Source organism: Flavobacterium johnsoniae (genome assembly GCF_030388325.1).
GTDB lineage: Bacteria > Bacteroidota > Bacteroidia > Flavobacteriales > Flavobacteriaceae > Flavobacterium > Flavobacterium johnsoniae_C.
Window position 1 is genome coordinate 519,045 of sequence record NZ_CP103794.1, and the last position, 230,686, is coordinate 749,730.

Sequence of the window (230,686 nt, forward strand, 5' to 3'; positions counted from 1 at the left end):
AGATTTACCAACTCCCGAATGCCCGGAAAACATACTGACCTTTCCAATCATCATTTCTTTAAGCTTATCAACTCCTTTATTTTCTGTTGATGAAATTCGCAGGCATTTATAACCAATTTCAGAATAAATATGCTGCAAATAAAGCTGATCATCTAAAGTCTGATCGTTTAGTGTATCAATTTTATTAAAAATAAGAATAGCTTCAATTCCGTATGCTTCAGCAGTAACTAGAAAACGATCTATAAAACTTGTAGTTGTTGGCGGATTATCAATGGTTACCAATAAAAAAACCTGATCAATATTGGAAGCAATAATATGAATCTGCTTAGACAAGTTTACCGATTTACGAACGATATAATTTTTTCTTTCGTGAATATTATGAATCGTTCCGGTAACAGCGTCTGAAGTTTCATCCAACTCATAATCGACAATATCGCCTACAGCAATTGGGTTGGTACTTTTTATACCTTTAATTCTAAATTTCCCTTTCATACGGCATTCTATAAAATCTCCTTTTTCAGATTTTACGGTATACCAGCTTCCTGTAGATTTATAAACGGTTCCTGTCATTCTTTTACTTTAGATTTCTGCAAAGATAAATGAATAATTTAAACCATATAAGTAATATAAGTGAATATAACTTGGTGGATATTTGTAACAAAAAAAATCCCCAAATCTTCTTTCGAAGAAATAGGGATTTTAAAAAACAATCTATTTTTAAAATCGTGAAATAAGAAAACTTTAAAATAAAGCTTTTCAAAACTAAAATGAACTTATATCACTTATATGGTTCAATAAAAAATTACGCGTTGAAAATTTTCTCTTGGTGTCCAATACTTTCTTGGTGAATTGCTTTGAACATTCTTAAAACGAATTCTTCAGTAAGACCTTTTTTCTCACCTTCTAAAATCATTTTTCCTAAGATTTCGTTCCAACGGTTGTTTTGAAGAATAGCAACGTTTGCATCTTTTTTCACTTGACCAATTTCGTCAGCTACTTTCATACGTTTTCCTAACAACTCTAATAAGTTAGCATCCAAAACGTCGATGTTAGCTCTTAATTTAGTCATTTTTTGGCTGTACTCATCTGTAGTATCATCCGTTTTTCTGATAGTCAAATCTTTGATGATTTGTTTCAAATTATCTGGAGTCACTTGCTGAGCAGCATCTGACCAAGCGTTGTCTGGATCGATATGAGTTTCGATAATCATACCATCGTAGTTCAAATCTAAAGCTTCTTGAGTTACTTCAAAAATCATTTTACGATCTCCAGTAATGTGAGATGGATCGATGATTAATGGTAAATCAGGGAATTTATTTTGCAATTCGATAGCAATCTGCCATTCTGGAATGTTTCTGTATTTTGTTTTTTCGTAAGTAGAGAAACCTCTGTGAATAACTCCTAATTTCTCAATTCCAGCCATATGTAAACGCTCAACACCACCAAGCCATAAAGCTAAATCTGGGTTTACTGGATTTTTAACCAAAACAATTTTATCAGTTCCTTTTAAAGTATCTGCAATCTCTTGAACTGCGAAAGGGTTTGCAGTTGTACGTGCACCAACCCATAAAACGTCGATATCGTATTCTAAAGCTAGTTTACAGTGAGCTGCTGTTGCAACTTCAGTTCCCATTAATAAACCAGTTTCAGCTTTTGCTTTTTGTAACCATTTTAATCCGATTTCTCCAATACCCTCAAATCCTCCTGGACGAGTTCTTGGTTTCCAGATTCCAGCTCTAAAAACGCTTACTTTTGAATCTTTTAATTCGTGAGCGATTTTCAAAACCTGATCTTCAGTTTCTGCACTACATGGTCCAGCTATCACAAGTGGGTGATTTAAATTGAAATCTTCTAACCACTTTCTCATTTCTTTCTTATTTTCCATCTTAATTCTAATTTTACTTTTTAGTTGTTGTTAATCCGTTTAGTATTTCTTTTATTTTATTTGTGCTTTCCATTTCTTCAAAAATGGCATTATAATCTTCTTCTTTCAACAAATCCCTAAATCGACTGAGATTTGAAATATAAGCTTCTAAAGTTTCTAGAACGTGTTCTTTATTTTGCTTAAAAATTGGCGTCCACATCGCTGGCGAACTTTTTGCCAAACGAACCGTACTTTCAAATCCACTTCCCGCCATATCAAAAATATCCTGTTCGTCTTTTTCTTTATTCATTACTGTTTTTCCGAGCATAAATGAACTAATGTGCGATAAATGCGAAACGTAAGCAATGTGTTTGTCGTGCGAAGTCGGATCCATATATCGAATCCTCATTCCGATTGAAGTAAAAAGATTCAATGCTTTTTCCTGTAATTTAAAAGCCGTCTTTTCGACCTCACATATAATATTTGTTTTCCCTTGAAACAAACCTCTTATTGCTGCTGATGGCCCCGAAAACTCTGTTCCGGCAATTGGGTGCGTTGCAATAAAATTTCTTCTTTTTGGGTGATTGGCTACTGCTTCGCAAATTGGTTTTTTAGTAGATCCCACTTCAAAAACAATTGTTTTATCTCCTACCGAATCCAAAACTTTAGGTAAAACTGTCAGCGCTACATCTACTGGAACCGAAACGATTACAAAATCTGCTTTTTGTAAATCTTCAAAGTTTCCTGCTTCGTCAATAACTCCAAGATCAATTGCCTGTTGCAAATGTTGTTCGTTACTGTCGATTCCTAAAATAGTCGCATCAGGATAACGCCCTTTGATGTCTAACACCATCGAACCACCTATTAATCCTATTCCTATTACGTATACTTTCATAATTCTTTTTACTTTTTTGTCATTGCGAGGAACGAAGCAACCGCACTAACAATTTCCTCTGCAACTGAGATTGCTTCCTTCCTCGCAATGACTTCTAAAATCGATCTATCGCTTCTTGCACTTTCTCTTCTTTCACACACAATGAGAATCTTATATACCCTTCGCCGTTGCTTCCAAAAATGGTTCCCGGTGTAATGAAAATATGTTTCTCATATAATATTTCGTCAATGAACTTTTCTGCTGATTCAATTCCTTCTGGCAATTTTGCCCAAACGAAAAGTCCAACTCCTTCTTTATATACTTTACAGTTTAACTTTTCGGCTAATTTCTCCGTTAATTCTCTACGGCGTCTGTAAATTTTGTTTTGATCTTCGAACCAAGATTTATCACATTTTAAAGCTGCAATTGCACCTTTCTGAATTCCGTAGAACATCCCGCTGTCCATGTTGCTTTTTACTTTTAGAACTGCATCGATAATTTCAGGGTTTCCTAAAACCATCCCAACTCTCCAGCCGGCCATGTTGAAAGTTTTACTTAATGAATTTAATTCTAAAGCCACTTCTTTTGCTCCTTCAACCTGCAACAAACTCATTGGATTATCATTCAAAACAAAACTGTACGGATTGTCGTTGATCAATAATATATTGTGTTTTTTAGCAAAAGCCACCAATTTTTCAAATAACGCTAAACTTCCTCTCGCTCCTGTCGGCATGTGCGGATATCCCAGCCACATAATTTTTACTTTCGAAAGGTCTAGTTTTTCTAAAGCTTCGAAATCTGGTTCCCATCCGTTTTCTTCTTTCAAATCATAATAAACTGGAACTGCCTGAACCAAATTGGTTACCGAAGTATAAGTTGGATAACCTGGATTTGGAATTAAAACGTGATCGCCTTCATTTAAAAAAGCCAGCGAAATATGCATAATTCCTTCTTTCGAACCCATAAGAGGTAAAATCTCATTATTTGGATTCACTTCAACACCAAACTGATTACGATAAAAATCTGCCATCGCCTGCCTCATTTCTGGTAATCCCTGATAGCTTTGATAACCATGCCCGTTTTCGTCTTGAATTGCTGCAGCGACTGCTTCAATTACTGCTTTTGACGGACTCAAATCAGGGCTTCCAATTCCCATATTGATGATCGATTTTCCTTCAGACATCAACTGACGAACTTCTCTCAATTTTGATGAGAAGTAGTATTCTTCAACTGTGTCTAATCGTTTTGCTGTTGTAATCATTTTTTTATTGCTTTAGGCCTTAGGCAGTAAGCTTTAGGCTCTTTTTAAACTTTCTATTTTGGACTTTAAGACTTTCGACTTTCCTACTTTAAGAATCACTTAAAGGTTTTGTATTTTTATATTCTCCCAATACTTTAAAATATTCTGCCATGATATTTAATAAGGCTTTGGCTTTTGCAAAATCTTCGTATTTCTCAAATGTTACATCTACAAAGAATGAATATTTCCAAGGCGTTTCAATTTTTGGAAGCGACTGGATTTTTGTCAAATTCAGTTTGCAGTCGCTCATTACATTTAACACCGCTGCTAAGCTTCCTCTTTTATGATCTAATTCAAATTTGATTGACGCTCTGTTGATTTCGCTTTCTGGCAAAAATGAATTTTGCTTTTTAATGATTACGAAACGCGTCATATTATTTTTAATTGTTTGAATCGATGATGCAATAATATCTAACTCGTACATTTCAGAAGCCGTTACACTTGCAATTGCAGCAATTCCGGTTAATTGTTTTTCCTGAATTCTTCTTGCAGTTTCAGCTGTATCTTTATCCTCAATCAATTTGATATTTGGATATTGTTTCAGGAAATCCATGCATTGTAAAAGTGCCATTGGGTGCGAATGAACTTCTTTTATATCTTCAATTTTCTGACCTTTTAAAGCCATTAAATTTTGCTGAATGTTTAAATAATGCTCTCCAATTATGTGTAAATTATTCTTGTCAATCAAAGCATAATTTGGAATAATTGGCCCTGCAATTGAATTTTCGATCGCCATAACAGCCTGATCAGATTTTCCGGCAATAAGGCTGTCGATCAATTCTTCGAAAGACAAACACTCATCAATATCCACATTTTCAGAGAAATACTCTTTCACAACCTGATGATGAAATGATCCTTTAATACCTTGTATTGCAATTTTCGTTGTCATATAGTCAAAAAAAAATCCTGATTTGCATCAGGATTGTATATTAGTTTTATTTGTCTTAAATTTTATCTCAAATAACCATAGCACAATCCTGACTTCTACTAAAGAAGAAATAAAAATTGTTGCTAAAATAAAAACGGTTAGTTGCCATTTTGTTTGTGTTATTTTGTAAATTCTTTGCGAATGTATAAATTATTTTTAGTGCACCAAAAAAAAGATTGCATTTTATGAAACAAAAAAGGATTTCTTAACAAATTTAGCAGGTTTTGTATGATAATATAAAAATATCGGCTTAAAATGAGAATATTAGAATGAGGTTTTAAGGTTCTGAGATGCTAAGGTTTTAAGTTTTTTTGCCACGAATTCACGAATTAGTGTAAAACGTTGTGGTCATTTGATTCTAATTTCTCGAATTAAAGTCATGCTTTTCTTCCTTTCTTGTCATTCCGAGGAACGAGGAATCTTCACAAGTAGCTCGACAAAGATTGGAAATATACTGTACGGAATCACTCCGCGGAGATTCCTCGTTCCTCGGAATGACAAGATTGCGGATACCACTCAAAGCTTATGAAAACAACCCCGAAACTGGTTTATTCATAATCCCGATTTTAGCATAATCAAAATTCATTTTTTCTTTTAATAAAGACGTATAAACACTTCTAAAATCGATTTGGTATTTTAAATCGCCATTATCTAAGTCAGCTAGATTTGGATTATTTCCTAAAATTGTTCCTTTGTTATTTCCTCCAATTATAAACATTGGTGCTGCGGTTCCGTGATCGGTTCCGTTGCCGTTATCTTTTACTCTTCTTCCAAATTCTGAGAAAACTACGACTGTGACATTCTGTAATAATTGAGATTCTTTTAAATCAGAATAAAAACTATATAACGCATCATTTAAATCGGTTAATTTTCTTTCATGAATCGAAAGCTGATTGTCATGCGTATCAAATCCGTTTAAAGATGTGTAATATACTTTTGAGTTTAAATTTCCTTTTATCAGTCTCGCAATCCATTCTAAATTTTTCGATAATTCTGTTTTTGGATAACTGATTTCTGTTTTAGATTTTGCCAAAGCTTTCTGGATTTCATCTGAACCTTCGGTAACGGAATTGGCAATTTTTCGAACAAAATCTAAATGCGGATTTTTAGATAAAGTAACATTTTCTTCTTTTGCTTTTACTTTAAATCGATTCGGATCTTTTACAGTTATGAAATTAGGCTCCACACCTTTTAAAGCCAAATTATCAATTGAATCTAAATTTATTCCTGCAGTCGCTTGATGTCCGTTGCATTGCAAATCCAGAAATCTTCCGAGCCAGCCTTCGTTTATATATTTATTAGAATCGGTTGCCGTCTGCCAAATTTCCTGACTTCTAAAATGGGAACGAATAGGCTCTGGATAACCGACATTTTGAATTATTGTTAAATCTCCGTTTTGCTGCATTTGAGCAAAATCTTTTAACGAAGGATGAAATGCCATTCCTTTATTCTTCCCAACAACAACATCTTTATTTAAAGCGATTTTCGTTCGTAAATCATAATATAATGGATCGTCGTATGGAATAAAAGTATTCAATCCGTCGTTTCCGCCATTCAATTGCACAAAAACAATACATTGCTCTCCCACAACCAAATTGCTCTGAGAACCGAAAGCGTGTAAAAAATCAGGAAGCACAAGCAATCCGCCTGTGAAAGTTCCTGTCAATGTTAGAAAATTTCTTCTGTTCATGATTACTGCTTTTTAGATTAATTGATATTCGGGCAATTTTGTGATGTAATTAAAAAGTCTGACCACAGCAAAATCAGCATGCGGGTCTTTGGGATCAAAATCGTATTTCAAAAGATTTTCCATGTCTTTTTGAGCCGAATCGCTTACATTAAATAAAAGTCGTTCCGATAATTCCGAAATGATGGTTTTGTTATTTCCATCAGAATCAAAAGCTACTTTGACATCGATTTTCTCATATTCCGATTTTTCTTTTTCAACTCCATTCGTCATCGTTTTCAAAACTCTTCGATTCAGACTTTTCCCACTGCATAGCAAATCGGCTGTATTGTTTCTTTGCAGATAAATTTGCGACGTCAGCCATGAATTTCCGCCATCCCAACCTTTTACATTTACCTGATTATACAAATCCATTCCCTGCTGTCTTAAAAATACAGCAATAACGGCATCGTCTAAATCTTTTATCTCCAATTCATCGCAAAGCTGTAAAATATAAACCAGCGGATCTTTTATTTTATTTCCTGAATTCTCTTTTTTAAATTCTTCGGTAAAAATTTTAGTCAGCAATGGCTGAATTTCAAACTTTTCTTTTCGGAAATAATCGCCATAATAAACCACTAAATCTTCAGGCGGATTATCATACACAAACCATTTCAGAATTTTTCGGGTAATGAGATACGGAATGTTTTTCTGTTCGAAAATAATATCGACCAAATCGTCTGATTTCCAGTTTCCAGTTTTTCTGAAGTAAATTTTATCGCTGTTATCTTCAATGTTTTTTCTATAAACTGCTCCTTCATCGCCAACATTTAAACCAGCCAAAGCTTTTGCGCCATTTTTAATATCGTCTTCGGTATAATTTCCAATTCCGATTGTGAATAGTTCAAGTAATTCTCGGCTTAAATTTTCATTTACTTTTCCTTTTTTATTATCGCCATTGTCGAGATAACGAACCATTGCGTTAGATTTCAGAATCTGTTTGGTCAATTCTTTAAAATTGCCAAAAGCATTTTCACGCAAAATCATATTGTGCTGATAAATCCAGTAATTGATTTTTACTTTTTGAGAAGTAGAAACAAAATGATTGTGCCAGAAACAAACCATGTTTTCCCGCAACGGGAATTCATCGTTTCTCATTTTAGAAATCCACCATTTTCTGAACTCAACAGCAGAATAAACTTCTTTTTTGAGAATTTTCTTTTTGGCTTCAGAATCTGCCATTTTTATAGATTCTCGAAGTTCTTTAAGCTCAAGCAATGTTTTGGGATCATCATCTAAAAAAGAAGGCAATGATGTATCAAATTTTGAATTATAAGATTGCTTTAGAAATTTTTCTAAGCCGAGTTTTTCAATTTTTGAAGCTTGTTTTCCTGAAAAACCTAATCGTAGGGACCAAAGACTGCTTTTTTTCATCGTTCAGAAATTATTACTGTAAGACTCGATTCTTTTTAAAAGGTTTAATCTTTTTAAAGAGGCTGAGTTGCTAAGATTCTAAGATGCTGAGATTTAAAAAGTGTTTGGTAATAATTAGAACGAGAAATTTTTAAGGATATTGCCTACACGATATTTGACAATCATTATCAAAACATTAACCTTTTTAATATAAAAATTCGTCTATAAATTCTTTATTTTCGTTTAGATACAGAAAATAATTCGCTGTCTTTTTCTGATTTTCGAGAAGCTCTAATTTAATTTCGATGCAGGGAGTTGGGATAAAATCATGATCTATTAAAATCGAAATAGATTTTGGAATGATCCTATCGAAATTAATATTCTCATATTGGTCGGAATTTATATTTTTAAAATACTGAGTTGCTAGTTGATAATATTCTGTTTTATTCTCAACTATATTTAAATTAAGTTTCATATTGTTTAAATTAGGCTATCTTTTAATAGAATCCAATGTTTGCTGGCTAATCTGTTTTCTTTCTATCATGAATTTAAACCAATTTTCTAATTTCTGTTTTTCCTGTTTTTCCATTTTACTGATGTCAATTTGCGGAAAACCGGTATAATCTATTCCATTTTTTTCCAAAACAGCATCATAATAATGATAATACGCTCTATCATAATTAAACTTTTCTGCCATAATCCTGGCGTATACCATAACACTATCTGTTCTTGCGTTAAAACAGCAATCTTGAAAACTATAAAAAAGTTCATCATACGCGTCTACATCTCCTCGCTTTTTAACTCGATTAATCAATGTGTCGTAATCTGTTGTTATAGAGCTAATAGTTCTTACATCTTCTTGGTCAATTTCCTCTAAATTCTGTTCTTTCTGTACTGGTATCTTCTCAGATTTTTTTTGACACGCAAAAACACAACATAAAAAAACTAAGCTTAAAACTTTATTCATAAACTGTTTATTTAGCATTAACAAAAAAGCAGCTATCATTACAATAACTGCTTTCTTATTTTCAAGGAATAAAATCTTTCCTCCTTATTCTATTTTCTTTCTTCTAAAAAAAGAATTAAGACCCACACATTTCACAATCTTCAGGATCTGCTGCTTGTGCTTTTAAAAGCATTGCTTTATAATCCTCAACACTGATTGCTTCAGTTTCCTGAACTAATGATGGAGCTGTTTCTTCTTTTTTATCGTTGTTTAATGTGAATTTAATCGCATCTACAGCCGCTTTTGTTCTTAGGTAATACATTCCTGTTTTTAAACCAGACTGCCAAGCATAGAAGTGCATTGACGTCAATTTAGAATAGTTTGCATCTTGCATGAACAAGTTCAATGACTGAGACTGATCAATGAAATATCCTCTTTGACGAGACATATCGATAATATCTTTCATCGACATTTCCCAAACTGTTTTATAAAGATCTTTTAAGTCTTGTGGAATCTTATCGATATTTTGAACAGATCCGTTATGACGCATAATTTCTTGTTTCAAATCTTCGTTCCATAAACCTAATTTTACTAGATCTTCTAATAAATGTTTGTTTACTACGATGAACTCTCCAGACAATACACGACGTGTATAAATGTTTGAAGTATATGGTTCGAAAGCTTCGTTGTTTCCTAAGATTTGAGAAGTCGATGCAGTTGGCATTGGAGCAACTAACAATGAGTTACGAACTCCATGCTCCATAACTTCTTTTCTTAATGAAGCCCAGTCCCAACGACCAGATAATTCTTCATCTTTCATTCCCCACATATTGTGTTGGAATTCTCCTTGTGACATTGGCGAACCTTCGAAAGTTGAATATGGTCCTTCTTCTTTTGCCATTTCCATAGAAGCAGTTACAGCAGCGAAATATAAAGTTTCGAAAATTTCTTGGTTTAATTTTTTAGCTTCATCGCTTGTAAACGGCATACGCAACATGATAAAAGCATCTGCTAAACCTTGAACACCTAATCCAACTGGACGGTGACGCATGTTTGAATTTTCAGCTTCTTTTACAGGATAGTAGTTTCTGTCGATTACTTTATTCAAGTTACGAGTTACACGTTTTGTAACGTTGTAAAGCGCTTCATGATCAAATTTTCCGTTATCAATAAACATTGGTAACGAAATAGAAGCCAAGTTACAAACTGCAATTTCATCTTTAGATGTAAACTCCATAATCTCTGTGCACAAGTTGGAAGAACGGATTGTTCCTAAATTCTTGTGATTCGATTTACGGTTTGCTGCATCTTTGTACAACATATATGGCGTTCCAGTCTCAATTTGTGATTCTAGGATTTTCTCCCATAATTCACGAGCGCGGATTGTTTTTCTTCCTTTTCCTCTAAATTCATAATCCGTATATAATGCTTCGAATTCATCTCCGTAAACATCATATAATCCTGGACATTCGTTTGGACACATCAAAGTCCAAGTTGAATCTTCTTGAACACGTTTCATGAATAAATCTGAAGTCCACATAGCGAAGAATAAATCTCTTGCACGCATTTCTTCTTTTCCTGTATTTTTCTTTAAATCCAAGAAATCAAAAATATCAGCATGCCATGTTTCGATGTAAATCGCAAAACTTCCTTTACGTTTTCCACCACCTTGATCTACGTAACGAGCAGTATCGTTAAAAACTCTCAACATTGGAACAATTCCGTTTGAAGTTCCGTTTGTACCACGGATGTAAGATCCAGTCGCACGAACATTATGAATAGAAAGTCCAATTCCTCCCGCTGACTGCGAGATTTTTGCTGTTTGTTTTAATGTATCGTAAATACCATCAATACTATCATCTTGCATTGCCAAAAGGAAACAAGAAGACATTTGCGGTTTTGGCGTTCCTGCATTGAACAACGTTGGCGTTGCGTGCGTAAAGAACTTTTTAGACATTAAATCGTAAGTTTCAATAACCGATTTTAAATCGTCTAAGTGAATACCAACAGAAACACGCATCAACATATGTTGCGGTCTTTCTACAATTTTTCCGTTTATTTTAAGAAGATAAGAACGCTCTAAAGTTTTAAAACCAAAGTAATCGTAATTAAAATCTCTTGTATAAATGATATGAGAATCTAAAAAAGCAGCATTTTCTTGAATTACTTTAAATACATCATCAGCAATTAATGGCGCATCTTGTCCATTTCTTGGATTTACGTAGTTGTACATATCTTTCATCGTTTCTGAGAAAGATTTTTTAGTATTTGAATGTAGATTAGAAATTGCTACACGAGCTGCCAATTGTGCATAATCTGGATGCGCAATAGTCATAGAAGCTGCCGTTTCTGCTGCAAGATTATCCAATTCAGAAGTAGAAACCCCATCATACAATCCCTCAATAACTCTCATGGCTACTTTTACAGGATCTACAAGTTCATTCAAGCCGTAACACAACTTTTTGATTCTTTCTGTAATCTTATCAAACATTACGGGCTCTCTGTGGCCATCTCTTTTTACTACATACATAAGCTTACCTTTTATAGTTATTGAAAAAATGAAAGTACTTAGAGAACGAACTCTGGCACTTAAACATTGCGTGTTTTTAAATTAATTTTAGAGAATTACCGAATTCTCAATAGTTACTTGTTTCAAATTCGAAAATCGAATTTAAATGCGTCATAAATTGTCATTGAACCTGCGACTTGGGGAAAGAGATTCAACCTTAAAAAAATCTGTAATCTTTTTTTAGCGTTGCTGGAAGATCAGGCGCTAAAAGTATTTTGTTACCTAAAAATCTGCATCAAATGAAATTTTTTGAGCATCGCTATCTGTGTTCATAACACCTGATTTTTGATACTCTGCAACACGTTTTTCAAAGAAATTAGTTTTTCCTTGAAGAGAGATCATGTCCATGAAATCAAACGGATTCGCTGATCCATATACACGCTCACATCCTAATTCTACCAATAATCTATCGGCAACGAACTCTAAATATTGTGTCATTAAAGTCGCGTTCATACCAATTAAACTTACCGGAAGAGATTCTGTAACAAATTGTCTTTCGATATCTAAAGCATCAACAATGATTTCTTTAATTCTCTCTTTTGGCACTTTGTTTACTAAATGGTGATTGTGCAAGTGAACTGCAAAATCACAATGTACGCCTTCGTCACGAGAAATCAACTCATTAGAGAATGTCAAACCTGGCATTAAACCACGTTTTTTCAACCAATAAATTGAACAGAAAGCACCTGAGAAAAAGATTCCTTCAACAGCAGCAAAAGCAATAAGTCTTTCAGCAAACGAATCTGACTCGATCCATTTTAAAGCCCATTCTGCTTTTTTAGCAATTGCAGGAAAAACTTCTAAAGCATTAAACAATTCTGTTTTTTCAGCTTCATCTTTCACGTAAGTATCAATTAATAATGAATAAGTTTCACTATGAATATTCTCCATCATGATTTGAAATCCATAGAAAAATTTCGCTTCAGCATATTGCACTTCGTTTACAAAGTTCTCAGCTAAGTTTTCATTTACGATTCCGTCAGAAGCGGCGAAAAATGCTAAAATATGTTTAATGAAGTATCTTTCGTCGTCATTCAACTTATTATTCCAATCTGTCAAATCTTGGTGTAGGTCGATTTCTTCGGCAGTCCAAAAACTTGCTTCCATCTTCTTGTACCATTCCCAAATATCATGATGTTTAATCGGAAAAATAACGAAGCGATTTTTATTTTCTTGTAATATTGGTTCGATTTGTGACATGACAGATTCTGTTAATTTTTTTATTGAATTTTTACTTATTCAGTAGACTACAAAGATTGTCAATTAACGTCAAAAATGAAAGTCAAACTTATTCACAATTTGATGTAGTTTTTAACAACGTTAAATTTTTGAAACATTTTTCATACAATAATTAATTTACTGTAAATGAATCGATTAAAACAGACAAATACACCTTGAAGCCCCGTAAAATATAGACTTTTTAATATAAAAAGCAAGAAATTTTAAAGAGTTTTAAAAAAGTTTTTTTGAGTTAAAACTTTATTTTTTTGAGTCAAAATATGTAGTCAAAATGACTATTATTTAAATGGTAGATTTTAAGAATTTTTATGTTCTTCGGCTACTTTTTCAAGTTCCAAATACCAATCTTCTCCAAAACGACGAATTAGCGCTTCTTTTACAAATTTGTAAACTGGAACTTCCAATTCTTTTCCTAAAGAACAAGCGTCGTCGCAAATATCCCATTTATCATAATTTACTGCAGCAAATTCTGTAAAGTCTTTTACGCGAATTGGATATAAATGACAAGAAACTGGTTTTTTCCAATCTACTATTCCTTGATTATAAGCTTGCTCGATTCCGCAAAGTGCTGTTTTTCCATCAAAGATTACATAAGCGCAATCTTTATTATCTATTAATGTAGTTTCAAGATCTCCATCCGTTCCTTTTACCCAAGTTCCTTGCGCTTCAATCGCTGCAATTCCTTCTTTTCTTAAAAAAGGTTTCACTTTCGGATAAATTTCTTCTAAGATTTTCGTTTCAGCCTCATTCAAAGGCGCGCCCGCATCTCCATCAACACAACAAGCTCCTTTACAAGCAGACAAGTTGCACACAAATTCTTTTTCCAGAATATCTTCTGAAATAATAGTTTTCCCTAACTGAAACATGATATAAAATACTGTTATTTATAAAGTGCAAAGATAGTCAAAGAAAACAGATATTTTTTTTAAAATTTAACCGCAAAGTTCGCAAGGCTTAACGCAAGGTTCGCAAAGATTATTTTTCAAAACTCCCTACAAGCAATTGAAACTTTGCGAACCTTGCGAATCAACTTTGCGTGCTTTGCGGTTAAACCTTTCATATATTTTACTATATGCAAAATAAAATGACAATTGTTACAAATATCACTTTTACAACCAGTAAAACGTGTTTTTATAACAAAAATACATTCTAACAAAAAATCACCTAACTTTATTAACTACTTTTGCAGCAGTTTTTTAAACCTTAAAAATCAAAGCGATATGTTAGAAATCGATTTTAAAGAAATCATTACCGTTAGTATGGTGCTTTTTGCAGTAATTGATATTGTCGGTTCAATTCCAATTATTGTGAATTTAAGAGCGAAGGTTGGACACATCGAATCTGAAAAAGCCTCTATAGTTGCTGGCGCCATTATGATTGTTTTTCTTTTTGTTGGAGAAGGTTTATTGAACTTAATTGGTATCGACGTGCATTCCTTCGCCGTTGCGGGTTCTTTCGTTTTATTCTTTCTTGCTTTAGAAATGATTTTAGGAATTAGAATTTATCGCGATGAAGAACCAGGATCTGCTTCTATCGTGCCTTTAGCTTTTCCTTTAATTGCTGGAGCAGGAACTATGACGACTTTATTATCACTTCGATCGCAATTTCATACTATTAACATTATCATTGCAATTTTACTTAATATCATCTTGGTTTATATTGTTTTGAAATCTTCTAAAAAAATCGAAAATTTGTTAGGAGAAAACGGACTTGGCGTAGTCCGTAAGACATTTGGTGTTATACTTTTAGCAATTGCTGTTAAATTATTCGCCGCTAATGTTAAAGGTTTGTTCGTCTAAAATATATTTTTATAAATTTACCCCATAAAATATTCTAAAATATAACTCTTAGTTATTTTCAGGAGTTCTACTTTATTATTTTAGACCAAACAGAAACAATCTTATGAAAATTTTTACTTCAATCTTAGTGCTTTTAGCATTAGCTTTAATCGTTTTTAATATTACGCTATTAGACTTTAAAAATCCTTTTCAAGGAGATAGTATTGTAGCTTTTATTGGAATCGCCGCTTCATTTTGCGCTGTTCTGATTCTTTTGATTTTTAGAATTTCAAAAAGAATCGAGGAAAAAATGAATGACAACAGATAATATGTTTGATGTTTTAATTATAGGCGGAGGAGTTTCAGGTATGTCCTGTGCCCTAGTTTTAGGATCCGCAAAAAACAAGGCATTTGTTACTGACAAAAAAATCGGAATTTTTACACACCAGAAAAATTCTTCTTTACAAGAGGCAATATTTTATAACGCTTACGGAATTACACCAGGAAAATTAGGTTCTGAATTGCTTACAGAAAGCACACAGGATTTAGCAACAAGTTACCCGCATATTACTCAGATTGCAAACGAGAAAGTATTGAAAGTTGAAGGAAGTTATCCTGAATTTACTGTAGTTACAAACAAGAATTCATACCAAACAAAAAATATTGTAATCGGAATTGGTTCTGCCAATACTTTTGACATTGAAGGTTTAATGCAATTTGTTGAACCTCACAAAAAAGCACTTCCAGAAAAACAGCGTATTCAGCTTAAAAACGAAGATCACAAAGTTGCAGAAGGCATTTATGCAATTGGAACTTTAGCAGGCTGGAGAAGCCAATTGGCAATTGCTGCAGGAAGCGGCGCTGCTGTCGCTACAGATATTCTTACTTTATGGAATAACGGTGTACAAACTCACGCACACGATAGTATTAGATAATTTTTTCTACCATTAAGGAATTAGAAAATTAAGTTTTAGCATGACGTAAACTTAATTATGAAGCTCCATTAAGATCAAATTAAAACACAATAAAAAACCATTAAAAGATTAAGACAACAAGCCGTAAAGCTTAATAAACTTAATCTCTTAATGGTTTTTAATTATTTTTTTAATTTATTTTACCGAAACAATTTCTGTTACTTTAATATGATTTTCATCTTCGGTTTTCCATTTTTCTCCTTTTACAGAAACCACATCACCTATTTTTAATTGTTTGTAATTTTGAGGTCCGCCAACATTTACAATGCTGATTGTTGCAAAATACACTTCTTTTGTGTCTGTTGTAATTTTTGCTGTGTAACCGTCTTTTCCTCCTTCTATTGATTCAACTTTTCCTGAAATCGGAGTATTTGCATCGTTTTTCATAGTTGTACAAGAGATCACAAAAGCCATTAGAAGCGCTAGTAAACTTATTCTTTTTAGATTTTTCATATATTTTGGTTTAACCGCGAAGTTCGCTAAGATTTACGCTAGGTTCGCAAGGTTTATTTTAAGTTTATATTATTTATTCTTTTCAAAATTTATGCCAGCTGAACGCAACTTCCCGCAATCACTTTTAAATTTTTACCGACCTTTTTCCAAACTCTTATATATTTGAAAACACCATTGATCGGATTACTATCGTAAGATCCTTTTAATGAAACTGTAACAGCAACTACAGCTGCGCTATCAATTATATTGACGATTTGATCTGATGCTTCTAAAAAATCTATTTTAATTTTTCCCGAACGATACGATTGTAAATCAAACTCTTTGGTTATCGTTTGTCCGTCCGGCATATTAAAGAGCAAATCATCATGAAGGATTGTTTCCAAAGCCAAAACATCCGATTTTTTAATGGCAGTTAGAAGTTCAATTTCTGCATCAATAACGGTTTCTATTTTCATGATATAAAAATTTGAAGTTATTTCTTCGGGTTCAGAATGGTTTTAATCATGGCATCGTCTTTCAAAATCACATCATAATAATATATTTCTCCGTACAACTGACGAGCAAATTCTGCTGTAATATAGCGATCAACAAGTGATTTTGTTTTTTCTAATTTTAAATCCAAACCTGTCATTAAAATATAGTTTTTGAACTTTTTAAAGTAAACATCTGAGGTTTTCATTTTAGCCAAAAACTCACTAAAACTTAGTCCAGCAAATGCATTTCGATTTTTATCTAATTCTTCAAAAACAAAATGACCCACAATTCCTGTCTGCAATAAGTAAGCAACATTTTCATTTCCATGTTCAGCTTCCATCGGAACAAAAACATCAGGAACAATTCCGCCGCCGCCATAAACAATTTTACCTTTTGGCGTTTTAAATTTTAACGAATCCGCAACTTTTATACTGTCTTTTGCATACAATTCGCCAGTTCTCAATCTCGCTTCTGATTCTTTAAAATATTCTTCATTTCCTTTTTTATAAGGTTTCTGAATTGATCTTCCTGTCGGAGTATAATAACGTGCAACGGTTAATCTTACCGCCGATCCGTCGTTAAAATCCATTTCTCTTTGAACTAAACCTTTTCCAAATGAGCGTCGTCCAACAATAGTTCCGCGATCGTTATCTTGAATTGCGCCAGCTAAAATTTCGCTCGCAGAAGCGCTGTTTTCATTAATTAAAACATAAACTTTTCCCGTTTCAAAACTTCCTGCTTTTGTGGCGTATGTTTTTTCAGTTGAACCGTTTTTACTTTTCGTGAAAACGATTAACTGTTTATCTTTTAAAAATTCATCGGCAATTGCAATTGCTTCTTCCATATAGCCGCCGCCATTGTCACGGAGGTCAATTACAAGCGATTGGATTCCTTTTTCTTTTAATCTCGTTAAACCCGTTTTAAATTCGTTAAAAGTAGTTTCTGCAAAACGATTAATTTTGATGTAACCTATTTTATTTCCAATCATTATAGACGCATCAACGCTTTTAATTGGAATAATATCTCGTTTTACTTTAAACTTAAGTTTCTTTTTTTCTGATTTTCTAAAAACCGTCAATTCGATTTCTGAACCTTGCAATCCTTTTAATTTCGAAAACAAGCTATCCGAAGGCAATCTTCTTCCGTACAATTTTGTTTTTCCAGCATACAGAATTCGATCGCCAGACTTTAATCCCGCTTTCGCTGAAGGTCCATTTTCAACTGGTTTTATAATCGCAACAGAATCTTTATACATGTAGAAATTGATTCCGATTCCGACAAAATCACCTTTCATACTTTCTGCAACTTCCGCTTGTTCGCTTGGCGGAATATAAACCGAATGCGGATCTAATTTAGATAGAATATTATCGACAGTAAGATTTACAATCGAATCGGTATTGACGCTATCTACATATTCTGTATTGATAAAGTCAATTAACTTATTAAGTTTAGTTTTAGAGTAATTTTTAGCCAAAAACTGATCACTTGCGGGAGCATTCATAAAGCTTCCTGCAATTGTTCCGAGAGCGAAAGTCGCCCCTATTACTATTGGTAAATATTTCGAATTAAACTTCATCTTCTTCTAAAACAGGAACATGTTCTACTTCAACACCTGCTTTTATTAAAAATTGAATTCCAGAATCATCACGATATCCGTCTTTATACACCACTCTTTTTATTCCAGATTGATGAATTAACTTACTGCATTCTTTACATGGAGAAAGTGTAATATACAATGTCGCTCCTTCGCACGATTGTGTTGATCTTGCCACTTTTAAGATTGCGTTTGCTTCGGCATGTAAAACATCCCAACGTGTTAAACCTTCTTCATCTTCACAGCAATTTTCGAATCCAGAAGGAGTTCCGTTGTAACCGTCAGAAATAATCATTCTGTCTTTTACTATAATGGCTCCAACTTTTTTACGTTTACAATACGAAAGCTGCCCCCACTCTTTTGCAATTCGCAAATAAGCTTTATCGTATTTGTTCAATTTTTTTTCTTCCATTAATTTATCTGTTCCAAATTGGACTTTCTATAATCATCGGAATTACAACTCCAATTATAAAAGCCGACATTACAAGCGCCCAGTCACGTTTTGAAAAACGAAAAACTGTCTGCACTATATATGAAATTACTAAGACAACAAAAACTACTACAAGTTGCGCTGCTTCAATTCCTAACGCAAACTCTCCCAAAGGTAACAATTTTGATGTTGCAGAACCTCCTAAAATTGTTTTGAAATAATTAGAAAATCCTAAACCATGAATAATTCCAAAGAATAAAGTTATAAAAAACACCAGATTAACACCATCGTTTTTAGAAGTCTTTCCTGCTGTAAATAAATGATAGAGCGCTGTTACCAAAATTGTAATTGGAATAAGAAATTCTACAAGATTTACTTTTATGGTTATGATACCGTAAACAGAAAGAATTAAAGCCAAAGTGTGTCCGATTGTAAATAAAGAAACGAGTAGAAAAATTCTTTTCCAGTCTTTAAATAAATAAGGAACAGTTAGGGCGATTAAAAAAAGAACGTGATCGTAAGCATTGATATCTAAAACGTGTTTTAATCCTATTTGAAAATAAATCCAAAATTGTGACATAGGTATAATGTAATTAAATAATTAGGGGCTGTAAACTTACAATTAATTTTCAAACTTAAAGATTTAAAGCGGTCAAATCCTGCATTAAAAAAAGTTAAATTTTATGAGAAATTTAAAATTAATAATTTAAAAATAGGACTATATTTGTTCTTTAAAAACTAATTAATTATGCCATTTTCAGAATTATTTGATAACGAATTCAAACAAAGAAACAGAGGTCATTTCTCTGCAATTGTGCGTGTAGCTTTTGCTGACGGAAAAATCAACCAACAAGAACAAGAGTTTTTGGATAAAATTGCTTCAACATTACAAATTTCAGAAGAAGAATATAAAGAGATACTTTCAGATCCTTGGAAACATCCAATAAACCCTCCATATTTATACACACAGCGTTTAGAGCGTTTGTATGACTTAGCAAGAATGGTTCACGTTGATCACCATTTAGGAGACTTACAAGAAGTAATGTTAAGACGTATGGGATTAGCTTTAGGATTTACTCCAGGAAACGTAGATTTTATTGTTTCTAAAGCACTTTCTTTAGTAGACAAAAAAGTAGATTTGGATACTTTCCTTTTCGAAATGGAGAATATGAATAAATAAGAAGTTTTCAGTCACAGTTTTCAGATTATATTGGATTTTTAAACTTCTATTAAATACAAACCCGACAGGTTAAAAAATCTGTCGGGTTTGCTATTTTATAGTAAAAAGTAAATTTGAAACTTGAAACAAAAAATCTTAGAGCGCTTTAACGCTTATAACCGTTTATGTTTTTAATTTCTTTTAAACTCATACCATAATTTTTGCCCACATTTAGATCCCAAACGTCAGGTTTAGAGTAAGTGCTTTTATCAAATAAATCTGCACCTTTAACAAATTGTACTGAACCAGTAATCTCTTTAATCATGCCTTTTTTTACTTTTAAATAATCATAAAGCATATTATTGGATTCACTGACTTTTTCAACAATAATTAAAAAATTCATTTCATTTGTATTTGTTCCCAATAAGGATGCATTTCTGACATAACCTGAATTTAAATATTTTACCTTACCAGTAAACTCAACATCTAAAGTATGTCCAAAAGATGTATTTTCTAAAGTCCTAACTATATTGAAATCTACTAATTCTGCATTATCAAAAGATTCTTCTGCTATTTTAGATTTAATTATATTCCGAATTGCATCTTCCTTTGGCAAATCGTTACAGGATATAAAAAGCATCAAGAAACCATATAACAATGTTTTTTTCATAAAGTATTTATTTTTCGTTTTTGTAAATTATATTAGCTATTGCGCATCAGCCATAAACTCCTCTGCTTTTTCTACCATATTATAACTTCCGCAGAAAAATGGAACTCTTTGATGCAATTCTGTCGGTTGGATTTCCATAATTCTTCCAAAACCGTCTGTTGCTTTTCCTCCTGCTTGTTCGGCTAGAAACGCCATCGGATTACATTCATATAACAAACGTAATTTTCCTTTTGGTGCTTTCGAACTTGTTGGATAAATATAAACGCCACCTTTAATCATATTTCTATGAAAATCGGCAACTAAACTTCCAATATATCTTGAAGTATAAGGTCTGTTTTCTTTTTCTTCTTGGCAGTATTTAATGTAATTTTTTACACCTTGCGGAAAATGAACATAATTCCCTTCATTCACAGAATAAATATTTCCATCTTTTGGAAATTTCATGTTTGGATGCGAAAGGTAAAAAGTACCAATTGCTGGATTTAATGTAAATCCGTTTACTCCAAAACCTGTCGTGTAAACCAGCATGGTTGAAGTTCCATAAATTACATAACCTGCTGCAACTTGATTGATTCCCGGTTGTAAAAAATCCTCACTTGTTACCGGAGTTCCAATTGGAGTAATTCTTCTAAAAACAGAAAAAATAGTTCCAACCGAAACATTTACATCAATGTTTGAAGATCCGTCAAGCGGATCCATTAAGATCACGTACTTATTATTATGACAGTTGTCGCTCCCCTGAACTGTAATAAAATCGTCGTTTTCTTCAGAAGCAATACCACAGACAATCTCACGGTTTATTAACGTCTGGATAAATACTTCGTTTGCATAGACATCTAATTTTTGCTGATCTTCTCCCTGAATATTTTGTTCGCCCGCGGCGCCAATAATATCCACAAGCCCAGCTTGGTTTACTTTATGATTCACAACCTTGGCTGCCAATCGAATAGAGTTGATAATTCGGGAAAGCTCTCCCGAAGAATACTGAAATGCTTTTTGGTTCTCAATAATAAACTCTCCCAGTGTTTTATTGCGTTCTTCCATTTCTAAATCGTTATAGTTTTAGTTTTAAGTCACAAATATCGCTTATTTTGTGAGAATGATTCAAAAATTATTTTGTTAGTTTGCTACTATTGTATATTTGCTAATAATCAGCGAAAAGCAACAACTAAAAAAATGCTTTTTGAGATAATAAATACTTAAAAATACGAATACAAAAAATTGTGCTGTAAGCATTTCTGAAAACGTTTTCAATAAAACGAGAACATTATCAGATATGACTTATAAAAAATAAAATGAATTGATTATGAATATTAGAAAAGGGAATCCTGAAGACATGAAATCGGTGTTGGGACTTATTCAGGAGCTGGCGATATTCGAAAAAGAACCTGAAGCAGTTGTCATTACAGAGGAAGATTTAATACGTGACGGTTTTGGAGAAAAACCATTATTTCACGTTTTTGTAGCAGAGATTGAAAACGACCAGAAACAAAAAGAAATTGTTGGAATTGCTTTGTACTATTACCGCTATTCTACGTGGAAAGGAAAAACAATTCACCTTGAAGATTTAATTGTAAAAGAGAAAATGCGCGGTACTGGTTTAGGTTCTGCTCTTTATGCTGAAATTATGAAACAAGGAAAAAAAGATGGCGTAAGAAGAGTAGAATGGAATGTTTTGGCATGGAACACTCCTGCGGTTAATTTTTACAAAAATTCTGGCGCAAAAATTCTTGAAGATTGGCAAGTTGTACAAATGGATGAAGCTGGAGTTAATGCGTTCTTAGAAAAATTATAAAACTTTATATTTTGCCACTAATTTTACGAATTTTCACTAATTCATTCGTGCTAATTCGTGAAATTCGTGGCGAAAAATCTGCGACAGAAAATTATAAAACAAAAAATATAGGATTTCGCCTCAAATCTGAAATCTAGAATCTAAAATCTATAAATTAATAATGAGAGTATTTAAATTTGGAGGAGCATCGGTAAAAGATGCAGATGGAATTAAAAACGTATACGACGTTTTACAAAAAGTAGGTTACGAAGACGTAATTCTTGTGGTTTCGGCCATGGGAAAAACAACAAATGCTCTTGAAGTTGTTATCAAGAATTATTTTGAAAAATCGACAGAATTGAATTCTTCTGTTCAGGAAATAAAAAAATATCACAATCAAATCTTATTAGATTTATTTGAAGACGAAAAACACGAAGTTTTTGCAGCTGTGAATGCACAGTTTGCTGAATTAGAATATTTCTTGGCTCATAATAAATCACCTAATTATAACTTTGTTTACGATCAAGTTGTAAGTTTTGGAGAATTAATTTCTACTAATATATTAAGCCATTTCATGAATTTCATGGGAATCCAAACGCAATGGCTTGATGTTCGTAATTTCATTAAAACCAATGCAAATTACAGAGATGCAGAAGTAGATTGGGAAACGACTCAACAGCTTATCAGCAAAAACGTTCCAAGAAAACAGCTAAACATTACACAAGGATTTTTAGGTGCCGACGAAAATAATTTCACAACAACTTTAGGTCGTGAAGGTTCTGATTATACTGCTGGAATTTTTGCTTATTGTTTAAACGCAGAAAGTGTAACCATCTGGAAAGACGTTCCTGGAGTTATGAATGCGGATCCGCGTTATTTTGAAAATGCAAGTTTGCTGAATCAGATTTCGTATCGTGAAGCGATCGAATTAGCTTTTTACGGAGCAACGGTTATTCACCCAAAAACATTACAGCCTTTACAGAAAAAAGAAATTCCTTTGTATGTAAAATCGTTTGTGAATCCTTTATTAAAAGGAACTTGCGTTTCTAAAGGCGTTGATCTTGAACCACAATATCCATGTTTTATTGTAAAAAGAGAACAGCTTTTAATCTCGCTTTCATCAATTGATTTCTCTTTTATTATGGAAGAAAACATTAGTGAGATTTTTGGATTATTCCACGAATTTAAAATCAAAGTAAACTTGATTCAGAATTCTGCAATTAGTTTTTCTGTTTGCGTGGAAGATAAATTTGGAAATTTCCCAGAATTGAATGCGATTCTTTCTAAAAAATTCAAAGTAGAATACAGCGAAAATGTGACTTTATATACGATTCGTCACTTTACAGAAGAAGCTGCTCAAACGGTTGAAGCTAACAAAGAAGTTTTATTGAAACAAGTTAGCCGTGAAACGATGCAAATTGTGACTAAAGAATTAAGTTAATATTGTTTTAGAAAAGGTAATTATTTCAATTCAAATTATATAAAAAGGCTTTGCTAATTTTAGTGAAGTCTTTTTTTGTAAGTTTATTATTCAATTTCCTTCTTCTTTTGTATATTTGAAAATGAATTTTCTAAAAATGACTTAAAGATAGATTATGGAAATACTAACTCTTTTATCTAAAAATCCGATTGTTATAATTGTGTTATTTATAATGCTAATAACTAAAGTGTTTCCTCCAAAAAACATAAATTCTTTGTATGGTTATAGAACTTCAAATTCAATGAAAAACAAATTGAATTGGGATTTTGCACAAAAATACAGCACTAACCTTTTCTTAAAAATTCTATCTCTTTTATTACTAGTTCAAATTATACTGTATGCAATTTTTGGCAGTACTTCATTTGCTGACTTTTCAGTATTTATTGGCTTAATAATATCTGTTGCATTTGTTTTGTATCAAACTGAAAAGAAACTCAAAAAACAAGAGAATTTACAAGTTTAAAACTCAAAATTCAGTTTCTCATTTTCCCAATTATAAATACTACTTTTGACTTTTTAGAGTTAAAGTATTTATGTTGAAAAAATTACTGTTTTTGACGGTTTTCTTCTGGCTTTCTGCGCTTCAGGCTCAGGATACAGGATCGCTGTACAAAACGAAAAAAGTAATCGTTTCAAAAGATACTATTCGGCTTGAAAAAGTGAGTATTAACTCTGGATTTTTTCAACTTTTAAATACTCAAAACGAACCTATAGATTCGACTTTCTACAAAATTGATTTTCAAAAAGGTTTTCTTCTTTTAAATGAAAAATTCCAATCGACATCAGATACTTTAATTGTCAATTATCTTCAATATCCTGATTTCTTAACCAAAGAATATAGTCTTTACAAATCGGATCAAATTGTAACAAATGATGTTGGAACTGAAAAATTGTATCGAATTGACAACAACGCAAATGCGAAGAAAGTTGCTCCTTTTGACGGATTAAATACTTCTGGAAGCATTACGCGAGGCATTACAATAGGAAATAATCAGAGCACGGTTTTAAACTCCAATTTAGATTTACAGATTACGGGTAAAATTTCAGAAAAAGTCAGTTTAAGAGCTTCGCTTCAAGACAGTAATATTCCGTTGCAAGATGGCGGATATTCGCAAAAACTAGATCAGTTTGATAATATTTTTATGGAACTTTTTAGCGATGATTGGAACATTCGCGCAGGCGACGTCTTTTTAGAAAATAGGAAAACACAATTTTTGAGCTTTAATAAAAAAGTTCAGGGAATTTCTGCAAGCTTTGATTTCGACACCGAAAAAAGTAAAACCAATGTTTTTGCTTCAGTTGCTTTTGTAAAAGGTCAATATGCAAAAAGTACTTTTACTGGGCAAGAAGGAAATCAAGGTCCGTATAAATTGAAAGGTCAAAATGGCGAATTGTATGTTTTGGTTATTTCGGGTTCGGAACGCGTTTATGTAAATGGTGTTTTGCTGAAACGTGGCGAAAACAACGATTATGTTATTGATTATAATGCGGGAGAAATAATTTTTACATCACTTTTTCCAATTAATTCCGAAATGCGAATTAATATAGAATATCAGTATTCTGAACGAAATTACAATCGATTAGTCACTTACGCGGGCACAACGCACGAAAACAAAAATTGGAGTTTTGGAGGTTATATTTATTCTGAAAACGATATGAAAAATCAGCCTTTACAGCAAAATCTTTCACCAGAACAAGTTCAGATTTTAAGTGAAGCGGGAGATGACGTTAATTTAATGAAAGCGCCATCTGCTTACGAAGACAAATATGCTGACAACAAAATTTTATACAAAAAAAGCATCGTAAATTCGGTTGAAATATATGAATACTCCAACAATTCTGCTGATGTTTTATACAATGTAAGATTTAGTTTGGTTGGTGCAAATGCTGGAAATTATATCATTCAAAACAATAATTCTGTAGAAAGAATTTACCAATATGTTGAACCTATTAATGGCATTTTACAAGGAAATTACGAACCAATTGTTCAGCTTGTTGCACCTATAAAACTTCAGGTTGCGACTTTTTTAGGGAAATATAATCCGAATGAAAAAACTTTGGTCGATTTTGAGTTGGCGGTTAGCAATAACGATCAAAATTTATTTTCAGGAATTGATGATGCAGATAATGAAGGGATTGCTTTTAAAACCAATCTTAAAAAACGACTTTTTTCTAAAAGTTGGAGTTTAGATGCTTTTGCTAATTATCAATATGTGCAGCAGGATTTTAAATCTGTTGAACGTTTATATAATATCGAATTTAATCGCGATTGGAATTTAACGGGAACACTTTTGGGCAATCAGAGCCTTTTGGTAACCGGATTTAATTTTGATTTATTTTCTCAAAAAAAATCTTCTGATATCGGTTTGCTGACTTATCAGTTTGAGAAATTAGATTTTAGCGAAAGTTATTCTGGTTCCCGACACACAACTACGGCTTTATTCAAACTCAAAAATTGGACAATCGAAAACAACGGAAGTTTTTTAAATTCTAACGCTACAGCTTCGACTTCAAAATTTATTAGAAATCAAACCAGAACCAAATATCATTTTGGCAAAAACTGGATTGGCGGCAGTTTGCAATTGGAAGACAATCAGGAAAAAGATAAGATTACGAATCAGTTTTCGACTTTAAGTCAGCGCTTTTCAGAATATGGAGCTTTTGTCGGACGCGGAGACAGCACCAAAGTTTTCGTCGAAATTGGTTATTTGCAAAGACGAAATGATAGTTTGCAAAACGGATTATTACAACATGTAAACAATTCTCAAACCTATTATTTAAAGTCAAAATTAATTCAAAACAAAACCACCGATTTAGCGGTTTATGCGAGTTATAGAAATTTAGATTTTACTGATCAAACTCGAAAGAATGAACCTTCTTTAAATTCGAGAATTTTATATAACGATCGTTTTTTTAATCAGTTAGTGCAAATCGGAACGGCTTACGAAACCAGTTCGGGAACTATTGCGCAACAAGAATTTACGTATGTTGAAGTTCCAACTGGGCAAGGAGTTTATACTTGGAATGATTATAACGGAAACGGAATTCAGGAATTGGAAGAATTTGAAATTGCCGTTTATCAAGATCAGGCTAAATATGTTAGAATATTTTTGCCGAATCAGGTTTACATTAAAACCAATCAGAATAAATTTTCTCAGTCGTTAACTTTGAATCCGCTGCAATGGCAAAATGAAAAAGGGTATAAAAAAGTGCTTTCTTATTTTTATAATCAAACTTCTTTTATTCTGGATCGAAAAGTTAGAAATGAAGGCGAACTCGATCTTAATCCGTTTGGTTCTTCGGAAGAAAATATTTTAGGACTCAACTCTAGTTTTAGAAACAGTTTATTCTACAATCGAGGCCGACAAAAACATTCTGTCACTTACTCTTATCTTATTAATAAAGGAAAAAGTCTGCTTTCTATTGGCTCTCAAAATGTTGGCAATTATTCTCATCAAATTCAGTATACGCATTTGTATCAGAAAAGCTGGCTGTTTAATTTCTTTACAAAGAGCATCAAAACAGATTTGGTTTCGAAAGATTTTGCTGAGAAAAACTACGATATCAACGGTTGGCAAATTGCTCCAAAAGTGAGTTATTTATTTTCTAAAAACACCAAATTAGATTTCTTTTATGAACTTCAAAACAAGAAAAATCAAATTGAAAATCTGGAAACTTTAGACCAAAACAGAATCGGGACTTCTTTTTCTTATGCTGGCGAAAGAAAAGTAACTATAAATGGAGAATTTTCTTTTTATGAAAATAAATTTAATGGAAATGAGTTTTCATCTGTCGGTTTTCAAATGTTAGAAGGACTTCAAGCGGGATCAAATTTGGTTTGGAAACTGCTTCTGCAAAAGAACATTACGTCATTTTTAGATATAAATTTAAATTATCTAGGGCGTAAAAGCGAAACAGGAAATACGATTCATACCGGAAATATTCAGCTTCGTGCATATTTTTAATGTCTTGCGAAAAAGAAGACAATAAATTATGTAATTTTAATTGAAATTTAAACGTATAACCTTATGAAAAAATTATTATTGTTCTGTTTTATAGTTGTTTTCTCATCTAATTTCTACGCCCAAGAAACAACTGCAAAGGCTGCTAAAAGCAAAACAGAAGCCTCAGCTAAAAAAGCCAAATCAACTGCAGACAAAGCTTCGGCTGATGCAAAAAAGGAAGCGACAAAATCTAAAAAAGCAGCAGATGACGCAAAAGCTGCTTCAACAAAAGCAAAAAAAGAATCTGCTGACGCTGCAAAAAAGACCGCCGACAAAGAAGCAACAAAAGCAAAAGCTGACGCTAAAAAAGCTACTGTAGAATCTGATAAAGCAAAAAGTGCAGCTGATAAAGCTAAAGCTGATGCTAAAAAATCGACTGCAAAAGCTGACGCTGCTAAGAAAGATGCTGCAAGTGCAAAAAAATCAGCATCAAAAACTTTAAAAGAAACAAATGAAAAAGCGCCATCTGTACCAGATAAAGTTACTGGCGAATACAATGGTAAAAAAGTATATACAGGACCAAGAGGCGGTAAATACTACATTAACAAAAATGGTAATAAAACTTATATTCAGGATTAAGGTTCTGAGGTACTAAGGTTTTAATACAAGACTTTGAAGAAGCTGTCCTTTTGGACAGCTTCTTCTTTTTGTAAGCTTCGGAGAAGCGAAATATTTATAGAAATTGCAATTCCCAGAGATTAAAAAGCTCCAGCGGAGCGACATATATTCAATTAAAAAAAAATATGTCGCACCTCTGGAGCTCTTTGTCTTTACGCAATTGGATTTCTATAGATATGTCGCCCCTCTGGAGCTTCTTAATATGCTTGCGAAATCTTTTTTATTTAAATCAATAAATCTTAGAACCTTGGTTCCTCAGCACCTTAGAACCTTAAAAAAAATATTCAGTTAATAATTTAGTAATACCCTCTAAATAGCATCCCAAACATATTTCTTTATCTTCGTTTTTAAAACATTTTAAAAATGAGCATTGATTATTCTGCGAATAAAACTATTTTGATAGCTCCATTAAATTGGGGTTTAGGGCATGCAACTAGATGTATTCCTATTATAAAAGCCCTTCAAGAGAATAATTATATTCCGATTATTGCGTCTGATGGAGTTGCTTTGGCTTTATTACGAAAAGAATTTCCTTATATACAAACTTTAGAATTGCCTTCTTATCATATTGAATATGCAAAGAATGGTAAAAATTTTAAATGGAAGCTGATTAAAAACCTTCCAAAAATGATTACAGCTATTTTAGACGAAAAAAAAATGGTTAATGCGTGGATTAAAAAACATGGCATTGACGGAATAATTTCTGATAATAGATTAGGTGTTTTCAGTAAAAAAGTGCCTTCCGTTTTTATGACGCATCAATTAAATGTGATGACTGGAAACACGACTTGGTTTACAAGTAAATGTCATCAGTACTTTATAAAAAAATATAATGAATGCTGGGTTCCTGATACCAACGGAGAAGTAAATCTTACGGGAGATTTAGGGCATCTAAAAACCAATTCATTAAACTTAAAATATATTGGTCCTCTAAGTCGTATGAAGAAAAAGGAAACGCCAAAAGTATATGATCTTATGATTATACTTTCTGGCCCTGAACCTCAACGTACTTTTTTAGATGAAAAACTGCAAAAACAAGCTACAAAATTTCCTGGAAAAGTAGTTTTTGTAAAAGGAATTGTAGAAAAAACACAAGAAAAATGGGAATCAGGAAATGTGACTTATTACAATTTCATGAATTCAAAACAGCTCGAACAAACTTTTAATGAAAGTGAATTTGTTTTGTGCCGTTCTGGTTATACAACCGTAATGGATTTGGCAAAATTGGGTAAAAAAGCATTTTTTATTCCGACGCCTGGACAATACGAACAAGAATATTTAGCTATAAAACTTCAAGAAGAAAATTTAGTTCCGTATGCAATGCAAGACGATTTTACGATTGAAGATTTATCTAAAGTAAAATCTTTTAAAGGATTATCTCAATTTAAAAATGATATTGACTGGGATTCGTTATTTTCTGTTTTTGAAGATAAGTCACATCAATAAAAAAATCCGTTTAATCTATGTCTAATTTTTGACGCAGATTAAACGGATTTGCTTTGCAAAAACGCGGATTGACGCAGATTTTTATTTTTTTCTTAGAAATTAAATTGCGCTTGCAATCTCAATACATTTCCTTGCTGTCTGTTTATTGGGAGAGCGCTGTCTTCAAATGTTCTGTCTGCAATTACATATTGTGCTGTTAACTCAAAAGCCTTAATTGGCTGCCATTCTACACCAATTTCATAATCTCTTACAACGTAACTTCTAGCATCTTTCTCGTATTTTTTACCTCCGTCATAATATTGAAATTTAACGAAAGGATAAATGCGCTGTTTTTTGATATCCCATTTGTAGTTTAATAAAACATAACCACCATTTAAATCCGTTTCATCGACTGTATTTGTAGCGGTATTATATCTCGGTCCCTTCCCGATATTATATTCTGTCTGAATTCCGAAAGGTCTTGGATACAAAACAAACGTTGCTCCTATTCTTTGATCTTTAACATATTGTGGATCATTAACTATAACTCCTGAAGAAATTTCCCCAGTAAAAGCCCACTTCCCTGTATATGCCTGAATTCCCGGTTCTATAATCTGGCTTCCAATTACAAATGGATATGTTACTCTGGTTACTACATTTAGATCTCTATTTCCATCCATTTTATTGGCAATCTGTCCGTTGTAAACACCAAAAGCAAATACACCAAAATCGCCAGAACCTTTGAATCCGTCTCTAACCAGCATCTCAAAACGTTTTCGTATTTCGGCTGGAGCCCAATAAAAGAAGATTCCTAAATCACGCTCATTTGCTATAGAACTGTTTATCCCATCCGCGCGATCTAAACTTAAACGTTGTGAACTAGACTGCATATTTTCAAATCCGTATGGAATTTTACTCTGCCCAACACGAACACGATATTCCCTTAGTTTATCAAAAGATATATCAAAATACAAGTCACGAATTTGCACAAAGTTCTGAACTCCTGTGCTTGGAGAGCTACCAAAATCGGGTTGGAAATAGAAAAACAAATTTGGATGAACTTGTCCAGAAAACACTAAACGTGCACGACGAATAAAAAGTCCGTTGTTTGCTTTTGCGTCTGGAGCTGTCGAAGTTGTTCCCCAAGATTTATCACATTGATCGCAAGAAACTTTGTCATTTGTAGATAATAAACCATTGTATCTAATTTGAGCATAACCTCTTAAAGAGATTCTGTCGTACCAGTGTTCTTCAACCCCACCACCAGATTTAGTCTCTGGCAGTTTTGCCTTGTTGATAGAATCTAAAATACGCATTACTTCGTTTTTTACATCCTGCTTATTTAATTCTTGTTTATTTGGTTCCTGTGCATTGGCTGCAAAGGTTAACAGCAATAAAACTGCTAATAGTTTTCTTTTTATCATTAGTTCTGTAATTCCCTTAATTTCAGGATGCAAAGATGGAGCACCTATGTTAAGAAATCATTAACCAGATGTTACTATAATAAAAATTTAATGTTACGTCCTAAAACGGAATGTTTATTTATCGTTAAACACCTTTGTTTTAGGGCTTTCAGCAAAAGCAGGGTTACAATTTTTTAACGTCCGTTTTTACTATTTTATTTGCTTTTTCGAGTGTAAAAGAGAATTCAGAGCCAATTCCGAATTCACTTTCTACATAAACTTTCTCTTTATGAGCTTCAATAATGTGTTTTACAATTGCCAATCCTAAACCAGAACCTCCTTCAGAACGGGTTCCGCTTTTATCAACTCGATAAAAACGTTCAAAAAGTCTTGGAATATTTTGTTTTTCAACTCCTTCTCCATTATCACTAATACGGATTAAGACTTTTTTCTTAGTTAAGTTTACAACACCAACTTCGGTTAAACCGCCTTCTTTTCCGTATTTAATAGAGTTTACAATAAGGTTTTCTAGAACTTGCTGAATTCTGTCCTGATCACCTCTAATCATAACCGATTGAACATTTTTACTTTCAAAAGCCAATTTGATTTTCTTTTTGTCTGCCTTCATTTCCAGCAATTCAAAAACATTCTGAATCAATTCAACAACATCAAAATCGGTCATATTCAAATCTAAATCGCCAGATTCTAATTTGGTAATCATATCCAAATCTTCAACAATATATATAAGACGCTCTACTCCTTTTTCGGCGCGTTTTAGATATTTTTTTCTGATATTTTTATCATCCATCGCACCATCTAGCAAAGTTGAAACATATCCTTGCACTGTAAATAATGGTGTTTTTAATTCGTGCGAAACGTTTCCTAAAAACTCTCTTCTATATTGTTCACGAATTTCCAACATTTCGATTTCGAGTTTTTTATCCGTTGCAAACTTTTTCACTTCACGCGAAAGCGTTTCCATATCGGTATTAATCGGTTGATTGATTAAAGTTGTTGATTCTAATAACGAAACCTCATCGTAAATTTTCTTTACTCGTCTGTAAATAAAACGCTCTACGCGATATTGTAAAACTAAAAATGAAAATATATAGATAACAATAATAAAGATTATTCCGAATGCTAATTGATGTTTTAATTGATTTTTATAAAATAAAGACATCAGCATCAGTACAAATGCCGTTGCAAATAGACTTATATATAATGCCGATTTTATGGCAAATTTGTATGTTTTTTTAAAATTAATCTTCATTGAAAAATTGAACCATTAAGAAATTAAGAAAATTAAGTTTTGCTTTCAAGCTATTTTCTTTTGAATAAATTAAAAAACAAAAAAGAAATAACTCAAAAACCATATAAGAAAATGAAGATTGTAGGGCTTCAATTCTTATATGGTTTAAATGTATTGAATATTTTTAAAAAAATTTGAAAGGATTTAAATCTTTACCAAAATTCTAAAATCACTTAGTAGCTTAGTATCTCAGAACCTCAGTGTCTTAAAATCTAAACTTCAAATTTATAGCCAACTCCTTTTATAGTTTTAAAAAGATCTTCTCCGATTTTTTCACGTAGTTTTCTGATGTGAACGTCAATTGTTCTTCCTCCAACCACAACTTCATTACCCCAAACTTTATCCAAGATTTCATCTCTTTTGAAAACTTTTCCTGGTTTTGAAGCCAATAGATAAAACAATTCGAATTCTTTTCTTGGCAAAGCAATTTCTACATTACCTTTTATGATTTTGTATTCTTCGCGATTGATCTCGATTCCGCCAACATTTAAAGTATCAGTAACAACTTCTTGTTCTTTTAACCTTCTTAACAGCGCCTTTACTTTAGACACTAATAATTTTGGTTTAATTGGCTTAGTAATGTAGTCGTCAGCACCGGCATCAAAACCAGCAACTTGCGAATAATCTTCACTTCTTGCTGTAAGGAAAGTTATGATAACATTATTTAATTCAGGAATTTTTCTAATATGCTCGCAAGCCTCCATTCCGTCCATTTCTGCCATCATCACGTCCATAATGATCAATTCTGGCAACTCTTTCTGCGCTTTTGCTATTGCATCTTTTCCATTAGATGCCGTAACAATCTGGTAGCCTTCCTGAGCAAGGTTATAGCCAACGATTTCTAAGATATCTGGTTCGTCGTCAACTAATAAAATCTTAGTTTGTGTTTTTTTCATAAATAGCAAAAATTGAGATTTTTATATCGAACTTTTATTGTTTAGCGTTCGACATTTCTTATTTCACAGGGTAAATATACTAACAAAAGAACCGTTAAAAAATGGTGTTAACCGTAATTTAATCTCATAACAATTTGATAATCTTAACAACACAAAAACATAACAAGTCCGTAACATGGACTTTACAGCGCGGTTCTTTCTTTGCACAAAAATAAATTAACACAACACTGAACAAATGAAATTCAATTTAAGATTTCTATTTATTGCATTATTTATCTGTACGATTTCGATCGCGCAAAACAAAGGTACAATTTCTGGAGTTCTAACTGACAAAGACATGAACAACGATCCGTTACCTTTTGCTAATGTACTTATTAAAGGTACGAATATTAATGTAAATTCCGACGTTGATGGAAAATATTCCTTGAACGTAAATCCTGGAAATTATACTTTAGTTTTTAGTTTCCTTGGATACGAATCTGTAGAAGCTCCAGTTGCCGTAAAAGCAAACGAAACTGTAGTGATCAATCAAGCTCTTTCTTCTGGAAGTTATACGCTTAAAGATGTTGTTGTACAAGCAACTGCTGTTAGCAAACAAAAAGAAACTGCTTTACTTTTAGAACAAAAAAACGCGGTAGATATTAAGCAAACTATTGGCGCACAAGAACTTTCTAGAAAAGGAGTTTCAGATGTTGCTGCCGCTGTAGCAAAAACATCTGGTGTTTCTAAACAAGAAGGAAGCAATAGCGTTTATGTAAGAGGTTTGGGTGACCGTTACAACTCTACTTCGATGAACGGATTGCCAATTCCATCAAATGATCCCCAGAGAAAAAATATTGCACTTGATCTTTTTTCAACTGATATTGTTGAATATATTTCAATCGACAAATCTTACGGCGCTAAAATGTACGGAGATTTTGCTGGAGGAAATGTAGATATCGTTTCTAAAGATTACCGTGGAAAAGGAATGTTTGAAATCTCATTAGGTTCAAAAGTAAACACTAATGCAGTATCAAACTCTAGCGACTTTTTATTACAGCAAGGACCAAACAAATCTGGTTTTGTTTCTTATGGAGTTCCAAACAATCCTTTAACCAGTTTTAGTTTTGAAAACAGCTTAAATCCTAAAAAAGAATCTCCTTTTGGCGGAAACTTTAGCTTAAAAGCTGGTAAAACTTTCAACATTGGTGAAGAAGGAAAATTAAGCCTTTTTGCTACTGCAGGATTTGGAAACGGTTACGAATATAGAGAAGGACTTACTCAAAGTGTAAATGCTCAAGGTGCTTCATTAAAATCTTTCCAACAAGAAAAATTTACTTACAATACAAATACTACTGGAATGTTCAACGCAAATTACCGTTTGAACAAAAACCACAAAATTGGATATAACTTTTTGTATGTTAACTCTTCTGAGCAAACTAGAGATACTTATTCTGGAAGTGATCGTGATTTTGACAACTCTGATGCAAGTCTTCTGGTTCAAAGAGGTACGTTTACACAGAACACTGTTATAATCAATCAGCTTTTAGGAAATAATAAAATAACAGACAAAATCAATTTGGATTGGGGAGTTTCATACAATACTGTAAAAGGTGATATGCCAGACAGAACTCAAAACAAAATGTTCTACAATCCAACAACTGATGTTTACACACTAGCTCAGAGAACTACTACTGATAATCAGAGATATTTTCAAAATCTTACAGAAAATGAAGCAGCAGCTAATCTTGCATTATCTTACAAATTAGGAGATAAAGACGGTGAGCCAAAAGGAAAAATTACTGTAGGTTATAACGGTAGATTTAAAAAACGTGATTTTGAAGCTATTCAATTCAACTTCAATATTAGCCAAACTGGTCAGAACACAAGCGTTGATCCAAATAATTTAGATGCCTTTTTTAACCAAGCAAATTATCAAAGTGGTTTATTCTCAACAGCTGCTTTTGCTGGAATGGCCCCTCAAACTTATGATGGAAAACAAGACATACACGCAGGTTTTGGTAATTTCGAATACAAATTCACAGATAAATTGAGCACTGTTATTGGTTTGAGATACGAAAGAATCTCTCAAACAGTTAACTGGAGAACACAGCTTGATGCTGGCGGAGGAACAAATACTTTTGAAAGAAATGAATTTTTGCCAAGTGCTATCTTAAAGTATGAATTAAACGAAAAACAAAATCTTCGTTTTGCACTTAGCAAAACTTATACATTGCCACAGTTTAAAGAACGTGCTTTGTTTATTTATGAAGATGTAATGGAATCTGTAATTGGTAACCCAAGTTTATATCCTTCACAAAACTACAATTTGGATTTAAAATGGGAAATGTTCCCAAAAAGCGATGAGTTATTCTCTGTTACAGCTTTTGGAAAATATATCATGGATCCAATCAACCAAATCATTATCGCTTCTTCTACAAATGATATTTCTTTTGTTAATATCGGAGATACAGGTTATGCTTATGGAGTTGAATTAGAGGCAAGAAAAAACATCTTTGAAATTGAAGGAGAATATACTAATAAACTTTCTTTTGGATTTAATGCTTCTTTAATGAAAACACATCAAGATATTGATGCTGAAAAAGTTAGAAACGAAACAGACGGAAGATTGAACATCAATACTACAGATAGCAGTTCAGGATTTACAGGAGCTTCAGATTTGATTTTAAATGCTGATTTATCTTATGCTAAAAACTTTACAACCGATTCTGGAATTACTGCAACACTTGCATACAACCATTATTCTGATAAGCTTTACGCAATTGGAAACGAAGGAAAAGGAAACTTAGTTGATAAAGCTATGGGAACTTTAGATCTTATTTTAAAAACAAAATTGACTAAAAGCTTCGGAATTGACTTTGGAGCAAGAAACCTATTGAATCCAGAATTCAAAAGAGTTCAAGAAAATGCAGGTGGAGATGTTCTAGTATTCAACTACAAAAAAGGACTAACATTTGGATTAGGAATGAACTACCAATTCTAATAACATAAAACAAATACTGAGTTATCATTTAGTTAACATTACAGTAAAAAACACATAACAAATAGATGACAACGGCTTAACGTTGATTAAGAGTTAAGTTCTAATCTTTGCATAAACACAAACTAATTAAAAAAAGTAATGAAAAAGACAATTTCAACAATTTTAGGCTTAGCAGCTTTATCACTTGTAACACTTACAACATCTTGTTCTAGTGACGACAACAACAACAGCGGACCAAAATCTGATTTCGTAGTTGTTAGAGATAATCTGCAAGGGGAAATCAACAGCGGTGAGGTAGTATTAGAGTCAGGAACTTATAAACTAACAGGAAAATTAGTAGTTAAAAATACTGCTAAACTTACAATCAAACCTGGAGTTATCATTGAAGCTACTACAGTAGCAGCAGACCAATTACAAGCTGTAAGATATATTGCTGTAGCACAAGGTGGTCAAATCGACGTTCAAGGAACTGCTTCTAACCCAGTAATTATGACTGCAGAAACTAAAAAACCAGCTGCTTGGGGTGGATTAGTACTTTGCGGAAAAGCTCCAATCAACAAAGGAGTTAGTGCTAGTGCTGAAGTTTCTGAATTGACTTATGGTGGAACAGATGCTAATGACAACTCTGGATCAATCAAATATTTAAGAATTGAGTACCCAGGTTTCTCTTATAGCAGTGACAAAGAATTTAATGGTCTTTCTTTATTCGGAGTTGGAAAAGGAACTGTTATTGATTATGTACAAGTTTTCGAAAGCTCTGATGATGGATTCGAGTGGTTTGGTGGAACTGTAAATGCATCTCACTTAGTAGTTTCTAACAAAGACGCTACTGCTGTAGGTGATGATTTGTTTGACTGGACTGAAGGATGGAATGGAACTGGTGATAACTTCTACGGAATCAGAACTAACGCTGGTAACAGAGGTATCGAGGCTGATAACAATGCTAATAACCATTTAGCTACTCCAATCTCTTTCCCAACAATCAACAACCTTACTCTAATCGGAGCTGGAGTTACTGATACAAGTGCAGAATCTCAAGCTTTCAAATTAAGAGTTGGTACTAAAGGTAAATTCAATAACGTTGTATTAAAAGGTTGGAAAACTGGTTTCGACGTTCAACACGACGAAAGCATCGGATACGCTGGAACTGACTTGTTAGCTACAAACGTAAAATTCGAAGATGTAACTCTTAAATCTAAATCAACAACTACTGCATCTGTAGTTAACAATGATTTCGTTAAAGTTTACACAGAATCTGCAACTGCAACTGGAGCAGGAAACGGATCAGGAGTTCCAACTTGGACTGCTGGATGGACAAAAGGTCTATAATCTAAAAGATAAAATATTTTTAAAACACCCTAATTTCATTAGGGTGTTTTTTTTGCTTAATAAATATACTCCTTTGCAATAAGTTCAAATACAAAATGTTAAAAACATCCTAAATCTTAACGCTATTTTGTTTTGGCGTAATTTTTGTAATTTTTTTTGTATATTTACAATAACTAAAATATTGCGATGGCAAAAAACTACTTTTATATTACTTTCTTATTGGCTTTTTTCTTTACTGTTAGCGCTTCAGCGCAGGACAGCAAGCAATTACCAAAACCTCAAGAAACAACTTCTATTGAGGGACTTAGCTTGTATCCTAATCCAGTTACTAACGGAAAAGTCTATATCTCAACTAAAAACGATTTAGAGAAAGAAATTATTGTGTTTGATATTCTAGGAAAAAAAGTGCTCCAAGCTCATTTAGCTTCTAGAGAGTTAAGTGTTTCTGAACTTCCTCCGGGAGTTTACATCATTAAAATTAGCGAATTGAATGCATCGGCAACCCGAAAACTCATTATAAGATAAAAAAGCTCCTTTGGAGCTTTTTTAGTTTTCAGTCGCAGTTTTGAGTTTACATATTGCACACTGAAAACTGCGACTGGATACTGTGAGTAAAAACTAAAAACAATATCTTTGCAAAAAAAAGTTTTGATCACAGCCAGCGATATCTTTACCATTTCTAGTCAGAAGCAATTTGAAAAAATAGCACTAAAAGTGTTTCGATTTCAACACGAGAATAACAAAGTATATCGTGACTTTTGTGATTTTTTAAAAGTGAATCCGCAACAGGTAAAATCTTTACAGCAAATTCCTTTTCTACCTATTCAGTTTTTCAAAAGCCATGATGTCGTTTCTAATTCAGATCCTGCGGAAGTAACTTTTACCAGCAGCGGAACTACCGGCATGATTACAAGTCGACATTTGGTAACCGATGTTTCTTTATATGAAGAAAGCTACCGAAAAGGATTTTCTCAATTTTATGGCAATATTGAAGATTACGTTGTTTTAGCTCTTTTACCGTCTTATTTAGAACGCGAAGGTTCTTCGTTAATTTATATGGTCGAAGATTTGATAAAACTCTCCAATCAGCCTGAAAGCGGGTTTTATTTACACAATCATGACGACTTAATTAAAAAGCTTCTTGAATTAGACGAAGCTGGTCAAAACGTAATTTTAATTGGTGTTACTTATGCATTATTAGATTTAATCGAAAAACATCAATTCGACCTTCAAAACACCATTATTATGGAAACTGGAGGAATGAAAGGAAAACGAAAAGAAATGATTCGAGAAGAATTACATGAACAGCTTTGCAAAGGTTTTGGTGTTTCTTCCATTCATTCAGAATATGGGATGACCGAACTTTTAGCGCAAGCGTATTCTTTGGGCGAAGGTATTTTCGAGTGTCCGCCTTGGATGAACATTTTAGTTCGTGATCCAGAAGATGCTCTCACTTACTTGAAAGATGGAAAAACTGGCGGAATCAACGTTATTGATTTAGCCAATATTAATTCATGTTCTTTTATCGCAACTCAGGATTTAGGCAAAAAATATCCCAACAACTCTTTCGAGGTATTGGGACGTTTTGATAATTCTGATATTCGTGGTTGTAACTTGATGGTTTTGTAAAAAGGTTTAATTTTTGAATCGGCTAAACAATTAAACAGTAAACTAATTTTCTTCTATTAAACCGATACTTTCTATTCCTTCTTTTTTAGATAATTCTTTTTCTTTTTCACCTTTGCTTTCTAAATATTTATAAACACCATAACAACCTAAACCTCCTAAAAGCGCAAAAAAGAAATCTAAGCTAGAGTCATAATTACTTTCATCATCCAGTGAATCAAATCCTTTTATAATTGCTATAGCAATTACATATACAATTGCGGATAGAAAAGTAATTCCGTAATAAGATCCTAATCCGATAAAGAAATAATTCCATTTTTTCTTATCATATTCAATTGCCAAATTGCTAAAAGCTTTCCAAATCCAATAAATAAATATAAATCCGAGCATAAATTTTGGTTTTGTTTTAGATGATAAACATACTAAAAATTTTATTTGATTTGAAAAAATATCATCATTGAAGAAATATTCCACTGATGATTTTTTCAAATAAAAACCCAACATTCTTTCGAACATTGGGTTTCATATCATATTTAAATATCGTTACCAATCGATTAAACAATTAACCGATTAAACAATTAAACCACTCTTATCACAAAGTAATTCTTCTTTCCACTTTGCAATAACACAAACTGATTATTAATTAAATCATTTGCAGTCAAAACAAAATCTTCTTTTATTTTTTCTCTATTTACAGAAATAGAATTTGCCGTTAAAGCTCTTCTCGCTTCTCCGTTTGATTTAAAGAAACCTGTTTTTTCGTTTAAAACAGCAATAATTTCCAAACCGTTTTCTAAATCTGCTTTTGCGATTTCAGCTTGCGGAACTCCGTCAAAAACTTCCAAGAAAGTAGCTTCATCCAATTTCTTCAAATCTTCTGCCGTTGAATTTCCAAACAAAATATTCGAAGCCTGAATTGCTTTTTCTAATTCTTCACGATTGTGAACAAAAACAGTAATTTCTTCTGCCAATTTCTTTTGTAAAACTCTTAAATGCGGAGCTGTTTTGTGTTCTTCGATCAATGCATCAATTGTATCTTTATCTAAGAAAGTAAAGATTTTGATGTATTTCTCAGCATCAACATCTGTTGTATTTACCCAAAATTGGTAAAATTTATAAACTGAAGTTTTATCAGCATCTAACCAAACATTTCCACCTTCAGATTTCCCGAATTTAGAACCGTCTGCTTTTGTAATTAAAGGTGTTGTTAAAGCATACGCTTTTGCATTTTCTCCTCCCATTCTACGAACTAATTCTGTTCCCGTGGTAATATTACCCCATTGGTCAGAACCTCCCATTTGCAGAATACAATTGTTGTTTTTATATAAATGATAAAAATCGTAACCTTGAATTAACTGATATGTAAATTCTGTAAAAGACATTCCCTCACCTTCTCCGCTAAATCTCTTTTTTACAGAATCTTTAGCCATCATATAATTTACAGTGATTCTTTTTCCAACTTCACGTGCAAAATCGATAAAAGAGAATTCTTTCATCCAATCGTAGTTATTTACCATAACTGGCGCATTTGCTTCGTTTGAATTGAAATCTAAGAAACGAGACAGAACACTTTTAATTCCCGCCACGTTTTTAGCCAAAGCTTCTTCGTCAAGCAAGTTTCTTTCATCAGATTTACCAGAAGGATCTCCGATCATTCCTGTTGCTCCACCAACTAAAGCAATCGGTCTGTGTCCGAAATTCTTTAAGTGAACCAATAAAATAATCTGAACCATACTTCCGATATGCAGTGAATCAGCAGTTGGATCAAAACCAATATACGCAGTGGTAGCTTCTTTTAGTAATTGTTCTTCCGTTCCAGGCATACTATCATGATATAACCCGCGCCATTTTAATTCTTCAACTAGATTCTTCATTTTTTTATAAAATAATTTGCACAAATATAATCAATGGTAATGGCAATGACAAAAAACAATTTCAATGACAATTTGAATAACAATGCAAAAACCTTTGCATCTCTGTAACTTTGAACCTTTGAACCTTCCCCAAAAAACCTTTGCACCTTAAAAGCAAAAACTTATCTTTACAACATGATATTAGTAACTGGAGGAACTGGTTTAGTCGGCGCGCATTTATTGCTTCATTTAATTGAAAATGGAGAAAATGTTCGGGCAATTTATAGAACCCAAAAAAACATTCAGAAAACAAAATCGGTTTTTGACTTTTATAAAAAAACAGATTTATTCGAGAAAATTAATTGGCTTGAAGCCGATATTTTAGATGTTCCTTCATTAGAAAATGCTTTTATCGATATTTCGGAAGTTTATCATTGCGCTGCTTTAATTTCGTTTGATCCAAAAGACGAAGAAAAACTCCGAAAAACCAACATCGAAGGCACAGCAAACATCGTCAATTTTTCGATTGCAAAAAACATTCAGAAATTTTGCTTTATAAGTTCTATCGCTGCGCTTGGAGACATTGCTCCTCACGAAACGCATATTACAGAAGAAACAGATTGGAATCCTGAAAAACCTCACAGCGATTATGCTATTTCTAAATATGGTGCAGAAATGGAAGTTTGGCGCGGACAACAAGAAGGATTAAATGTTATTATTGTAAATCCTGGAGTTATTTTGGGTCCGATAGCAATGATGAATGTTTTCGAACAAGGAAGTAATGAAATTTACAAAAAAGTAGCCAACGGACTTTCTTTTTACACTCTTGGGAACACAGGTTTCATTTCTATTGATGATGTTGTAAAAACTACTTTCCAATTAATGAAAAGCGATATTAAAAACGAACGTTTTACGCTTATTTCAGACAATATTGTTTTTAGAGATATTTTGAATACCGTAGCAGATACTTTAAAAGTCAAAAGGCCGCACATTCATGCCAAACCATTTTTCATGAATTTATTGTGGGTTTCGGATTTCTTATTCTCAAGCTTATTTTTTAGAAAAAGAAGCATCACAAAAGCAACAGCCAAAGCTTCTTATTCTACCAATTTATATAGTAACGAAAAAATAAAAACCGCTCTAGGAACGGTTTTTACTGATATTTATTATTACATTAAAGAAAGTTCAAAAGCTTAAATTATCTTCTTTGCTTTCTGTGCGCCATTTCTAAAGAATCAATATTGACTTTTGGCGCTATTTTTCTAACCGAATCTTTAGAAACTTCTTTTATTTTGTTTTTCTTAGCCTTAGCCGCTTTTTTCTCATCAATTTTAGTGAGAGAATCTGCTGCTCTTTGGTTTACAGCAATTCTTTTGTTTACCTCATCAAACATTTCTTTATAACTCTCATAATCTGAAGCATAAAAAATATTATTTTGAGCAAATTGAAGACTATCTACTTTATATTTTCTTAAAATAAATTTCTTCGGATCGCTTTCTAACGAATCTAAAGACATTGGTTTCTGATATCTTATTGCTTCCAAAATCGCTAAATCATACATAATATCTACCATTTTTTCTTTCTCAATAAGTTTTGCAGGCTGTTTTACAAGCTCTTTTTTACAACTTATAGAAAGAAATAAAACCAATAGTATTACTATAAAATTCTTCATAATTGCTTTTTATCTGTCAAACAATAATCTTTTTCCAGCTCTGGTGTCTTTTACTTTGAAATTGTTATAAACCAATTCTCCGTTCACAAAAGTATGCGTTATTCTAGATTTAAAAGTATAACCTTCAAAAGGAGACCATCCGCATTTGTATAAAATATTATCTGGTTTTACGCTCCAAGGCAAACTCGGATTAACAATAACTAAATCGGCGTGGTAACCTTCTCTAATAAATCCTCTTTTTTCAATTTTGAAAAGTTTAGCCGGATTGTGGCACATTTTCTCCACGATTTTCTCCACGCTAATTTTTCCTTGATGATGCGCTTCGAACATTGCCACAACTGCATGCTGCACCAACGGACCTCCAGAAGGCGCGTTAAGATATGATTGTTGTTTTTCTTCTTTTGTATGAGGAGCATGATCGGTTGCAATTACATCAATTCTTCCGTCATTTAAAGCTTTCCAAAGTTCTGCACGATCATCGGCAGTTTTTACAGCTGGATTCCATTTAATGAAATTTCCTTTTGTTTTATAATCTTCATCTGTAAACCAAAGATGATGTACACAAACCTCAGCTGTAATTTTTTTCTCTTCTAACGGAATTTTATTCGTAAACAATTCCATTTCTTTCGCTGTTGAAAGATGAAAAATATGCAATCTCGCTCCAGTTTTTTTAGCTAAAGCGACTGCTTTTGAAGAAGAAATGTAACACGCCTCTGCACTTCTAATTAAATTATGTGCCGTTACCGGAACATCATCTCCGTATTGTTCTTTAAAAGCTGCAAGATTATTTTTAATCGTTGTTTCATCTTCGCAATGAACTGCAATTAACATTGGCGTGCTAGAAAAAATCTTTTCTAAAACCGCTTCATTATCAACCAGCATATTTCCTGTTGAAGAACCCAAGAAAATCTTAATTCCAGCAACATTTTTTGGATTTGTTTTTAAAACTTCTTCCAAGTTATCGTTTGTTGCGCCCATCATAAACGAATAATTCGCAAATGATTTCTGAGCTGCAATTTGATATTTATCTTCTAAAATTTCTTGAGTAACCGCATTCGGCACCGTATTTGGCTGTTCGATAAAAGAAGTGATTCCGCCTGCAACCGCTGCACGCGATTCAGATTCAATATCACCTTTATGCGTTAATCCTGGTTCTCTAAAATGCACTTGATCATCAATAGCGCCCGGCATTAAATAACTTCCTTCTGCATCAACTACAATACAATCTGATGTTTTTAATGAAATGCTGTCTGCAATTTCAACAATCAAATCATTTTCAATTAATACATCACCTTCAAAAATTGCCCCTTCGTTTACAATTTTGGCATTTTTTATTAAAATCCTGTTCATCGTGGTTGGTTTATAATGAATTGACTAATTTTCTTAATCTAAGTGAAATTACGCCAAGTATAGCTTCTTTAATAATGGCATTACTCATTTTAGAAACTCCTTTTGTTCTATCTGTAAAAATAATTGGGACTTCTGTAATTTGAAATTTACCGCAATATGTTCTGTATTTCATTTCAATTTGAAACGCGTAGCCAACAAATTTTATTTTATTCAAATTGATTTTCTCTAGAACTTCTCTTTTGTAACATACAAAACCTGCCGTTGCATCGTGAATTTTCATTCCGGTAATAAATTTAACGTAAACCGATGCAAAATAAGACATCAAAACGCGGCTTAAAGGCCAGTTGACAACATTTACTCCTGTAACATAACGAGACCCAATTGCAAGATCTGCTCCGCCAAAATGACAGGCATCATACAATTTTTCTAAATCATTTGGATTATGAGAAAAGTCGGCATCCATCTCAAAAATGAATTGATAATCGCGCTCCAAAGCCCATTTAAAGCCGTGAACGTAAGCTGTTCCTAATCCTGATTTTTTAGCGCGTTGTTCTAAAAAAAGTTTTCCCGGAAATTCTTCCTGCAAAGCAATTACTTTATTTGCAGTATGATCAGGAGAATTATCATCGATAATAAGCAGATGAAAAGATTTATGCTGCGAAAGTACGGCTCTTACAATACTTTCTATATTTTCAATTTCGTTATAAGTGGGAATTATGACAATACTATCATTCATTTTTTCAAGGTAATTTCACCGCAAAAGTAAACTTTTTATAGCATTTGATTCATAATAAATATATAATAAAAGTATTGCATCAAAAAATTACTAATTTTGTAACGCTATGATTGAACAACTTCATCCTCGAATTCTGGAAAACAAAGACTGGGCAACACTTTTGTTTGTGTTGACTTTTGCTGTTGTTGCCATGACAAAATCTGCTTACGAAACTAGATTCAGTGAATTTAGTAAGCTTATTTTTTCTGACAAATACGCTAAAATTTATCGAGATAATAACCATTTAAAAAGCAGCTTTACTGTTGGGCTGTTTTTTGTGCAGATTATTTCGTATGCATTTTTTATTTTGCTTACAATGAATATTTTTGGACAGGCATCCAAAACAGATTGGATTTTATTTATTCAGATTGCAACTTTCCTTCTTTATTTCATTCTAGGAAAATATTTAATCGAGAAAATTGTAGCGACTTCCTTCAATATTGATGAGTTTGTAGAGTTATTTAACTTACAAAAAGTAACTTATAGAACTTATATTGGCGTTTTAATCCTTCCAATTAACGCTGTTTTGTTCTATTACAGCAATATTCCGAAGATTGTACCGCTAGCAATCATAGGTATTTCGCTGTGTATTAGTGTATACTCTTACTTTATTTCAATTAAAACATATCAAAACGCAATTATCGGTAAGTTATTTTATTTTATTTTATATCTTTGCGCTCTTGAAATAGCCCCTTATTATTTTCTTTATTATTGGATAACAAAAGGGAGTGCTTAGAAAATGTTTATAATATGAAAGTGAAAACAATTTTGGTGTCACAGCCTGAACCTAAAGTGGAGAATTCTCCTTACTTTGAGCTCCAACAAAAACACAAAATAAAAATTGATTTCAGACCATTTATTCATGTGGAAGGGGTTAGCGCAAAAGAGATTCGATTACAAAAAATCGATCTTAATCATTACACTGCGATCATTTTAACAAGTAGAAATGCTGTAGATCATTTTTTTAGAGTTGCTGATGAAATGCGTTACAAAGTTCCTGAAGGATTGAAGTATTTCTGTCAATCTGAGGCTGTTGCGTTTTACCTTCAAAAGTATGTTGTGTACAGAAAACGTAAAATTTACGTTGGAGCAAAAGATTTTGCAGATTTATCTCCGCTAATTAAAAAGTACAAAGACGAGAAGTTTTTGCTTCCTGCATCTGACCAATTAAATGCAGATGCTCCTGTAACATTAAACAGTCTAAAAGTAGACTGGGCGCAAGCTATTTTTTACAGAACTGTAATGAGTGATTTATCTGATTTAGCAGACGTTTATTATGACGTTTTAGCTTTCTTCAGTCCAACTGGAATAAAGTCTTTGTTTAAAAACTTCCCAGATTTTAAACAAAACGATACTAGAATTGCTGTTTTCGGAAGTACAACTCAAAAAGAGGCTCTTGATCATGGTTTAAGAATTGATATTCTTGCTCCAACTCCTGAAACGCCTTCTATGACAATGGCTCTTGAAAAATACGTTGCAGAAGCAAACAAAGGAAAATAAACCTGACCAGTAAAATATTTAAATTCCAAATTTCAGATTAATCACCTGAAATTTGGAATTTTCTTTTTTACAGCATTTTAACTACATTTGATTTCTATTCTAAACCCAAATCACAAAAAATAGTTTCAAATTGTAAGTTATGAAAATCAACTCCCTTTTAATTGAAATTGACGGCATCGACAAGGAAATTCTTCGTTATTTAATGGACGATGCCCGAAAACCAATTCTGCAAATCGCCAATAAAATCGGAATTTCTGGAGCCGCAATTCACCAGAGATTAAAAAAGCTGGAACAATCTGGCGTTATTTCTGGATCTAAGTTTACTGTAAATCCAAAAGTTTTGGGTTATAACACTATGGCGTTTGTTGGTGTTTATCTAGACAAAGCTTCGCGAAACTCTGAGGCGGTAAAAGAATTAAGAAAAATTCCCGAGGTTTTAGAATGTCATTATACAACGGGAAACTGGTCGGTTTTAATTAAAATAATCTGTCGCGACAACGAACATTTGATGCAACTTTTAAATACTAAAATCCAAGCTATTGAAGGCGTTTCGAGAACAGAAACTTTTATTTCTCTAGATCAGCAGATTGATAGACAGATTCAATTATAAATTAGAGAATGTGTCAATTTGATAATTAACTTATTATTATAAACTGGACTGAAGTCCAGTTTAATTTGTATAAATATGCAAAAAACAAAAACCCGACAGATTTTAAAAATCTGTCGGGTTTGCTATAAATTATCTAATTGACTAATTATCTCAATTATCAAATTAGTTTCTTCTACTTCCAGAATAAATCGAGATATAGTATAACAACGTTGCAATTGAACCAATTGCAGCAACTACATAAGTTCTTGCTGCCCATTTTAAAGCGTCTTTTGCTCCTGCTTGTTCTTCTTGTGTTAGCATATGTTTATTCTCAAGCCAAGCCAAAGCACGGTTACTCGCATCATATTCTACAGGAAGTGTAATAATCGAAAACAAAGTTGTAGCCGCAAAAATGATAATTCCGACCAATAATAATTGTGGAAAAACTTTAATCATCAAGATTCCTGCAATTAAAATCCATTGTACGTAGTTTGAAGCCACACTTACAATCGGCACTAATTTAGAACGCATAGTTAGCCATTCGTAACCAATTGCGTGTTGCACCGCATGACCGCATTCGTGTGCCGCAACTGCCGCAGCCGCAGCATTTCTGTGACTATAAACAGCTTCACTTAAATTTACTGTTTTATCTGAAGGATTATAATGATCTGTTAACTGACCTGGTGTCGAGATAACACGAACATCAGTAATTCCGTTGTCGGCAAGCATTTTTTCGGCAATTTCGGCGCCGCTCATTCCGTTTCTTAATTGTAATTTCGAGTATAATTCAAATTTACTCTTTAGCTGAGAACTTACCAGCCAGCTGAACAGCATAATTGCTCCAGCAATAATTAGATATCCAGATCCCATAGTTTTTTGATTTTTAGATTGATTTTAAATTTACAAAACAAACATCAAATTACGAACCATTTTAACAAAATGTCATTTTGACATTTAATTACCATTTTTGACTCAATTCAACATATTGTTTTTCAAAAGAAATGCAATTAATTCTGCCACATTTTTCATTTTATATTTTTGAAGAATATTTCGGCGATGCGTTTGGACTGTTAGAAAACTCAAAAACAAATCGTCGGCAATTTCCTGAGTCGATTTTCCTTGAGAAAGTAATAAAGCTATATCGCGTTCTCTTCTGCTCAGACCTGGAATACGTTCTAAATCTTCAGACAATGGCTGACTGATAATCGTTTTTACTTCTTCGCTAAAAACAATTTCTCCATCAATCGCTTTATAAATGCAGTTTTTGAATTCATCAAAAGAAGCGTTTTTCAAAATATAGCCATTTCCTCCGTTTTGAATAAACTGCATTACCAAACTTCTCTCAGATTGGCTGCTCATTCCGATAATGACTATTTTCGGATACTTTTGCTTGATTGTTTTACACAAATCGACTCCATTTATTATGGGAAGAAAAATATCCATTAAAATCAAATCAATTTTATGATCTTCTATATATTCCAAAAGTGATATTCCGGAACCGAATTTTTGTACAATTTCTATATTTTCTAAATCCGCCAATAAGCCAGCTATACCTGAAATAACTATCGGATGATCGTCTACAATTACTGTTCTGTATCTCATAATAATAATTTGAGGTTATATTTTCAATTCTATATAAGTTGAAGTTCCTTTGTTTGGAATAGAATCGATTTCTAGTTTTCCATTCAAAAATGCCACGCGATTTTTAATATTTCTCAATCCCATTCCATCTCTTTTTTCCGCGTGTTTAACATTAAATCCGATTCCGTTATCTTCAACCGTGATATAAAAAACATCTTTGTTTTGCGAGCAGGAAATTAAAATTTGAGAGGCTTTAGCATATTTAAGAGCATTATTCAGAAGTTCTTGAATAATTCTATAAATCATAATTTTAAAATGTTGCGGAAAAGTTGATTTTTTAATTAAATACTGAAAATCAATTGTTGTTTCTGAAGTAGAATGCGAAGCACACAGATCTTTCAAGGCATGTTCCAAACCTAATTTCATTAAACTTTCGGGCATTAAATTTTGAGAAATATTGCGAAGTTCTTTAATCGAATCATTAAGCATTCCGTTAATATTTGGATTGATTTCTTTATTTTCTCGATCGGCAAGATTCAAATGCATTTTTAAACCCGAAAGCATACTGCCGAGACCATCGTGCAATTCTCTAGCAATTCTTTTTCTCTCAATTTCTTCTCCCTCAATCAAAGCATTAGAAATCGATAATTTCTGCTGATTTTCGAGCGCAGATAATTCTTGTTTATGATTTAGCTCTTTTTGAAAACTCAGCTTCTTTTGATAATTGCTGTAAATCCATAAAAACAAAACCGTTAAAAACAACAGAAAAGAAAGCACCGCAAAAAGCATCGAATTCAAACGATTATTGTTGCCTTGCAAAACTGCTTTTTCATTTTCAGATTGAAGCAAATTGATTTTTCTTTCGCTTTCAGCTTTTTTGTATTTCGCTTCGAGTTCTACAATTTCGCTTCTCAATTTTGCATCGTTGAGACTATCGTTTATAACATTGTATTTATTCGAATAAAAATAAGCTTTTGGAAATTCTTTTGTCGCATTATAAACTTTAGACAATTCTTTGTAGTAATTCTTTTTATCTACAATAAAAGGCGTTTTTTCAATTAAATATTCCAAATTACTTTTTGCTTTATCGTAATTTTTGAGTTTAAAAAGAACTTCATATTCAGCAAATTTCAGACGATTTAAAGCAATAGCATTTTGATGATTTTCTGCTGATTTAATTCCTTTTTCAAAACTCACTAATGCTTCTTTATGCTTGTTTTGTTTTGCGAAATAAATTCCTTCCGAATAAAAATAAGAATCGTTTAAGTTTGATTCTGGATATTTTTCTAAAGTCGAATACGCTTTGTCTAAGATTTCTTTAGCGTCGTAAAAATGTTTGAGTTCAACTAAATTTTCTGCGTTTATAATATACGTTTCCATCTTAGATTCTGCCAAAGTTGGCGATTTTTTAGATGTATTTTCAATATATTTCTGCGCTTGACCTAAATATTCCGAAGCTTTTTCACGTTCACTATTATTCATAAAAATAATCGCAACTGCTTTATTCAAAGCACTGATTAACTCATAATCGCCACTTTTTTTAGCAATCGGAATCGCTTCATTGACCAGCAATTTCATATAAGCGTTTTCATTATTCTTTCTTTGCTGCATAATTCCGTAGTTCTGAAGAATAACAGCACGAAGTTTATACGCTTCTTTATTACGATATCTTTTGAGTTTTGAATTAGCGTCGAGCAAAGCCTTTTCAAAACCTTCCATATCTCCTTTTGCAAGAAAACCCGAAGCATTATAAAAAATAGAAGCGTCTTTTAAAAAAGGAAACTTCACTTTTAACCGATTGGCTTGTTCGAGATATTCTTTAGAACTTTTTGCGTTCTGCGCCATTAAAAACAGTTTAGACAATCTAAAACTATTCAAACTTTTTACACTGTCCGATTTTGTGTTTTTTGTGATTTTAACAATACTGTCGATGTACGCAGTATCATCATCTAATGAAAGAATTACCTGAGAATTGGAAATAACGGAGAAAAACAAAAAGAAAAGTAGGGCGTGGATTTTATTCATAATTGTAGGGCAATTACTCAAAGTTATTAAAGCTTAACGACTTTCGAAACAAAACCAAACACTTTTACCTGAAATCAGGTAATAAAAAATACATTTTATCAGGTATTGTTACCCGAATTATTAGCTTCTAACTTTGTTTAAATCAGATTTTGAATATAAATAATTAAAGAATTTACACATGAAAACACAATTGAAACAAATAATGTTAGCATTAACTCTTGTATTTACATTTGCTTCTTGCAGCAGCGACGACGATAAAGGCGGAAACAATTCAAGAGACGTTAAATATGAAATAACAGGAAACTTTTCTGGACAGATCGATGCAGTTTATATGGAGTCTGGAGATGCAGGACAAAGTGTAGATATTACCAAATTACCTTGGACTAAAGAATTTACTGCTTCTGCAGGTACTACTGGTGCTGGAATCCAAGCTTCAGGTCATGGAGGTGTTGTTGATCAAACTTTAACTATAAAAATTTACGTTGGAGGAAAAGTAGAAAAAGAAACAACTGCGAAAGCAAAAGCTGACGGAACAATCATTGCAATTCCAGGCACTTATATATTCCCTCTATAATATTAAAGATTAGGATTTAATTTTTTTGTTTTTGGTAAAGGAAAGCTTCGTAATCGTTACGAAGCTTCTTTTTTTTTATATCTCTTCGAATTCTTTTTTGAAACTTACCAAAATATTTGTTCTTTAATTACAAAGAGCGCAAGGTTATTTGCTCGCAAAGACGCGAAGTCGCAAAGTTTTTTTTCTCGAAATAACAAATCACACACATTGTCTGTCTGAGCGAAGTCGAAGACCACGTGCGTAACTCTACAAAGATTGGCGATTTTGATTGCGGGTCTTCGACTTCGCTCAGACTGACAAAACTAGACGCAAAAAAAATCCCAAACCCCAATCGTAAAATTGGAATTTGGAATTTTTATATTGAAAATTAATTTGGTTATCCTACCAAATTGATGATTTTCCCAGGAACAATAATCACTTTGTTTGGAGTTCTTCCGTCTAATTGTTTTTGAGTTCTTTCGTCTTTCATTACAATTTCTTCGATTTGTTCTTTAGTTAAATCCAAAGGCAATTCGATTGTGAAACGCATTTTTCCGTTGAAAGAAACTGGATATTCTTTATTTGTCTCAACTAAATGTTTCTCTTCGAAAATTGGAAACGCAACTTCTGAAATTGAAGTTGTATGCCCTAACTGCGACCATAATTCTTCTGCAATATGAGGCGCATAAGGCGAAACCAAAATTGCTAACGGCTCTAAAATCGCTCTTGAATGACAGTTTTGAGAAGACAATTCATTTACACAAATCATAAACTGAGAAACCGAAGTATTGAAAGAGAAATTCTCGATATCTTCTGCTACTTTTTTGATGGTTTTATGCAATGATTTTAAGTTGTCTTTTGTTGGTTCGTCGTTGTTTACGATTAAACCATTATCATCAAAATACAATCTCCATAATTTTTTTAAGAAACCGAAAACTCCAGAAATTCCAGCAGTATTCCAAGGTTTTGCCTGTTCTAACGGACCTAAGAACATTTCGTATAAACGTAATGTATCTGCACCGTATTCGTTACAAATATCATCTGGAGTTACAACATTATAGTATGATTTCGACATTTTTTCGACTTCTCGGCCAACAATGTATTTTCCGTTTTCGTCAAAAATAAATTCAGCTGTATTAAAATCTTCTCTCCAAGCTTTGAACTTTTCGATATTCAATTCATCTGAAGAATTAACGAAATTAACATCAACACGAATTGGCTGTACATTTTGTCCTTCAATTTTATTTTTAGATACAAAAGTATTTGTTCCTTCCAATCTGTAAACATAAGCTGTCGTTCCTAAAATCATTCCCTGATTGATCAGTTTTTTGAATGGTTCTTCAGTTGGAGCAAAACCTTTGTCTTTTAAGAATTTATTCCAGAAACGAGAATACAATAAATGTCCAGTTGCGTGCTCGCTTCCTCCAATGTATAAATCTACATTTTCCCAATAAGCTAAAGCTTCTTTACTTGCAAATTCATTTTCATTGTGCGCATCCATATAACGCATCCAATACCATGAACTTCCCGCCCAACCTGGCATTGTATTTAATTCCAATGGAAAAATAGTCACATTGTCAATCAACTGAGTACTAACTACTGAACACTGAACACTGTCCCAAGCCCAAACTGCTGCGTTTCCTAAAGGTGGCAAACCATCTTCGGTTGGCAAATATTTTTCTACTTCTGGCAAAATAATCGGTAAATGTTGTGTATCGATCATTTTTGGTAATCCGTTTACATAATAAACAGGGAACGGTTCTCCCCAATAACGCTGACGAGAGAAAACCGCATCACGCAAACGGTAATTTGTTTTCCCTTTTCCTTGTCCAATTTCTTCTAATTTATAAATTGCTTTTGCTGTCGCATCTTTGTAATTTAATCCGTTTAAGAAATCAGAAGCTGTGATTTCAACGTTATCTTTTGATCCGTAAGCTGCTTCAGAAATATCAACATTCGCGAAAATGTTTTTTATTTCCTGCATTCCTTCAGTTCCTTTAAAGAAATTAGCAAAAGCGTAATCTCTTTCGTCTCCGCAAGGAACCGCCATTACTGCACCAGTTCCGTAACCTGCCAAAACATAATCGCCAATCCAAACCGGAATTGACTCTTTTGTAAATGGATGTTCTGCATAAGCTCCTGTGAAAACTCCTGAAATCGTTTTTACATCGGCCATACGTTCACGCTCAGAACGTTTTGACGTTTTTTCGATATACGCTTCAACCGCTTCTTTTTGTTCTGGTGTTGTAATTTTAGCCACCAAATCATGTTCTGGTGCCAAAGTCATAAAAGTAACTCCAAAAATAGTATCAGGACGAGTGGTGAAAACCTCGATTACTTCATCATGCTTTTTCACATTAAAAGTCACCAAAGCACCAACCGATTTCCCGATCCAGTTTCTTTGAGATTCTTTGATTGACTCACTCCAATCTATATCATTTAAACCTTGAAGCAAGCGTTCGGCATAAGCAGAAATTCGCATACTCCATTGTGTCATTTTTTTTCTTATAACAGGAAAGCCTCCACGTTCCGAAACTCCGTTTACAATTTCGTCATTTGCCAAAACAGTTCCTAAGCCTGGACACCAGTTTACTTCGGTTTCTGCCAAATACGTCATTCTGTATTGCAAAAGGATTTTTTCTTTTTGATCTTCAGAATATGATTTCCATTCGTCAGCAGTAAAAATCGCAACGTTATCATCACAAACTGCTTCAACCAAAGCATTTCCGCTTTCTTCAAAAACAACTACAAGATCTTTAATATCAAATGCTTTTCCTTGTTTTTTGCAATACCAAGAATTAAACAATTGAATAAAAATCCATTGTGTATGTTTGTAATAATCAGGATTTGACGTACGAACTTCGCGCGCCCAATCAAATGAAAAACCGATTTTATCTAATTGTTTTCTGTAACCCGCAATTTGTTTTCCTTCTTTGTCAACGCCACCGTCAATATTTACACGCGTCGTGTCTTCTGGACGCTGACCTGTCTGAATCGCATATTGTTCTGCCGGCAATCCGAAACTATCGTAACCCATTGGATGCAAAACATTGAAACCTTGATGTCTTTTGAAACGAGAATACACATCTGAAGCTATATAACCCAGCGGATGCCCAACGTGTAATCCTGCTCCAGATGGATAAGGAAACATGTCGAGAACATAATGTTTCGGCTTTTCAGAGTTATTTTTTGCTGCAAAAGTTTGATTTTCTGCCCAATATTTTTGCCATTTGGCGTCAATTTCGTTTGGATTGTATTTCATCTTAAAGTTTCAAAGTTGCAAAGTGACAAAGGTCCAAAGGTTTTCTCACTTTAATGAATTATCGCGCAAATTTACATTTATTGTTGCTTGTTCCAAAGCTATTTCGTTGACAAACAAATAAATTTACTTTTTACGTATTATCGATTAAGTAAAAATACGTATTATTGTAATTAAAAAATACTTATTTCGATGATTGAAAATAAGAAATATAAGGTTGAAGTTCGCGTTTGGATTGAAGAAACTGAAGGTGCTTTTCTAGGAATTGGAAAAATCTGGCTTCTCGAAAATATCCGCAAAACGGGATCTATAACCAACGCTGCAAAGGAAATGAAAATGGCGTATCGACAAGCTTGGCAATTGGTTGAAGAAATGAATCAGCGTGCTGAATCTCCTTTAGTCGAAAAACTTCTCGGCGGAAAAGGCGGCGGTGGCGCTCGATTGACCGAAGCTGGAGAAAAAGCAATTGCTGTTTTTTATGAAGTTGAAAATCGAATTAAAGAATTTGCTCAGAAAGAAACTCAAAATCTTAAGTTTTAAAAGATTTACCTCAAAAAATTTAACCGCAAAGTACGCAAGGTTTTATCACACTAAGCTTTGCGAACTTAATATTTAGATCTTACTTACACTCTTCAAAAAGAAACTTTGCGAACTTTGCGTTAAAAAACCTGACGATTAACCGCAAAGGGCCCAAAGCTTTATCACACTAAGCTTTACGAACTTTGCGTTAATAACATTAAGCATTAAAAAATCTTTACGTACTTTGCAGTTAAATCAACTTTTTATTTCCTATCTAATTGTACATTTATAGTATAAAAGTTCGTTAATAACTTTAAATAAAGAAATTCTTTATTATTTTTACCACATAATTTTAGCAAACTATGAGTTCTAACTTTGATAAATTTCAAAAGCGCAGGTTAATTTCCTCTTATTTTTCGGTAGTATTAAGTGTTTTCTTGGTTTTATTCCTTTTAGGAGTACTGGGATTATTCATTATTAATTCTAAAAAACTGGCAGACGATTTTAAAGAAAAAATCGCCATGACTGTTTTCTTCAAAAATGAAGCAAATGATAGCGTTGTCAAAGCCTTTAATACCGAATTAAAAAGAGCGCCATTTGCACTTTCTTATGTGTATGTGTCTAAAGAAAAAGCGGCTAAAGAACACACAGACATTATCGGAGAAGATTTTTTAACCTTTTTAGGAGAAAATCCACTTTTGAATTCATATGATATTCACTTAAAAGCAGATTATGTTGAAAGAGATAGTATCGTGAAAATCGAAAACCGTTTCCGTAAAAATGCAATGGTTTCAGATATTGTTTATGACAAACAATTGGTAAATCTAGTAAACGACAACATCAGAAAAGTAAGTATGTGGATTTTGATTATCAGTGGTTTCTTGACCGTAATTGCTGTTTTATTAATCAATAGTTCATTGCGTTTATCGATACATTCTAATCGTTTTATTATCAAAACGATGCAAATGGTTGGAGCTACAAAAGCATTTATTCGAAAACCATTTGTAACAAGAAGCGTAAAATTAGGAATGCTAGGCGCAGGATTGGCAATTATTGCTTTGATCGCACTTTTACTTTATGTAGAAAGTAATTTCCCAGGTTTAGGAATTTTAGAAGACAAAGCCTTAATCGGATTGGTTTTATTGGCCGTTTTCGGATTGGGAGTTTTAATTACTTGGGTAAGCACGCATTTTGCAACACAACGTTTCTTGAATTTAAGAACTGACGATCTTTATTAATTTTTGATTGCAGTCCCGAAGCCTCGGGATAGATTTTAGATTGAAATATAAACTCATATAAACAGAGGATCAGATTGCTTCGTTCCTCGCAATGACAAAATGAAAAACAACAACAATAACGTAGAACAACAGCCAAAACAGGAATTCCTTTTTGACGGCATCAATTACAAAATCCTTTTAATTGGTATTGCCGTAATTGCTTTAGGATTTATTTTAATGTCTGGCGGAGGAAGTAAAGATCCGAATGTTTTTAACGAAGAAATTTTCAATTTTAGACGTATTCGTTTAGCGCCGACAACTGTTTTAATCGGTTTCGGAATCACGATTTATTCTATATTTAAAAAATCAAAATAAATTGGTTTGTAGATTTTTTGTCACCCTGAGCGAAGTCGAAGGGCAATCTGAAATCTAAAATCTAAAATCTAAAATTCTAAATGAACACATTACAAGCTATTGTTCTTGCCATTATTGAAGGAATTACAGAATTTTTACCTGTTTCTTCAACTGGACACATGATTATTGCCTCTTCTTTTTTTGGAATCGCACACGACGATTTCACAAAACTTTTCACCATTGTAATTCAGCTTGGCGCAATACTTTCAGTTGTAATTTTATACTTCAAACGTTTCTTTCAAACTTTTGATTTTTACTTTAAACTTTTAGTTGCTTTTATTCCTGCCGTAGTTTTAGGATTATTATTAAGCGATATTATTGACGGATTATTAGAAAATCCAGTTACAGTTGCTGTTTCACTTTTAATTGGAGGAATTATTTTATTGAAAGTTGACGAATGGTTTAATAAACCAAACGATCCAGAAGTTTCAACTGAAATTACATATGCAAAAGCTTTAAAAATTGGATTATTTCAATGTCTTGCGATGATTCCTGGAGTTTCTCGAAGCGGTGCAAGTATAGTTGGAGGAATGTCACAAAAATTGACTAGAACTTCAGCAGCTGAATTTTCATTTTTCTTAGCCGTCCCAACTATGTTAGGAGCAACTGCAAAAAAATGCTACGATTATTATAAAGCTGGTTTCGAATTATCTCATGATCAAATAAACATACTTGTTATTGGAAATGTCGTTGCTTTTATTGTAGCGCTTTTAGCCATTAAAACTTTCATCGGATTTTTAACTAAAAATGGTTTCAAAGTTTTTGGTTATTACCGAATTCTTGCTGGAATCATTTTATTATTGATTCACTTTTTCATTCATCCGCTTACCATTATATAATGACACCTGAAGAATATTTAGACGGACAAGTTTTATTGATTGACAAACCATTAAAATGGAGTTCGTTTCAAGCTGTCAATAAATTAAAATACCTTTTAATTAATAAAGTTGGACTTCCTAAAAAGTTCAAAATTGGTCATGCAGGAACTCTAGACCCTTTGGCGACCGGACTTTTATTAATCTGCACCGGAAAATTCACTAAAAAAATATCTGAGCTTCAAGGTCAGGCAAAAGAATATACGGGAACATTTTACATTGGAGCCACTACTCCATCTTATGATTTGGAAACTGAAATCGATCAGACTTTTCCAACCGATCATATTGATGAAGCTTTAATCCATAAAACAGTGAAGCAATTTTTAGGTGAAATCGATCAAAAACCGCCTATTTTTTCTGCCATTAAAAAAGACGGCGTTCGTTTATACGAACATGCGCGTGCGGGAGAAACAGTAGAAATTGCGAGCAGAAAAACGACTATTCACGAATTTGAAATCACAAGAATTGAATTACCAGAAATCGATTTTAGAGTTGTTTGTTCTAAAGGAACTTACATTCGTTCTCTTGCCTTTGATTTTGGAAAAGCGATGAATTCTGGTTCGCATTTAACCGTTTTACGTCGAACTAAAATTGGCGAATACGATGTTAAAAATGCAATTGATATTACTTTGTTTGAAGAAAGTTTTAAATAATAAAAAAGCACATTACTTTTTTATGGAGTAATGTGCCGTGTTTCCTAAAGTCTATAAGTAAAATTATTTCATACTTATTTCCTTGAGTTAATAGTGAGGCACATTTTTTCCTCCAAATAAAAATTGAGAGAAGAAATCATAGAACCTTTCGAATAACTTTTTCATAATAGTGATTTTTTAATTGTTAAACATTAAATAAACACCAATAAAAAGAGTAAATCAGAAAGTTATAATAGACGTGGGTTAGCAATACTAAGATACAAAATTCATCTTAAAACAAAAAGACTTTAAGATAATTTTATCAACCAAATTATTTGTTTATCAACATATTAAGAAAAATCAAAGTCGATTGTACTTGATGTTTTCCATAATTTCCAGCAATTCTTCCTGAACAGAAATTCCTTTGTCTGCCAAATACCATAATTGCAAATCGGTTTTTATTTTTTCGTCAATCGGCCCAACCTCTCTTTTGTGTTTTGCCATTAATTCTGAAGCCCCTTTTGGTCTTGGTCCCCAATCTGTACGAACAATTCCTGCTTCTTTACAAATAACAATTACTTTCGGAATCGCTCTTCCACCATTCGTTAAATAATGACTCATTAAATCTTCATTTTCATCTCGAAATGCAATTCTTAAATCTATTTTTTTATTTGAAGCCAAAGCCATTTTATTCAAAATTGGAAGAATTTGAGCCGCATCTCCACACCAACCTTCAGAAAGAACGAGCCAAATGTAATGATTGTCTAAGTTTTGAAGTTTATTAGCAACATCATCAGAAATTGTGATTGTTTTTTCCAAACGGTTCATTCTCGCTTCATTCAATTTAGAATAATTCGTCAAACTTTCTGATTGTTCATTTCCGGTTGATTTTCCTTCAGATAATAAATCGGTTACAATCTTTCTATATTCAATATAAGAGTGACTATTGAACAAACCTTTGGCTACGATGCTTTTCATATTTTTTATTTTTAGGATATATAAAAATACGAAATTTAGGAAGATGGAGAAAATGACATTTGTCACATTAGAAATAAAATAACATTTAAAACGTATATTGATTTAAATTTGCAACGACAATTAATTTTTTACAAACATTATTTCTAAAAATCAGAATATGTCTATATTTGCACAAATTAACGCGACACACACATGAAATATAAAAGAATTCTTCTAAAACTTAGCGGCGAAGCGCTGATGGGTGATTTACAATACGGTATAGACCCGAAAAGATTAGCCGAATATGCAGATGAAATCAAGCAGATTCACGATAAAGGAGTAGAAATTGCCATCGTTATTGGAGGAGGAAATATATTTAGAGGCGTTGCTGGTGCAAGTGCTGGTATGGACAGAGTTCAAGGAGATTACATGGGAATGCTTGCAACCGTTATTAACGGAATGGCTTTACAAGGCGCTCTTGAAGACAAAGGAATGAAAACACGTCTTCAAACTGCTTTAAAAATGGAATCTATTGCAGAACCATACATTAAAAGAAGAGCAGATCGTCACCTTGAAAAAGGTAGAATTGTAATTTTTGGCGCTGGAACTGGAAATCCTTATTTTACAACTGACACGGCAGCAGTTTTAAGAGGAATTGAAATTAATGCTGATGTTATCCTTAAAGGAACTCGCGTTGATGGCGTTTACGATTCTGATCCAGAGAAAAACGCTTCGGCAGTAAAATTCGACCTTATTACTTTTGATGACGTTCTGAAAAAAGGATTAAATGTGATGGATACAACTGCATTTACTTTAAGCCAGGAAAACAAATTGCCAATCGTTGTTTTTGATATGAATAAAATCGGAAACCTTTTGAAAATTTGTGACGGTGAAAATATCGGAACTGTAGTACATATATAGTCGTCAGTAACAGTTACAGTCGCATTTAACGACTTGATCTGAAAACTGAAAAAGAAAACTGAAAACAAAAAAAAATGACTGAAGAAATAGACTTTATTTTAGAAAGTACTGAAGAATCAATGAACGGTACTATTGCACACTTAGAGAAAGAATTTCTTAATATTCGTGCAGGAAAAGCTTCTCCAGCTATGCTTGGAGGTGTATTTGTAGATTATTACGGATCTCAAACACCGCTTTCTCAGGTATCTAAAATTAGTGTTCCAGATGCTAGAACAATTACATTACAGCCATTTGAAAAAAATATGCTGCAAGCAATTGAAAAAGCAATCTTAATCGCAAACATTGGTTTTAACCCAATGAATAATGGTGATATGGTAATTATCAGTGTACCGCCATTAACAGAAGAGCGTCGTCGTGATTTAGCGAAACAAGCAAAATCTGAAGCTGAAGATGCTAAAATCGGTATTCGTAATTCTCGTAAAGATGCGAATACAGACATTAAAAAATTAGAAAAAGAAGGAACTTCAGAAGATGTTTGTAAATCTGCAGAAGAAGAAGTTCAAAACTTAACAAACGCTTACATCAAAAAAATTGATGAATTATTGGTTGCAAAAGAAGCCGAAATCATGAAAGTTTAAGTAAGATTTGTGATAAAATAAAAATCCGTTTGGTTTATTTGCCAGACGGATTTTTTTATTCCTACTTTTGCATACGAAAATTAAAATCTTTTCGTTTTTGAAACTATATCATTCTGTATGAAGCTATTTTGTTTTTTGACTTTGTTTTTTACGCTTACACTTCAAGCGCAAATTCAAATAAACGGAATCATAACCGATTCGAATAATAAACCTCTTCCGTTTGCCACAATTACGACTTCTGAAAACAACAACACTATTACAGATGTTGATGGAAAGTTTATTTTTAAAATCAGCTCATCGGCAAATACCCTCACCGTATCTTATATTGGTTTTCAAACTAAAACTATTGCTTTATTAAACAGCAAAACTTTTTATGCAGTTTCTCTTGTGCAGCAAACAGATGATTTAAAAGAAGTTGTTGTTTCTAATGAAAATCCAGCATTAACGATAATTCGAAAAGTTATTGCAAACAAATCGCTCAATGATCCGCAGAAGAAACTCACTAATTTTGAATATAAAACGTATAACAAACTTATAGTAACCGCCAATCCGGATTCTATCGACGGCCGAATAGATTCTAGTGCATCATATAAAAATCTGGATAAAAAAATCATCAATATTGATTCTTCCGATTATAAATTCAAAGAGATTGTAAGCAAACAACATTTGTTTCAAACAGAAAAAGTTTCGCAATATCAATTCGCAAACAATAAATTAAAAGAAACTGTTCTTGGAACTAAAATAGCGGGTTTCAAACAGCCGATTTATGAAGTTCTGGCATTCAACTTACAATCTATTTCTATTTACGATCCGAAATATGAATTGTTTGAAACGAAATATGAAAATCCGATTTCGAGTTCTGCTCCTTCAAGCTATAATTACAAATTGTTAGACACCGTAAGCATTCGCGGACGTGATACTTACATGATTTATTTCAAAAACAAATCGAAACGAAAATCATCTGGTTTAGAAGGTGTTTTATATATTGATAAAGAAAATTTTGCCGTTGCAAAAGCCGTAATGCGCGTTAAAGGCGTTTTGGATATCAGTGGAATTCATGAATTTGAATATATTCCGAAAGAGAAAATTTGGTTTCAAAGCAATACAACATTCAAAATTGTAAAAGGAAAAAATGACGATGATATTAGAATTTTGGGAGGAACGATTCAATTTGACGGAGACGTTGAAGAGAATTTCGAACCTAGAAAAAAAGTCGCTTCTGATTTTACTTATCTAATTTCTGAAAGTAATAGCTTTGATATTCGTGTCAACACCAACAATCCGATAAAAAATCCATCGCTTTATATCGAAATTAAAGACGATGCGGCAAAAAAACCAGAAAACTTCTGGGAAGGGTATCGTAAAGAAAATCTTGATTTAAAAAGCCAGAAAACGTATTTATTGCTAGACAGTCTTTCTGTAAGCAATCGAGTTGAAAAACGTTTAGGAATTGGAAGAAAAATCATTAATGGCTTTTATCCGATTGGACCTGTAGATTTGGATTTGAAGAAAATCATCAGTTATAATAATTATGAAGGATTCAGACTTGGATTGGGAGGAATTACCAATGATCGTTTTTCTAAAAATTTCAGAATTGAAGGCTATGGCGCGTATGGAACAAAAGACGGTGTTTTTAAATACAGCGTAGGTTCTGGAGTTTTATTAGACAAATACACCAATACTTGGCTTAACGGATATTATACAGATGATGTTCGAGAAATTGCAAGTACTGTTTTTGCAGTTGACAAACGTGTTTTCAAAATTTATGATCCACGACCTATTAACATTAGTACTTTTTACCATTATACGGCTTGGAAAGCAAATGTGCAAACCAAAATTATTCCGAAAACAGAAGCTGTTTTCGAATTAGCCAGAACATATGTCGAACCTAAATTTGATTATCTTTTTAATTATAACGGACAGCTGTATTCTCATTATGTGATGACAACAGCAATGGCATCTATTGTTTGGGCGCCATTTAGCGATTTCATGCAAACGCCAACTGGAAGAACAGAATCTGATAAGAGATTTCCAAGGTTTACGTTTCAATTTACGCAGTCTTTGCCAGACGTTTTAGATAATGATTTTAAATTCAGCAAAATCGATTTTAAAACAGAATACGAGAAAAAATATCTAAACGGTCAAAAAACAAGTTTGCTTTTACAAGCAGGTTATGCAACTGGCGATGTTCCGATTACGCATTTGTACAATACGATGCCTAACAATTTAACCAAAGAAACTGTTATTCAGCGTATTACTTTTGCTGGTAGAAATAGTTTTGAAACCATGTTTTTTAATGAATTTTTCTCTAGTCAATACGTTTTTTTCCAAATTAAACATGGTTTTGATCGAATTAAAATCATGAAAAAAGTCCGTCCATCTTTGGTTTTGGTAACAAGAATGGCTTGGGGACATATGGAAAATCCAGAACAGCACGTTGGACCAGATTATAAAACATTGGACAAAGGTTTCTTTGAATCAGGAATTGAATTGAACAAAATTTTCAAAGGTTTTGGTTTGGGCGGATTCTATCGTTACGGCCCAAATCAGCTGTTGAAATTTGAAGATAATATTGCGGTTAAGATTTCTTATGTTCTTGATTTGGGACTTTAATTTTTATTGAGATTTTAACGCAAAGGCCGCAAAGTTTTTTCGCAAAGGTCGCTAAAGATAATTTTAGGAAATAAATTTTGATGAGAGCGCAAAGCTATTACTTATTTTGTCTTCCTGAGCAATCCCGAGGCTTCGGGAGAAGGATCGTTTAGTAATTCTATAAAGAAAATCTCCAAATTATAATTATAGAAAAAAATAAAATCCCAAATTCAAACAAGAATTTGGGATTTTTTATATTGAAATTTCTAAAATATTACGGTTTCAAAATCAAAACCGAAGGTGTATTATTCAACCATGTACTTTGAGATTCGATTAGTTTTTTCCAGCTGTCTAAACTTATAATCATTAAATCCTGGCCGTCTAAAAACTCTTTTTTAATTGTTCTGTCATTCATAATCATAATATGATTTGGAGCAATCTGTTCTATAGATCGGATAGTTTCCTGAATATCGCGTGTGTTTTTAACTTCACCGCTAGCATCTAAAACCGTAATTTGCGAACCATTATTATTGATTAATTTTTTAGCATAATCTATCAAAAACGCATCTTCTTTACTAAAAACAGGAATAAAAACCTGATTGATTTCTTCTAAATCTTTATCGATAAAAATACCAACTGGCATTTTGGTTTTTGCAATAATATGACGAGTTCTTTCATCAAAAGGATTATTTTCGAACAAACCTTCTTTTCCTGTAAACTTATCAATTAGACGATCTGGATTTACAATTCGGGTGGTAAAACCAAGAATTTTTCCAAGAAGAGTTCCGTCAAAAATAGATTGTCCTAAACCGATCAATAACAAGTCATATTCTCCATTATTTGCCGAATCAATAATATCAGTATCAATATCATTAGAAACTTTAAACAGACTCACAACATTCTGATTCAAACGATTAGATTCTTCTATAACTGGAACCAGCATTTTTCGTTCGTGATCTTTTACATCAAAAGAGTGAATTTCTGTACTTAATGATAAATGCATTGCGGTTACAATCGAATTATCCGGCTGTTTCTTAACCAAACTGTTCGCAATTTGAAGCAATTTTTTCCCTCTTTCTGGAGTCGCAAACGAAAGCAGAATTTTGTATTTGCTTTTATTTCCAATTTCCTGTGGTACGGCTGTTTCTTTATCTTTAAAAATAAATCCGATGAAATCTAAAGCTGGACCTGTCATAAAAGTGGTAACCAAAGCCATAATAACCATCATGGTAAAAATCTCTGTAGACAAAACTCCAAGATCATAACCGATATTCAAAACAACAAGTTCCATTAATCCGCGAGTATTCATAAGAGCTCCGATAGACAAACTGTCTTTCCAGTTTTGCCCGACAAATTTTGCGGCTAGCGCACTTCCAAAGAATTTACCTGCAACTGCAACAGCAATAATTAATCCTGTTATTTTCCATAATTCAGGATCATTTAGCAAGCCTATTTGTGTACGCAAACCTGTAAATACGAAAAACAAAGGCAGTAAAACAATAATCGCAACATCTTCTACTTTTTCGATAAATATATTTCTGAACTTACTGTTTTCTGGCATAATTGCTCCCGCTAAGAAAGCTCCGAATAAAGCGTGAATTCCGATTAATTCTGAAGCATACGCCGAAATTAAAAGTGTAATAAAGAAAATTGCAACAACTGGTTTATTCAAACTTTCGCGAGTTGCATTTAAATCTCCAACACGTTTCAAGAACGGACGAACGATTTTCAGCATTACAATTACATACAGAATCGCTAAACCAATAACATATAACGAACTTGTAAACGAACCCGCTTTTACAATGGCAATTACAACTGCCAAAATACACCAAGCCGTAATATCATCGGCAGCGGCGCAAGTAATGGCGATAGTTCCGAGTTTTGTTTTCTGCATTCCTCTTTCCTGAACAATTCTAGCCAAAACCGGAAAAGCAGTAATACTCATGGCAATTCCCATAAATAATCCGAAAGAAGAAAATTCAACACCAATTGGGGCAAAAGTGTGGTATATAAAATAAGCTAAACTTAATCCTAATGCAAAAGGAATAACAATACTCGCGTGACTAATAACAACAGCATCATGCGCTTTGTTTTTTAGCACTTTAAGATCCAATTCCATTCCGATAACGAACATGAAAAGAATTAAACCAATCTGGCTTAAAAACTGTAAGTTCCCTAAAGATTCTTTTGGAAATAAAGCGGAAGAAAATTCAGGAAAATACATTCCGACCAAAGATGGGCCTAGAACAATCCCTGCAATCATTTCTCCGATTACAGACGGCTGACCGATTTTTCTGAAAAACCATCCAAATAAACGGGCAACTAAAATAATGGTTACAATCTGCGCCAATAAAATGGCTAAAGGATGCTGTAAATTATGAACCATAGAATCCAGAAAATCATTCCAATGGTTGCTTTCGATTTGTTTTTTAACGATGTTTCGTCCCGCTTCTAATGCGACACCTTTTGAAATTACCCAATAAATCAGCGCTGTAAAACCGCCAATAATTGTAATGTAAAATACAGAGTTTTTAATGTTATTCATAACTCGTTCTTTTGATTTATTGCCGCAAATATCAGAACTGAGTTTTAAGTGAAGAAGCAAATTTCCAGCTAATTTTCAATGTATGTAACAAGTCGGAAAAACTTTGTAATAAGTTATAATTTCACCTTTTTCAAAAAATCAGAACGATAAGTTTCGCTCAGAATTAGAGCCGTATTTTTATTGTTTTCTTCTAAATGATGAAGCACAATTTCGTTATGGTTAAAGAATTTTATTGCCTTTACCGCGACTATTTCTTTCTTGTTGATTCTACAGAAATCGGCATCGGGCAATTCTTTTAAAAGTGTGTCGAATTTTACATTTTTCAAATTCAGAAAACTTCCGTCTGCCAATAAAACTGTTTTATCTCGGCTATCACTTGCTGCTGTTGTGATGTATTGGATTTTATTGAAATACAAAAGCGTCTTCCCTTTATCTGTATTCAATTGAATAAACTTTTTAGAATTATCCGATTTATCAAAACGTTCAAAAGCTTTCGTAATCGCTTTTTGAAGACGCTCCAGTTTTACAGGTTTTGTGATATAATCAACCGCATCAATATTAAAAGCATCGGCGGCATAATCTTTATAAGCCGTGCAGAAAATCACCAGTTTATTGTCCAGCATTTCAGCCAAATGCAAACCATCCATTCCTGGCATTTCGATATCAGAAATTAAGAGATCAAAATCCAGTTCGGGAATATCAGACAAAAGTTTCTGCGGATTGTTAAATGTCTTTACAATTTCCAGTTCCGGAATTTGCTCGCAAAGCATTTTTAGGTAAGTCAATCCCGGAAGCTCATCGTCCAGAAGCAAGCATTTCAGTTTTGTATTCAAGTAAATCTATTTTTAAATGTGCAATATAAATGTCGTTTTCTACAAACTTATCGAGTTTAAAATTATTCTTGTAGATAATTCGCAGTCGATGTTCTAAAGTCGCGTGTCCGAAACCGCTTCGCTCCTTTTTTAATACTTTTTTATCGGAGATTTTATTAGAAACCGTCATAAAAAAAGCATTGTCTTTAAACTCAAAAACAACCGAAATAAAAGCGTCGGCACTTTGAAGATCGGCATGTTTAAAAGCATTTTCGATTAAATCAATAGAAATCAAAGGCGCCAACAAAGGCTGATCGTATAATTTATCGTCTTCGTTAATATTGGTTTTGATTTTTAATTCAAAAAGCGGACTTATTTTTATTTTATTGATTTCGATTAAATTCAGTGCAAAATTGATTTCTTCTTTTGCCGTTACGAATTTCTTTTTGCTTTCGTATAAAATATAATCCAGAACATTTGCCAGTTTATCTAGCGCAAAATAAGTTTGATAAGCATGCGATTGAATCGAATTTAAAATATTTTTAAACAAATGCGGATTCAGTTTCGATTCTAAATTTTCCAGCTGCAGATCGTTTACTTTAGATTCTAAAGCATAAAAACTTTTCTCTGCATCATCTTTCGCTTTTTTGATTTGCATTAATTGATAAATCATAAAACAAATGATAATGATGAGCAATAGCAGAATTGCTAGGAAAATAAAAGTTGTTGTATTGTTTTGCTGCATAAAACTGTTTTGAATTATTTGTATGATATCAATTGTAGTTTTCAAAAGATTTCAGTACAAATATGAGAAAAGCTACTCATTCTATAACAAAAACTAACAAAATTCTCACAACAGAACCTCGTTCAGAGATGTGTTAACATTAAGTAAAATACAATCGATTATTTATGATTTCGAGCACTTTTCACTACATTTGCATCCATTTTTAAAGAATATATGAAAAACGCTGTCCAAGTCGGATTTTGGGAGAAATTGGCCCGAATTATACTTAAAAACAGAATAACTATTTTAGTTATTCTTTCCTTGTTAACTGTTTTCTTTGGTTATCAATGGAAAAACTTGTCTATGACTTATACCGAAGCCAATCTGCTTCCAAAAGATCATATTGCCAATAAAGAATATCAAAAATTCCTAGATAAATTTGGTGAAGAAGGAAATCTAATTGTTATTGGTTTTAAAGATCCTAAGTTTTTTACACCTAAAAATTACGCTGCTTGGACCGAATTGATGAATGGTCTGAAAAAAGCAAAGGAAGTAGATTTGGTAATTTCTTTGAACGATTTAAAGAAATTGGAAAAAGATACTGTAAACCAAAAATTTGTTCTTGCCCCTTTTATTCAAGAAAGCAAAGCTCTTGATCCGGCTTATTTAAAAACGGTTCAATACGATTTGTTTCACAATCTTCCTTTTTACGAAGGACTTTTGTTTAACAAAGAAAGCGGTAGCGTTCGTTCTGCCATTTACATGAACAAAGCGCTGGTAAATACTGCTGAAAGAAAGGTTTTTATCTTAAAAGATTTAGTTCCGAAAATCGATAAATTCGAAAAAACTACTGGAATCGATCTTAAAGTTTCTGGAATGCCATACATCCGTACAATCAACGCGGACAATATGAAAGGCGAAATTGGGCTTTTCATTGGAGCGTCTTTATTGACGGTTTCTTTGATTTTCTTTTTCTTTTTCCGTTCGTTTAGAGCTACTTTTATTTCGATTTGTATTTTAATTGTCGGTGTAACCTGGTCGTTTGGAACACTTGGATTATTTGGTTACAAAATCACGATTTTAACAGCAATTATTCCGCCACTGATTATCGTAATCGGAATTACAAACTGTATTTTCCTGATTAATAAATATCAGCAGGAAATTAAGATTCATAACAATCAGGCAAAAGCTTTACAGCGTGTTATTTCAAAAATTGGATCTTCAACTTTGATGACCAATTTAACGGCTGCGATTGGTTTTGCAACCTTGATGATTACAGGAAACGAATTGCTTTTTGAGTTCGGATTGGTAACTTCAATCAACGTACTTTCTGTTTATACTTTGACACTTTTTATCGTGCCAATTATTTACAGTTTTATGCCGTTGCCAAAAGCAAAACACTTATACCACTTAGACAAAACATACATTTCGACACTTTTAAACACGGTTGCAACAGTAGTAAAAGGCAAAAAAACAATCGTTTATATTATTTATGCGATACTTTTTGCAGTAAGTTTAAATGGAGTTAGACAAATGAAAGTGTCGGGAAGTTTAATTGGCGAAATGCCGAAAAGCGCTTCTTTCTTTAAAGATATTTTATTTTACGAAAAAGAATTCAACGGCGTAATGCCGCTTGAAATTATGATTGACACCAAAAAGAAAAAAGGTGTTATGAAACCATCGACAATTCGTAAAATGGATGAATTGCAAAATACTATTTCCGAAGTTCCAGAATTGGCAAAACCAGTTTCGGTTGTAAACTTGGTTAAATATGCAAAACAGGCTTTCTACAACGGAAATCCTGAATATTACCAATTGCCAACTTCTCAAGAACAAACTTTCATTTTAGGTTATGCTAAAAATGCAACCAAAAACAGTAAAGAAAACTTAATGAAAGCCTATGTGGATTCGACTGGACAATATGCCAGAATTACCACTTTCATGAAAGATATCGGGACAGATGAAATGGCAAAAGTAGAAGGAAAACTGCGCAAGAAAATTGACGAGATTTTCCCTAAAGAACGTTATGAAGTTACAATTACAGGAAAAGCGTTGGTTTTCCAAAAAGGAACAACTTATTTGGCGCACAACTTAATCGAATCCTTATTGTTTGCGATTTTGACGATTGCAATTTTAATGCTGTATTTATTCCGTTCGTTCAAAATGGTAGCTGCTTCTTTGATTACGAATATTTTACCGCTTTGCATCACTTCGGGATTAATGGGTTATTTCGGAATTCCGTTAAAACCATCAACGATTCTGGTATTCAGTATCGCATTCGGAATCTCAGTAGATAATGCAATTCAGTTTATGGCGAAATACAAACATGATCTGATGCAAAACAAAGGAAAAGTAAAGAAATCTGTTTTCAGCGCCTTAAGAGAAACTGGAGTAAGTACATTCTATACTTCTGTGGTTTTGATTTTAGGTTTTGCGACTTTTACCTTATCAAGCTTCAGCGGAACTATTGCTTTAGGAGGATTAATTTCTTGTACTTTGGTTTTTGCGATGTTTGCAAACTTGGTTGTATTGCCTTCATTGGTTTTAACTTTCGAAAAGAAAAAAACTAAGAAAGAAGAATTAGAGAATTTGGAGAAGTAATTTTTTGCTGCAAATTCACAAGTTAAAATAAAAAAACTTTGCCAAAGTTTTGAACTTTGGCAAAGCTCAACACAAAGTCTGTCACTTCGACGAAGGAGAAATCTCCGCAAGCAGCTCCGCACAGTGATTTTCAGCTTTGTCGAGTTTCTTACGGAGATTTCTCCTTCGTCGAAATGACAAAAAATGGAAATATTAGAAACTCTATAAAAAATTCAACTTCCCAAATTAATTATTATCGATTATATTTGCAGTTGTTCAAAACGAATATTATTTAATATCAATTATATATAAAAATGAAACACACAAAAGTTAGAGACTTATTAAACAGTACGACGACGTTACAGGAAGTGAATGCAAAAGGTTGGGTGAGAACTTTTAGAAATAATCAGTTCATCGCGCTTAATGACGGTTCTACAATTAATAATATTCAATGTGTTGTTGATTTTGAAAATACACCAGAAGAAACTTTAAAAAGAATCACGACTGGAGCAGCGGTTTCTGTAATTGGAACTTTGGTTGAAAGTAAAGGTGCGGGTCAGAAATACGAAATTCAAGTTACAAAACTGGAAATTCTTGGAGATTCTGATGCTGAGAAATTCCCAATGCAACCTAAAAAACACTCTTTAGAATTTTTACGTGAAAACGCTCACTTGCGTGTACGTACAAATGCTTTTGGTGCGATTATGCGTGTGCGTTCGGTATTGTCTTATGCGGTTCACAAATATTTTCAGGATAAAGGTTTCGTTTACGTAAACACGCCAATTATCACCGGAGCTGATGCTGAAGGTGCTGGAGAAATGTTTCAAGTTACTTCTTTGCCATTGGATAATCTTCCTAAAAATGAAGAAGGAAATATTGACTTCAAAAAAGATTTCTTTGGAAAACATACCAACTTAACGGTTTCTGGACAATTAGAAGGAGAAACTTTCGCAATGGCTTTAGGTCAGATTTATACTTTTGGACCAACTTTTAGAGCGGAGAATTCAAACACTTCTCGTCACCTTGCTGAGTTTTGGATGATCGAGCCAGAAGTTGCTTTCAACAACCTTGACGACAACATGGACTTGGCTGAAGATTTTATTCAGTACGTAATTAAATATGCTTTAGACAACTGTAAAGACGATTTGAAATTCTTAGAAGGAAGACTTTTAGAAGAAGAAAAATCAAAACCACAGGCAGAAAGAAGCGAAATGGCTTTGTTAGAGAAATTGAACTTCGTTTTGGAGAACAACTTCAAACGTGTTTCTTATACGGAAGCAATTGACATTTTAAGAGATTCAACTCCAAATAAAAAGAAGAAATTCCAATATATCATCAACGAGTGGGGAGCTGATTTACAATCAGAACACGAGCGTTATTTAGTAGAAAAGCATTTTAAATGTCCGGTAATTTTGTTTGATTACCCAGCAAACATTAAAGCATTTTACATGCGTTTGAATGACAATACAGAACCTGGAAGAGAAACGGTTCGCGCAATGGATATTCTTTTCCCTGGAATTGGAGAAATCGTTGGTGGTTCTGAAAGAGAAGAGCGTTACGATGTTTTGGTTGAAAAAATGAAAGCATTAGAAATTGATCAAGAAGAATTATACTGGTATTTAGACACCAGAAGATTTGGTTCTGCTACACACGCTGGTTTCGGTTTAGGATTCGAACGTTTAGTATTGTTTGTAACAGGAATGACAAACATTAGAGACGTAATTCCTTTCCCAAGAACTCCAGGTAGCGCGGAATTCTAAGAAGTTTAAAAAAGTTTCAAGTTTCAGGTTTCAAGTTTATTGGAACCTAAAATTAAAATATATAAAATTTGGTTCAAGTTTCAGATTTCAAGTTGTGCTCATTTAGTGAGGAACTTGAAACTTGAAACTTGAAACTTTTAACAAAAACAAATGCTAAAGCAATTTTTAAATTTAAAATTATCCCAAAAATTATCTCCACAGCAAATTCAGCTGATGAAGTTAATTCAATTGCCTACGCAAGCTTTTGAACAGCGTTTATTAGAAGAAATGAACGAAAATCCAGCTTTGGAAGCTGGTAAAGAAGACGATTACGAAGCTGATGAATATGCAAATGAAGACTACGACGATTATGATGATGCAGAATCAGACAGAATCGAAGCAGACGACATTAACATTGACGAATATCTAAGCGACGACGATACGCCTGATTATAAAACTCAGGTAAACAATTACAGTGATGACGAGGAACGCGAAACACCTTTTGCGGCTCCGATAAGTTTCCATCAGGATTTAATCAATCAGCTGAATACTTTTATTTTGAATGATGAAGAACGCGAAATCGCTGAATTCCTTGTTGGAAGTATTGATGATATGGGTTATATCCGCAGAAGCATTCCAGATATTGTTGACGACATGGCTTTTACTCAGGGAATTTATACTGATGAAGCAATGGTCGAAAAAATGATGACGGTAATTCACGAATTAGAACCTTCGGGAGTTGGAGCGCGTGATTTACAGGAATGTTTGTTATTGCAATTAAAGCACAAAACCCCAACCGAATACGTTGATTTAGCGATTGATATTATCGAAAATCAGTTTGATGCTTTTACAAAGAAACATTACGATAAACTTTTACAGAAATACAGCGTTTCGAACGAACAGCTTAAAAAAGCAATTCACGAAATAGAAAGATTAAACCCAAAACCGGGCGGATCTTTTACAGGAAATAATAAAGTTACAGAAAATGTTGTTCCAGATTTTGCAATCAGAATTGTTGATGGCGAACTTGAATTAACATTAAACGGACGTAACGCTCCTTCCCTGCACGTTTCTAAAGATTATCAGGAAATGATGCAAACGTATAAAGAATCTCGTGATAAATCGACTGCTCAAAAAGATGCAGTTCAGTTTATCAAACAAAAACTGGATTCTGCTAAATGGTTTATCGATGCAATCAGACAACGTCAAGAAACGCTTTTTGTAACGATGAACGCGATAATGCATTATCAGGAAGAATATTTCTTGGATGGCGACGAAACCAAACTAAAACCAATGATCTTAAAAGACATTGCAGATATGGTTGGTTTGGATATTTCGACAATTTCGCGTGTTGCAAACAGCAAATATGTTGAAACGCCATACGGAACCAAACTAATTAAAGAGTTTTTCTCTGAAGCCATGAAAAATGATCAAGGTGAAGATGTTTCGACTTTAGAAATCAAAAAAATTCTTCAAAATACAATTGAAGAAGAAGACAAGAGAAAACCACTTCCAGACGATCAATTGGCAGAAATCTTAAAAGAAAAAGGTTATCCAATTGCGAGAAGAACTATCGCAAAATATCGTGAACAACTAGATATTCCTGTTGCGAGAATGAGAAAGAAAATCTAGTTTTTTTTACAACCATATAAGAAATATAAGTTCATTTAAATAACAACCCGACAGATTTTAAAATCTTGTCGGGTTTTTTATGTTCTCAATTTATTGTCAGGCTGAGCGAAGTCGAAGCATTGCGTATAGGGCTTCGACTTCGCTCAGCCTGACAATCGTTTTCAAAAAAGCAAACCCGATAGATCTTAAATATCTATCGGGTTTGCTTTATAAATTAATCTTGATTATTTATATTGATCTGGCAATATCTTCACATCAAATAAAAATTCCTTCTTTTTATCGCTATAATGGTAAATCAAAGTATAATCATTATCTCTAAAAACCTGAAGTCCTGGATTTGCTTTTGCTGTACTAATCAAACTTTTTTCAATTTCTTCTTTAATAACATTTATCTCCGCCGTTTCTTTAACAACATTCAATAAAGTCAAATTATACTGAACAAATCTTTCTTCAGGAAGACTTACGCTGTCTAAACGAATTCCTTCCTGAATGTTTAACGGGCAATTTTTATTGTATTTTGCAACCAATTCGACTACTTCTGTATTTACTTCATTGGCATTTTCAGAAAGAAAAAGTTGAAAATATGCTACTAATGCAACCGCAATTCCAATCAATATTAATAATAAAATGTTTTGTTTTCTCATATCTCAGATTAATTACGGCTAATAATTAAATTTTATTTTTCCTGATTTTTTTTCATGGCATTAAAATACGCTGCACGGCTAAGTGGCTCGTATTCTTCAGTTTCACCAAGCATCACTAATTTATCATTTGCGGTTTTTCTAAAACTATAATTGGCTAAATTCCCAGTTCTGGTACAAACGGCATGAACTTTCGTCACATATTCGGCAGTTGCCATAAGTCCTGGCATTGGACCAAACGGATTTCCTTTAAAATCCATATCCAATCCGGCAACAATTACGCGTATTCCTTGATTTGCCAAATCATTACAAACGGTAATAATTTCGTCATCAAAAAATTGTGCTTCATCAATACCAATCACATCACAGCCTTGCGCTAAAATTAAAATATTAGCCGCAGCAGGAACTGGTGTAGAGCGAATTTCATTGGCGTCGTGAGATACAACCATTTCGTCATGATAGCGTGTATCAATAGCAGGTTTAAAGATTTCGACTCTTTGTTTGGCAAATTGAGCGCGTTTTAATCTACGAATCAGCTCTTCGGTTTTACCCGAAAACATTGATCCACAAATAACTTCAATCCAACCAAATTGTTCTTTGTGATTTACTGTATTTTCGAGAAACATTTTGTATTTTTCTGCCTTTAAAAATGAATAGTTTTTATTACTTTGTACTGGTAATAAATCGACGTAAAAATGTGTTGTTTTACATTTTTTCAAAAGTAGAAAATTTTTATCAAATCGAATATTAGCGAAAGCTTATTAACAGAAATAAAAAATTATCTTTTGATTTTTCCTTGAGAATAGAGACATTCAGACGTTAAATACACTAAAATACCTTATTCACTATAATTTCAACAGTTATGAAAAAAAAATTGGAAGCAGATTTAATCAGCATTGCTCATCGAATTTTGAAGCTTAAGAACAAATCCGATATCAATCAATTATACCTTGAAACTCAGAAATTATACGAGAAATTAGCGGTATTAAAATTTGTAGAAGAGAATTTTGACGCTGCAAAACCAACAATTGGACAAAATGATATTACTTCAGAGTTAGAAACAATTTTCGATAAAGAAGAAACAATTCCAGCTCAAATAGAAACTCCTGAACCATCAGCAATAATTGAACTTGAAGAATCTTACGAACCAGAAGTTGCAGAAGAAATCGTTGCTGAAACTCCTGAAACAATTGAACAAGAAATAGAAGAACCAATTGCTGCTGAAGTTATTGAAGAAGAAACTGAGCCGATTGCTGCTGAGATAATTGAATCTATTGAAGAGAAAACAGAGGAACCAATAGCAGAAAAAGAAATAGAACAAATCGAAGAATCTAAAACTGCGATTGATGAACTTTCTTTTACAACTGTAAACGAATTGAAACCAATTCCAGATTTTAAACCTGCTTTCGAATTAGAAACTGAAGAAATTAAAGACGAAGTTAAAGAAGAACCAAAAGCTAAAACTTCTCCAATTCCAACCATTTTATTCGAAGATTTTGGAGTAAATTATGCTGATGCGCAATTTGTAAAAGTTGATAGTTTTGAAGCTGTTCCTGCTAAAACTCCTTCAATAAATGATTTTAAAGAAGAAAAAAAGGAGGAGAAAAAAGAAGAGAAAAAAGTAGAAACTGCTATTCTTGAAACTCCAGCACAACCAAAAGCAGTAAGTTTAAACGAAAAATTGGCGAGAGGTTTTCATATTGATTTGAATGACAGAATTGCTTTCACTAAAAATCTTTTCGGAAATAGCACTGAAGATTACAGTCGCGTTTTAAACCAATTATTGACTTTTGATTCTTATGCAGAAGCGCAAGAATTTATCGAAAATATGGTAAAACCAGATTATAATAATTGGGAAGGAAAAGACGATTACGCAGAACGTTTTCTTGGAATTATTGAGAAGAAATTTTCATAAATGATAAAAACACGAATTACACAAATTAGCACTAATTCATTTGTTTAGTGAATTTTTAGTATTACAAATTTGTGCCAATTCGTGAAATCCGTGTTAAATATTAAAATAGAATATGTCAAAATTATATATCGTTCCAACGCCAATTGGCAATCTTGAAGACATGACTTTTAGAGCCATTCGGGTTTTGAAAGAAGTCGATTTGATTTTGGCTGAAGATACACGCACAAGCGGAAAACTCTTGAAGCATTTTGAAATCGGCACGCACATGCACAGCCATCATATGCACAACGAGCATAAAACTACCGAAAATTTAATTGCTCGTTTGAAGGCCGGTGAAACTATCGCTTTAATTTCTGACGCTGGAACTCCAGCAATTTCTGATCCAGGTTTTTTACTAACTCGCGCTTGTGTCGAAAATAAAATTGAAGTGGAATGTCTTCCTGGCGCAACAGCTTTTGTTCCAGCTCTTGTCAATAGCGGACTCCCAAATGACAAATTTATTTTTGAAGGTTTTCTACCTGATAAAAAGGGACGTCAAACTCGTTTTTTGGCTTTAGCCGAAGAAACCCGAACGATGATTTTATATGTTTCTCCACATAAACTCGTTAAAACTTTAGGTGAGTTTATTCAATATTTTGGAGAAGACCGACAAGTTTGCGTTTCGAGAGAATTATCAAAATTACACGAAGAAAATGTACGCGGAACTGCAAAAGAAGTTCTAGCACATTTTGAAAAAACAGCTCCACGCGGCGAAATTGTCGTTGTCGTTGCTGGAAAAACAATAGAAAAAGAAGCTAAGAAAAGTAAATATTCTAAGGACGAAGAAGAATAAATAATTATTTCAGCCACAGATTAAAAAGATTCTCACAGATTATTTTAAAAAATCCTTTTTAATCCTTTCAATCTGTGGCAAAAAAATCAAATCACAATCATGAACATACAAGCCTTTTTAGAAAAAGTAAAACAAACTCCAACACAAATCACATTTCCTGAAACTATTGCCGTAATTGAAGAAAACTACAACTTTACTCCAACAGCTTTTCAAAACGGAACACAACATAACGCAGCAGGCGAAAATTCAGGTTCTTGCAAATTATTTTCTTTCGCGAAACTTCAGAATTTAAGTAAAGAGGATACTTTAGCTTGTTTTGGAGCTTTTTATTTTGAAGAAGTTTTGGGAGATCCAAACGGAACAAATCATCAAAATATTAGAAATTTCATCAACTTAGGTTGGGACGGAATTCAATTTGAAGGAAATGCTTTAGAAGCAAAATAATATTTTAGATTTTAGAATGTAGATTTTAGATTTCTGAAATCTGCATTCTAAAAAACTTTGTCAAAGTTTGAAACTTTGACAAAGTTAAAAACTGAATATCTCTACTACAGATTAAAAATCCGTTTAAATATTTTAATCTGTGGCAAAAAAAATTACCAATCAGATTAAACGATTTCAGAAATCCACAATCTAAAATCAATAATCTAAAATCTAAAATCAACCCATGCGTTGGACCTTAAAACCAAAACCTTCTGAAGATAAAATTAAACATTTGGCACAAGCTTTAAATGTAGAAGATTTTGTAGCAACACTTTTGATTCAGCGTGGCATTGAAACTTTTGAAGATGCAAAAAACTTTTTTCGTCCGTCTTTAGAACATCTTCATGATCCATATTTAATGAAAGATATGGACAAAGCCGTTTCTCGAATCGAACAAGCCATTGAAAATCAAGAAAATATTTTGGTTTTTGGTGATTATGATGTCGATGGAACAACGGCCGTTTCTTTGGTTTCTTCGTATTTAAAATCACATTATCCAAATATTGCAACTTACATTCCAGATCGTTACGACGAAGGTTACGGAATCTCTTATAAAGGAATTGACTACGCAGACGATAACGGAATTTCTTTAATTATCGCTCTCGATTGCGGAATTAAATCAATCGATCATATTGCTTACGCGAAAGCGAAAAACATCGATTTTATAATCTGTGATCACCATAGACCTGGAGAATTTCTTCCAGATGCGGTTGCGGTTTTAGATCCTAAAAGAGAAGATTGTAATTATCCTTACGATGAATTGTGCGGTTGCGGAGTTGGTTTTAAGCTGATTCAAGCTTTAGGTCAAAATCGAGAGGAAACTATCGAAGATTTGGTTCCGTATTTGGATTTGGTTGCTACGGCAATTGCAGCAGATATTGTCCCGATAACGGGAGAAAATCGTGTTTTGGCTTATTTTGGTTTAAAGGTTATTAACACTGAACCTCGACCAGGAATTAAAGCTTTGGTTCATCAAGTAAAAAAGAAAGTTCTCGATATTACCGACGTTGTTTTTATTATTTCTCCTCGAATTAATGCCGCGGGAAGAATAAAACACGGAAATCATGCTGTCGAATTATTAACGGAATTTGATTTTGAACAAGCACAACAATTCGCTTCAGAAATTGAACAATACAACGCTGATCGAAAAGATTTAGACAAAAAAATAACAAAAGAAGCTTTTCAGCAGATTTTGCAAAATAACGAAGAAGAACGTTTTTCTACCGTAGTTTTTCAGGAAGATTGGCACAAAGGCGTAATCGGAATTGTAGCTTCGAGATTAATTGAAACCTATTATCGCCCGACTTTGGTTTTTACTAAAAGCGGAGATAAATATGCCGCTTCTGCCCGATCTGTAAAAGGTTTTGATGTTTACAATGCTTTGGATGCCTGTTCTGAACATTTGGAGCAATTTGGAGGACATATGTATGCGGCGGGAATGACTTTAAAAGCAGAAAATTATTCTGTATTTAAAGACGCTTTCGAAAAACAAGTTTCTGCAACTATTCTTCCCGAAATGCTTACACCAGAAATCGAAATTGACGCCGAAATTAATTTCTCAGATATCACACCAAAACTCATTCGAATTTTAAAACAATTTGAACCTTTTGGTCCACAAAATATGACGCCAGTTTTTATGACTGCGGATGTAAAAGACACCGGTTATGCGAAAACTTTAGGCGCAGAAGAAGAACATTTAAGGCTTTTTGCCAAACAAATCTCCCGAAGCGTCGGGACTGACGGAATCGCCGCAATTGGCTTTGGACTCGGAAAAAAATTAAATATTGTACAAAATCAAAATCTGTTTCAACTCGCGTATTGCATTGCCGAAAATGAATGGAACGGAACTGTTTCAACACAGCTTATGCTGAAAGATATTAGACCAAATGGAAGAAATTAAATCGAATAAGCCAGATCCATATCAGGCATTGCGTTACAGAGAATTCAATGTATTTTTATTATTGCGTTTTGCCATTGTTTTTGCTTGGTCAATGCAATTTATTGTAATTGAATGGGAAGTTTACAGCTTAACTAAAAATCCGCTTTCTTTAGGAATTATTGGTTTAATGGAAGTTATTCCAGCCGTTTCTATGGCACTGTTTGCAGGTCATATTGTCGACCAAAAAGAAAAGAAAAGTTTATTGGTGAAATGTATTTTCGGTTTTTCAGTAATCAGTTTTGGGTTGTTTTTATTGACTTGGCCAAAAGTGGTTGGCGGTTGGTCTTCTCATGTAATTTTGTATTCGATTTACGCTTTAGTATTTTTTGGAGGTTTGGTTCGTGCTTTTCTTGGTCCAACTATTTTCTCTCTTTTATCACTTATTATTCCTAAAAAAGCATATCCAAATGCTGCTACTTGGAGCAGTACAGTTTGGCAAATTGGAGCCGTTATGGGACCAGCACTTGCCGGATTTTCAATTAATTGGATTGGTGTTCACTGGTCAATGTGTTTGGTTTTCGGCTTTTCTATTCTTTCCTTAATTGCTTTATCGCAAATCAGTTCAAAACCAATTATTAATCCGAAAATTGGAGAATCGATAAAAGACAGTCTTACAGAAGGTTTAACATTTGTATTTAGAAACCAAATTGTTTTAGGAGCTTTGTCACTAGACATGATTGCTGTATTATTTGGAGGCGCTGTAGCATTATTACCTGTTTTTGCACAAGATATTTTAAAAGTGGGTTCTGAAGGATTCGGTATTTTAAGAGCCGCGCCTGCCGTTGGAGCTTTTATTACCATGATTGTTTCGGCCTATATTCCTTTATATAAAAACGCAGGAAAGAAACTTTTAGCAGCGATTTTCGTTTTTGGTTTATCGATTATTTTATTCGGATTCTCGACCTCATTTTGGCTTTCGGTTTTTGCTTTATTTTTGAGCGGATTGGCAGACGGAATCTCTGTTGTAATTCGCCAAACAATCTTACAGCTTAAAACTCCAGATCATATGCGTGGGCGTGTTGGCGCAGTAAATTCGATTTTTGTTGGATCTTCTAATGAACTAGGAGCTTTTGAAAGCGGCGCAACTGCAAAATTAATGGGAACTGTAACTTCTGTAATTTTTGGCGGAAGCATTACTCTTCTAACTGTATTAGGTTTTAGTTTTATATCTCCAACTTTTAGAAATTTAGATCTTCAAAAAGATATGGACGATCATCATAAATTGGAGTAAATGCCGAAATTGAAAAAAACACTCTTAAGAGTTCATTTAGCGACATTAATTATGCTTGTATGTAATGTCGTAATTATTGGCGCTTTTGGAGTTAGTTTGATCTCTAATCTCCTCTTAATTTTTAGAGTTTTATTTTACGTTTCAGCCGCTGTACTTTTCTTTTTTTATATAAAACCTTTTAAAAAGAAAGCAATCTATTTCGGATTTTATTTCTTCTATCCAATATTTGCTTTTTTGGGCTGGCTAATGGACGGAATTTTTGGAGCTATTCTGTCTTCTCTTTTATTTCTATTTTTTAGTCCAACAGACTGTAGATTTGAAAATGATCAAATTCAAATAAATAAACCGTTTACAGGGTTCTTAAGCGGATGCTGTAAATATGAAGTTATAGAGAAAAAATATTTCCTGTTTCAAAAAAAAGTAGCTACTTTTCAGTTTGAAGAAGATTTGTATTTAAAAAAAAATGACATTAAAATTCAGGATAATTCTTTGCAAATACATCTTCTCTTGAAAGAATTTAATCCAAATGAAGATAATTATATAGCTAAGGACTCAACTATCTATGTTTTATTGAAATAAAAATTTTAATAGATTTCCTTAGTTTCTATTTATGAATTTGTAAATCAACAAAATGCATTCCTTTCAAATGTTAAAAATTGGCTAAAATAGATTTCTGATTTAATCTTATTTCATTTCTTTATTTAAAAAATAATTGAATGAAATATACTTCTACTCTATTTTTCTTCTTTTTGTCTTTCGGATTTTATGCGCAGGAAAATATAATTTCTGGCGCAATAAAAGATTCAAAAACTAATTCTTCTTTAGAATATGTGAATATCGGAATCGTCAATAAAAATGCGGGAACAGTTTCAGACGAAAAAGGAATTTTCAAATTAAAATTGAACGAAAAAGTAAATCCAAACGATACAATTGTATTTTCTCATATCGGTTTTGAAACCAAAAAACTAATTGTAAATCAATTAAAATCGGAGCAAAATTTGATTGAAATGACGCCTTCCGAAAATACTTTAAAAGAAGTTATTGTAACATTCAAAAAACCAAAAGAGAAACAATTCGGAAGAAGTTCAAAAGGACTTGGACTTATGCATTTCAATTTTTTTACTGCTTTAGACAAAACCGTTGATGATTATTTAAGCCGTGAAAGAGGAATGGAATTCACAATTAAAAAAGACTGCAAAGTAACCGACTTCAATTTTAATATTACTTCTAATGAATTTAAATCGGTCAAATTTAGATTGAATTTTTATAAAATTGAAAACGGCCTTCCTTCCAAAATCTTAATTGAAAAAGACATTATTTTTGAAGTAAAAGATAACAAACTTGGATTATTTACATTCGATTTAAAACCGTACGATATTTATCTAGATAAAGAAATGGGCGATATTGCCGTAACAATTCAATGGATTGAAAGTGTAAAAAGTAACGAAAAAAGCAAATACTTTTCTATCTCTACAGCGATGTCAGCCACAGAAAATAGTTTTTACAGAGAAAAAAATATGGCAAACTGGAGCAAAACGGGACAAAGCCTAACTTTTTACCTCAACACTTTGTGTCAATAAATCGTTTAGATTCCGAATTTGTTAGCTTAACAAAATTTTATTCTTTTTATGATTTTTTTATTTAGAATTAATATAAATAATATTTATATTTGTTGAATTAAAAGGTTTTAGGATGAGAGAAATTGAACAGATATATCATAATAATTTTGGGATAGCTTTTTACTGGAAAGATCATAACACGACAATTTCAGACAAAATACAATTGGTATTTAAAGAAACTGGCTTTTATTTTACCGTTCAAGAATTAAATCTTTTCTGCGATTTAATTGAAGATAGTATGATTGAAAACGCTTGTTGCGAAGCTTGCGAAATGAAATATTCTTGCCATAAATTTCTATTGAAAACACCTTGCAATTCGATAGATTTAGCTGTAAATATGACCGAATTAAAATCGATTAAAGATTTGGTTGAAGGTTCTTTGTTCAAAATTGAACTTGACGAATATATTTATGGAGTTGGAATGAATTAAGAAACATTCTAAATATTTTAACAACATTTTTTCATTATTGAAATATATTTTGATTCAAATCAAAAAAAAGTATATTTACAGCAATGAAAAAAGCTGTATTTCTACTAACCAACATTCTTTTGACAATTTTCTTTGTCAGCTGCAACAACAAATCAGAAGAATACATTGATCCGCGCGGAACTGATTTTGCGGGTTCAGAAAGCTGTGTACAATGCCACAAAGTACAATCTGAAATGGTTTTTAAAAGTTCTCACTTTAAAGCTACCGCTCCAGCATTATTAGAAAATGTATCGGGAGATTTCGATTATAAAAATCATACTTTTATTTACGACAAGAATACCAAATTGGTCATGGAAAAACATGGCGACAGCTTATATCAGGTTTTGTACAAAAACGGAAAAGAAACTGCGAGATATAAATTTGAAATTGTATTTGGCACAAAACACGCACAAACTTCCGTTTATTGGAGAGAAAATAACACTTACGAATTACCGATTTCCTTTTATCATTCTATAAATAATTGGGCGACAAGTCCTGGATTTCCTGCTGATAAACCTTATTTTGACCGAATGGTTGTTAAGGATTGTTATGCTTGTCACAGTTCTAATGTAAGTTCCAGAATGGTTGAGCAAAGTTCTGGACAAAAGAACTTTATGTCTATGGATGTGGAAGATATCATTAATAAAAAAACAATAGTTTACGGAATTGACTGCGAACGGTGCCACGGGCCAGCTAAAAAACACGTAGAATTTCACTTGAAAAACCCAAATGTAAAAGTTGCTAATAGCATTACAAGTTATAAAACACTAAATCGTCAGCAAAAATTAGACGCTTGCGCGTTGTGTCATTCTGGAAATGACGGAATGAAATTAAGATCGCGTTTTGAATTTAAGCCTGGAGATAATTTATCTGAATTCTTTCGTGAAAACAGAAATATTACCGATAGTGCAAAATTTGATGTTCACGGAAATCAATTTCGTTTAATGGCGCAAAGCAAATGCTTTATGAAAAGTGATAAAATGGATTGCATTACGTGTCATAATCCGCATGAAAATGCGTCTAAAAATATGGCATCGTATTCTAAAATTTGCATGAGTTGTCATCAAGGTTTAAAACATAATGAAACCACGCTTAAAACGATGCCTGAGAAATTATTAGCCGATAATTGTGTAGAATGTCATATGCCGAAAAAAGCTTCAAACGCGATTAGTTTTCAGCTTTCAAACAGCAAACAATTATCGAATTATATTTTGAGAACGCACCGAATCGGAATTTATCCGAATGCGAAAAAGTAATTATTTTTTGAATTCTTTTAATTCGAATTTTTCGCCGTCAAAAACGCCATATGTAAAATAGCCAATCCAATCTCCAAGATTAACATATTCTGAGTTTTCGCCAACAGAACGAATCATTGGCAAATGGCGATGCCCGAAAACAAAATAATTATAATGTTTAGTTTCTAGTTTTCGCTTGGCGTACAAAATAAGCCATTCTTTTTCTTCTCCTAAAAACTTAATGTCTTCATCGCCAGAAATCAATTTATTTTTGACTGATAAATATTGCGCTAAACTTACGCCAACATCTGGATGAAGCCAACGAAAAAGCCATTTTGAAAACGGATTTGTAAACACCTTTTTCATTCTTTTATACCCTTTGTCGCCAGGGCCTTTTCCGTCGCCGTGACCGATTAAAAAAGTTTTTCCGTTAAAAGTAAATTCTTTGTTATCATGATAAACCGGAATATTCAATTCGGTTTCAAAATAATCATTCATCCACAAATCATGATTGCCTACGAAGAAATAAATCGGAATTCCGCTGTCGCGAATTTCAGCCAGTTTGCCTAAAATTCGAACAAAACCTTTTGGAACAACCGTTTTGTATTCGAACCAAAAATCAAATAAATCTCCTAATAGAAAAATCGCTTCAGCATCTTCTTTAACCTCATCTAGCCAAGCAACGAATTTTTTCTCGCGCGGCAAACTCAATTCTGGAGTTGGCGCACCAAAATGCTGATCTGAAGCAAAATATATTTTTTTCATTTAGATTTTTAGATTGTTAGACAACTAAGATAAAATCTTTCGACTTTTGACTTTTGACTTTCGACTTTTTTACAAATTATCTGAAGCGTACCATTCTGCAAAAGACGATTCTGTTTCTTGAAGTTTTAATGAGAAAAGAGAAATTCCTTCTGGAAGTCTCGCAACGATTCTTTCAGCAAAATCAACCACCATATTTTCACTTGTTGGCTGGTAATCAACTAAAATAACATGATGACCACGGTTTTTCAGTTCGGCAGCTAATTCAACATGCGGAGTAGTTTGATTGAAAACAGTGGCATGATCAAATTGATCGACGATTTCTTCTTTTACAATTTTCTTTAGATCCGAAAAATCAATCACCATTCCGAATTTCACATTCGATCGGTCTGTAATTGGCGAACCAATAACCGTTACCGATAATTTATAACTGTGTCCGTGAACGTTCTTGCATTTTCCGTCGTAACCGTACAATGCATGTCCAGTTTCGAAGCTAAATTGTTTTGTAATTCTGATATTACTCATCGATGTTTAATTTTAAGCTTGCAAATTTACAAATTAATAACCGTTTTTATCTCTTTTTTTAGCGCGGTTATACATCCACAAAGCAATTCCGCCTAAAATCAGAAACGGAATAAAAGATCCGATGACAACGCCAATTTGATAACCGCTGTCTGGAGCGTCTTTTATTTTCTCTGCAATGTCAACTTTTTGTAGTAATGATATGAATTTCATTTTGAATTATATTTACTTTTCACTCTAATGTTCAACTTTGTCAAAGTTTGAAACTTTGACAAAGTTACTGTAAACCGAGACTGAGACTGAAAATTTTCTATTTCTTAAACTGAAGCAATGCATTTCTAGTAAAATCAGATAAAACCAATTTTCCAGTAATTGCCGCACGTTCAAAAAGAAGCGATTCCCATTGTTCTGTTCCTTCCCAAATAACCTTTTTCATTTCATATAAAGCGTCTGGATTGTACGAACTTAATTTCTTAGCAAAGCTTTCTACTTTTTCATCCAAATTTTCAGCTTCCGTTAAAACAGAATAAAGTCCTTTTTGAAAAGCCCATTCTGCCGATTTCCATTTATCTCCCGACAAAGTCATTTCTGTCATTGCCGTTTTTCCAATTTTACGAGAAACTGCTGGTTCGATTACAAAAGGTCCGATTCCGATCACTAATTCAGATAATTTAATATCGCTTTGCGGAGTAGCAAAAACATAATCGCAAGCCGAAATAATTCCGACACCGCCGCCAACAGCTTTTCCTTGCACACGACCGATAATTAATTTATCACAATTTCTCATTGCATTTAATAAATGGGCAAAACCCGAAAAGAATTCTAAACCTTGTTCTTCGTTTTCAACTTTCAAAAGTTCATCAAAAGAAGCCCCAGAACAAAATGCTTTCTCGCCTTGACTCTTTAGAATAATAACAGAAACCTCTTCATTTCTGCTTAACGAATTAATTTCATTGGTTAATTTATTTAATAATTCTCTCGGAAAGGAATTACTTGCAGGATGTCCAAACTCTACCGTTGCAATTGTATTTTGAAAAGAAGTTTCTAAACTTCCATTTAGATTTTCAGAACTCATAAAAATAGATTTAAAGGTAAAGTTACGCTTTTGAAAAATTATATTCTTGAAACTCTTTGAAATTTGTTTTTTGAAGATTATTTGACTTTATTTGTTTACACTTTTGGGGGATTAGCTCATCTGGCTAGAGCGTTACGCTGGCAGCGTAGAGGTGATCGGTTCGAGCCCGATATTCTCCACAAAAACAAAAACCCTTGTATTTAACTTTACAAGGGTTTTGTTTTTCTATAATTTCACAATCTTGTCATTTCGAGGAACGAGAATCTCATTAGTTGCTCGACAAAGACCGTAGAATTAATTATTTCTCATTCGCCGAATCTTCAGCATTCACATCGTCTTTTTCTGTTTTTTTGAAATCGTTATTCAGCAAATTTTCCAATTTCTTTTTCTCTTTCAGGTTTTTTCTGATTGTTAGTACAACAAGAATAATTACCAATATTGCTACAACTCCAATTATATTCCAATTAATATCCATAATATTATTTTTTACTAATTTAAAAAATAATGTTATTCGTCATATTATCAAAAAGTTAAGATGTTCACAAGCAATTAAAAGAAGCTAGTTATTTTATCTATAAGCTCGATACAATCATAAAATGCTATTTTTTATTATTAAACAAAAGCTATTTCTGCATCTTCATTGATTATTACATAATTTAGCAGCTAATTTTAAACGTAATTTTAAATTATAAACAAAAACTTAACCTTAAATTGAGAATTAATCAACAAAGAGTTTGTAGTTTTGCAAAATATTTGAGTAGGAACTGAATTAATATCGAAGCATATTCAAATTTTACAAATTGACAAATGTCTGTAATTGAATTAAGTATCATTTTTAAATATTTCTGAATTAGTACCCCGAAATTATTAAGATAAAAGTTCATATAGGCAAAATGCCAAAAAAAGCCGTAACAAATTCGTTACGGCTTTTTTTGAATTATTTTGTTACTCAATAAGTTAAAATAATGTTTTACAGTTTTGTGAGTTTCTTTTTTAGCGGAATGAAAAACACAACCTCTTAAAGAAATTACTTCAACAAAAACCCCATCCTAATCGAACCAAAAAAGTAGCCTTTATTAGTATCAATTCCAGGATCTTTTAATTCTCGTCCGCGATAAATAAAAGAATATGAAATATTGAAATTGTTATAGCGATATTTTAAACCAGCTTCTGCATTAAAACGAAGCGGTTCCAAATCAAAAGTAATCGGACTTGTATCATTAAACATACTGCCTTCAATCGTTGCGTCATAAAACTGATAATTGACACTTGGTGCTGCATAAAAATAAAATTCTCTAATATTTAGGCGTTCTTCAGCATTTACCGAAGCATCATGCATATTAGAATCATAAATTGGAAGTAAATTTTTAAAACCAAATCTAGCCATAAATCCTGTAGAAACTCCAGTAAAAATAGTTCCCAAATTAGCTTCAGATTGCCAATGAAGATCTACAAAATCATTGTGCTTTGATGGAAATAGTTTTTTAGAATACATGACATGCGCTTGTAATCCTAAAGCATTATGAATTTGATTTTCCCAGCCAAATACTTTTTTATAGCCAATAATTTTGTGAAATCCTTCTTGCAATTCTTCTCCAAAAGCATTCGGGCCAAGAAAACCAATTTGAAAATCGGTCTTCAAAACTGATTCACTTTGGTAAAAAAAGCTTTTTCCAACTTCGGCAAAAAGATAACCTGCAAAAGGACGATCGTTTATATCAACAGCTTCGGCATTTATAAATCTCGGATTGTAAAGATATTGCCCAATTCTAAATTCGGTAATTTCTTTATTGATTTTCTGGTTGTCATTTTTACTCAAAAATCGGTAAAAAAGCTCCAAACCATTGGTATAATACATGTCATTTTTAGAAGATGTATACAAATCATTGTCTGAAATAAAACCTATTTCTGTTTTTTTTCCTTGTCCAAAAGTGAGCGTTGCTGTCAATATTAGAAAAGCAAAAAGCTTTTTTTTACTTCTCTTTTTCTGTACCATTATAATTTATTTTTCCAACGTAACGCATTTCGCGAACAATTCTTTCTTTTCTTCTATTAATATAACTTGAAGAACCTGTAGCTTTAAATTTTCTAGGATTTGGCAGAATTGCCGCAATTCCAGCCGCCTGCATTGCTGTCAAACTCGACGCATCTCGACGATACCAATGTTCTGTAGCTGCATAAGCACCGTAAACACCATCTCCCATTTCGATACTATTTAGATAAACTTCCATAATACGTTCTTTGCCCCAGATAATTTCTATTAAAACTGTAAAATAAGCTTCAAGACCTTTACGCAAATAACTTTTTCCTTGCCATAAAAAGACATTTTTAGCAGTTTGTTGCGAAATTGTACTTCCGCCACGAATTCTGCGTCCGCGTTCGTTGCTTTTATATGCTTTTTGAAGTGCCTTAAAATCAAAACCATTATGCGTTAAAAAAGTGGCGTCTTCGCTGGCAATTACGGCTTTTTGCAAATTCATTGAAATTTTTTCGAGTGGTTCCCAATCATGGTCAAAATACACTTCTTTTCCGCCAAGTTTATTTTCGATGGCACGAATAAGCATTAACGGAGTAAAAGGAACTGGCACATATTTGAAGAAAATAACTGAACCAATAGATAATCCAAAAAACCATAAAGCAGCTTTGATAAAGAACCATTTTATTTTTTCTCCCAAAGATCGATTTCCTTTTTTAGGAGACGATTTTGGTTTTGGTTTCGCTGCGGTTGTTTTTTTTGGTGCTGGTTTTTTGGGTGCTGCCATTATATTAAATCTGCTAATTCGGTTCCTATTAAACTGCCTATTGCAACTCCCATTCCGCCTAAACGCACTCCACAAAACACGTTTTCAGATAGTTGAGTTACAACAGGATTTTTGCTGTTTCCGATTCCCATAATGCCGCTCCAACGATGGGCAATCTGAAAATCCTGATTTGGTAAAATTACATTTTTCAGTAAATCTTCCAATTTATTTTGAATAATTTTCGTCTGTCCAAATTCGGTTGTGGTTTCGCCTTCAAAATCTAGATTTCTGCCGCCGCCCAATAAAATTCGATCGTTGATATTTCTAAAATAATAATACCCTTTATCTAAATGAAACGTTCCTTTTATGTCTAAATTGTGAATTGGTTCTGTAATTAAAACTTGTGCTCTTGCAGGTTTTACGGCTCCATTTGTTAGAGATTCCGAAAAACCGTTTGTAGCAAAAAGCAGTTTTTGCGTTTTAAAACTAAAATCATTCAAAACCACTTCAACGTGATTTCCTGCATCGGCGTAAGAAGTAACGGTTTGTTGATTTAGAATTAAAATATCTGAAGAAATAGCTTGTTTCAATAATTCCTGCATCATATTTCCCGTATCGATCTGCGCTTCAAACGGATTAAAAACTAAATATTCCTGAATGTTTTCAAATCCAAAACGGTCTATTTCTTTAGAAAAAACATCGGCTTTAAAAATTGGTTTTAGAACTTCATTAATAAACGGAATTTTCGAAATACATTCATTAAATCCAGATTCGTCTTCTTTCAAAAACAATTCATATCCGCCATGAGGTTTAAAATCGATTGCAGAATCTCCGAGTTTTTTTCGAAGCAATTGAAGACCTTTCCAGCGTTTTTCAATTAGAGCCACAACGTCTTCTTCAGAATGTGTTTTTAAATCATCTAAAATTTCAGAAAGACTTCCGAAACAGGCAAAACCAGCATTTTTTGTGCTTGCGCCTTGCGGCAACATTCCTCTTTCGAGAACGAGAATTTTGGCAACAGGAAATCTTTCGCGTAAGCGTAATGCAGTATGTAGACCAACAATTCCACTTCCCACAATGGTGCAGTCAATAGCTGTAAACCAGTTTTTTAGTTCCCAATAGCTCAATTCCATTTTTAGAGTTTTTTATAAAAATAATGATTTTTTTGAACCATATAAGTTATATAAGTTCATTTAAATTGAGTTTTTAAAGATTTCATTTTTAAAACCAATCATTAAGAAATTAATTTATATAAGAAGTAGTACTTAATTTTCTTAATCTCCTAATGGTAAAGAGAAAACCATTTATTACTGTTTAAATGAACTTATATAACTTATATGGTTTAAAACCTTTTTAACATTTTGTTGCAAAATTATATTCGTACTTTTAGCGCCACAAAAAATAGAATAATTGATTATGAAAAAAGTATTATTAACAACCTTAATAATGATGAGTTTAAGCGCTATCGGACAGAATGTAATGTCGCCAGAATTGTTATGGAAATTAGGAAGAGTAACACCTCTTGGCATTTCTAAAGATGCAAAAAATGTGGTTTTTAAAGTTTCTACGCCTTCTGTAGAAGAAAATAAATCGTCTTCAAAATTGTATACGATTCCTGTAACTGGAGGAAATGCAGTTGAAATTAAAGACACAAAAGATATTTTGGCAGACAAAAATATTTCTCCTGACGGAAAATATGTTGTTTATAATGAAGAAGTAAAAATCGATAAAGTTTTAGGTAAAGATTTTTATCCAAACTTAACAAAATCTGACGCTCAAATCTACGACGGATTAGATTATCGTCATTGGGATACTTGGAACGAAGGAAAATTTAACCATGTTTTTTATAAAGAAAACAAAGATGGCGCAAAAGGAATTGACATCTTGAAAGGTGAAACTTTCGATTCTCCGCAAAAACCATTTGGCGGCGACGAAGATTATATCTGGTCGCCAGACAGCAAAAGTATTTTTTATGTTTGCAAGAAAAAAGCAGGAACGGCTTACGCAATTTCTACAAATACTGATATTTACGAGTACAATTTAGAAACTCAAAAAACAGTTAATAAAACCGACGGTAATTTAGGTTACGATACGGCTCCGCAATTTTCTTCGACAGGAAATTTAACTTGGTTGCAAATGAAACGCGATGGTTATGAGTCTGATAAAAACGATATTATTGTTGAATTTAAAGGTATCAAAACAAATCTGACTGCAAACTGGGACGGAACTGTAGATAATTTTATCTGGAGCAAAGACGGAAAAACAGTATTTTTTGTAGCGCCAATTGACGGAACAAAACAAATCTTCTCTGTTAATTTTCCAGGTTTAACTAAAATCGCGATCAACGTTAACCAAATAACAAAAGGAGATTTTGATGTTAATGATTTAGTTGGATTTTCTGGAGATGATCTTATCGTAACAAGAAACGATATGAATCACGCTGCTGAAATTTATAGTTTTAATTTGAAGAAAAACACTTGGAAACAGCTTTCTAACGTAAATACAGAAACTTACAAATCTTTAGCGTTAAGCAAAACAGAAAGACGTTATGTTACAACAACCGACGGTAAAAAAATGTTGGTTTGGGTAATTTTACCTCCAAATTTTGATGCTTCAAAAAAATATCCAACATTATTATATTGCCAAGGCGGGCCGCAAAGTGCATTGACACAATCGTATTCTTACCGTTGGAATTTCTCTTTAATGGCTGCAAAAGGTTATGTAGTTGTTGCACCAAACCGCCGCGGAATGCCAGGTCACGGTGTTGAATGGAATGAACAAATTAGTAAAGATTGGGGCGGACAAGTTATGGATGATTACCTTTCTGCAATTGATGATGTTGCAAAAGAAAGCTACGTTGATAAATCTCGTTTAGGTTGCGTTGGTGCAAGTTATGGAGGATATTCGGTATTTTATTTAGCTGGAATTCACAAAAACCGTTTCAAAACTTTTATTGCTCACGATGGTGTTTTCAATACCGTTTCTATGTTAGGAACAACAGAAGAAGTTTTCTTTAACAACTGGGATTTTGGTGGCGCTTATTGGGAAAAAGATAATGCTGTAGCACAAAAAGCTTACACGACTTTTAACCCTGCAACTTTGGTTCAGAATTGGAACAGACCAATTTTGATTTTCCAAGGCGGAAAAGATTACCGTGTTCCAATCGGACAAGGACAAGAAGCTTTTCAAGCAGCTCAATTAAGAGGAATCAAAAGTAGATTTGTGTATTTTCCAGATGAAAATCATTGGGTTTTAAAACCGCAAAATGCTCAAGTTTGGCAAGGCGAATTTTTTAAATGGCTAAGCGAAACTTTATAATCATTAAAAAATTATAAAAAAACAGCCGTAGATTTTACATAATCTACAGCTGTTTTTGTTTTCAAACATGACAATTATATAACAGATTCGAAAGGTTTAGGTTTCCGAAAACAGATTTTTTTAGATAAATTGCAATGTTTTAATCCCGAAGCTTCGGGACCAAATTTCCCAAATCCTTCAATAAAATATGGAGACTAAAAAAAGTTACACCGCAATAAAAGTTTTATTCAGCTATGTTGCATTATTAGCTTTGGTTGTCACCGTTGGATGGTTTCTGTATTCTGAAAATGTTGTTTACAATAAACTAGAAGACAAAATTGCTTTAGAAAAAACCAAAATACTACGAGTAAGCAGACTTTACTCAAATGTTTATAAAACGGAAAGTCTAGCAAGACAAACCATTCAAAATAACTCTCAAAAAGATTTCAAAAACTATTTGATCGAAACAGATTCGCTTCGCAAACGAATCGATACTTTAAAACAAATTGTTACAACAGAATATCAAAAAACACTTTTAGATAGTGTAACTTATTTTTTGGCTGAAAAAACCGAAAACATCAAGCAATTAAGAGAAATTAAAAACAAAGCAGATGACGAAACTTCTGTAAATAATGCCATTGATGAAATTACCAAAATGGAGTTCAATTTGAGAAAATTGGAACTTCAGGATTTCACCAAAAACCCAAATCAATTAGGGAGTTATCAGCGAAACGTTTTACAGCGTTATGTTGATTATATGAATTCTAATATTCCAGACGACAGCACAAATACTTTAAGCAAAAAAGCTTCAGATTCGATTTTAGCGAATTCTAAAAAGCTTTTAAGTTCTGTAAAATTAAAAGCGGAGAAGAAAAAAGAATCTTTAAATTTTGAAGAAAATAAATTGCTTCAGAACGAAATTGCCATTTCAGATCAGCTTAGAAAAATACTTCGAATTATTGAACGAGAAATCATCATCAACTCCATAAAGAGCAATACATTAAAAGAAAAATCATTAAAAAGAGTCAATGAAATTGTAACGGCTTCGGCAGTAATTGGTTTATTATTGACTTTATTTTTCTCTATTTTAATTGTAAGCGATTATTCGAAATCTCAAGTTTATAAAAAGCAATTGGAGATCGCTAATTTCAAAACCAAAAACCTGCTCAAAAGCCGCGAACAATTAATTTCGACAGTTAGTCACGACTTAAAAACGCCTTTAAGCACCATTGTCGGTTATTCTGAACTTCTTGGAAATTCAGACATTAACACCAAACAATCTTATTTCGTTAAAAACATTAAAAATTCTTCTGAGTATATTTCTCAGTTAGTTCAAGATTTGCTGGATTTTTCAAAAATAGAAGCAGGAAAAATTACAATAGAAAAAGTTCCGTTTTTACTTCCGGAAATTATTGAAGATATTGCTAGAAATATTCAAACCGTTTACAAGCATAAAAACATCGATTTAATTATCAATATTGATGAGAAATTTCAAAAACGTATTGTTGGCGATCCATTTAGATTGAAACAGATTCTGACTAATATTATCGGAAATGCCTATAAATTTACAGAAGAAGGATATATTAGAATTGCCGCTTTCGCGAATGATGAGCAGTCTTTTACCATTACAATTCAAGATACAGGAATCGGAATCGAGAAAGAAAACCAGAAATTAGTCTTTGAAGAATTTGCTCAAGCGAATGAAAACATTGAAAAAAAATATGGCGGAACTGGTTTAGGATTATCAATTTGCCAGAAAATAATTTCTATTTTGGGAGGTAAATTAAACCTTGAAAGTGTTTTTGGAAAAGGAAGCACTTTTAAAATCCAATTGCCTCTAATATTTGATAATAGCCAGAATAATCCCGCTGCTCCATCAAAACCTAAAACTGCAAAGAATACTAAAAAACAAACTTTTATTGTGGTTGATGATGATATTAATCTTTTAAATCTGACTTGCGGCGTTTTAAGACAAGAACAACATCAAGTTCTTTCTTTCAGCAATCCTGAAAAGGCTTTAGAAGCCATTCAGAATACACCTTTTGATTTTGTTATTACGGATATTCAAATGCCAGGAATTGACGGATTTGAGTTATTGGAAAAACTTCGTGAGCTTCCTATTTTTAAAAATCAGCCTGTAATTGCTTTAACCGGAAGAACAGATTTGGACCTTTCTGTTTACAAAGATGCTGGTTTTACTACGGTTGTAAAAAAACCTTATTCGCCAAAGATTTTATTGGAAACGATTCAGCATATTTTAGATCACGAAGAAATTCCTGAAACTGAAACTACTGAGGTTCAAAACCATAATTCTTCGCAAATGTATTCTCTAGAAACCTTAAATGATTTTCTGGGGAAAGACGAATCTGCTTTGAAAGAAGTTTTAAATTCTTTTATAGAAACAAGTATCGAGAATTTAGCTTCTTTAAAAACCGCAGTTAACGAAGAAAATCATGAAGAAATAAAATCAATCGCACATAGAATTGCGCCAATGTTCAGACAAATTCAAGCCAATGAAATTGGAGAACTCCTTAAAGATTTGGAAAAAGAAGATCTCAACAAAATTGATATAAAAAGTACATTTGCTGATTTGAAAAGTAAAATAGAAACGTTATTCGAAAATTTAAAACAGGAAATTTAAATAGAAAAAAGGCTTCATAAAAGTTGCAATCTTTAATAGATAAAAAAAAGTTCCAGAGGATCGGTATACATAAATTGCAAAAAAAACATGTCGCTCCTCTGGAGCTTTCTATTGCATACAAAACCTCTTTTTCTATAAATATTTTGCTTCTCCGAAGCTTACAGAAAGAAACTTTTTCTTTTTAGACGCACCTTTATTCTAATTCAATATTGTAATGCTTCAATTTGTTGTAAAGTGTTTTTCTTGTAATTTTTAAAAGTTTAGCCGCTTCAGATTTATTATTTTTTGCTTTTGATAAGGCATGAATAATCGCTTCTTTTTCGTTATCAGACAAAGCAAAACTTTCGTCTGCACTTGAATCGTTTTTTTGAATTTGAAAAAATTCTGCAGGAAGCACTTCACTTTCTATAAAATCACCGCGAGTTAAAAGTGTGGCACGTTTTACACAATTTTGCAATTCGCGTAAATTTCCTGGCCAATTGTAATTTTGAAAAATAGAAACCACTTCTGGAGAAAATCCGATAACATCTTTGTTTAATTGCTGATTGGCTTTTTCAAGAAAATAATCTGCAAAAAGCATTAAATCTTCATCACGATCTTTTAAAGATGGAGATTCAATAGAGAATTCGTTGATTCTATGGTATAAATCTTCTCTAAAATCGCCGTTTTTTACTGCTTCACGCAAATCTTCGTTTGTAGCTGTAATAATGCGTATATCGACGTTTATTTCTTTATTACTCCCAACAGGTTTAATTTTTCTTTCTTGAAGCGCTCTCAACAACTGAATTTGATTTTCGTACGAAAGGTTGCCGATTTCATCCAAAAATATAGTTCCGCCATTCGCAGCTTCAAAATAACCCATTTTATCACTGATTGCTCCAGTAAAAGATCCTTTCAAATGTCCGAAAAACTCGCTTGCCGCTAATTCTTTCGGAATCGCTCCGCAATCAACCGCAATAAAATTATTGTTTTTTCTTTGGCTTTGCTGATGAATGCTTTTGGCAATTATTTCTTTTCCAGTTCCGCTTTCACCAATAATTAAAACTGACATATCAGTCGGACTAACCAATTGAATATGATCTAAAAGTTTTTTTGAAGCAACAGAAATTCCTTTTACAAATTCATTTTCTGTAGAAGTTTGTTTTTTCGACGCTTTTTTTTCTTTAGCAGGAGCTTGTTCCTCTTCTTCTTTTGGAGCTTGCAGCGCATTATTAATTACAAGTAAAACCTCATCAGGATTGAAAGGTTTAGAAATATAATCTGCTGCACCATTTTTAATTGCTTTAACGGCAGTATTTACATCAGAGTAACCTGTCATTAAAATAATTGGAATATGCGGGTGAGAATTCTTAAATTCAGACATTAATCCAATACCGTCAAAATCAGGCAAACGAAGATCTGTCAAAATCAAATCAAACGATTCTTTTTTGATTGCTTCGCGTGCTTCTGCGGCTGAGAAAGCAATGGTTACATCGTACGATTTCTTGATTAGAAATTTTTCTAATAGTTTACAAAACGCGATGTCGTCTTCTATCAATAATATCTTCGGCATTTGCTTTTAGGGAGTTTTTTGCTAAAATAAGACTATTAAAATTGGATTTTCACAAAATTATGCAAAAAAAAAGAGATTGCACGTCGCAATCTCTTTTTCACCAAAAACATAAATCTAAATTCACCTAATTATATTTTCAACCAGTTACCATTGACATCTGAGTATACAGTAGCCTTTTGGTCTCCAACTGATATTTCTAGTTTGTATTCTTTTTTTTCGTTTACAAATGCCTTTTCCAGTTTTGCACCTGGATAAGCCGTCTGCAAAGCCGTTTTAACAGCTGCAGGCACAGCATCTGCAGTAACTTCTGTATATTCTGTTTGAACAATTACAGTTGCTTTTGTGTCTTTAGAAACAGGCAATACATTTGCTTGAATTGACATTGTTCCGAAAAGAACTACTGCTGATAAGATTAACTTTTTCATGATGCTGATTTTTAATTATTTTTTGATGATGTTACCAGAAGCATCTGTAAAAATAGTATACTTCTTTTCTCCACTTGAAATCTCAAGTTTATACTCGTTTTTCTCGTTTTTATAAGCCTTTTCAAGCTTAGTATTCGGGAAAGATTTTTCAATTGTAGACTTCACTGCTGCCGGAACAGCATCTGCAGTTACTTCGGTAAATCCATCTTGAATAAGTACTGATTGAGTGATCGAAATCGCTGGAAGAACTGCGGCATTAACCGATAAACTTCCTAACACAATCGCCGCTGATAAAACTAACTTTTTCATAATATTGTGGTTTAAAATTATTTTTTAAGAATGTTACCAGAAGCATCGGTATAAACGATCGATTTTTCACCTCGAACGGTTATCTCAATTTTATACTCCTTTTTGTCATTCACCCATGCTTTTTCAAGCACTACACCAGGATAAGCGTCGTCTAAGCCTTTTTTAACAGCTGCTGGAACTCCGTCTACTTCTTTATATCCATCCTGATCATTTACTGTCTGCACCATTGTGTTGGCTACAGCAGTGGTTTCTGCGTGCATCGACAAACTGCCTAAAACAATTGCTGCCGATAGAATCAACTTTTTCATAGTAATAGTTTTAAGGGTTAGTATTTAATTATTTTTTAATCCAAGTTCCATCTGCGTTAGCAAATAGATTTCCTGTTTTATCTCCAACAGTTACTTCAAGCTTGTATTCAGACTTTGTATTTTTAAATGCTTTTGTTAAAACTGCATCTGGATACGCTTTTTTAAGCGCGTCTGTTACGGCTGCTGGAAGTTCTTCTAATTTAATCTCTGTATAATCATCTTGGATAGAGATTGTTTTTACGATAGTATTTGAAATTGGCGAAGTTGAAGCAAATGATGTTAAACCTCCCAAAACGATTGCGGCTGATAAAAATAAATTTTTCATGATAATTCTGTTTTAATATTGTTAATTTGATCTTAGTATTCTTGATCTGGATTTTCAAAATCTATAAGATTAGATTATTTTTTAATCCAAGTTCCGTCTGCATTAGCGAAAAGATTTCCAACTTTGTCACCTACTGTAACATCAAGTTTATACTCAGATTTTTCGTTTTTATATGCTTTAGTAATTACAGCTTCTGGATATGCTTTTTTCAAAGATTCAGTAATTGCTGCTGGTAATTCTTCTAATTTGATTTCAGTGTATTCGTCTTCAACAGAAATCGTTTTTACGATTGTATTATTTACTTGTGTAGTTGAAGCGAATGAAGTTAAACTTCCTAAGACAATTGCGGCTGATAAAAATAAATTTTTCATAACGTATATATTTAAATTAATAGTTGTTTACGCTTTAGGTAATGAAATTATTATGCCGTAAAAGAAAAGAACTGTGCCAAACCCGTTAAAGCCTTATTTTTAAAGGGTTTCTTTAAATATGCCAAAAAACAGCCAATATTAAAAAGTGTGTAAATGAAGAAAAAAGTGTGTAATAAGTAAACACTTAAAGTGTTACCTTAGAAAAATTTCAAGTATCAAGTTGAATCTAAAGAACGTATTCAAAACTTATATAAAGAAAAAAGGCTGTCAAAAAATTGACAGCCTTTATAATTATTCTGGATTATTCATTTTAAATGTATCCATAAATGCAGTTGTATAATCTCCTGCAATATATTTTGGATCATCCATTAATTGTCTGTGGAAAGGAATTGTAGTTTTCACACCTTCAATTACGAATTCATCAAGAGCTCTTCGCATTTTGCTGATAGCTTCTTCACGAGATTGTGCAGTTGTAATTAACTTAGCAATCATAGAATCGTAGTTTGGCGGAATGCTATATCCTGAATACACGTGAGTATCTAAACGAACTCCGTGTCCTCCTGGCATATGAAGCGTAGTAATTTTTCCTGGTGAAGGTCTGAAATCATTATAAGGATCTTCAGCATTAATACGACATTCGATAGCATGTAATTCAGGAAGATAGTTTTTACCAGAAATCGGAATTCCAGCAGCAACCATAATTTGCTCACGAATTAAATCATAATCAATAACTTGTTCTGTGATTGGGTGCTCTACTTGAATACGAGTATTCATTTCCATGAAATAGAAGTTTCTGTGTTTGTCAACCAAAAACTCTACAGTTCCAGCTCCTTCATATTTAATGAACTCAGCAGCTTTTACAGCAGCCTCACCCATTCTAGCACGAAGTTCATCTGTCATAAACGGAGAAGGAGTTTCTTCCGTTAATTTTTGGTGACGACGTTGTACAGAACAATCTCTTTCAGAAAGGTGACAAGCTTTACCATAAGCATCACCAACAACCTGAATTTCGATATGACGTGGCTCTTCAATAAGTTTCTCCATGTACATTCCGTCATTTCCAAATGCTGCAGCAGCTTCTTGACGTGCGCTTTCCCAAGCTTTTAAAAGCTCTTCTTCCTTCCAGATAGCACGCATTCCTTTTCCACCACCACCAGCTGTAGCTTTCATCATAACTGGATAACCAATTTCTTTAGCTGTTTTTTGTGCATGTTCGTAAGATTCTAATAATCCGTCTGAACCTGGTACACAAGGTACTCCTGCCGCTTTCATTGTAGCTTTTGCAGAAGCTTTATCTCCCATTCGGTCGATCATTTCAGGAGCCGCACCAATAAATTTGATTCCGTGCTCTTGACAAATTTTTGAGAATTTAGCATTCTCAGAAAGAAATCCATAACCTGGATGAATTGCATCTGCATTTGTAATTTCTGCAGCTGCAATAATATTTGACATTTTCAAATACGATAAGTTACTCGGAGGAGGACCAATACAAACCGCTTCGTCAGCAAATTTAACGTGTAAACTTTCTGCGTCGGCTGTAGAGTAAACTGCAACAGTTTTGATTCCCATTTCCTTACATGTACGAATTACACGTAGTGCAATTTCTCCTCTATTCGCAATTAATATTTTTTTAAACATCTTACTTTAATTAGATAATTAGACAATTTGATAATTAGATAATTTTAGATGATCAATAAAAATCGCTTATAAATCAATCTAAAATCTAAAATCTAAAATCTAAATTTATGATGGATCTACTAAGAATAAAGGTTGGTCAAATTCTACTGGAGACATATCGTCAACTAGAATTTTTACAATTTTACCAGAAACTTCAGATTCGATTTCGTTGAATAATTTCATTGCTTCAATTACACAAAGAACATCGCCTTTAGATACAGTACTTCCTACTTCAGTAAATACTGGTTTGTCTGGAGATGGTTTTCTATAGAATGTTCCAATGATTGGAGATTTTATAGTAATGTATTTAGAATCGTCTTTAGCAGCCGGAGCTTCTGGAGTTACATTTACAACTGTTGGAGCTGTAACTTGTGGAACTTGAGCTTGCGGTAAAGCTGCTTGAGCAGGTAATTGCTGTACATAAGTTGCTTCAGTTACATTTGTTTCTAAAGTTGTTCTGATCGTGATTTTCACATCATCCATTTCTAACTTCACTTCTGCAACGCCCGAATTTGCAACAAATTTGATTAGGTTTTGAATTTCTTTTAAATCCATAATGATTCGTTTTTAGTTTTAATTTATTTCTTATCGTAAGCCCATTTTAAATAGATAGATCCCCAAGTGAATCCACCACCAAAGGCAGCAAAGATAACATTATCTCCTTTTTTCAATTTATCTTCAAAATCAGCTAATACTAATGGAAGAGTTCCAGAAGTAGTATTTCCGTATCTTTCAATGTTTACCAAAACTTTAGAATCATCCAATTCTAATCTTCCAGCAGTAGCATCAATAATACGCTTGTTTGCCTGGTGTGGTACTAACCAGTCAACATCCTGATTTGTCAAATTATTTCTTTGTAAAATCAATTCGCTGGCATCTGCCATGTTCGTTACAGCATATTTGAAAACAGTTTTACCGTCTTGCATAATATTGTGCTGTCTGTTTTTTACTGTTTCTTCGCTAGGCGGAATCAAAGAACCTCCTGCAGGGATTTTAAGAAAATCGCGTCCTACACCATCACTTCTTAGATATTCATCCTGCAAACCTAAACCTTCATAATTTGGTTCGAAAAGAACTGCACCAGCTCCATCGCCAAAAATAATACAAGTTGCTCTGTCTGTATAATCTACAATTGATGACATTTTATCGGCACCAATTAAAAGTACTTTTTTGTAACGTCCAGACTGCACATAAGCCGCAGCAGTAGACATTCCGTACAAGAAACTTGAACACGCTGCTTGCAAATCGTATGCAAATGCATTTGTAGCTCCAATTTCTGTTGCAACATATACTCCTGTAGAAGCCACCATCATGTCTGGTGTTGCTGTTGCCATGATAATCATATCAATCTCTAACGGATCGATATTTGCTTTTGCAATTAAGTCCTGTGCTGCTTTTATTGCAAGGTATGATGTCCCTTTATCAGCATCTTTAAGAATTCTTCTTTCTTTAATTCCTGTTCGAGTGGTAATCCACTCATCATTGGTTTCAACCATTGTTTCTAAAACTTTGTTTGTAAGAACAAAGTCAGGAACGTATCCTCCAACAGCGGTAATTGCGGCTGTGATTGTATTCATTATATTCTACTATTTTCCTTCCAAATTATCATTAATTTGAAAAATTTTTAAAAGGCTTGAAAATTACAAAAAAAAACGAAACGATTTTGTCTATATTTTCCTAAAAAACGAAAATTATAACCAACAAAAAAAACTCTCACTATGTGAGAGTTCTAGTATAATTTACAAAAACGTATTAAGCAACCGCTTCAGATTTATCGATAACAACTTGCCCTCTGTAGTACATTTTACCTTCATGCCAGTAAGCTCTGTGGTATAAATGTGCTTCTCCAGTAATTGGACATGTAGCGATTTGAGCTACAGTAGCTTTGTAATGTGTTCTTCTCTTATCTCTTCTTGTTTTCGAGGTCTTTCTCTTAGGATGTGCCATTTTACTATATTATTTATCCGTTAATAGTTTCTTTAATTTTTCCCAACGCGGGTCAATATCTTCTTCTTTGTTACTCTCTTCCTTTTGTTCTTTTACACTCAACTCATTCAGTTTTGTTAAAGCTTCTGTCTGCAGACTTCCGTCTTTAACTCCTGGATGAATTCTTTTTTGAGGTACAGAAAGCGCGATCATTTCATAAATATACTGCGCAACATCTATTTCAAACTCACCATGTGATAAAATCAACAATTCTTCATTATCATTATTGAATTCATCTCCAAAGCGAACAATAAGCTTCATTTTCCCTTTTATAGGTAAATCAAAATCTTCGCCTGTTAGATCACAAGGCACATTTACGGTTCCTTTGTGTTTGAATTCTAATTCTAACATTGTGCTTTTCTTTTCAAAAAGCAATTTGACTTTTATATCCGAACTCTGAAACTCATCGTATTCAAAATCCTTAAAAAACTCATTATTTATCTGATACTCAAAATGGTGTTTTCCTAGTTTTAATCCTACGAAAGGAATTAAAAATTCTTTTGTTTTGCTCATTTCAACATCAATTTGATCAATTCGTTTCTAAAACTAGATATCTGAATTGGGGTGCAAAGATATAAAATTATTATAAATCTAATAATCTTATTCACCTTTTTTTGTTTATAACTGTTTTTCTTTTATTTTAAGAGGTTTTTGGCTAATCTCCTCATACTGATTACGCGAGCGAAAAATATCGATCGCAAGATATACTGCTTCTGTAAAAGAATTGTAATCTGCCATATCTTTTCCTGCAATATCATAAGCTGTGCCGTGATCTGGCGAAGTTCTAACTTTATTTAAACCTGCCGTATAATTGACTCCTTTTCCAAAAGATAATGTTTTGAACGGAATTAATCCTTGATCGTGATACATAGCTACAATTGCATCGTATTTTTCATAATGACCGCTTCCGAAAAAACCATCCGCTGGAAACGGACCAAAAACCATTGTTCCTGAATCGAATATTTTCTTTAATGTTGGTTTTAAAACCAAATCATCTTCTTTTCCGATAACACCACCATCGCCAGCATGCGGATTTAATCCTAAAACTGCAATTTTCGGTTTTACAATACTAAAATCCTGAACCAACGATTTTCTTATAGTTTCAATTTTTGTAGTAATTAATTCTTCTGTTAAATGTGAAGCAACTTGGTTTAATGGTACATGATCTGTAATTAATCCTACTCGCAAATTATCTTGAACCATCATCATAAGCGCATTGCCTTCTAATTCCTGATCTAAATAATCGGTATGTCCTGGAAATTTAAAATCATCCGATTGGATATTATATTTATTGATAGGTGCTGTTACCAAAACATCAATTTCTCCGTCTTTGAGAGCTTTAGTTGCCGCAACAAATGATTTAATCGCATATTCTCCAATTTTTGAATCATTTGTTCCTAAATTAATATCAACACCTTCTCTCCAAAGATTAAAAACATTTACTTTTCCCGGAATGACCTGATCTAACTTATCAACTCCATGAAACTGAACTGTCGATGTAAAACTTTTTTTAACGAATGAAAGAATCTTCGCATTTGCAAAAATAACCGGCGTACACAATTCCAACATACGAGAATCTTCGAATGTTTTTAGTATAACTTCGCTTCCAATACCGTTTAAATCTCCTACTGAAATTCCAACAATTATATTTTCTGCTTTTTTATTCATGAGCTCAGTTTATTTATTACTAATTTTGATGTGCAAATTTAGTAAAATAAAACCACAATGTTCACAGGAATTATAGAAACACTCGGCAGGGTTCACGAAATCCAGAAAGACCAAAACAATCTACATATAACAGTTGACTCTTCCACAACACAGGAATTAAAAATAGACCAGAGCGTTTCTCATAACGGAATCTGCCTTACGGTTGTTGCAATCAAAGATTCTCTTTATACCGTAACCGCAATAGACGAAACTATTTTGAAGACAAATATTGGAGATTGGCAGGTTGGCGATATTATTAATTTAGAAAGAGGAATGAAGCTTGGAGATCGTCTAGACGGACATATTGTGCAAGGACACGTTGACCAAACTGGAACTTGCATCAAAATCGAAGAAGCTAACGGAAGCTGGAATTACACTTTTGAATACGACAAAAATCTAAATAACATTACTATCGAAAAAGGTTCGATTACTGTAAACGGAGTAAGTTTGACGGTTGTAAATTCTAAAACAAACGAATTTAGCGTTTCGATTATTCCATATACTTTTGAGCACACAAATTTTAAAGATTTTAAAGTCGGAACAAAAATCAATTTGGAATTTGATGTAGTTGGAAAATATATTTCCAGACTTTACTCAATAAACAAATAATCTCAATCAGATTTTCTAATAAAAAAAGCTTCAGTTAAACTGAAGCTTTTTTTATTTTATTTTTATATATAACGGTCGCTCCTAGAGCCAAACCACCAATTGCTAGAAAAACAATATTTTGATCGATTGGAAAAGGCGGAACTCCATCATCACCACCTTGACAAAATTCACAATCAGCTGTACTTGCATTTTTCGCCGTCGGTTGCGGCGGATTAGGAGCAGCAAATGCTAATGAAACATTGAATAATATTATTGTAACTGCTAAAAAGGGGGCTTTTAGTTTTCTCATAAATTCAAGCTGTTTAAAATCAACAAGCTATAATTAATAAACAAATTTTTCTTCTATAGAAATTTCTCACAAATATATTTTTCCCTACAAAATCTGGGACAAAAGTATAAGTTTTTTGAATAAAAGCAACTTTTAAAGCAAAAAACATAAAAGAAATTTTAACAGTTTTTTGCTCTCTAAGCCGAATACCTTTTTAGAAAACGTTGTAGCGCATAAAATCCTCATTTTCATATTATTCACGCAACTTTTAACCTTATAAGAATTTCCTGATTTTAACAAAATTGAAAAATACAATTTTGTTAAAAATTTCTATTTTATCCCATTTACGTAAAATTACATCAATCGGTTTTTTGACTTTTTAATTACCATTTATTCCCTCTCTAAAACAATTTTCTTTACAAAAGATTGTAATTAGAAAACAGTCTTTCTATTTTTACTATCAGGAAATTTTCAGACTCAAAACCACTCAACTAACAAAAATGGCAAACAAATATACCGTAGGAAGTTTATACGCAGGTGTTGGCGGTATTTGTTTGGGTTTTGAAAATGCAGGTTTTAAATTAGAGTGGGCAAATGAATTTGATAAAAAAGCCTGTATTACTTATAAAAACAACTTTGACCACACTCTCTTTGAAGGCGATGTAATGGATCTTGAAGTTAAAAACCTCAAAAAAGTGGACATTCTTACGGCAGGATTTCCGTGTCAGCCTTTTTCGCTTGCAGGTCATAGAAAAGGTTTTGAGGATGTTCGAGGAAATCATTTTTTTAAAATATTGGATTTTGTTGACGAAATGAGACCTAAAGTTGTATTTCTGGAAAATGTCAAAAATTTAAAAAGTCATGACAAGGGAAATACGATGAAAGTTATAGAAAGCGAAATAAAAAAACGCAACTACACTTTTGATAGCGCCATTTTGAATACCAAAGATTTCGGAAACATTCCGCACAATCGTGAGCGAATTTTCATGGTTGCTTTTGATAAAGACTTTGTAAAAAGAGGTTTTAAATTTCATTTTCCCGAAAAAGAACAATTAACCAAAAAGGTTACCGATCTGATTACAAAAGAGCAAGTAGAAAAGAAATTTTATTACACCGAAGACAAATACATGTACAAAATGCTAAAAGAAGCTGTTGTACGCGAAGACAGAATTTATCAATTTAGAAGACAATATGTTCGGGAAAACAAAAGAAAAGTCTGCCCAACTTTAACAGCAAATATGGGAACTGGCGGCCATAATGTTCCAATTATTACAACCGATTTTGGTTTTAGAAAATTAACTCCTAGAGAATGTTTTCGTTTTCAAGGATTTCCAGATAGTTATAAATTGCCAAAAATTTCTAATTCTAACCTTTATAAACAAGCTGGAAATTCGGTCAGTATGCCTGTTATTCAAAGATTGGCTTCTGAGATTTACAAATGCATTGAGAAAATAGAAAACAAAAAAGCAAAAGCGCAAAAAGCTTAAATACTCCGAAGCATAATTGCTCCTTCAATTTTGGCGACGCAAACTTCAAGATTTTTCTCAATCTCTTTACTCCAGAATCTCAAAATCGTCCATTTTTTTGAAATAAGAAACGCATTAACTTCTTGATCTCTTTCTATATTTCTCTGAATTTTCGGAATCCAATATTCTCGATTCGATTTGATTCTTGATTGTTCTGTTTCCCAATCTTTTCCATGAAAGAATTCGCTGTCGACAAAAATCGCGATTTTATATTTGGCAAAAGTTAGGTCAGGTCTTCCAAATATCTTTTTATTATTTTTTCGATATCTGTAACCTAATTTCCATAACGCTTTAGCAAGCCTTACTTCGCCTTTTGTAGCAGTACTTTTTATCGCCTGCATAGTTTTGCTCCTCTGTTCGGGAGTCAATCTATCCATCTGAAGATTAAATTTGTTTCGGATGGATAAAGTTAAGGGATTTTATAGAATGAAAAGTTTAAATATTATTGCTTCGAAATTTCATCTTTCACAGCTAAAAAACAAAAAAGCCTCTACATTTCTGTAAAGGCTTTGTGTTTCTAAAGAAGTGGTCCCACCTGGGCTCGAACCAGGGACCACCTGATTATGAGATAGACTATTAATGTTTGTATTTAATTGCATTTAGCTTCAAAGCTACTGTTTTATAGTTATTCATCATTTTTAAAAAATACTTTTGTTTCATCCTACTTCACAATATGTATGCATTTGTTGTACGTATGTTGAACTTTTAAAAATATTAAAAATGAAAGCTAGTGTAAAAATCATCCTAAAAAAAACAATGCTTAATGATGGCACTTTTCCAATTAATTTAAGAATAACGATAAACAGAAAATCGAAATTCTACAAAACCCCTTACAATGTATTACCAAAATTTTGGAACAACAAAGCAAATGAATTTACAACTAAATTCCCAAATTATTTACAATGTAATCGAATATTAAATTCAATAAAACAAGATGCTTCCAAAATATTAAACATAATGATCGAGGAAGGTCATAACTATTCCCTTGAATCATTTGACTCTTTATTTAGACCTGAAGAAGTTAAAAAGATAAGCTTTATCACTTATTTTGAGGAGAGAAAACTTCAATTAAAAGAATCTGGAAAAATAAGCTCAAGCTGTTCCTATCGTGATACCATTTCTGCTCTTATGAGATTTAGACCAACAATCATAACTTACGATTTTACAAAAATTAATTACGATTTTTTAATGGCTTTTGAATCTCATTTACGAGCTCATGATTGTAACGATGGTGGTATTGGCGTATATATGCGTAACATTAGAGCAATATACAACTCAGCAATAAAATCTAAAATTGTTTCTAGTGAATTTTATCCTTTTAAAGATTATATAATTTCAAAATTGAAATCCAGTAAAGTAAAGAAGGCTTTAAGTAAACAAGATTTACAACTATTACTGGACTATGACATATCTGAAAACAAAGAGGGTGCGAAAGCATTGTATACTTATCTATTTAGTTTTTACTGCCGAGGTATGAATTTCACAGATGTCGCTGAGTTAAAATGGGAAGATGTTGATTTAAGCAGTTTTTCGTATATTAGAAATAAAACGCAAGTAAAATTAAATGTAAAAATTCCAAATAATCATTATACGAGAACTATTCTAAACTACTTTAAAATTTATCGACCGTTTGATACCGATTATATTTTTCCGATTTTAGACAAAGATGAAAAGTTGTATACAAAAGAAGAATTGAGAGATAGAAAAAAAAGTGTTTTAAATTATTATGGAAAACTTCTCAACATTATCGCACTCCAATGTGGTATTAAAAACAAAGTGACTTTTTACACTGCCAGACACACCTTTGCAACAATCTCTTTAAAAAAAGGTATCAATACCGTCATGATTAAGCAAGCTTTAGGACATCAATCTATTAAAACAACTGAAACTTATTTAGAAGATTTCAATAATAAAGATTTAGATATCGCCTTTGAGAACTTAATCTAAAATTATTTTCAAAACAAAAAAAGAGAAAAAAGAAAGTCGTCGTATTAGTGGAGGTTTCAAAAAAAGTCAAGTTTTTTTGAAAAAATACTACCCCAATAGTTTTTAAGAATTGGAAATGTTTGTGTAATCGACTGTTGTTATGAAAATGTAAGGGTGGAGATTTTTTCAAAAACCCAGAGGGCTTGAACTTTACTTTTTGAAACCGGAACTTACCTTTACTTTCTTTTTTATTTTTTTTTTCGAAGACTTGTGTTCTTGTTTTCCGATGGATTTGAGAAAGAGCAACCGCCGAAAAAACTAGGGGCGACAGACATAATACGGCTGGAATGCAGTGGAACGTAGCTTGCGGAGTGAAACGGAATGAAGCGGTATTGTGGATGCAATAGCCCCACCGAACGCAGGAAGAGAGCGTGTGAAGATGAGGAACAAGCAGCGCAATAAAAATAGCTGCTTATTTTCAAGCTGCTGTTTTTTTGTGCTGTGAAGTGCCTGTGAAACGGAGGGCGGTGGCTTTTTTTGCCGGCGACCGACTGGAACAGCCGAGCGGAACAAAGCGAACGACCGGAGAGAGACCACTTGATTGCGGGTGAAATTTATAACGGAAATGTTCTGCAGGAATTCTATATTCTTTTGAACTCATTGGAATCTTGGAATAAATGAAGATTTTATGCAACTGAGAAAGATAATGACTATTTCATTTATTTTTAAAATATTTTTTTTGTTTTTATCTCATTGAAAGAATATAATGGTATTTCAGTATCGGTTGTGAATTTAACGGGTAACTGGTAAGAAGATATAACCAATGTTTTTACATCATAATTATCAAATAAATTATTAAACTTAATATTTAGTTGTTCTTTATTTTTCTCAAGCCATTTTCCTCTACTAATATGTTTAGGCAACTGTTTATTTAAATAGTTATTTATATCTCTTTGGAAATCATATATTACCTTCGCTTGTTTTGTGTTTTTACATTCAATACAAAAAATGATTTTATTTTTATGGTCGAAAGCTAAAATATCAATATCTCCATAATCCTTATCAGCAATAAGAAAACCTTTCTTTTTGATTTTAACCTCAAATTTAATTACTTCTAAATCTGGATTTATATTAAGCCATTCAAAAACTTCATTCCTAAACTCTTTTCCTTTGTGATTATTTCTCTCTGCTAATAGATTTTGTAATTTTGTTTGCTCATTTGGAAGTTTTAATGAACCATCATAAAACAAATCGATTAGGTTATCAGTTGCTTTAATTAAAAATCTTGGACTCCAGATATAAGTATATTCAGACTGATCATTTTTTAATTTAATTATAGGCATTCTCAAATACGAAATCATCCTATTGTATCTCCAAGGATAGATTTCGGGATATTCTAAACCTGCTGGTGGAACATCCATTTTTCCTCTGCTTTCTAATGATAATACATCTAGGTAACTTTTTATTATTTCATCACTATAGTCAGAGTTTTCTTTTATTAATTGAAAGATACTTTCTTCGTTTAAAATACAATATGATTTTTCATTAATAATACAATGTTCAGCCAAAAAATTTGAAATGTCATCTAATTGTGGTAATGTAATACCCCAAGTTTCGTTAAATATTTTATCTAATTTTATACTATATTCAGTTCTCTCTTTTTCTTTAACATCAGTTATTTCTTTCTTACTTTTAAATTGTTTTTTAAAATTACTCTTATAATCTACAATTTCATCATCTATATTTGATTTGTGATATTCTGATAAAGTATCAGTAAAAAATTCTTTGCTTACGCCGATTCTACCAGATGGCAAAAGACCAACTTCGGGATTATTAATATCATATTTAACCAAATCTTGTAATGCCCCAAAATACAATATCTCATCCATAATGGCTAAAAGAAAATCAACATCATCTTTATTTGGCTTTTTCATACCATTAAAAGGTTCAGCAACGATGAACTCAATTAATGACCTATAAGCTAATGAAGAATTAACTATTTTGCTTTCAGTATCTTTATAGTCATTTATGATATTATCGTATTTTGAAAAACATGCAATTTTTGCAGGAATATGAATTTTTCTAAACTCGCTAACCTGAATCACTGCTTCATGATGATACATTAAAAACTTAATTAGCTCAATATAATCATATTGATTGAGTACTTCTCTTAATTTAGAAATAAGTGTTACAACACATTTGACAAACAGATCGTGTTTTTCTTTTTTATCTGTGATTTTTTCGGGGAGTTCCTTTTCTAGATCCATCCAACTAACCAATTCTTCCAAAACTATTGAAGTATCAGCCTTTGAAATATATCTAGGACGCGGTACATACCTATTATCCATTTTAAGATTATATGAACTGTCAGCTGTCAAAATCATTTTCGCAGAACCAAAAGGAATGTTATTGTGTATACTGGTCTGTATAACTTCGGAATGAATAGGATCTAAATTTAATTGTGCTAATAGTTGTGAAAATGCTTCAAGAATAATTGACATTAAGTATTGTTCTCCCGAATTGTCATTTCTGTGAAGTCTAATAAAGAAATTAATATCTATGTGAAAAAAAATCTTTCTTGATAATGGCGATATTTCATAAGTTACATCATGGTCTTTTTCTTCTATTTCGTTGAAATCTACACTTGAAAATGAATTGTATCTTTCATCTATTTCTATAATAAATTCTACTGGTAATTTGCCCAAAGGATTTACTCCCTTTTTAATATCATTACTAAGTTCAAAAAACCAAAATGCTATCGCATCAATGAAATGAACACCAAAATTGTTTTTCCTTTTGGATAATGAGAACCAAAGGGGAAAATCAAAAACTTCAATTACCCTACTGTATTTCCCAAAGTTGATTGCCTCTGAAAGATAAATCGGAAGATGCTTTTCTGATTTATATACCGGAATATAACCAAGTCCTTTTTTATTGTCAATATATCTAACTAAATGCTTATCAATATTAGAGTTTGTTTCCATTACAATATTCCCTTGAATATCGAATCCAAAACTGATACCGTTATAAAAACTATCACTTTCAAAAAAAGAATAATGGTTTCTTACGTACCATTTATAATATGTTAGAATTGAGAAAAAAGGCATAATCTGAACTTTTTTCTCAATTGCTCTATCCATACTTTTTGAATATTTCCATAGTGATAGCTCATCAATATCCCAAAATGATATAAGTCTTTCTAGATCGATAATATTTACAGCGAACTGCTGTTTGGAATTTTTTATTTCGTCGAATGTTAAAAAAGAAAATTCTTTGATTGAAATACTTGAGAAAATAAAAAATGAAAAGAATTCAAAGTGCGGGTCTACCAATTCTAGTAATATGCTTATTCTATCATCAATTAATTTATCGTAATATTTTGTTTCTTCACTTTTTGAATGTGGGATTATATATACATAAGCTAATTTGTTTTCATCAAACTGCCATAAGGTTTCATTTTTTGTTAAAGGATTTTTGTCTTTAAATTTTTCAGTTATATCAGTTGGCAACCAATGCATTTTTTTCAAAAGAGACTTAGCCTTAAATATAATAACATCATCAAATAATTGTTGAGCTAACTCTGTTTGATTATTTTGTTCGAGTATATTTAACATAAATTCATTGAGGCAATACATTTGGGTAGTTGGCTCTGTTAAATAATAACTACCATTGAATTCTATAAAGGGTTTAAGTAGAATAGGATTATTATCGACATCGTCATAATCAATTAAAGTTTCTCTATCAAAAACAAAATACTTTATTATATCATTTTGAATACCTAGTTTCCTGTAAATTACCTCTACTTTGTCAAACGAAAATTTAAATAACTCTTTGCGTTTTTTAAATTCATCTTCATCTAAAAAGCATAATTCGATTTCCCCATCATTTCCAAATGACATATACCGCTCAAAATTTAGGTCTTTTGCTATTTCATTATGTATGTAAAGCATAAAAAGTAAACCATCATGAATTAATAGTTTTAACTCATTTGGTAAATCATTATCACTTTGGAGAATTGCTTTAACAAGAGAATCGACAGTTTCTGTGCTATTATTTGCAGTTCCTGGAAATACAATATTGTTACCATTAAAAAATTGAAAATTCTCTGTGAATGAAGTTTCGGCTGGGTCTTCTCTGTAATCCGAAGGAAATAATTCTGTAAGTATATTTATAACACCATCAACATTAATTGATTTTGTTACAGCATTTAAGTTATTAATTATAATGCTTTGAATGATTTCAAGTCTTAAGTTTTTTCCGTGATTTACAGGCATAACTTTAGACAAAGAGATAAATTGAAGTAGCTCTAAAGTATTTCTATCTTTAATAAAATTTTCAAACTCTTTATAATTATTCAATTTTCAAATTTTATTCATTAACAACTCCTTTTTAGCCCTCTTCGAAGTCTCCCGATTCGATGAATACCTTTCTTGTCTTTATTTTTTTTGCAAATAGTTCTTCCACAAATATATAAAAACCAAAAACAACAATTTGCAATTTTTAGATTAGTATTGCGTAATCAACTTGTGTGACGAAGTCAGGAGACTTCGTGGAGCGGAGTACGAAAATAAATTCCTCACACTCCACATTCTGACATACCCCGAACGGCGAATTTTACTTTGATGAATGCATAGAAAATCAAATTATTATATTATGTTCTAAGTATTTATTTAAACGAATGCCCATTTTCGTATCTAAAATTGAATTAGTATCATTGAGAACTGACACTTTCATTAACCCACATTCATGTGCTTTAGTATTTCCAGCTTTATTTGTAAAATTCCCTTTTATATATTCAGGTTCTTCTTGATATTCTAATTTAGGATATAAAAGAATTGCGTTTTTAGCATTCCAATATTCATTATAAACGAACATTTGTTTTAGATCATCATCCGATGGAATATTGTTTTCTACCAATTTCCATTTTGTATCTATAATGGTAGTACATTTTGTTATTTTGTGTTCAATGACAATATCGGGGCGAATTGATTTGCTTCTTACCGAATTTGATAATCTCCAAAAGGTTTTAGAATTCTGAACTTTTAAATTCCAATCTCTATGTTTTCCTTTAAATAATTGACGGTAAACATATTCTTCCCACAAACAATTCATATCAAAAAGGATTGCAAGCACATGATTTTTGCCATTACTAATATCTGGACGAAAGTTTAGCAATAACATAGCCGCAATTTCAATTGCTTCCCGATAATGATTGTTCTTTCTATTATAATTTAGCCTAGAAAACAATTCTTCGCTAACTTGAATGTCTTTTAAATCTGGGAAAGATAAAATAAGATTACTGACTTTATCTTTTAAAAATGGACTTGAACTTATTTTAGGGATTAATTTTAATGCTTTAAAAAGTATTTGGTTAAATTCATTTTCTCTATCGTACTCCTGATGTTTAGTGTAAAAATTTTCCTGATGAACCAAGTTTTTTTGAATTTGAATATTAAAAAGTAATTTTCCTTTTAAAGCTTTACAATTTCCTTCTTCAAAACGGTATTTTTTAAGTAAACCCATATGAAGGATTTTTTCACATTCATTTATAAAAAGTTCTAAGTATACTTCAAGAATGCTATTTGGTTTAAAATTTAAATTTGCTTTTTCATGAGAGTAAACATTCATCCATCGACATTCTCTTAGCATGTCTATTAAGACTTTTTGCCATTTTGCTTTGTCTTTTTCTTCTGCTGCTTGGCCAATTTTCGGAAGCACTTCAATAGTCAAATCACCGACTTGTATTACTCCAACATATTTATTAAATCTCACACCATTGGGAGTTAGTGTAAAAAAATTTCCACCGTGTTTCTCATTATACCAACCTAAAGCTTTCCAATGATTTTCTTTAAAACCATTAGAATTAATAGTGAGTGTTTTGTACTCATAAACTTGTATTGGCTTATTAATACGCATTTGATGTTTTTAAATTATACTAATACAATGATTGAAAATCACTAATACTTATGGTGTTACAATCTTTTAATTTATATTGCCAAGACTGATCATACTGTCCTGCTACTCCATTTCCGCCACTGAATGTTGCAAAAATATTGCTTGATATTTGTTCTTTTACTTCAAAGAAATTATCCCCTAATACTAATCCTAATTTTTCATAATCATTATAAAAATATTCCTGTAACAATGGAATGATTTTATCTGCAAAGGCTTTTCTTAAATCAGCCACATTATGAATGTTCCATAACCAAGCATGACCAATTGTATGATCATTATCTTTCAACACCTTTAATCTTTCATTTATTTTGGCCAACATTGAGACTAAATTAATACCATCTGTAGTTATACTAAGTTTATCTTCTTCAGGTAGTTTTGGAACAAACGAAAACCTTCTTCTTAATGCAGTATCTAATGCTTCTACACTTTTATCAGCCGTATTCATAGTCCCAACGATGTATAAATTAGGTGGAACACAAAATGCAGTTTTTGAATATGGTAATTCTAATCTAATTTCTTCAGATTTTCCTAATCTTTTATCCTCTTCAATTAACGTAATTAATTCTCCGAATATTTGCGCCACATTGCCACGATTAATTTCATCTATAATAAAAACATATGGTTCACTATTATCATCTTCTATTAATTTATATTCTGCATTTTTCCAATAGGATTTTACGATACTTTTTTTGTCTTCATATTTTAATTCAGTTACATCTTCGTTAATCGGCTGTTGGTTTGGTTGCAAATTATGGATTGCATTCAATACACTCCAAAAAGCAGTAGAGTTACAACCTCCAATTATATTTCTGAACTCCTCATGGATGTTATTAATAACGGTTAGGTCAGGAAATCTCTCAAACAAAGGTGCTAATCTATTTCTTGAAACTGTATAAGTTCTTGTGCCATTTAAGTGCTTAACACTAAAATTGCCTTGGTCTGTTACTGCTACTAATACATTTCCACCATTTAATGTACTTAATGCTATTTCACCCGCTTGTTCCACATCTTCAAATAATTGATCATACAATTGATTGAAAGTTCTGATTTGAATTTCCTGTTCGTTTTCCGGAAAATTCCTTTTGATGAAATTGTATGTTGCTTCAATACATGCTTTCATAAATACCCCATCTTGAATTTCATATTTTAGAAATTCGTCGTCATCTTCAGGTTCTATTGGTTTTATTCCTTCAATAAAATCCTCATAAGCCATGTTTTGATGAAATGTGGTGAAGTAAACTCTATTTTCACATTGAAAGTTTGCAAAAAGACTTTTTCTTCGTTCTCTTTCAAGATTCCCATCGTTAACATTTAATATTTCAAGTGCTAAATCAATTGTACTGTATGTTTTACCTGTACCCGGAGGTCCGAAAAGTATTGTGTTTAGTGTCATCTCAAATGGATTATTATTTTGGTTTTCAATATTTAGCGGTACTTGTCGAATGGTTCCATTTCCTCCATCTATTATATTCACATTGTATTTTGATTGAAATATATTTTTATTCATGAAATCAAGTTCCCATTTGGGAACTTCATAAAAAGTTGAATTACCGCTTGGCATAAAAAATCGCTTGTCTTTTTTAAATTCACGAACAGAATTATTTATAGGGTAGAAAAAAGGTTCAATTTCACGATATATCCATTCTCCTTTTCCTTCAATTAAATCATCACTATCTGTATCTAAAGGTTGCGAATTGGAAATTATTTTGCCAATTGTGTAGACCTCATCTCCTCCGTAGCAGATATACACATAATCTCCTATTTTAAGTTTATTTTCAAAGTTAGCACCTTGACTTTTCCCTGTTTTACTGAATAAACAAATCCAATTGTTTTGTTCTAGAACACGCGCAAATCCAGAATTATATAAACGTTTTTCTTTTTTAAAAATCCCATGAGATATTTTATAGAATTTGTTACCTTTGATATCTAGGGTAGTTAATTCATTTGAAACATTGATATATTTATCAAAATTATGGGCAAACATATCTATTAAACCCAAATCCGTTTCATCTGCCAATGCTCTTAATTCATCAAAATCTTTTATACAGCTAGGATAATTAGCAGAAATATCTATCCATTCCCTAAATTTTAAATGCGAGTTATTGAGGATTGGAAATATTTGAGGATTAATATAATACAACCAGGGTGAATAAATTCCTGATTTTACTAATGGTATTCCTAGATTATCAAAATCAGCACAAAACTTTACAGCCTCTGCAATTGCATTAATAGTGAAGGCTTTTTTGAGAAAATTGCTGATACTTATAAGTTGTTGTGAATCTAGACTGGTTATCGAATTTAATCCTGCACCTGTATAACCCCACAGGTCTATCTCAGAAGCTAAAACTGATAATTCTTCAAGTCGTGTTGTATCTGAAACATTTAGTTTTAAATATTTATCAAAGGTTTTATCACTACAACCGTATTTAAACATCTGAATTAATCCTGTCAGATGCTCATTTTCTAATTGATTATTCTTTAGCGTTTCTTCAATAATTTGTTTATTTAGTGCTACAACAGCAAATTGCCTTTTACGGTCAGTATAATCATTAGAAATTTTATAAATTTGATATAACTCATTAAATTTAGGAAATAATGCTGTTCTCATTTTTTTATGACTATTTATTCTCTACAATCTTATTCCTTCCAACTCAAATTAAATATGGAAATAAAAACTGCTCATTTTTAACAATACTTACTCGTTTTCTATTAAAATCAGCTTCTAAACTTGGTGTAAGTAGTTGTTTTATATTTTTTTTTGCTACCAACTCTTTTCCAATATTTTTTTAGTGCTGGAAGCCTTAATTTTATCATAGTTTTTAATTTAGTAACAAATTAAACATTTTGATGGTTTTATAATTGTTAAGATCTAAATCTTATAATAAATTTTACTTTAAGACAATCACTCTATTCTCTGCATCATATTTATATTTAATTACCTCTCCACTAATAATTAAGTCAATAGCATGTTCAATAATATCAAGCGGAGCAATAAACCACTCTCTAGGAGTATAGCGTTTTTTATTTTCATCAAAGATGTCAATATTCATACAGGCTTTTCCGAAGAAATTATGCAGCAACTGTTCCAGTTTTTGGGGATTCATATTGTAGCATTTCCAAGCACTGACTATTTGTACCGGAGCCATTAGGTAAGTTGGTTCTTTTTCGGCATTTTTAATTCTTTCCTGAACCTCATCTTTTGAATAACCTATTTTATATAAATTGTCTATCGTAATGATTTTTTCGTCTTTACTTTTCGATATCAATACATAGATGAAACCTGCTTCTTTGTCTTCATCGGTAATGTCATTAAATTTTTCGATAAAAGCCTCATTTACTTCATCAACGTTTTCAGAAACGACTTTTCCATTGGCATACAAAATTTTCTCTACCGATCTTTTCAACATATTCGATTCGGTTCCGTTTTCAAAAACGCATCTGGTTCGTCCGTCTTCGCGAACTCGGGTACCGTCTTCTTTGTAGTGCTCTTTTTTGGTTATTTGAATTTTTTCCAATAGAAACAAAACTCCATTATGAACATAATAAGTTCCTTCACGCAAATTACCTTGTTTAAAGTCGACTAATTTTCTTTTCCCATTGGACAAATCATTATGAATCCCCTTAAACAAGCGTTCGTACTCGTCAAATTTCTTTATTGATTTTCTTCTTGCTACGAAATCTGCTGCTGCTCTATCGTCATCTTTTGGAGTGTGTTTGAAATCAAACAAATCGGTATTATCATCCAATAAATCGAAAGTATCATCGGCAAAGATATCATCAAAGGATTCAATTGTTTTCACTTCCAATTTCAATAAACCGTGATCATCTTCCCTTAGTAAAGATTCTAATTTATTAATATCGGCTCTTATTCCTTTTAATCGGGTATAAAGTTGGTATTCGGATATGTTAGCCGGATTGGGTTGAGGTTCCCGATTGTGCTTTTTGAAAAAAGCATTAATTTCTCCAAAAGAAGCCACCAATCTTTCATCTGCATTACGAGCATTAGAAATCTTTGGTTTGACATTTAAAATGTCAAACTCATCGTTATTAAAAATATCATCCAGAACTTTATTCTTATCCATTTGACATTCGTTTTCTTTTTTCCTCCTTCAAATAAATAATACATTCGGCCATTCTTCTTTCCAATGGATTGTTTGCATTTAGGCTTGGTTCTCTATCATACATTTTTTTGAACTCGACAATTTTGGGCCACAGAATTTTAGCTTCTTCAAAATCCATTTTAACTCTTGTGGCTTCAATGGTGTCCTGAATTACTTTCAGCACTTTTGCTGTCACCGATTTCGAAAGGATTTCGAAAGCTTTTTGAAAAGGATTAATGGTATCAATTAAATCGATATGTATGTCTTCTATGTTTATGAATTTATCGGCCATCCTGATAAACCGTTGGTCACCTACTTCTTTAATTTCTCCGTTTTTTACAACTGAATCCACCACAACATGTTGACGAATTTCTTCAATTTCATCATCAGACAATTCAGGATATTTGACCCTAATGATTTTGGGTATCAAAACTTTGTTGATTACTTCGGGATCAATATTTCCCGGCATTGCTTTCAGCATAGTGTCATCCTGCAATATTGTAGCTTTCAGGTCATTTAAATCTGATTCAACTATGTCTTTGACCCTTTTAGAGCTTGGCTCTTTAAAACCTCTTATTCTGATTTCACCAGATTTTACATCTTCGTCCTCATTATCAATTTTGGTCTTGAACTTAAAATTTGGAGCCAATACCTGTTCCATCAACAATGAAGCAGTAATGGCTTTCAACATATTATTAGTAGCAATTTTTACATCATCTTGGATGGCTTCAGGGCTGGCAATAAGGTTGGTAAATTGAGCGTGGGTTTTATTGTTGCTATCCCTCGTGCAACGACCAATAATCTGGATTATCTCAGTTAATGAACCTCTGTAACCCACCGTTAAAGCGTGTTCACAAAAAGGCCAGTCGAAACCTTCCTTTGCCATTCCCAATGCAATAATCAAATCCATATCATCAACTGATTTGATGTTTCGTAAGTAGTTGACTATCTTATCTCTTTCTCTTAAACTATCCTCCACTAAATCGGCTACTTTCAATAACTTACCGTCTCCATGGCGTTTGATATGAATCACACCAGTATCGGAGTCTTGCTTAATTACGTCTCCAATGGCATCTAAAATGAAATTGACCTCGTTGTGTTTGTCTTTGGTAGATTCTCCTGAATTTACATTTGGAATATGGAGTATTGTTTTTTTATTGGTATCCAGAATTTCAAGTATAGCTGAAGTGTATTTTCCTGTGTAAAAGTGGTATCCAATTCCCAAAGATTTTAGAAAGTTGTAACCATTTAATTGTTCGTAATAATTGTAAGTTACTTTAGTAAACTTTGCTTCGTTCTCTGGTGTTAAAATAGGTACGCTATCCCCTCTAAAATAAGAGCCTGTCATTGCCACAATATGAGCCGTAGATTTGCTCATTATAGATTTTAATAATTCACCCAATCTATTATTCGCATCGGCAGAAACGTGGTGGAATTCATCGATTGCAAGAAGTGTATCATTGAATTTTGTTTCGTCAAATTCTTCACAAGCAAAGCGTAAAGTGGCGTGTGTACAGATTAATATTTTCTCGTCGCTATCCATAAATTTATGGAATGCTTTTACTTTACTGCTGCTTCCTTCGTCCCCTGGTGTACAAAGATTGTACTCATCGTTTAGTTCCCAATTGGCAAAAAAACCATCTCTTTTTAAATCCATTGAAGAGAATGAACTACCAATAGAACGCTCCGGAACTGCAACAATTACTTTTTTAATTCCTTGATTTACTAGTTTATCTAATGCCAAGAACATTAAGGCACGTGATTTCCCTGATGCCGGAGGTGCTTTTAATAATAAATACTGTGCATCACGAGATTCAAAGGCACGAGTCTGCATTTCTCTCATACCCATCGGATTTGTTTTTGTACTGTTTCCCGTTTTATGATAATTTACATTTACTATATCTGGCATATATTTCGTTATTGATGGTTAATTACCTCTATTATGAGCTTGATTTTTTAATAAAACGGTAGTTTATTTAATAATTTTAAACACTTTAACTACTTAACAAAAAACAAACAAACCCTTATTTAACAGCTACTTAAGAAGTTTTACTACTGCTTTATTTAATATTTTTATTTAATATTTTTATTTTTTATTTAATATTTTTAACACCCACTTGGACTTTATTCTACTACCAATATTCTCAATAGTATTTCCTGCCATTTCTTGAATTAAATTATTGATATAGATTTTTCTCTGCTTTTCATTTTTATAATCTGGCAGGTTAGCAAATAGTATAGAATCAATTTCTTCACGCGTAGCAAAACCGTGGTTCTTTATATGCTGAATAACAAAACCTTTATAGACCTCTTTGTCTAATCCTTTGTTTTTAGTGTAATTAGCCTTTTGCCCTGTAAGTTCTGCAAGTGTTGCTGATATATAATAGTTCGGTTTTCTACCTTCAATAAGTTCTTTTTTCTTTAATAGTTTTGCAGCATCATCATTGATTGGTAAATGTTTCTGGACTTTGTCTAAAAGAATTACTTCTGTTAAACTTAAATCGTCTTTTTTCTCAATTAGCAGTTTAGAGTAATTTTCATCTATTGTATGTCCGTAAATCTCCAAAACTACATTGTTTCTGGTTGATTTTGTATAATCTGGTAATGGAAAAAATCTTTTGCGTTGCTCTACATACATCCTGTAAATACCATAACCCATTGTATCGATCATATTCAGATTAACCATTGCATTGACTAACCAACGATTTCGATATTTTTTGGGTGTTTTTTCTCCAGTTGTATAATCTTCGGCTGTTCCTTCAAAGAAACCTCCTTCGTTAGAAAAAATCAGTTTATTAACTTGTTCGGTCAATACTATTCGTGAATTATGGCTATAATCTTGATGTGCAATACAATTATTTAAAGCTTCTAAAATTACTTTTGTATCGTATTTATTCACTTCGGTTGAAAGCAATTGATTGTCTGGAAAAAACTTATACTTTACATTTCGTATTCTTTTTAAAATATCGTTAATGCTAACAAATAGAGGAATATCAAAATGCTCATAAGCTTTCTCTTCGGTATCCAATTTCCAAGTGATTTGTGCCACTGATGGCGAAATACAATGTGATGCTTCGGGTTTTCCTAAAAGTATTATTGCTGTATTGGTTATTTTTCCTCCAATTGTTATTTTGGCTTTGTCAAGAAATGTTTTTGCATCCCAATCGTCTATTTTATCATAAATGGCTGTACCAGCATTTTTTTCTTTAAACTTGTCTTTAGCTTTTACAATAGCATCAGGATCTAAATCCTCAATAGTTGCACTATCAATACAATTTGCGGACCAATCTTCCTCTGAATTGTAAATTGCTTTTACATGCTCTGGATAATTTCTTAAATCAGTTAAGCTACTATCAAATCTAATATATGGTATTTTTTTAAAGTGTGTAGGCTCTCCTTTAGCAGCAGGAATTCTAAATATTTCGACATGAGCACTATCATACTGACAAACAAAATGATTGAAACGAACTGAAGGATGTAAATATTGACGCAAATACAATTCTAGTTCTTGGTTGCCTTCTTTCTTATTTTTAAGTTTAAAAGTTGTTCCTGTAACCTGATGTGTATTATCGTCGATACCAAAAATAAAATAACCAAAAGATTGATTGTTAATACAAGCAGCATTTGAAATGGCAGAAATATACTGTCCAATTTTGTCGTTAGTAGTTGCAGTGCCTTTTTTAAACTCTACCCATTCATTTTCTTTGGGCAAAGCTCTCAACTCATCGATTAATTCTATTAATTCGGGATTTGTCATTTTGTATTTTTATTTTTTTTTACCTTTTAAGATTTTATTTTACTTATTCTTAATACAGTATGTAATGTTGCTAAATAATAATAAAAAATCCAGCTGTACCAAATCTCTTTATTGTAATTAGTTTTTTGGTCAGCATTGTGATGTCTTATGCCAAAATTATTAGCAATATTAAAAATGTCATTTTCATCTTTCTTATCCAAATGTTTTTTTATTTCAGGTCTTAAAAATTCTAGTACATCAGCCAACTCTCTAATAGCTTCTTTTCTATCATCTAATGTAGATTTTGCTTTCCTAAACTTTAGTATTGCAGAATTCATTTTATTAGAAATATTACCGGCATCATCTGTTGGAATATCAGCTTCAAATAAATTAGTTAGACCATTATCGGACAAAATTAAGATCTCTCCGTTTTCTGAAATTTCAAATCCATCTTTATAGTCACGCAAAATAATATTCATCGTATTTCTGAAATGTTGCTTTCCGTCGAGTTTACTATAAGATTCATAATGATATCTGCCACATCCAAATCTAGTTTCATCACAATAAATACCAATGTGCCCTTTCGAACAATGGTCGTATAAAAATTCTAAAACATCAAAAAAATCTTCTTCACTATAATTATTAAGCGAAGTTGGTATTGGAAATAAATTTTTTTTTCGCATTTTCAGGAAAATATAATCACTAAAATGATTACTTACTTTTCCTTGTATATGATCGTTATTACACCAAAAACCAATATATTCTTGAAAATACCCCTCTTTATTAAGAATATTATAATTGCTCAAAAAGAGATCTTTTAACATTCCGAAATCAATTTTACCATCCCCTGTACGAACAGAGTAATATTCTCTTTCCATTAATTTTTCACTTGTTTTACTTTCTTTCTTTTCAAAAACAACATATCTTTTTCTTTTTCCTCTGCAATCATTTTTTCATACAATTTGAAAAGGTATTCCAATCTTTCTTCATCGCTTTCAAAAGGCTTGGAACGATAACAACGTTCTACCGCCAAATCATTTAAATGATGTGCTTCTCGCAGACCTTTGGGCATTTTTTCAGGGTCGTAGAGTTGTGCCAAGGTTTTCTCGGAGTAGTTTTCCCGTTCTTCTAAAATTCTAAAAGCAGATTGTGTTAATTCTCCTTTTTGGTATTCTGAAAGTGATGGGAATGGGAAAGTATTGTAACATAAAGAATTTGAATAAGTAATATCAGTTTTTATACCCCCTCCAACAGATTTAGCCCAGAGGAAATGTATTCTAGATGTCAAAAAACTTAAGATAGTTATTTCTGAATCATAAATTACTTGGACTGAGTGTAATGTTTGTACATTTCCAAACTTAATATCTACTGGCAAATAATTCCTTTTACTACTAGATGTTTGAGGCATCATAATAGTGTGCTCCTTTGGTTCATGTACATATCTAAATCTATAAGGAATATTGGCAAGTGATTTTGCAACTTGACCTCCATTAGTACGGAATGAATATACTAAATCAAACCTTCTTTTAAATTCAGGTATCTTAACGGCCTCATTAAACTCGTCTTCATTTACCCATATACACCATTGAACCTCTCCTTTCATTAAACTAGAACCGCCATATAATCGTCTAATAAATTTTTCGGAATTAGGATAAGATTCGAATATTTTATTTTTTTCGTCATCGCTTAAGGTTAAAAACCCCCCATCAATTGCCTGATTACCATAGACTACTCTTGGAACTACTCCTAAAGGTTCTGCTCTTTTCTGTACAGAAACATTTTGTTTATTTGTTAAATAAGGTGAAATATTATTTACTATTGCTTTTGTACCACCTGTAAAAATATATTTACTTTCGTTGTTAACATTTCTTAATCCAACAATAATTACTGCAACAACCGCAGCTTTTTTGGCATTATTAGACCATTTAAAAGCTTGATATGCAAAATGAATTTCTAAATTTTTATTAAAAATATAAGGCCATAATAAATCAACTTGTTGTCCTTGGCAAATAGAATTGGTAGAAACAAATGCAAATTTTGAGTTATTCCCTTGTATGTATTTACTTCCGAGATAAAACCAACATGCTATATAATCCAAACTATTTTTCCCTGAAATATCTTTTAAAGAAATTGAAACATCGCTTTTTTGCTCATCATTTTGGTTTCTAGCACCCAAAAAAGGTGGATTCCCCAAAATGTAAGTTTCATCATTTGGTAGTTTTGGGCAAACAACTTCCCAATCTACTCTAGTAGCGTTTCCATGAACAATAGAGCTGGTTTTTTGCAAGGGTAGTGCCGGTTTTGTTCTACCAAAAGCTTTAAAAAACTCTTGATTCATTTGGTGTTCTGCCAGCCAAAGTGAAAGTATGGCGATTTCGTGAGCAAAATCGTCAATCTCAATACCATAAAAATTATTCAAGCTTATGCCTGAGTATTGGTTCGAGTACGTTTTATTTACTTTATCAATTTCCTTGAAGATAAACATTTCCAGTTTTCTCAATTCTTTGTAGGCGATAATCAGGAAGTTTCCACTACCGCAAGCCGGGTCAAATAGTTTGATGCTCCAAATCCTTTTCAATAATGCTTCGAGCTTGTTTTTGTTGCCATTGGCATTTTCAAATTCTGCATATAAATCATTCAAAAACAAAGGCTCTATTACTTTCATAATATTAGGTACACTCGTGTAGTGCTGTCCTAAACTACCACGTTGATCTACCGAAATAACCGCCTGAAACATAGAACCAAAAATATCTGGATTTATAGATTCCCAATTTTGGTCGCCACTATCCAAAATTGCTTGTCGACTACGGCGTGTAAAAACTGGTGCTGTATATTGGTTTTCGAACAAACCGCCATTTACATAAGGAAATTTTTGAAGATATTCAGGAAGGACAATTCTCGAATTATCTGTACTGGGAATGTTCATCACTGCAAACATTTTATCAAGATAGTCGCTTAAATCGCTACCATCTGTTTGCGTGTGGTTTTGAATGGAATGGGTAAACAAGTTCTTTTCGAAGATCCCTGTATCTTCTGCAAAATAGCAAAATAACAAGCGGGAAAGAAATACATTCAGTCCGTGAATAAATTCGGGAGAATTATCTGGATTATCTTTTTTGATTTCGTCAAAAAGCTTTGCCATTTTTTCAGCCGCTTTTACATCAGCCGGATTCTCATTTTGGTGTTGTGCTTTTTCCATACCTGCCCAAGGCAAAAAGAAATCAAAATGTTTTGGCAATGCAGTAAAATCGATATCTAAACTATCGTTTGTTTTCACATCAATGGCGAGCAAAGTCTTGAAATCGGTAACGATTACAAAACGCTGCTCTTGTTTGAGTGTGTTTTTTATCTCGGAAATGGCTTGATGCAAATCTTGATTAAAGACTGGTTTGAAAAACAGTTTTTTCTTCCACGATATTTCCCCTTCTATTTTTGATAAGTTAAGATTTCCTTTTTGTAATCGTGTTATGGAAGCTTTTGGTGAACCATAGGCCAATAATAACTCAAAAATAAAAGTTTCTTTATTGAAATCCAGAATCAAGTCTTGAAGATTTTGTTCTATTTGGGCAATGTTCATAAGTAAATTATGTTACAATTTTGTGGAATGAGGTTTTGATTAAACCTGATATTTTAATTGCTAAGATATTAAAAAATACATCAAAAGGTTGTTGCATTTTTACACAAATCATCTTCTTATTGCTCTCTTTCTTTTTCTTTTTGGAAATTCATCATCAACACCTGGAACAGTTTCAAAGAGAAGAGATGATAAAATGGATGTTAATTTTTCGGTGTTAATTTTCCAATCCTCTAATGACGGTTCGGTTTGTTGCAATTGCTTCGTTGTTTTATTATCGACCTTAAATAATTCATGGAATTTTAAGTTTTGATCAATTTCACTCTCTTTGAAATCTATTCCTGATTGTTCGTGAAAAAAGTGATTCTCTTGGATAAAATTATCTTTGTTTATTATTGGTAAAACTTGAATGGCAAATTTTATCATGCGTTGTTGATACTCTTTTAAATTGTTTGGTTTAGTCATCAAAATATTGAAATGAGCATTCTTAATTTGTTTTTTTATATAATTCCTATTAATCGATTCAATTTGTATTTTTTTGTTGATTTCATGTTTGTCTTGAGGATTTCCATTTTTTAAAATATTTTGATTCTGAAATTTTTCTAGCTCCTTTCGTTTATAATTAAAATGTTCATCAAAAGTTTTTTCGTTTGAATTGATCCATTTCACTCTATCAAACCCCACTTGATATTCGTTATTGCCAATTTTTCTATTGGATTGTTTTTCATTACAAGTAGGGCTTAGCTTTAATAGTTGAGTTTTGTCTTTTCTAGAAACAATAACATGAATATGAGATTGCAACCCTTTTTTATACTGTCCAGAAATTTCCTTTCCGTCAATAACCTCTTTATCTGTACCCTTAAATTTCCTAAAATGTTCAATTTTCCCAAAATAAACTAAATCAGCTCCCGTTTTTATCCCTTTATCTTGACGATTAAAATTCAAAGCATAGTTGTCCATCGCTTTGCGTCCATATTCTCTAATCAGATTATTAAATTGCTCTAATTCGGATGAATTTAATTCCAAAACACTTATTACTTCTCTTTTACCAGTAGCCAGAAAGGCAATATGACTCAACTCATTTTCGCTGAAGCTAATTGTTGGAGCAAAATATTTAGCATCATTTGCTCCTAATTTTCTTTTATTATTATCGATACAACTAATAACATCTATCGTCCTGATATTAATCTCTGAAGCTGTAAAGAAACCTTGTTTCCTATTTTCGAGCTGAGATATTTCATTCATTGAGGAAGATTTTTTGATGATTCTATCTAATTCTTCATTTTCCTTTTCTAAGTAAATAGCCAAGTTGGCACAACTTCCTTTATTGTCAGCTCCACGTGTACTATGTGGTTTAGATATTGGCATTATGAAAAAAGAGATTTAATTTTTACCAAAGTGCCCGATTTGTTTTTTTCGTCTAATAGTTGACAAATAAGTAAAATTGCTTGTCTATTTTTTTGTAATTCAGACGTTACCATTTTAGTCCTTTCTTCATCATTGCGATTTATTTTGTTCAGATTCTCAAAATGAGCTTTTTTAATTTCATTTGTTCGTTCTAAATGTTGATCTAAGATTTTATTTATCGAAATAATTAATTTAGAAATTTCTTCCATTTGAGCATTTTGATAATTAAAAACATCTTGTCTTAATGGTTTCAAAATATCTCTTTCTTGAACTTTTAAAAAAGAGACTATCCTTTTATCTAAAGCGGCAACCATTAAAGCGGGATTTTTGTTTACAGCATCTTTGGGATCGATACCTGTTTTTTTGAAATAATAAATCATTTCTTGAATAAGAGCGCCCAAATTCATTCTTAAACTTTCCGATAATTTCCCAAGTTCTGCATGAGCTTTTTCATCTATAATAATACTTTTTTTATTCATAATTACAATTTTCAACACTGTTAATCAATTAGTTAAGCATTTAATTATATTTAAATTATAAAATCCTATAAATTTTATTCTTAAAGAAGCCTTATTTTTAAGGCTCTAGCCTCGCAGAGCAAGTAGGATAGGGGCTTTTCCGCCCCTGTCCTACTTGCTAATTACATTACTAGTTACAAACTCTTCAAACGATGATATTCACATACAAGTCTAATCACTTGCTTTAGTTTTTAGAATCAAGAAATCATTTATATCTTTTGAACCATGAAACAGATACCTAATATCTTTACATCTTGCTCCCGTTGAATTCCACTTTCGTAAACAATTTTCTGTTGCATTCGAACCCGCAAAATCATTGTCCAAAGCAAACAAAATTTCAGAATAAATATTTAATACATGGTCTACTTTCGAAAGCATTGATAGAGAATTTAAAATCAAAAAATCTTTTGACTTTTCGTAATTTGGATACAGCGTCAATAATGAAATGAAATCCGACCATGATTCTAAAACTACTATAGATTTATTGCTATAGTTAATCCATGTAAACCATTTTATTCCTAAACACATTTTTGCATATTTATTTCGAATTTCAAATTGATTTTGGTCATTCCTAAATCCCACCCCAAAATATTTCCTATCCTTAATTTTATAATACACTTCGATTAAATATCTTTTGCATATTTCAATGTTCATTTTTCTTGTATCTAAATATTCAATTAAAATTTTATTTTGCAAAAGTTGAATTCTTTCCACATGATATTGCTTTTCTTTTTTTGTCTCGTGAAAAACATTTTGTTTAGGCGGGTCAAAAGAAAAAATAACATCCTCACTTTGTAGCCACCTAACTGCTTGCAAAAAACTAATGGAAAAATATTTCATAATAAAGTCTACAGTATTACCCCCAAAACCTTCTCCAAAGTCATAAAAAAGATTATGCTCACATTTTACAGAAGGTGTTTGCTCTTTCCTCCAATTAGCTTTAAACCAAAATTGTTCTTTTTTCTTTTCAATGGCATCAATATTTAATCTTTTCAAAATATTAATCATTAGAATGTTTCTTAATTTCTCTATATTGTCCACTATAATTTGACTTTTTGTCATACACAGAATCCTTGCGTTATTACACATCATATACGCTTATTTCTTCGATAAATAATTGATGAATGAGTATAATACCAATATTTGCATATACTCTTTTCGCTTACATAAAAAAAACTATAAGCGTTCAAAAATGGATTTTTGAACGCTTATTTTTTTAAGTGCTTGGAAAATTTAGACAAAACTTCCTCATCTGAATAAACTTTGTGCTTTCTAATCCATTCAACTATCTCAACTCGATCGAAGAATAAAGCTCCGTTGGTTGGCTTATTATGAGGGATTAATTTTTTAGCAGATAATTTGTGAATCGTACTATCCGAAAAGCCTGTATAGTTCATCAAATCTTTAATAGTAAAAATCTCTTTTTGGAACTGATTACCTTTTGTAATCATCATTTTAATTTCATTTAACTGTTCAATAATTTTTTGTGGGTTCATAATTTATGTTTTAGAATTATGAGGCTAAACTACTGGAATGAAACTAGATGAAACGTGGAGTTGCGACTTGGTCACATAATAATTCGGTAAAATCTACATTTTTAAAGACTTTCATATATTTTTCTTTGATACGGGGTAACAAATAGTCTTTCTTTATTGGATAATGATTTTTCATTTACAGGAGAATATTTTTCACCTTTTTTGTAAAGAAGTTGTGAAGCTATTATTTTTTTAGGTATTACATTATTTGAATCTATTTTTTTTAAAAAAGGAATCATAAATTCATTGATAAAACCGTGTGTTTCATTAGCGTTAATCTCCAATTTAAAAAAACAATTGTCTTTAGATTTTTTTAAACAATTGGTTAACAAAATTTGAAAATCAATTAATGATGTGTCGTCACTAAATAGTTCAATTTTTCTGAATTCAATATAATAACGATTTATAAATTCCTTATTTAAATCGATTAAATTATTAAGTTTTTTATCAGATATATTTTCAGAAGACCTTGATGAATTTTTAAACTGAGATAAATTACTATTTGATTTTTCTCTATTATAACGATTAAAAATATTATCACCCCTTAAGAAATATATAGATGATACAGTAAGTAAAAACGTAAAAATAGCAGCTAAGCAAAGAATTATATAATTAAATATAACAAAAGTATCATTACTTATCTGGACCATACATAATACTGCAACTGAAAAAGGTAATAAAGGAGCTGCAATAAAAGAAAGTTTTTTAGATCTAAATACAGAATTTAGCTTTTCAAATTGTCTATGAAGAAAGAAAAAAAATGTTTCAATTCTACCCGCCATAATAGTTGTGCTTTTTATTACATAGTAAAAATACTAAAAAATAAAACTAATTGAAACAGAATGATAAGTTTACTATCTTTGCGGAGTCAGCAATTTGTTATACTAATGTTGTACTGATAGAAACAAAAAAGCCTCTACATTTCTGTAAAGGCTTAGTTTTAACCGTGGTCCCACCTGGGCTCGAACCAGGGACCACCTGATTATGAGTCAGGTGCTCTAACCAGCTGAGCTATAGGACCGGTTTAGAGGATGCAATATTACTACTATTTTTCATTCACTCCAAATATTTTAAGACATCATTTGTATTTAATTTTAAAACTTTCCTTGAATTCCAAAAACGAAATTGATTTTCAATGTCTTATTCAAAAACTAAAATGACATTTTTTTATTTAATTTCCTGACAAAGCTCCACCAAAACGCCATTTGTATTCTTCGGATGCAGAAAAACAACCAATTTATTGTCGGCACCTTTCTTCGGAACTTCATTTATCAGTACAAAACCTTCACTTTTTAAGCGCACAATTTCGGCTTCGATATCATCAACATCAAAAGCGATATGATGAATTCCTTCTCCTTTTTTCTCCAAAAATTTCGCAATCGGACTTTCTGGATTTGTCGCCATCAAAAGTTCAATTTTATTATTTCCTGTTTGAAAGAAAGAAGTCAGAACGCCCTCGCTTTCTACCGCTTCCATTTTATATGACGTAACACCCAGCATTTTTTCGAACAAAATATTGGCATCGTCCATATTTTTTACTGCAATTCCGATATGTTCTATTTTGTTTACCATTCTTTAAAATTTATTGATTTACATACGTATTAAAATAACCGCATTCCGCAATTACATCTTGATAATATTTCGTATCCGAATAGTCTTTTCTTAGAGTTTTAAACGAATTCCAAGCAATAAAATTAATTTTATCGTCTTGAATTTCCCAATAACTATTTATCGCGCTGTACTTTTTATTATAATAATCATTTCGCTCGCATTTCGAAATCAGATACAGACATTTTGCTTTTTGTTCTTTGTTGGAAGCCGCTTCAAACGCTTTTTGATAATACATTTTAGAAACCGAATTGTTCGTAATCATTTCTTTCATTGAATCTCTAAAAGAATACGGACTTGAACCGTAACCTACAATACTAATTTCATAAAAAGTTCTTCCGTTTCCAAAATGAGAAATATTGTAAAATGCATTTCCTAACAAAAGACTGTTTGTGTAAACATCTTCGTTCTTAACCAATTTATCCTGCATTTCTTTTATCGTAGTCAAGAAATCCATGTAAGTATATTTTCTTTTTTGATAGGCCGCGTGATCGCAATCGTGACAATCTTTTATACTTCCGTTAAACGGATTTCCAAGAAACTTATAATATTGAACCGAATCTGCTTGTTTCAAAAACTCAATTGCTTCTGGAATTTTGTTTTTGAAAGTTGCCTGAACTGCTTGAAAATTATTGATATCTTTCAATTTCAAACTATAAATTCCGGCACCAATTTTCTCAATTTCAGATTTATTCGTTTTTTCCAAAAAACTCTTAATTGCCAACAAATCTTTTTCATTGTCATAAAATGAATTTCCGTCGTTCCAATAACTGTAACGCGATTCGCCGAAAATCTCAGCCAAAACTAGATTTCCTTTTTCTTTATAAAGGTTAGACAAATAACTTCTGCTCCATGAAGAAGCATTTTGATATCGAAATTCTTGTCCTTTATATGTTTTTGGAAGTTCATAATAAAGCCAATTCAAATCTGCAAGAATTGTTTTCTCATTTTTATCTGTCAATTTATCAATCTTACTCAGATTGTTTACAAAACGCAATAATCGAAGTTGCATTCCGGCCAATTCTGTTTTCGGAAGCGTTTTTTCTGCTTTGCTAAAATTCTTATCTGCATTGGCATAATCGCCTTTTAGCGTTTGAAGATATCCAATTGCCATATCCCACAAATACGGTTTTTCTGTATTTCCAGCGGCGGAAATTTTAACCATTAAATCAAATTCGCCGTTATCAATTTTAGCTTTATTTTCGGTTTTATTTTCTGCGACGGTTTGTGGTTTTGGCTTTTGATTTTCTCCCCCACTCTGCTGAAAAGAATTATTGATTTTTTGCTCTAAAGAATTTACCAATCGGGTTGCCAGATAATTCAAATGTTCGCTTTTCGGATCTAATTCATAGATTTTTTCAATGGCTTGTTTTTCATCTTTGTAATATCCATGAATTGCCCAAAGTGCAGCTTTCTCTTTATTATTTTTTGCCATTGCTAAAGCTTTACTCCAATCTGACTCGTTTTTTGGACGAAAACTATACGCCGTTACGACTCTTAATTCTGGACATTTATCAAAAACTTGAGCATACAAATAATTCGAAACCGCATATTTTTTTTGTTTATGATTGATTCCCGCCACATACGCCAAAGCACGATAATACAAAGTGTTTTTGGCTACAGAACTTTCGGTTTTATTAAAAAAGTCAATGGCTTTCTGTTTGTCATTACTATAAAAACGCGCTTTCATCGTCAAAAACCAATATCTGTTTTTCAAAAACGGATCAGATAAAGTGTTATAAACGTTTTCAATCGACTGGATCATTTTGGCGTCATTGAAAGTTTTTGCCACAACCGGATCGTAACTCCAATAATCTTCGCCAATAGAAACCGTTTCTATCTTTTGAGCTAAATATAAAAACTCGATAAAGTTTTTTACTTTCTCATCTTTCAAATTGAGCTTTTTGCCCCATTTCTGAGAACCTTTATTTTCTTTTTTCGTTTTATAAAAAACATGAAGATCTGTTACTTCTTCTTTATTTTTGATTTTATCTTTTTCATCAGAATAATATCTTGGCTTTTCATCTCCAATTAAAAAATAATTTACCGTTGTAGTATCAACTTTTCCTTTTAAATAATCTGCCCAATCCGATTTTATATTTTTATTGAAGCGAGAATTATGCTGAGTATCGAATCCAATTCCGTAGAAAATACCGCCCGATAAAAACAAAGGCGAATACGATTTGTCGGCAAAAGTTTCTGGTGTAAAATTAGAATTGTAACCAAAGAAATCCCAATCGTCTCCTCCAGCGCAGGCGTATATAATTCCGTATGCAGAAAGCAAAACGGCACTAGAAACAAGAAATAACTTGCTTAAAAGTATTTTTTTCATAATTATTTAAATTGAATTCGTCTAAATCGTAAAATATAATTTCGTTTGGCTTTTCAATAAGATTCTCTTCCAAATCTTTTGCCATTTCTTTTAAATCTTCTGTTTTAATTTCTTCTATTTTCAGCAAATCATTCTCTTCATAAAAAACTCCATTTTTATAATTCGATTGCTTTACTCTAAAGAAAATCGGACTTATTTTTTCAAAATTTGAATCTTTTTCTAAAGCCGAACTATTTATTTTAGAACGAAGTCCGACCACTTTATTGTTTCGAATATGAACTGCCCAAGAATAAATTGGAAATGCAAAATCAAGATGAAGCGGATATTTCTTTAAACTTTTAAGATATCTTGCCGCCACTTTTTGATCGTAAATCGAATTTAACGAATCGGGCGCAATCGATCCCATATTATAATACATCAAAACACCAGAATCTACATTCGGAATTTTAGTTTTTTTGAAATATTTCACTTGGTGAAGTCGAATTGTTGCCGAAAGTTTTTTCTTCGAAAGCTGTTTAAAAACTTCAATAAATTTAAGGTAATTGTTTTTGCTTTCTAAACTCCAATCGCAATCAATTTGAATTTCTTGGCAAGTAATTTTGTTTTTAGAATTGATTTGTTCGATAAAATCAAAAGCTTTTTGAGCTAAATCTTTTACATCAAGTTTCTGCTGCAGCATAACTTTGTTCTGAATAAAAACAACGGGAACAATTTGATATTGTTTTGGATTTTCCTCAAATCGAATCGGACTAATCGGAAATGGAAGTTTAGATTTTGGATGTAATCCGATGTCAAAATATCTTAAATAAAGCTTATTAACTTTATTTTCTTCTAAAACTTCTTTTTCTTTTTCTGAAAATTTAAAAATCGTTTTCCAATAATAAAAAGAGATTGTAGGCATATCATTTTTACTGCAAGCAAACAGCAAAAAGAGACATAAAATGGAAAAAAAACGTTTTAACAAAACTCAGAAAATTACATTTGAAACCAAAAGTAAGAAATTATAGCTGTTTAAAATATTCGAAATAGCAAAAAATAGCAACGAAATCTAAAAAACCAAAACCCTAATAAATAGCCAAAAAATTTCAATTAAAGCAAATATAATCGTTATTTTGTGCAATCAAATTGAAAAACCCTTATGTTGAAAAACACCTTAAAATATATTTCATTTATTATAGTAATATCAATGATAAGCTGTGCAAAAAGAGGCAGTATTACTGGCGGTTTAAAAGATACTTTAGCGCCAGTTTTGATATCTAGTTTTCCTGAAAATTACAGCACAAACTTTAAAGGAAATACGATTACTTTAAATTTTGATGAATATATCAAGCTTAAAAACCTGAACAAACAGCTGATTATTTCTCCGCCGATGAAGCACGAGCCACTTTTCTCGCCAACATCGGTTAGTAAATTTATTAAAATCGACATTAAAGACACTCTACAGCCAAATACTACTTACAGTTTTAATTTTGGACAGGCTATTACAGATAATAATGAAGGAAATGCTATAAATCAGTTTAAATATGTTTTTTCAACTGGTCCGTATATTGACTCTTTAAAATTAAGCGGACGAATTAAAGATGCAAAAGATAAATATGTAGATAATTTTGTTTCTGTAATGTTGTATGAAGTAAATGACAAGTTTAAAGATTCTACCATTTACAAAGATTTTCCGCGTTATATTACCAACACTTTAGATAGTTTGAGAACTTTTCAGTTTGAGAATTTAAAAGAAGGAAAATATCTTTTGGTTGCTTTGAAGGATAAAGGCGGGAACAATAAATTTAATCCGAAAGACGATAAAATTGGATTTTTAAAACAATATATCACAATTCCGACTGATACGGTTTACGAACTAGAATTATTTAAAGAAGTATTGCCTTTCAAAGCTTTCAAACCAATTCAGGCTTCTGGAAACAGATTATTACTTCCGTACGAAGGAAAACAAGATCTTAAGAATGCCAAACCAAAAATCGTTCTTAAAAACGGAAATGAAGTTCTGGAAACCATCGTAACGCAATTCCCTAAAAAAGACTCGCTTCAACTTTGGTTTAAGCCTCTAAAAACAGATTCATTATCGTTGCAAGTATCAAAAGACAACTTTGACAAAAAGTTTTCTTTGAAGATTAAAAACATGAAAAAAGACACCTTAAATATTAAGGCGGTACAAAATGGTGTCATTAATTTTAGAGAACGTTTTACGCTGGAAACCGAAACTCCTTTGGTAAAATTTGATAAATCTAAAATTTCATTGGTCAATAAAGATTCTACAGCAGTAGATTTCACTACCGAATATGACGAGTTTGAACAAAAGCTCTATGTCGATTTCAAAAAAGAACCTGTAGAAAAGTATAATTTCACATTCTTGCCAGGCGCTTTAACTGACTTTTACGAAAAGGCAAATGACACTTTATCTTTTAAATTAACTACTAAAGAATTAGAAGATTATGGTAATTTGGTATTGAATCTCAAAAATGTAAAACGTTTTCCGATTATTGTAGATATAACAAACAAAAAAGGAGACGAAGTTCTTGCGAGCGCATATTCTGAAGGCGAAACCAAAATTACATTCAATTTAGTTGTTCCTACAGAATTTACGATTCGTGTCATTTATGATGACAATAAAAATAAAGTTTACGACACCGGAAATTTCTTAAAGAAAACCTATTCTGAGGAAGTGTTTTATCATCAAAAAGGCGTCGATGTCCGATCGAATTGGGATGTAGAAGAAACTATTGACCTTAGCATACCATTTAGTCCAGAAGTCGAGAAAAAGACAGACGACAAAAAGAAAAAAGAAGCCGAAAAGAAACGGAAGGCTTTCTAAAGACTAAAAAATCACATCTAACATTTATAAAAAAACCTCGAGATATCTCTACATCTCGAGGTTTTTCTTTTTAAGAAGTTATTATCTTAACAAACTATGCTAAAATTTCCTTCACCGCATATAGAAGTTGCAACACCAACTGTGTAAGCAGCCATTGAGTTACCTGTTCTTCCTGCTGAAGCTCCACTTACACATGTCCATTTGCAAAATTGGGTACCATAAACATCACCGTCAGGATGTTCTAGGGGAACAGTGCCTCCAAATGTATTTTTCATTTCATTTGCGGTAAGCGAACTAATAGTGTTCGACAAAATCATTTCTTTAAGTTTTTTCATGCTTTTGATTAAAAGTTAATAATGACTAAAACATTTCTCCGTAATATTTTTCTAATAGACCACGTGCACTTGGTATATTTTAGAAAAAATTACAGAAATAACTTTCATAAAAATAATGATTTTATATTTAAGACAGTGCTAAAAACAAAAAAATTAAGAAAAAACATACGTAAAATATTGCGTTATCATTACATTTTGCACATCCATTCTCCATTCTAATTGAAATAGAAATGAAGAGATTGATTGAAGCCGAAAAGAAACTAAAGGCATTTTAAAACTTAAGTTCAAACTGATCACGATCTCCTAGAAAATTAAGTTTTCTACGAGTTTCCAACATCATATTTTTATCCAATTCAGCCACAAAAACACCTTCTGTTTCTTGTGGCTTTATTATATAATTTCCCCAAAAATCAATAAGTTGCGTATGTCCATTGTGTTCAAAATTATTGTCATCAAAACCAATTCTGTTTACGCCCGCAACATAACTTAGATTTTCTATTGCACGTGCATTTAGTAAAGTATCCCAAGCCCCGGTTCGAACTTTGGGCCAGTTGGCAACATATAAAAGCAGATCGTAATTTTCGACATTTCGAGCAAAAACAGGAAATCTCAAATCATAACAAATCTGCAGACAGATTTTCCAATCTAAATAATCAACAATTACTTTATCAGTTCCTGGAGTGTAAAACTCATTTTCTCCCGCAAGAGAAAACAAATGTCTTTTGTCGTAATATTGAAAATCCCCAGAAGGAAAAACAAAAAACATTCGGTTATAAAAATTTCCATTTTCGGTAATAACGACACTTCCGGTTATTGCCGCATTTTTTTGTTTTGCTTTCAATTTCATCCATTCAACAGTTTCTCCTTGCATGGTTTCCGCAATATCCGAAGCATTCATTGTAAATCCCGTCGAAAACATTTCTGGAAGTACAATTAAATTTATTTCAGAATCGATTTCATTAATTTTTGAATCGAAATTTTCTCTGTTTTTTGAAGCATCTTCCCAAAAAAGGTCTGTTTGAATTAAAGCAATTTTCATTTCAGTATATTTTTATATAAAGGTAGAAAACATCGGCGTAATCTTGATTTATCACCACACATTTTTAACATTATGATTGCAAAAAAAATGCAGTTTTTGCAAAAAAAAATGCGATGTGTGAAATTATTTTATATATTTGAAAATCTTACCACAATTATAACTAACTAAAAACCAACTACAAATCATGAGCATTTTGATACTCACAGCTTGCATTATTTTCTTGATTTTACAGATTGCTTGGTTTAAAATTAATCCGTTTATAGCGTTTATCATTACGTCACTTTTGGCTGCGCTTTTTTTAGGATTGCCAGTAGAAACGATTTCTCCAGTTTTGCAAAAAGGTCTTGGCGAAATGCTCGGCTCAATAACTTTAATTATTGTTTTCGGAACTTGTATTGGTAAATTGGCAGTTTCTTCTGGAGCCGCAAAAGTGATTGCCAAAACAGTTATGAATTGGACTGGCAGAAAATATGTTCGTTTGGGTTTAATGATTACTGGATTTATAATCGGAATTCCTCTTTTTTATAGCGTTGGATTTGTACTTTTAGTTCCGCTGATTTTTTCTGTTGCGCATCAATTTAAATTATCAAAAGTTTATTTGGGAATTCCTATGCTGGCTTCGCTTTCTGTTGCACACGGATTTCTTCCGCCGCATCCTTCGCCAATGGCGTTAAGCAGTATCTTAAAAGCGGATATTGGTTTGGTTTTAATTTACGGAATTATAATCGCCATTCCGACCATTTTAATTGCCGGACTTTGGTTTTCGACTCGTTTTAAAAACATCAAAACAGAATCGGAACATGAAATTTTAAATGTCGAAGAAATTACAAACGAAGGCAAACTGCCAAGTTTTGGATTGAGTTTATTCTCCGCCTTATTTCCCGTTTTCGGATTGACGATTACTTCTCTACTTCCATTAATTTCAGACAATGAAAAACTGATTGCTATTTGCAAAATTATCGGCGATCCAAGTATCATTATGTTATTATCGCTTCTGCTTTGCACTTATACTTTAGGAATTAAAATGAACAGAAGCATGTCTTCTGTTATGGACGATTATACACAAGCTATAAAAGATGTTGCTTTAATTGTTTTAATTGTTGGCGGTGCGGGTTGCCTAAAAGAAGTCATGATTGTAAGCGGTGTAAACGAAACTATTGTTGCGACTTTAAATCAAGTTAATATTCATCCGTTTTTATTGGCCTGGATTATGGCGGCGATAATTCGTATTTGCGTGGGTTCTGCAACCGCGGCAGGATTAATGACAGCCAGCGTTTTATTACCTTTACTACAATCAAACGATCTTGATCCCAATCTCTTTGTACTTTCTGTTGGAGCTGGAAGTTTAATGTGTTCGCACGTTAATGATCCAAGTTTCTGGATGTTCAAAGAGTATTTTAATATTAGTCTAAAAGACACTTTTAAATCCTGGACAGTTATGGAATCATTGGTTTCTGTTCTGGGAATTGTATTTATATTTATTTTAAACGCTTTAATACATTAAAATCATGAGTTTAAATCCACAAGAAAAATTCGAAAGTCTTGGTTTATCGCTTCCTCCTGCTCCACAGCCGTTAGGAATTTATAAACCGTATTTAGTAGACGGGAAATATCTATATCTATCTGGTCACGGGCCAGTTCAAGACGATAAATCTTTAATCATCGGACGCATTGGAGAAGATATGGATATCGAAGCTGGAAAATTAGCCGCAAGACAAGTTGGTTTAACAATGCTTTCTACAATTGTAACCAATTTTGGAAGCTTAAGCAAAGTAAAAAGAGTGATCAAAGTTCTCGGAATGGTAAATTGCACTTCAGATTTCCTAAAACATCCTTATGTAATTAACGGTTGCAGCGAATTATTTGCAGAAGTTTGGGGACAAGAAAACGGAATCGGCGTAAGAAGCGCAGTCGGATTTGGATCGCTTCCTGATAATATTCCTGTTGAAGTTGAAGCGTTTTTTGAATTATACTAATTCTTTTTTAAACACATAGAAACATAGATTTTTGATGCTAGTTAAAGGCGTTTCACTTATTTTAACAAACATAAACTATGTGTAAATGATTTGTCATTTATTTCAATCTTTCTAAATCAAGAAAAATAAAAAACTATGTTTCTATGTGTTTAAAAATTATGTTCAATCTGATTACAATTAATTGCTAAAAACTAAGAATCATGCAAAAGAACTGGTGGGAAATAAATTCTGAAACACTTATCGATACTCCGTTTTTAGCAGTTTACGAAGATCGTGTTCGGCAAAATATTGAGAAGTTGATTTCTTATGTGAAAGGCGACACTCAGAGATTACGTCCCCATATTAAAACACATAAAAATGCCGAGATTTTAGAGCTTTTTAAAATTTATAATATCAAGAAAATAAAATGCGCTACAATTGCTGAAGCTGAACTGGCCGCCAATCAGCAAATTGAAGATATTCTTTTAGCGTATCAACCTGTTGGTTTAAAAGCAGAAAGATGGATTGCATTACTTAAAAAATTTCCAGAAATTCATTTTTCAGCTATTGTAGACAATCTGAAAACGGCTTCAGATTTAAATGAAATTGCTAAAAGAAATAACCTTAAACTTTCTGTTTATTTGGATTTAAATACAGGAATGAACCGAACAGGATTTTCGATTTCTGAAGATTGGACAGCATTAATTGAAGAAATTTTAAAATTTAAAAATCTTCATTTGAAGGGAATCCATATTTATGACGGACATATAAAAGGAAGTTTAGAAGAAAGAAATTTAGAAGTTTCAAAAGCATTCGATAAAATTATCAATCAAGTTGAAAGAATTAACTATGATTTAAAAATCGTTGCTGGCGGTTCTAATACTTTTCCATTTTATGCCAAACAAGAAAATGTAGAATGCAATCCAGGAACTTTTGTTTTTTGGGATTCTAATTATCGAACGAATCTTCCTGAACAGGATTTTAAACCTGCATTAGTAATCGTTGGAACCATTATTTCTAAACCAACAAAAAACACTTTTTGTGTCGATATTGGTTATAAAGCGGTTTCATCTGAAAATCCGATTGATAAAAGATTGGTTGTTTTGAATGATGAGAATTTGATTCCAACCGCACATTCTGAAGAACATTTGATTGTAGAAAACCGAGGTGAAAACGAATATGAAATCGGCGACATTATTTACGCAGAACCGTATCATGTTTGCCCGACTGTTGCATTATATGATAATCTTCAAATCGTAAACAAAAAGCATCAAATTTATACGCAATGGCCAGTTGGCGCGCGAGGACGAAAAAATACTATTTAAATTTTAATCTGAATTATGTTTATACTAGACGCTCATTTGGATCTCAGCATGAATGCAATGGAATGGAATCGAGACATAAGAAATGATGTTCCGACTTTACGCCATTTAGAAAAAGGAATGACGGACAAGCCCGATCGCGAACGCGCAACGGTTTCTTTTCCTGATCTCAGACGTGGCAATATCGGAATTGTTGTTGCGACTCAAATTGCAAGATTTGTAAAACCCGACAGTTTAATTCCAGGTTGGAATTCTCCAGAACAGGCTTGGGCACAAACGCAAGGACAAATTTCATGGTACAAAAGCATGGAAGAAGCTGGCGAAATGACTCAGATTACGGATAAAAAATCGCTCCTAAAACATTTTGATTTATGGAATGATGGAACTCCAAACGACAAAAAACCAATTGGCTATATTTTGAGTTTAGAAGGCGCAGATTCAATCGTTGATATTTCTTATTTGGAAAAAGCCTACAATTACGGATTACGTGCTGTCGGCCCCGCGCATTATGGACCGGGAAGATATGCCAACGGAACCGATGCAACTGGAAAAATGAATCAAAACGGAATTGATTTATTGAAAGAAATGGAACGTTTGAATATTATTCTCGATGCAACACATTTATGTGATGATGCTTTTTGGCAGGCTTTAGATCATTTTAACGGTGCTGTTTGGGCAAGTCATAACAATTGCAGAGCGTTAGTTGATCATAATCGGCAATACAGTGATGAAATGATTAAAGCTTTAATTTCGAGAGAAGCTGTTATTGGCGGTGCTTTAGATGCTTGGATGATGGTTCCGAATTGGCAGAGAGGTATTTCTCAGCCAAAAGAAATGAATTGTAGTTTAGAAACCGCATTCAAACACATGGATCATATTTGTCAGCTGGCAGGAAATGCAAATCATATCGGAATTGGTTCAGATTTAGATGGCGCTTTTGGAACAGAACAATGTCCGTACGATTTAGACACCATTGCCGATTTACAAAAGTTAGTTTTAATATTTAAAAATCATGGTTATGCTGATGAAGATTTAAAAAAGATTTTTCATCAAAATTGGATTGATTTTCTAGTAAAACATTGGGATTAAATCACAGTCAAACTCGGAAAGTTTTCTTTGTATGATTTTAGTTTTTTATCATTTGGTTCTTCTTCGGTAATCACATAATTTATCTCAGACAAACTGGCGATTTTCATTTTAAGAACTGTATTTAATTTTTCAGTAATAGTTAAAACCGCTGTTTTTTTAGAAGCCTGAATCATTGCTTTTTTAACCTGAACGGTTTCCCAGTCAGAATCAGAATAACCGCCATCGATGTCAAGGGCATTTGTTCCAAGAACTAAAAGATCGGCTTTAATATTCGCCAATTGATGAAAAGCTTCTCCGCTAACACACATCTGACTGTAAGAAGAAATGCTTCCGCCAATCATGATGGTTTTGATATTTGGTTTATCCAAAAGCTGAACCGCAGTTAAAGCCGTAATCGTAAAAACGGTCAAATTAAGATCGTTTGGAATTAATCGGATGAACTCGCGAATCGTAGTTCCTCCGTCAACAATTAAAACCATTCCGTCATGAAGAAGTCCGACCGCTTTTTGAGCAATAACTTGTTTGGCTTCGACAGCATAAGTCTGATTAGAAGAAGAATAGTGATATCCTTTGGTCATAGCGCCGCCTTTTACTTTAATCAAAAGTGCGTCTGCGTCAAGCTCATTAATATCACGGCGAACAGTATCTTCGGAAACGCCAAGTTTAGCCGAAAGAGTTTCAAAACTTACACGCGTGTGCAAATTGATCTCTTTTAGAATATGATTTTTACGTTCTTCTTTACTGTAATTTAAAACTTCATTTTCAGTGCTCATGCCGATTGTTTTTTTCTAATTACAAAAATAAACATTTCAGCAAATAATTCAACGAAACTAAAAGTCGTATTGACAATAAATATTTTCAAAATCCAGTTTTAAAAGCTTTTACATATCTTTAAAACTCCGTTTTAATAAAATCTAACGTTTTTCAATTATGAAAAAATTCCTTTTTCTATTTTTCTTTCTTTCTTTTTTAAATGGAAATGCTCAAAATTCCCAACAAAACAATTCTATAATTCCAACTCCAAATTTGTATAAATTAACAGGAGATAATATTCGCATAAATGGAAAAGTTCAAGTCAGTTTTGCGAATAAAAATCATAGTGAAAAGGAATTAAAATCGGCAAAAATTTTAGAATCAGCTTTCAATTCTTCAAACAATTCTAAGAAATCAAATATTAAAATTGAGTTTAATTCAGATGTAAATTTCAAATCCAAAGAAGGCTATAAAATCGAAATTACTTCGAACAAAATTTCAGTTTCGGGGAAAGAAGAAGGACTTTTTTATGCTGTTCAAACTTTATTACAGCTTCTTCCAAACAAAATTTCGAGCGAAATAAAATTACCGTGCGTAATTATAGAAGACCAACCGCGATATTCTTACCGAGGCTTGCATTTAGACGTTTGCCGTCATTTTTTCTCTGTTGCTGTTATAAAAGATTTTATTGCACAAATGGCTAGTTATAAATTAAATAATTTTCATTGGCATTTAACCGACGATCAAGGTTGGCGAATTGAGATTAAAAAATATCCAAAACTGACTGAAGTGGGCTCCAAAAGAGCGCAGACTTTAGTGGGGAATAAATTCGAAAGATCTCCATTTTTTTTCGACGGAAATCCATATGGAGGATTTTATACTCAGGAGGAAATCAAAGAAGTGGTAAAATTTGCCGAGGCTAATTATGTGAATGTTATTCCAGAAATAGAAATGCCAGGTCATGCTTCTGCGGCAGTTACAGCTTATCCAAATTTGGCTTGTTTTCCAGATCGAAATTATAAAGTTGTAGAATCGTGGGGCGTTTTTGAAGATGTTTTTTGTGCAGGAAAAGACGAAACTTTTACTTTTTTAGAAGATGTTTTGACAGAAGTTATGGCATTATTTCCGAGTAAAAATATTCATGTTGGCGGAGACGAATGTCCGAAAACGAGATGGAAAGTTTGTCCGAATTGTCAAAAAAGAATCAAAGATTTAGGCTTGAAAGATGAGCATGAACTTCAAAGTTATTTCATTAAAAGAATCGAAAAATTCCTGAACGCAAATGGAAGACAGGTTTTTGGTTGGGATGAAATTCTAGAAGGCGGACTCGCACCAAATGCAGCCGTTATGTCTTGGCGTGGAGAATCGGGCGGAATTCACGCTGCAAAACTGAAACATCCTGTTGTAATGACTCCAGAACAAACAGTTTATTTTGATTATAATCAAGGTTATTCGCCAAATGAACCGCTTACAGTTGGAAGATTAAGTACTTTAGAGAAAGTTTACAATTACAATCCAACTCTGGTTGACAGCTTATCTGTCGAAGAACAAAAATATATTATTGGAGTCCAAGCCAATCTTTGGTCGGAATATTTGACAAGTCCAGCAAAATTAAATTATATGCTTTATCCGAGAATTTTCGCTTTAGCAGAAATTGCCTGGACAGAAACTCCGAATAAAAATTACAATCATTTTATTCAAAATCAACTTCCGTATCATTTAGAAAAATTAGAATTACAAGATCGATTGTATAAAGTTCCGACACCTTTTGGTTCTGATGAAACAGCTTTAATCACATCAAAATATATTTTAGATTTAAAACCAACCATTAAAAATGGAAAAATCTTTTATACGATTGATGGATACAATCCTGATGAAACAGCAAATTTGTTCCAAAACCCTGTAACAATAAATATTCCAAAAGGAGAATATCGAATTATCAAAACAATTCAAATCAGCGAAAGCGGCAAAAAAAGTTCCATCAATAAAATCATTGTTCGAAATCCAGATTTAAAATCTGCTTTGGCAATTCAGCCGAAAAAAAATGGTTTGAAATACGAATATTTTATAGGAACATTTAAGCAGGTTCAGGATTTAGAACTTGCAAAACCTGTGAATTCAGGAATTTTAGAAGGTAAAATCAGCGCTGAAAAATGGAAAACGAAATTAGAGCCATACATCGGCTTAAAATTTAACGGATACATCTTTATTCCAGAAACAGAAAATTATATTTTTTCAACCCTTTCAGATGATGGATCAAAGCTTTTTATCGACGATGAATTAATTGTAGATAATGATGGTATTCATTGGATGAACGAAGCTTATGGCGCTGTTAAATTGGAAAAAGGATTTCACAAACTCAACATCAGTTATTTTGACTCAACTGGCGGTACAGTTTTAAATTGTTTTATTCAGAAAGAAGGAAAAGAAAAACAAGAAATTAGCGCGTCGCAACTGTATTACGAATAGAAAACAAAAAAGGAATTGTAAAAGGATAGTTCTTTTAATTGAATAGAACATTATCCCATTCACAAGACCCTAGAAAGATGTAAAATATTTATAGAATTTTAATAGAGAATATAAAAAAGCTCCAGGGGTGCGACATGTTTTTTACAATTTCAATATATGTCGCTCCGCTGGAGCTTTAAGTTGTAAACGTTTATTCTTTGCTATAAATATTGAGCTTCTCCGAAGCTTATAAAAAAAAGAGCTGTCTTTTTGAGACAACTCTTTTTTAATTTTATATAAAAGATAAATTAACCTTTTAAACTTGCCGCTAAATATTCGCGGTTCATACGTGCGATATTTTCAAGTGAAATTCCTTTTGGACATTCGATTTCACAAGCTCCTGTATTTGTACAGTTTCCGAAACCTTCTAAATCCATTTGGTGAACCATGTTTAATACACGATCAACAGCCTCAACTTTACCTTGTGGCAATAATGCATATTGAGAAACTTTTGCAGAAACAAATAACATTGCTGAAGAGTTTTTACAAGTTGCAACACAAGCTCCACAACCAATACAAGCAGCTGCATCGAATGATTTATCTGCATCGTCTTTGTTGATTGGAATAGTATTCGCATCGATTGTATTTCCTGAAGTATTTACAGAGATAAATCCTCCTGCATGTTGAATTCTGTCAAAAGAACTTCTATCAACAACTAAATCTTTAATTACTGGGAAAGCTTTTGCTCTAAATGGCTCGATAAAAATTGTATCACCATCTTTAAACATACGCATGTGTAACTGACAAGTTGTAACACCTCTGTCTGGTCCGTGCGCTTCACCGTTGATGAATAAAGAACACATTCCGCAGATTCCTTCACGACAATCGTGATCGAATGCTACTGGCTCTTCTCCTTTGTTGATTAGTCCTTCGTTAAGAACATCTAACATTTCAAGGAAAGACATATCTGGTTCGATTCCATCGATAGGATATTCTACAATCCCTCCTTTATCTTGAGCGTTTTTTTGACGCCATATTTTTAATGTAAGTTTCATTTTGTATAAGTATTAAGTATTAAGAAAAAAGTATCAAGACTTTTCTAAATACTATTTATAGCTTCTTTGAACTAATTTAATGTTTTCGTAATTAAGAGGTTCTTTGTGTAATACTGCATCACTTGGTTTTCCTTTGTATTCCCAAGCTGCAACGTATGCAAAGTTATCATCATCACGAAGTGCTTCTCCTTCTTCTGTTTGGTATTCCTCACGGAAGTGACCTCCACAAGATTCATTACGGTGTAAAGCATCTTTAGCGAACAATTCTCCTAATTCTAAGAAATCGGCAACACGAGTCGCTTTTTCTAATTCCTGATTAAATTCGTAAGCGCTTCCAGGAACTTTCACATCTTTATAAAACTCTTCACGTAAAGCAGCAATTTCTTCGATAGCCTCAGTTAAACCTTTAGCGTTACGAGCCATTCCAACTTTATTCCACATGATTTTTCCAAGTTTTTTGTGGAAATAATCTACAGAATGTTTACCGTTGTTATTGATAAATTTATTGATTTGATCTACAACCGCTTTTTCAGCTTCAACGAATTCTGGCAAGTCTGTAGAAATTGTTCCCATTTTAATATCTGGAGCTAAATAATCTCCGATAGTATATGGCAATACGAAATATCCGTCAGCTAAACCTTGCATCAAAGCAGAAGCTCCAAGTCTGTTTGCTCCGTGATCAGAGAAGTTAGATTCTCCAATTGAGAAACATCCAGGAATTGTAGTCATTAAGTTATAATCAACCCAAGTTCCTCCCATTGTGTAGTGAACCGCTGGGTAAATCATCATTGGCGTTACATAAGGATCTTCGTCAACAATCTTCAAGTACATTTGGAATAAGTTTCCGTATTTACTTTTCACGATATCAGTTCCTAATTTAGTAACTAAAGCTTTATCATTTTCATTCAATCCTTTTACGTGAGCAGCTTCTTTTCCGTAACGTTCGATAGCCGCTGCAAAATCAAGATAAACTGCTTCTCCAGTTTTGTTAACACCAAAACCAGCATCACATCTTTCTTTTGCCGCACGAGACGCAACGTCACGAGGAACTAAGTTACCAAAAGCAGGATATCTTCTTTCTAAGAAATAATCTCTTTCTTCTTCAGATAAATCAATTGCTTTTTTTCTTCCTTCACGAATTGCTTGAGCATCTTCTAATTTTGCAGGAACCCAAATACGACCATCATTACGTAAAGATTCAGACATCAAAGTCAATTTAGACTGGTGATCTCCTGAAACCGGAATACATGTTGGGTGAATTTGCGTATAACAAGGATTTGCGAAAAACGCTCCTTTTTTATGAATTTTCCAAGCTGCTGTTGCGTTACTTCCCATAGCATTTGTTGAAAGGAAAAATACGTTTCCGTATCCTCCAGAACCAATTACTACTGCGTGAGCAGAATGTCTTTCTATTTTTCCTGTGATTAAGTCACGAGCGATAATACCTCTCGCTTTTCCGTTCACGATTACAATGTCAAGCATTTCGTGACGGTTGTACATTTTGATTTTTCCACGACCAATCTGACGGTTCATTGCAGAATAAGCTCCTAACAATAATTGCTGTCCAGTTTGTCCTTGTGCGTAAAATGTACGAGAAACCAAAGTTCCTCCAAAAGAACGGTTATCCAAAAGTCCTCCATATTCACGAGCCAATGGCACCCCTTGAGCCACACATTGGTCAATAATATTTGCAGAAACCTCAGCCAAACGGTGAACGTTTGCCTCACGTGCACGATAGTCACCTCCTTTTACAGTATCGTAGAACAATCTGTAAACTGAGTCACCATCACCTTTATAATTTTTTGCTGCGTTGATACCCCCTTGTGCTGCAATAGAGTGCGCACGACGTGGAGAATCTTGAAAGCAGAATGCTTTTACGTTATATCCTAATTCAGCCAAAGTAGCTGCTGCTGAACCTCCAGCCAAACCTGTACCAACAACTATAATATCTAAATTACGTTTGTTAGCAGGGTTTACTAAATTAATATGATCTTTATAATTTGTCCATTTGTCCGCTATAGGACCATTTGGAATTTTTGAATCTAATGCCATTATAATTTATATTAATTATTGAAATGATGAAATAAAGCGATTATTACGAAAAGAGCTGGAACTACAACTGCAAATCCGTAACCTACTTTTGCTAAAAATCTAGAGTATTTGTTGTGCATCCCTACAGATTGAAGAGAAGATGCGAACCCGTGCCATAAGTGAAACCCTAAAAGAATGAAAGACACACAGTATAAAGCTGTACGGATTGGGTCGTGAAATTTGTGAACTAACTCACCATAATATCTTGTAGCATCTGGCGCTGTACCAGCTATATATTTGTAGCTAACTTCAGGAAACCAGAAATCATAAAAGTGCAATCCTAAGAAAGCTAAAATAACCAATCCAGAAATAATCATATTTCTAGAACTCCAAGAAGCGTTTGCAGCTCCGTTGTATTTAGCGTAAGCAATTGGTCTTGCCGCGCTGTTTTGTGCTGTAAGTACAAATCCCATTACGAAATGGAAAATTACTCCAAATGCCAAAACTGGCTGCATTACATACTGAATCAGCGGATTGTATCCCATAAAGTGAGAAGCTTCATTGAAAACGTCTTCACTAAGAATAGAAATAAAATTTAAGGAAACATGCAGCGCTAAAAACGTGATTAAGAATATTCCCGAAAGAGCCATAGCCACTTTCTTTAAGATGGAAGCATTCAACTGTGCAGATTGTGCCATAAGTGTTAAGTAGTTTGTTTTAAAAAATTAGACAAAAATAACTCAATTACAAAAGAACTACAACCATTTCGCTGTTATTTATAATGATTTTAAAATAGCGCATTACTAAGTATTTTTACGTACAAAAATTAAATTCATTAAAAATAATTTAGTATAAAATTTTTAAGAACCTGCTTCTTAAGCCTTAAAATCAAAATGGCACTCTAAGTAGATTAGGAAATTTTTATCATATTGTTATTTTATTCAAAGTTTTGATTTGTTTTCTTTAAAAGTTTCATCGCACATAAATTTTGTCTGAGTAAAAAATTGTCATTCCACAACATAGTTTTACCTTTAGCCGCTCAAAAAAATAAGAATGAAAACAGGAATTGATGCTATTTCTTTTGACGTAGCAAACATACATTTACCCATAAAAACTTTGGCGGTTGCCAGAAATATTGAACCAGAAAAATTAGAAAAAGGTCTTGGCTTACTAAAAATGACTTTTCCAGACGTTCATCAAGACGCTGTTGTTTTTGGAGCAAATGCTTTAACCAAACTTATTACTGACAATAAAATTGACTTAAAAGAAATCAGCAGAATCTATGTTGGTACTGAAAGTGGAATTGACAGTTCTAAACCAATTGCTTCTTATTTAATTAGTTTAATGGAGCAAAAATTTGGCGAAGATTCTTTAGCAGAATGCGATGTTGTAGATTTTACTTTTGCTTGTATTGGCGGCGTTGACGCGATGCAAAATTGTCTTGATTTCGTTAAACTAAATCCAAACAAAAAAGCAATTGTAGTTACTTCTGATTTTGCAAAATATGATTTAAACTCAGGCGGAGAATACACACAAGGTGCTGGAGCTGTTGCCATGTTAATTACTGCAAACCCAAAAATTATTGCTTTTGATGATAATTGGGCAACAAGCACAAAAGGTGTTTTTGACTTTTTCAAACCATACAGAACGATTTCTAAAGAAGAAATTACTCAAAATTCTAACAACGATTCTTGGTTTGACAATTTAGAAGCCGAAATTGAAATCCATAAAGATCAGCCGGTTTTTGACGGACAATATTCAAACCAATGTTATATGGATCGTACGCGAAATGCGTATTTTTCATTCAAAAAATTAAAAAATACAACCGAAACTTTATATAACACTTGGCATAGCATCGTGATGCACTTGCCATATTCTTTTCAGGGAAGAAGAATGTTATCTGAAATCTATGCTTTAGATAGTGCCGAAAAAATTATTGCGGATGATATTGCACCTGCAGATTATCAAACAAAAATTAAAGAAGTGGCAAAATCTGAAGATTACAGAAGTTTTGTAACCGAGAAATTACAGCCTGCAGAATTGGCTTCTTCATTAATTGGAAACCTTTATACAGGTTCCATTTTCATGGGATTATTATCGACTCTTGCTCATTTTTATGACACAAATAAAGAAGTTGCTGGAACTAAATTTGGTTTCTTAGCTTACGGAAGCGGATCGAAATCGAAAGTTTTTGAAGGAATGATTCAGCCAGAATGGAAATCGGCATTAGAAAATGTAAAACTTTTCGAAAACTTAGCCGAAAGCGTAGAAATTGATTTCAACACTTACGAAAGTCTTCACAAAAAAGAACAAAAACAAAGCGTCAGAACTCCGAAAAACGAATGGGTATTAGATAGAATTGAAAAAGAAATTCCAGTTTTGATTGGGGCTAGATATTATAAATGGGTGGAATAAAAAATTAAACCCAATTTTTGAAAACCCAAATTCCAAATATAAACCGAAGTTTAAATAGCTTCGGTTTTTTTTATTTAATCATTTTCTTTTACGTCGTAATGCTCTTTTATTTCAAGCAAGATTTTGTGCACAGCTCTTATATTCCTCTCCTTCTCTCTTCTTGCCCAAAAACCATAAATCCATACTGTTGTTAATTGAGTACTATATAAGTTCTCTCCATTTCTATCAGCATTTTTCTTAATTAGCTGTAAAACTGCTGGTGAAACATAAGGCTGAATCTTTCTATAGTAAAGCATAGGATGTTTTCCAGAAGGAATCATACTATCGTAAATATTTTCCAGAACCTTCATATTTGGATCTAACGCATCAATATCGTCATAACTTTTAATAAGAGCATCTACTAATAAATTCAAATTGGAGTCGTAATAAACTTTATTGGATATAAAAGCATAAATTAAAGGACGGTAATTCTGAAATGTATCTTCAAGATTTCTTGAATTATATCGAACCATTTTAATTTTATCAAGAATTCCATAAAAATTATTTGAATGAAGTCCCATTTGAATTGATCTTCTAATTTCCATAAAAGACTGGGCTTTTTTCAGCTTCAAAAAATCTGATAAGAAAACCCTAAGAAAACCTTGTGTTTCATGCCAATTATCATCATTAAATATTCCTTTAGAATCAATTTCTTTTTCTATTTCAGGATAACTAAAATCTTTAATGCCATAATAATCATCTTCATAATCTCTAACTTTATCAAGTTCTTGACGAATAGTCAAACTATCTATTGCAAAACTATCTACAACAGCATAGGCAGTATCAGTCCTCATTACAGTTGCTTCTTCTACTTCAGGAATTGTATTTAAAGAGTCTACTACTTCGGCAGAATACTGCAACTTTAACAGATTGTTTAATCCGATAAATAAAGAGACTCCAAAAATAAGCAGTGAAAGAAAAATCATTAAACCTCCAAGCAATGGACTCACTTCATTAACAGATTTTTTTATCTTCAAAAGAAGACCAACAATAAAACTTGCAGTAAATGCAATTCCTAAAAAAACAGAAAAACGTATTCCGAAACCGTCAAAACCCTTTATACCGATTTTTAAATTCAGAATTACACAAACAAGAGAAAAAATAAATACAATGGCACTGAAAATTACATTTGCAAAAAAACAATTGCTCCAAAATTTATCTTCGCCATTTTTTAAATTTTCGCTAGAATCAGAATTAATAATAACTATTATCAATCGCTGAATTAGTATTGAAATTCCTAATATAAGAAAAAGAGAAAAACCAATTAAAAGTAAAGGAATTTTTGAAATTACAACAAAGTCAATACCGTATTGTAAATTATAAAATAAAAACACAACAACGATTAGCACGAAAAACTGAACTATTAAAATTGTCTTATAAGATTTTATCATTCTTCAGAATTTTGATCGTAATGCTGTTTTATCTCCTTTAAAATCATACGAACTTTTTTTATATTTCCTTCATTATGCCTTCTGGCCCAAAAACCATAGAACCACATCAAATCTGATTCTATATAATAAGTATAGCTGGCTGAAGTTTCCAAGTCTCTAATTTTTTGAATTGTCACTGGAGAAAAATAATTTTGAAATTCATAAAAGTATTAGTCCTGAGATGATCTATACTCATGATCAGCTCCCATTACCCGATAAATTTCAATTAATTTGTCGTCTTGATTTCCTATATCATCATAAGCCAATAATAATCCATTCACGATTTTATCAAACTTAGCTGCGAGATAGGTTTCTTTAGATACTGCGCTATAGAGCACTGGTCTATACATTTCAAATTCTGAATAAAGCTGATCTGGATTATTTCTTAAACCATCAATGAATTGCAAAAGGTAATGGTCATTTTCTCTATCATAACCTTTCTGGCTGTATTCTATCGATTTTCTAACAGTAAAAAGATCTTGCTCGCCTTCGGTTCCTCCCCATTCTTTAATTAAAGAAATCCAAGAGTTATACAACAAAGTTGCATCATCACTTTCTTCATCGTTTTCTTCATTTTCAACATAATTTTCTGGGCTTTCCTCTAGATTTGTTGAAATTATTTTTTCGTTCTTAGTCAATTTATAACTTTCAGATGCTTCATGAAATTTTCCCATAAAAAGAACATCGCCAAAAACTGAAGCGCCAATAATAAAAAAGCTAAAAATTAGACAAATTACAGCAAGTGGTTTAGTGATTTTCCAATTGATTCCAGCTGCTAAAAAAAACGAAGCCGTTACCAGACTGATCACAACAACAAGCAGAGCTCTTAAAACTATTGAGCCGTAAAAGAGTATTGGCTGATCTATAACGATAGGCTCTTCACGAGAAATTACTGCAGAAAAAACAGCAATTGCAACAATGAAGAATACATTACAGTAAAATGCAAATTTCCAAAAATTCTGTTGGCGTTTTATTTTTAAAATCTGTGTTTCATCTTCTTGCGTAATATTTTCTTGTTTTGAAAACAAACCAAAAACTGCGAGAACCAAACCGATTCCAAAAATTAGCAGCGGAACTGCATATCCATAATTAAATTCAAACGGATGAAGCTGTCTGATTCTAAGTGTTTTTTGTTCTCTGAAATTTGACACGATTAAAATACCTAATAAAAGAATAGGAACAAATTGAAGCAGTAAAACGTTTTTAAAAAACCTGGAGTTTTTATTCATATTAAGATGTAATAACGCATGTAAGAATTTGCTCAAAACTATTAAAAAAAGTTTTAACATTTACTGTCTGTTTTTTATTTTTTGATTAAAAACAGACAGTATTTTCATTTGAAACAAAAAATTAAAAATCAATCCTTTTTATGCTGTTCTGTATAATTTTGATTGCCTTTAATTCTTGTATCTTCCGTATGCATTCCGTTTGCCATTCCTAACATAAAGGCTGTAATTATAATGATAAATTTTCTTTTTATCCAATGAAAAAGTGGTCGTTTAGATTGCTCCAAACGAGAATTATTATTTTGTTTATACATTTTGAAAATGATAAATGATTAGACATTATTATTTCATCTATGCTTAGAAATAAATTTTCTTAAGCGCTGTATAAACTTTTATTGAAGTGTTTTGAAGTGATTATTTCATTTATAAAAATAGATTGATTTATAAACGAAGTAAGTTTTTGATAAAGTAAATTTTGAAGTTTCAGCAATTTTTTAATTTGAAAAGTAAAGACATTTTCGGTTTTAAGAAAATTCAAAACAATCGAAAATCTTATTTCATTCCAGGAAACAGCTTGTCCGAATTTATATAAACGAGAATTTTCAAGATTTAATTCCCTTCTTAAAATTACAAATGAAGATTGATAATATTCTGCTGATTTAGATTGAGAATATAAAGTACCGTCAGCCACAATCAAGACAAAAGTCAGAAAGAGTGCAATTAAGTATTTTATATGTTTTTTCAATCTTTTAAGTTTAGATTATGGAACGAAAATACAACTTTCAAATAAAAACAAAAAAATCGCTTCGATTTCCACATAGTTTGTCATTTCGAGGAACGAGAAATCTCCGCGAGTAACTCTACAAAGATTGGCAACGTTCTGTACGGAGCTTCTTGCGGAGATTTCTCGTTCCTCGAAATGACAAGATTGGAGAAAATCACGATTTTTAAAAATTCGCCTTACTCAATTGCGTTCCCTCTTCCTTTTTAAAAAGCAACAATCCCAACCCTAAAACAAAAATGAAACAGCTTAAAAACATCCAAATTCCGTTCTTCAAAATAAAAAAAGAAAATCCCACAGCGATCGAACCAATAATCACCATTAAAGATTTTACCATTTCTTTCTTTATAAAAGAAAAAGCATGAATTGCTAAACCAACAAAAAGTAGAGACGGACTGACAGCCACAAATGGATAAAAAATTAATGGTGAAATTGTAATTTGATGGCTTAATGCTTCTTTTGCAATTTCGTTATTTCCGTAACTCGACATTATAAAATCGATTGTGCAAAGTCCGATATGCGCAACAACACCAAAAGTTGTCAAAACCGAAGCCACTTTATTAATCCTGGTTTTTGGAAATGCATCATTAAAAGACACTAATAAACAAGCTCCGATTAAATTAAACCAATGCGCAAAATCTATCGATTCGCTAAGACTTGGTAAAAGGTTTGAAAAGAATAAATAACTGATCAGAAAAAATAGTAATCCGATAAGGCAAAAATGTTTTGTTTTCATAATTTGTTTTAAAGATTGATGAAACAAAACTAAAATGAAAATTTACCTTAAAGCCTTATTTTATTGACTTAGGTACGAAATGTATTGTTTTAGGTATAAAATTTACAAAGCCAATAAATCTTCTTTGTAATTTCTAGACACGGGAAGTTCAATTTGAGTCAAAATGATTGTATTGGAGTTTCTCCAAGATTTAAAATGCATTGGGTTTATTAAATGGGAACGATGAATCTGCATTAAAAAATCAAAATCATCCTGAACTTTTTTAAGCGAAGAACGAATTAGTTTAGAATGAAGTTTTCCGTTTTCGATATAAAAAATCTCCACATAATTTTGTGCATTCGAAATACAGACTAAATCGGCTTTGTTGATTTTTAAGACATCTAATCTGTTTTCTCCTTTAAATAATAAAACATCATCTTTTACGGGAATTAATTTGATCAAATATCTTCTTGCCAGAATAATTACCGGAGTTAAAATCAAAGCAACTTTTATAAATATCGCCGAAAAGAATTCTAAAAAACTATATCCGCCATTTAAAATTGGACTTTTGTAAAAGACAAAAACTCCAATTAAATAAAGTATATAAAAAAGAAAAATGGCAATTATTTCTAAAGTTACATTCCATTTTCCTATTCTTTTGTAAAAGTTTTTTTGAATAAAAGCTAAAAGACCATAACAGAAAAATGCCATTACACTAAATCCAAAACTGATTAAAAACCAAGCTCTGAAATTTATAGTTCCGTCATCAAAGGGTTTTACAATGAAAGCAAAAACAAAAAGCCATAAACCAATCAGTAAACCGACTAGAAGATTATGTTTTATGGAAATGTTTAGTTGTTTCATTACTTATAAATCGTAAACTTATTATGACTCAAAGTAAAACCAAGATTTTCATAAATCGCTACATTTTCTACTCTTTTTTTATTTGTCGTTACTTCGATACTTTTTAAATTATTCTCTTCTGCAAAATTCAAAATTTCATTTATTAATAATCTTCCAACGCCTTGACCACGATATTTTTGTTGAATAAAAAACTCTTGGATTTCTCCAACTAATCCGCAATGATGGAGAAGGTTTTGTGTATGAAAACTAATAAATCCTAAACCTTCATTTTCGTTTTCGGCGATGAGATAAAGATTTTTTGGGTTTGAAATATTTTCATTGAAGATTGTTTTGAAAACTTCAAAATCTAAAACTTCGTTTTCGAGTTCGCATATTGATTTGTAGACGAAGTTTAGGTCTTGGTTTTCAATCTTTCTTATTTTGAATTTTGAGTTCATAAAACATATTGTTGCGAAAAAGGATTAAAAACCTACCTCTATAATTAGGTTAAATTTTATTTGTACTTTAAGAATAAAACCAATACTGCAATTAGTATGTGAATAATCGTAATTACTGATAAAGTTTTTATCTTATCAAATGCTTTATCATACAAAAGTCCATAAACAGGAAATTGTATTAAAGCGAAAAAGTAAAAAAGAAATTCGACTTCAACTGATAGAAAAACAGATGCCCAAGGAAATAAAACAATAAGTTGTTCTGTAAATCCGTGACCACCTCCAGAAATAATTATTGATGCAATTAAAATCATTGGTGTAGCTACACTCAAATTAATTGTCCATTTATATTTTGACATTCTCTTAATTTCATTAGTTTTTCTAAACCGAAAATAAGAATTAAAACGATACTATTCTGAATAATCAAAACATCTTTGAACCTTTCCTTTCTTTTGAAACCGTCTGCGTGAGGGATAGAGGCGGCATCCTTTTATGCAGCGGAGCGGAATAAAAGATATAGCCGAAAGCCCGATTCGCCACGGCGAACACGCCCAAATTAAGATTCTGAGATTCTAAGGTGCTAAGTTGCTAAGATTTTTCCAATCTTTGTCGAGTTACTTCCGAAGATTTCTCTCCCGAAGCCTCGGGATCGAAATGACAAGATTATATAGAAGCTTTGCGAACCTTACGTAAACCATAGCGCTCTTTGCGGTTAAATCAACACCAAAAAACTAGAACCAAAACAAATAAGAAAACTTTAATAAAATCAATTATACGTCATTACTTCAAATTCACTAATTTTGAAATTCGAAGTTCAAAAACGAAATAATTATGAAATATCATCAAATAAACAGCGCTCTTTTTGTAAAAAACCGCAGAAAGTTCATGGCTGAAATGAAACCTAACTCTGTTGCAATATTCAATTCAAACGACATTTATCCAATTAGTGCCGACAGTACTTTGCCATTTGCACAACATAGAGATATTTTTTATCTGAGCGGTGTAGATCAGGAAGAAAGCGTTTTGCTTTTGTTTCCAGATGCGCCTTACGAAAGTCAAAGAGAAATTCTTTTTTTAAGAGAAACCAACGATCATATTGCAGTTTGGGAAGGTGAAAAACTTACTAAAGAACGTGCTTTTCAGGTTTCTGGAATTAGAACGGTTTATTGGTTACAAGATTTTCATAAAGTTTTGAACGAAATGATGACGTATGCCGATACAATGTACATCAATACAAATGAACATTACCGTGCAACTGTTGAAACTGAAACTCGCGAAGCACGTTTTGTAAAATGGTGGAAAGAGCGTTATCCAGCACACAACGTAGCAAAAAGCAACCCAATTTTACAAAGACTTCGTTCTGTAAAAGAAAGCGAAGAAATCGATATGATTCAACACGCTTGTGATATTACAGAAAAAGGTTTCCGCAGATTATTGGGATTCGTAAAACCAAATGTTACAGAATACGAAATCGAAGCTGAATTGGCTCACGAATTCATCCGTAACCGTTCTAAAGGCTTTGCTTACACACCAATTATCGCTTCTGGAAACAATGCAAATGTTTTACATTATATCGAAAACAATCAGCAATGTAAAGCTGGAGATTTGATTTTGTTAGACGTTGCGGCTGAATACGCTAATTATTCTAGTGACATGACAAGAACAATTCCAGTTTCTGGTCGTTTTTCAGATCGTCAAAAAGCGGTTTATAATGCTGTTTTAAGAGTTAAAAATGAAGCTACAAAAATGTTGACTCCAGGAACACTTTGGAAACAATATCACGTTGAAGTGGGTAAAATCATGACTTCAGAATTGCTTGGTTTAGGTTTATTAGACAAAGCCGATGTTCAGAACGAAAATCCAGAATGGCCAGCTTACAAAAAATATTTCATGCACGGAACTTCTCACCACATGGGACTTGATACGCACGATTACGGATTACTCCACGAACCAATGAAACCAAATATGGTTTTCACGGTTGAGCCAGGAATTTATATTCCGGCAGAAAAATTCGGAATTCGTTTAGAAGATAATGTTGTGGTTCAGGAAAAAGGAGAACCTTTCAACTTAATGAGAAATATTCCTGTTGAAGTTGATGAGATTGAAACTTTGATGAATGAATAAATAAAAAGAGGCTGTCCAATATTTTTGGACAGCCTCTTTGGCTTTTATAGCTCTGTTTATTAAGCCCCTGCGGGGCAAAATATTTATAGAATTTAATTCCGTAAATAAAAAAAGCTCCAGAGGAGCGACATATAATATTGTAAAAAAAAACATATGTCGCTCCGCCGGAGCTTTGATAAAAATAACATATAAAATTTCTATAAATATTTCGCTTCTCCGAAGCTGATTTATAAACCAAAAAAGGTTCCAAAAAACTTATCCTTTTAAAACCATTTACCAATATGTAAACAATAAAAAAGCCCTTAATAAATTATTAAGGGCTTTTTTAAAATTTATAAATCGGTTAATTATCCGATTTTTGCTATTTGCACATCCAACTGGAATTTTCCGTCAGGTGCGTTTTCGTTGATCAATTCAAAAAGCTCTAAAGCTCTTCTTGCATTTTTCTCTTCTTCTCTTTGCTCAGCAACGTACCACATCATAAAATCTTCTGTAGCATAATCGTTTTCAGCTCTACATTTAGCGATTACTTTATTAATAGCTTGAGTAACTGCAATTTCGTTTTGCAAAGCAATTTCAAATACTTCTCTTAAAGAAGCAAATTCTTGCTGCACTTCTGGAACAGATGGCGTAACTGCAATCCCTCCCATATCTGTAATATATTTGAAAACTTTTAGGAAATGCTCTCTTTCTTCTTCGGCTTGCTTGTACAAATAAGATGCTGTATTTGCATAACCGTTTCTATCTAACCATGCAGCCATAGCTAAATATTTGTTAGAAGCGTCACTTTCTAATTTTGCCTGTAAGTTCAATATATTTTCTACACCTTCAACTAATGAAGTACGTGTTCTAAGTAAATCTTTCATAACCTTTAATTTTTATACGTGTAAAATTACTAAAATTAAAGGAGACTGCTCTAACTGCCTGAAAATTTGGATTTAATCTAAGTAAGAATCTAAATAAGCTCTACGTTTGCAATATTGCAAAGCATAGAATGTAAGTTGAGTGTAAATTTTGTTCCGTTTAATAAATCTCTAAGTTGCACTATTTCGCAAATGGTAAGATTTCTGGAAAAATTTCTTTTAGTAGTTTCAATCAATTGCGCATCAGATTGATCAGATAAGTCATAAAGCATATTGAGAATGTCAACGCTATTAACCTTTCTTTGAAAAATCAAAAAATCCTGAATCTTATAACTTGACACTGTATCAACAAAATTGATGATTATACTATTGGTCAAATCACATTGATAACTGTATCCTTTTTCGGTTTCAAATAATACTTTGGTGGTCAAATCACTAATTAATGCCATTCTGATAAAATATATAACGGTGCAAAAATATATAATTTAAAGTAATTAAACACATAATTAAGACTAATTTAAAATAACAAAATTTGTTTATGTTATTAAAAACATGTTAAGTACAATAAAAACTGTAACATTCTAAGGCATCATTAGTCTAATTTCGAAAACAAATAACTAAGAAATTATGCAAGCACACGAAATAGATTATCAGATTTTTGGAGAAGAAATGCAATATGTGGAAATAGAATTGGATCCACAGGAAATTGTAATTGCCGAAGCAGGGAGTTTTATGATGATGGAAAACAATATCCAAATGGAAACTATATTTGGAGACGGTTCTCAACAACAAGGTTCCGGTTTATTTGGAAAACTTTTAAGTGCAGGAAAAAGAGTTCTTACTGGAGAAAGCTTGTTTATGACAGCATTCTTAAACCAAGGCAACAGTAAAAGCAAAGTTTCGTTTGCATCGCCTTATCCTGGAAAAATTCTTCCGATAGACTTAACAGAATTTCAAGGTAAATTTATCTGTCAAAAAAGTTCTTTCTTATGCGCTGCCAAAGGTGTTTCTGTTGGAATAGAATTTTCTCAGAAACTAGGACGAGGCTTATTTGGCGGTGAAGGTTTTATAATGCAGAAAATTGAAGGAGACGGAATGGCATTTGTACATTCTGGCGGAACAATGGCTAAAAAAGTATTGGGTCACGGCGAAGTCCTAAAAGTAGATACTGGCTGTATCATTGGTTTTACCAAAGATGTAGATTATGATATTGAATTTATTGGCGGAATCAAGAATTCAATTTTTGGCGGCGAAGGATTATTTTATGCTACTTTAAAAGGTCCAGGAACAGTTTACATACAATCATTACCTTTTTCACGATTAGCAGATCGAATTATTGCTTCGGCACCAAGATCGGGCGGAAACAGCCGTGAAGAAGGAAGCCTTCTTGGCGGATTAGGAAATCTTTTGGATGGTGATAATCGATTTTAATTTATAGAATGGCTTTCAGAAACGTGAGCCATTTTTTTATAAAAAAGAAGGGCAGATCTTTCGACCTGCCCTAAAACACCTAACCAAAAGTGTTCTAATATCCGTTATTACCAAATTCTTTGGAGTTTGAAATTGCATCCAAAAATGATCTCGGAATTGGTCTAACTATATGTTTACCATCAACAAAGTTTGCTCCCGCGATTGGAGTTGTCTGATCTAAGTATGTCTTAGTTAATTTTCCTGTACGCTTTAAGTCAATCCATCTTGTGTGTTCTCCAGACAATTCTCTTGCTCTTTCTTTTAAAATAAAATCAATATTCATCTGCCCGCTTGATACTAGCATTTCACTTTCTCTAGACGTTATCGCCGCCCTTTTTCTTAAAGTATTTACATAACCTAAAGCTTTCGTTTGATTATTATCGTTTAAAATAGCAGCTTCTGCAGCAATCAAATAGACTTCACCCAAACGAATAATAGGAATATCACCTAACCAATATTGATTGCTCTGACAATATAATGCGGCAGAAAATTTTCGCATAGCAGGAAACATATTAATAAGATTGGGATCGTTTGGATACATCGCTGGATCTTTATATTTATTTGTTCCAGGTTCGAAAATATCGCTTGGATCTGCCACAAGTACCGGCATTTTACTTTTCACAACTGGATCAATATTCCAGTTTGGAGTAAATACAGCCAAACCTTCATCATTATTCATATTAATTTGCTCTTCGATTCTTTGCGAATAAAAATTAATCGTTGGAAGTGCCTGAGCTAAAGTAGTTTTAATTGTATACCCTACAACAGAAGCATCTTTTTTATAAGCAGTAGCCATTTGTTGCGTAATTGTTTTATTTGCTGCTGCATAAAACTTAAACGTAAAAGTTTCTGCAAAACGAGTATCTGCTGGCGATGGCACTGGCGAAAAGATTTCGGTCAACAAATATTTACTTGGCTTTAGCATTCTGCTGTTGGCTCTTCCATAAAGAATACTAGTTGCTCCAGCTCCCCATTCTGCTCCTCTAGTTGCTAGATCTGGCAAATAATATTGTCTTGTTCTTCCTCGGTTGAAACCTTCCGGATTAAGTCCTCCAGGATCAATTCCTTGTGTAAACAAAAACTCTGTGTTTTTCTTGTTGTTGTTTCCATCCCAAAGTTTCTTGAATCCTGAACTTGTGTTATCGCTTAGATACAAAGCTGTATTGTATTTTCCAGCATTATTAATTAGTTCTTCAGCAGTTTCTAATGCCAATTTAGCGTATTCTGAAACCTCTCCTAATCTTGTTCTTTGCAAATAAACTTTAGCCAATAATCCATAAGCCGCTTTTTTGGCAACTCGTCCTTGTAAAGTCTGCTGAACTGGAAGATGCAGACAGGCAAATTTTAAATCTTCGATAATTAAATCGTAAAATTCTTTTTCAGAACTGCGAACTGGCGCGTTGTCTGCTCCTTCAATAATAGACGATTTTGTTCTTAAAACAACTCCTCCAAATTGCTCCACTAAAATGAAATTACTAAAAGCTCTTAAAAAATAAGCTTCGGCCAATTTGGCATTCAATTCTTCTGGAGAAGCATAACCTTTAACATCTTTTGAATAATAAATTGCCGTATTGCATAGATTTATTGTAGTATATGCCGTTCCCCAAATCACTTTAATATTTCCATCATCTGGATTTAACTGACTGGCGTATTGTGCATAACCAATTCCGCTAGTGCTTACATTTTCCCAAGAATCTGTTCCTGCTTCTGTTGGCGCTATATAATCTACTTTTCCGTGAAGGAAATAAAGATTCTCGTAACAACTATTAATTAATCCTTCAAATCCTGGCCTTTCACTATAAGACTTATCTAAAGAAACAGTGGTCAGGTTTTTTTCGTCTAAGCTGCATGATTGTAATCCAACCATAAAAGACATTAAGACAATTGCTGATTTTAAATTTATATACTTTTTCATGATATTATAATGATAAATTAATACCGAAAACAACTTGTTTAAATAACGGGAATGAATCCGATCCTCCACTTTCTGGATCTACATTTTTCAATAAATGGCTTCGGCTAAAAACAAAAGGATTATAAGATGTAACGTAAAGTCTCATAGTATTTAAACCTGTTTTTTTAAGAAAATCTTCTGGCATAGTATATCCCAAAGTAATATTCTTGATTTTGATGTAAGATGCATCTACAAGCTCCAATCCCGATTGAAATTGTGTATTAAAACTACCTCCAGGTCTAGGAAAATCGTTTGTTGGATTGTCTTGTGTCCAATAACTATAAGTTTCTGGCTGCGCTTCTTTGTTCCAATAACCAAGAACCTGTGCACGCATCATACCGCCGTATCTTCCGTTTACAAAAACTGTACAGTCAAAATTTTTGTATTTGAATGTGTTTTGGAAACCAAAGAAAAAATCAGGAACATTGTTTCCTACGATCATTCTGTCTTTTGTAGAATAAACATGCACTCCATTATCAGATACACCGTTGGCATCAAATTGCGGAACTGTTTGCAGTTTTATATCTCCAGGTTTTGCTCCATACAAAGCTGCTTCGGTTTCTTGACCTAATTGCCAGATTCCTATTTTTTTATAATCATAAAAAACACCGCCAGAAGCTGGAGTTTGCCCGATGAAAAGTCCTTCTGAAATTAATTCATTCACCGTTAAATTTCCTAAATCAATATTCGTCAACTTTTCTGTAGCGTGAGTGTAGGTAAAAGAAGTATTCCATTTGAAATTTTCAGTATCAATATTTTTAGTATTTATAGAAAGTTCAAAACCTCTATTTTGAGAAGTGGCAATATTAGAAGTCTTTTTATAAGGGGTTTTAGCATCATAACCTCCTGAACTAGTAGGCAGACGACGATCCCATAAAATTCCATCAGTATTTGTCCAATAATATTCGGCTACAAGATCGATTCTGTTTTTCAAAACAGAAACATCTAAACCTAAATTCGTATTTGTAGAACGCTCCCAAGTTAAATCTGGATTTGAAATATGCTCCGTTGGCACATACATTGGCAAAGCTGTTCCGCCGCCAAGAGAAAGACTGCTTGCTTTGGTTGATGTACGAGTCAAACTAGAATACGGATCGATATTTGCCGATCCAGAAACACCATAACCTAATCTAAGTTTTAAATTATTCAACCATGAGCTTGTTCCTTGCATAAAACTTTCATCGCTTATGCGCCAAGCTAAAGATGCCGATGGGAAAGATGACCATTTATTTCCTTCTGCTAGAGGAGAAACTCCATCCCAACGATTGGTTAATTGAAATAAATACTTTCCTTTAAAACTATAATTAAAACGCCCTGCAAATGACATTCTGTTAAACTGGCTGTAAGCATTCATTCTAGTTGTTAGATTTTTTACCGCTCCCATGTTATAAAACTGAAAGTCATCATAATCTATGCCGTTACCACCCAAATAAGCTCCTTCAGATCTGCTGTCTGCCCATGAAGTAATTCCTGTCAAACCAAAATCATGATCTTTGCCCAGCTTAAAATTATAGTTCAAAATATTTTCCCAAATGTAACTATAAGCCAACTCGTTATTGTAAGTAGCTTCGCTTGCCGTTCTTCCTTCTGTCAGCAGATTGTATGAATTTTTGTTTTGAAAAGTTCCTGCTCTACTTCCTGAAAATCGAGTTCCTAAATTAGATCTTAATTTCAGATTTTTGGCAAACTCAAATTCCATATAAGGATTGAATTGTACATTATAACTTAAAGATTCATTAGCAAAAGCGCCTGGATAATTGTTTGCCAAAATACTAATGTTGTTTGGATCTCCTTCTATTGGATAAAGATTTACAACACCATTTTCATCAAACGGAACTCCTAGAGGATAAACACTGTACGCTTTATTAATTCTACTATTTGTTGTGCTATTTTTACGATAGTTTAAAATCAATTGGAAACCCGTTTTAAATTTATCGCTAAATTTAATATCAACTCCACCTCTCGAATTGAAGCTGTTTACTTTATCATTTTGATAAATTCCTTCTTCACCTACATATCCTAAAGAAAAATAACCTTGCACTTTTTCAGATCCACCTCTCATAAAAAGATTATGGTTTTGCTGCGTTCCTACTTGCAAAGTTTCATCAATCCAATTTATATATTGTCCTTTTTCTATCGCAGCAACAGCCGAAGCATTTAACCCTAAATCGGTTAAGTTTGTAGCTTCATATCCATTGTCTAGAAAAAATCGGTCGCGTTTATAATTCAACCATTTTTCTCCTGTAAGTGGAGCAGGAAAAGAAGAGAAACCATTTAATCCGAAATAGGTGTTAAAATCAATTTGTGTTTTTCCTGCTTTTGCTTTTTTAGTGGTCACAATAATAACTCCGTTGGCTCCCGAAGAACCATAAATTGCAGTAGACGATGCATCTTTCAAAACATCAATACTTTCAATATCATTCGGATTCAAATTATCAATACTCGAAGGAATTCCATCAATAATATATAATGGATCTTGACTTGCTGTTAAAGATCTATTTCCTCTTAATAAAACTTTTGGAGAAGTTCCTGCTTGTCCAGATCCGCGTTGAATATCTAAACCAGAAACTCGTCCTTGAAGCGCTTCCATCGGACTTAAAACAGGACTCAAAACAATATCAGTTGATTTTACTGTTGCAACAGCTCCTGTTAAATCTTTTTTCTTTACTGCGCCATAACCCACAATTACGACTTCATTTAAAGCTGAATTTTGTTCTTGCAAGATTACGCTCAAAGATTTGCTTTGACCTACTTTTACTTCAGAATTCTCAAATCCAATAAAAGAAAAAACTAAGACACTATTTGTTCCGTTTACACGAATTGTAAACTTTCCGTCCAAATCGGTTTGTACTCCATTTTTAGTTCCTTTTTCTATAACATTTGCTCCCGGTATCGGCATATTTCTGGAGTCTGTTACCACTCCTGTAATTTCAATACCTTGCTCAACAATTATTTTCTGAACTGTGTTTTTTTCCTGAATATTTACTTGCTGTTTTTTCTTTACCAAAATAATCTGACGATCATTTACAGTATAAGAAATATCAGTTCCTTTAAATACTTCTTCCAGTATTTCGTTTATTCCTTTTTTCTTTACATTAATTGTCACCTTTCTGTTTAGGTCGATTATACTGCTTTCGAAAAGAAATCTGTATTCTGAAACAGACTCAACTTTGTTAAACAATTTCTCTACTGGCGCATTCTTTATGTTTAATGTCAACTTTGTATTTTGCGAATAGACACTTGCTTGAATTTTGATCAAAGAAAGCATCAGTAATAATGTGGTTAGTTTCATTCTTAGACTAATTTTAGGCAAATAAGGACTAAGCCAATTCCTCTTAATTATTTTTTTCATAATTTTGGATTGATTTTAAATGATTTAATTCGATACGTCGTTTAAAAACACATTACTGAATCGGGAAATATTGGTAGTATTTTCCGATTTTTTTCTTCTTGTGTTTTTCAAAAAAATAAGACTCTCACTTCATAAATTTGGTTTTGTTGGTTTGGTTAATAAATAGTTAGTTTATTTTTATAAGCTTTCCTTGTTTTGTGTAAGTAAAGCCTTGAATTTTACTCATTGTTTCTAATACCTTTTCTATACTTTCGATATTCTTGTTGAAACTGGCATTAAATTTTTTATCTAAAATGTCGGTTCTGTTATTTTCTATAGTGACATCGTAAGTACGTTCCAGTTTTATTATGATATCTCTAAAAGCTGTTTTTCTAAAAACAATTTCCCCATTAATCCATTCTGTGTAAAAACGAGTGTCAACTTTATCAATCGTTATTTCAGTATTTTTACTATTCCAAGATCCTTTTTCGCCTGGAGTCAGCATTGCTTTTTTATCGGCATTTCCAAGACCAGACAAACTAACCGAGCCTTCAACCAAAACCGTATTGATATCTGAATCTTCTTTATAAGAACTAACATTAAATTTTGTTCCTAAAACTCGAACATTTACACCTCTGGTTTTTACAACAAAAGGATGTGTTTTGTCTTTTGCTACATCAAAAAAAGCTTCTCCTTCCAAAACAACTTCTCTATTATGTCCTTTAATAAATTGAACTGGATATTTTAAAGACGAACCCGCATTTAGGTTTACTGAAGTTCCATCAGACAACATCACTTTAAAAGTTTTACCGTAAGGAATTTTAATTTCATTATAAACCAATTTATTCATGGCATTCGCCGAACGATAATTAATTTCATTCTCTTTTTGAGAAGCAATCACTTCTCCATTTTTTTTGATAATCTGCTGTTTTCCATTTGGATTTAAAACCTGAATATCTCCATTTTCTAAAACCAACTGAATTGCATTTGATGGAATTTCAATTTTACCTTCTTTTACATTCTTATATTGAAAAACATAAACCAAGCCCAACAAACAAAACACGATTGCCGCATATTGAAGCATTTTTTTCCAATTAATAACAACTGTCTTTTTATTAATATTTAATTCTTCTTTTAATTCCTCCCAACTTTCGTCTACATCTATAGATTCTGCATACGACAATGCTTCTTCGAGCATATCATTACTTTGAAGGTTTTCTATTAATTCCTTCTCTTCAGGAGAAAGTGATGCCATTTTCGAAGCATCTAAGTGTCCATCAGAGGTTATTTTCCTGAGAACGTTAATCAATTTAAAATTTGGAGTCATTGTTTTTTATATAGTGGTTTCCTATATGTTATAAAAAAAGTTTTTTAGGGTGACAACAAATCAAAAAATTTTGATTTTTTTTACACATAGTGAAAAAAAACTAACTTTTTATTTTACATTTGGCACTGTGTAATCCATTACAAAATAATAAATGCTATTTTAAATGTTAAATCATAAAGATTTTAAAATATTTGAAGCTTTATACAAAGAGCATTTTGTCTTTTTCTCTCTAGTGTCTTTTAATATCGTTAAAGACAAAGATGTAGCAAAAGACATTGTGCAAGATTTTTTTACTTATTTATGGGAAAAAGAAGAAGCGTTAAACGTAACCAGCACATTTAAAGCTTATGGCACAAAAGCAATAAAAAACTTAAGTCTGCAATATTTAGAAAAAAACAAAACAATTAGTCTGCAGCAAAACAAAATAGCAATTCCTAAATCAGAAGAACAAATTACTTTTGAGAGTACCGAAGAAAATAAGAAACCAAAAATTCAAACCTTAATAGAAAAAATTCCCCAAGCTAGAAGAGAAATTTTTATTCTTCATGTTGTTGAAGGTCTCAGTTATCAAGAAATTGCAGAAGACAACAATATCTCAATAAATACTGTAAAAACACAAATGAAAAGAGCTTACGCCTCTTTGAGAGAATCCCAAAATATCTCTCAGTTAAAATTTATTCTGTATTTCGTATGGCTAATAAAATAGCGTATTTTTGCTATTTAAAATTTCCATTTTGAGTCATATATTATATAAAAACACAAAAATATCCTATTCTGATAACGGAAAAGGAAATGCAATAGTTTTACTTCACGGCTTTTTAGAAAGCAAAAAAATGTGGACGGAGTATGTAGAACTTTTTTCGAAAACACATCGCGTTATTACCATTGATTTATTAGGTCATGGCGAATCCGATTCTTTAGGTTACGTTCATGAAATGGAAGAAAATGCCAATGCCGTTAATGAAGTTTTAGAATTTCTAAAAATCGAAAAAGCAATAATTTTAGGACATTCAATGGGCGGCTATGTTGGTTTGGCTTTCGCCGAATTATATCCGAAAAAAATCCAAAAATTAGTTTTACAGAATTCAACTTCAAAAGAAGATGGCGAAGAAAAAAAGACAAACAGAACTCGCGCCATTAAAGCCGTAAAACAGAATTATATCAGTTTTGTGAGTTTAGCCATTGCAAATTTATTTAGCGAAAATAACAGAACTAGATTAGCAGAAGAAATAGAAAAAGTAAAAACGGAAGCTTTAAAAACACCTTTACAAGGAATTGTTGCTTCTTTGGAAGGAATGAAAATACGTAAAGACAGAGAATGGCTTTTGCACGAAAACAGATTCCCGGTCTTATTGATTTTAGGCAAAAAAGATCCTGTTTTAAATTATGAAGAAAGTCTTGCACAAATTGAAGACACAACTGCCGAACTTGTTTCGTTTGAAGATGGACACATGAGTCACATCGAAAATAAAGAAGAACTCAAAACCATTTTACTGGATTTCTTCGAATAAACTAATTTCAAAATCAAAAAAGGCCATTTCTAACCTAGGTTGAAATAGCCTTTTTCTCATTTTTGGGGGCAAATGTTATTATAATTTAGATGTAATATCTTTTTTGTATTTAGATAAAGTTGCTCTTGTCAAACCAAGATTTGCTTTTGTAGAATCTACAGCTAAATAAATAAAATATCTTCCATCTTCAGATAAATCAATAATATGAATCTGATCTGTCAATGTGATCAAAATATCATTAATTTTTTGATCTAATCCTAAAGCTCTAATCGCGTTCAATTTAGCTTTTACAACTTCTAAATTGTAAGCCGAAGCCAATTCTGGATCAAAATCAGGTTTAACAGTTAAGGAGCAATAAGACATTCCTGTTTCAACTTCAGTTACCGAAACAGCAATAAATCCGTTTACATTATCTCTTAAATCGTTTTGAAAATTTTGTAAAAAGTCTGACATGTGTATTTTAATGTTGGTTAAATTTAATTATTGAAAACAGAATCCATTCTACGAAGTAATAGTCCCATTTTACTTAGATCTTTAGAAAGCAACGCAATGCAGTTATCATCTTGATTTTTTGTTGCTACCACAATCCCGTCGTTATTCTTAATCATAACTTGTTTAAGATCGCCATTGTTTACGTCTTCAGACATTTCTAAGCACATTTTCAAGATCATTCCGATCATTGCTGCAACATTTCCGTCGTATTCTAAATTAACAGACTCATTTAAGATTCCATCAATATTAAAACTTAAGCCAGATTCTGCCCCAGTTTCTTCTACTAGTGTTTGTAAATCAATCATATTCTATTATTTTGTCATGTTTTTGGAAGCGCCAAAGATATTTTTAATCTCAAGATTTATAAGCTAAACACTTGTTAAAAAAATAGCAGATATAACCTCCTGTGTCACTTTTATTTATCACACAATTAAACCGATTTTTTTGCAAAAATTCTGCAATAAAAATTAACATAAAAAGCATATTATACTAAAAACATAACTTTTCTTTTCATAAAGCTCATTTCTAAAATTAACATTTACAGAATGTTGCATTTACATAAAGTTTTTACATAGCTTTGCAAAAAATTGTACAAATGAAAACTGTTGACGAATTACGCTTTGACTTAAATGTAAAACTGCTAAAGTTTAGAAGATTTCGTATTGAAAACGGCCCAATAAACAATACGAGTTCTGAAGGAAGTACTAAAAAAGGTTTCTTCAAAAAAATATTTAGCTAAAAGCATTCTAAAAAAAATAGCCGAACTTATTAAGAAAATCTTCTTCAATAAGTTCGGCTATTTTTATTTTCGACTGTTTTTTGTTTAACAACAAACAAACAAAAATGACTCAAAAAATGATTCGTTTATTTCAAATTAACTGATAATTACTGAGATAGACAATCCGAAGATTAAATTATTTCTTCAAAAGGAATAGCAATATCAAAGATTTCGCTCAACAAATTAGCGATTTCATCTAAGTAAGAATTCATAATTTCGGATGTTACTATAGCATTTAATTCCTTTTCCTCTTTATAACCAAAAGGCAAAAATCCTGATTTTAAGTTTTTAAAAGAAATGATTCCAACTTCGATTGGATAATTGCCCGCTTCTTTTTCAAACATAAAAGCATACGCTAAAACCTGAATAATTTTATCATTTTTAAGCTCTTGTGTCAAACCATTCCATGTTTTCAATACAACATTCGATTTTTCTACTTTTCCTGTCTTATAATCGATAATTCGTATTTTTCCGTCGCGCTGCTCTATACGGTCGACATTTCCTTTAATTAAAATTGGAAAAGGCAGTTTCGGGTGAACAAATTCTCTCTGAAATGTTTGCTCTAAAGCAATAATTTTAATCGCTTCATCATTTCTTATCGACTCGAGTTCCATTCTTAAAAAGTTCGAGATATTTCGTTTTGCAACTTCAAATGCCAAAAGATTTCTTCCCTTCTTGATTTCACCTTCTTTGTAAACCAATTTAAATTGCTTCAATACTTCATCATCTAAGAGTTTAAAACAATTCAGAATATCATTTTCCGAAACAAACTTTCCAACAAAAGGCTCATATAAAGCTTTTAAGGTTTCGTGAATAATAGTTCCTAAAGTATTTAAAGCGATATTTTCTTCCACTTCTTCCACCTCGCGAATTCTCAATATTTTTTGAAAATAAAACTCAATCGGATTTCTAATGTAAGAAGTTAATGCAGAAGGAGAAAAACCAGTCTCCGCAATTTCTTTTAAACGCGCCATTACCGCTTCAGATTTCTCTACAGAAATAGGTTCATTAGCCGTACTTGGCAGCATTGGATTGTAAATATCAAAACTAATATTATGACTCGATTTTTTCTCTACTTCCAATTGTGTGATAAAACGGCTTCTTTCGCCAGCATCTAACCCATCATTTTCGGTATTATAAATCAAATAAATATTCTTCGCTCTTTGCAGCAAATGATAAAAATGATAGGTATAAATTGCATCTTTTTCTTTAAAAGTCGGAAGCCCCAATTCTTTCTTCACATCATACGGAATAAAAGAATTCTGCGATTTACCAGCAGGAAACTTTCCTTCATTCATAGAAGTTATAATAACCGTTTCAAAATCGAGAACACGACTTTCTAAAACCCCCATAATCTGCAAACCCCTCAACGGCTCACCCTCAAAAGAAACTTCTGCTAAATCAATAATCTGCTTATAAATAGCATGAAGCGTATCAATATTATCAATATGATTATGTTTCGAATAATAATTTATAAGCTTATTAATCACTTTAAAAACACCATAAACAAATGCTTTTGCTATTTTTTCTTCTTCGTTATCATTATTAAAATGTTGCTTAATTAAAATTAGCAGAGAAGAAATATTCTTCAAAACAGCAACAGAGCCACTCTCCCATTTTTCAAATAATAAATTAAAAAATGAAGAAGAATCCGGATGAAGTTCTAAAATTTTCTGGTGGGTAATAAAAGTGTAATTATTCTCTTTAATAATTTTCACTAATTTTTCAGCATGAGCATACGGCTCAACTAATGGATGCGTCAAAATATCAAGCACATCTTTGTAATAAAAAACATAACTCGTGCCCTTTCGAGAAAGTGCATTAGTATGCATTTTAAACAATTTAGCAACAAAAATTTGCGATGGATTATTCTTTCCAGAATACCCCATTGTAATATTTAAAGCTCCAACAGAAGAAGGCAACGAATATAAAACAGGAACTAATAAATTTTCTTCACCAAGAACAACCGCCACCTTATCCAAAGAAGCCGAAGGATTTTGTTCAATTAAATTCTCAATAATACTTCCCGTCAGTTTTGCCTGTCCAATTGTTTTTGGAGTTCCAATAATCTGAATATTTTTTGACTGCGAGAAATCATCTACAATCCAATCAAAAACATTTGTTTTATAATATTTCCAACTTTCTTTAAAACGCCTCAAAAAAAGTCCTGCATCATGATAAGGATCATTTAGAAACGCACAATCTGCATCCCAATAAATTTTCGCTTGATCGAGAGCCAATAAATGTTGTACTATTTTTTCTTCTGCGGCATTTAAGGCATTGAATCCTGCAAAAACAAAAATACGATTCCCAATTGTATTCGAAAAATGGTTTAAATTATTAACCGCCTCACGATAAATCAAACCTTGATAACCAATAGATTTAAACAACAAATGATTGTAAAGCGAATCGTAATAAAGAGGGAGTAATTTCCAAAAATCAATATAGTTTTCTAAAAGTTTTGTTTTTTGATCAACCTCCAAACCCCATCTTTTTATATCTTCAATATCTTTAAGATAAGACAAAACATGAGATGGATCTAAAAGATAGCGATCAATTTCGTTAAAATCTTGCAAGAGTGTTTTTGCCCAATTTGCAAATAACTCAAAAGATTGCTGGTTCTTTTTTTCTGTAATTGATAAATAAACTTCATAAAATTCAAACAGCAATTCAATCGAATCAATAGATCGAATTGATGCAACATCTTGCACGAAATCTTCAATACTTGTAATTTCGGGAGCAATAATAGTTTTATTAATCTCTTTTTTAAGCGCTTCAATCAAAAAAACTTTCGCTCTTTTATTCGGAAGAATTATGGTTATTTCAGAAAGTTTATCTGCATAATCCCGAATTACAACACCAGCTAGTTTTTGAAGAAAAGAATCATTTATCATAGTATAAAAATAAAAAAAGCCATTCAATTAAGAATGGCTTTTCATATTTATTTAGAAACTAAATTATAGTTTTCCTTGGTATTTAGAACCAATGTGTCTAATTTCAGTTCTTCTGTTTTGTGCTTTACCTGCAGCAGTTTTGTTACTTGCAACTGGTTGGCTAGCTCCAAATCCTTTAGCTTCTAAGTTCTCTGGGCTAACACCTCTTTGAACTAAAGCATCTAATACAGCTTTCGCTCTATCTTCAGAAAGTTTTTGGTTGATTTTAGCAGAACCTGTACTATCTGTGTGTCCTTCGATAGAGAATTTCGCGTTTGGATAGTTTTTAAGGATTTCTTTAATAGCATCTAATCTTGCTGGAGTTTCTTTGTCACCAGTTTTGAAAGTAGCTTTTCCTGAGTTGAAGTAGATTGCTCTAGCTTGAACTTTAAGATCTTCTAATGCAGCAGAAGTAACTTCTGGACATCCTCTGTTGCTTGCAGGACCTGGAACTGTAGGACAGTCATCATCTTTATCAGCAACACCATCTTTATCAGCATCTAAGAATGGGCAACCACCGTTTTCTTTAGGACCAGCAACTGTAGGACATTTATCGTCTTTATCAGCGATTCCGTCACCGTCAGTATCAGGACAACCTTTTAAAGCAGCTAAACCAGCAACATCTGGACAAGCATCATCTTTATCAGCAATTCCGTCACCATCAGTATCAGGACATCCGTTTAATGCAGCTAAACCAAATACATCTGGACAAGCGTCAGAAGCATCAACGATTCCGTCACCGTCAGTATCAGGACATCCGTTGAATTGTTTTAAACCAGCAACATCTGGACAAGCATCATCTTTGTCATAGATCCCATCTCCGTCAGTATCTTTACCTCCGAATTTGAAAACTAAACCTGCAGTGTGTTGGAAGTGAGATGGAGCATCTGGAGCACCAGAAGCATCTTGTCTATCTCCACTAACTGACCATTTGTATCTTGTAGCTAACTCAAGACCAATAGCATCAGTGAACCAAAAAGTTAAACCAGCACCTGGATTAACAGTTCCGTAGCTGCTATCTCCGAAGAAAGTATAACCTCCACCAACAGATAACGAAGGATCAATTACTTTAGATTTGATTAATTCTTGGAAGCTGTATTTAATAGTAGCATCAATTCCGTAGTACATTAAATCTCCTGGATTCACTACAGCATTACCTCTACCATCAATATCACCACCTTGACCAAAAACAACAAATTTATCAATTTTGTTCACAGAACCTTGTAAACCAACAGAGAAACCGCTACCTACATATCTATTTACACCAATGTAAGATAGAGAAGGAAGAATATTCCAGTTGTCCTTTACAGCGAATGGCTGAGAGAAGTGTTGATCAAAGAAACCACTTCCTGAACCTGAACTTGTTCTAGTATCCACAGCATTAACCCCGAAAGAGATTGCCCATGGATTGTTACTGTCTTGCGCGTGAGCATTTAAACCCATCGCCATCAATACAGCAACTAAAAGTTTGTTAAGATGTTTCATACTTAATTTTTTTAATTACAATTTAGTTAATTACAAGCAAAAGTAACACCAAATTTTTTAAATACAAAATGAAATGTTAAAAAAAACCTACAAAAATTTGACCAAAGTGGTAATTATATAACTTTTAACATTTTACCGACAACTGTAAAGGCATTTATAGCTTTGTCTAAATGTTCTTTTTCATGCGCCGCAGATAGCTGTACCCTTATTCTGGCTTTATCTTTTGGCACTACTGGAAAGAAAAATCCAATAACATAAATTCCTTGTTTTAACAGTTCATTTGCCATTGTTTGTGACAATTTCGCATCGTATAACATAACAGGAACGATTGCAGAATCTCCGTCGATGATATCGAATCCTGCTTTTTTCATACCTTCTTTAAAGTAATTGGTATTCCATTCCAATTTATCACGAAGCGTTGTATCTTTTTCAAGCAATTCAAATACTTTGATTGACGCACCTACGATAGCAGGCGCTAAAGAGTTCGAAAACAAATAAGGCCTAGATCTTTGGCGTAATAGCTCTATAATCTCTTTTTTTGCAGTCGTATATCCGCCCATTGCTCCCCCTAAAGCCTTTCCAAGAGTACCGGTAATAATATCAACTCTACCCATTACTCCTTTTGCTTCAAGAGTTCCTTTTCCAGTCGCTCCTATGAAACCTGCCGCATGACATTCATCAACCATAACGAGTGCATCGTATTTGTCAGCAAGATCACAAATTTTATCTAATGGCGCTACTAAACCATCCATAGAAAAAACACCATCAGTAACAATCAATTTAAAGCGAGCTCCAGCTTCATTTGCCTTAATTAATTGCTGTTCCAAATCTTCCATATTGTTATTCTCGTAACGATATCTAGCCGCTTTACAAAGACGAACTCCGTCAATAATAGAAGCATGATTTAAGCTATCAGAAATAATTGCATCATTTTCACCTAACAAAGGCTCAAATACTCCTCCATTCGCATCAAAGGCTGCTGCGTATAATATAGTATCTTCAGTACCATAAAAATCAGCAATCTTTTTTTCTAATGTTTTGTGAATATCTTGTGTTCCGCAAATAAAACGAACAGATGACATACCGAAGCCATGCGTATCCATTGCATCTTTTGCCGCTTGAACTACTTCTGGATGAGACGAAAGCCCTAAATAATTATTAGCACAAAAGTTTAAAACCGTTTCTCCAGTCGAAATAGTGATTTCTGCTCCTTGAGGAGAAGTAATAATTCTCTCCTTTTTAAAAATTCCATTTTCTTCGATTGTCTGCAGCTCACTTTGCAGATGTTCTTTTATTTTACCGTACATTTTTTATTTATTTAAAACGTTAAAAATTAACAAGTTAACAATACTTAAGCTTCGTTATTTCTTTAACATCTGATTAATTTTATCACAAATTTACCACTTCAATTTCCGCTCCTATATATACCAAAGCCTTTTTTAACACTTTGTATCCTAAATCTTCAATAGCATCTTGATATTCTTGAATTTGCTGCTGATATTTAGCATTTACAGCTCCCGTTTTATAATCCAGTAAAAAAGCTTCTTTATTCTCCAAAAACACAACTCGATCTGGCTTTAGAATTCTACCTTCTTTCTGAACGATTGTCTGCTCATTCAAAACAGTATCATCTCCATTAAAACAAATTGTCAGCTCTGGATGATTTACAATTTCTCTTAAAGTCTGCGACACTTGATCAACTTGATCATAAGTTATCAAACCATTTTCTAGCGACTTTGTGACTGCCAAATCAATATCTGATTTATCTTTTACAAAAGCCAGGATTTCATGAACGATATTTCCGTACGAAATCGCTTCTTGCTGATGCGTTCCCCACATTAAGGCTTCTCGCTGCGCTATTTTTATGTTTTTAGGATTCAAAACTTCCTTTACAACGGGAATTGATTTTACAAGATCAACAGTCTTTGAGGCTTTTGAAAGCCTGATTTTACTTCCAAATTCATAATTTAATTTTTCTTCATCATAAACGCCTTCATTAATTAAAAATTTAATAAAAAAAGAAGCCATATTATTTGGATACTCTCCGTCATTTTTTGCTTTTAAAGACTGAGAAATAACATATAATTGCTCTTCTGCACGCGTCAGCGCCACGTACAAAACATTGATATTATCTAAAAGCTCTTCTTGTTTTTTCAAATTGAAAACAGCCGATGCACTTTCTCCAAAACTCTCAACCGCACTGCTATTATCAACTAATGCTTTTGGAACTCCTAAATCAATTTCTTCAGTATCGAGCCACAATTTGTCTTTTGGCTTTCGATTATAATCTTCATCTGCAAAAGGCATAATTACAACAGGAAATTCTAATCCTTTTGATTTGTGAATCGTCATGATTCGAACAGCATTATTTCCTTCGGGAGACGGAATGCTAAATTTCTCTGCATTTTTATCCCAAAAAACCAAGAAATCTGAAACTCCTGCCTGATTTCGAATATCTCTTTCTAAAACAATATCTAAAAAGAATTGAACATATGCATTTCCTTCAGAAGGAAGAATAAATTTAGAAATGATAATTTCAACAGCTTCGTAAAGCGATTTTTTACGGACATTTTCAAAAGAAAAAGCAACATCAAAAGTTAAAAGCCAATTTTCAAATTCTTTTTCCACTTTATAACTCATTCCTAAAGCTATAAAATCATGAACCGGCATTGACAAATCTTTATTTGAAGCCAAATAATGTAAAAAATTAGCTTTCGATTCTAAATTGGCACTATTATTTAAATATCGAAGCAAGTGAACAATAAAACGGACTTCTGCCGCATTCTGAATCATTAAAGTTTCTGATGACAAAAGCGGAATTCCTTGTTCTGTCAAATAATTAGCAATCGCAATTCCCTGATCTCTTTTTCGGGTTAGAATTACAATGTCTTTATATTCAAAACCTTGCTTTAACACTTCTTGAATTGTATTCAAAGTAGCCAAAACATATAAATCAGATTTCTCAACAACTTCATCTTCATCCGCAAATTCATTTTTATCAACTACAGGAAGGAAAGAAATATTTACATAACCTCCTTTTTTCGAATTGGTATTTTGAAAACTATGATTTTCATACAAATCTTTATAATCTTCATTTGAAAATTCCGAAGAAATAAGCTTAAAGAAAGCATTATTAAATTCAATCACCTCGCTATAACTTCGATAATTGGTATTTAAATGCTTTAGTTGTTTATCTGGATTATTAAACGGATTTACCTCTTTACTTAATTCAATAAATTGCTCTGCTTTTCCTCCGCGCCAGCGATAAATAGATTGCTTCGGATCGCCAACAATCATTAGCGTTCCTTTATTACCATAATCATCTAAACCAGAAAGCGAATTATCGATTAGCGGAATCAAATTCTGCCATTGCATTTCTGAAGTATCCTGAAATTCGTCAATAAAAAAATTACGATAACGCTCGCCCAAACGCTCATAAATAAATGGTGCCGGCTGATTCTGAATTTCGCGGTGAATTATGGCATTAAATTCTGAAATTGACAAGACATTCTGTTCAGATTGAATTTTAGCCAATTCATTGCTTACCGTATTCAACAAAGAAAGCGGCGTTATATTTTTCAGAAAGGCTTTATAAAAATCTCTTTTTTCAAAATTCTGATAAACCTCTTTTAAAATTTGAAGTAATTCTGGAATAATATTTTCAATTAAAGCGCGATCTTTTGCGGTTTTATTTATTGCAATATCATCAAACTCATGAAAAGTTTTATTTTTTGGATTGAATTTTCCGCTGCGAATACTTTCTAAATGATTCGGAAAAGTTCCTCTAGAAAATGATTTAGAATCAATTCCGTTTTTATCAATTAATTCAATTGCTTTAACGGCAAGCTCTTCATTTGTCTTTTCTAATTCTTTACAAAGCGCTTGCATTTTCGCCTTAATCTCAACAAACTCTCCGATTGTTTTATCTTGAAAATGAAGGATTTCATTTCTATTGTTTTCATTCAGAATTAATCTTCCCGTATCTAAAATTTCTCGAGAAACATCCCAACTTTTATCATCATCGGTTTTTTCCATTGTAAAATCGATGAGAAGTTTAGTCAATGTTTCATCTTCTCCAGCTTGAGCGATTATGGCATCGACAGCTTCGACTAATAAATTTTCGGTATCTAAAGTGACTTCAAAAGTCATTGGAAGATTCAAATCGTGCGCAAAAGCACGAATAACTTTATGCGTAAATTTATCAATGGTAGAAATATCAAAAGCCGCATAATTATGAATTAAGTGCTTTATAATCTGTTGCGATTTTGTTTTGATTTTGATAACCGAAAGTCCCGTATCACGAGAAAGATCTTCCATTAAATCTAATGCTTTTGACGAAGGATCGTCTTTTGCAAATTCAGACAGATTTCCAACAATACGGCTTTTCATTTCATGAACCGCTTTGTTGGTAAAAGTTATCGCTAAGATATTTCGGTATGCATCGTTTTTTGGAGAAGAAAGAATAATTTTCAAATATTCTTTTACTAATGTATACGTCTTTCCTGATCCCGCAGAAGCATCATAAATAGAAAAAGACGGACTTTGCATGGTTTTGATTTTTTATATTGTAAAAATAACATAAAATATTAAACCCTAAAAATGAAAAATTCCAAATTCCGATATCTTTTTGTTGCGAATGCCTCAAATATTGGAATTTGGAATTTTGAAAATTTTGGAACTTTTAAATTTATTCGTGTTTTGGAAAAGCTCTCTTATTGAAAACCAAAAGTATACCAACACCTGTAGAGATTGCCACATCGGCTACATTGAAAATAGCATTAAAAAAAGCAAAATGTTTTCCTCCAAAAATTGGCAACCAAGTCGGAAGATCTCCTTCCCATATAGGAAAATAGAACATATCTACAACCAAACCATGAAACCAAGTTCCGTAAGGTTCAGGAGAAAAAAGCGTTGCTAAATTATTAGTGCTGTCATCAAAAATAACCCCATAGAAAACAGAATCGATGATATTTCCTGCAGCACCTGCAAAAATTAAAGCAATCGCTACTATTAAATAATTTGAATGGCGTTTTTTAACAGAATCTGCAAGCCACCATCCGATTCCGAATACAGCAAAAATTCTAAAAACAGTCAAAATTAATTTACCATATTCTCCAGGAATTTTTGTTCCCCAAGCCATTCCTTCATTTTCTATAAAATGAATATTAAACCAATCAAAAACAGGATACTCTTCTCCAAGAACAAAGTTTGTTTTGACATAAATTTTAGAAAGCTGGTCGACAATTAAAACTAAGAATATAAGGAAATACGCTTTTCGTAATGACATTTTATAATTTTTTGATGGGCAAAAATAACAATTTAAACAAAAAAAACGCTCCTAAAGGAGCGTTAATTGTTTTCTAATGAAACTAAACTAAGTTTAAGCGCTAATCTAAACCTTATAAAGTTTATTTTTTCACAGGAGCTTTTGCAGGAGTTTTCGCTGGACTGTCGGAGAAAAAATCAGAAATTGATTTGAATATTCCTTTGCTTTCTTTTCCGGCAGCCAATTTTTTCGCTTCTCCCTTTTTAACGTCGGCTTTAAACTTAACGCGCAGTTTTTCAAAATCTTTCATTCTACGCTCTACGTCAGAGTTTACTTCTTTGAATTTCAGTACTTTAGCCATAATGTAAGTTTTTTACAGTAAATAATTTAAATTATTAATGATTTGGTATTACAATGATACATAATTTAATTTATATTTGTTTACGAAAATTAACACTTGTTTAGGTTGATTCAATATTTAATTTTCAAAAACAAATCCAAAACAAACTGAATTTAACAATTCTCCCAAAATCCTACAAAATCATGAATGAAATTACTACTACACTTAATGACTTTCTAGTCAGCACAAAATCAACTGCTGCTTTAATTTTAAATGGTAAAGGAAAGCTAATCACTTCTTTAAATTTAGACTACGGAGACAGCATTGCAGCCATGAGCGCAGCTATTTTATCTATGAGCGAAAAATTCTTAATTGACTTAGAAAAAGGCTCTCTTAAACAATTATACCTTAAAAGTGCCGAAGGCGTTATAGTTGGAAACAAAATTAGCGGTTCCAATTTTATTGTTGCTTTTTCTAAAGAAGGAAGCAATTTAGCACTATTGATGCGTTCGACAGAAGAAGTATCTGCTGAATTAAGCAAAAATTCCCTACTGAAATAAGAAAATAAATTCTATTAACAATCAAACCCAAATGAACTATGAGCAATGATTTTTTAAACGTGTTTTTAACTGAAATGAAAACAAACGTAAACGGCTTTATCGCTGTCGCTGTAACAGAAATTGAATCTGGATTAAGCTTTGGAAACCTAACTATCGATCCTTCTTTTGATCCAGAACTTGCTGCTGCTTACAATTTAGAAGTTGTAAAAGCCAAACTAAATGCCGTAAAGGCTTTAGGCTTGAATCAAGATATTGAAGATATTTTGATCACACTTTCTAATCAAATTCACATTATCGATATTTCTCCAAACAAAAAATTTATGATTTACCTAGCTGCTGATGCAACAAAAGCTAATTTAGGTATGACTAGAGCTATTTTAAGAAAGCACAAAGCTGACGTTGAAAAAAATCTAGCGTAATCATTCGCAAATTTTACAAAATAAAAGCCGCTTTTTTAAAGCGGCTTTTTTTATGCAATTATCATTCAAAAGTACAGTTAATCAGTTGCTTTTGTTTCTTACAAAATAAACTAGCTATACATGAAAATTATTTTTAATAATTATAAATAATTTCTCTCAAAGTAAAAATATAACAATACGAATTCAAGCCGTTAAACATTAAACAAAAAAATGCGCCCTAAAAGAGCGCATTTTTTATTTAGATATTTTTTGTGAATTTATCTCTGCAAGTTTTTAGCTTCGATACTCATTGTTGCATGAGGAACGATTTTAAGCCTTTCTTTGCTAATTAATTTACCTGTTACTTTGCAAATACCATATGTTTTGTTTTCAACACGGAATAAAGCGTTTTTTAAGTCACGAATAAACTTCTCTTGTCTGATAGCCAATTGAGAGTTTGCTTCTTTAGACATTGTTTCACTTCCTTCTTCAAAAGCTTTGAATGTTGGAGATGTATCGTCTGTTCCGTTATTTAAATCATTCATATAAGCACTCTTAATCAAATCAAGATCTGCCTGTGCTTTTTGTATTTTTGCTTGAATTATCTCTTTGAACTCTGCTAAGTCAGCATCAGAGTACCTTGTAATTTCATCTATCATTTTCTAACTATTTTGAAATTAATATAATGGTTTTAATATCATCAAACTCAATTTCTGTGCCGTTTTCTAAAACGTCTACAAAAACCAGTTCATCTGTTAATGTTTCAGACTTAATATAGTCCTCATTTTTCGAAACAGCATCTTCTAAAATACCGTCTCTTTTTATTTGTACCTTAATCTTATCAGTAACTTCAAATCCTGAATCTTTACGGATATTCTGAATTCTGTTTACTAATTCTCTCGCGATACCTTCATTTTTTAATTCTTCAGATATTGTGATGTCAAGCGCAACTGTAATTCCGTTTGAATTTGCAACTAGCCAACCTTCGATATCTTGCGATGTTATTTCGACGTCTTCTAAGGATAAAGTTACATTATTTCCAGAAATAACAATATCTAGCGTTCCTTGCTTGTCTAACTGATTAATCTGATCTGGAGAAAAACCTTGTATCTCTCTAGAAATCAACCCCATATCCTTTCCAAAACGTGGTCCAAGAGCTTTAAAATTAGGCTTAATCTGTTTCACTAAAATACCAGAAGCATCGTCTAAAAGTTCAATTTCTTTAACGTTTACTTCGGCTTTTACAAGGTCAGAAATCGCTTCAATTTCAGCTCTCTGATTCTCGTCAAGTACTGGAATCATTACCTTTTGCAGCGGCTGACGAACTTTAATCATCTCCTTTTTACGTAGTGATAAAACTAGAGAAGAGATGGTTTGCGCTTTCTGCATTTTGCTCTCCAACGTTTTATTAACAAAGTTTTCGACAAATTTTGGGAATTCAGCCAAGTGAACACTAGCAAAATCCTCGGTTCCCGTAGAAACTGTCAAATCTCTGTACAATTTATCCATAAAAAATGGAGCTACTGGAGCGCTGAATTTACTGATTGTTAACAAGCAAGTATAAAGCGTTTGGTAAGCTGCGATTTTATCGTGAGCATATTCTCCTTTCCAGAAACGACGACGGCATAAACGAACGTACCAGTTACTTAGGTTTTCCTGAACGAATTCAGAAATAGCTCTTGTCGCTTTTGTTGGTTCGTAATCTTCATAACATTCGTCAACAAACTTCACTAAAGTATTCAACTCAGAAATAATCCATTGATCGATTTCTGGTCTTTCGTTTAATGGAATTTCAGCTTCAGCATATTTAAATCCGTCGATATTTGCATATAACGAAAAGAAAGAATATGTGTTGTATAAAGTTCCGAAGAATTTACGGCGAACCTCAGCAATTCCTTCAAGGTCAAACTTCAAGTTATCCCAAGGATTTGCATTCATAATCATATACCAACGCGTGGCATCAGGACCGAATTCTTCAATGGTTTTAAACGGGTCTATAGTATTTCCTTTACTCTTAGACATTTTAATTCCATTTTTATCTAAAACCAAACCGTTAGAAACTACGTTTTTATACGCTACTTTATCAAAAACCAAAGTTCCGATTGCGTGTAATGTATAGAACCATCCACGTGTTTGATCGACTCCTTCTGCGATGAAATTTGCAGGAAAATCTTTATTCTCATCAATTTTATCTTGATTTTCAAAAGGATAATGCCATTGTGCATAAGGCATTGCTCCAGAATCGAACCAAACGTCGATCAAATCGCTTTCGCGTTTCATTGGTTGGCCAGAAGCCGAAACCAAGGTAATTTGATCCACAACATTTTTGTGCAAATCAATTAAATCATAATTTGATTCAGACATGTTTCCGATTTCAAAACCTTTAAACGGATTTTCTTTTTGAAAACCTGCTTCGATAGATTTCTCGATCGCATTGTATAATTCTTCAACAGAACCAATAAGAACTTCTTCTTTTTTATCTTCAGTTCTCCAAATTGGCAACGGAATTCCCCAATATCTAGAACGAGATAAGTTCCAGTCGTTGGCATTTTTCAGCCAATTTCCAAAACGTCCTTCACCAGTAGATTTAGGTTTCCAATTGATAGTTTCGTTCAGGTCGAACATTCTATCTTTTACATCGGTTACTTTGATGAACCATGAATCTAGAGGATAATATAATAACGGCTCGTCTGTTCTCCAACTGTGTGGATAACTGTGCACGTATTTTTCAACTTTAAAGGCTTTATTTTCTTCTTTTAAGCGAATAGCGATTTCAACATCTACAGATTTCTCTGGAGCTTGTCCTGCATCATAATATTCGTTTTTAACGTATTTACCAGCTAAATCTCCTAAATGAGAAGTGAATTTTCCTTGTAAATCTACTAACGGAACCGCATTTCCTTCTTCATCTAAAACCAACATTGGCGGAACTTCCGGTTTCGCTTCTTTTGCAACTTTAGCATCATCCGCACCAAAAGTTGGCGCTGTATGTACAATTCCTGTTCCGTCTTCTGTAGTAACGAAATCTCCAGAAATCACTCTAAATGCATTTTCAGCATTTTGATATGGCAATACATAAGGCAATAATTGCTCGTAACGGATTTCTACTAAATCTGCTCCTTTTGCTTCAGTTAAGATTTTGTATGGCAGTTTCTTGTCGCCGTTTTTAACGTTATCAAAATCAGCGTCGTCTTCACTTAAGAAAAATCCTTTTCCGAATTGTTTTCCAACTAAGTTTTTAGCCAAAACAACATTGATTGGCTCAAAAGTATATTGATTGAAAGTCTTAACTAAAACATAATCGATTTTTGGACCAACTGTCAAAGCTGTATTTGACGGAAGTGTCCAAGGCGTTGTCGTCCAAGCTAAAATGTGAATATCTCCAAAACCTTGTAAAAAGCTCGGAAGCGTTTCTGGCAAAGTTTTGAATTGCGCTACAATTGTAGTATCTGTAACATCTCTATAAGCTCCAGGCTGATTTACTTCATGAGAAGATAATCCTGTTCCTGCCTTTGGAGAATATGGCTGAATCGTGTATCCTTTGTACAACAAACCTTTATCGTATATTTGTTTCAAAAGCCACCAAACAGACTCCATGTATTTTGGTTTATAAGTTACATATGGATCTTCCATATCAACCCAATAACCCATTTTTTCGGTCAAGTCATTCCATACGTCCGTATAACGCATAACGGTTCTTTTACACGCTTCGTTATATTCTTCGATAGAAATTGTCTTGCCAATATCCTCTTTTGTAATTCCTAATTCTTTTTCGGTACCTAATTCAACAGGCAAACCGTGAGTATCCCATCCAGCTTTTCTTTTAACTTGAAAACCTTTTTGAGTTTTATATCTGCAAAAAATATCTTTAATCGCACGCGCCATTACGTGGTGAATTCCTGGTAATCCGTTTGCTGAAGGCGGACCTTCAAAAAATACGAAAGGCTCTGCACCTTCGCGAGTTGTAACACTCTTTTCAAATATATTTTCTTTCTTCCAAAAATCAAGAACTTCTGACGCTACTGTAGGCAAGTCAAGTCCTTTGTATTCAGTAAATTTTGTACTCATTTTATCCTTTTCTTAAACGAGGTGCGAAAGTAAGAAATTTTGAACTATTGACCACCAATTTCTTTAAATTTCACAAACTTTTGTTGAGATAATAGATACAAAAACAGAAGAATTGGTTACTTTCTGACATTATTCTCATTTTTTTGAGCGAATAAATCAAAAAATAACCAATTCTAAAAACAGCTTTTGATAAGCTTAAAATCTTATTTAAATCCTCCGAAATAAACTTCTTTCATAAAAATTCGATTTCCGAAAACGGGATTTATTTCTACTTTTTCACGAGTTTCCTGATAAAAGGTTTCTCCGTTAAAATCTTCGATTTCGTAATTAATCTTATGCGGAATTTTTCCAGAATTCAAACTCGAAACGGGGCGATAATCGCCAAATAATTTTCTTTCGAAAAAACTTTTATTCCCGTTGTCAAATTCTGTTTTTTCGGTAGAAACAATATTGAAGTTTTCCTTATCAATAAAAACGTGATAATCTGTTTTCGGAATTGTTCTGTTTCCGGAACTTAATGTTTTTTCAAAATAATTTAAATGATAGCACAATTTTCCTTCATACATTTCATCACCCAAAACCTCAAAATTATTCCACAAATCGAGTCTTAAATCAGTTAGAAAGTTTACCAAATCAACGTTTTTAGATAAATTACTGTAATCGTAAGCCGTTAGTTTTGCCCATTTTGCATTTATGCCCGTTTCACGATCGTCATGACTCCAAGCTTCTGCTCCGTTTACGATTTCATAATAAGCTTCTGGAATTTTTTTCTTAAGAAGATAATGCGATGTTGTCGCCCATTTTTCTTCCGTTTGAGGAATATTTGTTCCTTCTATCGAAATTTTAGAAAACAAATGCGCTTTTTCTACTTTTTTCAAAGCTTGGCTTCCTCCTAAATTTTCAACTACTTTAGCCAATAAATTTGCATTTAGCTGATATGGAATAGAATCAAGTAAATTAAATCTTTGCGTTTTAATTTTTTCTAAATATGCTTCACGATTGGATTTTTCGGTTTCCCATTCTGCTTCTTGCTGTTGGATTTTTTCGAAGAATGCTAATCTTTTTTCTTCTTTTTCTTCTGCAATTTTAAGCCCTAATTTCTTAAGCTCGGCAAAACGTGGCGTATGAGCTCTTAATCTTTTATCTGCAAAATTGGTTTTATTTATTCGATCAATAATTGCAGTTCCACGCGAATCCTGTTTGTCGTTTTCTACAAGTAAATTTGCGTACAATAATGCTTTTTCCTTATTTTCTAGTAAAAGATAAGTTTCAGCCAAATTATTTGTAACAATAAATCGAATGTTAACATTTGTAGGCGAAGCTGGATATTTTAGCAATAAACTTTCAAGATAATGCAAATGTGGTGTAAGCAATTTTTCGTCTAACCCTTTTTCAAGTGTTATCTTCTGCATCTGAGCTGTAATTTCGTTCTCAAATGCCAACATTTGATTGTATTCAGAATGTCCTTTTGAGGTTACAAATTCGAATCTAATCTTTGCTTCACTGGTTGTATATCCCAATTTATAATTTAAAAACTCCTGAATCCTTAACGCAGTTTTGTAAATAGCATTATCAAATCCAAGTCCAACATCGCTATAATCTGAGTCCTTAACGGCTGTTCTAATTTTTTTGTCATGTTCTGAAGCAGCAACTTTCACAGCACCAAGACTATTTCCAACAGTCATTGAATATGATTCTGAACCTCCAAAATCTTTTGATAATATAATTTTATCCGCAACTTTAACATCTAGTTTTACATTTGTAATGTAATTAGAATGGGCACCATAACTCCACTTGTTTTCTTTTTTATCATAAACACTATCAATCTGTGTTTCAGTGTATCTTGGCAGTGCAAATGTCAAATAAAGTTTTAGCTTACCATTAGCAGGATCGGTTATATACCCGTCAATATTAAAAAAACGCTTCTTGAGATTAGATTCTTCTTCTTGCAACGATTTATCCATTTGATAAAAAGCTGTTTGTGTCAAGACATTATCAAGAGCAGGAAATTCTGAATATTTGATTACCGGTATATAAAACTTCTTTTTTTTCGAGCTTATTTTTTCTTGTGCTTGGATTGAACCAATTACAAGCAAAGCTATTAAGAGTAGTATTTTTTTCATAGGCAAAAAAAAGCCATCAGAATCAGATCCTGATGGCTTTGGATTTTGTTATATTCTTATTTCTTATTGAAGATCTGAATTGACTTATCAGAAACATAAAAAATATTCTGAGTAGCTGGGTCAATCTCATAAAGAGGTTTATTGTTAGTGAAGATGATTTTATCAATCTCTTTTCCTTCAGCTTTACTAACTTTAACTAGAACTTTTTCTCCTGTATCTGCTTTTGCAAAAATATATGAGAAATCTCTGTTTTGTTTCATCGCATTAAAACGAGAATTAAATTTAGCCGCCACAATTCCTAAAGCTGCAGATCCTGCTGCATAAGCTTGCGCCTGATCCTTATTTGTTTGATCTCCTTTTGCAACTGCAGTTCTAATGTTACCTTCAGAATCACGATATGTCATAGTTAAATCAGCACCTTTAACTGAACTTGCTACAGAACCAACACCTAAACCAATACTTCCTACAATTGCAGCACTTTTAATTAAACGTCTTCCTGTTTCACCTGGTTGGTTGTAAGTTAAATGGTATTTTACAGTTCCATCCATATTAACTCCCATTACTTCAAGTGGGCCTGAAAGCACAACTCCCCAAGGAAATTGCTCGATACTGTTTAATTCTTTTTCTCTTTTGATATTTACTTTAGCAAAAGGCTCTGGTTTATCGTTGATGCTTGGATCGAATTTGTATAATTTCTCATCATTATACACTAAGTAAGAATTTGTAGCTTCGTCATAAGTTGGTAAAACTGGACGGCTTTTTTCAAACTTAATATTACGTTTCCAAAGTTTAACTCCAGTTTTATAATCTACCATATTTCCGTAAGTTCCTGTAAGGTACATTACCTTTTCACCAACTTTTCCTAAGTAGTAGATTGGATCTTCTTTATCATCAGAAATTTCGATAAATTTTTTCCAAAGCTTTTCTCCATCTTTGTTGATCAACATCATTTCGTTTTCTGCAACATATAAGAAATCTTGATCAATTGGAATTACTCTTTTCAAACCGCCTCCACGAGCATCTTTTTTCCAGATTTTTTCTCCTGTTTTTAAGTCAAAAAAGTTGAAACCGCTATCATGAGCAATTAATAATTTTGTTCCCCAATCTTCTAAATAAACAACATATTTAGTTTTAATAGATTCTTTCCAGATACTTTTTCCATCTTCTGTACTCAAAACATTAATATATTCTTTAGTTGAAAGAAGTCCAGCAGAATTAACTACCACAATATTCTTATCATTTTGTGTTTCGTAAAATCTTGTGTAATCTTCGTCTGCTTTCCAGTTTAATTTTCCGTTTTCTTTATTAAAAGAGTAAAGTTTTCCATAAAGCAAATAATAAACTGTGTTACCATGAATCTTTGCTTTGTTTGTTAAACTTGAAGCTTTAGTTGAAAAACTTATTAACGATTTTGCTTTATCAACTGTTGTATTCCATTTAAGCTCACCAGTTGTCAAATCTAGCAATGCAACTGCCATTTCTCCGTCTTTTTTAAGAGTAAGAAGATATTCGTTTGTTTCAGGAATAAAATCTGATTGAAAAACCCAAAAAGATTCTTTTGAAGAGTTGTAAACAATTTTACCTGAATCGGTATTGATAATCAAATATTTTGAATTGATGTATGCCTCAACATACGGGCTTCCTGGAACTGTAGACAAATCTCTTTTTTCTTTAAAAAGATTTCCAAAATCAGGATCACTTAAGACATCTTTTGAAGTAAGAGTTCCAAAATCATCTTTTGTTAAAGTCCAAATAACTTTTTTTGTTTCGGGATCTAGCCCCTTTACTGTTCCGCCTTCTTTAAAGACAATAACTCCTGTAATTTCATTCTGAACCAAGTCCTGAACAGCGTTTTCTGTTGTAACTATTTCATCATATTTTCTTTGGGCAATTGATGAAACCGTTACCGACAGAAGCAAAATAATCGAAAACGTAATTTTCTTCATGGTAGATTTTTTTTTAATAATTGGTATTAGATATTAATGAGAATTTGCATTCCTAACCAAAAATACGGGGGACTTTTTAGTAAAAAAATACTGAGCAAATATATAAAAATAGAAAAGCGATTATGAAAAAATTTCTTTCAAAATATCCAAAGATTTTGGACGTTTAAAACCCTCTAAATGAGAAGAATAAAAATCAATGAGGATTTTTAGCAATATTTGCCTTTCGATTACATGGAAGATTTTTTGACTATTATCGAACTTTAAATCGATAAGTTTTTTTAACAAGTTGGTTTCGTGTTCAGAAAGTGCATTCGAATTGTGGAAAGCCGTAAAAACTCCTTCGTTAATTTCAAAAAAAGGAAGATCAATATCTGTAAGATCTGGATAGAAACCCAAATATTTAGTTATTTCTAAAAGTAAAATTAAATGAAAATTTGAAATTTCGTCATGATGATCCAGCCAAGTGAGCGCCGTTTCTAAAAACAAGAAAAGCTGTTCATTTTTTTCTTCTTCTTGAATTGAATGATGAAGCATTTCAGATAGAAACATAACCATTGTACTTTTCACAATATCTGTATGAATACTTTGAAAAGGAACCGCACTTTTTATCTCTTTAAAATTTTCTAAAGTGCCTTTGTTTTTATGAACGGCTTCTATTTCTAAAATTGAAAATGGTTGAAAATAGGCAATTTTCTGACTCGCTTTTCTGCTCGAAAAAGCATCACGTACAAAGTAAGATTTCAGTCCACTAGAAAGCGTAAAACATTTCACAATCAAGCTTTTTTCTTGAAATTTTAAAGACGAAATTACTATGGCTTTGGTTTTAACGAGCACGGAATAATTTTAGATTGAAGATTTTAGATCTTAGATTTTTTTTGACTTTCGACTTTTGACTTTCAGACTATCGAATAATCATTACTTTTTTGACTTTGGTTTCGCCTCCATCTTGTGCAGAAATAAATACCATGTAAACTCCAGAAGCGACTTTATATTTTCCAAAAGCGGTTGTATCCCATTCTACGGTTCCACCAGAAGAAGTTATTTCGTAAACCAAATTTCCTTCGATATCTGTTATTTTTACATTCGCTTTATCAATCAATCCAGCAACTTTTACGGTTCCAGAATAATTAGGACGAACAGGATTTGGATAAACATAAGCATTACTCAAATCATCGTTTGCTGCTGTTGCGACTCCATTAAACGAAATCATTCCTTTATTGGTTGCTATAAAAACTTCGCCAGTTTTGCTATTTATTTTAATATCGTTTATCACATTACTTGGCAGCGGCGAATTATTTATGGTAAAATGATATTTGGTTTCCTGACCGTTTGGAGAAACCATAAATACACCAGAATCTGCCGTTCCGATCCATTTATTATTAGCGCCGTCAACAACAATAGAAGTAATAAATTGCTCGTACATTAATTCTTGAGCCAAATTATCCTCCATTATAATAATCGGATTTGCCTTTAATTGGCTTTCTGATTGAAAATTTCCAATATTAGACAAAACCCTTAAACCTTTTATAGTTCCGATCCAAAGTTGGTTTTTGGTATCTAAAGCAATACTTCTAACATCTGCAACTGGAAGATTTCCTGCATCGGTGCCAAAAGTCATTTTTTTGAAAGTATTAGTCGTTTCATTAAAACCAACAACGCCATCTCTGTAAGTTCCCATCCATTTTACATTATTACGGTCTACAACTATACTCGAAAAACTTCCTGCTTCCGCATTATCAAGAATCGAAGTCATAGCATAACTTCCCCATTGTCCATTTGTTTTTAAAACTTTCAAGCCATTTTTAACGCGGCTATTGGTAACCCATAGATTTCCTGTTTTATCAAAAGCAGTAGCATTAATACGAACGTCTATATAATTTGGGCCTTCTGTTGTAATAGATTCTAATCCGCTATTTTTTTCATTATATAATAAAGTTGGAACATCGTTTTCAATCTTCAATAATCCTGAAAAGAAAGAACTGGCATAAACTTGTTTTTCATTACTTGGGTTAACCGTAATTCGCGTAATTGATTTTGCATCAAAAACTTCAGAATAAGGAATATTCAACCAGCCAGAAGTACTAAATTTACTAATTCCATAACTATCTAAATCATACGGATTGTATGATGTATCGTAATCTCCATAAACAGCCCATAAATCATTTTGTGTTGCATCTAGAGAAAAAATATTATTTCGAGATGGTCCCGCTGGCGTAATATTTTCAAAAGTTGATGCATTGCTAAGTGAAGAAACAAATAATCCTTTTTCTTTTGTTCCAATAAAAAACTGATCACCAACAACCGTCGCACAACTAAAATTTAGCGTATTATCTAAAACCTGAGTATTTGCAATTTGTCTATTTAAAACCATCTTATTATTATAAACATAAACCGTATTTGCAGTTGTAACAAACAAATTATGATTCTTAGCTCTCATATCTACAGCTGTTTGCGGTAATTGCGAAAAACCTATAAATGTATTAGCATTAAATCTATGAATATAACCAGTGTCATTTATTGCTATAAGCTCTGTATCTAAAGTTTCTACGCCAGACCAATTTCCCGAATTTACAACTATCCATTGGTTGTAATCTATTAAGTTGCCATTTGTAATATCTGCTCTTCTTATTCCGCTTGAAGTTGCAGCAAAAATAAATCCGTTAAAAAGCGTTGTTTGTTTTACACTAATTTCAGCACCGTTGTCTCCAATAAAATATGTATCACCAAATTTTGAAGTATTCAAATTAAACTGCACAATTCCAAAATCGCACGAAACATAAACCAACCCGTTATATTCCATAAAATGATTGATTTTTTTGAGATTTGATGGAAGCTGTTTATTAATAATATCAACAACTTTCAAAATACTACCATCCGTTTCATTTACCAAAATCATCAATCCGTTTTCGTAACCAATTATTGTTTTCTTAAAAGCTTCACTATAATAAACAGCCGAAATAGTCTGACCTGATAAACCGTCAACAGTTGTTGTTGTTTTAAGAACGTTTGTCGCTACATTTTTAGAAAACAAAGCATTTTCTGAAGCGGCAAAAACACTAGTCGTTGATTCTGAAATATCTTTAATTTCGTTAAACGAAAAATATCCTTGCCATGACAATTTATTCTGCGCTTGACTAAATTGAAATAGTATTAAAAATAAAACGTAGAAAAATGTATTTTTCATCCTTTAAAGTATTCGAATAGACAAATATACTACAAACGGGATTATTTACTTTTTGATACCAATAAAAAAGCCTCCAAATTATCTTCTAAAGATAAATAGAGGCTATTTTTTATTAAATGAAATAAACTTTATACCACACCTTGCGCAAGCATAGCATCTGCTACCTTAACAAATCCGGCAATGTTTGCTCCTTTTACGTAGTTTACATATCCGTCTTCTTCGGCACCATATTTTTTACATTGATTGTGAATTCCGATCATGATTTCTTTCAATCTCAAATCTACTTCTTCGCTAGTCCAGTTTAAACGAATAGAGTTTTGTGTCATTTCTAACCCAGAAGCGGCAACACCACCAGCGTTTGCAGCTTTTCCTGGAGCGAACAATACTTTATTATCTAAGAAAAGTTTAATTGCGTCTAAAGTAGAAGGCATATTTGCTGCTTCAGTTACACATAAAACTCCATTATCAATAAGTTTTTGAGCATCTTCTCCATTTAATTCGTTTTGAGTAGCACATGGAATTGCAATATCTACTTTTACTTCCCATGGACTTTTTCCTTTGTGGAAAACTGCATTTGGATATTTCTCTAAATATCTTTCTGCTCTATTATCACCTGTTGCTCTCATTTCTAACATGTGATCGATTTTCTCTCCAGAAATTCCTTCTTCGTCATAAATATAACCATCAGGACCAGAAATGGTAACTACTTTTCCGCCTAATTCGTTTACTTTTAAAGCTACTCCCCAAGCCACATTTCCAAATCCAGAAATAGCAACTCTTTTTCCTTTAATTTCATGACCGATAGTACGAAGCATTTGATCTGTAAAATATACAACTCCGTATCCAGTAGCTTCTGGTCTGATTAATGAACCACCGTAAGCCAAACCTTTTCCAGTTAAAACTCCAGTAAATTCATTTCTGATTCTTTTGTACTGACCAAATAAATAACCAATTTCTCTTGCTCCGACACCTATATCTCCAGCAGGAACGTCAAGATCTGGACCAATATGACGGCATAATTCTGTCATAAATGATTGGCAGAAACGCATAATTTCTCCGTCAGATTTTCCTTCTGGATCAAAATCAGAACCTCCTTTTCCACCGCCCATTGGAAGTGTTGTCAAACTGTTTTTGAAAACTTGTTCGAATGCCAAGAATTTCAAAACAGATAAGTTTACAGAATGGTGAAATCTAATTCCTCCTTTATAAGGTCCGATTGCAGAATTCATCTGGATTCTAAAACCTCTGTTTACAATAATTTCTCCTTTATCATCTACCCACGGAACTCTAAAAATTATAGATCGTTCTGGCTCAGCAATTCTTAAAAGAATATTCTTTCCATCATACTTTTTACGCTCAGATATAAACGGAATTACTGTTTCTGCAAATTCTCTAACAGCTTGAAGAAATTCTGGCTCGTTTGGATTTTTTGACTCAATAAGAGCCATAAATTCATTTATTTTTTGTTCCATATTTGAAATAAATTATTCAGATAAGTTGATTTATTTTCTGTTTTTTAAATTAAGAAATCACGTTTAAGAAAACGTTTTCGTTTCAACAAGCAAAGATATATCAAATTCTTATTCGTTGTTATATTTTTCACTTTTTTGAGTCGATTTATACATTTTTCAAACAATCCAAAAAATTACATTTTACATGTAGGGGTTTACACGCAAATAACTCCGTAAATGTTAGCAAATTAAGTATTTTGTTACTTATTTTTTAATAGAACGATTTAATATTTTGAATCGAATATGTTTTTTATATATTTGCCAAGATTTGTAAGCCCAACAAAATGTCTAAGCACCTCTTTATCACACTATTTGCCATCTTTGGTATATCAACTGCGGCAATTTCCCAGTCAAATCTTGCTCAAGAGATCGGAATCTACGCAGGACCTGTTACTTTACAGTCAGATTTTGGCCAAAGAAACAACTTTGATACAAATGCAGGAAATACAGGTTTTGGTATCGGAGTAATGCATTTCATCAACTTTTCTTCTGCTAGTAATAGAGAAACTTTTTTTTCAGAACACTTTAAAGTGAGATCTGACTTAACTTTTAGCAGAACAACCTTAAAACATTTTGGAGAATGGGTTGAAAGAAAACCTGATGGGGTATTTGCTCAACAGTTAAGAAACATGCACGGAAGTTCTACCTTAGTTGGTATAGGTTCACAGTTATTATTTCATCCTATTAAAATTCACGATTTTGAAAATACAATTGGAAGCTTTAGTCCGTACGGAAGTGTAGGTTTTCAGGTAAGTTATTATTCCGCAAAAGTTGGATCACATTTAGGAGATATTACGCTTCCAAATGTTACTCCAGGAAAATATTTAACTCCTTCTGATGGACGAGCACATGGCTTTTCTACAGAAACTGGCGTAGTTTTGTCTGCAACTGCTGCTATTGGTGTTCAATATAAACTAACAAAAATGAGTGATTTAATGTTTGAAACTCGTTTTCAAATGTATAATTCGGATTGGATTGACGGTTTAAATCCAAACAAAAATCTTTATACAGAAAATAAATATAATGACTGGCAGGTTTGGTTTAACTTTGGTTATATCTATTACTTAGAGTTCTAAAATTAAAATTTACAATATAAAAATCCCAAATTCCAAAATAAGTAAAATTGGAATTTGGGATTTTTTTATTGGAATTTATCTTAAGACAAAGCTTGTTCTAAATCGGCAATTAAATCTTCTGCATCTTCAATACCAACGCTTAATCGAACTAAATCATCTGTAATTCCAACTTCTGCTCTTTTATCTGCAGGAATAGACGCGTGTGTCATTAAAGCTGGATGATTGGCTAAAGATTCTACTCCACCAAGAGATTCAGCCAGAGTAAACACTTTTAATTTTTCTAAAAATGCAATTGAATCTTCTTTTTTACCCGATTTAAAATCAAAAGAAACCATTCCGCCAAAAGCTTTCATTTGCTTTTTAGCAATTTCATGAAAAGGATGACTTTCTAAACCTGGATAATAAACCGTTTTAATTTTAGGATGCTTGCTTAAATATTCAACCACTTTTTCTCCATTTTCACAATGTCTTTGCACTCTTAATGCCAAAGTTTTAATTCCTCTTAAAACCAAAAAGCTGTCCATTGGTCCAAGTGTAGCTCCAGTAGCAAATTGCTGAAAATGCAATTGCTCTCCAAGTTCTTTGTCTTTTACAATTAATGCTCCAGCAATAACATCAGAGTGTCCTCCTAAATATTTTGTTGCTGAGTGCATAACAATATCTGCTCCTAAATCTAGCGGTTTTTGCAAATAAGGTGTTGCAAAAGTATTATCTACAGCCAAAAGAATATTTTTCTCTTTCGTGATTTTTGCAATTTCTTGAATATCGGCCAATTTCATTAACGGATTAGTTGGCGTTTCTACCCAAATTAATTTCGTGTTTTCGTTGATTAAACTTTTCAATTTTTCGATATTCGTCATATCAACAAAATGAAATATAATTCCTGAATCTTTATAAACGCGAGCAAACATTCTGTAAGTTCCTCCATATAAATCATCCATTGCAATAATTTCATCACCAGCTTTAAAAGATCTTAAAACGCAATCTGTTGCTGCAAGACCAGATGAAAATGCCAATCCGCGAGTTCCGTTTTCAATACTAGCCAAAGCTTCTTCTAAAGCTGTACGAGTTGGATTCGAAGCTCTACTATATTCGTAATCTGCCAACGGTTTTCCTGGACTTGTCTGAATAAAAGTTGAAGTTTGATACACAGGCGGCATAACTGCCCCCGTACTTGGATCATGATGCTGTCCACCATGAATAACTTTTGTATTGAATTTCATATAGTTATAAATTTTAATTCCATAATTGTAGTACAAATTTACCGCTTAATTTATTTTATCGAGGCACAAGTGCTTATCTTTGTAGATAATTAACACTTTTTGATATGAAAAATTACATATTTATAATCTTATTGTGTTTGATTTTTACAAGTTGCAAAAAAGAGCTTTCATTTGAGAATGAAACGTTTGAAGAAAAATCTACCATTCCGTGCAAAAACGATTGCCCGAAAATCACAATAGAAGTTCCAATTGCCAAAAATGGCCGAGTAATATCAGACAGCATTAATAAGAGAGTTTTTGCCGTTATAAAAGAAATTGTCTTTTTTGAAGAAGATTCAGTAAAAGTTGATGATTATAAATCATTGGCAAAATCTTTTATTGCTTCTTACGAAGAAATGCGTCAAAAATTTCCGGAAGACACTTTTGGCTGGGAAGCAAAAATAATCGGCGATGTTGAGTTTCAATCTGAAGATATTTTAAATCTAAAAATTGACCATTATACTTTTACTGGTGGCGCTCACGGTTACCAAGGTTATCGCTCCTTATTATTTAATGCAAAAACTGGAAAAGCTATAAATAACAACCAATTATTTAAAAACGAAAAAGAGTTTAAGGCCTTCGCCGAAAAAACATTTCGAAACAAATATAAAATTCCGGAAAAAGCCAATATCAATGCAACGGGTTTAATGTTTGAAAATGATAAATTCCAGTTGCCTCAAAACATCTTTTATACTGCCGAAGGTTTGCTTTTATATTACAATTCATATGAAGCCGCTTCTTATGCAGATGGACCAAAAGAAATTATATTTCCTTATGAAGAAGTAAAGAAATATTTGAATTTTCAATAAAATTAAACTGAATCTTTGTCGATATGCTGGATGTAGACGCACTGCAGTGCGCCTCTACAGAAACACCTTAGAATCTCAGAACCTTTTTCTACTGAACATCATACTTCATTTTTCGCAAAACTCGTAAAGCTTCTTTAAAAGAAGAATAAACATGTTTATAAGGTTTCAAAAGCAGTTTTGCATCGATAAGTTTTTGTCGTGCATCTTCAAAACCATTCAAATAACAAATCATAAAAGTAGAAGGAAGATTTTCTAAATCTTTCATTTCACGTTCTGATAATGCAATCTCTTTTTGAAGTTTTCCAAGCAAAGCCATATTCGAATTATAAATATGATACAGCATTTTTCGGTTGAATTCTGGAGGTTGAAAAAGCATTTGGCGGTCTATTTTATAATAACCATTATCAAAGAAATGAATCGTTTGTTCTTCTAGCGGATAATAACTCGTTTTATCATTCAAACCTAAAGGAACATATTCTGTAATGGTAAAAGTATCATCGTTATATTCAATAGTTACAACATCTTGTGCAGAATAAAAAAGCTTAATTTGTTCGTTGATTAATTCGATATCAACACGTGAAAGAAAAGTTTTATCGCGCATTGTTTTTGGAACTCCCGCCCAGCAAATCACAAACAATTCTTTAAAAACACGATATTTTGGCGACATATCTTTATGCCTGAAATTCATGAAATCAATAACGCCGTCTAAAGTATATTGAATACTGTTTCGAGAACTATTTTCTATTCCAATAACCGTTTCTGTGTTTTGATTGTTTTTTTCAATTTCTTCGTGCTCTTCAAGTGGAATCGAATTGCTTCCGCGTCTTATAAAAATACTATTGGCAAGAATGGTGTGAATTCCTTTTTTAAAATAAGAGATTTTACTTTTAGGTTTGATTGTAACTAATCCGATTACTTTATCTTTTGGAAGATTTGGAAAAGGGACGTTTTCGTATTGAATTTTTGGCGGATTTTCTAGAAAAGCATTAACGAGATTCTGAATTCGGCTGTCATCGAAGAAATCATCGCCCACAATTTCATTATCTTGATCTTCTACTCCAACAACGATATAAGAATTATTGTTTGGATTTGAGTTTGATAAAGCACAAATGTGTTTTAGGAATTTTCCTTTTCCTTCTCTCGAATGTAGATTCAACTGCCTTTTTTTATCATAAAAACTGCTTTCGTCATTATGAGCGAGAAGATTTTTTATTAAAAGGCGCTTATTAATCATGTCGATTTTATTTTGTCGCGAATTGTACTAATTCGCACTAAATTAATTTATTAAAACTTAAAATTATAAAAAAGACGCACCACTGTGCGTCTCTACAATCAATTTTATTTAAATATTTTTCTTGACAATTGTCGAAGAAGCTTGCGCCGTACTCATAACAACCAAATCGGCGATATTTACATGATAAGGTCTTGAAATCACGAAGTGAATAATATCTGCAATGTCTTCTGCTTTTAAAGGATCAAATCCTTTGTAAACATTTGCCGCTCTTTCTACATCGCCTTTAAAACGAACTTCGCTAAATTCTGTAGCCACCAATCCAGGATGAATTCCTCCAACTCTAATTCCAAACGGATTTAAGTCAATTCGCATTCCTGCTGTAATTGCATCAACGGCATGTTTAGAACCGCAGTATACATTTCCATTCGGATAAACTTCTTTTGCTGCTGTCGAACCAATATTGATGATATGTCCCGATTGTCTTTCAACCATCTGCGGAATTATCGCTTTTGAAACATACAAAAGTCCTTTTACATTAATATCCATCATAGCATCCCAATCGTCTAAATCTCCATTTTGAATTGGATCTAAACCATGGGCATTTCCCGCATTATTAATTAAAACATCAATTGTAGAAAAATCAGTTGGCAAAGCGCCAATTTTTTCAAAAACATCTTTTTTATCACGAACATCAAATGTTAAAGAATGAACTTCTGTAAAAGCAGAAAGTTCTTTTTGAAGTTCTTCTAAACGATCTTTACGTCTTCCGCAAAGAATCACTTTATAATTGTTTTTTGCCAAAATCTGCGCAGTTGCTTTTCCAATTCCGCTTGTGGCTCCAGTAATTAAAACTGTTTTTTTCATTTTGTATTTTCTTTTTTGTCACAGATTAAAAGGATTAAAATGATTTTTTTAATCTGTGAAAATCACTTTAATCTGTGGCTAATATTTTAGCATTATAAACTGAATACTGTCACTGCGACTGAAAACTAAAAATTAAGGCACATCGTCGCCCATACTTTCTGTCCAGATCGCGAACCAATCTTCTGTATCCATTTCCAATTCAATTGCTTTTGACAAAGATTGAATTCTAGCAATATTTACAGTTCCTGCAATCGGAATTATTTTTGCTGGATGTTTTAAAATCCATGACAATAAAAGTGTGTCTGCACCTAAATGGTATTTCTCTAATAAAATAGAAAACAGTTTTTTCAAGCGACGAGTTTGTTTAGTATCTTCTCTAAAAACAGTTCCAAGCGGATTCCACGATAAAGGGCGAATTCCGTTAGTTTGCATATAATCTAAACTTCCATCAGTCATTGCTTCATAATGAGTTGCCGAAAATTGTACTTGATTATAGCTAACTTCTGTTTTCTGACGAATTAATTCAGTTTGAGAACTTGTAAAGTTTGAAAGTCCGAAATCAATGATTTTCCCTTCAGCTTTTAATTTTTCAACTGCTTCAGCAATTTCATCAGCCTGCATTAACGGACTTGGTCTATGAAGCAGAAAAACATCAACATAGTCAGTTTTTAAATTTTTCAAAGATCCTTCAACCGACTTAATGATATAATCTTTAGAATAATCGTAATGTTTGATTTTGTTTTCTGGGCGTTTATCAGCAATCATCTGAATTCCGCACTTGGTAATTAATTGTAATTTTTCACGATCAATTTTACTGGCGTGAAAGGCTTTTCCAAAATCGGCTTCGGTCGTATACGAACCGTAAATATCCGCGTGATCAAAAGTCGTAATTTTGTTTTCGATACTCACTTGTATCATATTTTCCATTTCTTTGGTTGTAAGGTTTTTATCCCAAACTCCCCAATTCATAGTGCCCGAAATTATAGGCGATAAGACTGTTTTGCTCATAATTGTTATGCGTTATTTTTGGTAATAATTATGCCTTAAAAAAACATAATCATCAAAGTTCTTAAAAATATAAAAATAGATTCACAATTAGTCCTTAAAATTAGGTCATTGGTCGAAGTTTTAACCATTCTTTAACATCTTACTTCTTAAAAAATATTCAATTTGCACTCTCAAAAATTAGGCGTAAAAATCAAGGTTTTAAAAATATTTATATGGAAGAAAATACAACGACTTTAGACATTAGAGCGATAAATGAAAAAATTGAAAAAGAAAGTGCCTTTATAGACCTTCTTACAATGGAAATGAACAAAGTTATTGTGGGTCAGAAACATATGGTCGAGCGTCTATTAATCGGATTGCTTGGACAAGGGCATATTTTATTGGAAGGAGTTCCAGGTTTGGCAAAAACTTTAGCTATAAATACATTGTCACAAGCGGTTCAAGGTTCGTTCAGCCGTATTCAGTTTACGCCCGATTTATTACCTGCCGATGTTATCGGAACCATGATTTACAATATTAAAGCAAACGAGTTCTCTATTAAAAAAGGACCAATTTTCGCCAATTTCGTACTTGCCGATGAGATTAACCGTGCTCCCGCAAAAGTTCAATCAGCGTTATTAGAGGCGATGCAGGAAAAACAAGTTACAATTGGTGATACTACTTTCAAATTAGATCGTCCGTTTTTGGTATTGGCAACACAAAACCCGGTTGAGCAAGAAGGAACATACCAACTTCCTGAAGCGCAAGTTGACCGTTTTATGTTGAAAACCGTAATTGACTACCCAAAAATTGATGAAGAGCGTTTTGTAATTCGCCAAAACTTAAAAGGATCTTACGAAAAAGTAAATCCAGTTGTGTCTGTTGAGCAGATTTTACGTGCGCAAGAAGCAGTTCGTGAAGTTTATATGGACGAAAAAATTGAAAAATACATCTTAGATATTATTTTCGCTACGCGTTACCCAGAAAAATACAAATTAGCCGATTTAAAACCGCTTATCAGTTTTGGAGCTTCTCCTCGTGGAAGTATCAACTTGGCTAATGCTGCAAAATGTTATGCTTTCATCAAACGTCGTGGTTATGTAATCCCAGAAGACGTTCGTGCGGTTGTTCACGATGTTCTACGTCACAGAGTTGGAATCACTTACGAAGCAGAAGCAGAAAACATTACTTCTGTAGACATTATCAACAAAATCGTTAACGAGATTGAAGTACCTTAAAAATAGTTTTCAGTTTTCAGTCACAGTAAACACATTACAATAAACTGCGACTGAAAACTGCGACTGAAAACTAAAAAAATGGATACAAAAGAGCTTTTAAAAAAAGTACGGAAAATAGAAATCAAGACGAAAAGACTGAGTAATCATATCTTTTCGGGAGAATACCACTCTTCATTTAAAGGACGAGGAATGACGTTTAGCGAGGTGCGTCAATACCAATACGGAGATGATATTCGTAACATCGATTGGAATGTGACCGCACGCTACAACGAAGCTCACGTTAAAGTATTTGAAGAAGAACGCGAATTGACCATGGTTTTGATGGTTGATATTTCGGGTTCGGAATCTTTTGGTTCTAAAAATCAATTTAAAAAAGACATCGTAACCGAAATTGCGGCAACGATGGCTTTTTCGGCTACACAAAACAATGACAAAATTGGTTTAATCCTATTTTCTGATACTGTAGAATTATATATTCCGCCTAAAAAAGGACGTTCGCACGTGCTTCGCATCATTCGTGAATTAATCGAATTTGAACCAAAAAGTCATAAAACTGATATTGCTCAAGCTTTGAAATTCTTGTCAGGAACTCAAAAAAAGAAAGCAATCATTTTTATGATTTCCGATTTTATGTCTGATTCTTATGAGCATACTTTAAAAATTGCTTCTAAAAAACATGACATTACTGGTGTGCGAGTTTATGATATGCGTGAAGAAAAAATTCCAAATCTAGGAATGGTTTCTATGCTGGATTCTGAAACAGGAAAAATACAATTGGTTGACACAAGTTCAAAAACAGTTCGTCTGAATTACGAAAAACACTATCAGGAAAAATTAAATTATTTTAAAGATACTTTCCGTAAATCAGGAGCAGGAATTGTTAACACTAGAGTCGACGAAAATTACGTTACTAAACTATTAGGCTATTTCAAATCACGATAAAAATTAGGCAGTTTTGATTAACCCATCAAAAATCGTTAATCTAAAATCTTCAATCGTTAATCAAATGAAATTTAAACTTTATATATTTTTATTACTTTTTTCTACTATGATTTTTGCACAGCAGAAACAAGTAGAAACAAGTATTGATACCACCAAAAATAAGATTGGTGCCGAGTTCAAGCTGTCGCTTAAAACGGTTGTAACTTCAACATCAAAAGTTGAATTTCCGAAACTTAAAAATATTGGTCCGCTAGAAGTTATTCAATCGTATCCAATTGATACCGTTAAGAAAGACGGCACTTACGAACTTATAAAAAAATATGGTTTAACGCAGTTTGATTCTGGTCGTTATACAATACCAAGCATCAAAATTTTAATTGATAAAAAACCTTTCTTTTCTGATTCTATCAAAGTTGAAGTGGCTAATGTAAAAGTCGATACTTTACAGCAAAAAATGTACGACATCAAAGACATTTCTTCAGTAGATGAAGGGATGGGAAATTGGTGGATTTACGTTTTGATTGTTTTAGCGATTATCGGAATTGGAGCATTCGTTTATTGGTATGTTAAAAAACGCCAACTGAAAAAAATCGAAGAAGAAGTTTATAAAACTCCTATCGAAAAAGCTACAAGTTTATTAAACAACTTAGAGCAAAAAGAACTTGTTCAGAAAGGTGAAATCAAAGAATATTATAGTGAATTAACGGATATTGCAAGAAATTATATTGAAGAAGCGATTCATATTCCAGCAATGGAAAGTACAACTTCTGAATTGATTTCTGCAATTAGAGAAGCTTCGACTAAAAAGAAAATGACGCTGACACCTGAAACGGTTGAGAATCTAGAACGCGTTTTACGTCAAGCCGATTTGGTAAAATTTGCGAAATCTAAACCACTTGATTTTGAAATTACAGAAGATCGAAACAAAATTCAGAAAGTTATTCTAACGCTTGATAATGCGATTCCGACAGAAGCGCCAGAAGATATCGAAGATCAGTTATTGAATGAGGCTCAAAGACAAAAGCAAATCAAAGAACAGCTTCGCAAAAAACGCAATGCCAGAATTGGTTATTCTATTGCAGCGGTAATCTTATTGTTGTTTGTAACTACAACTTATTTTGTGGTCACAAAAGGTTTCACTTACGTGAAAGATAATGTAATCGGTCATCCTTCTAAAGAATTATTAGAAGGAGAATGGGTAAAAAGCGCTTACGGAAGTCCAGCTGTTTTAATTGAAACTCCAAAAGTTTTAAAAAGAATGGACACAGAAAAAGTTCTTCCGAAAGAAACGATGGCTTTAATTAAAGAAATGCAGCTTTTCACATACGGAAGTATGATTGATAATTTCTATATCACTGTTTCTACAGCAAAATTTAAACAGCCAACCGATATCGATTTGTCAAAAGCTCTTGAAGGATCATTAAAAGTAATGGAAGCTCAAGGCGCACAAAATATTATTGTAAAACAAGAAGATTTTCAAACAAACGAAGGTATTCAGGGAGTTAAAGGTTACGGAACAATGACTATTCTAAATCCTGCAACTAAAACGAGTACAAAAGCATATTATGAATTGTTGCTTTTCAAACAAGATCAAGGTTTACAGCAAATTTTGATTTTACATGAAGAAGGCGATACGTATGCAAATGACATTACAACCCGAGTATTAAATTCTGTTGAACTTCAAAGAGCAAGCAACTAATGAGTAAGATGAGTTTTTTAAATCCAGAATTTCTTTGGTTGTTTCTATTGATTCCGATTGCCATAATTTGGTTTTTCTGGAAACGCAATCAGCAGTCGGCTACTTTAAAAATGAGTTCTACGGCAGGTTTCAAAAACAGCGAATCGTTTTGGACAAAGTTCAAACCTGCTTTATACGTTTTTAGAATACTTGCTTTATGTTCTTTGATTATTGCTTTGGCTCGACCAAGAACAGTAGACATTAGCAACCAGACTAAAACAACAAAAGGAATTGATATCGTAATGGCAATTGACGTTTCTGGTTCTATGTTGGCAAAAGATTTAAAACCAAATCGTATGGAAGCTTTGAAAAGAGTTGCCGCAGATTTCGTTGAAGAAAGACCTAATGACAGAATCGGATTGGTTTTATATGCATCTGAAGCATATACAAAAACTCCAGTAACGAGCGATAAAGCTATTATTCTTGAAGCAATAAAAGGCATTAAATACGATACAACTTTACAAGACGGAACTGGAATCGGAATGGGATTGGCAACTGCTGTAAACCGTCTTAAAGATAGTAAAGCGAAAAGCCGAGTAATTATTTTAATGACCGATGGAGTTAATAATGCTGGTTTTATCGAACCAGAAACGGCTTCTGACATTGCAAAACAATACGGAATTAAAGTATATACAATCGGTATTGGAACAAACGGAATGGCAGAATCTCCTTATCAATACGCTCCAAACGGAAGTTTAATGTTCAAAATGCAGAAAGTTGAAATTGACGAAAAGCTAATGAGAAGCATCGCTCAAAAAACAGATGGAACGTATTTTAGAGCAACAAGCAACGATAAATTAGCACAGATTTATAACTCAATCAATAAATTAGAAACAACAGAAATCCAAGAATTAAAATTCTATGATTATGATGAAAAGTACAGAATTTTTGTTTTGTTTGCAGCCTTTTTATTATTGCTTGAAGTTGGATTAAGAAATACAGTTTATAGAAGCTTTATTTAATATTTTAGTCGCAGTCACAGCTTACAGTTTACAACTGAATACTGCGACTGAGAACTGCGACTGAGAACTAGAATTAAAAAATGGAATTAGACGAAAAAAAATATTTATATCTCCTAATACTAATCCCGATTGTGGTGTGTATTTTTCTTTTCAATATGTATTGGAAAAGAAGAACCCAGCGCGAATTTGGTGATTTAGAAATGGTAAAAAGATTGAGTCCTGAGAAATCAGTTTTTAAACCTGTTTTAAAAATTGTTGTAATTCTTCTGGCTCTTACCTGCTTAATTATCGGTTTGGTAAATCCAAAAATTGGAACCAAAATGGAAACCGTAAAACGAGAAGGTATCGATATTGTTTTTGCTGTCGATGTTTCTAAAAGTATGCTTGCTGAAGATATTGTACCAAGTCGTTTGGAAAAAAGTAAACAATTGGTTTCGCAAATCATCAACAACTTAGGAAGTGACCGAATTGGTATTGTAGCTTATGCAGGAAGCGCTTTTCCTGTTTTACCAATCACATCTGATTATAGCGTTGCTAAAATGTTTTTGCAAAGTATGAGTCCAGGAATGGTTTCTTCTCAAGGAACATCTTTGGACGAAGCGATTAAATTGTCTTCGACTTATTTTGATGAAAAAAGTAAAACCAGCAAATTATTAATCCTGATTTCCGACGGAGAAGATCATTCTGAAGGTGCGGCTGCTGCGGCAGAAGAAGCCAACAAATTAGGAATGAAGATCATTACAATTGGTGTTGGAACAGAAAAAGGAGGAACAATTCCGTTAAAAGAAAATGGCGTTGTCAGAGGATATCAAAAAGATCAAAACGGAGAAACGGTAATCACGAAATTAAATCAAGAAGGTTTAAAAACGATTGCAAAAGCCACAAAAGGCGGTTATGTTTATGGCGGAAGTACCAAAGAAGTTTTAGAATATGTAAAAAATGCATTAAACAATATTCAGAAAACAGAATTTGAAGCTACGCAAATGGCAGAGTTTCAATCGCAATTTCAATGGTTTATTGGATTTGCTTTTTTACTGCTGTTTATTGATATTTTCTTATTAGAAAGAAAAACAAACTGGATCAAAGAGTTGGATTTATTTAACGAAAAGAAATAAATGCACAGATGAAATTCAGAACAGAAAACAAAATTAGAATGAAAAATTTACTTCTTTATATCTTACTAACGTTTTCTTTTGCAGTTTCTGCACAAGAGAAAGACAAATCATTGCCTGCTGCGAATGAAGAATATAAACAGAATAAATTTGTAGATGCTGAGGCAAACTATAGAATTTCGGAATCTAAATTTCCTAAAAGAGCAGCAGCGCCATATAATTTAGGAAACACTATTTATAGACAAAATCAGATTTCGGAAGCCAAATTTGCTTACGCGAAAGCAATAAAAAATGCCAAAACAAGACCTGAAAAACACAAAGCTTTTCATAATCTTGGAAACGTTTTCATGAAAGAGAAAGATTATACGCAGGCAGTTGAAGCATACAAACAAGCTTTACGCAACGACCCAACGGATGAGGAAACGCGCTATAATTACGCTTACGCAAAACAAAAATTAAAAGAAAATCCTCCGAAAAACGATAAAAACAAAGACAAGAATAAAGATAAGGACAAAGACAAGGATAAAAATAAAGATAAGAACAAGGACAACAATAAAGACAAAGATAAAGACAAGGACAAAAAAGACGACAAAGGCGATAAAGACAAGGATAAAAAAGATGGTAAAAACGATCCGAAGAAAGATGACAAATCTGACAATAAAGGAGAGCCAAAACCACAGCCTGGAGGAATATCAAAAGAACGCGTTCAGAACTTGTTAGATGCTGTTAACAATGAAGAGAAGAAAATTCAAGATAAAGTTAACGCGCAAAAAGTAAAAGGAAGTCCTAAGAAATCTGAAAAAGACTGGTAAAATAAGTTGAATCGTTTAATCGTTAGTATTTGTTTATAAGAAACATTTTCAAGCGGTTAAACGATTAAACAGTTAAATAAACAACGACTAAACATTAAATGAAAAGATATTTAATTCTATTTCTAATCACATTTCAAGGACTTATGGCTCAAGTACAATTTGAAGCCAGAGTCAGCAAAAACACACTTGGAGTAAACGAAAGACTTCGTATAGATTTCATCATGAATGTTGACGGAGATAATTTCGAACAGCCTTCTTTTGACGGTTTTAGAATGGTCGCTGGACCAAGCCAGCAAATAAGTCAGTCTTGGGTAAACGGACGAAGCTCTTTTCAAAAAATATATTCTTATATCTTACAACCTGAAAGAAAAGGAGTTGTAATGATTAAACAAGCTGCTATAGAATATAACGGTCAAGTTTACAAAACAAATCCGATAAAAGTTACGGTTACCAATGCCGTTGCGCAAGAAAGAGATCCAAACGACAGACCTCCAGGATCTCCTAATGAATTATTGACTTTGGTTGCAGAAATCTCTAAAACAAATCCGTATCTAAATGAACCGATTACAGTAGTTTATAAACTATACTTCAATAATATTGGAGTAAACCGTTTTAAAGAGCTTGCAAAACCTAAATACAATGATTTCTGGAATCAGAATATCGAAATTAAACAATTACAGATTGAAGAAGGAAGTTATCAAGGTCAGAGATGTTATTCTGTAATCTTGAAAAAAACCGTTTTATATCCACAAAAGTCTGGAAGACTGACAATTGATCCTCTTTCGTTAGATATTGAAATAGAAATGGCTTCTAATCGTCGTGATATGTTTGGCCAAATGATTACCACACAAGGTAACAAAGTAGTATCTGCCGGAGCAAAAACAATCAATGTAAAACCGCTTCCAGAAAGCACTAAACCAGAAGGATTTACAGGCGCTGTTGGAAGATTAAATTTCACAGTTACTCCATCAAAAACAACACTTAAAAATGGTGAAGGACTTGATTTAATTGTTAGCGCTCAGGGAACTGGAAACATGAAGTTATTTACACTTCCAAAACCAGTTGTTCCAAATGCATTAGAAATGTATGATCCTGTCCATGATGAAAGTGTAACCACTTCTTTGGCTGGAATGTCTGGAAGAATTACAGATAAATACACAATTGTTCCGCAATACAGAGGAAAATATGCGATTAAACCAATGCAGTTTTCATATTTTGATTTGAGTACTGGTTCATACAAAACCATTACATCAAAAGAAATTATGATTGACGTTTTAGATGGACCAACGCCTGCAGAAGCCAATACAGGACCGGCATCTAAAAATGCAGTTGCTCAAACAGATCATTTCAAAAACATTAAATCTAAAACAGCTCTAACTCCGATTGCTAAAAAAGAGTTTTATGGTTCTAATTTATATTTAGGATTATTGTTTGCTCCGTTCATCATTATTCCGCTTATTATTTTAGCTAAGAAAAGAAAAGAAGCTATTGACAGTGATGTTACTGGAAATAGAATTAGAATGAACAATAAACTGGCGAAGAAATATTTATCGCAAGCGAAGAAACATCTTAACAACAAAGAGCCTTTCTATATCGCATTAGAAAAAGCGATGCATAATTTCTTGAAAGCTAAACTGCATATTGAAACCTCAGAAATGAGTAAAGACAATATCAGAGAATTATTATTGTCTAGAAATGCAAATGCAGAAACGGTTCAGAACTTTATTAATTTGACAGAAAACTGTGAATTTGCACGCTATGCACCAGCGTCGAGCGCTTCGATTCAGCAAGATTATGACAAAGCCGTTTTGATTATTTCTGCATTAGAAAAACAGATTGTCTAATTTTTTTAACGCAAAGTTCGCTAAGAAATAATGATCTAGCTTTCGCTGAATTTTAAGTTCGCAAAGTGAAAATTTATACATCATAAAAATGAAAAATATACTCTATCTCTTTTTATTAATCTCGCAGGTTTTCTTTGCGCAAGGTCGCTTTGAATCGGCAAATGCACTTTACCAAAAAGGGCAATATAAAGAAGCGATTCAGGTTTACGAAAACATAGTTAAAGAAGATAAATTACATTCTGCTGAATTGTATTTTAATCTTGGTAATTGCTATTATAAATTAAATCAAGTTGCGCCTTCGATTTATAATTATGAAAAAGCTTTGGTACTAAAACCAAACGATCCTGAGACTTTAAACAATTTAAAATTTGCCAAAAAACTGACGATCGATGAAATTAAAGAAGTTCCTAAAGTTGGTTTTGCAAAACTGATTCAGAACTTTACTTCTATTTTTGATTATAATGAATGGGCAAAAATTGCTGTAGCGATTGGTTTTATCTTTTTACTGAGTTTTATTGGCTATTATTTTTCAAAAGCTACACTTGCGAAAAGAATCTACTTTGTCGGAATGTTTATTTTTCTAGTTGCATTTGCTTTAAGCATATCTGCTGCTGTATCTGAAAAACGTCATTTTGATAACGATCGTGTTGCCATTGTTTTTTCTGAGATGAGTCAAATTCGTGCAAAACCTCAAAAGTCTGCCAATGGTATTATTTTATTGCACGAAGGAGCAAAAGTTTATGTTTTAGAAAGTGTTGCCGGCTGGAAAAAAGTTGAATTAACAGACGGAACGCAAGGCTGGATTGATTCTTCGACAATTAAAGAAGTTAAGTAAAAGTTCAAAACATTTAAATAAAGAAATCCCAAATTCCAAAACAATAATTGGAATTTGGGATTTCTATTTTTTTGAAACTTAAGATTAATTCACCGCGTCTACCAATCTTATAAATTCAGATCGATAACCTTCTTCATCATTAGATAATCCTAATTTTGCCAGACTTTTAATTTCAGAACTTGAGCTATTTGCAATATATTTTGAATCACGCAATTTAAGTCCGAACCACGAAACAGCAGTTGTAAATTTGAAATCTGGAGAGCTGTTTTTTAGATCTGTTTTCTTATCTGCAATAACATTTATTATTTCATTACTTTTATTGCCATCAGGTTTTTTATATCTAAATTTTACAGTTGCCAATTCATCGCTATGATTTCCAGACACTTTCTGTGTTTTTGTATATTTTAAATCAGACGGAACATAATCACTTTCTACACCAGTCGGAATAACTTCATACAAAGCCGTTACCGAATGTCCGCTTCCTAATTCTCCAGCATCAATTTTATCATTTTTGAAATCTTCGGCATTAAGTTTTCGGTTTTCATACCCAACCAATCGATACGCCTGAACATGATTCGGATTAAACTCAATTTGGATTTTTACATCTTTCGCGATAGCAAACATCGAACCTTTAAATTCTTTTCCAAGAAAACGATTTGCTTCTTGAATGTTATCGATATAAGCGTAATTTCCATTTCCTTTATCAGCTAGAATTTCCATTTTCGAATCTTTATAATTGCCCATCCCGAATCCTAAAACGGTTAAGAAAACGCCAGATTCTCTTTTTTGTTCGATCAATTTCAGCATATCATCATCGCTTGAAGCGCCAACATTAAAATCACCATCGGTAGCTATCACTACTCTATTATTTCCTCCTTTGATAAAGTTTTCTTGTGCTAGTTTATAAGCCAGTTCGATTCCTTCTCCGCCCGCCGTGCTTCCGCCTGCGTGCAAATCGTCAAAAGCATCCATGATTTCGGCTTTATCATCTCCAGAAGTCGGTTCTAAAACTACTCCTGCCGAACCTGCATAAACTACAATTGAAACTCGGTCTGTACTGCGAAGTTCTTTTACCAAAATTTTCATCGATTCTTTTAATAATGGTAATTTATTTGGTTCATCCATCGAACCCGAAACATCAACCAAAAAAACCAAATTAGTAGCCGGCAAATTTTCCATTGGAACGTCCTTTCCCTGCAAACCAATTTTTAGCAATCTGCTGCTTTTATTCCACGGGCAATCGCTGTATTCTGTATTAATAGAAAACGGATGCTCGCCGTCTGGCTGTGGATATTTGTATTTGAAAAAATTGATCATTTCTTCGACACGAACGGCATCTTTAGGAACTTTTTGTCCTTCGTTTATAAATCGGCGAATATTGGTATAAGATGCATTATCAACATCTATAGAAAAAGTAGAAAGTGGCGCTTTAAGCGGAGATTCAAATGGATTTTCTTCTAATCCTGCGTAGCTTTCTGTATTAGTATCAGGAATGTAATTTTCTTCTTCAACCAAGTCGGTTGTTGTTACTGCGATTTCGGTCGAATCTGCCGCTGCATCTGGTGCATACGCTTTCTTACAGCTGAAAATAGTAAGTACAAGGAATGCCATCATAAAGAAATTAAGATTTCTCATAAAGTAAATTTTTAAAAATTAATAAATGGGTTATTGGCTTCAAATAAGGACTAGCATTCCGGATGTACTAGAGACGATTATTTGCAATTTTCGAGTAAGCAAAATCGTGCCAAAAAAATTAAAATTACTTTTCTTACGAGAAAATAAAATAAGAGTCCTTGATTTTTAAGGGATTTGCTGCGGAATATTTTTTAAAATGTGAAGATTTTTTTGCCACAGATTAAAAGGATTAAATGGATTAATCTTTTGAAATCCTTTAATCTGTGACATTATTTTAAATCAATATATCGACAAACTTTGTGTTAGACGCACTGCGGTGCGTCTCTACAGAATATTGGGACGTGAATTTAAAACTGATATATTTTCTCAGGCGTAACGCAGAAATCTAATTTGATATCCGATTCAAAAACATCATCGATTTGGTTTACGGGTTCAAAAAACGAAAGTCCAATTTTGACGGTTTCAGGTTTGCATTCGGTAAGGAATTTATCGTAAAAACCTTTTCCGTAACCAATTCGGTTTCCGAAAACATCAAAAGCCAAAAGCGGTACAAAAACTACTTCAACCTTAGAAGAAGGAACTTCAATTCCGTCAACAGGTTCGGGAATATTGTATTCGTTTTTCTTTATTTTGGTATTATCTGTTAAAAGAAAATGAGTCATTTTTCTGGTATCAAAATCACTTTTAGAAATTAGGATTTCTTTGTCTTTTCCAGAAAGTAAATGCAAAACAAATTCGGTATTAACTTCTTTTTGTTCTTCAATCGGAAGAAAAACATGGTAATAGATTTTATCCCAAATTGGAATTTGGATTAATTGATTGGCAATCGCCAGACTTTTTTCTTCTATTTCATCAAAAGAAAGTAATTTACGGAGATTTTTATATTCTATTCGGAGTTCTTTTTTACTCGTCGGCATTGTCGGGCGTTTTAGATAAATGATAAATAGCGTCGCCTTCGTAAACAATTGGCGAATGGTTGGCATTAATTACATAACCATCATGAGGCGCTTTGACTTTCTGTTCAAATTTCCCAAACGGATCTGTAATAATCGCTAAGATAGTGCCTTTGGTTACATATTTTCCAACCAAATTAAAATCATGCAGCAAACCCGAACATTTGGCACGAAGCCAAACCGATTGTTTTATATAAATAGAAGGCGTTAAAGCTGGCTCAGCAATCTGTTTTGGGTCGAGCATATCTAAATAATGAAGCAGACGTTTAGTTCCTAAAACACCTTGATTGGCAATTTCGTTATTGATATCTAAAGATTTTCCACCCTCAAAAAGAAGCATTTTTACATTGGCATTTTCAGAAGTTTTTCTGAAAGAACCATTTATATTTTTAGAATAAAGTGTAAAAGGTGCATTAAAAATATCTGCCAAAACTTTTAACTCAGGATTATTTTCTGTGATTCTGATTTGTGGCGCATTGAATCTACTCGCTCCTCCTGCATGAAAATCGACTGCATAATCTAAAATCGGTAAAATTTCTTCTACAATATGATAGGCAAATCGGCTTGCAAGCGAACCTTTTTTACTTCCTGGAAAAACGCGATTTAAATCTCTTCCATCAGGAAATTCTCTTGATTTATTGACAAAACCATACATATTAATGACAGGAATGCAAATTATGGTTCCGCGCGAAGGTCTATTAATTTTTTTGCTGATAATCTGACGAACAATTTCTACGCCGTTAATTTCGTCGCCATGAATTCCGGCAGAAAATAAAATTGTCGGACCGTCATGCTTGGAACGGCGCACGATTACAGGAATATTCAACTTGGTTGTAGTATGCAGTCGAGCAATTTCGACATTTATGGTTCTGTGTTCTCCCGGCAAAATCGATTCGCCAAAAATAACCAATGGAGTACTATTTTTCATGTAGAATTATAAAATCTAAATATAGAAATTATTCTTTTGATTTCGTAAATTTGAAACTAATTCAATGTTAAGCTTTATTTGGAAATCGGAATGATTTTTGAAAAGCTTTACAAACATCTTCAGAAACAAAAAAGAATGCAAAAACCGGCTTTAGATCTTCAAATTTTAACCTTGCCAGACAATCCAGGTGTTTATCAATATTACGATAAAGACGGAAAAATCTTGTATGTCGGAAAAGCAAAAAATTTAAAAAAAAGGGTTTCATCTTATTTTAATAAAATTCACGATACCGCTAAAACAAACGTTTTGGTCAAAAAAATCGTGACGATTAAACACATCGTTGTTCCAACTGAAACCGATGCGCTTTTATTAGAAAATAATTTAATTAAAACGCTTCAACCGCGATATAATGTATTATTGCGAGATGATAAAAGTTATCCGTGGATTTGCATTAAAAAAGAACCTTTTTCTAGAATTTTTTTAACGAGAAGAATGGTTAAAGACGGCTCAGAATATTTTGGTCCGTACACCAATTTCAAAATGGTGCACACTATTTTGGATTTGATTAAAGAATTGTATCCACTTCGAACTTGCAATTATGATTTGAGCGAATCAAATATAAATTCAGGGAAATTTAAAGTTTGCCTAGAATATCATATTGGCAATTGCAAAGGTCCGTGCGAAGGTTTAGAACCTTTAGAAGAATATCAAAGACAAGTCAATGCCATTCGCGAAATCTTGAAAGGAAACTTTAAAGAAAGTTTAAAAGATTTCAAGAAGTTAATGAATACTTACGCTCAAAATTTACAGTTTGAAGAAGCGCAGAAAATCAAAGAAAAGATTGAGGTTTTAGAGAATTATCAATCCAGATCGACCATTATAAATCCGAAGATTACCAATATTGATGTTTTCTCGATTGTTTCTGATGAAAGTGCCGCTTATGTCAACTTTTTGCAGATTTCTCACGGTTCGATTATTCGTTCGCATACTTTAGAAATAAAGAAAAAATTGGACGAATCTGACGAAGAATTATTAGAATTGGCAATTGTAGAATTGCGTGAACGTTTTCAATTATTATCAAAAGAAATCATTGTTCCGTTTGAATTGGATTTGGGCGAAAACATTAAAGTAACCGTTCCTCAGCTTGGCGATAAAAAACAGATTTTAGATTTATCGATTCGAAATGCTAAGTTTTATCGCATCGAACAATTGAAACAATTACAAATTGTAGATCCAGATCGTCACGTAAATCGAATTATGGCGCAAATGCAAAAAGATTTACGCCTTCCTTCTGAGCCACGACATATAGAATGTTTTGATAACTCGAATATTCAGGGAACAAATCCGGTTGCGGCTTGCGTTGTTTTTAAAGACGGAAAACCGAGTAAAAAAGATTATCGTCATTTTAATGTCAAAACGGTTATTGGTCCAGATGACTTTGCTTCGATGACCGAAATTGTGTACCGACGTTACAGAAGATTGTTGGACGAAAACGAACCTTTACCACAATTAATTATCATTGACGGTGGAAAAGGACAACTTTCGGCAGCATTAAAAAGTATTGACGAATTAGGCTTACGCGGAAAAGTGGCAATAATTGGAATTGCAAAACGCCTAGAAGAACTTTTTTATCCTGGCGATTCAATTCCGTTATATTTAGATAAAAAATCTGAAACTTTAAAAGTAATTCAGCAATTGCGAAACGAAGCGCACAGATTCGGAATCACATTTCATAGAGATAAAAGAAGCAAATCGGCGCTTAATTCTTCTGTAGAAAGTATTCCGGGAATTGGCGAAAAAACAATGTTGGCGCTAATCCAACATTTTAAAAGTGTTAAAAGATTAAAATTGGCTACAGAAAAAGAAATTTCAGACGTTGTAGGTGTTTCGAGAGCCAAGAAAATTGTTGCATTTTATCATTCTAAAGAAATCTAATCCATTTTGAGAACAGTCTTTTTACATATTATTTTCTGTTTGTTTTTTGCTATTTCATATAGTCAAAACGATATTTCTTTTGTACAAAAAGACAAAAGTAAGATCGAGATAAGTTTTAAAAATAAAATTGGAACTAGCGATGAAGAATACGAACAAGCGGTCGAAATAAAAAATACTCAAACTGGAAAAACTCAAATTATAAATAACATCGAAGTTTCGATAACTGGAAAACCATCTCGTTTGGAAATAAACGATTATAATTTTGACGGTTACACCGATTTTGCCAGTTTCCGTACCGATGACGGAATGGGAGTTTACACGATTTATCAGATTTTTATCTTTAATCCGAAAACTAAAAATTTTGAACGTTTAGAATTTCCATCGAATTTTAATCCAAAATGTGATATGTTTTGCGATGTGAAAGTTGATAAAATTAAAAAGACACTTACATCAAGTTGCAGAGGCGGAGCACGAACCCATAACGATGTTTGGAAGTATGATCAAAACAAAAAGTTAATACTTTTAAAAACAACATCATATTAAGAGTAAACCAAAAAAAATTGCCGACTTTTACAAAACTAACTTGCAAATTTTTATGCGCCTAAATCAGTTGTCCATTTTAAATATCAAATCAAAAGAACTCCTTTCAAATACAATTTGGAAAGCAGTTTCTATGATGTTTGCATTGTTGGTGTTTTTTTCACAAAAATCATTTTCGCAAGAAATAAAAAAAGACAGCATTAAAAGACCAAAAATTGGTTTGGTTTTGAGTGGCGGCGGCGCGAAAGGTTTTGCACATATTGGCGTTTTGAAAGTTTTGGAAGAAGCGGGAATCAAAATTGATTATATCGGCGGAACCAGTATGGGATCTGTAATTGGCGGACTTTATGCTTCTGGTTATAATGCTTCTCAAATTGATTCGATTTTCAAAAAAACCAATTTCGACGAATTAATAAACGATTATATTCCGAGATCTTCTAAGAATTTTTACGGTAAAAAGAACGACGAATTGTACGCGATCGTTTTGCCGTTTAGTAATTTCAGAGTTGGTATTCCAGAAGCGCTTTCAAAAGGGATGTACAATTATAATTTATTGAGCAGTTTGACTCGAAATGTTCGTCATATTCGTGATTTTAATAAACTCCCTACTCCGTTTTTATGTATAGGAACCAATATTGAAACTGGCGAAGAAGTTTTATTGAATAAAGGAAATCTCGTTCAGGCAATGATGGCGAGTGCTGCTTTTCCTTCCCTATTTACTCCAGTAGAAATTGATGGAAATTTATTGGTTGATGGCGGTGTTGTAAACAATTATCCTATTGAAGAAGTACGAAAACTCGGTGCCGATATTATTATTGGTGTTGATGTTCAGGATGATTTGATGAAAAGAAAAAACCTAAAAAACGCTACTCGAATTTTGGTTCAGATTACCAATCTTCAGTCGATTGATAAAATGAAAAACAAAATAAAAAACACCGATGTCTACATTAAACCAGATATTCGTGACTTTGGTGTAATTTCATTTGATCGAGGCGAAGAAATTATTCGAAAAGGTGAAGAAGCCGCTTTTGCTGTTTATGAAAAAATTAAAGCATTAGCCGACGAAACTACTTTTTATAAAAAACCAAAACTAAAAGTTGCGTCAGACACTATTCAGATTCAGAAAATAAATACCGATAAATTAGACAACTACACCAAAGAATATATTCGCGGTAAACTTCGTTTTAAACCCGGAAGCACTATTACATATAATGGTCTTAAAACTGGAATTAACAATTTAAATGCGACACAAAACTTTAGTACTATTTCGTATTGTTTGCAGCCAGATGGCGACAAAGATGATTTGGATTTGGTTTTAAAAGAAAACCCAACACAGACTTTCTTAAAGCTCGGACTTCATTACGACGGACTTTATAAAAGCGGTATTTTATTAAATTTGACTCATAAAAAAACATTTTTAAAAAACGATGTGACTTCGCTTGATATAATTTTAGGCGACAATTTTAGATATGATTTCAATTATTATGTCGAAAATGGTTTTAATATCAGCTTTGGTTTCCGTTCGAGATTGAATCAGTTTAATAGAAATGTAACTACAAGTTTGAGTAATTTGGTAACGCAAAATCCGAACGTCAACTTAATTAATGTTGATTTTATGGATGTGAATAATCAAGCTTATTTCCAGACTATTTTTGTTCAGAAATTTTTAATGGGTGGTGGTTTAGAATATAAATATTTAAAAATAAATTCTCCAACTCTTGCCAATGAAGATAATATAATTGACAAAAGCAATTATTTTAGCGCTTTTGCCTATTTAAAATACGATTCGTTTGATGACAAATACTACCCAAGTTCTGGATTGTATTTTTCTACAGATTTACAAACCTATCTGGCATCTTCAGATTACACTAAAACTTTTAAACCTTTTTCGATTGCAAAAGCCGAAGTTTCTTTTGTAAATACTTTATTTAATAGAGCAACTTTTAAGATTGATGCCGATGCAGGATTTACTTTCGGAAACTCAAGTGTTCCTTTCTTTGATTTTATTTTAGGCGGTTATGGTTACAGCAAAATAAATAACTTCAATTATTTTTATGGCTATGATTTCTTAAGCATTGCAGGAAATAGTTACATCAAAACTGGAATTACCTTGGATTACGAAATTTTAAGAAAAAACCATATTAATCTTTCTGCCAATTTTGCCAATTTAGGAAACAATATTTTTTCTGATGTTGACTGGATTTCAATGCCAAAATATACCGGTTATGCAGTAGGTTACGGATTAGAAACCATTATTGGTCCAATTGAAATAAAGCAATCTTGGTCTCCAGAAATGTCTAGAAGCTTTACTTGGTTTAGCATTGGCTTCTTGTTTTAATATTATATTAATGAATACTTCAATAAAATCGTGTTATTTTTTTGCTTCGTGAAAATTATATCAAAAAACATTAAATTATTTTAGTTATAATTAATATAATTTTTATTTTTACTTCGAAAAAATTACGACATTTGTTATAATGAAAACAAATTGGACAGGTTTATTAGAGTATCTTCAATTCCTAATCAAGAGAAATCCTGAATAACGGCTCTATCGAATTGAAATAATTGGTCAATTGCAAAATTGAATCAATTATTAACTCTGCAATTCACATTTTCTAATTATCTAATTTACAAATTATCTAATTGAAAAGGCCATGCCATTATATCACAAACTCGGAGATTTTCCGCAAAAGCGACACACCCAATTTGAAAAACCAAACGGAGGTTTTTACTACGAACAATTGTTTGGAACCGAAGGTTTTCACGGACATTCGTCATTATCTTATCACGTACACAGACCAACGCAGGTTAAGGAAATTTTAAATTCTTATTCGGTTGAACCCAAAATTGCAATCGGAAAAAATATAAAATCCTTACTTTTTAAAGGTTTCGAATTAAAACCTGAAAATGATTTTCTAGACAGCCGAAAAGCAATGTTAGTCAATAAAGACTGTATTATTGGTTTGGCTGCGCCGAAAGAATCGCTTCGAAATTATTTCTACAAAAATGCCGACGCCGATGAAATGCTTTTCATCCATAGAGGAAAAGGAAAATTAAGAACCATGTTAGGAAATATTCCGTTTGAATATGGCGATTATTTGATTATTCCACGCGGTATTATTTATCAAATCGAATTTGAAACGGAAGATAATCGACTATTTTATGTAGAATCGTATTCTCCTTTTTATACGCCAAAACGATATAAAAACCAATCTGGGCAGCATTTAGAACATTCTCCATTTTGCGAGCGTGATTTTATTTTACCAAGTGAATTGGAAACACACGACGAAAAAGGTGATTTTTTAATCAAAATCAAAAAAGAAGGCATGATTCACGAAGTGGTTTATGCAACACATCCTTTTGACGTTGTGGGCTGGGACGGATATAATTTTCCATATGGATTTTCAATTCACAATTTTGAACCTATAACGGGACGTGTTCACCAACCGCCACCGGTACACCAAACTTTTGAAACGGCAACTTTTGTCGTTTGTTCTTTCTGCCCAAGACTTTACGATTATCATCCGAAAGCAATTCCGGCGCCTTACAATCACAGCAATATAGATTCTGACGAAGTGCTATATTATGTTGATGGCGATTTTATGAGTCGTAATAATATCGAGCAAGGTCACATCACTTTACACCCAAAAGGAATTCCGCACGGACCAGCGCCTGGCGCAATGGAACGCAGTATTGGTCATAAAGAAACTCAGGAATTAGCCGTTATGGTTGACACTTTTAGACCTTTAATGGTTACTGAAGAAGCAATGGGATTGGATGATGGAAAATATTACAAATCTTGGACGGAATAACTAAACTTATTTAAACGCAAAGTTCGCAAAGGATTTTTCGCAAAGTTTGCAAAGATTTTAATGACGTTGTACTTCAATGATTTCGCAAAGCTTTGCGTTCTTAGCGATTTTACAAAATCTAACTCAAAAAAACTCTGTGCCCTTTGCGTTAAAAAAAAGTCAAAAAGCTTTGCGTTCTTCGCGATTTTATAAAATCTAACTTAAAAAAATCTTTGCGCCCTTTGCGTTAAAAAAATTAAACACAACATTTCGGTTTTTCTAAATAACCGATTAACAAATAAACATCATGAGTAAAGAAGTAAAATCAGTAGAATACGGATTAGAGAAAATATTTGAAGGAGCACAAGACTTCCTTCCGTTATTAGGAACAGATTATGTAGAGTTTTATGTGGGGAATGCTAAACAATCTGCACATTATTACAAAACGGCTTTCGGATATCAGTCTTTGGCTTACGCCGGATTAGAAACGGGAGTAAAAGACAAAGCATCTTATGTTTTGAAGCAAGATAAAATCAGAATTGTTTTGACAACGCCTTTAACAGCTGATTCTCCTATAAATGAACATTTGAAAAAACATGGCGACGGAGTAAAAGTGGCAGCACTTTGGGTTGAAGATGCTACAAAATCTTACGAAGAAACTATGAAACGCGGAGCACGTTCTTTTATGGAACCAACCGTTGAAGAAGATGAATTTGGTCAAGTTATTCGTTCTGGAATTTACACTTACGGAGAAACGGTTCACATTTTTGTAGAAAGAAAAAATTACAACGGGGTTTTTCTTCCAGGTTACAAAGAATGGAAATCAGACTATAATCCAGAACCAACGGGATTAAAATATATTGATCACATGGTTGGAAATGTGGGTTGGAACGAAATGAATACTTGGGTAAAATTCTACGAAGACGTAATGGGATTCGTGAATTTCCTATCATTTGATGACAAACAAATTACTACAGAATACTCTGCTTTGATGAGTAAAGTAATGTCAAACGGAAACGGAAGAATTAAATTCCCAATCAACGAACCAGCAGAAGGAAAGAAAAAATCACAAATTGAAGAATATTTAGATTTTTATGGCGGACCTGGAATTCAACACATTGCCATTGCTACAGATGATATTATCAAAACCGTATCGCAATTAAGAGCACGCGGTGTTGAATTTTTATCTGCTCCTCCTCATACTTATTATGAAGCAATTCCAGAAAGATTGGGTGTTCATATGGATATGATGAAAGAAGATATTAATGAAATTGAAAAATTAGCCATCATGGTTGATGCTGATGAAGATGGCTATCTTTTACAAATATTTACCAAGCCAGTTCAAGATAGACCGACACTTTTCTTCGAAATTATTCAAAGAATGGGTGCTAAAGGGTTTGGCGCAGGTAACTTTAAAGCCCTTTTTGAGTCAATTGAAAGAGAGCAAGAATTGAGAGGAACGCTATAAAACGTTAATTTTCATACACAAAACAGCATAATTCTCTAAAAAACGATGCTTTTTTTGCAAATGATATGTTAAACTTGACTTTAGCTATTTGTTTTTTGAACTTTCTATCTATCTTTGCACTCGCAAATAAGGGAGGGGTGGTTTCCTTCCGAATTGATATAAATTTCATAATTTATAGTTTTTTGGTTAGTTAATAGCATAAAAACTCAGTCATCTTTTGACTGAGTTTTTTTGTTTTGGTACATTTGGAATAGAATTTGCATTTATTTATCTTTATAATGAAATGTAAAAATTGTACTATGAAAAAGTATTTCCTCATCATATTAGCACTAACGACACTAGCGTTCGACACTCAAAAAGAGGACGCTTTCGATACTGGAGAATATTTCAAATTTAGAATTCATTACGGAATTGTAAACGCCGGATACGCTACTCTCGAAGTAAAAGATGCTACCATTAATAATAAAAAGGTATATCATTCTGTTGGAAAAGGTTACACTACCGGAATGTCTAAGTTTTTCTTCAAAGTAGAAGACTTATACGAAAGTTATTTTGACAAAGAAACTGGAAAACCATATCGTTATGTTCGAAAAATTGACGAAGGTGGTTATACTAAAAATCAAGAAGGAATTTTCAATCAAGGAGAAAATAGAGTTTTAGTAAAAGACTACAAACGAAAATCTGAAAAAACGATTATTGTTACGGAAGAAGTTCAAGATATTGTTTCGGCTTTTTACTATTTGAGAAATCATCCAAATATTGACAAATTAAAATCTGGTGAAGCCATCACAATTGATATGTTTTTTGATGATGAAATCACAAAATTTAAGTTAAAATATGTAGGTCGTCAAGATATTACAACTAAATTTGGAACCGTTTCTACAATGGTTTTCAAACCGCTGGTGCAAACAGGAAGAGTGTTTAAAGAAAAGGAAAGCTTAACACTCTGGATAACAGACGATGTAAACAAAGTTCCGATAAGAATAAAAGCAGATTTGGCGGTAGGATCTCTTAAAGCCGATCTCGATGAATATAAAGGATTAAAAAGTCCACTAAAAGCAAAAAAATAATGAACCCTACAGATAATTCTGAAGCAATCTTAAAAGAAATTGACTTAAAATTTCAAGCCATAAATCAAAAAACTGATGTTCAATTAGAAGGATTGCTTTGGGCTAAACCAATCACTTATTGGGATTATATTCAGACTGATGCTCTTTTAAATTTACAAATTCAACGTACCACACTTCCTGACGAAATGGTTTTTATCATGTATCATCAGGTAAACGAATTAATCTTCAAAATGATTTTGTGGGAAATTGATCAAATCGCAGAAACAGAAAACATTCAAGTAGATTTTTTCAGCGAAAGATTATCTAGAATTACACGATATTTTGATATGCTTACCAACTCTTTCAGTATTATGGAAAACGGCATGGAAGTAGATCAATACATGAAATTTAGAAATACACTTACTCCTGCAAGTGGTTTTCAAAGTGCACAATACAGAATGATTGAATTTGCTTCGACAGATGTAATCAATTTAACAGACAGAAGATACAAAGCAAATTTTGATGAAAATACCGATTTAGAAACCAGCTTCGAACATTTGTATTGGCAAGCTGCAGGAAAAGATTACCACACGGGCGAAAAATCATATTTACTTCAAGAATTCGAAAACAAATACAAGGTTCAATTTCTGAGACAAATGTCTACTTTTAAGACAAAAAACATCTGGCAGAAATTTTCTCAACTTCCAGAAAAAGATCAGCAAAATCCAGAATTAATTGCGGCAATGCGTCATTACGATAAAACGGTGAACATCACTTGGGTTATGCAGCATCTTAATACTGCAAGAAAGTATATTTTAGAAAGTGGAAAAGGTAACGGCGAAGCAACTGGCGGAAGCGACTGGCAAAAATATATGCATCCAAAATACCAAAGACGCATCTTTTTTCCTAAATTGTGGACCGAAGAAGAATTGTCGAATTGGGGAAATGAAACCGTAGCATAATTTCACCACAAAAAAACAAAAAGTTTGAAAAAAGCAGTCGTAATTTTAATTGTCTTGTTTTCTATTTTTTCATGTAAAAAAGCAGAAGAAAAAGTAGAAACCAAAATTACTAAACCAGCAACCAAAAAAATAGAATTCGGTTTTAATTACGCAGATTTCAATGTTGTTAATGATACAATTTCAAAAGGAGATTCTTTTGGCTCAATCGTACAAAGTCAGAATATTGGAGACAAAAAAGTTTTTGAAATTGTAGAACAAGTTAAAGATTCTTTTAATGTAAGAAGTATTCGTTACGGCAAACCTTTTACTTTACTTCGTTCAAAAAACAAAACTAACAATTTACAGGTTTTCATTTATCAGCCAGACGCTTTAAGTTATTATGTTATTGATTTAAGAGATAGCATTGCAAAAGCTTATAAGAAAGTAAAACCCGTTACTTTAAAAAGAAAAATTATTGGTGGCGTTTTAAAAACTTCATTATCTGAAACTTTAGGAGGTGAAGATGTCGAAACAGCATTGGCAAGTAGAATTACAAAAGTATTCTCTTGGTCTATTGACTTCTTCAAACTTAAAAAAGGCGATCGTTACGGATTAATTTTCACAGAACGTTTCATCAACGGAAAAACTTACGATGGCGTTGAAGATCTTGAAGCGGCATTTTTTGAATATAAAGGTAAAATCGTTTATGCTTTTCCTTTTGAAAGAGATACGACTTCAGGAAAAATAGAATATTATGATGATGAAGGAAAAACACTTAAAAATTTCTTTCTAAAAACACCAATCAAATTCAGCCGAATTACTTCTAGATTCACCATGAATAGATTTCACCCAGTTCAACATACTTGGAAAGCACACAAAGGAACAGATTACGCAGCGCCAACTGGAACACCAATTTCAACAACTGCTTCTGGAGTTGTAGAAACAACAGGATATACCGCCGGAAACGGGAACTTTGTAAAAGTAAAACACAACGGAACCTACTCTACTCAATATTTACACATGTCTAAAATCTTGGTTCGCCGCGGACAGCGCGTAACGCAAGGACAGACAATTGGTTTGGTTGGAAGTACAGGTTTAGCTTCCGGACCTCACGTTTGTTACCGCTTCTGGAAAAATGGCGTACAAGTGGATGCACTTCGTTTGAACCTTCCGACTGGAGAATCTTTGACAGGAAATGATAGAACTCGTTTTATGAAACAGATTGAACCTTTGAAAAGAGAATTGGATAGTATTGGGAATTTGTAAGAATTAATCCTTTTTTTGCAAAAAAAAAATCCATGATAGATATAAATCTAAAAAGCGACATTATTATTCCTTTTGATAAAATAGGCGATAATGGTTGGGATGAAAAATCAAAATTGATAATTGAAGCTTTAGCAGAAAATTGGAGTAATGAACTACAAACGCCAATTTCAGTAGAAGAAATTAAAAATTTGGAAAAGCGTTTAGGAACCACCCTTCCAAATGGATTGAAAACTTTTTACAAAACTTTTGGAATTGCTGATATTGGAGAAGAATTACAACGTTTTGAAGACATAATATGGATGAAAGATCTTTGGGAAGAAGATAGTCCTTATGGTCCTGATTTCTCAAACGAAGATAAAACTTTGTTACCACACCTAATTACATTTAGCGACTATTTAGGAAATGGAAATATGTTCTGTTTTCATACCGAAACCAAAGAAATATATTATTTCGATCATGACACTAAACCTTTCATAACAAAAATGTTTGATAATGTCGACGATTATATTAAAGGTTGCTTAATTTTCGCTCAAGCTGATCTTTTCGGTGAAGTTGGACAAGAAAAGGTTGAAAAATGGACTGAAGAAATTGCGGAAAATTTATTTGGAAAAATCATTGTTCGAAAGTGGAGATATTAAAAATCAACTTTATTTAATAAAAGATCATGAAAAATTCGCGTCTTAAAACCATGTATAATGAAACTTTTTCTGGTTTAAAATTATTTTATAGGGACACCAATCTTTCAGAAAATTTAATTTTAAATTATAAAGTTGGTCAAATAATTCAGGAAAAAGGTTTTACAGATATGAGTTCAATTGGCGGAGGACTTTCTGGAAACTTCAGGTATTTAATTGCAAGTGCTCACGCCAAAGATTTATCAAAATTTAATCCTGATTCGGCAAAAATCGGTCATTTTCTTTTAGATTCAATTGCTTATTTTAAAGTTTTGGATATTCAAAAAATCGAAAATAAGACACAGGTTTTTCTTTTAAATATTCCAGACATTTCGATTTCGCTTTTTAAAAATTCAACTTCAAATTTAGAGGAAGAAATTATAGAAAAAGCACAAAAACGCTTTCGCGAAAAAATCGATTTACCTTTAATTCCAGAATTGCAAACTGAAAACTGGAAAGAAAGAACAAAATCTCCACTTGGAATGGACGATAACGGGAATTTATTTTTTGATGATTCTAAAATTAAAACCGAATCTCCAAAAAGAATTGATGTTGACACAACTAAGAAAGTTATTGAAATCAACAAAAAACCTTGGTGGAAAATTTGGTAAAGAAAATTTCATCTTTTTACAAAAAAGTTAAAATTTGAAATTCAATCAAAAAATACTTACATTTGTAACATAATTATTACTTTATTAAAATCTAAAAAATGGCAACAACAATTAAAATTACTCCAGTAGTAAAAGGTAAGGAATCTAAAAGATTCAATGCTGCCATTTCCACAAGTAAAACAAATAAGATTTCTGAAGAAAAAAAAGCTAGAATATTTTCTTTAGTAAGCAAAGTAATGTCGAAAAAGGCATGATGAATGGATTTATCTGATTTTGTTTTTTCAGCTTTAAATAATGATGACGTTTTAGAAAATTTTGATTGTGAAGACGACGAAATAAATGAATTTTTACTTGAAGATTCTAAAAATTTTCAAAACGAAAAAATCACAAATACTTACTTATTTAAGCAAAATAGTAGTGTTGCAGCTTTCTTCTCTATTTCAAATGATTGCTTAAATGATCTAGGTTACGAAAATTCTATTTGGAACAAACTACATCGAAAAATAAAATTGCCAAACGAAAAAAGAATTCGACAATATTCTGCTGTAAAAATTGCAAGATTAGGAATTGATAAAAATTATAAAGGCAAAGGCTTATCTCATCAACTTCTTGATTTTATAAAAGGATGGACATTTATTGAACACAAACCTGCATGTCGATTACTTATACTAGATGCGTACAACAAACCTGTACAACTTTCTACTTATCAAAAAAATGATTTTATCTTTTTATTAGATTCAGATAAAGAAGAAAAACATAGATTTATGTATTTTGATTTAATGAGGCTGGAATAAATTCCCTAATTCACTCTAATTACCAATTTCAAAAATAGCAAAAAAATATGATCTTATTATCTTGCGGCCCCATACTACAGCCTCTAATTGGCATGTTCTGTTCAGGAGTAATTTGCATTATTCTTTTTTTCTATTCAATAAAAAGAGTAAAACAGACCGATTTCTATCAAGAAATATATTCAGAATCTTCACCGCTTAGTAAATTTGGCTATATCATTGCTTTTCTAATTGCCAGCTTATGTTTATTATACCTAATATTTATAATTCTAGCGCTTTTTATTGCCGGTATCGTTTTTAGTTTCATAAAATAGAATCCATAAAACGTTTTCGTAACTAATTGTTATATAATCGTGAACCGTTCTCCTTTTAAAAGTTATTTCAGTATTTTTGTGTTTCAAAGAACAAACTCAATTATAGATAAAAATGGCTTTAAACACAACAAACCCAACTGGGACTGAAGCGTGGAAAAATCTCCAAAACCACTATAACGCAATTCACGAAACCACAATACAAGAATTGTTTCAACAAGATAGTGCCCGCGCTGAGAAATTCAATTTGCAATGGAACGATTTCCTTGTAGATTATTCTAAAAATAATATTAGTCAAGAAACTATTTCGCTTTTATTAGAATTGGCAGATTCAATCGGATTAAAAAATGCAATTGCTGATTATTTTGGAGGTGAATTAATTAATAAAACAGAAAATCGTGCTGTACTTCATACTGCTTTACGAGCTCCAGAATCTGCTGTAATTAAAGTTGATGGAGAAAATGTAATTCCAGAAGTTTACGAAGTAAAAAATAAAATCAAAAGTTTTACTGAAGAAGTTATTTCTGGGCAAAGAAAAGGTTATACAGGAAAAGCATTTACTGATGTTGTAAATATTGGAATTGGTGGTTCTGACCTTGGTCCAGTTATGGCGGTTGAAGCTTTACAGTTTTACAAAAATCATTTAAACCTTCATTTCGTTTCAAATGTTGACGGTGATCACGTTAATGAAATCATTAAAAAATTAAATCCTGAAACTACTTTATTTGTAATTGTTTCTAAAACTTTTACAACTCAAGAAACACTTTCAAATTCTGAAACTATTAAAGAGTGGTTTTTAAAATCGGCTTCTCAGGAAGATATTGCAAAACACTTCGCGGCTGTTTCTACAAATATTAAAAATGTAACAGAATTCGGAATTAATCCAGACAACGTTTTTCCGATGTGGGATTGGGTTGGAGGAAGATTTTCTCTTTGGAGCGCTGTTGGTTTAAGTATCGCTTTGGCAATTGGTTTTGAAAACTACAACCAATTATTAGTTGGAGCAAACGAAATGGACGAGCATTTCAAATCAACTGACTTAGATAAAAATATTCCAGTAATTTTAGCTTTATTAAGCGTTTGGTACAATAATTTTTATGGTGCAGAAAGTGAAGCTTTGATTCCATACACACAATATTTGTCAAAATTAGCTCCGTATTTGCAGCAAGCAACTATGGAAAGTAATGGAAAAAGTGTTGGCCGTGACGGAAAACCTGTTAATTACCAAACAGGAACTATTATTTGGGGAGAACCAGGAACAAACTCACAACATGCTTTCTTCCAATTAATTCACCAAGGAACAAAAAGAATTCCAACAGATTTTATCGGATTTGTAAAACCACTTTACGGAAACGAAGATCATCATGATAAATTGATGTCAAACTTTTTTGCTCAAACGGAAGCTTTAATGAACGGAAAAACTCCAGCGCAAGTTCAGGCAGAATTTGACAAACAAGGACTTTCTACAGAAAAAGCATCTTATTTATTGCCTTTTAAAGTTTTCACAGGAAACAAACCAACGAATACAATCTTGATTCAAAAACTGACTCCAAAAAGCTTAGGTTCTTTAATTGCTTTATACGAACACAAAATTTTCACTCAAGGAATTATTTGGAACATCTTAAGTTTTGATCAATGGGGAGTTGAATTAGGAAAACAATTGGCTAATTCTATCTTAGATGAAATCAATTCTAAAACTGTTAAAACACACGACAGTTCGACTTCTTTTTTATTGAATCATTTCTTAAAAAATAAATAAAAGCAGAAATTTAATATTTCTCTAACAGATTGAAACGTCTTAATTTAACAAAAATTAAGACGTTTTTTTACATAAAAAGCCGACAAAATGAATGCAAATTAAGTTGATTTGCACAATTTCACTTACAACTCTGTTCAAAAAATTACAGATTTAACAAAAAACGCTTACATTAATTTAAACAAACAGCGTTTTTTTTAATAAAAAAAGGAAAATTCATTTTAATGCGCAACATAAAAGACAAAACTGGTTTTTCTTAACATTTCGATAACATTATCTAAGTTATTTGTTATAATTTTGCCAAAAACAATTAACTCAATAACAAAATGAAGAAAATGAAAAATTGGTTACTTACCGGACTATTTTTTATGATAGTTTCAACCGTATTTTCTCAAGGAAAAGTTACTGGTACTATTACCGATGGAACAGGTGGTTCTTTACCAGGAGCAAACGTAGCGATCAAAGGATCATCTACAGCTACTTCAACAGATTTTGATGGTAAATTTACCCTCAATTCAACAACAGGTTCGGGAGAGATTGTTGTCTCTTTCTTAGGTTATGACAGCAAAACTGTAAAATTTACAGTATCTAATGGCTCAACAACAAACTTAGGTGAGATTGTTTTAGCATCTAACTCGAACGAATTAACTGAAATTGTAGTAAAAAGTAGCGTAATTGACGTTGCTAAAGACAGAAAAACTCCGGTTGCTGTTTCTACAATTAAAGCAGCTGAAATTCAGCAAAAATTAGGAACTCAAGAGTTTCCAGAGATCTTAAGAAACACTCCTTCTGTTTATGCAACTAAATCAGGTGGTGGTTTTGGAGATTCTAGAATTACATTACGTGGTTTTAACCAAAATAATATCGCTGTAATGATCAATGGTATGCCAGTTAACGACATGGAAAATGGTTCTGTTTACTGGAGTAACTGGGCTGGTTTATCAGATGTAGCTTCTGTTATTCAAGTTCAAAGAGGTTTAGGATCTTCTAAATTAGTTTCTCCTTCTGTTGGGGGAACAATCAATATCCTTACTAAAACTTCTGACAGAAAAGAAGGCGGATCTTTCGCTTCTATGTTCGGTAATGGAAGAAACTTTAAAATTCAAGGTTCTTACAGTACAGGAAAATTAAGCAACGGACTTTCTGCTTCTATCTTATTGTCTCAAACAATGGGAGATGGTTACATTCCTGGAACAGCATTTGAAGGTTCAAACTACTATTTAGCTTTAGGATATGGAAACAAAAGCGGTACGCATGATTTCCAATTAACAGTAACTGGTGCACCACAATGGCACAACCAAAGATCTACTGTATCTACAATTGCTACTTACCAACAATACGGTTCTCTTGACAAACCAAATATCAAATATAACGCTGATGCAGGTTACAGAAATGGTGAAGAGTACAACATCAGAAAAAACTACTACCACAAACCAATTGCATCTTTCAACTGGGATTACAAAATAAACGAAACTACAAAACTTTCTACAGTACTTTATGCGTCTTTAGGACGTGGAGCTGGAGCTAGTGCTGCTGGTGGAATTAGAGGAAAAGCTTACAATGATTTAGTAGCTTTCAGAACTCCAAACGGATTAATCGATTACGATAAAATCGAAGCATACAATTCAGGACAACCTGTTTACATCAACGGTTTTACAGGATTACAAACAAGAGCTAAAGTAGGAGGTGTTTACCAAAATACATTCTCTTCTGGTTCTAATGCTGCTACTGGTGCAAGCACTGGTACTTCAGGAATCTCTCAAACATCTTCTATCAACTCTCATGACTGGTACGGAGCTGTAATCAACTTAAACAAAAAACTTGGAGAAAACTTTACTTTAGACTTTGGTTTTGATGGAAGAACTTACACAGGATACCACTTTACAGTAGTAAACGATTTATTTGGAGCTGATGAGTTTTACGATACTTCTAAGAAAAGTGATCCTGCAAGACATATTACTTCAACATACCCTACAGATGTTCAATGGAATGTTTTTGACAAGAAAAACTACGACAAAATCTCTTTCAACAGTACTGGAAAAGTTAGATGGTATGGTGTGTTTACTCAATTAGAGTACTCTAAAGACAACTTAACTGCTTTCATTCAAGGAGCTATTTCTCAACAAGGATTTAAAAGAGAAGATGATTTCGTTTACTTACCAACTGATCCTTTGTCATCAACAGATTACAAAAATGTTTTAGGTGGAAACGTTAAAGGTGGTGTTAACTACAACCTTAACGAAAAAAGCAATGTTTTCGTTAATGCAGGATACTACTCAAGACAACCATTCTTCAACTCTGTATATCCAAACAACAGATCTACAATAAATCCTAACCTTACTAATGAGAAAATCATAGGTTTTGAAGCTGGTTACTCTTTCCGTTCAAGATTCTTTAATGGTTCTGTTAACGTTTACAACACAAACTGGAATGACAGATACTTAAAAGGAAATGCTTTACCAACTTCTCCAACTATTCCAGCTGGTACAACTTATACTGAGTACACAGGACTTAACGAAGTTCACTCTGGTATTGAGTTCGAAGGAAGCTCAAACATTACAGACAAATTAAGACTTAATGGTATGTTTTCTTACGGAATCTGGGAATACAAAGGAAATGCTACATTAAATGCATACTGGCAAGTAGACAACACTCCAGTACCTGGATATACTGCTGCTACTATCTACATGGATGGTGTAAAAGTTGGTGATGCTGCACAAGTAACAGCTTCTTTGGGTGCTTCTTACGAAGTTTTAACAAGAGTGTTTTTAGATGCTAACTACAACTACAACGACCATGTTTACGCTGGAATTAGCCCTAACAGCTTTACAAATCCTGTAAACAAAGGATCATTAGAATTACCTGCTTACGGATTATTTGATGCTGGTTTCTCATACAAAATGTTAACTGGTAAAAACAAAGACAAATCTGTAAACTTCAGATTAAACGTAAACAACGTATTTGACAAAGTTTATATTGCTGAATCAAGAACTAACTTCTTTGCAGATGATAACTTACCTGTTGCTACTGGACAACCAGCTGGTGCAAACGGAACTTATGCTTCAAATGGATTAGTTTGGAATGGTGTAGCAAACAATAACCAGGTATACTTCGGTTTTGGAAGAACTTGGAACTTTACACTACGTTACGATTTCTAAGAATTTAGAATCTAAATAAATAGTAAAAACGGCATTGACTTTTGAGTCTAATGCCGTTTTTTTTTAGTCATTTTTGTTATATTTGTTTCAAACAAAAAACAAGGTTTATGTATAATTTTCTACAAAAATTTCACTCCGGATGGGCCTATTTAGCATTACTGCTTTTACTCGTTGCAGTTGTCAATGCAATCATCGGAGTAACATCAAAAAAAGAGTTTACGGCTAAAGATCGAAAAATTGCTTTATTTGCTTTAATTGGAACTCACACTCAGTTATTAATTGGTTTAATACTATATTTCGTTTCTCCACTTGGAAAAGCTGCTTTTGGTCAAATGTCAAATGCAGAACTTAGATTAACATCATTAGAACACCCTCTTATTAACCTTATTGCAATCGTTCTAATTACAATTGGATGGTCTAAACATAAAAAATTAATCAACAGCGAAGCTAAATT

200 protein-coding genes and 2 tRNA genes (2 of these 202 only partly in view) are annotated in these 230,686 nt (G+C 32.6%); 84 read left to right on the plus strand and 118 right to left on the minus strand.

Annotation, left to right across the window (positions count from 1 at the left end; translation table 11 throughout):
* From rsgA to NYQ10_RS02525, 12 genes are all read right to left on the minus strand, one after another.
* Nucleotides 1–570, minus strand: partial view of a ribosome small subunit-dependent GTPase A gene (rsgA, locus tag NYQ10_RS02470; RefSeq protein WP_289878757.1) — the 5' portion only. 408 nt of this gene lie to the left of the window's left edge; only the first 570 of its 978 coding nucleotides appear in the window; its start codon is at nucleotides 568–570; its stop codon lies off the left edge, out of view.
* 232 nt (nucleotides 571–802) lie between these two features.
* Nucleotides 803–1,885, minus strand: a complete 1,083-nt coding sequence (locus NYQ10_RS02475) for a bifunctional 3-deoxy-7-phosphoheptulonate synthase/chorismate mutase type II (RefSeq protein WP_276171966.1) — start codon at nucleotides 1,883–1,885, stop codon at nucleotides 803–805.
* Between the two features lie 13 nt (nucleotides 1,886–1,898).
* Nucleotides 1,899–2,759 (minus strand): prephenate dehydrogenase, encoded by an 861-nt coding sequence (locus tag NYQ10_RS02480; protein ID WP_289878758.1) that lies wholly within the window; start codon nucleotides 2,757–2,759, stop codon nucleotides 1,899–1,901.
* 94 nt (nucleotides 2,760–2,853) lie between these two features.
* Entirely contained in the window at nucleotides 2,854–3,999 is a 1,146-nt protein-coding gene (locus NYQ10_RS02485) for a pyridoxal phosphate-dependent aminotransferase (RefSeq protein WP_289878759.1), read from the minus strand.
* A gap of 88 nt (nucleotides 4,000–4,087) precedes the next feature.
* Complete coding sequence (locus NYQ10_RS02490) at nucleotides 4,088–4,927, minus strand: prephenate dehydratase (protein WP_289878760.1); 840 nt, start codon at nucleotides 4,925–4,927, stop codon at nucleotides 4,088–4,090.
* Between the two features lie 562 nt (nucleotides 4,928–5,489).
* Nucleotides 5,490–6,656, minus strand: coding sequence for a DUF1501 domain-containing protein (locus NYQ10_RS02495; protein WP_289878761.1), 1,167 nt, complete (start codon nucleotides 6,654–6,656; stop codon nucleotides 5,490–5,492).
* A 12-nt stretch (nucleotides 6,657–6,668) separates the two neighbouring features.
* Nucleotides 6,669–8,066, minus strand: coding sequence for a DUF1800 domain-containing protein (locus tag NYQ10_RS02500; protein ID WP_289878762.1), 1,398 nt, complete (start codon nucleotides 8,064–8,066; stop codon nucleotides 6,669–6,671).
* A 184-nt stretch (nucleotides 8,067–8,250) separates the two neighbouring features.
* Nucleotides 8,251–8,520 carry a hypothetical protein gene (locus NYQ10_RS02505; protein ID WP_289878763.1) on the minus strand — a complete coding sequence of 90 codons (270 nt, stop codon included), beginning with the start codon at nucleotides 8,518–8,520 and terminating at the stop codon, nucleotides 8,251–8,253.
* Between the two features lie 15 nt (nucleotides 8,521–8,535).
* Nucleotides 8,536–9,012 carry a hypothetical protein gene (locus NYQ10_RS02510; protein ID WP_289878764.1) on the minus strand — a complete coding sequence of 159 codons (477 nt, stop codon included), beginning with the start codon at nucleotides 9,010–9,012 and terminating at the stop codon, nucleotides 8,536–8,538.
* Between the two features lie 115 nt (nucleotides 9,013–9,127).
* The gene (locus NYQ10_RS02515) at nucleotides 9,128–11,521 is read right to left on the minus strand and encodes a ribonucleoside-diphosphate reductase subunit alpha (protein ID WP_289878765.1); all 2,394 of its coding nucleotides are present in this window, start codon (nucleotides 11,519–11,521) and stop codon (nucleotides 9,128–9,130) included.
* Nucleotides 11,522–11,782: 261 nt separating this feature from the next.
* A complete protein-coding gene (locus NYQ10_RS02520) occupies nucleotides 11,783–12,760 on the minus strand; it encodes a ribonucleotide-diphosphate reductase subunit beta (RefSeq protein ID WP_229355748.1) in 978 nt (325 codons plus the stop codon).
* A gap of 335 nt (nucleotides 12,761–13,095) precedes the next feature.
* Nucleotides 13,096–13,665 carry a DUF3109 family protein gene (locus NYQ10_RS02525; RefSeq protein WP_184159595.1) on the minus strand — a complete coding sequence of 190 codons (570 nt, stop codon included), beginning with the start codon at nucleotides 13,663–13,665 and terminating at the stop codon, nucleotides 13,096–13,098.
* Between the two features lie 354 nt (nucleotides 13,666–14,019).
* Here NYQ10_RS02525 and NYQ10_RS02530 point away from each other — a divergent pair, with 354 nt between their 5' ends.
* The 3 genes from NYQ10_RS02530 to NYQ10_RS02540 all read left to right on the plus strand — a co-directional run bounded on the left by NYQ10_RS02530 (nucleotide 14,020) and on the right by NYQ10_RS02540 (nucleotide 15,512).
* Nucleotides 14,020–14,598: a MarC family protein gene (locus NYQ10_RS02530; RefSeq protein ID WP_091494800.1), complete on the plus strand. Its 579-nt coding sequence runs from the start codon at nucleotides 14,020–14,022 to the stop codon at nucleotides 14,596–14,598.
* A 103-nt stretch (nucleotides 14,599–14,701) separates the two neighbouring features.
* Nucleotides 14,702–14,905 (plus strand): hypothetical protein, encoded by a 204-nt coding sequence (locus tag NYQ10_RS02535; RefSeq protein WP_095954910.1) that lies wholly within the window; start codon nucleotides 14,702–14,704, stop codon nucleotides 14,903–14,905.
* Nucleotide 14,906: 1 nt separating this feature from the next.
* Entirely contained in the window at nucleotides 14,907–15,512 is a 606-nt protein-coding gene (locus NYQ10_RS02540; protein ID WP_289880993.1) for an FAD-dependent oxidoreductase, read from the plus strand.
* 174 nt (nucleotides 15,513–15,686) lie between these two features.
* Here the strand turns inward: NYQ10_RS02540 and NYQ10_RS02545 are convergent, their stop codons facing one another.
* From NYQ10_RS02545 to NYQ10_RS02565, 5 genes are all read right to left on the minus strand, one after another.
* Nucleotides 15,687–16,004, minus strand: coding sequence for a hypothetical protein (locus NYQ10_RS02545; RefSeq protein ID WP_289878766.1), 318 nt, complete (start codon nucleotides 16,002–16,004; stop codon nucleotides 15,687–15,689).
* 89 nt (nucleotides 16,005–16,093) lie between these two features.
* A complete protein-coding gene (locus NYQ10_RS02550) occupies nucleotides 16,094–16,459 on the minus strand; it encodes a nuclear transport factor 2 family protein (RefSeq protein ID WP_289878767.1) in 366 nt (121 codons plus the stop codon).
* Nucleotides 16,460–16,476: 17 nt separating this feature from the next.
* Nucleotides 16,477–18,054, minus strand: a complete 1,578-nt coding sequence (locus tag NYQ10_RS02555) for a S41 family peptidase (RefSeq protein ID WP_289878768.1) — start codon at nucleotides 18,052–18,054, stop codon at nucleotides 16,477–16,479.
* The gene (locus NYQ10_RS02560) at nucleotides 18,044–18,484 is read right to left on the minus strand and encodes a deoxycytidylate deaminase (RefSeq protein WP_289878769.1); all 441 of its coding nucleotides are present in this window, start codon (nucleotides 18,482–18,484) and stop codon (nucleotides 18,044–18,046) included. Before NYQ10_RS02560 ends, NYQ10_RS02555 begins: the two co-directional genes overlap by 11 nt.
* Nucleotides 18,485–18,488: 4 nt before the next feature.
* The gene (locus NYQ10_RS02565; protein WP_229355738.1) at nucleotides 18,489–19,082 is read right to left on the minus strand and encodes a HupE/UreJ family protein; all 594 of its coding nucleotides are present in this window, start codon (nucleotides 19,080–19,082) and stop codon (nucleotides 18,489–18,491) included.
* Nucleotides 19,083–19,250: 168 nt separating this feature from the next.
* On the opposite strand from NYQ10_RS02565, the gene NYQ10_RS02570 reads away from it, so the two are divergent.
* Nucleotides 19,251–19,682, plus strand: a complete 432-nt coding sequence (locus NYQ10_RS02570) for a TerB family tellurite resistance protein (RefSeq protein WP_276171954.1) — start codon at nucleotides 19,251–19,253, stop codon at nucleotides 19,680–19,682.
* A 145-nt stretch (nucleotides 19,683–19,827) separates the two neighbouring features.
* Here NYQ10_RS02570 and NYQ10_RS02575 read toward each other — a convergent pair whose 3' ends face one another.
* Together NYQ10_RS02575 and fbp are read right to left on the minus strand one after the other, a co-directional pair.
* Nucleotides 19,828–20,331, minus strand: coding sequence for a hypothetical protein (locus NYQ10_RS02575; RefSeq protein ID WP_276171953.1), 504 nt, complete (start codon nucleotides 20,329–20,331; stop codon nucleotides 19,828–19,830).
* Between the two features lie 36 nt (nucleotides 20,332–20,367).
* The gene (fbp, locus tag NYQ10_RS02580; protein ID WP_276171952.1) at nucleotides 20,368–21,375 is read right to left on the minus strand and encodes a class 1 fructose-bisphosphatase; all 1,008 of its coding nucleotides are present in this window, start codon (nucleotides 21,373–21,375) and stop codon (nucleotides 20,368–20,370) included.
* A 262-nt stretch (nucleotides 21,376–21,637) separates the two neighbouring features.
* On the opposite strand from fbp, the gene NYQ10_RS02585 reads away from it, so the two are divergent.
* From NYQ10_RS02585 to NYQ10_RS02610, 6 genes are all read left to right on the plus strand, one after another.
* On the plus strand, nucleotides 21,638–22,126 hold the full coding sequence (locus NYQ10_RS02585) for a GNAT family N-acetyltransferase (RefSeq protein ID WP_289878770.1): 489 nt from the start codon (nucleotides 21,638–21,640) through the stop codon (nucleotides 22,124–22,126).
* 160 nt (nucleotides 22,127–22,286) lie between these two features.
* On the plus strand, nucleotides 22,287–23,546 hold the full coding sequence (locus tag NYQ10_RS02590) for an aspartate kinase (RefSeq protein ID WP_289878771.1): 1,260 nt from the start codon (nucleotides 22,287–22,289) through the stop codon (nucleotides 23,544–23,546).
* A gap of 154 nt (nucleotides 23,547–23,700) precedes the next feature.
* Complete coding sequence (locus tag NYQ10_RS02595) at nucleotides 23,701–24,048, plus strand: SdpI family protein (protein WP_289878772.1); 348 nt, start codon at nucleotides 23,701–23,703, stop codon at nucleotides 24,046–24,048.
* A gap of 70 nt (nucleotides 24,049–24,118) precedes the next feature.
* Entirely contained in the window at nucleotides 24,119–27,550 is a 3,432-nt protein-coding gene (locus NYQ10_RS02600) for a hypothetical protein (RefSeq protein ID WP_289878773.1), read from the plus strand.
* Between the two features lie 63 nt (nucleotides 27,551–27,613).
* Nucleotides 27,614–28,168 carry a hypothetical protein gene (locus tag NYQ10_RS02605; RefSeq protein ID WP_289878774.1) on the plus strand — a complete coding sequence of 185 codons (555 nt, stop codon included), beginning with the start codon at nucleotides 27,614–27,616 and terminating at the stop codon, nucleotides 28,166–28,168.
* Nucleotides 28,169–28,570: 402 nt separating this feature from the next.
* A complete protein-coding gene (locus NYQ10_RS02610) occupies nucleotides 28,571–29,653 on the plus strand; it encodes a glycosyltransferase (RefSeq protein ID WP_289878775.1) in 1,083 nt (360 codons plus the stop codon).
* A gap of 92 nt (nucleotides 29,654–29,745) precedes the next feature.
* On the opposite strand, the gene NYQ10_RS02615 is transcribed toward NYQ10_RS02610, so the two are convergent.
* The 3 genes from NYQ10_RS02615 to NYQ10_RS02625 form a co-directional block, all read right to left on the minus strand.
* The gene (locus NYQ10_RS02615) at nucleotides 29,746–31,056 is read right to left on the minus strand and encodes a porin (RefSeq protein WP_289878776.1); all 1,311 of its coding nucleotides are present in this window, start codon (nucleotides 31,054–31,056) and stop codon (nucleotides 29,746–29,748) included.
* Nucleotides 31,057–31,219: 163 nt separating this feature from the next.
* A complete protein-coding gene (locus tag NYQ10_RS02620; protein ID WP_289878777.1) occupies nucleotides 31,220–32,305 on the minus strand; it encodes a sensor histidine kinase in 1,086 nt (361 codons plus the stop codon).
* 251 nt (nucleotides 32,306–32,556) lie between these two features.
* The gene (locus NYQ10_RS02625; protein ID WP_008465097.1) at nucleotides 32,557–33,240 is read right to left on the minus strand and encodes a response regulator transcription factor; all 684 of its coding nucleotides are present in this window, start codon (nucleotides 33,238–33,240) and stop codon (nucleotides 32,557–32,559) included.
* A gap of 235 nt (nucleotides 33,241–33,475) precedes the next feature.
* Between NYQ10_RS02625 and NYQ10_RS02630 the strand changes: the two genes are divergently transcribed.
* From NYQ10_RS02630 to NYQ10_RS02645, 4 genes are all read left to right on the plus strand, one after another.
* On the plus strand, nucleotides 33,476–36,223 hold the full coding sequence (locus NYQ10_RS02630) for a TonB-dependent receptor (protein ID WP_289878778.1): 2,748 nt from the start codon (nucleotides 33,476–33,478) through the stop codon (nucleotides 36,221–36,223).
* Between the two features lie 138 nt (nucleotides 36,224–36,361).
* Nucleotides 36,362–37,552, plus strand: coding sequence for a hypothetical protein (locus NYQ10_RS02635; RefSeq protein WP_289878779.1), 1,191 nt, complete (start codon nucleotides 36,362–36,364; stop codon nucleotides 37,550–37,552).
* 186 nt (nucleotides 37,553–37,738) lie between these two features.
* Nucleotides 37,739–38,077, plus strand: a complete 339-nt coding sequence (locus tag NYQ10_RS02640; RefSeq protein WP_276171939.1) for a T9SS type A sorting domain-containing protein — start codon at nucleotides 37,739–37,741, stop codon at nucleotides 38,075–38,077.
* 123 nt (nucleotides 38,078–38,200) lie between these two features.
* The gene (locus NYQ10_RS02645) at nucleotides 38,201–39,181 is read left to right on the plus strand and encodes an acyl transferase (protein ID WP_289880994.1); all 981 of its coding nucleotides are present in this window, start codon (nucleotides 38,201–38,203) and stop codon (nucleotides 39,179–39,181) included.
* A 42-nt stretch (nucleotides 39,182–39,223) separates the two neighbouring features.
* On the opposite strand, the gene NYQ10_RS02650 is transcribed toward NYQ10_RS02645, so the two are convergent.
* Together NYQ10_RS02650 and tyrS are read right to left on the minus strand one after the other, a co-directional pair.
* Entirely contained in the window at nucleotides 39,224–39,568 is a 345-nt protein-coding gene (locus NYQ10_RS02650) for a hypothetical protein (protein WP_289878780.1), read from the minus strand.
* A gap of 188 nt (nucleotides 39,569–39,756) precedes the next feature.
* A complete protein-coding gene (gene tyrS, locus NYQ10_RS02655) occupies nucleotides 39,757–41,052 on the minus strand; it encodes a tyrosine--tRNA ligase (RefSeq protein WP_289878781.1) in 1,296 nt (431 codons plus the stop codon).
* A 174-nt stretch (nucleotides 41,053–41,226) separates the two neighbouring features.
* Between tyrS and NYQ10_RS02660 the strand changes: the two genes are divergently transcribed.
* On the plus strand, nucleotides 41,227–42,228 hold the full coding sequence (locus NYQ10_RS02660) for an NAD-dependent epimerase/dehydratase family protein (RefSeq protein WP_289878782.1): 1,002 nt from the start codon (nucleotides 41,227–41,229) through the stop codon (nucleotides 42,226–42,228).
* Nucleotide 42,229: 1 nt separating this feature from the next.
* On the opposite strand, the gene NYQ10_RS02665 is transcribed toward NYQ10_RS02660, so the two are convergent.
* Genes NYQ10_RS02665 through NYQ10_RS02675 form a run of 3 tightly spaced genes read right to left on the minus strand, consistent with a single transcriptional unit; the run spans nucleotide 42,230 to nucleotide 44,789 of the window.
* Entirely contained in the window at nucleotides 42,230–42,703 is a 474-nt protein-coding gene (locus NYQ10_RS02665; RefSeq protein WP_289878783.1) for a DUF4296 domain-containing protein, read from the minus strand.
* A gap of 9 nt (nucleotides 42,704–42,712) precedes the next feature.
* Nucleotides 42,713–44,053 carry a dihydroorotase gene (locus tag NYQ10_RS02670; RefSeq protein WP_289878784.1) on the minus strand — a complete coding sequence of 447 codons (1,341 nt, stop codon included), beginning with the start codon at nucleotides 44,051–44,053 and terminating at the stop codon, nucleotides 42,713–42,715.
* 10 nt (nucleotides 44,054–44,063) lie between these two features.
* The gene (locus NYQ10_RS02675; protein ID WP_276171934.1) at nucleotides 44,064–44,789 is read right to left on the minus strand and encodes a polyprenol monophosphomannose synthase; all 726 of its coding nucleotides are present in this window, start codon (nucleotides 44,787–44,789) and stop codon (nucleotides 44,064–44,066) included.
* 106 nt (nucleotides 44,790–44,895) lie between these two features.
* On the opposite strand from NYQ10_RS02675, the gene NYQ10_RS02680 reads away from it, so the two are divergent.
* From NYQ10_RS02680 to NYQ10_RS02690, 3 genes are all read left to right on the plus strand, one after another.
* On the plus strand, nucleotides 44,896–45,564 hold the full coding sequence (locus NYQ10_RS02680; protein ID WP_289878785.1) for a DUF4271 domain-containing protein: 669 nt from the start codon (nucleotides 44,896–44,898) through the stop codon (nucleotides 45,562–45,564).
* Between the two features lie 14 nt (nucleotides 45,565–45,578).
* Nucleotides 45,579–46,328 (plus strand): uroporphyrinogen-III synthase, encoded by a 750-nt coding sequence (locus tag NYQ10_RS02685; protein ID WP_109190797.1) that lies wholly within the window; start codon nucleotides 45,579–45,581, stop codon nucleotides 46,326–46,328.
* 139 nt (nucleotides 46,329–46,467) lie between these two features.
* Nucleotides 46,468–46,938, plus strand: coding sequence for an Lrp/AsnC family transcriptional regulator (locus NYQ10_RS02690; protein ID WP_008465121.1), 471 nt, complete (start codon nucleotides 46,468–46,470; stop codon nucleotides 46,936–46,938).
* Between the two features lie 162 nt (nucleotides 46,939–47,100).
* Here the strand turns inward: NYQ10_RS02690 and NYQ10_RS02695 are convergent, their stop codons facing one another.
* The 3 genes from NYQ10_RS02695 to NYQ10_RS02705 form a co-directional block, all read right to left on the minus strand.
* Nucleotides 47,101–47,787: a zinc metallopeptidase gene (locus tag NYQ10_RS02695; protein WP_184159538.1), complete on the minus strand. Its 687-nt coding sequence runs from the start codon at nucleotides 47,785–47,787 to the stop codon at nucleotides 47,101–47,103.
* A 102-nt stretch (nucleotides 47,788–47,889) separates the two neighbouring features.
* Nucleotides 47,890–48,519, minus strand: coding sequence for a response regulator transcription factor (locus NYQ10_RS02700; protein WP_289878786.1), 630 nt, complete (start codon nucleotides 48,517–48,519; stop codon nucleotides 47,890–47,892).
* 15 nt (nucleotides 48,520–48,534) lie between these two features.
* Nucleotides 48,535–50,523 (minus strand): ATP-binding protein, encoded by a 1,989-nt coding sequence (locus tag NYQ10_RS02705; protein ID WP_289878787.1) that lies wholly within the window; start codon nucleotides 50,521–50,523, stop codon nucleotides 48,535–48,537.
* A 178-nt stretch (nucleotides 50,524–50,701) separates the two neighbouring features.
* On the opposite strand from NYQ10_RS02705, the gene NYQ10_RS02710 reads away from it, so the two are divergent.
* Nucleotides 50,702–51,097, plus strand: a complete 396-nt coding sequence (locus NYQ10_RS02710) for an MmpS family transport accessory protein (RefSeq protein WP_289878788.1) — start codon at nucleotides 50,702–50,704, stop codon at nucleotides 51,095–51,097.
* Between the two features lie 376 nt (nucleotides 51,098–51,473).
* On the opposite strand, the gene leuS is transcribed toward NYQ10_RS02710, so the two are convergent.
* Entirely contained in the window at nucleotides 51,474–54,338 is a 2,865-nt protein-coding gene (leuS, locus tag NYQ10_RS02715; protein ID WP_289878789.1) for a leucine--tRNA ligase, read from the minus strand.
* Between the two features lie 189 nt (nucleotides 54,339–54,527).
* On the opposite strand from leuS, the gene NYQ10_RS02720 reads away from it, so the two are divergent.
* The 5 genes from NYQ10_RS02720 (at nucleotide 54,528) to truB (ending at nucleotide 58,013) form a co-directional block, all read left to right on the plus strand.
* Nucleotides 54,528–54,875, plus strand: coding sequence for a winged helix-turn-helix domain-containing protein (locus tag NYQ10_RS02720; RefSeq protein ID WP_289878790.1), 348 nt, complete (start codon nucleotides 54,528–54,530; stop codon nucleotides 54,873–54,875).
* A gap of 341 nt (nucleotides 54,876–55,216) precedes the next feature.
* Complete coding sequence (locus tag NYQ10_RS02725) at nucleotides 55,217–56,092, plus strand: cell division protein FtsX (RefSeq protein WP_276171927.1); 876 nt, start codon at nucleotides 55,217–55,219, stop codon at nucleotides 56,090–56,092.
* Between the two features lie 99 nt (nucleotides 56,093–56,191).
* Nucleotides 56,192–56,446 carry a DUF3098 domain-containing protein gene (locus tag NYQ10_RS02730; protein WP_289878791.1) on the plus strand — a complete coding sequence of 85 codons (255 nt, stop codon included), beginning with the start codon at nucleotides 56,192–56,194 and terminating at the stop codon, nucleotides 56,444–56,446.
* A gap of 80 nt (nucleotides 56,447–56,526) precedes the next feature.
* A complete protein-coding gene (locus tag NYQ10_RS02735; protein WP_289878792.1) occupies nucleotides 56,527–57,324 on the plus strand; it encodes an undecaprenyl-diphosphate phosphatase in 798 nt (265 codons plus the stop codon).
* Nucleotides 57,324–58,013 (plus strand): tRNA pseudouridine(55) synthase TruB, encoded by a 690-nt coding sequence (gene truB / locus NYQ10_RS02740; protein WP_289878793.1) that lies wholly within the window; start codon nucleotides 57,324–57,326, stop codon nucleotides 58,011–58,013. The genes NYQ10_RS02735 and truB overlap by 1 nt, the downstream gene beginning before the upstream one ends.
* A gap of 339 nt (nucleotides 58,014–58,352) precedes the next feature.
* On the opposite strand, the gene NYQ10_RS02745 is transcribed toward truB, so the two are convergent.
* Nucleotides 58,353–58,970: a thioredoxin family protein gene (locus NYQ10_RS02745; RefSeq protein ID WP_289878794.1), complete on the minus strand. Its 618-nt coding sequence runs from the start codon at nucleotides 58,968–58,970 to the stop codon at nucleotides 58,353–58,355.
* Between the two features lie 192 nt (nucleotides 58,971–59,162).
* Here NYQ10_RS02745 and pyrH point away from each other — a divergent pair, with 192 nt between their 5' ends.
* The 3 genes from pyrH (at nucleotide 59,163) to NYQ10_RS02760 (ending at nucleotide 63,121) form a co-directional block, all read left to right on the plus strand.
* The gene (gene pyrH / locus NYQ10_RS02750) at nucleotides 59,163–59,870 is read left to right on the plus strand and encodes a UMP kinase (protein WP_184159517.1); all 708 of its coding nucleotides are present in this window, start codon (nucleotides 59,163–59,165) and stop codon (nucleotides 59,868–59,870) included.
* 74 nt (nucleotides 59,871–59,944) lie between these two features.
* Nucleotides 59,945–60,508, plus strand: coding sequence for a ribosome recycling factor (gene frr, locus NYQ10_RS02755; RefSeq protein ID WP_276171921.1), 564 nt, complete (start codon nucleotides 59,945–59,947; stop codon nucleotides 60,506–60,508).
* Between the two features lie 117 nt (nucleotides 60,509–60,625).
* Entirely contained in the window at nucleotides 60,626–63,121 is a 2,496-nt protein-coding gene (locus NYQ10_RS02760; RefSeq protein WP_289878795.1) for a DUF5686 family protein, read from the plus strand.
* Between the two features lie 253 nt (nucleotides 63,122–63,374).
* Here the strand turns inward: NYQ10_RS02760 and NYQ10_RS02765 are convergent, their stop codons facing one another.
* The 3 genes from NYQ10_RS02765 to NYQ10_RS02775 form a co-directional block, all read right to left on the minus strand.
* Nucleotides 63,375–65,645, minus strand: a complete 2,271-nt coding sequence (locus tag NYQ10_RS02765) for a cation:proton antiporter (RefSeq protein ID WP_289878796.1) — start codon at nucleotides 65,643–65,645, stop codon at nucleotides 63,375–63,377.
* 113 nt (nucleotides 65,646–65,758) lie between these two features.
* Entirely contained in the window at nucleotides 65,759–66,478 is a 720-nt protein-coding gene (locus NYQ10_RS02770; RefSeq protein ID WP_276171918.1) for a LytR/AlgR family response regulator transcription factor, read from the minus strand.
* A complete protein-coding gene (locus tag NYQ10_RS02775) occupies nucleotides 66,441–67,202 on the minus strand; it encodes a sensor histidine kinase (protein WP_276171917.1) in 762 nt (253 codons plus the stop codon). The genes NYQ10_RS02770 and NYQ10_RS02775 overlap by 38 nt, the downstream gene beginning before the upstream one ends.
* A gap of 213 nt (nucleotides 67,203–67,415) precedes the next feature.
* Between NYQ10_RS02775 and NYQ10_RS02780 the strand changes: the two genes are divergently transcribed.
* From NYQ10_RS02780 to rpoN, 3 genes are all read left to right on the plus strand, one after another.
* The gene (locus tag NYQ10_RS02780) at nucleotides 67,416–69,782 is read left to right on the plus strand and encodes an efflux RND transporter permease subunit (RefSeq protein ID WP_289878797.1); all 2,367 of its coding nucleotides are present in this window, start codon (nucleotides 67,416–67,418) and stop codon (nucleotides 69,780–69,782) included.
* Nucleotides 69,783–70,075: 293 nt separating this feature from the next.
* Nucleotides 70,076–71,521: an asparagine--tRNA ligase gene (gene asnS / locus NYQ10_RS02785; RefSeq protein ID WP_276171915.1), complete on the plus strand. Its 1,446-nt coding sequence runs from the start codon at nucleotides 70,076–70,078 to the stop codon at nucleotides 71,519–71,521.
* Between the two features lie 150 nt (nucleotides 71,522–71,671).
* Nucleotides 71,672–73,132 carry an RNA polymerase factor sigma-54 gene (rpoN, locus tag NYQ10_RS02790; RefSeq protein ID WP_276171914.1) on the plus strand — a complete coding sequence of 487 codons (1,461 nt, stop codon included), beginning with the start codon at nucleotides 71,672–71,674 and terminating at the stop codon, nucleotides 73,130–73,132.
* Between the two features lie 224 nt (nucleotides 73,133–73,356).
* On the opposite strand, the gene NYQ10_RS02795 is transcribed toward rpoN, so the two are convergent.
* On the minus strand, nucleotides 73,357–73,776 hold the full coding sequence (locus NYQ10_RS02795; protein ID WP_289878798.1) for a hypothetical protein: 420 nt from the start codon (nucleotides 73,774–73,776) through the stop codon (nucleotides 73,357–73,359).
* A gap of 32 nt (nucleotides 73,777–73,808) precedes the next feature.
* Nucleotides 73,809–74,399 (minus strand): thymidine kinase, encoded by a 591-nt coding sequence (locus NYQ10_RS02800; protein ID WP_095928508.1) that lies wholly within the window; start codon nucleotides 74,397–74,399, stop codon nucleotides 73,809–73,811.
* A gap of 236 nt (nucleotides 74,400–74,635) precedes the next feature.
* Between NYQ10_RS02800 and NYQ10_RS02805 the strand changes: the two genes are divergently transcribed.
* The 9 genes from NYQ10_RS02805 to NYQ10_RS02845 all read left to right on the plus strand — a co-directional run bounded on the left by NYQ10_RS02805 (nucleotide 74,636) and on the right by NYQ10_RS02845 (nucleotide 83,517).
* On the plus strand, nucleotides 74,636–75,688 hold the full coding sequence (locus NYQ10_RS02805; protein WP_289878799.1) for a hypothetical protein: 1,053 nt from the start codon (nucleotides 74,636–74,638) through the stop codon (nucleotides 75,686–75,688).
* Between the two features lie 112 nt (nucleotides 75,689–75,800).
* Nucleotides 75,801–76,520 (plus strand): 16S rRNA (cytidine(1402)-2'-O)-methyltransferase, encoded by a 720-nt coding sequence (gene rsmI / locus NYQ10_RS02810; protein WP_276171911.1) that lies wholly within the window; start codon nucleotides 75,801–75,803, stop codon nucleotides 76,518–76,520.
* Between the two features lie 99 nt (nucleotides 76,521–76,619).
* Nucleotides 76,620–76,964: a HopJ type III effector protein gene (locus NYQ10_RS02815; protein WP_289878800.1), complete on the plus strand. Its 345-nt coding sequence runs from the start codon at nucleotides 76,620–76,622 to the stop codon at nucleotides 76,962–76,964.
* 223 nt (nucleotides 76,965–77,187) lie between these two features.
* A complete protein-coding gene (gene recJ, locus NYQ10_RS02820; RefSeq protein ID WP_289878801.1) occupies nucleotides 77,188–78,903 on the plus strand; it encodes a single-stranded-DNA-specific exonuclease RecJ in 1,716 nt (571 codons plus the stop codon).
* Nucleotides 78,890–80,173 carry an MFS transporter gene (locus NYQ10_RS02825; RefSeq protein ID WP_289878802.1) on the plus strand — a complete coding sequence of 428 codons (1,284 nt, stop codon included), beginning with the start codon at nucleotides 78,890–78,892 and terminating at the stop codon, nucleotides 80,171–80,173. Before recJ ends, NYQ10_RS02825 begins: the two co-directional genes overlap by 14 nt.
* Entirely contained in the window at nucleotides 80,174–80,752 is a 579-nt protein-coding gene (locus tag NYQ10_RS02830) for a hypothetical protein (RefSeq protein WP_289878803.1), read from the plus strand.
* Between the two features lie 137 nt (nucleotides 80,753–80,889).
* Nucleotides 80,890–81,753 carry a carboxypeptidase-like regulatory domain-containing protein gene (locus NYQ10_RS02835; RefSeq protein WP_289878804.1) on the plus strand — a complete coding sequence of 288 codons (864 nt, stop codon included), beginning with the start codon at nucleotides 80,890–80,892 and terminating at the stop codon, nucleotides 81,751–81,753.
* A gap of 112 nt (nucleotides 81,754–81,865) precedes the next feature.
* A complete protein-coding gene (locus tag NYQ10_RS02840) occupies nucleotides 81,866–82,222 on the plus strand; it encodes a hypothetical protein (protein WP_276171904.1) in 357 nt (118 codons plus the stop codon).
* 83 nt (nucleotides 82,223–82,305) lie between these two features.
* Nucleotides 82,306–83,517: a cytochrome c3 family protein gene (locus NYQ10_RS02845; RefSeq protein ID WP_289878805.1), complete on the plus strand. Its 1,212-nt coding sequence runs from the start codon at nucleotides 82,306–82,308 to the stop codon at nucleotides 83,515–83,517.
* On the opposite strand, the gene NYQ10_RS02850 is transcribed toward NYQ10_RS02845, so the two are convergent.
* From NYQ10_RS02850 to NYQ10_RS02865, 4 genes are all read right to left on the minus strand, one after another.
* A complete protein-coding gene (locus NYQ10_RS02850; protein ID WP_289878806.1) occupies nucleotides 83,518–84,261 on the minus strand; it encodes a UDP-2,3-diacylglucosamine diphosphatase in 744 nt (247 codons plus the stop codon).
* A gap of 69 nt (nucleotides 84,262–84,330) precedes the next feature.
* Nucleotides 84,331–84,783, minus strand: coding sequence for a 6-pyruvoyl trahydropterin synthase family protein (locus NYQ10_RS02855; protein ID WP_129746573.1), 453 nt, complete (start codon nucleotides 84,781–84,783; stop codon nucleotides 84,331–84,333).
* Between the two features lie 33 nt (nucleotides 84,784–84,816).
* Nucleotides 84,817–84,993 (minus strand): hypothetical protein, encoded by a 177-nt coding sequence (locus NYQ10_RS02860; protein ID WP_289878807.1) that lies wholly within the window; start codon nucleotides 84,991–84,993, stop codon nucleotides 84,817–84,819.
* A gap of 97 nt (nucleotides 84,994–85,090) precedes the next feature.
* Entirely contained in the window at nucleotides 85,091–85,855 is a 765-nt protein-coding gene (locus tag NYQ10_RS02865; protein ID WP_289878808.1) for an enoyl-CoA hydratase/isomerase family protein, read from the minus strand.
* A 105-nt stretch (nucleotides 85,856–85,960) separates the two neighbouring features.
* On the opposite strand from NYQ10_RS02865, the gene NYQ10_RS02870 reads away from it, so the two are divergent.
* Nucleotides 85,961–86,034: transfer RNA gene (locus NYQ10_RS02870), tRNA-Ala, on the plus strand.
* Nucleotides 86,035–86,153: 119 nt separating this feature from the next.
* Here NYQ10_RS02870 and NYQ10_RS02875 read toward each other — a convergent pair.
* From NYQ10_RS02875 to NYQ10_RS02890, 4 genes are all read right to left on the minus strand, one after another.
* Nucleotides 86,154–86,330, minus strand: coding sequence for a hypothetical protein (locus NYQ10_RS02875; protein ID WP_289878809.1), 177 nt, complete (start codon nucleotides 86,328–86,330; stop codon nucleotides 86,154–86,156).
* A 552-nt stretch (nucleotides 86,331–86,882) separates the two neighbouring features.
* A complete protein-coding gene (locus NYQ10_RS02880; RefSeq protein WP_289878810.1) occupies nucleotides 86,883–87,851 on the minus strand; it encodes a lipid A deacylase LpxR family protein in 969 nt (322 codons plus the stop codon).
* Complete coding sequence (gene mtgA, locus NYQ10_RS02885) at nucleotides 87,829–88,617, minus strand: monofunctional biosynthetic peptidoglycan transglycosylase (RefSeq protein ID WP_289878811.1); 789 nt, start codon at nucleotides 88,615–88,617, stop codon at nucleotides 87,829–87,831. The genes NYQ10_RS02880 and mtgA overlap by 23 nt, the downstream gene beginning before the upstream one ends.
* Nucleotides 88,617–89,729: an NAD(P)/FAD-dependent oxidoreductase gene (locus NYQ10_RS02890; protein ID WP_289878812.1), complete on the minus strand. Its 1,113-nt coding sequence runs from the start codon at nucleotides 89,727–89,729 to the stop codon at nucleotides 88,617–88,619. Before NYQ10_RS02890 ends, mtgA begins: the two co-directional genes overlap by 1 nt.
* A gap of 283 nt (nucleotides 89,730–90,012) precedes the next feature.
* On the opposite strand from NYQ10_RS02890, the gene NYQ10_RS02895 reads away from it, so the two are divergent.
* Nucleotides 90,013–91,914 (plus strand): S9 family peptidase, encoded by a 1,902-nt coding sequence (locus NYQ10_RS02895; RefSeq protein ID WP_289878813.1) that lies wholly within the window; start codon nucleotides 90,013–90,015, stop codon nucleotides 91,912–91,914.
* A gap of 187 nt (nucleotides 91,915–92,101) precedes the next feature.
* A complete protein-coding gene (locus NYQ10_RS02900; RefSeq protein WP_289878814.1) occupies nucleotides 92,102–94,534 on the plus strand; it encodes an ATP-binding protein in 2,433 nt (810 codons plus the stop codon).
* Between the two features lie 193 nt (nucleotides 94,535–94,727).
* Here the strand turns inward: NYQ10_RS02900 and NYQ10_RS02905 are convergent, their stop codons facing one another.
* The 12 genes from NYQ10_RS02905 to pdxA all read right to left on the minus strand — a co-directional run bounded on the left by NYQ10_RS02905 (nucleotide 94,728) and on the right by pdxA (nucleotide 103,155).
* Nucleotides 94,728–96,086, minus strand: a complete 1,359-nt coding sequence (locus tag NYQ10_RS02905) for a sigma-54-dependent transcriptional regulator (protein WP_289878815.1) — start codon at nucleotides 96,084–96,086, stop codon at nucleotides 94,728–94,730.
* Nucleotides 96,087–96,214: 128 nt separating this feature from the next.
* On the minus strand, nucleotides 96,215–96,511 hold the full coding sequence (locus NYQ10_RS02910; protein WP_289878816.1) for a hypothetical protein: 297 nt from the start codon (nucleotides 96,509–96,511) through the stop codon (nucleotides 96,215–96,217).
* A gap of 15 nt (nucleotides 96,512–96,526) precedes the next feature.
* Complete coding sequence (locus tag NYQ10_RS02915; protein WP_276171889.1) at nucleotides 96,527–96,820, minus strand: PepSY-like domain-containing protein; 294 nt, start codon at nucleotides 96,818–96,820, stop codon at nucleotides 96,527–96,529.
* Nucleotides 96,821–96,837: 17 nt separating this feature from the next.
* Nucleotides 96,838–97,128, minus strand: a complete 291-nt coding sequence (locus NYQ10_RS02920; RefSeq protein WP_289878817.1) for a hypothetical protein — start codon at nucleotides 97,126–97,128, stop codon at nucleotides 96,838–96,840.
* 28 nt (nucleotides 97,129–97,156) lie between these two features.
* On the minus strand, nucleotides 97,157–97,453 hold the full coding sequence (locus tag NYQ10_RS02925; RefSeq protein ID WP_276171887.1) for a hypothetical protein: 297 nt from the start codon (nucleotides 97,451–97,453) through the stop codon (nucleotides 97,157–97,159).
* A gap of 74 nt (nucleotides 97,454–97,527) precedes the next feature.
* Nucleotides 97,528–97,824: a hypothetical protein gene (locus tag NYQ10_RS02930; RefSeq protein WP_229355619.1), complete on the minus strand. Its 297-nt coding sequence runs from the start codon at nucleotides 97,822–97,824 to the stop codon at nucleotides 97,528–97,530.
* A gap of 291 nt (nucleotides 97,825–98,115) precedes the next feature.
* Entirely contained in the window at nucleotides 98,116–99,462 is a 1,347-nt protein-coding gene (gene accC / locus NYQ10_RS02935; protein WP_179001924.1) for an acetyl-CoA carboxylase biotin carboxylase subunit, read from the minus strand.
* A gap of 105 nt (nucleotides 99,463–99,567) precedes the next feature.
* Nucleotides 99,568–100,056 carry an acetyl-CoA carboxylase biotin carboxyl carrier protein gene (accB, locus tag NYQ10_RS02940; RefSeq protein WP_276171885.1) on the minus strand — a complete coding sequence of 163 codons (489 nt, stop codon included), beginning with the start codon at nucleotides 100,054–100,056 and terminating at the stop codon, nucleotides 99,568–99,570.
* A gap of 23 nt (nucleotides 100,057–100,079) precedes the next feature.
* Entirely contained in the window at nucleotides 100,080–101,078 is a 999-nt protein-coding gene (locus NYQ10_RS02945) for a beta-ketoacyl-ACP synthase III (RefSeq protein WP_276171884.1), read from the minus strand.
* Between the two features lie 175 nt (nucleotides 101,079–101,253).
* Nucleotides 101,254–101,448: a 50S ribosomal protein L32 gene (gene rpmF, locus NYQ10_RS02950; RefSeq protein WP_008465217.1), complete on the minus strand. Its 195-nt coding sequence runs from the start codon at nucleotides 101,446–101,448 to the stop codon at nucleotides 101,254–101,256.
* A gap of 9 nt (nucleotides 101,449–101,457) precedes the next feature.
* The gene (locus NYQ10_RS02955; protein ID WP_289878818.1) at nucleotides 101,458–102,000 is read right to left on the minus strand and encodes a YceD family protein; all 543 of its coding nucleotides are present in this window, start codon (nucleotides 101,998–102,000) and stop codon (nucleotides 101,458–101,460) included.
* A gap of 105 nt (nucleotides 102,001–102,105) precedes the next feature.
* A complete protein-coding gene (gene pdxA / locus NYQ10_RS02960) occupies nucleotides 102,106–103,155 on the minus strand; it encodes a 4-hydroxythreonine-4-phosphate dehydrogenase PdxA (RefSeq protein ID WP_289878819.1) in 1,050 nt (349 codons plus the stop codon).
* A 57-nt stretch (nucleotides 103,156–103,212) separates the two neighbouring features.
* Here pdxA and NYQ10_RS02965 point away from each other — a divergent pair, with 57 nt between their 5' ends.
* Nucleotides 103,213–103,803, plus strand: a complete 591-nt coding sequence (locus tag NYQ10_RS02965) for a riboflavin synthase (RefSeq protein ID WP_289878820.1) — start codon at nucleotides 103,213–103,215, stop codon at nucleotides 103,801–103,803.
* A gap of 34 nt (nucleotides 103,804–103,837) precedes the next feature.
* Here NYQ10_RS02965 and NYQ10_RS02970 read toward each other — a convergent pair whose 3' ends face one another.
* Nucleotides 103,838–104,092 carry a hypothetical protein gene (locus NYQ10_RS02970; RefSeq protein ID WP_289878821.1) on the minus strand — a complete coding sequence of 85 codons (255 nt, stop codon included), beginning with the start codon at nucleotides 104,090–104,092 and terminating at the stop codon, nucleotides 103,838–103,840.
* Nucleotides 104,093–104,571: 479 nt separating this feature from the next.
* On the opposite strand from NYQ10_RS02970, the gene dcm reads away from it, so the two are divergent.
* Nucleotides 104,572–105,558, plus strand: a complete 987-nt coding sequence (dcm, locus tag NYQ10_RS02975) for a DNA (cytosine-5-)-methyltransferase (protein ID WP_289878822.1) — start codon at nucleotides 104,572–104,574, stop codon at nucleotides 105,556–105,558.
* Here the strand turns inward: dcm and NYQ10_RS02980 are convergent.
* Nucleotides 105,555–105,974: a very short patch repair endonuclease gene (locus tag NYQ10_RS02980; protein ID WP_436836303.1), complete on the minus strand. Its 420-nt coding sequence runs from the start codon at nucleotides 105,972–105,974 to the stop codon at nucleotides 105,555–105,557. The genes dcm and NYQ10_RS02980 overlap by 4 nt on opposite strands.
* A 343-nt stretch (nucleotides 105,975–106,317) precedes the next feature.
* Between NYQ10_RS02980 and NYQ10_RS02985 the strand changes: the two genes are divergently transcribed.
* A complete protein-coding gene (locus NYQ10_RS02985) occupies nucleotides 106,318–107,544 on the plus strand; it encodes a site-specific integrase (protein ID WP_289878824.1) in 1,227 nt (408 codons plus the stop codon).
* 704 nt (nucleotides 107,545–108,248) lie between these two features.
* Here the strand turns inward: NYQ10_RS02985 and NYQ10_RS02990 are convergent.
* The 17 genes from NYQ10_RS02990 to NYQ10_RS03070 form a co-directional block, all read right to left on the minus strand.
* The gene (locus NYQ10_RS02990) at nucleotides 108,249–111,881 is read right to left on the minus strand and encodes a hypothetical protein (RefSeq protein ID WP_289878825.1); all 3,633 of its coding nucleotides are present in this window, start codon (nucleotides 111,879–111,881) and stop codon (nucleotides 108,249–108,251) included.
* Nucleotides 111,882–112,161: 280 nt separating this feature from the next.
* Nucleotides 112,162–113,439 (minus strand): McrC family protein, encoded by a 1,278-nt coding sequence (locus tag NYQ10_RS02995; RefSeq protein ID WP_289878826.1) that lies wholly within the window; start codon nucleotides 113,437–113,439, stop codon nucleotides 112,162–112,164.
* A gap of 19 nt (nucleotides 113,440–113,458) precedes the next feature.
* On the minus strand, nucleotides 113,459–116,086 hold the full coding sequence (locus NYQ10_RS03000) for an McrB family protein (RefSeq protein WP_289878827.1): 2,628 nt from the start codon (nucleotides 116,084–116,086) through the stop codon (nucleotides 113,459–113,461).
* Between the two features lie 280 nt (nucleotides 116,087–116,366).
* The gene (locus NYQ10_RS03005; protein WP_289878828.1) at nucleotides 116,367–117,560 is read right to left on the minus strand and encodes a GIY-YIG nuclease family protein; all 1,194 of its coding nucleotides are present in this window, start codon (nucleotides 117,558–117,560) and stop codon (nucleotides 116,367–116,369) included.
* Nucleotides 117,553–119,487 carry a DEAD/DEAH box helicase gene (locus NYQ10_RS03010; RefSeq protein ID WP_289878829.1) on the minus strand — a complete coding sequence of 645 codons (1,935 nt, stop codon included), beginning with the start codon at nucleotides 119,485–119,487 and terminating at the stop codon, nucleotides 117,553–117,555. Before NYQ10_RS03010 ends, NYQ10_RS03005 begins: the two co-directional genes overlap by 8 nt.
* Before the next feature lie 177 nt (nucleotides 119,488–119,664).
* Nucleotides 119,665–121,335, minus strand: coding sequence for an RNA-binding domain-containing protein (locus NYQ10_RS03015; RefSeq protein WP_289878830.1), 1,671 nt, complete (start codon nucleotides 121,333–121,335; stop codon nucleotides 119,665–119,667).
* Nucleotides 121,336–121,361: 26 nt separating this feature from the next.
* Nucleotides 121,362–122,192, minus strand: coding sequence for a hypothetical protein (locus NYQ10_RS03020; protein WP_289878831.1), 831 nt, complete (start codon nucleotides 122,190–122,192; stop codon nucleotides 121,362–121,364).
* Complete coding sequence (locus NYQ10_RS03025; protein ID WP_289878832.1) at nucleotides 122,192–124,891, minus strand: class I SAM-dependent DNA methyltransferase; 2,700 nt, start codon at nucleotides 124,889–124,891, stop codon at nucleotides 122,192–122,194. Before NYQ10_RS03025 ends, NYQ10_RS03020 begins: the two co-directional genes overlap by 1 nt.
* A gap of 108 nt (nucleotides 124,892–124,999) precedes the next feature.
* Nucleotides 125,000–126,256 carry a DUF5712 family protein gene (locus NYQ10_RS03030; protein WP_289878833.1) on the minus strand — a complete coding sequence of 419 codons (1,257 nt, stop codon included), beginning with the start codon at nucleotides 126,254–126,256 and terminating at the stop codon, nucleotides 125,000–125,002.
* Nucleotides 126,256–126,774: a BfmA/BtgA family mobilization protein gene (locus NYQ10_RS03035; protein ID WP_289878834.1), complete on the minus strand. Its 519-nt coding sequence runs from the start codon at nucleotides 126,772–126,774 to the stop codon at nucleotides 126,256–126,258. Before NYQ10_RS03035 ends, NYQ10_RS03030 begins: the two co-directional genes overlap by 1 nt.
* A gap of 210 nt (nucleotides 126,775–126,984) precedes the next feature.
* Nucleotides 126,985–127,821, minus strand: coding sequence for a toprim domain-containing protein (locus NYQ10_RS03040; RefSeq protein WP_289878835.1), 837 nt, complete (start codon nucleotides 127,819–127,821; stop codon nucleotides 126,985–126,987).
* Between the two features lie 200 nt (nucleotides 127,822–128,021).
* Nucleotides 128,022–128,309 carry a helix-turn-helix transcriptional regulator gene (locus NYQ10_RS03045; RefSeq protein ID WP_289878836.1) on the minus strand — a complete coding sequence of 96 codons (288 nt, stop codon included), beginning with the start codon at nucleotides 128,307–128,309 and terminating at the stop codon, nucleotides 128,022–128,024.
* Between the two features lie 101 nt (nucleotides 128,310–128,410).
* Nucleotides 128,411–129,130, minus strand: a complete 720-nt coding sequence (locus NYQ10_RS03050) for a hypothetical protein (protein ID WP_289878837.1) — start codon at nucleotides 129,128–129,130, stop codon at nucleotides 128,411–128,413.
* A 165-nt stretch (nucleotides 129,131–129,295) separates the two neighbouring features.
* Nucleotides 129,296–129,369, minus strand: a tRNA-Ile gene (locus NYQ10_RS03055).
* Nucleotides 129,370–129,515: 146 nt separating this feature from the next.
* Complete coding sequence (mce, locus tag NYQ10_RS03060; RefSeq protein WP_289878838.1) at nucleotides 129,516–129,920, minus strand: methylmalonyl-CoA epimerase; 405 nt, start codon at nucleotides 129,918–129,920, stop codon at nucleotides 129,516–129,518.
* Between the two features lie 10 nt (nucleotides 129,921–129,930).
* Complete coding sequence (locus NYQ10_RS03065) at nucleotides 129,931–132,288, minus strand: hypothetical protein (protein WP_289878839.1); 2,358 nt, start codon at nucleotides 132,286–132,288, stop codon at nucleotides 129,931–129,933.
* Complete coding sequence (locus NYQ10_RS03070) at nucleotides 132,248–133,189, minus strand: hypothetical protein (RefSeq protein ID WP_289878840.1); 942 nt, start codon at nucleotides 133,187–133,189, stop codon at nucleotides 132,248–132,250. The genes NYQ10_RS03065 and NYQ10_RS03070 overlap by 41 nt, the downstream gene beginning before the upstream one ends.
* A gap of 237 nt (nucleotides 133,190–133,426) precedes the next feature.
* Between NYQ10_RS03070 and NYQ10_RS03075 the strand changes: the two genes are divergently transcribed.
* On the plus strand, nucleotides 133,427–135,115 hold the full coding sequence (locus NYQ10_RS03075) for an Ig-like domain-containing protein (RefSeq protein ID WP_289878841.1): 1,689 nt from the start codon (nucleotides 133,427–133,429) through the stop codon (nucleotides 135,113–135,115).
* An 86-nt stretch (nucleotides 135,116–135,201) separates the two neighbouring features.
* Here the strand turns inward: NYQ10_RS03075 and NYQ10_RS03080 are convergent, their stop codons facing one another.
* Both NYQ10_RS03080 and NYQ10_RS03085 read right to left on the minus strand, forming a co-directional pair.
* Nucleotides 135,202–135,426, minus strand: coding sequence for a hypothetical protein (locus NYQ10_RS03080; RefSeq protein ID WP_289878842.1), 225 nt, complete (start codon nucleotides 135,424–135,426; stop codon nucleotides 135,202–135,204).
* A 295-nt stretch (nucleotides 135,427–135,721) separates the two neighbouring features.
* Complete coding sequence (locus tag NYQ10_RS03085; RefSeq protein ID WP_289878843.1) at nucleotides 135,722–136,489, minus strand: amidohydrolase; 768 nt, start codon at nucleotides 136,487–136,489, stop codon at nucleotides 135,722–135,724.
* Between the two features lie 184 nt (nucleotides 136,490–136,673).
* Here NYQ10_RS03085 and NYQ10_RS03090 point away from each other — a divergent pair, with 184 nt between their 5' ends.
* The 4 genes from NYQ10_RS03090 (at nucleotide 136,674) to NYQ10_RS03105 (ending at nucleotide 140,855) form a co-directional block, all read left to right on the plus strand.
* A complete protein-coding gene (locus NYQ10_RS03090; RefSeq protein WP_289878844.1) occupies nucleotides 136,674–137,993 on the plus strand; it encodes a GntP family permease in 1,320 nt (439 codons plus the stop codon).
* 4 nt (nucleotides 137,994–137,997) lie between these two features.
* Complete coding sequence (locus NYQ10_RS03095; protein WP_289878845.1) at nucleotides 137,998–138,465, plus strand: RidA family protein; 468 nt, start codon at nucleotides 137,998–138,000, stop codon at nucleotides 138,463–138,465.
* Between the two features lie 200 nt (nucleotides 138,466–138,665).
* The gene (locus tag NYQ10_RS03100) at nucleotides 138,666–139,769 is read left to right on the plus strand and encodes a D-TA family PLP-dependent enzyme (protein ID WP_289878846.1); all 1,104 of its coding nucleotides are present in this window, start codon (nucleotides 138,666–138,668) and stop codon (nucleotides 139,767–139,769) included.
* A 15-nt stretch (nucleotides 139,770–139,784) separates the two neighbouring features.
* On the plus strand, nucleotides 139,785–140,855 hold the full coding sequence (locus NYQ10_RS03105; protein WP_289878847.1) for a dipeptidase: 1,071 nt from the start codon (nucleotides 139,785–139,787) through the stop codon (nucleotides 140,853–140,855).
* On the opposite strand, the gene NYQ10_RS03110 is transcribed toward NYQ10_RS03105, so the two are convergent.
* Nucleotides 140,852–141,628 carry a DeoR/GlpR family DNA-binding transcription regulator gene (locus NYQ10_RS03110; RefSeq protein ID WP_289878848.1) on the minus strand — a complete coding sequence of 259 codons (777 nt, stop codon included), beginning with the start codon at nucleotides 141,626–141,628 and terminating at the stop codon, nucleotides 140,852–140,854. The genes NYQ10_RS03105 and NYQ10_RS03110 overlap by 4 nt on opposite strands.
* 157 nt (nucleotides 141,629–141,785) lie before the next feature.
* Here NYQ10_RS03110 and NYQ10_RS03115 point away from each other — a divergent pair, with 157 nt between their 5' ends.
* The gene (locus NYQ10_RS03115) at nucleotides 141,786–144,077 is read left to right on the plus strand and encodes a family 20 glycosylhydrolase (RefSeq protein ID WP_289878849.1); all 2,292 of its coding nucleotides are present in this window, start codon (nucleotides 141,786–141,788) and stop codon (nucleotides 144,075–144,077) included.
* A 287-nt stretch (nucleotides 144,078–144,364) separates the two neighbouring features.
* On the opposite strand, the gene NYQ10_RS03120 is transcribed toward NYQ10_RS03115, so the two are convergent.
* The 3 genes from NYQ10_RS03120 to NYQ10_RS03130 are packed head-to-tail and all read right to left on the minus strand — an operon-like array spanning nucleotide 144,365 to nucleotide 147,840.
* Nucleotides 144,365–145,111 carry a succinate dehydrogenase/fumarate reductase iron-sulfur subunit gene (locus NYQ10_RS03120; RefSeq protein ID WP_091494507.1) on the minus strand — a complete coding sequence of 249 codons (747 nt, stop codon included), beginning with the start codon at nucleotides 145,109–145,111 and terminating at the stop codon, nucleotides 144,365–144,367.
* A 51-nt stretch (nucleotides 145,112–145,162) separates the two neighbouring features.
* Nucleotides 145,163–147,163, minus strand: coding sequence for a fumarate reductase/succinate dehydrogenase flavoprotein subunit (locus NYQ10_RS03125; protein ID WP_289878850.1), 2,001 nt, complete (start codon nucleotides 147,161–147,163; stop codon nucleotides 145,163–145,165).
* An 11-nt stretch (nucleotides 147,164–147,174) separates the two neighbouring features.
* A complete protein-coding gene (locus NYQ10_RS03130) occupies nucleotides 147,175–147,840 on the minus strand; it encodes a succinate dehydrogenase cytochrome b subunit (protein WP_229355577.1) in 666 nt (221 codons plus the stop codon).
* A gap of 355 nt (nucleotides 147,841–148,195) precedes the next feature.
* On the opposite strand from NYQ10_RS03130, the gene NYQ10_RS03135 reads away from it, so the two are divergent.
* The gene (locus NYQ10_RS03135; RefSeq protein WP_289878851.1) at nucleotides 148,196–149,557 is read left to right on the plus strand and encodes a hydroxymethylglutaryl-CoA synthase family protein; all 1,362 of its coding nucleotides are present in this window, start codon (nucleotides 148,196–148,198) and stop codon (nucleotides 149,555–149,557) included.
* Between the two features lie 74 nt (nucleotides 149,558–149,631).
* Here NYQ10_RS03135 and NYQ10_RS03140 read toward each other — a convergent pair whose 3' ends face one another.
* The 9 genes from NYQ10_RS03140 to NYQ10_RS03180 all read right to left on the minus strand — a co-directional run bounded on the left by NYQ10_RS03140 (nucleotide 149,632) and on the right by NYQ10_RS03180 (nucleotide 155,405).
* Nucleotides 149,632–150,987 carry a hypothetical protein gene (locus NYQ10_RS03140; RefSeq protein ID WP_289878852.1) on the minus strand — a complete coding sequence of 452 codons (1,356 nt, stop codon included), beginning with the start codon at nucleotides 150,985–150,987 and terminating at the stop codon, nucleotides 149,632–149,634.
* Nucleotides 150,984–151,139 carry a hypothetical protein gene (locus NYQ10_RS03145; protein ID WP_289878853.1) on the minus strand — a complete coding sequence of 52 codons (156 nt, stop codon included), beginning with the start codon at nucleotides 151,137–151,139 and terminating at the stop codon, nucleotides 150,984–150,986. The genes NYQ10_RS03140 and NYQ10_RS03145 overlap by 4 nt, the downstream gene beginning before the upstream one ends.
* A gap of 57 nt (nucleotides 151,140–151,196) precedes the next feature.
* Complete coding sequence (locus NYQ10_RS03150; protein ID WP_289878854.1) at nucleotides 151,197–152,255, minus strand: hypothetical protein; 1,059 nt, start codon at nucleotides 152,253–152,255, stop codon at nucleotides 151,197–151,199.
* 128 nt (nucleotides 152,256–152,383) lie between these two features.
* Nucleotides 152,384–152,566: a hypothetical protein gene (locus NYQ10_RS03155; RefSeq protein ID WP_289878855.1), complete on the minus strand. Its 183-nt coding sequence runs from the start codon at nucleotides 152,564–152,566 to the stop codon at nucleotides 152,384–152,386.
* Between the two features lie 59 nt (nucleotides 152,567–152,625).
* Complete coding sequence (locus NYQ10_RS03160; protein ID WP_289878856.1) at nucleotides 152,626–152,997, minus strand: hypothetical protein; 372 nt, start codon at nucleotides 152,995–152,997, stop codon at nucleotides 152,626–152,628.
* A gap of 202 nt (nucleotides 152,998–153,199) precedes the next feature.
* On the minus strand, nucleotides 153,200–153,769 hold the full coding sequence (locus tag NYQ10_RS03165; RefSeq protein WP_289878857.1) for a hypothetical protein: 570 nt from the start codon (nucleotides 153,767–153,769) through the stop codon (nucleotides 153,200–153,202).
* A 102-nt stretch (nucleotides 153,770–153,871) separates the two neighbouring features.
* Nucleotides 153,872–154,612 carry a LytTR family DNA-binding domain-containing protein gene (locus tag NYQ10_RS03170; RefSeq protein ID WP_289878858.1) on the minus strand — a complete coding sequence of 247 codons (741 nt, stop codon included), beginning with the start codon at nucleotides 154,610–154,612 and terminating at the stop codon, nucleotides 153,872–153,874.
* On the minus strand, nucleotides 154,612–155,049 hold the full coding sequence (locus tag NYQ10_RS03175; protein WP_289878859.1) for a GNAT family N-acetyltransferase: 438 nt from the start codon (nucleotides 155,047–155,049) through the stop codon (nucleotides 154,612–154,614). The genes NYQ10_RS03170 and NYQ10_RS03175 overlap by 1 nt, the downstream gene beginning before the upstream one ends.
* Nucleotides 155,050–155,105: 56 nt before the next feature.
* Nucleotides 155,106–155,405 carry a hypothetical protein gene (locus NYQ10_RS03180; RefSeq protein WP_289878860.1) on the minus strand — a complete coding sequence of 100 codons (300 nt, stop codon included), beginning with the start codon at nucleotides 155,403–155,405 and terminating at the stop codon, nucleotides 155,106–155,108.
* Between the two features lie 472 nt (nucleotides 155,406–155,877).
* Here NYQ10_RS03180 and NYQ10_RS03185 point away from each other — a divergent pair, with 472 nt between their 5' ends.
* On the plus strand, nucleotides 155,878–157,170 hold the full coding sequence (locus NYQ10_RS03185; protein ID WP_289878861.1) for an aminopeptidase P family protein: 1,293 nt from the start codon (nucleotides 155,878–155,880) through the stop codon (nucleotides 157,168–157,170).
* A 347-nt stretch (nucleotides 157,171–157,517) separates the two neighbouring features.
* Here NYQ10_RS03185 and NYQ10_RS03190 read toward each other — a convergent pair whose 3' ends face one another.
* Both NYQ10_RS03190 and NYQ10_RS03195 read right to left on the minus strand, forming a co-directional pair.
* Nucleotides 157,518–158,036: a ferritin gene (locus NYQ10_RS03190; RefSeq protein ID WP_289878862.1), complete on the minus strand. Its 519-nt coding sequence runs from the start codon at nucleotides 158,034–158,036 to the stop codon at nucleotides 157,518–157,520.
* 89 nt (nucleotides 158,037–158,125) lie between these two features.
* Nucleotides 158,126–158,482, minus strand: coding sequence for a hypothetical protein (locus NYQ10_RS03195; RefSeq protein ID WP_289878863.1), 357 nt, complete (start codon nucleotides 158,480–158,482; stop codon nucleotides 158,126–158,128).
* 178 nt (nucleotides 158,483–158,660) lie between these two features.
* Between NYQ10_RS03195 and NYQ10_RS03200 the strand changes: the two genes are divergently transcribed.
* Entirely contained in the window at nucleotides 158,661–159,464 is an 804-nt protein-coding gene (locus NYQ10_RS03200; protein ID WP_289878864.1) for a TIGR00266 family protein, read from the plus strand.
* Between the two features lie 94 nt (nucleotides 159,465–159,558).
* Here the strand turns inward: NYQ10_RS03200 and NYQ10_RS03205 are convergent, their stop codons facing one another.
* From NYQ10_RS03205 to NYQ10_RS03215, 3 genes are all read right to left on the minus strand, one after another.
* Nucleotides 159,559–161,418 carry a RagB/SusD family nutrient uptake outer membrane protein gene (locus NYQ10_RS03205; RefSeq protein WP_289878865.1) on the minus strand — a complete coding sequence of 620 codons (1,860 nt, stop codon included), beginning with the start codon at nucleotides 161,416–161,418 and terminating at the stop codon, nucleotides 159,559–159,561.
* Between the two features lie 4 nt (nucleotides 161,419–161,422).
* Complete coding sequence (locus tag NYQ10_RS03210) at nucleotides 161,423–164,749, minus strand: TonB-dependent receptor (RefSeq protein WP_289878866.1); 3,327 nt, start codon at nucleotides 164,747–164,749, stop codon at nucleotides 161,423–161,425.
* A 226-nt stretch (nucleotides 164,750–164,975) separates the two neighbouring features.
* On the minus strand, nucleotides 164,976–166,115 hold the full coding sequence (locus NYQ10_RS03215) for a FecR family protein (protein ID WP_289878867.1): 1,140 nt from the start codon (nucleotides 166,113–166,115) through the stop codon (nucleotides 164,976–164,978).
* A 163-nt stretch (nucleotides 166,116–166,278) separates the two neighbouring features.
* Here NYQ10_RS03215 and NYQ10_RS03220 point away from each other — a divergent pair, with 163 nt between their 5' ends.
* A complete protein-coding gene (locus tag NYQ10_RS03220; RefSeq protein ID WP_289878868.1) occupies nucleotides 166,279–166,821 on the plus strand; it encodes a sigma-70 family RNA polymerase sigma factor in 543 nt (180 codons plus the stop codon).
* Between the two features lie 28 nt (nucleotides 166,822–166,849).
* Nucleotides 166,850–167,626 carry an alpha/beta fold hydrolase gene (locus NYQ10_RS03225; RefSeq protein WP_289878869.1) on the plus strand — a complete coding sequence of 259 codons (777 nt, stop codon included), beginning with the start codon at nucleotides 166,850–166,852 and terminating at the stop codon, nucleotides 167,624–167,626.
* A 78-nt stretch (nucleotides 167,627–167,704) separates the two neighbouring features.
* Here the strand turns inward: NYQ10_RS03225 and NYQ10_RS03230 are convergent, their stop codons facing one another.
* Together NYQ10_RS03230 and NYQ10_RS03235 are read right to left on the minus strand one after the other, a co-directional pair.
* Entirely contained in the window at nucleotides 167,705–168,079 is a 375-nt protein-coding gene (locus NYQ10_RS03230; protein WP_276171838.1) for a hypothetical protein, read from the minus strand.
* A 23-nt stretch (nucleotides 168,080–168,102) separates the two neighbouring features.
* Nucleotides 168,103–168,423 carry a hypothetical protein gene (locus NYQ10_RS03235; RefSeq protein WP_229354062.1) on the minus strand — a complete coding sequence of 107 codons (321 nt, stop codon included), beginning with the start codon at nucleotides 168,421–168,423 and terminating at the stop codon, nucleotides 168,103–168,105.
* Nucleotides 168,424–168,713: 290 nt separating this feature from the next.
* Here NYQ10_RS03235 and NYQ10_RS03240 point away from each other — a divergent pair, with 290 nt between their 5' ends.
* Nucleotides 168,714–168,857 carry a hypothetical protein gene (locus NYQ10_RS03240; RefSeq protein WP_289878870.1) on the plus strand — a complete coding sequence of 48 codons (144 nt, stop codon included), beginning with the start codon at nucleotides 168,714–168,716 and terminating at the stop codon, nucleotides 168,855–168,857.
* Between the two features lie 170 nt (nucleotides 168,858–169,027).
* Here the strand turns inward: NYQ10_RS03240 and NYQ10_RS03245 are convergent, their stop codons facing one another.
* The 6 genes from NYQ10_RS03245 to NYQ10_RS03270 form a co-directional block, all read right to left on the minus strand.
* Nucleotides 169,028–171,790, minus strand: a complete 2,763-nt coding sequence (locus NYQ10_RS03245; RefSeq protein WP_289878871.1) for a PD-(D/E)XK nuclease family protein — start codon at nucleotides 171,788–171,790, stop codon at nucleotides 169,028–169,030.
* 63 nt (nucleotides 171,791–171,853) lie between these two features.
* Nucleotides 171,854–173,314, minus strand: coding sequence for an OmpA family protein (locus tag NYQ10_RS03250; protein ID WP_289878872.1), 1,461 nt, complete (start codon nucleotides 173,312–173,314; stop codon nucleotides 171,854–171,856).
* 113 nt (nucleotides 173,315–173,427) lie between these two features.
* Complete coding sequence (kbl, locus tag NYQ10_RS03255) at nucleotides 173,428–174,621, minus strand: glycine C-acetyltransferase (protein WP_289878873.1); 1,194 nt, start codon at nucleotides 174,619–174,621, stop codon at nucleotides 173,428–173,430.
* A gap of 82 nt (nucleotides 174,622–174,703) precedes the next feature.
* A complete protein-coding gene (locus tag NYQ10_RS03260) occupies nucleotides 174,704–177,862 on the minus strand; it encodes a UvrD-helicase domain-containing protein (protein WP_289878874.1) in 3,159 nt (1,052 codons plus the stop codon).
* A gap of 139 nt (nucleotides 177,863–178,001) precedes the next feature.
* Nucleotides 178,002–178,601: a lipoprotein signal peptidase gene (locus tag NYQ10_RS03265; protein WP_289878875.1), complete on the minus strand. Its 600-nt coding sequence runs from the start codon at nucleotides 178,599–178,601 to the stop codon at nucleotides 178,002–178,004.
* Nucleotides 178,602–178,722: 121 nt separating this feature from the next.
* Nucleotides 178,723–178,941, minus strand: a complete 219-nt coding sequence (locus NYQ10_RS03270) for a hypothetical protein (RefSeq protein ID WP_289878876.1) — start codon at nucleotides 178,939–178,941, stop codon at nucleotides 178,723–178,725.
* A gap of 182 nt (nucleotides 178,942–179,123) precedes the next feature.
* Between NYQ10_RS03270 and NYQ10_RS03275 the strand changes: the two genes are divergently transcribed.
* Nucleotides 179,124–179,480: a roadblock/LC7 domain-containing protein gene (locus NYQ10_RS03275; RefSeq protein ID WP_091494460.1), complete on the plus strand. Its 357-nt coding sequence runs from the start codon at nucleotides 179,124–179,126 to the stop codon at nucleotides 179,478–179,480.
* A gap of 38 nt (nucleotides 179,481–179,518) precedes the next feature.
* Nucleotides 179,519–179,899 (plus strand): hypothetical protein, encoded by a 381-nt coding sequence (locus NYQ10_RS03280; protein WP_276171830.1) that lies wholly within the window; start codon nucleotides 179,519–179,521, stop codon nucleotides 179,897–179,899.
* Between the two features lie 257 nt (nucleotides 179,900–180,156).
* Here NYQ10_RS03280 and NYQ10_RS03285 read toward each other — a convergent pair whose 3' ends face one another.
* From NYQ10_RS03285 to gdhA, 7 genes are all read right to left on the minus strand, one after another.
* Nucleotides 180,157–180,537 carry a TraR/DksA family transcriptional regulator gene (locus NYQ10_RS03285; protein WP_057115206.1) on the minus strand — a complete coding sequence of 127 codons (381 nt, stop codon included), beginning with the start codon at nucleotides 180,535–180,537 and terminating at the stop codon, nucleotides 180,157–180,159.
* Between the two features lie 7 nt (nucleotides 180,538–180,544).
* Complete coding sequence (ileS, locus tag NYQ10_RS03290) at nucleotides 180,545–183,946, minus strand: isoleucine--tRNA ligase (protein ID WP_289878877.1); 3,402 nt, start codon at nucleotides 183,944–183,946, stop codon at nucleotides 180,545–180,547.
* Between the two features lie 203 nt (nucleotides 183,947–184,149).
* A complete protein-coding gene (locus tag NYQ10_RS03295; RefSeq protein WP_289878878.1) occupies nucleotides 184,150–186,069 on the minus strand; it encodes a hypothetical protein in 1,920 nt (639 codons plus the stop codon).
* A 56-nt stretch (nucleotides 186,070–186,125) separates the two neighbouring features.
* Complete coding sequence (locus tag NYQ10_RS03300; RefSeq protein ID WP_289878879.1) at nucleotides 186,126–188,015, minus strand: outer membrane protein assembly factor BamB family protein; 1,890 nt, start codon at nucleotides 188,013–188,015, stop codon at nucleotides 186,126–186,128.
* A gap of 120 nt (nucleotides 188,016–188,135) precedes the next feature.
* A complete protein-coding gene (gene recO / locus NYQ10_RS03305; RefSeq protein WP_289878880.1) occupies nucleotides 188,136–188,849 on the minus strand; it encodes a DNA repair protein RecO in 714 nt (237 codons plus the stop codon).
* Nucleotides 188,850–188,916: 67 nt separating this feature from the next.
* Complete coding sequence (locus NYQ10_RS03310; RefSeq protein ID WP_289878881.1) at nucleotides 188,917–191,199, minus strand: T9SS type A sorting domain-containing protein; 2,283 nt, start codon at nucleotides 191,197–191,199, stop codon at nucleotides 188,917–188,919.
* A gap of 128 nt (nucleotides 191,200–191,327) precedes the next feature.
* Entirely contained in the window at nucleotides 191,328–192,671 is a 1,344-nt protein-coding gene (gene gdhA, locus NYQ10_RS03315) for an NADP-specific glutamate dehydrogenase (RefSeq protein ID WP_223710541.1), read from the minus strand.
* 323 nt (nucleotides 192,672–192,994) lie between these two features.
* Here gdhA and NYQ10_RS03320 point away from each other — a divergent pair, with 323 nt between their 5' ends.
* Nucleotides 192,995–193,786: a THC0290_0291 family protein gene (locus NYQ10_RS03320; protein ID WP_289878882.1), complete on the plus strand. Its 792-nt coding sequence runs from the start codon at nucleotides 192,995–192,997 to the stop codon at nucleotides 193,784–193,786.
* Between the two features lie 80 nt (nucleotides 193,787–193,866).
* Here the strand turns inward: NYQ10_RS03320 and NYQ10_RS03325 are convergent, their stop codons facing one another.
* Nucleotides 193,867–195,009, minus strand: a complete 1,143-nt coding sequence (locus NYQ10_RS03325) for a cystathionine gamma-synthase (protein WP_289878883.1) — start codon at nucleotides 195,007–195,009, stop codon at nucleotides 193,867–193,869.
* Between the two features lie 104 nt (nucleotides 195,010–195,113).
* Here NYQ10_RS03325 and NYQ10_RS03330 point away from each other — a divergent pair, with 104 nt between their 5' ends.
* Nucleotides 195,114–195,857, plus strand: coding sequence for a DUF3298 and DUF4163 domain-containing protein (locus NYQ10_RS03330; RefSeq protein WP_289878884.1), 744 nt, complete (start codon nucleotides 195,114–195,116; stop codon nucleotides 195,855–195,857).
* Between the two features lie 88 nt (nucleotides 195,858–195,945).
* Here NYQ10_RS03330 and NYQ10_RS03335 read toward each other — a convergent pair whose 3' ends face one another.
* The 3 genes from NYQ10_RS03335 to NYQ10_RS03345 form a co-directional block, all read right to left on the minus strand.
* Entirely contained in the window at nucleotides 195,946–197,091 is a 1,146-nt protein-coding gene (locus NYQ10_RS03335) for an ATP-binding protein (protein WP_289878885.1), read from the minus strand.
* A 108-nt stretch (nucleotides 197,092–197,199) separates the two neighbouring features.
* Nucleotides 197,200–197,955 (minus strand): SDR family NAD(P)-dependent oxidoreductase, encoded by a 756-nt coding sequence (locus NYQ10_RS03340; RefSeq protein WP_289878886.1) that lies wholly within the window; start codon nucleotides 197,953–197,955, stop codon nucleotides 197,200–197,202.
* Nucleotides 197,956–198,087: 132 nt separating this feature from the next.
* Nucleotides 198,088–198,963: an aldo/keto reductase gene (locus tag NYQ10_RS03345; protein ID WP_289878887.1), complete on the minus strand. Its 876-nt coding sequence runs from the start codon at nucleotides 198,961–198,963 to the stop codon at nucleotides 198,088–198,090.
* Nucleotides 198,964–199,175: 212 nt separating this feature from the next.
* On the opposite strand from NYQ10_RS03345, the gene NYQ10_RS03350 reads away from it, so the two are divergent.
* From NYQ10_RS03350 to NYQ10_RS03385, 8 genes are all read left to right on the plus strand, one after another.
* On the plus strand, nucleotides 199,176–200,180 hold the full coding sequence (locus NYQ10_RS03350) for an AAA family ATPase (RefSeq protein ID WP_289878888.1): 1,005 nt from the start codon (nucleotides 199,176–199,178) through the stop codon (nucleotides 200,178–200,180).
* A 78-nt stretch (nucleotides 200,181–200,258) separates the two neighbouring features.
* On the plus strand, nucleotides 200,259–201,122 hold the full coding sequence (locus NYQ10_RS03355) for a DUF58 domain-containing protein (protein ID WP_111287257.1): 864 nt from the start codon (nucleotides 200,259–200,261) through the stop codon (nucleotides 201,120–201,122).
* A gap of 64 nt (nucleotides 201,123–201,186) precedes the next feature.
* The gene (locus NYQ10_RS03360) at nucleotides 201,187–202,821 is read left to right on the plus strand and encodes a hypothetical protein (RefSeq protein ID WP_289878889.1); all 1,635 of its coding nucleotides are present in this window, start codon (nucleotides 201,187–201,189) and stop codon (nucleotides 202,819–202,821) included.
* Entirely contained in the window at nucleotides 202,821–203,822 is a 1,002-nt protein-coding gene (locus tag NYQ10_RS03365) for a vWA domain-containing protein (RefSeq protein WP_289878890.1), read from the plus strand. The genes NYQ10_RS03360 and NYQ10_RS03365 overlap by 1 nt, the downstream gene beginning before the upstream one ends.
* Before the next feature lie 80 nt (nucleotides 203,823–203,902).
* Nucleotides 203,903–204,937: a vWA domain-containing protein gene (locus tag NYQ10_RS03370; protein WP_289878891.1), complete on the plus strand. Its 1,035-nt coding sequence runs from the start codon at nucleotides 203,903–203,905 to the stop codon at nucleotides 204,935–204,937.
* 38 nt (nucleotides 204,938–204,975) lie between these two features.
* The gene (locus NYQ10_RS03375; RefSeq protein ID WP_289878892.1) at nucleotides 204,976–205,746 is read left to right on the plus strand and encodes a tetratricopeptide repeat protein; all 771 of its coding nucleotides are present in this window, start codon (nucleotides 204,976–204,978) and stop codon (nucleotides 205,744–205,746) included.
* 98 nt (nucleotides 205,747–205,844) lie between these two features.
* On the plus strand, nucleotides 205,845–207,590 hold the full coding sequence (locus NYQ10_RS03380; protein WP_289878893.1) for a BatD family protein: 1,746 nt from the start codon (nucleotides 205,845–205,847) through the stop codon (nucleotides 207,588–207,590).
* A gap of 88 nt (nucleotides 207,591–207,678) precedes the next feature.
* Nucleotides 207,679–208,425 carry a tetratricopeptide repeat protein gene (locus NYQ10_RS03385; RefSeq protein WP_289878894.1) on the plus strand — a complete coding sequence of 249 codons (747 nt, stop codon included), beginning with the start codon at nucleotides 207,679–207,681 and terminating at the stop codon, nucleotides 208,423–208,425.
* 84 nt (nucleotides 208,426–208,509) lie between these two features.
* Here the strand turns inward: NYQ10_RS03385 and NYQ10_RS03390 are convergent, their stop codons facing one another.
* The 3 genes from NYQ10_RS03390 to NYQ10_RS03400 form a co-directional block, all read right to left on the minus strand.
* Nucleotides 208,510–210,060, minus strand: coding sequence for a vWA domain-containing protein (locus NYQ10_RS03390; protein ID WP_354669346.1), 1,551 nt, complete (start codon nucleotides 210,058–210,060; stop codon nucleotides 208,510–208,512).
* A gap of 347 nt (nucleotides 210,061–210,407) precedes the next feature.
* A complete protein-coding gene (locus NYQ10_RS03395; RefSeq protein ID WP_289878895.1) occupies nucleotides 210,408–210,977 on the minus strand; it encodes a 5-formyltetrahydrofolate cyclo-ligase in 570 nt (189 codons plus the stop codon).
* Nucleotides 210,964–211,941 carry a succinylglutamate desuccinylase/aspartoacylase family protein gene (locus tag NYQ10_RS03400; RefSeq protein ID WP_289878896.1) on the minus strand — a complete coding sequence of 326 codons (978 nt, stop codon included), beginning with the start codon at nucleotides 211,939–211,941 and terminating at the stop codon, nucleotides 210,964–210,966. The genes NYQ10_RS03395 and NYQ10_RS03400 overlap by 14 nt, the downstream gene beginning before the upstream one ends.
* A 135-nt stretch (nucleotides 211,942–212,076) precedes the next feature.
* On the opposite strand from NYQ10_RS03400, the gene uvrC reads away from it, so the two are divergent.
* The 15 genes from uvrC to NYQ10_RS03475 all read left to right on the plus strand — a co-directional run.
* Entirely contained in the window at nucleotides 212,077–213,876 is a 1,800-nt protein-coding gene (gene uvrC / locus NYQ10_RS03405) for an excinuclease ABC subunit UvrC (RefSeq protein ID WP_289878897.1), read from the plus strand.
* A gap of 6 nt (nucleotides 213,877–213,882) precedes the next feature.
* Entirely contained in the window at nucleotides 213,883–214,419 is a 537-nt protein-coding gene (locus NYQ10_RS03410) for an XAC2610-related protein (RefSeq protein WP_289878898.1), read from the plus strand.
* Nucleotides 214,420–214,471: 52 nt separating this feature from the next.
* Nucleotides 214,472–216,754: a patatin-like phospholipase family protein gene (locus NYQ10_RS03415; RefSeq protein WP_289878899.1), complete on the plus strand. Its 2,283-nt coding sequence runs from the start codon at nucleotides 214,472–214,474 to the stop codon at nucleotides 216,752–216,754.
* Between the two features lie 316 nt (nucleotides 216,755–217,070).
* A complete protein-coding gene (locus NYQ10_RS03420; RefSeq protein ID WP_289878900.1) occupies nucleotides 217,071–218,228 on the plus strand; it encodes a homogentisate 1,2-dioxygenase in 1,158 nt (385 codons plus the stop codon).
* A 286-nt stretch (nucleotides 218,229–218,514) separates the two neighbouring features.
* Nucleotides 218,515–219,675, plus strand: coding sequence for a 4-hydroxyphenylpyruvate dioxygenase (gene hppD, locus NYQ10_RS03425; RefSeq protein WP_179004192.1), 1,161 nt, complete (start codon nucleotides 218,515–218,517; stop codon nucleotides 219,673–219,675).
* A 299-nt stretch (nucleotides 219,676–219,974) separates the two neighbouring features.
* Nucleotides 219,975–220,745, plus strand: a complete 771-nt coding sequence (locus NYQ10_RS03430; protein ID WP_289878901.1) for a DUF3108 domain-containing protein — start codon at nucleotides 219,975–219,977, stop codon at nucleotides 220,743–220,745.
* Nucleotides 220,745–221,686, plus strand: coding sequence for a tryptophan 2,3-dioxygenase family protein (locus NYQ10_RS03435; RefSeq protein ID WP_289878902.1), 942 nt, complete (start codon nucleotides 220,745–220,747; stop codon nucleotides 221,684–221,686). The genes NYQ10_RS03430 and NYQ10_RS03435 overlap by 1 nt, the downstream gene beginning before the upstream one ends.
* A 24-nt stretch (nucleotides 221,687–221,710) precedes the next feature.
* Complete coding sequence (locus NYQ10_RS03440; protein WP_289878903.1) at nucleotides 221,711–222,931, plus strand: M23 family metallopeptidase; 1,221 nt, start codon at nucleotides 221,711–221,713, stop codon at nucleotides 222,929–222,931.
* A 32-nt stretch (nucleotides 222,932–222,963) separates the two neighbouring features.
* Nucleotides 222,964–223,569 carry an SMI1/KNR4 family protein gene (locus NYQ10_RS03445; RefSeq protein ID WP_289878904.1) on the plus strand — a complete coding sequence of 202 codons (606 nt, stop codon included), beginning with the start codon at nucleotides 222,964–222,966 and terminating at the stop codon, nucleotides 223,567–223,569.
* Between the two features lie 26 nt (nucleotides 223,570–223,595).
* Nucleotides 223,596–224,216 carry a hypothetical protein gene (locus NYQ10_RS03450; RefSeq protein ID WP_289878905.1) on the plus strand — a complete coding sequence of 207 codons (621 nt, stop codon included), beginning with the start codon at nucleotides 223,596–223,598 and terminating at the stop codon, nucleotides 224,214–224,216.
* 98 nt (nucleotides 224,217–224,314) lie between these two features.
* A complete protein-coding gene (locus NYQ10_RS03455; protein WP_289878906.1) occupies nucleotides 224,315–224,470 on the plus strand; it encodes a hypothetical protein in 156 nt (51 codons plus the stop codon).
* Between the two features lie 3 nt (nucleotides 224,471–224,473).
* Nucleotides 224,474–225,010 (plus strand): GNAT family N-acetyltransferase, encoded by a 537-nt coding sequence (locus NYQ10_RS03460; protein ID WP_289878907.1) that lies wholly within the window; start codon nucleotides 224,474–224,476, stop codon nucleotides 225,008–225,010.
* 423 nt (nucleotides 225,011–225,433) lie between these two features.
* On the plus strand, nucleotides 225,434–227,077 hold the full coding sequence (gene pgi / locus NYQ10_RS03465) for a glucose-6-phosphate isomerase (RefSeq protein WP_289878908.1): 1,644 nt from the start codon (nucleotides 225,434–225,436) through the stop codon (nucleotides 227,075–227,077).
* Between the two features lie 323 nt (nucleotides 227,078–227,400).
* Nucleotides 227,401–230,232, plus strand: a complete 2,832-nt coding sequence (locus tag NYQ10_RS03470; RefSeq protein ID WP_289878909.1) for a TonB-dependent receptor — start codon at nucleotides 227,401–227,403, stop codon at nucleotides 230,230–230,232.
* A 107-nt stretch (nucleotides 230,233–230,339) separates the two neighbouring features.
* Nucleotides 230,340–230,686 carry the 5' portion of a hypothetical protein gene (locus tag NYQ10_RS03475; protein WP_095953867.1) on the plus strand. The gene runs 76 nt beyond the window's last position, so the window shows 347 of its 423 coding nt (coding positions 1–347); it begins with the start codon at nucleotides 230,340–230,342; its stop codon lies beyond the right edge, outside the window.

Excerpts from the sequence above, each read along its gene's own strand:
- NYQ10_RS02625 (WP_008465097.1), bottom strand. The coding sequence starts at position 33,240 with ATGAAAAAAACACAAACTAAGATTTTATTAGTTGACGACGAACCAGAT.
- NYQ10_RS03260 (WP_289878874.1), bottom strand. The coding sequence starts at position 177,862 with ATGCAAAGTCCGTCTTTTTCTATTTATGATGCTTCTGCGGGATCAGGA.
- NYQ10_RS02535 (WP_095954910.1), top strand. The coding sequence starts at position 14,702 with ATGAAAATTTTTACTTCAATCTTAGTGCTTTTAGCATTAGCTTTAATC.
- NYQ10_RS03150 (WP_289878854.1), bottom strand. The coding sequence starts at position 152,255 with ATGAATAAAAACTCCAGGTTTTTTAAAAACGTTTTACTGCTTCAATTT.
- NYQ10_RS03030 (WP_289878833.1), bottom strand. The coding sequence starts at position 126,256 with ATGCCAATATCTAAACCACATAGTACACGTGGAGCTGACAATAAAGGA.
- NYQ10_RS03455 (WP_289878906.1), top strand. The coding sequence starts at position 224,315 with ATGGCAACAACAATTAAAATTACTCCAGTAGTAAAAGGTAAGGAATCT.
- NYQ10_RS02500 (WP_289878762.1), bottom strand. The coding sequence starts at position 8,066 with ATGAAAAAAAGCAGTCTTTGGTCCCTACGATTAGGTTTTTCAGGAAAA.
- NYQ10_RS02855 (WP_129746573.1), bottom strand. The coding sequence starts at position 84,783 with ATGAGTAATATCAGAATTACAAAACAATTTAGCTTCGAAACTGGACAT.
- NYQ10_RS02965 (WP_289878820.1), top strand. The coding sequence starts at position 103,213 with ATGTTCACAGGAATTATAGAAACACTCGGCAGGGTTCACGAAATCCAG.
- NYQ10_RS02630 (WP_289878778.1), top strand. The coding sequence starts at position 33,476 with ATGAAATTCAATTTAAGATTTCTATTTATTGCATTATTTATCTGTACG.
- NYQ10_RS02665 (WP_289878783.1), bottom strand. The coding sequence starts at position 42,703 with ATGAAGAATTTTATAGTAATACTATTGGTTTTATTTCTTTCTATAAGT.
- NYQ10_RS02985 (WP_289878824.1), top strand. The coding sequence starts at position 106,318 with ATGAAAGCTAGTGTAAAAATCATCCTAAAAAAAACAATGCTTAATGAT.
- rsmI (WP_276171911.1), top strand. The coding sequence starts at position 75,801 with ATGTCAAAATTATATATCGTTCCAACGCCAATTGGCAATCTTGAAGAC.
- NYQ10_RS02880 (WP_289878810.1), bottom strand. The coding sequence starts at position 87,851 with ATGGTACAGAAAAAGAGAAGTAAAAAAAAGCTTTTTGCTTTTCTAATA.
- NYQ10_RS02640 (WP_276171939.1), top strand. The coding sequence starts at position 37,739 with ATGGCAAAAAACTACTTTTATATTACTTTCTTATTGGCTTTTTTCTTT.
- dcm (WP_289878822.1), top strand. The coding sequence starts at position 104,572 with ATGGCAAACAAATATACCGTAGGAAGTTTATACGCAGGTGTTGGCGGT.
- NYQ10_RS02475 (WP_276171966.1), bottom strand. The coding sequence starts at position 1,885 with ATGGAAAATAAGAAAGAAATGAGAAAGTGGTTAGAAGATTTCAATTTA.
- NYQ10_RS03245 (WP_289878871.1), bottom strand. The coding sequence starts at position 171,790 with ATGATAAATGATTCTTTTCTTCAAAAACTAGCTGGTGTTGTAATTCGG.
- accB (WP_276171885.1), bottom strand. The coding sequence starts at position 100,056 with ATGGATTTAAAAGAAATTCAAAACCTAATCAAATTTGTTGCAAATTCG.
- NYQ10_RS02895 (WP_289878813.1), top strand. The coding sequence starts at position 90,013 with ATGAAAAAAGTATTATTAACAACCTTAATAATGATGAGTTTAAGCGCT.
- NYQ10_RS03415 (WP_289878899.1), top strand. The coding sequence starts at position 214,472 with ATGCGCCTAAATCAGTTGTCCATTTTAAATATCAAATCAAAAGAACTC.
- NYQ10_RS03190 (WP_289878862.1), bottom strand. The coding sequence starts at position 158,036 with ATGAAAGATTTACTTAGAACACGTACTTCATTAGTTGAAGGTGTAGAA.
- NYQ10_RS02485 (WP_289878759.1), bottom strand. The coding sequence starts at position 3,999 with ATGATTACAACAGCAAAACGATTAGACACAGTTGAAGAATACTACTTC.
- kbl (WP_289878873.1), bottom strand. The coding sequence starts at position 174,621 with ATGTACGGTAAAATAAAAGAACATCTGCAAAGTGAGCTGCAGACAATC.
- NYQ10_RS02945 (WP_276171884.1), bottom strand. The coding sequence starts at position 101,078 with ATGAATACAATCACAGCCGCAATTACCGCTGTTGGAGGATACGTTCCT.
- NYQ10_RS02730 (WP_289878791.1), top strand. The coding sequence starts at position 56,192 with ATGAAAAACAACAACAATAACGTAGAACAACAGCCAAAACAGGAATTC.
- NYQ10_RS03435 (WP_289878902.1), top strand. The coding sequence starts at position 220,745 with ATGAACCCTACAGATAATTCTGAAGCAATCTTAAAAGAAATTGACTTA.
- NYQ10_RS03240 (WP_289878870.1), top strand. The coding sequence starts at position 168,714 with ATGAAAACTGTTGACGAATTACGCTTTGACTTAAATGTAAAACTGCTA.
- NYQ10_RS03375 (WP_289878892.1), top strand. The coding sequence starts at position 204,976 with ATGAAAAATTTACTTCTTTATATCTTACTAACGTTTTCTTTTGCAGTT.
- NYQ10_RS02720 (WP_289878790.1), top strand. The coding sequence starts at position 54,528 with ATGATTGAAAATAAGAAATATAAGGTTGAAGTTCGCGTTTGGATTGAA.
- NYQ10_RS03330 (WP_289878884.1), top strand. The coding sequence starts at position 195,114 with ATGAAAAATTACATATTTATAATCTTATTGTGTTTGATTTTTACAAGT.
- NYQ10_RS03035 (WP_289878834.1), bottom strand. The coding sequence starts at position 126,774 with ATGAATAAAAAAAGTATTATTATAGATGAAAAAGCTCATGCAGAACTT.
- NYQ10_RS03390 (WP_354669346.1), bottom strand. The coding sequence starts at position 210,060 with ATGAGAAATCTTAATTTCTTTATGATGGCATTCCTTGTACTTACTATT.
- NYQ10_RS03230 (WP_276171838.1), bottom strand. The coding sequence starts at position 168,079 with ATGTCAGACTTTTTACAAAATTTTCAAAACGATTTAAGAGATAATGTA.
- NYQ10_RS02635 (WP_289878779.1), top strand. The coding sequence starts at position 36,362 with ATGAAAAAGACAATTTCAACAATTTTAGGCTTAGCAGCTTTATCACTT.
- NYQ10_RS03135 (WP_289878851.1), top strand. The coding sequence starts at position 148,196 with ATGAAAACAGGAATTGATGCTATTTCTTTTGACGTAGCAAACATACAT.
- NYQ10_RS02980 (WP_436836303.1), bottom strand. The coding sequence starts at position 105,974 with ATGGATAGATTGACTCCCGAACAGAGGAGCAAAACTATGCAGGCGATA.
- NYQ10_RS03180 (WP_289878860.1), bottom strand. The coding sequence starts at position 155,405 with ATGTCAAAATATAAATGGACAATTAATTTGAGTGTAGCTACACCAATG.
- pgi (WP_289878908.1), top strand. The coding sequence starts at position 225,434 with ATGGCTTTAAACACAACAAACCCAACTGGGACTGAAGCGTGGAAAAAT.
- NYQ10_RS02520 (WP_229355748.1), bottom strand. The coding sequence starts at position 12,760 with ATGTCACAAATCGAACCAATATTACAAGAAAATAAAAATCGCTTCGTT.
- NYQ10_RS02780 (WP_289878797.1), top strand. The coding sequence starts at position 67,416 with ATGAAAAACGCTGTCCAAGTCGGATTTTGGGAGAAATTGGCCCGAATT.
- NYQ10_RS03070 (WP_289878840.1), bottom strand. The coding sequence starts at position 133,189 with ATGCCTACAATCTCTTTTTATTATTGGAAAACGATTTTTAAATTTTCA.
- NYQ10_RS03205 (WP_289878865.1), bottom strand. The coding sequence starts at position 161,418 with ATGAAAAAGTATATAAATTTAAAATCAGCAATTGTCTTAATGTCTTTT.
- NYQ10_RS03335 (WP_289878885.1), bottom strand. The coding sequence starts at position 197,091 with ATGATTAATAAGCGCCTTTTAATAAAAAATCTTCTCGCTCATAATGAC.
- NYQ10_RS02775 (WP_276171917.1), bottom strand. The coding sequence starts at position 67,202 with ATGCAGCAAAACAATACAACAACTTTTATTTTCCTAGCAATTCTGCTA.
- NYQ10_RS02705 (WP_289878787.1), bottom strand. The coding sequence starts at position 50,523 with ATGAATAAAATCCACGCCCTACTTTTCTTTTTGTTTTTCTCCGTTATT.
- rpoN (WP_276171914.1), top strand. The coding sequence starts at position 71,672 with ATGCTAAAGCAATTTTTAAATTTAAAATTATCCCAAAAATTATCTCCA.
- NYQ10_RS03200 (WP_289878864.1), top strand. The coding sequence starts at position 158,661 with ATGCAAGCACACGAAATAGATTATCAGATTTTTGGAGAAGAAATGCAA.
- NYQ10_RS02610 (WP_289878775.1), top strand. The coding sequence starts at position 28,571 with ATGAGCATTGATTATTCTGCGAATAAAACTATTTTGATAGCTCCATTA.
- NYQ10_RS03140 (WP_289878852.1), bottom strand. The coding sequence starts at position 150,987 with ATGATAAAATCTTATAAGACAATTTTAATAGTTCAGTTTTTCGTGCTA.
- NYQ10_RS03040 (WP_289878835.1), bottom strand. The coding sequence starts at position 127,821 with ATGATTAATATTTTGAAAAGATTAAATATTGATGCCATTGAAAAGAAA.
- NYQ10_RS03385 (WP_289878894.1), top strand. The coding sequence starts at position 207,679 with ATGAAAAATATACTCTATCTCTTTTTATTAATCTCGCAGGTTTTCTTT.
- NYQ10_RS02955 (WP_289878818.1), bottom strand. The coding sequence starts at position 102,000 with ATGAGCAAAACAAAAGAATTTTTAATTCCTTTCGTAGGATTAAAACTA.
- NYQ10_RS03355 (WP_111287257.1), top strand. The coding sequence starts at position 200,259 with ATGGATACAAAAGAGCTTTTAAAAAAAGTACGGAAAATAGAAATCAAG.
- NYQ10_RS02920 (WP_289878817.1), bottom strand. The coding sequence starts at position 97,128 with ATGAAAAAGTTGATTCTATCGGCAGCAATTGTTTTAGGCAGTTTGTCG.
- NYQ10_RS03120 (WP_091494507.1), bottom strand. The coding sequence starts at position 145,111 with ATGAAACTTACATTAAAAATATGGCGTCAAAAAAACGCTCAAGATAAA.
- NYQ10_RS02525 (WP_184159595.1), bottom strand. The coding sequence starts at position 13,665 with ATGTTTCAGTTAGGGAAAACTATTATTTCAGAAGATATTCTGGAAAAA.
- NYQ10_RS02505 (WP_289878763.1), bottom strand. The coding sequence starts at position 8,520 with ATGAAACTTAATTTAAATATAGTTGAGAATAAAACAGAATATTATCAA.
- NYQ10_RS02905 (WP_289878815.1), bottom strand. The coding sequence starts at position 96,086 with ATGCCGAAGATATTATTGATAGAAGACGACATCGCGTTTTGTAAACTA.
- NYQ10_RS02495 (WP_289878761.1), bottom strand. The coding sequence starts at position 6,656 with ATGAACAGAAGAAATTTTCTAACATTGACAGGAACTTTCACAGGCGGA.
- NYQ10_RS03010 (WP_289878829.1), bottom strand. The coding sequence starts at position 119,487 with ATGCCAGATATAGTAAATGTAAATTATCATAAAACGGGAAACAGTACA.
- ileS (WP_289878877.1), bottom strand. The coding sequence starts at position 183,946 with ATGAGTACAAAATTTACTGAATACAAAGGACTTGACTTGCCTACAGTA.
- NYQ10_RS02540 (WP_289880993.1), top strand. The coding sequence starts at position 14,907 with ATGTTTGATGTTTTAATTATAGGCGGAGGAGTTTCAGGTATGTCCTGT.
- tyrS (WP_289878781.1), bottom strand. The coding sequence starts at position 41,052 with ATGAAGAATCTAGTTGAAGAATTAAAATGGCGCGGGTTATATCATGAT.
- NYQ10_RS03115 (WP_289878849.1), top strand. The coding sequence starts at position 141,786 with ATGAAAAAATTCCTTTTTCTATTTTTCTTTCTTTCTTTTTTAAATGGA.
- NYQ10_RS02910 (WP_289878816.1), bottom strand. The coding sequence starts at position 96,511 with ATGAAAAAGTTAATCTTATCAGCAGTAGTTCTTTTCGGAACAATGTCA.
- NYQ10_RS02575 (WP_276171953.1), bottom strand. The coding sequence starts at position 20,331 with ATGAAAAAAACATTGTTATATGGTTTCTTGATGCTTTTTATATCCTGT.
- NYQ10_RS03020 (WP_289878831.1), bottom strand. The coding sequence starts at position 122,192 with ATGGAAAGAGAATATTACTCTGTTCGTACAGGGGATGGTAAAATTGAT.
- NYQ10_RS03105 (WP_289878847.1), top strand. The coding sequence starts at position 139,785 with ATGTTTATACTAGACGCTCATTTGGATCTCAGCATGAATGCAATGGAA.
- truB (WP_289878793.1), top strand. The coding sequence starts at position 57,324 with ATGACACCTGAAGAATATTTAGACGGACAAGTTTTATTGATTGACAAA.
- NYQ10_RS02825 (WP_289878802.1), top strand. The coding sequence starts at position 78,890 with ATGGAAGAAATTAAATCGAATAAGCCAGATCCATATCAGGCATTGCGT.
- NYQ10_RS02545 (WP_289878766.1), bottom strand. The coding sequence starts at position 16,004 with ATGAAAAATCTAAAAAGAATAAGTTTACTAGCGCTTCTAATGGCTTTT.
- NYQ10_RS02565 (WP_229355738.1), bottom strand. The coding sequence starts at position 19,082 with ATGTCACAATTTTGGATTTATTTTCAAATAGGATTAAAACACGTTTTA.
- NYQ10_RS02805 (WP_289878799.1), top strand. The coding sequence starts at position 74,636 with ATGAAAAAAAAATTGGAAGCAGATTTAATCAGCATTGCTCATCGAATT.
- NYQ10_RS02995 (WP_289878826.1), bottom strand. The coding sequence starts at position 113,439 with ATGCGTATTAATAAGCCAATACAAGTTTATGAGTACAAAACACTCACT.
- NYQ10_RS02595 (WP_289878772.1), top strand. The coding sequence starts at position 23,701 with ATGGAAATACTAACTCTTTTATCTAAAAATCCGATTGTTATAATTGTG.
- NYQ10_RS02690 (WP_008465121.1), top strand. The coding sequence starts at position 46,468 with ATGAAAATCAACTCCCTTTTAATTGAAATTGACGGCATCGACAAGGAA.
- NYQ10_RS03360 (WP_289878889.1), top strand. The coding sequence starts at position 201,187 with ATGAAATTTAAACTTTATATATTTTTATTACTTTTTTCTACTATGATT.
- NYQ10_RS02585 (WP_289878770.1), top strand. The coding sequence starts at position 21,638 with ATGAATATTAGAAAAGGGAATCCTGAAGACATGAAATCGGTGTTGGGA.
- NYQ10_RS03220 (WP_289878868.1), top strand. The coding sequence starts at position 166,279 with ATGTTAAATCATAAAGATTTTAAAATATTTGAAGCTTTATACAAAGAG.
- NYQ10_RS02845 (WP_289878805.1), top strand. The coding sequence starts at position 82,306 with ATGAAAAAAGCTGTATTTCTACTAACCAACATTCTTTTGACAATTTTC.
- NYQ10_RS03065 (WP_289878839.1), bottom strand. The coding sequence starts at position 132,288 with ATGAAAAAAATACTTTTAAGCAAGTTATTTCTTGTTTCTAGTGCCGTT.
- NYQ10_RS03265 (WP_289878875.1), bottom strand. The coding sequence starts at position 178,601 with ATGTCATTACGAAAAGCGTATTTCCTTATATTCTTAGTTTTAATTGTC.
- NYQ10_RS03075 (WP_289878841.1), top strand. The coding sequence starts at position 133,427 with ATGTTGAAAAACACCTTAAAATATATTTCATTTATTATAGTAATATCA.
- NYQ10_RS02800 (WP_095928508.1), bottom strand. The coding sequence starts at position 74,399 with ATGTTTCTCGAAAATACAGTAAATCACAAAGAACAATTTGGTTGGATT.
- NYQ10_RS02555 (WP_289878768.1), bottom strand. The coding sequence starts at position 18,054 with ATGAAGTTTAATTCGAAATATTTACCAATAGTAATAGGGGCGACTTTC.
- NYQ10_RS02590 (WP_289878771.1), top strand. The coding sequence starts at position 22,287 with ATGAGAGTATTTAAATTTGGAGGAGCATCGGTAAAAGATGCAGATGGA.
- frr (WP_276171921.1), top strand. The coding sequence starts at position 59,945 with ATGACTGAAGAAATAGACTTTATTTTAGAAAGTACTGAAGAATCAATG.
- NYQ10_RS02600 (WP_289878773.1), top strand. The coding sequence starts at position 24,119 with ATGTTGAAAAAATTACTGTTTTTGACGGTTTTCTTCTGGCTTTCTGCG.
- NYQ10_RS02620 (WP_289878777.1), bottom strand. The coding sequence starts at position 32,305 with ATGAAGATTAATTTTAAAAAAACATACAAATTTGCCATAAAATCGGCA.
- NYQ10_RS02515 (WP_289878765.1), bottom strand. The coding sequence starts at position 11,521 with ATGTATGTAGTAAAAAGAGATGGCCACAGAGAGCCCGTAATGTTTGAT.
- NYQ10_RS02700 (WP_289878786.1), bottom strand. The coding sequence starts at position 48,519 with ATGAGATACAGAACAGTAATTGTAGACGATCATCCGATAGTTATTTCA.
- NYQ10_RS03025 (WP_289878832.1), bottom strand. The coding sequence starts at position 124,891 with ATGAACATTGCCCAAATAGAACAAAATCTTCAAGACTTGATTCTGGAT.
- NYQ10_RS03280 (WP_276171830.1), top strand. The coding sequence starts at position 179,519 with ATGAGCAATGATTTTTTAAACGTGTTTTTAACTGAAATGAAAACAAAC.
- NYQ10_RS03365 (WP_289878890.1), top strand. The coding sequence starts at position 202,821 with ATGAGTAAGATGAGTTTTTTAAATCCAGAATTTCTTTGGTTGTTTCTA.
- NYQ10_RS02550 (WP_289878767.1), bottom strand. The coding sequence starts at position 16,459 with ATGAAAATAGAAACCGTTATTGATGCAGAAATTGAACTTCTAACTGCC.
- NYQ10_RS02735 (WP_289878792.1), top strand. The coding sequence starts at position 56,527 with ATGAACACATTACAAGCTATTGTTCTTGCCATTATTGAAGGAATTACA.
- NYQ10_RS02670 (WP_289878784.1), bottom strand. The coding sequence starts at position 44,053 with ATGAACAGGATTTTAATAAAAAATGCCAAAATTGTAAACGAAGGGGCA.
- NYQ10_RS02795 (WP_289878798.1), bottom strand. The coding sequence starts at position 73,776 with ATGAGAAAACAAAACATTTTATTATTAATATTGATTGGAATTGCGGTT.
- NYQ10_RS03450 (WP_289878905.1), top strand. The coding sequence starts at position 223,596 with ATGAAAAATTCGCGTCTTAAAACCATGTATAATGAAACTTTTTCTGGT.
- NYQ10_RS03000 (WP_289878827.1), bottom strand. The coding sequence starts at position 116,086 with ATGAGAACAGCATTATTTCCTAAATTTAATGAGTTATATCAAATTTAT.
- NYQ10_RS02765 (WP_289878796.1), bottom strand. The coding sequence starts at position 65,645 with ATGAATAACATTAAAAACTCTGTATTTTACATTACAATTATTGGCGGT.
- NYQ10_RS03460 (WP_289878907.1), top strand. The coding sequence starts at position 224,474 with ATGGATTTATCTGATTTTGTTTTTTCAGCTTTAAATAATGATGACGTT.
- NYQ10_RS03275 (WP_091494460.1), top strand. The coding sequence starts at position 179,124 with ATGAATGAAATTACTACTACACTTAATGACTTTCTAGTCAGCACAAAA.
- NYQ10_RS03380 (WP_289878893.1), top strand. The coding sequence starts at position 205,845 with ATGAAAAGATATTTAATTCTATTTCTAATCACATTTCAAGGACTTATG.
- NYQ10_RS03430 (WP_289878901.1), top strand. The coding sequence starts at position 219,975 with ATGAAAAAGTATTTCCTCATCATATTAGCACTAACGACACTAGCGTTC.
- NYQ10_RS03250 (WP_289878872.1), bottom strand. The coding sequence starts at position 173,314 with ATGAAACATCTTAACAAACTTTTAGTTGCTGTATTGATGGCGATGGGT.
- NYQ10_RS03350 (WP_289878888.1), top strand. The coding sequence starts at position 199,176 with ATGGAAGAAAATACAACGACTTTAGACATTAGAGCGATAAATGAAAAA.
- NYQ10_RS02480 (WP_289878758.1), bottom strand. The coding sequence starts at position 2,759 with ATGAAAGTATACGTAATAGGAATAGGATTAATAGGTGGTTCGATGGTG.
- NYQ10_RS02510 (WP_289878764.1), bottom strand. The coding sequence starts at position 9,012 with ATGAATAAAGTTTTAAGCTTAGTTTTTTTATGTTGTGTTTTTGCGTGT.
- NYQ10_RS02865 (WP_289878808.1), bottom strand. The coding sequence starts at position 85,855 with ATGAGTTCTGAAAATCTAAATGGAAGTTTAGAAACTTCTTTTCAAAAT.
- NYQ10_RS03310 (WP_289878881.1), bottom strand. The coding sequence starts at position 191,199 with ATGAAAAATACATTTTTCTACGTTTTATTTTTAATACTATTTCAATTT.
- NYQ10_RS03325 (WP_289878883.1), bottom strand. The coding sequence starts at position 195,009 with ATGAAATTCAATACAAAAGTTATTCATGGTGGACAGCATCATGATCCA.
- NYQ10_RS02695 (WP_184159538.1), bottom strand. The coding sequence starts at position 47,787 with ATGGGATCTGGATATCTAATTATTGCTGGAGCAATTATGCTGTTCAGC.
- NYQ10_RS03215 (WP_289878867.1), bottom strand. The coding sequence starts at position 166,115 with ATGACTCCAAATTTTAAATTGATTAACGTTCTCAGGAAAATAACCTCT.
- NYQ10_RS03165 (WP_289878857.1), bottom strand. The coding sequence starts at position 153,769 with ATGAAAACAAAACATTTTTGCCTTATCGGATTACTATTTTTTCTGATC.
- NYQ10_RS03295 (WP_289878878.1), bottom strand. The coding sequence starts at position 186,069 with ATGAAAAAAATACTACTCTTAATAGCTTTGCTTGTAATTGGTTCAATC.
- NYQ10_RS03270 (WP_289878876.1), bottom strand. The coding sequence starts at position 178,941 with ATGGCTAAAGTACTGAAATTCAAAGAAGTAAACTCTGACGTAGAGCGT.
- NYQ10_RS02925 (WP_276171887.1), bottom strand. The coding sequence starts at position 97,453 with ATGAAAAATTTATTTTTATCAGCCGCAATCGTTTTGGGAGGTTTAACA.
- NYQ10_RS02490 (WP_289878760.1), bottom strand. The coding sequence starts at position 4,927 with ATGACAACGAAAATTGCAATACAAGGTATTAAAGGATCATTTCATCAT.
- NYQ10_RS03400 (WP_289878896.1), bottom strand. The coding sequence starts at position 211,941 with ATGAAAAATAGTACTCCATTGGTTATTTTTGGCGAATCGATTTTGCCG.
- NYQ10_RS02970 (WP_289878821.1), bottom strand. The coding sequence starts at position 104,092 with ATGAGAAAACTAAAAGCCCCCTTTTTAGCAGTTACAATAATATTATTC.
- NYQ10_RS02815 (WP_289878800.1), top strand. The coding sequence starts at position 76,620 with ATGAACATACAAGCCTTTTTAGAAAAAGTAAAACAAACTCCAACACAA.
- NYQ10_RS02560 (WP_289878769.1), bottom strand. The coding sequence starts at position 18,484 with ATGGAAGAAAAAAAATTGAACAAATACGATAAAGCTTATTTGCGAATT.
- NYQ10_RS02915 (WP_276171889.1), bottom strand. The coding sequence starts at position 96,820 with ATGAAAAAGTTAGTTTTATCAGCGGCGATTGTGTTAGGAAGTTTATCG.
- NYQ10_RS02745 (WP_289878794.1), bottom strand. The coding sequence starts at position 58,970 with ATGAAAAGCATCGTAGCCAAAGGTTTGTTCAATAGTCACTCTTATATT.
- NYQ10_RS02860 (WP_289878807.1), bottom strand. The coding sequence starts at position 84,993 with ATGAAATTCATATCATTACTACAAAAAGTTGACATTGCAGAGAAAATA.
- uvrC (WP_289878897.1), top strand. The coding sequence starts at position 212,077 with ATGCAAAAACCGGCTTTAGATCTTCAAATTTTAACCTTGCCAGACAAT.
- NYQ10_RS03050 (WP_289878837.1), bottom strand. The coding sequence starts at position 129,130 with ATGGCGGGTAGAATTGAAACATTTTTTTTCTTTCTTCATAGACAATTT.
- NYQ10_RS03185 (WP_289878861.1), top strand. The coding sequence starts at position 155,878 with ATGAAATATCATCAAATAAACAGCGCTCTTTTTGTAAAAAACCGCAGA.
- rpmF (WP_008465217.1), bottom strand. The coding sequence starts at position 101,448 with ATGGCACATCCTAAGAGAAAGACCTCGAAAACAAGAAGAGATAAGAGA.
- NYQ10_RS02930 (WP_229355619.1), bottom strand. The coding sequence starts at position 97,824 with ATGAAAAATTTATTTTTATCAGCCGCAATTGTCTTAGGAAGTTTAACT.
- NYQ10_RS03340 (WP_289878886.1), bottom strand. The coding sequence starts at position 197,955 with ATGAAAAAAACAGTTTTAATTACTGGAGCCACAAGCGGAATTGGAAAA.
- NYQ10_RS03045 (WP_289878836.1), bottom strand. The coding sequence starts at position 128,309 with ATGAACCCACAAAAAATTATTGAACAGTTAAATGAAATTAAAATGATG.
- NYQ10_RS03175 (WP_289878859.1), bottom strand. The coding sequence starts at position 155,049 with ATGAACTCAAAATTCAAAATAAGAAAGATTGAAAACCAAGACCTAAAC.
- NYQ10_RS03090 (WP_289878844.1), top strand. The coding sequence starts at position 136,674 with ATGAGCATTTTGATACTCACAGCTTGCATTATTTTCTTGATTTTACAG.
- asnS (WP_276171915.1), top strand. The coding sequence starts at position 70,076 with ATGAAACACACAAAAGTTAGAGACTTATTAAACAGTACGACGACGTTA.
- NYQ10_RS02900 (WP_289878814.1), top strand. The coding sequence starts at position 92,102 with ATGGAGACTAAAAAAAGTTACACCGCAATAAAAGTTTTATTCAGCTAT.
- NYQ10_RS03110 (WP_289878848.1), bottom strand. The coding sequence starts at position 141,628 with ATGAGCACTGAAAATGAAGTTTTAAATTACAGTAAAGAAGAACGTAAA.
- mce (WP_289878838.1), bottom strand. The coding sequence starts at position 129,920 with ATGGTAAACAAAATAGAACATATCGGAATTGCAGTAAAAAATATGGAC.
- NYQ10_RS03470 (WP_289878909.1), top strand. The coding sequence starts at position 227,401 with ATGAAGAAAATGAAAAATTGGTTACTTACCGGACTATTTTTTATGATA.
- NYQ10_RS03300 (WP_289878879.1), bottom strand. The coding sequence starts at position 188,015 with ATGAAGAAAATTACGTTTTCGATTATTTTGCTTCTGTCGGTAACGGTT.
- NYQ10_RS02840 (WP_276171904.1), top strand. The coding sequence starts at position 81,866 with ATGAGAGAAATTGAACAGATATATCATAATAATTTTGGGATAGCTTTT.
- recJ (WP_289878801.1), top strand. The coding sequence starts at position 77,188 with ATGCGTTGGACCTTAAAACCAAAACCTTCTGAAGATAAAATTAAACAT.
- NYQ10_RS02685 (WP_109190797.1), top strand. The coding sequence starts at position 45,579 with ATGAAAGTGAAAACAATTTTGGTGTCACAGCCTGAACCTAAAGTGGAG.
- NYQ10_RS02850 (WP_289878806.1), bottom strand. The coding sequence starts at position 84,261 with ATGAAAAAAATATATTTTGCTTCAGATCAGCATTTTGGTGCGCCAACT.
- NYQ10_RS03345 (WP_289878887.1), bottom strand. The coding sequence starts at position 198,963 with ATGAGCAAAACAGTCTTATCGCCTATAATTTCGGGCACTATGAATTGG.
- leuS (WP_289878789.1), bottom strand. The coding sequence starts at position 54,338 with ATGAAATACAATCCAAACGAAATTGACGCCAAATGGCAAAAATATTGG.
- NYQ10_RS03130 (WP_229355577.1), bottom strand. The coding sequence starts at position 147,840 with ATGGCACAATCTGCACAGTTGAATGCTTCCATCTTAAAGAAAGTGGCT.
- NYQ10_RS03155 (WP_289878855.1), bottom strand. The coding sequence starts at position 152,566 with ATGTATAAACAAAATAATAATTCTCGTTTGGAGCAATCTAAACGACCA.
- NYQ10_RS02830 (WP_289878803.1), top strand. The coding sequence starts at position 80,174 with ATGCCGAAATTGAAAAAAACACTCTTAAGAGTTCATTTAGCGACATTA.
- NYQ10_RS03420 (WP_289878900.1), top strand. The coding sequence starts at position 217,071 with ATGCCATTATATCACAAACTCGGAGATTTTCCGCAAAAGCGACACACC.
- NYQ10_RS03445 (WP_289878904.1), top strand. The coding sequence starts at position 222,964 with ATGATAGATATAAATCTAAAAAGCGACATTATTATTCCTTTTGATAAA.
- hppD (WP_179004192.1), top strand. The coding sequence starts at position 218,515 with ATGAGTAAAGAAGTAAAATCAGTAGAATACGGATTAGAGAAAATATTT.
- gdhA (WP_223710541.1), bottom strand. The coding sequence starts at position 192,671 with ATGGAACAAAAAATAAATGAATTTATGGCTCTTATTGAGTCAAAAAAT.
- pdxA (WP_289878819.1), bottom strand. The coding sequence starts at position 103,155 with ATGAATAAAAAAGCAGAAAATATAATTGTTGGAATTTCAGTAGGAGAT.
- NYQ10_RS02615 (WP_289878776.1), bottom strand. The coding sequence starts at position 31,056 with ATGATAAAAAGAAAACTATTAGCAGTTTTATTGCTGTTAACCTTTGCA.
- pyrH (WP_184159517.1), top strand. The coding sequence starts at position 59,163 with ATGAAATATAAAAGAATTCTTCTAAAACTTAGCGGCGAAGCGCTGATG.
- NYQ10_RS02725 (WP_276171927.1), top strand. The coding sequence starts at position 55,217 with ATGAGTTCTAACTTTGATAAATTTCAAAAGCGCAGGTTAATTTCCTCT.
- NYQ10_RS03210 (WP_289878866.1), bottom strand. The coding sequence starts at position 164,749 with ATGAAACTAACCACATTATTACTGATGCTTTCTTTGATCAAAATTCAA.
- NYQ10_RS03100 (WP_289878846.1), top strand. The coding sequence starts at position 138,666 with ATGCAAAAGAACTGGTGGGAAATAAATTCTGAAACACTTATCGATACT.
- NYQ10_RS02835 (WP_289878804.1), top strand. The coding sequence starts at position 80,890 with ATGAAATATACTTCTACTCTATTTTTCTTCTTTTTGTCTTTCGGATTT.
- NYQ10_RS03320 (WP_289878882.1), top strand. The coding sequence starts at position 192,995 with ATGTCTAAGCACCTCTTTATCACACTATTTGCCATCTTTGGTATATCA.
- NYQ10_RS02875 (WP_289878809.1), bottom strand. The coding sequence starts at position 86,330 with ATGGATATTAATTGGAATATAATTGGAGTTGTAGCAATATTGGTAATT.
- NYQ10_RS02570 (WP_276171954.1), top strand. The coding sequence starts at position 19,251 with ATGCCATTTTCAGAATTATTTGATAACGAATTCAAACAAAGAAACAGA.
- NYQ10_RS02660 (WP_289878782.1), top strand. The coding sequence starts at position 41,227 with ATGATATTAGTAACTGGAGGAACTGGTTTAGTCGGCGCGCATTTATTG.
- NYQ10_RS02605 (WP_289878774.1), top strand. The coding sequence starts at position 27,614 with ATGAAAAAATTATTATTGTTCTGTTTTATAGTTGTTTTCTCATCTAAT.
- NYQ10_RS03285 (WP_057115206.1), bottom strand. The coding sequence starts at position 180,537 with ATGATAGATGAAATTACAAGGTACTCTGATGCTGACTTAGCAGAGTTC.
- NYQ10_RS02675 (WP_276171934.1), bottom strand. The coding sequence starts at position 44,789 with ATGAATGATAGTATTGTCATAATTCCCACTTATAACGAAATTGAAAAT.
- NYQ10_RS02680 (WP_289878785.1), top strand. The coding sequence starts at position 44,896 with ATGATTGAACAACTTCATCCTCGAATTCTGGAAAACAAAGACTGGGCA.
- NYQ10_RS03095 (WP_289878845.1), top strand. The coding sequence starts at position 137,998 with ATGAGTTTAAATCCACAAGAAAAATTCGAAAGTCTTGGTTTATCGCTT.
- NYQ10_RS02760 (WP_289878795.1), top strand. The coding sequence starts at position 60,626 with ATGAAGCTATTTTGTTTTTTGACTTTGTTTTTTACGCTTACACTTCAA.
- NYQ10_RS03395 (WP_289878895.1), bottom strand. The coding sequence starts at position 210,977 with ATGCCGACGAGTAAAAAAGAACTCCGAATAGAATATAAAAATCTCCGT.
- fbp (WP_276171952.1), bottom strand. The coding sequence starts at position 21,375 with ATGGAAGAACGCAATAAAACACTGGGAGAGTTTATTATTGAGAACCAA.
- NYQ10_RS03235 (WP_229354062.1), bottom strand. The coding sequence starts at position 168,423 with ATGATTGATTTACAAACACTAGTAGAAGAAACTGGGGCAGAATCTGGC.
- NYQ10_RS03085 (WP_289878843.1), bottom strand. The coding sequence starts at position 136,489 with ATGAAAATTGCTTTAATTCAAACAGACCTTTTTTGGGAAGATGCTTCA.
- mtgA (WP_289878811.1), bottom strand. The coding sequence starts at position 88,617 with ATGGCAGCACCCAAAAAACCAGCACCAAAAAAAACAACCGCAGCGAAA.
- accC (WP_179001924.1), bottom strand. The coding sequence starts at position 99,462 with ATGTTTAAAAAAATATTAATTGCGAATAGAGGAGAAATTGCACTACGT.
- NYQ10_RS02710 (WP_289878788.1), top strand. The coding sequence starts at position 50,702 with ATGAAAACACAATTGAAACAAATAATGTTAGCATTAACTCTTGTATTT.
- NYQ10_RS03125 (WP_289878850.1), bottom strand. The coding sequence starts at position 147,163 with ATGGCATTAGATTCAAAAATTCCAAATGGTCCTATAGCGGACAAATGG.
- NYQ10_RS03370 (WP_289878891.1), top strand. The coding sequence starts at position 203,903 with ATGGAATTAGACGAAAAAAAATATTTATATCTCCTAATACTAATCCCG.
- NYQ10_RS03195 (WP_289878863.1), bottom strand. The coding sequence starts at position 158,482 with ATGGCATTAATTAGTGATTTGACCACCAAAGTATTATTTGAAACCGAA.
- NYQ10_RS03015 (WP_289878830.1), bottom strand. The coding sequence starts at position 121,335 with ATGACAAATCCCGAATTAATAGAATTAATCGATGAGTTGAGAGCTTTG.
- NYQ10_RS03005 (WP_289878828.1), bottom strand. The coding sequence starts at position 117,560 with ATGGATAAGAATAAAGTTCTGGATGATATTTTTAATAACGATGAGTTT.
- NYQ10_RS02530 (WP_091494800.1), top strand. The coding sequence starts at position 14,020 with ATGTTAGAAATCGATTTTAAAGAAATCATTACCGTTAGTATGGTGCTT.
- NYQ10_RS02890 (WP_289878812.1), bottom strand. The coding sequence starts at position 89,729 with ATGGAATTGAGCTATTGGGAACTAAAAAACTGGTTTACAGCTATTGAC.
- NYQ10_RS03170 (WP_289878858.1), bottom strand. The coding sequence starts at position 154,612 with ATGAAACAACTAAACATTTCCATAAAACATAATCTTCTAGTCGGTTTA.
- NYQ10_RS02650 (WP_289878780.1), bottom strand. The coding sequence starts at position 39,568 with ATGCTCGGATTTATATTTATTTATTGGATTTGGAAAGCTTTTAGCAAT.